This window comes from Mycobacterium marinum, assembly GCF_003391395.1.
Taxonomy (GTDB): domain Bacteria; phylum Actinomycetota; class Actinomycetes; order Mycobacteriales; family Mycobacteriaceae; genus Mycobacterium; species Mycobacterium marinum.
On the sequence record NZ_CP024190.1, the window covers coordinates 2,935,753 to 3,166,438 of the forward strand.

General features: G+C 65.7%; 172 protein-coding genes, 3 pseudogenes and 3 riboswitches (2 of these 178 running past the window's edge). Of the genes and pseudogenes, 109 read left to right on the forward strand and 66 right to left on the reverse strand.

Annotated features, from left to right (window positions below):
* From CCUG20998_RS12345 to CCUG20998_RS12360, 4 genes are all read right to left on the reverse strand, one after another.
* Window positions 1-1,431 carry the 5' portion of a fatty acyl-AMP ligase gene (locus tag CCUG20998_RS12345; RefSeq protein ID WP_020728835.1) on the reverse strand. It extends 204 nt beyond the left edge of the window, so 1,431 of the gene's 1,635 nt are visible here — the first part of the coding sequence; its start codon is at window positions 1,429-1,431; the stop codon falls past the left edge of the window.
* Between the two features lie 944 nt (window positions 1,432-2,375).
* Window positions 2,376-2,579, reverse strand: coding sequence for a cold-shock protein (locus CCUG20998_RS12355; RefSeq protein WP_036455643.1), 204 nt, complete (start codon window positions 2,577-2,579; stop codon window positions 2,376-2,378).
* Window positions 2,580-3,215: 636 nt separating this feature from the next.
* Window positions 3,216-3,422: a hypothetical protein gene (locus CCUG20998_RS27500; protein ID WP_142399694.1), complete on the reverse strand. Its 207-nt coding sequence runs from the start codon at window positions 3,420-3,422 to the stop codon at window positions 3,216-3,218.
* Window positions 3,423-4,166: 744 nt separating this feature from the next.
* The gene (locus tag CCUG20998_RS12360) at window positions 4,167-4,637 is read right to left on the reverse strand and encodes a DUF5994 family protein (protein WP_020728839.1); all 471 of its coding nucleotides are present in this window, start codon (window positions 4,635-4,637) and stop codon (window positions 4,167-4,169) included.
* Between the two features lie 1,153 nt (window positions 4,638-5,790).
* Here CCUG20998_RS12360 and CCUG20998_RS12365 point away from each other — a divergent pair.
* Window positions 5,791-7,305 carry a wax ester/triacylglycerol synthase domain-containing protein gene (locus CCUG20998_RS12365; protein WP_051173361.1) on the forward strand — a complete coding sequence of 505 codons (1,515 nt, stop codon included), beginning with the start codon at window positions 5,791-5,793 and terminating at the stop codon, window positions 7,303-7,305.
* Between the two features lie 112 nt (window positions 7,306-7,417).
* Here CCUG20998_RS12365 and CCUG20998_RS12370 read toward each other — a convergent pair whose 3' ends face one another.
* Both CCUG20998_RS12370 and CCUG20998_RS12375 read right to left on the reverse strand, forming a co-directional pair.
* The gene (locus CCUG20998_RS12370; protein ID WP_103654036.1) at window positions 7,418-9,862 is read right to left on the reverse strand and encodes a glycogen/starch/alpha-glucan phosphorylase; all 2,445 of its coding nucleotides are present in this window, start codon (window positions 9,860-9,862) and stop codon (window positions 7,418-7,420) included.
* A gap of 207 nt (window positions 9,863-10,069) precedes the next feature.
* Complete coding sequence (locus tag CCUG20998_RS12375; RefSeq protein WP_020728843.1) at window positions 10,070-10,747, reverse strand: VldE C-terminal domain-containing protein; 678 nt, start codon at window positions 10,745-10,747, stop codon at window positions 10,070-10,072.
* Window positions 10,748-10,998: 251 nt separating this feature from the next.
* On the opposite strand from CCUG20998_RS12375, the gene CCUG20998_RS12380 reads away from it, so the two are divergent.
* Both CCUG20998_RS12380 and CCUG20998_RS12385 read left to right on the forward strand, forming a co-directional pair.
* Window positions 10,999-11,985, forward strand: a complete 987-nt coding sequence (locus tag CCUG20998_RS12380; protein WP_020728845.1) for a linear amide C-N hydrolase — start codon at window positions 10,999-11,001, stop codon at window positions 11,983-11,985.
* Between the two features lie 161 nt (window positions 11,986-12,146).
* Window positions 12,147-13,703: a succinic semialdehyde dehydrogenase gene (locus CCUG20998_RS12385; RefSeq protein WP_020728846.1), complete on the forward strand. Its 1,557-nt coding sequence runs from the start codon at window positions 12,147-12,149 to the stop codon at window positions 13,701-13,703.
* Between the two features lie 3 nt (window positions 13,704-13,706).
* Here the strand turns inward: CCUG20998_RS12385 and CCUG20998_RS12390 are convergent, their stop codons facing one another.
* Both CCUG20998_RS12390 and CCUG20998_RS12395 read right to left on the reverse strand, forming a co-directional pair.
* Window positions 13,707-14,894 (reverse strand): TolB-like translocation protein, encoded by a 1,188-nt coding sequence (locus tag CCUG20998_RS12390; RefSeq protein WP_172607131.1) that lies wholly within the window; start codon window positions 14,892-14,894, stop codon window positions 13,707-13,709.
* Window positions 14,895-15,195: 301 nt separating this feature from the next.
* On the reverse strand, window positions 15,196-16,056 hold the full coding sequence (locus CCUG20998_RS12395) for an SCO6745 family protein (RefSeq protein WP_020728848.1): 861 nt from the start codon (window positions 16,054-16,056) through the stop codon (window positions 15,196-15,198).
* Window positions 16,057-16,319: 263 nt separating this feature from the next.
* Here CCUG20998_RS12395 and CCUG20998_RS12400 point away from each other — a divergent pair, with 263 nt between their 5' ends.
* On the forward strand, window positions 16,320-17,831 hold the full coding sequence (locus CCUG20998_RS12400; RefSeq protein ID WP_020728849.1) for an MFS transporter: 1,512 nt from the start codon (window positions 16,320-16,322) through the stop codon (window positions 17,829-17,831).
* 130 nt (window positions 17,832-17,961) lie between these two features.
* On the forward strand, window positions 17,962-19,383 hold the full coding sequence (locus CCUG20998_RS29065; protein ID WP_036455889.1) for a PE family protein: 1,422 nt from the start codon (window positions 17,962-17,964) through the stop codon (window positions 19,381-19,383).
* Window positions 19,384-19,427: 44 nt separating this feature from the next.
* On the opposite strand, the gene CCUG20998_RS12410 is transcribed toward CCUG20998_RS29065, so the two are convergent.
* Window positions 19,428-22,757 (reverse strand): serine/threonine-protein kinase, encoded by a 3,330-nt coding sequence (locus CCUG20998_RS12410; RefSeq protein WP_020728851.1) that lies wholly within the window; start codon window positions 22,755-22,757, stop codon window positions 19,428-19,430.
* Between the two features lie 100 nt (window positions 22,758-22,857).
* Window positions 22,858-23,229, reverse strand: coding sequence for a SpoIIAA family protein (locus CCUG20998_RS12415; protein WP_020728852.1), 372 nt, complete (start codon window positions 23,227-23,229; stop codon window positions 22,858-22,860).
* Between the two features lie 344 nt (window positions 23,230-23,573).
* Between CCUG20998_RS12415 and CCUG20998_RS12420 the strand changes: the two genes are divergently transcribed.
* The 5 genes from CCUG20998_RS12420 to CCUG20998_RS12445 all read left to right on the forward strand — a co-directional run bounded on the left by CCUG20998_RS12420 (window position 23,574) and on the right by CCUG20998_RS12445 (window position 31,703).
* Window positions 23,574-26,030: a plasma-membrane proton-efflux P-type ATPase gene (locus CCUG20998_RS12420; protein ID WP_020728853.1), complete on the forward strand. Its 2,457-nt coding sequence runs from the start codon at window positions 23,574-23,576 to the stop codon at window positions 26,028-26,030.
* Window positions 26,027-27,394 carry an APC family permease gene (locus CCUG20998_RS12425; protein ID WP_036455644.1) on the forward strand — a complete coding sequence of 456 codons (1,368 nt, stop codon included), beginning with the start codon at window positions 26,027-26,029 and terminating at the stop codon, window positions 27,392-27,394. Before CCUG20998_RS12420 ends, CCUG20998_RS12425 begins: the two co-directional genes overlap by 4 nt.
* Before the next feature lie 92 nt (window positions 27,395-27,486).
* The gene (locus tag CCUG20998_RS12430; protein WP_036455891.1) at window positions 27,487-28,224 is read left to right on the forward strand and encodes a hypothetical protein; all 738 of its coding nucleotides are present in this window, start codon (window positions 27,487-27,489) and stop codon (window positions 28,222-28,224) included.
* Between the two features lie 227 nt (window positions 28,225-28,451).
* Complete coding sequence (locus CCUG20998_RS12440) at window positions 28,452-30,278, forward strand: serine/threonine protein kinase PknE (protein ID WP_020728857.1); 1,827 nt, start codon at window positions 28,452-28,454, stop codon at window positions 30,276-30,278.
* A 69-nt stretch (window positions 30,279-30,347) separates the two neighbouring features.
* On the forward strand, window positions 30,348-31,703 hold the full coding sequence (locus CCUG20998_RS12445; RefSeq protein WP_020728858.1) for an acyltransferase family protein: 1,356 nt from the start codon (window positions 30,348-30,350) through the stop codon (window positions 31,701-31,703).
* A 9-nt stretch (window positions 31,704-31,712) separates the two neighbouring features.
* Here CCUG20998_RS12445 and CCUG20998_RS12450 read toward each other — a convergent pair whose 3' ends face one another.
* Window positions 31,713-33,209: a potassium/proton antiporter gene (locus CCUG20998_RS12450; RefSeq protein WP_036455645.1), complete on the reverse strand. Its 1,497-nt coding sequence runs from the start codon at window positions 33,207-33,209 to the stop codon at window positions 31,713-31,715.
* A gap of 245 nt (window positions 33,210-33,454) precedes the next feature.
* On the opposite strand from CCUG20998_RS12450, the gene CCUG20998_RS12455 reads away from it, so the two are divergent.
* From CCUG20998_RS12455 to CCUG20998_RS12465, 3 genes are all read left to right on the forward strand, one after another.
* Complete coding sequence (locus tag CCUG20998_RS12455) at window positions 33,455-34,177, forward strand: potassium channel family protein (protein WP_020728860.1); 723 nt, start codon at window positions 33,455-33,457, stop codon at window positions 34,175-34,177.
* Between the two features lie 69 nt (window positions 34,178-34,246).
* The gene (locus tag CCUG20998_RS12460; RefSeq protein ID WP_020728861.1) at window positions 34,247-36,610 is read left to right on the forward strand and encodes a Tex family protein; all 2,364 of its coding nucleotides are present in this window, start codon (window positions 34,247-34,249) and stop codon (window positions 36,608-36,610) included.
* Window positions 36,611-36,825: 215 nt separating this feature from the next.
* Complete coding sequence (locus tag CCUG20998_RS12465) at window positions 36,826-38,295, forward strand: DUF4185 domain-containing protein (protein WP_011741005.1); 1,470 nt, start codon at window positions 36,826-36,828, stop codon at window positions 38,293-38,295.
* An 8-nt stretch (window positions 38,296-38,303) separates the two neighbouring features.
* On the opposite strand, the gene CCUG20998_RS12470 is transcribed toward CCUG20998_RS12465, so the two are convergent.
* The 5 genes from CCUG20998_RS12470 to CCUG20998_RS12485 form a co-directional block, all read right to left on the reverse strand.
* Window positions 38,304-39,428: an FAD-dependent oxidoreductase gene (locus CCUG20998_RS12470; RefSeq protein WP_020728862.1), complete on the reverse strand. Its 1,125-nt coding sequence runs from the start codon at window positions 39,426-39,428 to the stop codon at window positions 38,304-38,306.
* Window positions 39,425-40,312, reverse strand: coding sequence for a DUF1295 domain-containing protein (locus CCUG20998_RS12475; RefSeq protein WP_020728863.1), 888 nt, complete (start codon window positions 40,310-40,312; stop codon window positions 39,425-39,427). Before CCUG20998_RS12475 ends, CCUG20998_RS12470 begins: the two co-directional genes overlap by 4 nt.
* A 266-nt stretch (window positions 40,313-40,578) precedes the next feature.
* The gene (locus tag CCUG20998_RS28920) at window positions 40,579-40,728 is read right to left on the reverse strand and encodes an undecaprenyl diphosphate synthase family protein (protein WP_020728865.1); all 150 of its coding nucleotides are present in this window, start codon (window positions 40,726-40,728) and stop codon (window positions 40,579-40,581) included.
* Window positions 40,729-40,862: 134 nt separating this feature from the next.
* Window positions 40,863-41,078, reverse strand: coding sequence for an undecaprenyl diphosphate synthase family protein (locus CCUG20998_RS28925; protein ID WP_258035715.1), 216 nt, complete (start codon window positions 41,076-41,078; stop codon window positions 40,863-40,865).
* 515 nt (window positions 41,079-41,593) lie between these two features.
* A complete protein-coding gene (locus CCUG20998_RS12485; protein WP_020728868.1) occupies window positions 41,594-42,460 on the reverse strand; it encodes an NYN domain-containing protein in 867 nt (288 codons plus the stop codon).
* A gap of 630 nt (window positions 42,461-43,090) precedes the next feature.
* Between CCUG20998_RS12485 and CCUG20998_RS12490 the strand changes: the two genes are divergently transcribed.
* Window positions 43,091-49,366, forward strand: coding sequence for a PPE family protein (locus CCUG20998_RS12490; RefSeq protein WP_050674528.1), 6,276 nt, complete (start codon window positions 43,091-43,093; stop codon window positions 49,364-49,366).
* 20 nt (window positions 49,367-49,386) lie between these two features.
* On the opposite strand, the gene CCUG20998_RS12495 is transcribed toward CCUG20998_RS12490, so the two are convergent.
* Window positions 49,387-50,223: an SDR family NAD(P)-dependent oxidoreductase gene (locus CCUG20998_RS12495; RefSeq protein ID WP_038579615.1), complete on the reverse strand. Its 837-nt coding sequence runs from the start codon at window positions 50,221-50,223 to the stop codon at window positions 49,387-49,389.
* Between the two features lie 225 nt (window positions 50,224-50,448).
* Here CCUG20998_RS12495 and CCUG20998_RS12500 point away from each other — a divergent pair, with 225 nt between their 5' ends.
* A complete protein-coding gene (locus tag CCUG20998_RS12500) occupies window positions 50,449-51,690 on the forward strand; it encodes an NRAMP family divalent metal transporter (RefSeq protein WP_071498128.1) in 1,242 nt (413 codons plus the stop codon).
* 15 nt (window positions 51,691-51,705) lie between these two features.
* Here CCUG20998_RS12500 and CCUG20998_RS12505 read toward each other — a convergent pair whose 3' ends face one another.
* Together CCUG20998_RS12505 and CCUG20998_RS12510 are read right to left on the reverse strand one after the other, a co-directional pair.
* Entirely contained in the window at window positions 51,706-52,464 is a 759-nt protein-coding gene (locus tag CCUG20998_RS12505) for a hypothetical protein (RefSeq protein WP_020728873.1), read from the reverse strand.
* A gap of 50 nt (window positions 52,465-52,514) precedes the next feature.
* Window positions 52,515-53,501, reverse strand: a complete 987-nt coding sequence (locus tag CCUG20998_RS12510; protein WP_240642848.1) for a zinc ribbon domain-containing protein — start codon at window positions 53,499-53,501, stop codon at window positions 52,515-52,517.
* A 491-nt stretch (window positions 53,502-53,992) separates the two neighbouring features.
* Here CCUG20998_RS12510 and CCUG20998_RS12515 point away from each other — a divergent pair, with 491 nt between their 5' ends.
* Window positions 53,993-55,513: a PE family protein gene (locus CCUG20998_RS12515; RefSeq protein WP_050674529.1), complete on the forward strand. Its 1,521-nt coding sequence runs from the start codon at window positions 53,993-53,995 to the stop codon at window positions 55,511-55,513.
* 22 nt (window positions 55,514-55,535) lie between these two features.
* Here the strand turns inward: CCUG20998_RS12515 and CCUG20998_RS12520 are convergent, their stop codons facing one another.
* From CCUG20998_RS12520 to CCUG20998_RS12535, 4 genes are read right to left on the reverse strand one after another with little or no spacing between them, the layout of a single operon-like run.
* On the reverse strand, window positions 55,536-57,044 hold the full coding sequence (locus tag CCUG20998_RS12520) for an acyl-CoA synthetase (RefSeq protein ID WP_020728877.1): 1,509 nt from the start codon (window positions 57,042-57,044) through the stop codon (window positions 55,536-55,538).
* A gap of 38 nt (window positions 57,045-57,082) precedes the next feature.
* Complete coding sequence (locus CCUG20998_RS12525; RefSeq protein WP_020728878.1) at window positions 57,083-58,501, reverse strand: WS/DGAT/MGAT family O-acyltransferase; 1,419 nt, start codon at window positions 58,499-58,501, stop codon at window positions 57,083-57,085.
* On the reverse strand, window positions 58,498-59,937 hold the full coding sequence (locus CCUG20998_RS12530; RefSeq protein WP_020728879.1) for a wax ester/triacylglycerol synthase family O-acyltransferase: 1,440 nt from the start codon (window positions 59,935-59,937) through the stop codon (window positions 58,498-58,500). The genes CCUG20998_RS12525 and CCUG20998_RS12530 overlap by 4 nt, the downstream gene beginning before the upstream one ends.
* A complete protein-coding gene (locus CCUG20998_RS12535) occupies window positions 59,934-60,782 on the reverse strand; it encodes an SDR family NAD(P)-dependent oxidoreductase (protein WP_036455647.1) in 849 nt (282 codons plus the stop codon). Before CCUG20998_RS12535 ends, CCUG20998_RS12530 begins: the two co-directional genes overlap by 4 nt.
* Window positions 60,783-60,884: 102 nt before the next feature.
* On the opposite strand from CCUG20998_RS12535, the gene CCUG20998_RS12540 reads away from it, so the two are divergent.
* From CCUG20998_RS12540 to CCUG20998_RS12565, 6 genes are all read left to right on the forward strand, one after another.
* Window positions 60,885-62,171: a PucR family transcriptional regulator gene (locus tag CCUG20998_RS12540; protein WP_038579619.1), complete on the forward strand. Its 1,287-nt coding sequence runs from the start codon at window positions 60,885-60,887 to the stop codon at window positions 62,169-62,171.
* Between the two features lie 123 nt (window positions 62,172-62,294).
* Window positions 62,295-62,762 (forward strand): 2,4'-dihydroxyacetophenone dioxygenase family protein, encoded by a 468-nt coding sequence (locus CCUG20998_RS12545; protein ID WP_011740993.1) that lies wholly within the window; start codon window positions 62,295-62,297, stop codon window positions 62,760-62,762.
* Between the two features lie 3 nt (window positions 62,763-62,765).
* Window positions 62,766-63,149 (forward strand): DUF1330 domain-containing protein, encoded by a 384-nt coding sequence (locus CCUG20998_RS12550; RefSeq protein WP_012394326.1) that lies wholly within the window; start codon window positions 62,766-62,768, stop codon window positions 63,147-63,149.
* A 156-nt stretch (window positions 63,150-63,305) separates the two neighbouring features.
* The gene (locus tag CCUG20998_RS12555) at window positions 63,306-64,829 is read left to right on the forward strand and encodes an MFS transporter (protein WP_020728882.1); all 1,524 of its coding nucleotides are present in this window, start codon (window positions 63,306-63,308) and stop codon (window positions 64,827-64,829) included.
* A 9-nt stretch (window positions 64,830-64,838) separates the two neighbouring features.
* Window positions 64,839-67,061 (forward strand): molybdopterin-dependent oxidoreductase, encoded by a 2,223-nt coding sequence (locus CCUG20998_RS12560; RefSeq protein ID WP_020728883.1) that lies wholly within the window; start codon window positions 64,839-64,841, stop codon window positions 67,059-67,061.
* A gap of 136 nt (window positions 67,062-67,197) precedes the next feature.
* Window positions 67,198-68,628, forward strand: coding sequence for a serine/threonine-protein kinase (locus CCUG20998_RS12565; protein ID WP_020728884.1), 1,431 nt, complete (start codon window positions 67,198-67,200; stop codon window positions 68,626-68,628).
* 28 nt (window positions 68,629-68,656) lie between these two features.
* Here CCUG20998_RS12565 and CCUG20998_RS12570 read toward each other — a convergent pair whose 3' ends face one another.
* The gene (locus CCUG20998_RS12570; protein ID WP_036455894.1) at window positions 68,657-68,962 is read right to left on the reverse strand and encodes a hypothetical protein; all 306 of its coding nucleotides are present in this window, start codon (window positions 68,960-68,962) and stop codon (window positions 68,657-68,659) included.
* A 354-nt stretch (window positions 68,963-69,316) separates the two neighbouring features.
* On the opposite strand from CCUG20998_RS12570, the gene CCUG20998_RS12575 reads away from it, so the two are divergent.
* From CCUG20998_RS12575 to CCUG20998_RS12585, 3 genes are read left to right on the forward strand one after another with little or no spacing between them, the layout of a single operon-like run.
* The gene (locus CCUG20998_RS12575) at window positions 69,317-71,263 is read left to right on the forward strand and encodes a primary-amine oxidase (protein ID WP_020728886.1); all 1,947 of its coding nucleotides are present in this window, start codon (window positions 69,317-69,319) and stop codon (window positions 71,261-71,263) included.
* Window positions 71,264-72,913: an APC family permease gene (locus tag CCUG20998_RS12580; protein ID WP_020728887.1), complete on the forward strand. Its 1,650-nt coding sequence runs from the start codon at window positions 71,264-71,266 to the stop codon at window positions 72,911-72,913.
* A gap of 24 nt (window positions 72,914-72,937) precedes the next feature.
* Window positions 72,938-74,383 (forward strand): gamma-aminobutyraldehyde dehydrogenase, encoded by a 1,446-nt coding sequence (locus CCUG20998_RS12585; RefSeq protein WP_036455648.1) that lies wholly within the window; start codon window positions 72,938-72,940, stop codon window positions 74,381-74,383.
* Window positions 74,384-74,440: 57 nt separating this feature from the next.
* Here CCUG20998_RS12585 and CCUG20998_RS12590 read toward each other — a convergent pair whose 3' ends face one another.
* Window positions 74,441-75,766 carry a DUF1254 domain-containing protein gene (locus CCUG20998_RS12590; protein WP_020728889.1) on the reverse strand — a complete coding sequence of 442 codons (1,326 nt, stop codon included), beginning with the start codon at window positions 75,764-75,766 and terminating at the stop codon, window positions 74,441-74,443.
* Between the two features lie 140 nt (window positions 75,767-75,906).
* Here CCUG20998_RS12590 and CCUG20998_RS12595 point away from each other — a divergent pair, with 140 nt between their 5' ends.
* Complete coding sequence (locus CCUG20998_RS12595) at window positions 75,907-78,540, forward strand: FHA domain-containing protein (RefSeq protein WP_036455649.1); 2,634 nt, start codon at window positions 75,907-75,909, stop codon at window positions 78,538-78,540.
* Window positions 78,541-78,573: 33 nt separating this feature from the next.
* On the opposite strand, the gene CCUG20998_RS12600 is transcribed toward CCUG20998_RS12595, so the two are convergent.
* From CCUG20998_RS12600 to CCUG20998_RS12610, 3 genes are all read right to left on the reverse strand, one after another.
* On the reverse strand, window positions 78,574-79,089 hold the full coding sequence (locus CCUG20998_RS12600) for a hypothetical protein (RefSeq protein WP_020728891.1): 516 nt from the start codon (window positions 79,087-79,089) through the stop codon (window positions 78,574-78,576).
* Between the two features lie 71 nt (window positions 79,090-79,160).
* Window positions 79,161-80,102: a M48 family metallopeptidase gene (locus tag CCUG20998_RS12605; RefSeq protein WP_020725197.1), complete on the reverse strand. Its 942-nt coding sequence runs from the start codon at window positions 80,100-80,102 to the stop codon at window positions 79,161-79,163.
* 144 nt (window positions 80,103-80,246) lie between these two features.
* Window positions 80,247-80,768, reverse strand: a complete 522-nt coding sequence (locus tag CCUG20998_RS12610; protein ID WP_020787540.1) for a GNAT family N-acetyltransferase — start codon at window positions 80,766-80,768, stop codon at window positions 80,247-80,249.
* Between the two features lie 231 nt (window positions 80,769-80,999).
* Between CCUG20998_RS12610 and CCUG20998_RS12615 the strand changes: the two genes are divergently transcribed.
* From CCUG20998_RS12615 to CCUG20998_RS12625, 3 genes and pseudogenes are all read left to right on the forward strand, one after another.
* A complete protein-coding gene (locus CCUG20998_RS12615) occupies window positions 81,000-82,646 on the forward strand; it encodes a class I adenylate-forming enzyme family protein (protein WP_020728892.1) in 1,647 nt (548 codons plus the stop codon).
* Window positions 82,633-83,406 (forward strand): class II aldolase/adducin family protein, encoded by a 774-nt coding sequence (locus tag CCUG20998_RS12620; protein WP_020728893.1) that lies wholly within the window; start codon window positions 82,633-82,635, stop codon window positions 83,404-83,406. The genes CCUG20998_RS12615 and CCUG20998_RS12620 overlap by 14 nt, the downstream gene beginning before the upstream one ends.
* 47 nt (window positions 83,407-83,453) lie before the next feature.
* A pseudogene (locus tag CCUG20998_RS12625) lies at window positions 83,454-84,722 on the forward strand (amidohydrolase family protein).
* A gap of 58 nt (window positions 84,723-84,780) precedes the next feature.
* Here CCUG20998_RS12625 and CCUG20998_RS12630 read toward each other — a convergent pair.
* Window positions 84,781-85,197: a CBS domain-containing protein gene (locus CCUG20998_RS12630; RefSeq protein WP_012394342.1), complete on the reverse strand. Its 417-nt coding sequence runs from the start codon at window positions 85,195-85,197 to the stop codon at window positions 84,781-84,783.
* A 167-nt stretch (window positions 85,198-85,364) separates the two neighbouring features.
* On the opposite strand from CCUG20998_RS12630, the gene CCUG20998_RS12635 reads away from it, so the two are divergent.
* Complete coding sequence (locus CCUG20998_RS12635) at window positions 85,365-86,315, forward strand: alpha/beta hydrolase (protein ID WP_020728896.1); 951 nt, start codon at window positions 85,365-85,367, stop codon at window positions 86,313-86,315.
* Here CCUG20998_RS12635 and CCUG20998_RS12640 read toward each other — a convergent pair.
* Window positions 86,312-88,285 carry a flavin-containing monooxygenase gene (locus CCUG20998_RS12640; protein ID WP_020728897.1) on the reverse strand — a complete coding sequence of 658 codons (1,974 nt, stop codon included), beginning with the start codon at window positions 88,283-88,285 and terminating at the stop codon, window positions 86,312-86,314. The two genes, CCUG20998_RS12635 and CCUG20998_RS12640, sit on opposite strands and share 4 nt — an antisense overlap.
* Window positions 88,286-88,531: 246 nt before the next feature.
* Between CCUG20998_RS12640 and CCUG20998_RS12645 the strand changes: the two genes are divergently transcribed.
* Both CCUG20998_RS12645 and CCUG20998_RS12650 read left to right on the forward strand, forming a co-directional pair.
* Entirely contained in the window at window positions 88,532-89,329 is a 798-nt protein-coding gene (locus CCUG20998_RS12645) for an SDR family NAD(P)-dependent oxidoreductase (protein WP_012394345.1), read from the forward strand.
* A 59-nt stretch (window positions 89,330-89,388) separates the two neighbouring features.
* Window positions 89,389-90,066, forward strand: a complete 678-nt coding sequence (locus CCUG20998_RS12650; RefSeq protein ID WP_020728898.1) for a hypothetical protein — start codon at window positions 89,389-89,391, stop codon at window positions 90,064-90,066.
* A gap of 24 nt (window positions 90,067-90,090) precedes the next feature.
* Here the strand turns inward: CCUG20998_RS12650 and fadD1 are convergent, their stop codons facing one another.
* Entirely contained in the window at window positions 90,091-91,683 is a 1,593-nt protein-coding gene (fadD1, locus tag CCUG20998_RS12655; protein WP_020728899.1) for a fatty-acid--CoA ligase FadD1, read from the reverse strand.
* A complete protein-coding gene (locus tag CCUG20998_RS27640; RefSeq protein WP_020728900.1) occupies window positions 91,680-91,850 on the reverse strand; it encodes a hypothetical protein in 171 nt (56 codons plus the stop codon). Before CCUG20998_RS27640 ends, fadD1 begins: the two co-directional genes overlap by 4 nt.
* A gap of 260 nt (window positions 91,851-92,110) precedes the next feature.
* Here CCUG20998_RS27640 and CCUG20998_RS12665 point away from each other — a divergent pair, with 260 nt between their 5' ends.
* The 5 genes from CCUG20998_RS12665 to CCUG20998_RS12690 all read left to right on the forward strand — a co-directional run bounded on the left by CCUG20998_RS12665 (window position 92,111) and on the right by CCUG20998_RS12690 (window position 98,111).
* Window positions 92,111-93,826 (forward strand): alpha/beta fold hydrolase, encoded by a 1,716-nt coding sequence (locus tag CCUG20998_RS12665; RefSeq protein ID WP_231389670.1) that lies wholly within the window; start codon window positions 92,111-92,113, stop codon window positions 93,824-93,826.
* A gap of 100 nt (window positions 93,827-93,926) precedes the next feature.
* Window positions 93,927-94,898: an IS481 family transposase gene (locus tag CCUG20998_RS12670; protein WP_116269109.1), complete on the forward strand. Its 972-nt coding sequence runs from the start codon at window positions 93,927-93,929 to the stop codon at window positions 94,896-94,898.
* A gap of 436 nt (window positions 94,899-95,334) precedes the next feature.
* A complete protein-coding gene (locus tag CCUG20998_RS12680) occupies window positions 95,335-96,564 on the forward strand; it encodes an FAD-dependent oxidoreductase (RefSeq protein ID WP_116269110.1) in 1,230 nt (409 codons plus the stop codon).
* Between the two features lie 44 nt (window positions 96,565-96,608).
* Window positions 96,609-97,607: a Gfo/Idh/MocA family protein gene (locus tag CCUG20998_RS12685; RefSeq protein ID WP_020728903.1), complete on the forward strand. Its 999-nt coding sequence runs from the start codon at window positions 96,609-96,611 to the stop codon at window positions 97,605-97,607.
* Between the two features lie 258 nt (window positions 97,608-97,865).
* Window positions 97,866-98,111 (forward strand): hypothetical protein, encoded by a 246-nt coding sequence (locus CCUG20998_RS12690; RefSeq protein ID WP_020728904.1) that lies wholly within the window; start codon window positions 97,866-97,868, stop codon window positions 98,109-98,111.
* Window positions 98,112-98,221: 110 nt separating this feature from the next.
* Here CCUG20998_RS12690 and CCUG20998_RS12695 read toward each other — a convergent pair whose 3' ends face one another.
* The 4 genes and pseudogenes from CCUG20998_RS12695 to CCUG20998_RS12710 form a co-directional block, all read right to left on the reverse strand.
* The gene (locus CCUG20998_RS12695; RefSeq protein ID WP_020728905.1) at window positions 98,222-99,373 is read right to left on the reverse strand and encodes a glycosyltransferase; all 1,152 of its coding nucleotides are present in this window, start codon (window positions 99,371-99,373) and stop codon (window positions 98,222-98,224) included.
* Window positions 99,374-99,475: 102 nt separating this feature from the next.
* A pseudogene (locus CCUG20998_RS12700) lies at window positions 99,476-100,107 on the reverse strand (DUF4344 domain-containing metallopeptidase).
* Between the two features lie 52 nt (window positions 100,108-100,159).
* Window positions 100,160-101,332: a cytochrome P450 gene (locus CCUG20998_RS12705; RefSeq protein ID WP_020728908.1), complete on the reverse strand. Its 1,173-nt coding sequence runs from the start codon at window positions 101,330-101,332 to the stop codon at window positions 100,160-100,162.
* Between the two features lie 161 nt (window positions 101,333-101,493).
* Entirely contained in the window at window positions 101,494-102,051 is a 558-nt protein-coding gene (locus CCUG20998_RS12710) for a hypothetical protein (protein ID WP_099052714.1), read from the reverse strand.
* Here CCUG20998_RS12710 and CCUG20998_RS28425 point away from each other — a divergent pair.
* The 5 genes from CCUG20998_RS28425 (at window position 101,960) to CCUG20998_RS12735 (ending at window position 106,271) form a co-directional block, all read left to right on the forward strand.
* Window positions 101,960-102,145 (forward strand): hypothetical protein, encoded by a 186-nt coding sequence (locus CCUG20998_RS28425; RefSeq protein WP_020728910.1) that lies wholly within the window; start codon window positions 101,960-101,962, stop codon window positions 102,143-102,145. The two genes, CCUG20998_RS12710 and CCUG20998_RS28425, sit on opposite strands and share 92 nt — an antisense overlap.
* Window positions 102,146-102,343: 198 nt before the next feature.
* Window positions 102,344-103,237, forward strand: coding sequence for an SDR family NAD(P)-dependent oxidoreductase (locus CCUG20998_RS12720; RefSeq protein ID WP_020728911.1), 894 nt, complete (start codon window positions 102,344-102,346; stop codon window positions 103,235-103,237).
* Window positions 103,238-103,562: 325 nt separating this feature from the next.
* On the forward strand, window positions 103,563-104,957 hold the full coding sequence (locus CCUG20998_RS12725) for a WS/DGAT/MGAT family O-acyltransferase (protein ID WP_020728912.1): 1,395 nt from the start codon (window positions 103,563-103,565) through the stop codon (window positions 104,955-104,957).
* A gap of 145 nt (window positions 104,958-105,102) precedes the next feature.
* Complete coding sequence (locus CCUG20998_RS12730; RefSeq protein WP_012394357.1) at window positions 105,103-105,888, forward strand: heavy metal-binding domain-containing protein; 786 nt, start codon at window positions 105,103-105,105, stop codon at window positions 105,886-105,888.
* The gene (locus tag CCUG20998_RS12735) at window positions 105,888-106,271 is read left to right on the forward strand and encodes a DUF5073 family protein (protein ID WP_020728913.1); all 384 of its coding nucleotides are present in this window, start codon (window positions 105,888-105,890) and stop codon (window positions 106,269-106,271) included. Before CCUG20998_RS12730 ends, CCUG20998_RS12735 begins: the two co-directional genes overlap by 1 nt.
* 39 nt (window positions 106,272-106,310) lie before the next feature.
* On the opposite strand, the gene CCUG20998_RS12740 is transcribed toward CCUG20998_RS12735, so the two are convergent.
* Window positions 106,311-106,769, reverse strand: coding sequence for a hypothetical protein (locus CCUG20998_RS12740; RefSeq protein WP_020728914.1), 459 nt, complete (start codon window positions 106,767-106,769; stop codon window positions 106,311-106,313).
* 297 nt (window positions 106,770-107,066) lie between these two features.
* On the opposite strand from CCUG20998_RS12740, the gene CCUG20998_RS12745 reads away from it, so the two are divergent.
* Window positions 107,067-107,696 (forward strand): TetR/AcrR family transcriptional regulator, encoded by a 630-nt coding sequence (locus tag CCUG20998_RS12745; RefSeq protein WP_099052637.1) that lies wholly within the window; start codon window positions 107,067-107,069, stop codon window positions 107,694-107,696.
* A 113-nt stretch (window positions 107,697-107,809) separates the two neighbouring features.
* Here the strand turns inward: CCUG20998_RS12745 and CCUG20998_RS12750 are convergent, their stop codons facing one another.
* Complete coding sequence (locus tag CCUG20998_RS12750; RefSeq protein ID WP_020728916.1) at window positions 107,810-108,415, reverse strand: TetR/AcrR family transcriptional regulator; 606 nt, start codon at window positions 108,413-108,415, stop codon at window positions 107,810-107,812.
* Between the two features lie 261 nt (window positions 108,416-108,676).
* Here CCUG20998_RS12750 and CCUG20998_RS12755 point away from each other — a divergent pair, with 261 nt between their 5' ends.
* Entirely contained in the window at window positions 108,677-109,222 is a 546-nt protein-coding gene (locus CCUG20998_RS12755) for an SAM-dependent methyltransferase (RefSeq protein WP_020728917.1), read from the forward strand.
* Between the two features lie 66 nt (window positions 109,223-109,288).
* Here CCUG20998_RS12755 and CCUG20998_RS12760 read toward each other — a convergent pair whose 3' ends face one another.
* A complete protein-coding gene (locus CCUG20998_RS12760; RefSeq protein WP_020728918.1) occupies window positions 109,289-109,663 on the reverse strand; it encodes a thioredoxin family protein in 375 nt (124 codons plus the stop codon).
* Between the two features lie 135 nt (window positions 109,664-109,798).
* Between CCUG20998_RS12760 and CCUG20998_RS12765 the strand changes: the two genes are divergently transcribed.
* The 9 genes from CCUG20998_RS12765 to CCUG20998_RS12805 all read left to right on the forward strand — a co-directional run bounded on the left by CCUG20998_RS12765 (window position 109,799) and on the right by CCUG20998_RS12805 (window position 120,499).
* The gene (locus CCUG20998_RS12765; protein ID WP_011740966.1) at window positions 109,799-110,068 is read left to right on the forward strand and encodes a metal-sensitive transcriptional regulator; all 270 of its coding nucleotides are present in this window, start codon (window positions 109,799-109,801) and stop codon (window positions 110,066-110,068) included.
* Window positions 110,069-110,101: 33 nt separating this feature from the next.
* Window positions 110,102-110,527: a DUF302 domain-containing protein gene (locus tag CCUG20998_RS12770; protein WP_012394364.1), complete on the forward strand. Its 426-nt coding sequence runs from the start codon at window positions 110,102-110,104 to the stop codon at window positions 110,525-110,527.
* 54 nt (window positions 110,528-110,581) lie between these two features.
* A complete protein-coding gene (locus tag CCUG20998_RS12775; RefSeq protein WP_011740968.1) occupies window positions 110,582-110,944 on the forward strand; it encodes a carboxymuconolactone decarboxylase family protein in 363 nt (120 codons plus the stop codon).
* A 196-nt stretch (window positions 110,945-111,140) separates the two neighbouring features.
* Entirely contained in the window at window positions 111,141-113,018 is a 1,878-nt protein-coding gene (locus CCUG20998_RS12780; RefSeq protein ID WP_020728919.1) for a PE family protein, read from the forward strand.
* A gap of 158 nt (window positions 113,019-113,176) precedes the next feature.
* Complete coding sequence (locus CCUG20998_RS12785) at window positions 113,177-114,418, forward strand: amino acid deaminase/aldolase (RefSeq protein ID WP_012394366.1); 1,242 nt, start codon at window positions 113,177-113,179, stop codon at window positions 114,416-114,418.
* Window positions 114,419-114,485: 67 nt separating this feature from the next.
* Complete coding sequence (locus CCUG20998_RS12790) at window positions 114,486-115,691, forward strand: M28 family metallopeptidase (RefSeq protein ID WP_020728920.1); 1,206 nt, start codon at window positions 114,486-114,488, stop codon at window positions 115,689-115,691.
* Window positions 115,688-116,974 carry a D-arabinono-1,4-lactone oxidase gene (locus tag CCUG20998_RS12795; RefSeq protein ID WP_012394368.1) on the forward strand — a complete coding sequence of 429 codons (1,287 nt, stop codon included), beginning with the start codon at window positions 115,688-115,690 and terminating at the stop codon, window positions 116,972-116,974. Before CCUG20998_RS12790 ends, CCUG20998_RS12795 begins: the two co-directional genes overlap by 4 nt.
* A gap of 108 nt (window positions 116,975-117,082) precedes the next feature.
* Window positions 117,083-118,447, forward strand: a complete 1,365-nt coding sequence (locus CCUG20998_RS12800) for a wax ester/triacylglycerol synthase domain-containing protein (protein ID WP_036455652.1) — start codon at window positions 117,083-117,085, stop codon at window positions 118,445-118,447.
* Window positions 118,448-119,212: 765 nt separating this feature from the next.
* Window positions 119,213-120,499: a PPE family protein gene (locus CCUG20998_RS12805; protein WP_020728923.1), complete on the forward strand. Its 1,287-nt coding sequence runs from the start codon at window positions 119,213-119,215 to the stop codon at window positions 120,497-120,499.
* A 352-nt stretch (window positions 120,500-120,851) separates the two neighbouring features.
* On the opposite strand, the gene CCUG20998_RS12810 is transcribed toward CCUG20998_RS12805, so the two are convergent.
* A complete protein-coding gene (locus CCUG20998_RS12810; protein WP_020728924.1) occupies window positions 120,852-121,406 on the reverse strand; it encodes a TetR/AcrR family transcriptional regulator in 555 nt (184 codons plus the stop codon).
* Window positions 121,407-121,876: 470 nt separating this feature from the next.
* Here CCUG20998_RS12810 and CCUG20998_RS12815 point away from each other — a divergent pair, with 470 nt between their 5' ends.
* Together CCUG20998_RS12815 and CCUG20998_RS12820 are read left to right on the forward strand one after the other, a co-directional pair.
* Complete coding sequence (locus CCUG20998_RS12815) at window positions 121,877-126,568, forward strand: PE family protein (protein ID WP_116267851.1); 4,692 nt, start codon at window positions 121,877-121,879, stop codon at window positions 126,566-126,568.
* Between the two features lie 233 nt (window positions 126,569-126,801).
* Window positions 126,802-128,016: a cytochrome P450 gene (locus CCUG20998_RS12820; protein ID WP_050674532.1), complete on the forward strand. Its 1,215-nt coding sequence runs from the start codon at window positions 126,802-126,804 to the stop codon at window positions 128,014-128,016.
* Window positions 128,017-128,071: 55 nt separating this feature from the next.
* Here CCUG20998_RS12820 and CCUG20998_RS12825 read toward each other — a convergent pair whose 3' ends face one another.
* Window positions 128,072-128,671: a TetR/AcrR family transcriptional regulator gene (locus CCUG20998_RS12825; protein WP_020728928.1), complete on the reverse strand. Its 600-nt coding sequence runs from the start codon at window positions 128,669-128,671 to the stop codon at window positions 128,072-128,074.
* A gap of 411 nt (window positions 128,672-129,082) precedes the next feature.
* Between CCUG20998_RS12825 and CCUG20998_RS12830 the strand changes: the two genes are divergently transcribed.
* Complete coding sequence (locus CCUG20998_RS12830) at window positions 129,083-135,442, forward strand: PE family protein (RefSeq protein ID WP_116269111.1); 6,360 nt, start codon at window positions 129,083-129,085, stop codon at window positions 135,440-135,442.
* A gap of 95 nt (window positions 135,443-135,537) precedes the next feature.
* On the opposite strand, the pseudogene biuH reads toward CCUG20998_RS12830, so the two are convergent.
* The 3 genes and pseudogenes from biuH to CCUG20998_RS12845 all read right to left on the reverse strand — a co-directional run.
* Window positions 135,538-136,170 (reverse strand): annotated as a pseudogene (biuH, locus tag CCUG20998_RS12835) (biuret amidohydrolase); the annotation flags it as partial.
* Between the two features lie 92 nt (window positions 136,171-136,262).
* Window positions 136,263-136,712, reverse strand: coding sequence for a DUF6941 family protein (locus CCUG20998_RS12840; protein ID WP_012394376.1), 450 nt, complete (start codon window positions 136,710-136,712; stop codon window positions 136,263-136,265).
* 218 nt (window positions 136,713-136,930) lie between these two features.
* Window positions 136,931-138,763, reverse strand: coding sequence for a DUF4407 domain-containing protein (locus CCUG20998_RS12845; protein ID WP_020728933.1), 1,833 nt, complete (start codon window positions 138,761-138,763; stop codon window positions 136,931-136,933).
* 236 nt (window positions 138,764-138,999) lie between these two features.
* Here CCUG20998_RS12845 and CCUG20998_RS12855 point away from each other — a divergent pair, with 236 nt between their 5' ends.
* Both CCUG20998_RS12855 and CCUG20998_RS12860 read left to right on the forward strand, forming a co-directional pair.
* Window positions 139,000-139,563, forward strand: coding sequence for a hypothetical protein (locus CCUG20998_RS12855; protein WP_020728935.1), 564 nt, complete (start codon window positions 139,000-139,002; stop codon window positions 139,561-139,563).
* Between the two features lie 273 nt (window positions 139,564-139,836).
* Window positions 139,837-140,265, forward strand: coding sequence for a type II toxin-antitoxin system Rv0910 family toxin (locus CCUG20998_RS12860; RefSeq protein ID WP_020728936.1), 429 nt, complete (start codon window positions 139,837-139,839; stop codon window positions 140,263-140,265).
* Window positions 140,266-140,372: 107 nt separating this feature from the next.
* On the opposite strand, the gene malQ is transcribed toward CCUG20998_RS12860, so the two are convergent.
* The gene (malQ, locus tag CCUG20998_RS12865; RefSeq protein WP_036455906.1) at window positions 140,373-142,544 is read right to left on the reverse strand and encodes a 4-alpha-glucanotransferase; all 2,172 of its coding nucleotides are present in this window, start codon (window positions 142,542-142,544) and stop codon (window positions 140,373-140,375) included.
* A gap of 324 nt (window positions 142,545-142,868) precedes the next feature.
* On the opposite strand from malQ, the gene eccB reads away from it, so the two are divergent.
* Together eccB and CCUG20998_RS12875 are read left to right on the forward strand one after the other, a co-directional pair.
* Window positions 142,869-144,392 carry a type VII secretion protein EccB gene (eccB, locus tag CCUG20998_RS12870; protein ID WP_036455653.1) on the forward strand — a complete coding sequence of 508 codons (1,524 nt, stop codon included), beginning with the start codon at window positions 142,869-142,871 and terminating at the stop codon, window positions 144,390-144,392.
* Window positions 144,389-148,555, forward strand: a complete 4,167-nt coding sequence (locus CCUG20998_RS12875) for a type VII secretion protein EccC (protein WP_020728939.1) — start codon at window positions 144,389-144,391, stop codon at window positions 148,553-148,555. The genes eccB and CCUG20998_RS12875 overlap by 4 nt, the downstream gene beginning before the upstream one ends.
* A gap of 31 nt (window positions 148,556-148,586) precedes the next feature.
* Here CCUG20998_RS12875 and CCUG20998_RS12880 read toward each other — a convergent pair whose 3' ends face one another.
* Complete coding sequence (locus tag CCUG20998_RS12880) at window positions 148,587-149,762, reverse strand: cytochrome P450 (protein WP_012394383.1); 1,176 nt, start codon at window positions 149,760-149,762, stop codon at window positions 148,587-148,589.
* A gap of 263 nt (window positions 149,763-150,025) precedes the next feature.
* Between CCUG20998_RS12880 and CCUG20998_RS12885 the strand changes: the two genes are divergently transcribed.
* The 20 genes from CCUG20998_RS12885 (at window position 150,026) to CCUG20998_RS12985 (ending at window position 174,423) form a co-directional block, all read left to right on the forward strand.
* A complete protein-coding gene (locus tag CCUG20998_RS12885; protein WP_011740946.1) occupies window positions 150,026-150,220 on the forward strand; it encodes a ferredoxin in 195 nt (64 codons plus the stop codon).
* Window positions 150,221-150,757: 537 nt separating this feature from the next.
* Window positions 150,758-152,014, forward strand: a complete 1,257-nt coding sequence (locus CCUG20998_RS12890; protein WP_020728940.1) for a PPE family protein — start codon at window positions 150,758-150,760, stop codon at window positions 152,012-152,014.
* 198 nt (window positions 152,015-152,212) lie between these two features.
* On the forward strand, window positions 152,213-152,512 hold the full coding sequence (locus CCUG20998_RS12895) for a PE family protein (protein WP_012394386.1): 300 nt from the start codon (window positions 152,213-152,215) through the stop codon (window positions 152,510-152,512).
* A 17-nt stretch (window positions 152,513-152,529) separates the two neighbouring features.
* Window positions 152,530-153,750: a PPE family protein gene (locus CCUG20998_RS12900; RefSeq protein WP_020728941.1), complete on the forward strand. Its 1,221-nt coding sequence runs from the start codon at window positions 152,530-152,532 to the stop codon at window positions 153,748-153,750.
* Window positions 153,751-153,823: 73 nt separating this feature from the next.
* A complete protein-coding gene (locus CCUG20998_RS12905) occupies window positions 153,824-154,144 on the forward strand; it encodes a DUF732 domain-containing protein (protein ID WP_011740942.1) in 321 nt (106 codons plus the stop codon).
* A gap of 564 nt (window positions 154,145-154,708) precedes the next feature.
* Complete coding sequence (locus tag CCUG20998_RS12910; RefSeq protein ID WP_012394388.1) at window positions 154,709-155,008, forward strand: type VII secretion system ESX-5 target PE19; 300 nt, start codon at window positions 154,709-154,711, stop codon at window positions 155,006-155,008.
* 343 nt (window positions 155,009-155,351) lie between these two features.
* On the forward strand, window positions 155,352-155,648 hold the full coding sequence (esxM, locus tag CCUG20998_RS12915) for a type VII secretion system effector EsxM (protein ID WP_096370641.1): 297 nt from the start codon (window positions 155,352-155,354) through the stop codon (window positions 155,646-155,648).
* 51 nt (window positions 155,649-155,699) lie between these two features.
* On the forward strand, window positions 155,700-155,984 hold the full coding sequence (locus CCUG20998_RS12920; protein ID WP_020728942.1) for a WXG100 family type VII secretion target: 285 nt from the start codon (window positions 155,700-155,702) through the stop codon (window positions 155,982-155,984).
* Window positions 155,985-156,072: 88 nt separating this feature from the next.
* The gene (locus tag CCUG20998_RS12925) at window positions 156,073-156,975 is read left to right on the forward strand and encodes an ESX secretion-associated protein EspG (RefSeq protein WP_012394390.1); all 903 of its coding nucleotides are present in this window, start codon (window positions 156,073-156,075) and stop codon (window positions 156,973-156,975) included.
* A 285-nt stretch (window positions 156,976-157,260) separates the two neighbouring features.
* Window positions 157,261-158,772 carry a type VII secretion integral membrane protein EccD gene (gene eccD, locus CCUG20998_RS12930; RefSeq protein WP_012394391.1) on the forward strand — a complete coding sequence of 504 codons (1,512 nt, stop codon included), beginning with the start codon at window positions 157,261-157,263 and terminating at the stop codon, window positions 158,770-158,772.
* Entirely contained in the window at window positions 158,750-160,492 is a 1,743-nt protein-coding gene (gene mycP5, locus CCUG20998_RS12935) for a type VII secretion system ESX-5 serine protease mycosin MycP5 (protein WP_012394392.1), read from the forward strand. Before eccD ends, mycP5 begins: the two co-directional genes overlap by 23 nt.
* The gene (eccE, locus tag CCUG20998_RS12940) at window positions 160,489-161,700 is read left to right on the forward strand and encodes a type VII secretion protein EccE (RefSeq protein WP_012394393.1); all 1,212 of its coding nucleotides are present in this window, start codon (window positions 160,489-160,491) and stop codon (window positions 161,698-161,700) included. The genes mycP5 and eccE overlap by 4 nt, the downstream gene beginning before the upstream one ends.
* Window positions 161,697-163,529, forward strand: a complete 1,833-nt coding sequence (gene eccA5 / locus CCUG20998_RS12945) for a type VII secretion system ESX-5 AAA family ATPase EccA5 (RefSeq protein WP_036455654.1) — start codon at window positions 161,697-161,699, stop codon at window positions 163,527-163,529. Before eccE ends, eccA5 begins: the two co-directional genes overlap by 4 nt.
* A gap of 899 nt (window positions 163,530-164,428) precedes the next feature.
* The gene (locus CCUG20998_RS12950; RefSeq protein ID WP_012394395.1) at window positions 164,429-165,697 is read left to right on the forward strand and encodes a PPE family protein; all 1,269 of its coding nucleotides are present in this window, start codon (window positions 164,429-164,431) and stop codon (window positions 165,695-165,697) included.
* A 95-nt stretch (window positions 165,698-165,792) separates the two neighbouring features.
* The gene (locus CCUG20998_RS12955; protein ID WP_020728946.1) at window positions 165,793-167,007 is read left to right on the forward strand and encodes a PPE family protein; all 1,215 of its coding nucleotides are present in this window, start codon (window positions 165,793-165,795) and stop codon (window positions 167,005-167,007) included.
* A gap of 184 nt (window positions 167,008-167,191) precedes the next feature.
* Window positions 167,192-167,367: riboswitch (M-box (ykoK) riboswitch) on the forward strand.
* 479 nt (window positions 167,368-167,846) lie between these two features.
* The gene (locus tag CCUG20998_RS12965; RefSeq protein ID WP_020728947.1) at window positions 167,847-169,007 is read left to right on the forward strand and encodes a PPE family protein; all 1,161 of its coding nucleotides are present in this window, start codon (window positions 167,847-167,849) and stop codon (window positions 169,005-169,007) included.
* A 1,086-nt stretch (window positions 169,008-170,093) separates the two neighbouring features.
* Window positions 170,094-171,374 (forward strand): PPE family protein, encoded by a 1,281-nt coding sequence (locus CCUG20998_RS12970; RefSeq protein WP_012394398.1) that lies wholly within the window; start codon window positions 170,094-170,096, stop codon window positions 171,372-171,374.
* Window positions 171,375-171,460: 86 nt separating this feature from the next.
* Window positions 171,461-172,867, forward strand: a complete 1,407-nt coding sequence (locus CCUG20998_RS12975; protein ID WP_012394399.1) for a PPE family protein — start codon at window positions 171,461-171,463, stop codon at window positions 172,865-172,867.
* Window positions 172,868-173,167: 300 nt separating this feature from the next.
* Window positions 173,168-173,488, forward strand: a complete 321-nt coding sequence (locus CCUG20998_RS12980; protein ID WP_020728948.1) for a DUF732 domain-containing protein — start codon at window positions 173,168-173,170, stop codon at window positions 173,486-173,488.
* 206 nt (window positions 173,489-173,694) lie between these two features.
* Window positions 173,695-174,423, forward strand: a complete 729-nt coding sequence (locus tag CCUG20998_RS12985; protein ID WP_012394401.1) for an MgtC/SapB family protein — start codon at window positions 173,695-173,697, stop codon at window positions 174,421-174,423.
* Between the two features lies 1 nt (window position 174,424).
* Here CCUG20998_RS12985 and CCUG20998_RS12990 read toward each other — a convergent pair whose 3' ends face one another.
* From CCUG20998_RS12990 to CCUG20998_RS28435, 3 genes are read right to left on the reverse strand one after another with little or no spacing between them, the layout of a single operon-like run.
* Window positions 174,425-175,624 (reverse strand): NAD(P)/FAD-dependent oxidoreductase, encoded by a 1,200-nt coding sequence (locus tag CCUG20998_RS12990; RefSeq protein WP_020728949.1) that lies wholly within the window; start codon window positions 175,622-175,624, stop codon window positions 174,425-174,427.
* A complete protein-coding gene (locus CCUG20998_RS28430; protein ID WP_020728950.1) occupies window positions 175,621-175,782 on the reverse strand; it encodes a hypothetical protein in 162 nt (53 codons plus the stop codon). Before CCUG20998_RS28430 ends, CCUG20998_RS12990 begins: the two co-directional genes overlap by 4 nt.
* Before the next feature lies 1 nt (window position 175,783).
* Entirely contained in the window at window positions 175,784-176,107 is a 324-nt protein-coding gene (locus CCUG20998_RS28435) for an alpha/beta hydrolase fold domain-containing protein (RefSeq protein ID WP_020728951.1), read from the reverse strand.
* 261 nt (window positions 176,108-176,368) lie between these two features.
* Between CCUG20998_RS28435 and CCUG20998_RS13000 the strand changes: the two genes are divergently transcribed.
* The 4 genes from CCUG20998_RS13000 to CCUG20998_RS13015 all read left to right on the forward strand — a co-directional run bounded on the left by CCUG20998_RS13000 (window position 176,369) and on the right by CCUG20998_RS13015 (window position 180,278).
* A complete protein-coding gene (locus CCUG20998_RS13000) occupies window positions 176,369-177,319 on the forward strand; it encodes a sterol desaturase family protein (RefSeq protein WP_020725247.1) in 951 nt (316 codons plus the stop codon).
* 120 nt (window positions 177,320-177,439) lie between these two features.
* Window positions 177,440-178,108 carry an Rv1815 family serine proteinase gene (locus tag CCUG20998_RS13005; protein WP_015355483.1) on the forward strand — a complete coding sequence of 223 codons (669 nt, stop codon included), beginning with the start codon at window positions 177,440-177,442 and terminating at the stop codon, window positions 178,106-178,108.
* A 191-nt stretch (window positions 178,109-178,299) separates the two neighbouring features.
* The gene (locus CCUG20998_RS13010) at window positions 178,300-178,800 is read left to right on the forward strand and encodes a VOC family protein (protein ID WP_036455655.1); all 501 of its coding nucleotides are present in this window, start codon (window positions 178,300-178,302) and stop codon (window positions 178,798-178,800) included.
* Entirely contained in the window at window positions 178,797-180,278 is a 1,482-nt protein-coding gene (locus tag CCUG20998_RS13015; RefSeq protein ID WP_036455656.1) for an FAD-binding protein, read from the forward strand. The genes CCUG20998_RS13010 and CCUG20998_RS13015 overlap by 4 nt, the downstream gene beginning before the upstream one ends.
* A 45-nt stretch (window positions 180,279-180,323) precedes the next feature.
* Here CCUG20998_RS13015 and CCUG20998_RS13020 read toward each other — a convergent pair whose 3' ends face one another.
* Window positions 180,324-183,005 carry a PE family protein gene (locus CCUG20998_RS13020; RefSeq protein WP_050674534.1) on the reverse strand — a complete coding sequence of 894 codons (2,682 nt, stop codon included), beginning with the start codon at window positions 183,003-183,005 and terminating at the stop codon, window positions 180,324-180,326.
* 566 nt (window positions 183,006-183,571) lie between these two features.
* Window positions 183,572-185,491, reverse strand: a complete 1,920-nt coding sequence (locus tag CCUG20998_RS13025; RefSeq protein ID WP_036449894.1) for a vitamin B12 ABC transporter pemease/ATP-binding protein BacA — start codon at window positions 185,489-185,491, stop codon at window positions 183,572-183,574.
* 103 nt (window positions 185,492-185,594) lie between these two features.
* Between CCUG20998_RS13025 and CCUG20998_RS13030 the strand changes: the two genes are divergently transcribed.
* The 12 genes from CCUG20998_RS13030 (at window position 185,595) to gcvP (ending at window position 199,353) form a co-directional block, all read left to right on the forward strand.
* Window positions 185,595-187,247, forward strand: a complete 1,653-nt coding sequence (locus tag CCUG20998_RS13030) for an acetolactate synthase (RefSeq protein WP_036455657.1) — start codon at window positions 185,595-185,597, stop codon at window positions 187,245-187,247.
* A 114-nt stretch (window positions 187,248-187,361) separates the two neighbouring features.
* Window positions 187,362-189,698: an accessory Sec system translocase SecA2 gene (gene secA2, locus CCUG20998_RS13035; protein ID WP_020728957.1), complete on the forward strand. Its 2,337-nt coding sequence runs from the start codon at window positions 187,362-187,364 to the stop codon at window positions 189,696-189,698.
* 121 nt (window positions 189,699-189,819) lie between these two features.
* Window positions 189,820-190,449: a CDP-alcohol phosphatidyltransferase family protein gene (locus CCUG20998_RS13040; protein WP_020728958.1), complete on the forward strand. Its 630-nt coding sequence runs from the start codon at window positions 189,820-189,822 to the stop codon at window positions 190,447-190,449.
* The gene (locus tag CCUG20998_RS13045) at window positions 190,442-191,362 is read left to right on the forward strand and encodes a DUF881 domain-containing protein (protein WP_012394414.1); all 921 of its coding nucleotides are present in this window, start codon (window positions 190,442-190,444) and stop codon (window positions 191,360-191,362) included. Before CCUG20998_RS13040 ends, CCUG20998_RS13045 begins: the two co-directional genes overlap by 8 nt.
* Before the next feature lie 61 nt (window positions 191,363-191,423).
* The gene (locus CCUG20998_RS13050) at window positions 191,424-191,756 is read left to right on the forward strand and encodes a small basic family protein (protein WP_012394415.1); all 333 of its coding nucleotides are present in this window, start codon (window positions 191,424-191,426) and stop codon (window positions 191,754-191,756) included.
* Between the two features lie 24 nt (window positions 191,757-191,780).
* Window positions 191,781-192,671 carry a DUF881 domain-containing protein gene (locus CCUG20998_RS13055; RefSeq protein WP_020725256.1) on the forward strand — a complete coding sequence of 297 codons (891 nt, stop codon included), beginning with the start codon at window positions 191,781-191,783 and terminating at the stop codon, window positions 192,669-192,671.
* Between the two features lie 34 nt (window positions 192,672-192,705).
* Window positions 192,706-193,110 (forward strand): glycine cleavage system protein GcvH, encoded by a 405-nt coding sequence (gene gcvH / locus CCUG20998_RS13060; protein WP_020728959.1) that lies wholly within the window; start codon window positions 192,706-192,708, stop codon window positions 193,108-193,110.
* Window positions 193,111-193,376: 266 nt separating this feature from the next.
* On the forward strand, window positions 193,377-193,856 hold the full coding sequence (gene garA / locus CCUG20998_RS13065) for a glycogen accumulation regulator GarA (protein WP_373122703.1): 480 nt from the start codon (window positions 193,377-193,379) through the stop codon (window positions 193,854-193,856).
* A complete protein-coding gene (gene ftsR / locus CCUG20998_RS13070; protein WP_012394419.1) occupies window positions 193,853-194,608 on the forward strand; it encodes a transcriptional regulator FtsR in 756 nt (251 codons plus the stop codon). The genes garA and ftsR overlap by 4 nt, the downstream gene beginning before the upstream one ends.
* A gap of 140 nt (window positions 194,609-194,748) precedes the next feature.
* Window positions 194,749-195,243, forward strand: a complete 495-nt coding sequence (locus tag CCUG20998_RS13075; protein ID WP_012394420.1) for a bifunctional nuclease family protein — start codon at window positions 194,749-194,751, stop codon at window positions 195,241-195,243.
* 277 nt (window positions 195,244-195,520) lie between these two features.
* The gene (locus CCUG20998_RS13080) at window positions 195,521-196,153 is read left to right on the forward strand and encodes a MerR family transcriptional regulator (protein ID WP_020725258.1); all 633 of its coding nucleotides are present in this window, start codon (window positions 195,521-195,523) and stop codon (window positions 196,151-196,153) included.
* A gap of 72 nt (window positions 196,154-196,225) precedes the next feature.
* Window positions 196,226-196,323, forward strand: a riboswitch (glycine riboswitch).
* Window positions 196,324-196,449: riboswitch (glycine riboswitch) on the forward strand.
* 66 nt (window positions 196,450-196,515) lie between these two features.
* Window positions 196,516-199,353: an aminomethyl-transferring glycine dehydrogenase gene (gcvP, locus tag CCUG20998_RS13085; protein ID WP_020728961.1), complete on the forward strand. Its 2,838-nt coding sequence runs from the start codon at window positions 196,516-196,518 to the stop codon at window positions 199,351-199,353.
* Window positions 199,354-199,382: 29 nt separating this feature from the next.
* Here gcvP and CCUG20998_RS13090 read toward each other — a convergent pair whose 3' ends face one another.
* Together CCUG20998_RS13090 and CCUG20998_RS13095 are read right to left on the reverse strand one after the other, a co-directional pair.
* Window positions 199,383-200,948: a PE family protein gene (locus tag CCUG20998_RS13090; protein WP_050674535.1), complete on the reverse strand. Its 1,566-nt coding sequence runs from the start codon at window positions 200,946-200,948 to the stop codon at window positions 199,383-199,385.
* A 279-nt stretch (window positions 200,949-201,227) separates the two neighbouring features.
* On the reverse strand, window positions 201,228-202,100 hold the full coding sequence (locus tag CCUG20998_RS13095; protein ID WP_012394424.1) for a haloalkane dehalogenase: 873 nt from the start codon (window positions 202,098-202,100) through the stop codon (window positions 201,228-201,230).
* A gap of 49 nt (window positions 202,101-202,149) precedes the next feature.
* Here CCUG20998_RS13095 and CCUG20998_RS13100 point away from each other — a divergent pair, with 49 nt between their 5' ends.
* Window positions 202,150-203,016: an alpha/beta fold hydrolase gene (locus tag CCUG20998_RS13100; protein ID WP_099052640.1), complete on the forward strand. Its 867-nt coding sequence runs from the start codon at window positions 202,150-202,152 to the stop codon at window positions 203,014-203,016.
* Window positions 203,017-203,045: 29 nt separating this feature from the next.
* Here CCUG20998_RS13100 and CCUG20998_RS13105 read toward each other — a convergent pair whose 3' ends face one another.
* The 9 genes from CCUG20998_RS13105 to CCUG20998_RS13145 form a co-directional block, all read right to left on the reverse strand.
* A complete protein-coding gene (locus CCUG20998_RS13105) occupies window positions 203,046-205,253 on the reverse strand; it encodes a substrate-binding domain-containing protein (RefSeq protein WP_036455659.1) in 2,208 nt (735 codons plus the stop codon).
* Between the two features lie 50 nt (window positions 205,254-205,303).
* The gene (locus tag CCUG20998_RS13110) at window positions 205,304-207,499 is read right to left on the reverse strand and encodes a malate synthase G (RefSeq protein WP_020728966.1); all 2,196 of its coding nucleotides are present in this window, start codon (window positions 207,497-207,499) and stop codon (window positions 205,304-205,306) included.
* 218 nt (window positions 207,500-207,717) lie between these two features.
* Window positions 207,718-209,379 carry a PE family protein gene (locus CCUG20998_RS13115; RefSeq protein ID WP_020728967.1) on the reverse strand — a complete coding sequence of 554 codons (1,662 nt, stop codon included), beginning with the start codon at window positions 209,377-209,379 and terminating at the stop codon, window positions 207,718-207,720.
* A 192-nt stretch (window positions 209,380-209,571) separates the two neighbouring features.
* Window positions 209,572-210,624: a hemolysin family protein gene (locus CCUG20998_RS13120; RefSeq protein WP_036455660.1), complete on the reverse strand. Its 1,053-nt coding sequence runs from the start codon at window positions 210,622-210,624 to the stop codon at window positions 209,572-209,574.
* Window positions 210,621-212,003, reverse strand: a complete 1,383-nt coding sequence (locus CCUG20998_RS13125) for a hemolysin family protein (RefSeq protein WP_020728969.1) — start codon at window positions 212,001-212,003, stop codon at window positions 210,621-210,623. Before CCUG20998_RS13125 ends, CCUG20998_RS13120 begins: the two co-directional genes overlap by 4 nt.
* A 194-nt stretch (window positions 212,004-212,197) precedes the next feature.
* The gene (locus CCUG20998_RS13130; protein WP_036455661.1) at window positions 212,198-213,634 is read right to left on the reverse strand and encodes a GuaB1 family IMP dehydrogenase-related protein; all 1,437 of its coding nucleotides are present in this window, start codon (window positions 213,632-213,634) and stop codon (window positions 212,198-212,200) included.
* 31 nt (window positions 213,635-213,665) lie between these two features.
* Entirely contained in the window at window positions 213,666-215,117 is a 1,452-nt protein-coding gene (gene gndA, locus CCUG20998_RS13135) for an NADP-dependent phosphogluconate dehydrogenase (protein WP_012394431.1), read from the reverse strand.
* Between the two features lie 109 nt (window positions 215,118-215,226).
* Window positions 215,227-216,177 (reverse strand): M56 family metallopeptidase, encoded by a 951-nt coding sequence (locus tag CCUG20998_RS13140; RefSeq protein ID WP_020728971.1) that lies wholly within the window; start codon window positions 216,175-216,177, stop codon window positions 215,227-215,229.
* A gap of 14 nt (window positions 216,178-216,191) precedes the next feature.
* Window positions 216,192-216,608: a BlaI/MecI/CopY family transcriptional regulator gene (locus CCUG20998_RS13145; protein WP_012394433.1), complete on the reverse strand. Its 417-nt coding sequence runs from the start codon at window positions 216,606-216,608 to the stop codon at window positions 216,192-216,194.
* Window positions 216,609-217,069: 461 nt separating this feature from the next.
* Here CCUG20998_RS13145 and CCUG20998_RS13150 point away from each other — a divergent pair, with 461 nt between their 5' ends.
* Genes CCUG20998_RS13150 through CCUG20998_RS13180 form a run of 7 tightly spaced genes read left to right on the forward strand, consistent with a single transcriptional unit; the run spans window position 217,070 to window position 221,838 of the window.
* Window positions 217,070-217,474 carry a PaaI family thioesterase gene (locus CCUG20998_RS13150; RefSeq protein ID WP_373138499.1) on the forward strand — a complete coding sequence of 135 codons (405 nt, stop codon included), beginning with the start codon at window positions 217,070-217,072 and terminating at the stop codon, window positions 217,472-217,474.
* 59 nt (window positions 217,475-217,533) lie between these two features.
* The gene (locus tag CCUG20998_RS13155) at window positions 217,534-217,836 is read left to right on the forward strand and encodes an urease subunit gamma (protein WP_011740895.1); all 303 of its coding nucleotides are present in this window, start codon (window positions 217,534-217,536) and stop codon (window positions 217,834-217,836) included.
* A complete protein-coding gene (locus CCUG20998_RS13160) occupies window positions 217,833-218,144 on the forward strand; it encodes an urease subunit beta (RefSeq protein ID WP_020728973.1) in 312 nt (103 codons plus the stop codon). The genes CCUG20998_RS13155 and CCUG20998_RS13160 overlap by 4 nt, the downstream gene beginning before the upstream one ends.
* Window positions 218,144-219,877 (forward strand): urease subunit alpha, encoded by a 1,734-nt coding sequence (locus CCUG20998_RS13165; RefSeq protein WP_020728974.1) that lies wholly within the window; start codon window positions 218,144-218,146, stop codon window positions 219,875-219,877. The genes CCUG20998_RS13160 and CCUG20998_RS13165 overlap by 1 nt, the downstream gene beginning before the upstream one ends.
* Window positions 219,877-220,512 (forward strand): urease accessory protein UreF, encoded by a 636-nt coding sequence (locus CCUG20998_RS13170; RefSeq protein ID WP_020728975.1) that lies wholly within the window; start codon window positions 219,877-219,879, stop codon window positions 220,510-220,512. Before CCUG20998_RS13165 ends, CCUG20998_RS13170 begins: the two co-directional genes overlap by 1 nt.
* 10 nt (window positions 220,513-220,522) lie before the next feature.
* Entirely contained in the window at window positions 220,523-221,194 is a 672-nt protein-coding gene (gene ureG, locus CCUG20998_RS13175; RefSeq protein ID WP_020728976.1) for an urease accessory protein UreG, read from the forward strand.
* The gene (locus tag CCUG20998_RS13180) at window positions 221,194-221,838 is read left to right on the forward strand and encodes an urease accessory protein UreD (RefSeq protein ID WP_012394439.1); all 645 of its coding nucleotides are present in this window, start codon (window positions 221,194-221,196) and stop codon (window positions 221,836-221,838) included. The genes ureG and CCUG20998_RS13180 overlap by 1 nt, the downstream gene beginning before the upstream one ends.
* A gap of 88 nt (window positions 221,839-221,926) precedes the next feature.
* Here the strand turns inward: CCUG20998_RS13180 and CCUG20998_RS13185 are convergent, their stop codons facing one another.
* The 3 genes from CCUG20998_RS13185 to CCUG20998_RS13195 form a co-directional block, all read right to left on the reverse strand.
* Entirely contained in the window at window positions 221,927-223,312 is a 1,386-nt protein-coding gene (locus tag CCUG20998_RS13185) for an NAD(P)/FAD-dependent oxidoreductase (protein ID WP_011740889.1), read from the reverse strand.
* A 163-nt stretch (window positions 223,313-223,475) separates the two neighbouring features.
* Window positions 223,476-224,399, reverse strand: coding sequence for an LLM class F420-dependent oxidoreductase (locus tag CCUG20998_RS13190; protein ID WP_020728978.1), 924 nt, complete (start codon window positions 224,397-224,399; stop codon window positions 223,476-223,478).
* A gap of 50 nt (window positions 224,400-224,449) precedes the next feature.
* The gene (locus CCUG20998_RS13195; RefSeq protein ID WP_012394441.1) at window positions 224,450-225,127 is read right to left on the reverse strand and encodes an SDR family oxidoreductase; all 678 of its coding nucleotides are present in this window, start codon (window positions 225,125-225,127) and stop codon (window positions 224,450-224,452) included.
* 286 nt (window positions 225,128-225,413) lie between these two features.
* On the opposite strand from CCUG20998_RS13195, the gene modA reads away from it, so the two are divergent.
* Together modA and CCUG20998_RS13205 are read left to right on the forward strand one after the other, a co-directional pair.
* The gene (modA, locus tag CCUG20998_RS13200; protein WP_036455662.1) at window positions 225,414-226,178 is read left to right on the forward strand and encodes a molybdate ABC transporter substrate-binding protein; all 765 of its coding nucleotides are present in this window, start codon (window positions 225,414-225,416) and stop codon (window positions 226,176-226,178) included.
* Between the two features lie 9 nt (window positions 226,179-226,187).
* Window positions 226,188-226,982 carry an ABC transporter permease gene (locus tag CCUG20998_RS13205; RefSeq protein ID WP_036455663.1) on the forward strand — a complete coding sequence of 265 codons (795 nt, stop codon included), beginning with the start codon at window positions 226,188-226,190 and terminating at the stop codon, window positions 226,980-226,982.
* A 12-nt stretch (window positions 226,983-226,994) separates the two neighbouring features.
* Here the strand turns inward: CCUG20998_RS13205 and CCUG20998_RS13210 are convergent, their stop codons facing one another.
* A complete protein-coding gene (locus CCUG20998_RS13210) occupies window positions 226,995-227,828 on the reverse strand; it encodes a class I SAM-dependent methyltransferase (RefSeq protein ID WP_020728982.1) in 834 nt (277 codons plus the stop codon).
* Window positions 227,829-228,017: 189 nt separating this feature from the next.
* On the opposite strand from CCUG20998_RS13210, the gene CCUG20998_RS13215 reads away from it, so the two are divergent.
* From CCUG20998_RS13215 to CCUG20998_RS13225, 3 genes are all read left to right on the forward strand, one after another.
* The gene (locus CCUG20998_RS13215; protein WP_020728983.1) at window positions 228,018-229,475 is read left to right on the forward strand and encodes an NAD(P)/FAD-dependent oxidoreductase; all 1,458 of its coding nucleotides are present in this window, start codon (window positions 228,018-228,020) and stop codon (window positions 229,473-229,475) included.
* Between the two features lie 11 nt (window positions 229,476-229,486).
* Window positions 229,487-229,672, forward strand: a complete 186-nt coding sequence (locus CCUG20998_RS13220; RefSeq protein ID WP_015355512.1) for a hypothetical protein — start codon at window positions 229,487-229,489, stop codon at window positions 229,670-229,672.
* 183 nt (window positions 229,673-229,855) lie between these two features.
* Window positions 229,856-230,686 carry the 5' portion of a sulfate/molybdate ABC transporter ATP-binding protein gene (locus CCUG20998_RS13225; RefSeq protein WP_036455911.1) on the forward strand. Its footprint extends 291 nt past the window's final position, so 831 of the gene's 1,122 nt are visible here — the first part of the coding sequence; it begins with the start codon at window positions 229,856-229,858; its stop codon lies beyond the right edge, outside the window.

The window sequence follows — 230,686 nt, forward strand, 5'->3', positions numbered from 1 at the left end:
CGGGTGTCCGGCGTCCAGGCGAACCGCGACCGCGGAGCCGGGACGGACACTGGCGACACGCGCGGCGGCACGTTCGATGTCGGTGGGGTAGATGTTGCGACCGGCCATGATGATCACGTCCTTGACGCGGCCGCACACCACGACGTGGCCGGTCTCGGTGAGGTAGCCGAGGTCGCCGGTGTCGTACCAACCGCGGTCGTCCTGTGCCGCAACGAAACCGCCCATCGTGGCATAGCCCCGTGTCACTGGTTCACCTCGCAGGTGGATGACCCCGACGCCTCGGGCGGGCAGGACGGCCCCGTCTTCGTCGACGACGCGGGCCTCCAGCCCGTTCAGCAGCCTGCCGAGGGTGGCCAGTCGCCGGGTATTGCCCCTGTTCGCTGGGACGGCTCGGTGCAGTACGGCGAGCAAGTCGGCATCGACTTCATCGACTACGAGGCCGGTGTTGCATTCGGTGAACGACACGGCCACCGTCGTCTCGGCCATGCCGTAGGCAGGCAGGATTGCCTCCGGACGTAATCCGAAGGGCTTGCCGGCTTCGCAGAGGTCTTCGACGTCAGCGGGTTCGACCTGTTCAGCACCCGACAGCGCCCAGCGCAGCGTCGACAGATCGAACTGGCCGGGCCTGGCCAGCTTGCGAAGGCGCCTGGCCAGCAGCTTGTAGGCGAAATTTGGTGCCGCGGTCATCGTGCCCTGGTATTTGTCGATGAGCCTTGCCCACAGCAGGGTGTCGCGCAGAAAGTCCATCGGGGTGACTTTGATTAACTCGGCGCCGAAAAACATTGGCACGGTTAAGAAGCCGGTCATTCCCATGTCGTGGAACAGTGGCAGCCAGCTGACGATCACGTCGGTTTCGGTGTCGACCTGCGCGCCAATGAGCATCGCCTCGGCGTTGGCGACGAAGTTGCGGTGTGTGATCTGTACGGCCTTGGGTGATCCGGTGGACCCGGAGGTCAATTGGAGCAGCGCGAGATCGTCGTCGTCGGTATCGACGGGATCGATCGGGGCACTGTCGAGGAGTTGGCCAACGATGAGTACCCGCATGTCCAACGCAGACAACAAGGGGGCTGCGGCCATGAAGGGGTCGGAGATGACAACAACTTTGGCGCCGATCATCTTGATTACCGCGGCGGTTTCCTCCGCCCAGCGCTGTAGATCGGTTCGCGGTGTGGGCTGGTGAAGCATGGTCAGGCTGGCGCCGCGCATCCAGATGCCCTGCGCGGCCGGCGCGATCTCAACGGGCGCCCCGGCCAGCACCGGGACGGCGTCACCGCGGCCGACACCGGCCTTGGCCAAACCGGCCGCGATCCGACGCGCGCGCTCGTGCACCTCACCCCAGGTGTGCCGGACTGGACGGTCCGGCTCGCCGGTGACCATGCCCTTAAAGCTGGACTGGGCGGTGCCATACATCGTTTCGGTGAATCTGCTCAAGGCTATTCCTTAGCTCTGGCGCGGCGGTCCCGCGGTTAACAACCGATCGTGAGTCGCAGCGTTCAATGCCGCCGCGCATCCATGGCTGATGTGACGAATGCGTGGGAACCGATCCGCGATGCTGGGTTCGAGATCGCCGGCGCGCGAACAATTCCGGTGTGAAACTGCGATGACAGAGCGTGCCCCTTCACGGGCCGCCAAAGAGGGCCCGCCGCTTCGGTCGAAGCGAGGTGTCGAGCACTTCAGATGCTTTGACAATACACACTCACCTGCAAACAACGGCCGCGGCGCGCGGACCGATACGGCGCCCAAAGTGCTGCGCACGGGACTGTCCCGAAGTGCAATAGGAATGCGGCGACCCCGTAACTGTCGAATCAGCCGGGTATGGCGGGTGCGCTGCGGCAGGGACCTCTGAAGATCGCCGCCGGACGATTCCGGGTGGCTGCGGAGTCAACCACGAAAGATGATACCGCGGTGACTTGGGAAATGGCCCTGTCGCGCTCGGTGGTCCGCGACATCCCGCTGCTTGCAGTCTGTTCGAGAGCCAGGGACATCCCGCTGACCTAGGAGACGGGGCGCAAACACTGCTGACGGCACGGGGCGGCGGTCGCCAAAATCTCGAGCTTTGGGATCGACTTGGCGTTCGCGGTATCGACGCAGGTGCCCGGTCATGCCATGACCTCGACCGCGCGACGAAGAAAGACGGAAACCTAGGCGACTGTTAGTTCAGTGGCGCACGGCGTTCTCGGGAGCCCTCAAGTCGCTTCTGCCCGTGTGCAGTTGGCTTGCTCAGCGCTGGCGAGGCGGTCCTGAGCGGCCGCTAGCTCGTCGGCCCACCCATTCTCATTCTCATACCGAAAAACCCCGGGGCGCCCAACAAGGCAATCCTTCGGACGGAATCATGACGATGTCCGAGCGACCCCGGGGGTTTTCATGGCGCATCCTTAGACGGTGGTCACTCCCACTGCCTGAGGGCCTTTCGGGCCTTGAGTGATCTCGAACTCTACCCGTTGATTCTCATCAAGGGAGCGGTAGCCGTCCCCTTGGATCTCTGAATGGTGGACGAACACATCTTTTGCGCCGCCATCAGGAGCGATAAAGCCAAAGCCCTTGTCGCTGTTGAACCATTTTACGGTTCCCTGTGTCATACTTACTTCTTCCTATTTTCAAATGGGTGTAAGTTAGCCACACCCGTGGCCAACGGTAGCATGAAGTGGACGGAAAAGATAGCCGCTCTGCGTCAAGATGTTGCAAGATTGTTCGACTGCTCCACGTCCGCTCGTTGTCAACCTTTGTATTCGACCGTACCGGTGCGGTGGTGCGTCGAATTCGGTTCGCTACGAGGTGTTTGACGGGTTCATTTTCGGCCGATCAAGTCGAGATCTGCAAAGATCGCTGGTCGACGCCATATTGACATCCGAAAAACGGCGTAGCGCCATCTGCGCGGATTCCGGTGGGTTTGTCAAGATGGCTTCCCGTCGAGATGTTTGGCCAGGCCATTACGCAGACCGTCCCATGGTTGAGGCGTGGTGTTGCGCGGACTTTGGGGGGGGTGATCTTGGCGGAGACTCCTGTCAAGGTGCAACGTTGGACTGTATGTGCAGTTCACCCAGCGACGGCAATAGATCTTGCGACGCGAAGTTCAAATCCGAGTTGTTGGCCTCGAAGCGCCAAGGATCTCCTATTTCTGCGGCCATATGGGCATGATCGTCAAGTGCAAATATGGGAAACGTTGATGATCGGAAAGTTGCTCATTCGACCGCAGTCACGATGGCCGACGGCCTTTACCGTTCAGGCCGCACCCATTTCACATTTCGACACGGCACAACTTTTTTGCCCGAGGCGAGGGTGCTCTTGTCTGCTTTCACAATATCGCTACGCTCGATCTCGGAGATCCGTCTGAGTATGCGGCGGCCGATATCGGGGTGCGGTGGAATATCACGTGTACTAAATTTGATAAAGGCGGCGAATTCTTCATTGTCAATCGCCATAAAACAACTTTCGAAGATTTGGAGTGGAAATAGCAATGAGATGTCCGAGGGGCCGGCAATCTCACGGGTTCGACGTCGCGTTGGGTGTCTAGGTGGGTGCTAGTCGATCGGGTCAGTAGTGTTGGCAGCTCTGCCGCCGCAAGTACCCGAGAAGGCTCGATCAGGGGCTATGACCGGCTCGTCCAGGTTCAGGCGTTCGACTCCTCCCGCACGGGGCGCGGCACCGGCTACAGGGGTCTTCGCGACAGTGAGTCCAAGTGAGCGATGCGGCCGATAGGCCTGAAAATGGGTGTGCGTCAGCGCCATTACGACGCTCCTGTCTCGGCCACGAAACCGGCCAGATAAGTTGGTACCGGCGATGACGTGAAGCTTAATGCCACGTGCGAGGACCACCGACTTACTCGTAACGTACCTGAATCGCTGACACACCGCCAGTGGCTTGCGGCTGAAGACTCGCTGACCTGGCAGTACATGGGAATTGTTGTGGGCGGACCGTGAAGTATCGAGCGCTGTCAAGAGCCGCCTGGTGGGGTTCCCTGCAGCAACGGAGCGTGGTGCCCCCACTGGGCGTTGGGGCAGGCAACTTTTCGATGCGCCCCGCACCCCACGATGTTCCGTCTGTCTACCAGGCACCTGGGTCAACTCCCGAGCCGGCTAGGCGAGCACAGTCACGACGCTGTTCGCATTCGATCGAGTTCTGTTGATTTTCCGTGTTCTTGCCTGATGGAGGTGCGTATCGGAGCGCTAGATATGGGGTTTGCTCTCTTGCGCGCCAGCCCCAAGGAGGCTGTCGACCGGCGCAGCGTTGTCGGCCTCCGCTGCGGTCATCATGATGGTGTGCGCCTGGTCGGAGCCGGCCTGAGGGGAAACCACCAGCAGGACGATCTTGTTGCGATTGAGTCCGAGGACTTCGACGGTGTTGACCGGCTGGAGGCGATATCCATCGAGTCGTACCGTTCGTCCACCGGTCGCAAATTTACTTGGCGGCAAGGACCATTCGTTCACGTTGTAGATCACGCGGCTGATTGGTCCAAGGCGGACCGACAGCACCGAAAGCAGATCGGGCAGTTCTGTCGTGAGGTCCGCGCTGTGCGGCCACCATGCGCCGTCGACATACCCGCTCTGTGGAGCCTTGGGCTTGAGCCTCAAGCGCGGGGTGCTTTCCGGAGGGGTGTGCCGGCTGCCGACCTCGTGTTGACCCTTCTTCAGCGTCATATCGACGCTCCTGTCTCGACCGCGAAACCGGCCAAATTATTCGAATCGGCGACGACGTGGCTTGACTAGCCAGGTGCGGTGTATCGACGATGCTTCTCACACTACTCGGGTGGTCCAGCACCAATGGCTACCCGCCGGTTGGTACGACCGACACACCTCCAGCGCATGGCGGGCAGTTGGTCGATCGACTCTGCAGACGGATCGCCATGAGTTGCGGCTGCCACAACTAACCAGTTCAGCGTAATCCCGCTGGAGCTTCTAGCAGGCAACACGGTGTCATAGCTATCGCAGCCGGTGGCTGTGCGCATCGGTGTTTGCCGCGGTATGGCAGGACCGCGTCTGCCGAGTGTCGTTGTTCCTACTGCGAAAGCCGCGGCTATCACACGGAAATCCACTGGGCGGAGATTGAGTTTCGGTTGCGGCGAAGCCGGGGGGATTGCCAGTCTCGACGTGGCAGCTGGGCCGGACAAGTTGGCGGGTCGCATTCACTAATGGGCGCCACCTCAGCCAGGATCACAATGGTTGCGAGTATCACCGCGGTGGCGTCGAACTTATGGATCCGGTTGGTTTCCACGCCTATGACTTGCGGAGTCTTGATACGTCCACAGCTGCGGTGCGCGCGTCGACCCCCTAGGTGGAGCCTTGAAAACTACTGTGCAGCTTGATGGTTGCCGCCCAAATGGGCTCCGGTCGTCGGAGCGTATGACGCCGTCATTCAGCGCAACCTCCGACCGCTTGCCGTGGCGTAGGCGAGGATGGGCAGGCGTATCTGCGCACCGCGGCCGGTAGGCCTTGACGCTCGTCGAGGTGCGTCGGGGAACGCACCCAGTGGGGCGTCCAGGCCCATGTTGCGCGACACGACTGAGCTGATCCTCGACAGGGATGCGCCGGCAATGCTTCGCCCTGGAAGTTCGGCGTGTTTCGCGCCAGTGATCGGAGTATGGTGAAACGCATCGGCGTTGTTTCGTGCCGGATTGCGGATTGGGTCATGTCCCAGCGTCCGCGCGACCGAAGATGGAGAACAACGCTTCCAGAGTTCGTGACGGGCCGCGTGCGGTTCAGCCTATTGTGCTTCGGCCCGTGCCGCGCGCCAGGATCGAAGGCCTTGATGTGAAAGGGAATAAGACGGCACAGCTTATCCCCATTGGAGGGTGTGCTGGTGGTTACACGATTGTCGAGAGCCGATGGGCTGTCTCTACACGCACAGAGCTGGAAGGCGCCCGCGCATACGGTCACCGTGGTCGTCATTGATGCCTCGGCGAACCTCAGCCATCAACGGCTACAACAACATGTAGCCACGGCGTTGCCGCAGTTGGCACGATTTCGCAGCCGGCTGGTGACCAAGCCGCTCAACGTGGGCCAGCCCATTTGGGCCGAGATCGACGACTTCGACCCTTCTTCGCAGATTCACAGCGCTACGGTTCGCGCTCCCGGCACCCGCCGTGAGTTAGCCGACCTGATCGCGGATCTGAGCGCCGAGCGCCCGGATTGCCGTAGCCGACTCTGGGAAGCGTGGAGTATCGACGGTCTCGAAGGAGACCGGTGGGCGCTCGCGGTGAGGATGTCGCCCGTTCTCAACGATGGGGTTGGGGGAGCGGCGTCCTTGTGGCCTCGATTGTTGAGTGCGGGGCCGGATGCTGATCCGGCGATGAGAGTGTCAGCCGAGCCGAGTTTGGGCTCGGCGCCGTCGGTCGTCGGGTTGGTGACCGACGTGGTGACCGAGGTTCTCGAGAACCACCTCATTGGTATGCGCCTGATCACCGCGGCAGTGTCCGGTGTCCTGCAGTCTGTCCATGGTCGACTGCTCGAAGGCCGTACGCCGACTCGCACGGACTCGCAGCTGCCCTCGATAAGTGGGCCAGTGCCGAATACCGTGCTCAATGCGCCGTTGACCAGGCGGCGTTCGGTGGCGTTCGACACGATCCTGCTGGCAGACGTGAAGGCTGTCAGCGAAGCGTTCGGGGGCAGCGTCATCAACGTCGTTTTGGCTGCCTGCACCATGTCATTGCGTACGTGGTTGCAGCGGCACGCAAAGGTGCCGGACCATCCGCTGCTGATGCGAATGCCCTTTTCGTTGCCAGCTAAGGCTCACAGTGGAATCGGCAAAGTACTGGCTGCCGGCAGGCTTCGCATCCCCGTCCACCTCGATGATCCTGTGCAGATTCTCGCCAACCTGCATACTGCGACCGAGAGACTGAGCGCGGTCCGGGGAAAAGGGGGCGGGAGGCGCGTTGCCGCAATTGATTTAGAACTAGTTGCGTCGCTGATCCCGTCGCCTGCGGCTCACGTCGGCATGGGGCTCTACACGTATTCGGGCCTGCGACGGCGGCTCACGCCGATCTGCCATGGCAGCGTGTCCTATATTCCTCTGGATCCAGCGCTAACGTACTGTGCCGGCGGCAAAGTCGTGGGTGTGCATACTGTGGGTCCACTGGCAGAGGGAAGTGGTCTAAACATTGCGCTGACCTCCCGTGGCAAGCAGTTGGATGTCAGCGTATGCGCGTGTCCGGACAATGTGCCCGATGTTGCGGAGATCGCAGCCGGGATCTCACACGCCGTCGACCTGCTGGTGGCGGCCGCACAGGAATCTCCTCGCGGGCAAGGCCGTTCCGTCGTTACCGAGATGACGGCGCACCTCGCGAGTCACACGCGTGACCAGACCCACTGACCAGCGGGCCGTGCTTGACGGTGTCACGTCGCGTCGAAGGGGCTGGGTGCGAGGTCCGTGTGCCGAGCTGGATGGGAGGCGGCCCGCCGTGCTGTTGCAGTACCCGTGATGATCAGCCACTGGGGGCACCGATCGTCACCGCAGTGATGTTCCAGATATCATCGCAATACTCGGCAATCGCGCGATCCGAGGAGAACTTCCCGCTGTAGGCGGAGTTGAGAATGGACTTGCGGGTCCAGCTTTCGGTGTCTTGCCAGGTGGTGCTGACTTCCTGCTGGGCGCGCAGGTAGTCGGCGTAGTCGGCATTGACCAAGAACGGATCCCGCTCGGTCAGGTTGGCGACCAGCGGCGTAAACACCTCCGGGTCAGCGCCGGAGAATGTTCCCGCGCCGATCAGCTCCAGCGCCGCGGCCAGTTCGGTGTTTTCGCGGATGTAGTCGCGGGGACGATAGCCCTTGGCAAGAACGCGCTGCACGTCCGGGACGGTCAGGCCGAACAGGAAGAAATTCTGCGCGCCCACCTGCTCCCGGATCTCGACGTTGGCCCCGTCGAGGGTGCCGATGGTCAGTGCACCATTCATCATGAACTTCATGTTGCCCGTGCCGGATGCTTCCTTGCCGGCCGTGGAGATCTGCTCGGAGAGGTCGGCCGCCGGATAGATCAGCTGGCCGCTTTGCACATTGAAGTTCGGGATGAACGCGACCTTCATCCGGTCGTTGACGTCGGGATCGGAGTTGACGATATCCGCGACGGAGTTGATCAGTTTGATGATGAGTTTGGCCATGATGTAGCCGGGTGCGGCCTTGCCGCCGAAAATGTATGCGCGCGGAGCGATTTCCAGATCCGGATTGAGTTTGAGCCGGTGGTAGGCGGTGATGATGTGCAGCACGTTGAGGTGCTGGCGCTTGTATTCGTGGATGCGCTTGACCTGGATGTCGAAAAGCCAGTCCGGGTCGAGCTCGATACCGGTGCAGGACCGCACATGATCCGATAGCCGGGCCTTGTTGGTCCGTTTGACGGCCCGCCACCGCTGCTGAAATGCCGAATCACCGGCCAACGGCGCCAGCTCGCTCAAGCGGTCCAGGTTGCGCAACCACCCCGGGCCGAGTGTTTCATCGAGCAGTTTGCGCAGGCCGGGATTGGCCAGGGCAACGAATCGGCGCGGGGTCACCCCGTTGGTCTTGTTGCTGAATCGCTGCGGCCACATCTCGTAGAAGTCTTTGAGCACAGTGGTTTTCAACAGCTCGGAGTGCAGCGCCGCGACACCGTTGACCGCGTGGCTGCCCACGGTCGCCAGATGCGCCATTCGGATGCTCCGGTCGCCGTCCTCACCGATCAGCGACATCCGCCGGACCCGGTTCTCATCGCCGGGAAACCGTGCCCGCACCTCGTCGAGGAAACGCCGGTTGATCTCGTAGATGATCTCCAGATGTCGCGGCAGGAACCGCTCAAACATCGACAGGGGCCAGGTTTCGAGAGCTTCCGGCAACAGGGTGTGATTGGTGTAGGCCAGCGACGCCACGGTGATCCGCCAGGCCTCCTCCCAATCCAGGTCACGTTCATCGACCAGCAGCCGCATCAGCTCGGCCACGGCGATCGAGGGGTGGGTGTCGTTGAGTTGAATCGCCACGCGGTTGGGCAGCTCCTGCACGGGCAAGCCGGCGAAGTCCTCGAGCAGGTGCAGGATGTCCTGCAGCGAACAGGACACAAAGAAATACTGCTGGGCCAGCCGCAGTTGTTTGCCGACTTCCGGCTCATCGTTGGGGTAGAGCACCTTGGTGACGGTTTCGGACACCACCTGGTCATCGACCGCCCGGTAATAGTCGCCGGCGTTGAACGCATCCAGCGCCAGTGACTGGATGGCCCGGGCGCTCCACAGCGTGAGGGTGTTGCAGGTGTTGACTCCGTAGCCCTGAATGGGCGTGCCGTAGTAGACGCCCTTGACCGCGCGCTGGGGAATCCAGCGCACCCGGTATCTGTCCCGCTCATCGATGTAGGACTCGGTGCGGCCGCCCCAGCCGACCCGGTAGTTCAGTTCGGGTTTGACGATCTCCCAGGGATTGCCGTCGGCCAGCCAGTTGTCGGTCTTCTCCACCTGCCAGCCGTCGCGGATCTCCTGGTCGAAGATGCCGAACTCGTAGCGGATCCCGTAGCCGACCGCCGGGCGCTGCAGGGTGGCCAGCGAGTCCAGATAGCAGGCCGCGAGCCGGCCCAACCCTCCATTGCCCAGGCCGGGCTCCTCCTCGCAGGCCAGTACCTCGTCAAAGTCTTGCCCCAGCGCGGTCAGCGCGGCGCGCGCCTCCTCCTCGATCTGCAGGTTGAGCAAGTTGTTGCCCAAGTGCGGCCCGAGCAGAAACTCCGCCGACAGGTAACAGGCCACTTTGCGCGAGAGATCCAGATAGGTCTGGGTGGTCTCGATCCAGCGCTGCTGCATCCGATCGCGCACGGCCAGCGCGAGCGCCCGGTAGTAGTGCTTGGGCTCCAGCAGGGCCGCGGGACGCCCGAGCGAATAGCGCAGGTGGTCTTCGATCGCCTGACGCAGCGCATCGGAACTCATTCCGGTGCGCACATCGCCGACATTCGTGGCTGCGGTGGCCGCCTGGGCCGCGGGCAGAATGACATCACTCATGGTCGCGCTTCCCCCATTGGTTTCCAGCCGGCCTGATGCCTGCGAGTATCGCACCGGAGAGTGAATCGCTTCATGAATATCTGCTGCCGCGACACCGCCGCGGCAGCACGGCGACGGCGGGCAGCGCCGAATCGATCATTCCCGCGGCGTCGGCTTCATCGACCCGATGAAGTAGGTCTCTTGGCCGGTCGGGTATCCGCCGCCGTCGGTGGCGATATGCACGTGGTCGTAGTGGTTGAGCGTTTCGGAGCCGTAGTCCGCCGTCCAGCTCGGCGCCCCGATGCCCGGGTAGATCTTCTGCCGCCAGATCACGTGAAGCACACCCCAGCGCTTGGCGTTGGCCAACGCGTAGCCGGCGATCTGGTTGCCCAGCTCGATTCCCGCGGGGCTGCCGTGGTCGGGGATCATCACGTCGATGGCCAACCCGTTGGGATGCCACTTCAACGGATCCTGCCGGAACCCGCCGATGGTGGTGATCTGAGGAAACAAGACGCTGATGGCGCGGGCCGCCCAGATGGTCTTGACCTGCAACCCACTTTCCGGCGCGACACCGGAGGGCAGCGAGAACTGGAATTCCTGAGCTGCCACCGGCGCGTTCGCCGCCAGCGATTGGGCCTCCACCGGACTGGCGGTGTGCGGCGCGCTGACCGGTGCGGGTGCCGGGGATGCGGGGGACACCGGAGCGACCGCCGGCGGCTCGACACAACAGGGAGGCTTGGCGTTCTGGGCGTAGATCATGGCGGCCGACAAGGCCAGCGAGGCCGCGAATGCCAACCACCGGCCCCGGCCATTGCCGAAGACGTTAATGCCCACGAAACAGCACTCTAGTGTCGGGTGAGACGGGTGGGACAGTGTTTTGGCCGTTGGGTTTCTGGCTTTGTGCGCCGGCGGATGCTCGACCGGATCGGGGCGGTGCCGCCCGCGGTCGGGTCAGAACTGCGAAGGTCCATAATTGGGTTCGACGCCAAAGCATCGGCACTGGTTGGTCGATGACGACGGCTTGTTCGGGATCAGCTTGACCCAGAACCGGTTTCGTGGTCAGTCGCTTCAGGAACGGGAGTCGCATGTGTACCCGCATTCTCTACAAGACCGGCACGGGGACCTACGTCACCGGACGCGGCATGGACTGGAACGACCTGGACATGCAGACGGACTGCTGGGTGTTTCCCCGCGGCATGCGCCGCGACGGCGGGGTGGGGGCGGGGTCGATCACGTGGACCTCGAAGTACGGCTCGGTCATCCTGAGCGTCTACGAACTGGCGACCTCCGACGGCGTCAACGAAGCGGGGATGGTGGGCAACCTGCTCTACCTGACCGAGTCCGATTACGGCGACCAGGGCGCCCGGTCCAAGCCGACGGTCTCGGTGGGGGCCTGGCTGCAATACCTGCTCGACAATTTCGGCACCGTCGCTGAGGCGGTCGAGGCGATGAGCGCCGATCCGATGATGGTGGTCTCGGCCGACGCGCCGAACGGACGTGCCGCCTCGGTGCATGTCGCGTTGTCCGACGCCGGTGGCGATTCGGCGATCTTCGAGTACCTCGACGCCAAGCTGGTGATCCACCACAGTCGTGACCACACTGTGTTGACGAATTCGCCGGTATTCGAGCAGCAACTTGCCATCAATACCTACTGGGACCTGATCGGCGGGCACAACATGCTGCCGGGAACCATCACCTCCGCGGACCGCTTCGTGCGCGCCAGCTACGCCCTGAAGGCGTCACCGCAATTCAGTGACCGGCGCCAAGCGGTGGCGGCGGTGTTCTCGCAGATGCGCTCGATCGGCGTGCCGCTGGGTATGAGTGACCCCGACAAGCCCAACATCGCGCCTACGTTGTGGCGATCGGTGGTCGACCACGACGCCCGGCGCTACTACTTCGACTCGGTGATCAACCCGTCGGTGATCTGGGTCGATCTCGACAAGGTCGATCTGACGCCCGGCGCGCAACCGATGAAGCTCACCGTCGGTGTCCCCGACGATCAGGGCGGCGATGTGTCGCAGAAGTTCGAGCCGGCCGCGCCGTTCCACTTCCTGGCACCGACTCCGCGCTGAGCTGCCTCGCGGCGACTCGGCGGCGGTGCCTGGCCGGATTCGGGCTACTCGTCGCCATTGGGTTGAGCAAATTCATCGGCGGCTAGTCTGTTGCCTTACAACTGGCTTACATTTGCCCTATAAATGTCCAACGAATCTGTGCGTCTTCGAGAGGTAGCGATATGCCTGTTCCGTCATCCGCGGTCTTCGAGCGTCTACTGGGCCTTGCCGCGATCAAGGACGTCGATGCTCGTCCGACCCGGACCATCGACGAGGTCTTTACTGGCAAACCGTTGACCACCATCCCGGTCGGCACCGCCGAAGACGTCGAGGCAGCGTTTGCCGAAGCTCGCGCGGCACAAGCCAACTGGGCGAAGCGTCCGGTCAGCGAACGCGCGGAGGTCATCCGCCGCTACCGCGACCTGGTCATCGAGAACCGCGAGTTTCTGATGGACCTGCTGCAGGCCGAGGCGGGCAAGGCGCGCTGGGCGGCGCAGGAGGAAGTCGTCGACCTGGTAGCCAACGCCAACTACTACGCACGCGTGTCCGCGGGCCTGCTGAAGCCCCGCACGGTACAGGCGCTGCTGCCCGGGATCGGCAAGACCACGGTCGGCTACCAGCCCAAAGGCGTGGTCGGGGTGATTTCGCCATGGAATTACCCCATGACGCTCACGGCGTCGGACTCGGTTCCCGCGCTGATCGCGGGTAATGCGGTGGTGCTCAAGCCGGACAGCCAGACGCCGTACTGCGCACTGGCGTGCGCCGAGCTGCTGTACCGGGCCGGCCTGCCGCGCGCGTTGTATGCGGTTGTGCCGGGCCCGGGCTCGGTGGTGGGTACCGCGATCGCCGATAACTGCGACTACCTGATGTTCACCGGTTCGTCGGCGACGGGCGGCCGGCTTGCCGAGCACGCCGGCCGTCGGCTCATCGGTTTCTCGGCCGAACTCGGCGGCAAGAACGCGATGATCGTGACGCGCGGCGTCAACCTCGACAAGGTGGCCAAGGCGGCCACCCGCGCCTGCTTCTCCAACGCGGGCCAATTGTGCATCTCCATCGAGCGGATCTACGTCGAGAAAGACATCGCCGACGAGTTCACCCGCAAGTTCGGCGATGCGGTGCGAGGCATGAAGCTCGGTACCGCCTACGACTTCTCGGTCGACATGGGCAGCTTGATCTCCGAGGGACAGCTCAAGACCGTGTCCGGCCACGTGGATGACGCAACGGCCAAGGGCGCCAAGGTGATTGCGGGCGGCAAGGCTCGACCCGATGTCGGGCCGCTGTTCTACGAGCCGACCGTGCTGACCGATGTCACCCACGAAATGGAATGCGCGGACAACGAAACGTTTGGGCCGCTCGTCTCGATCTACCCGGTTGCCGACGTCGAGGAGGCCGTTGAGAGGGCCAACGACACCGAATACGGGCTCAACGCCAGCGTATGGGCGGGCTCGACCGCCGAGGGGGAGAAGATCGCCTCCCGGTTGCGGTCGGGAACGGTGAACGTCAACGAGGGCTATGCCTTCGCCTGGGGAAGCCTGAGCGCACCGATGGGCGGCATGGGAATCTCCGGGGTCGGCCGCAGGCACGGTCCCGAGGGGCTGCTCAAGTACACCGAATCGCAGACGATCGCCACCGCTCGCGTATTCAACCTCGATCCGCCGATGGGCGTCCCGCCCACCCTCTGGCAGAAGTCGCTCTTGCCGATCGTGCGCACGGTGATGAAGCTGCCCGGGCGGAAGTGACCGCTAGCCGCCGCGGGTTGCCGTCGCGGCCTGGGGTGGCCAGGCGAATGCATCCACCCCGGTGTCGATCTGTTGGCGCGTGCGCTTGTCCAGATCGGTGATGACCAGCGGCTTGCCCGGTGAGCTCTCCAGGTAGGCGACCACGTCGCCGGCTCCCCACCGGGGGCCCTGGACCTCGGCTGCGACGTTGGCCGCAATCGTTTGCGGCGCGCCGCCCGAGACGTCGAGAACCTGCAGGCTTTTCGAGGATTCGCCTTCGCCGCTCCGGGTTTCGGTGAAAGCCAGCTCGCCGGAGGACAGCGCCGCGAGATCGGAGTAGTAGGAGCCGGCTCTGGCGAACACCGTCCTGGGAGCTCCAGCCGGATCGGTGCCAGTGCCGCCGGGTGCGGTGGCGGAATAGATGCCACCGTCGCGAAGCGCAAACGGGATCTCGGTGAAGTTCGGACCGGAGGCATCCCCGTTGGTGAACAGGATCGACCGACCGTCGCTGCCGTAGGTCACCGAATACGCGTTGGTGTCCATCACGACCGGAGCCGAGGCCGCGCCGACCTCGAGGGCATTGACGTCAATAGGGGACACGTCGCTGCGCGCGTTCGCCCACGCGATGTAGTTGCCGCCCGGCGCCCACGCGTATTGATCGGCGGCGGCCGGGCGCTGCGGCGGCGAGAGCACCGAGCCGGTGTCGGCGGTCGCGACGATCAGTAGACCGCCGGCCATGGTGCCGTTGCTGTCGTTCTGCAGGAACGCGATCTGCTTGCCGGTTGGTGACCAGCGCGGGTTGACGATCTGCCCGAGCCGATGCCCGGGGGTCGGCGGGAGGGCGGCGGGGTCCACGAGTCGGTGGGGCGCCGCCGCCGGCGCATCCTCGGTCAGATCGAGCACCCACAACTCACCGCCGTAGTCGGAGGCGCTGTTCTTGTGGACATACGCCACCCGCGTGCCGTCGGGGGACGGCGCCGGCTGCGTGTCGGCCGGTCCGTCGGTGAGCTTGCGTCCGGGGGTTCCGGCGGGGTCGCTCACATACAGCGAACCCGCCTTGGCATAGAAGAGCGCCGGCATCGAGGTTCCAGTGTTGGCGGTGGAGCGCTTGCTTGACGGCGGTGAGCCCGAATCGGCCGCTGGACTGCAGGCCGCCACCATCAGTACCACAAGGTATGCCACTATCGGGGCGGCTGAGCGACGCCAGGCCATGTATTCCACCTTATCGGTTCCCGGCGACTGCGCATGCGGCGAACAGCGGCGCGGGCGTCATCGGTGGGTGCTTCGGCCGCACCGCCGTTGCGCGCGTCGGTGTTTGGAACTAGCGTTGACAGGCGAGCCGAAATCATCTGCTGTACAACGGAGTTCTGTCGCGGGAACGGATGCCCGACGAGGCCGCGTGGCAGCGGGTTTCGGCATCGGGCGCGAAAGTTCAACGAGGACAGGGGCCTTGTCGCGGTCCGGCGATTCGCCGGCGCGAGGTCACCTATCGACCATGCGATCCGAGCAGTCGCTAGAAGTCGCGCCGTATACTCATCGGCGTCACCGAGGGCAGGTCACCCGCGGAAATCACGGTCTTTGCGACCCGCGTCAATGCCTGGAACAACGCGTCCAGCTCGGCGTCGTCGAGACCGTCAAAGGCGCGCAGCGCCAGCGCATCGGTGGTGTTCTCCAGGTGCTCATGCAATTCGCGCCCGGCGGGCGCCAACGATCCTTCTTCGGTGAGCAGGCCGCGGCCGACCAGGCTGTTGACACAGGCTTGCCACTCGGCGTCGTCATAGTGGCGGGTTAGTTTCATGTAGTCGTTGGGGACCCCGTCGGCCGCGCAGTGGAACACATTTGACTCGCGTCCGGAGACGCCGGCAGCCACCAGCACCGCTACGTGGCTGTCCCCGCGATGCTCGCGCAGCAGGGTCGTTGCGTGCCACAACGCCGCGACCGGATCCTCTGGCCACGGCAGGGCGCGATTGGCGGCAAACAATGCGCGCCCCTCCAGCGAAGCCTGGCGGGCGGCGCTGCCGGCCAGCCGGGCAGCGCTGCGCACGTTGTCGTCGTCGGTGAGCCCGTAACGCCCTAGGGCAGCCACCGCCGAATCTTGGCGAGTCTGCAGCGCCAGCCGCGGCTCGGCGATGTCCCAGGCCGCGGGTAGGGCCTTGGCCACCCGTGTGGGTGCGAAGTTGTAGAAGGCGGCTGTCACGACCTCCGGCGCCACCTGGCCCAGCGGGGCCGATCGGGCGGCGAAATAGCCCATCCAAAATCCGCGGTACCCAAGGTTGGCCAGGGCTGCCCGGGCCTCCGGAGCAAAATAGGTGACGGCGTGGATGGGTTCGAAGCGATCGTATAAACGCCGCGCCAACTCGGGTGTGCGTTGCATTCCCGAAGCTAACCACTTGGTGGCGCCCCGCGGGAGCGCACCCGCCCCGATGGGCCCCGCGGCGGCCGCCAGCACCGTGATCGCCCGGACTCGGGTCGGAAGGTCGCCTACGAGTTTTGCCGATTGATTGGCTAATGTCGCTGGACGGCGCCTTTGGTTTCCGGTGAGCCCGCGGTATGTCCCGGCACCGAAGACGTCGCGCTCGAGGCCTGTCGATACGCGCCGGTGCGTACCCGACTGCCCACCCAGAAACGGAGTCAGCGATGAGCGCACGCGCGCAAACCGGGACCATCTCGACGCACGTACCCGCACGGCTGGACCGGTTGCCGTGGGGACGATTCCACTGGCGCGTCGTGATCGGGCTTGGCGGCGTGTGGGTCCTCGACGGGCTCGAAGTCACCATGGTCGGCAACGTTTCGGCGCGGCTGACCGAGCACGGCAGCGGCATCAACCTGACGCCCGCACAGATCGGCGTGGCGGCATCGTTCTACATCGCCGGGGCCTGCCTGGGGGCACTGTTCTTCGGCCACCTCACCGACCGCTTCGGGCGGCGCAACCTGTTTCTGCTGACCCTCGCGGTGTACCTGACGGCCACCGTGGCCACCGCATTTGCCTTCGCACCTTGGTATTTCTTCATTGCGCGTTTCTTCACCGGCTCCGGCATCGGGGGAGAGTACGCCGCGATCAACTCGGCGATCGACGAACTGATACCCGCCCGCGTGCGCGGCCGTGTTGACCTGATCATCAACGGCACCTATTGGCTGGGTTCGGCCGCTGGAGCAGCCGGAGCGCTGGTCCTGTTGGACACCTCGAACTTCGCGCCCAACATGGGGTGGCGGCTCGCCTTCGGCTTGGGTGCCATCTTCGGCATCTTTGTGTTGCTGGTCCGGCGCAACGTCCCGGAAAGCCCACGCTGGCTGTTCATTCATGGGCGTGAGCAGGAAGCCGAGCAGATCGTTCGGGAGATCGAGGAGGAAGTAGAACGCGACACCGGCCAGCGGTTACCTGACCCGCCGGGGCGTCCGCTCAAGATACGTCAGCGTCAAAGGATTTCCTTGTGGGAGATCGCCCGGGTCGCGTTTACCCGCTATCCGCGGCGGGCCTTTCTTGGGCTGGCGCTGTTCATCGGTCAGGCGTTCCTCTACAACGGGGTCACGTTCAATCTCGGCACGTTGCTAAGTGGTTTCTACGGTGTCGAATCCGGACACGTGCCGCTGTTTTTCATCGTGTGGGCGCTGAGCAACTTTGTCGGGCCCCTGGTGCTGGGGCGACTCTTCGATACCGTCGGCCGCAAGCCCATGATCACGATGTCCTACATCGGATCCGCGGTGGTTGCCGTGGTGCTCGCGGTGATATTTGTGAACCAGACCGGCGGTGTCTGGACATTCATCATCGTGTTGGCGGCGGCGTTCTTCCTGGCATCGGCGGGTGCGAGCGCGGCCTACCTGACGGTCAGCGAGATCTTCCCGATGGAGACCCGAGCCCTGGCGATCGCCTTCTTCTACGCGGTGGGCACCGCGATCGGCGGTATCAGCGGTCCGCTGCTGTTCGGTCAGTTGATCGAGTCCGGGCAGCGTAGCCAGGTGTTCTGGTCGTTCATCATCGGTGCCGCGGTGATGGCCGTGGCCGGCCTGGTCGAACTCTGGCTCGGCATCGCCGCCGAACAGCGCCCGCTGGAGGAGTTGGCGCTGCCGCTGACCGTGGCCGATGCCGAGGACGACGACGAACCGGTCGATGGGGCGGGCGCGCGGGGTGCGCAGCACCCCGGGAGCTGAGGCGGCGCCGCCGAAAAGCCGCGGGTGGCCGGCCGGGGGACGTTACGATCGGCGTCTGATCTGCCTTCAGCATCAGGGTGCTTTCCGGGGGCGAAGCCAGGCCTTGACCGGGGCCGACGAGAGGCGCGTGATGTCGTACGTGAGCGCGGTGCCCGAGGCGGTGTCGGCTGCGGCCACCGATCTGGCCGGCATCGGTTCAACGATCGCGGCGGCCAATGCCCTCGCCGCCGTCCCGACAACCGATCTGCTGGCCGCGGCTGCCGATGAGGTGTCGACGGCCATCGCGTCGCTGTTGGGCACGCATGCCCAGACCTATCAGACCCTCAGCGCCCAGGTGGCGGCGTTTCATCGCCAGCTGGTGGCGGGCTTGCACTCGGGCGCGGCCGCCTACACCGCCGCCGAGGCCGTCAACGCCGCGGCCGCGCAGAACCTGGATCTGGCCGTGTCGTTCAGCGGGGTGCAGCTGCTGCAGCGGGGCAGTGCCAATGCCACCACCGCGAGTTTTGGCTCGCTGGCGGTCGCCGTCGGCGAGAACAGCACCGCCCGGGTCGGCGGCGGCGTATTCAACGGTGCCTGCGCCATGGGGGCCGACAGTTTCGCGGCGGTCAACGACGTCACTGGGGGCGCTGCCGCCTCCGGCGGCTTCAACATGGCCGGAGCCTTCGGCGCCAGTGTCGCGTCGGTGAACACCGCGGGCGCCGACAACGGGGCCACCGCGAGCGCGGACGGCAGCTTCAACAACGCCTGGGCCTTCGACGGCAGCGCCGCCGAAGTCAACACCGCCCGCGCGGACGGTATGGACGCCGTCGCGGGAGCCACCGGCAGCTTCAACACGGTCGGAGCCTTCGGCGGCGGCGCCGCGCTGGTCAACGATGTGACCGCCCAGACGTTCACCGGCGCTGCCAACGCCGACGCCACCGGCAGCTTCAACCGGGCCTGGGCCTTTGACCAGTACAGCGACGCCGAGGTCAACCAAGCCATCGCCAACGCCAACCTGAACGGCACCGCCACCGCCAGCATCGTGGGCGACTTCAATGTGGCCGGGGCGGTCGGCAACAGCTTGGGCACCGTCAACTTCGCCGATTCCGCCGCCACCGGCGACACCACCAGCGGCGTCGTGACCGGCAATTTCAACTCGGCCTGGGCCATCAGCGACATCCAGAACGCCGACGTGGCCACCGCCAACCCCGCGCTGGCGATGGACGGCGGCACCGCCGTCTCCCACGGCGACTTCAACGCCGTATTCGGCATCGGTGGTGGCAGCGCTATTGCCAATGGCGCCACGGCGGTAACCGCGGGCACCGCCGCCGTCAGCGGCGGCGTTTTCAACACGGCCGCGGCGATCGGCTCATCGACCTTGGCCGAAGTCAACGCCGCCAACGGCGGTGTGGCCATCGGTGCCGGAAATAATGCCTGGGCACTGGTCACCGATGCCCAGGCCAGCGCCGGTGCCGGGAACTTCAATCTCGCGCTCGCTCGCGCGTACAAGGCGGTGGCCGACGCGACCGGCGGCAACGGCATCGTCGATATCCAACCGCCGTTCTTCCGGTGAGCAGCAACCTGGACGGCTTCGGTGCCCGAAACTAGGTCCCGAAACTAGGTGAGGCCGGCGTCGACAGCCAGGCGCACCAGCCCCAGCTCGTTGCAGCGTTGTGCGAGGCCGGCCGATTCCGGATCGGGCTGCAGTCCCGCCGCGCGCAGCGTTTCGGCCAGCAATAGCTGAGCGCGCAACGCCGCCCACGGTCGTAGCGTGGCATCAATACCGGTCAACAGATCGCGAGCGCGTCGGTGGGCGTCAACGCGGTCCTGCTCCGAACCGCTGGCCGACAGCAACCGAATGGCGGACGCTTCGTCGAGTTCGTAGGTGAGCGTGACGATTCCGTCGTCACTCGAGTTGTGGCGGGTATCGCGCAGCCGGGCAGAAACCGGCGGCGAGAGGCCGATGCCCAGCCTGACCCGCTCGTGGTTGATCGCCGCTGACAGTCGCGGTAGGTGCAGCTGGTCGGCGACCGCCATCCCAGCCTCCAGCCGCTCCGACGCTGCGGCGCAATCCCCTTGCGCCGCATTGACTCTGGCGCCGGCCACAAACCGCGCTACCAGGTAGTCCACTCCGCCGCCCTCCGGGCCCAGCCGATAGCTCTCGTCGAGTAGGAGCTTGGCTTCGGTCAATTCGCCGACATCGTGCAGCATCTCACCGAGGAAGGCGCCGGCGATCCGCGTCGCGTTGGAGTTCGTTCCGCAACTCTGCGCGATCTCCACAGCTCGCCGGAACTCGGCGACCGCGGTCGCAATATCGAGCGCAAACTTGGCGGCCAAGCCCAGATAGCACTGCGCGTACACGCTGACGAACGGGCCCATCATCTCTCGGTAGGGTGTCGCCCACGCCAAGAGGCGGCGCACTTGGTCGAACTGGAACCGGTAGAGCGCGGCGAACGCCGATACGTTTCCGGCGACCGCGGGCACCCGCGGATGAAACGTTTGCGGCCTCGAGAGTGCCTCGGCGACAAGCGTGTCCACCCGGTCGACGCGGTCGGCGAACGTGTCCGCGACCGCCTGTAGCACATCGGCTTCCACCCGCAGGTCGGCTTGGGTGGCCGGGTCCGCGTGATCGAGCGCCTTCGTGAACAGATTGAGCGCGGCGTCGGCGGGCACCTTGCGTTGCAGCAGGATGTTCGCCCAAGCGATGGCCAGTTGCAGCCGCTCCCGGGAGACGATCAGCCGTGGCGGCAGCTTCTTGACGATCTCGAGCAAGGTCGTCATCTTGGACTGTTCGAGCAGGTTGGTTTCGTCATCCTCGACGAAGTCGACGGCAAGAGCGGGATCGCCGGCGGCCAACGCGTGCTTGACGGCATCGTGGAGCCTGTCGTGTTCTTTGAGCCACAGCGCCGCGGTGCGGTGCAGCTGCGCGACCCGCTGCGGATCGTCGCGCTCGAGCCGGCGGCGCAGAAACTCGGCGAACATCTGGTGGTAGTGAAACCAGCCCGGTTCGCCGTCGACCGGCTGCAGAAACAGGCCACGCTGGGCGACCTGCTCCAGCAACGCTTGGCCCCGGGGCACCTGCGCCAGGGCCGAAGCCAGATCCGCGCATATTCGCTCGGGGATCGAGGTGGCCAGGACGAAATCGACGATCTCGGGTTCCAGTGAGGCCAAGACATTCTCGGCGAGGAACTCACCGATCACCTCGCTGGTGCCGCAGAGCTTGCCGACCAGCGTCGACGCGTCGGCGCCGCCTCGCACGGACAGCCCGGCCAGCTGCAGCCCGGCGGCCCAGCCATCGGTTGACTCGGTAAGCGCGGCCACATCGTTGCCGGTCAGCGATAACCCACCGAGGCTGTCGAAGAATGACGTCGCCTCGCCGGAGTCGAAACGCAAAGCCGCCGAGTCGACCTCGACCAGCTCATCGGCCAGTCGCAGTCTGCTCAACGGCAGTCCCGTCCGGGACCAGCTGGTGACGATGATCTGCAGGTGATGGCACCCGTGTTCGAGCAGAAAACTCAGGGCGGCGATGGTTTGGCTGTCGGACACGCGCTGCCAATCGTCGACGATCAGGGTGGTCGGCTCGTCGGCGTCGTGCAGGGCGTCGATGATCGACGTCAGTAGGTAGCGGCTCCCGTCATCGCCGTGCTCCTCGAGTACGTGGTCCAGTGACTCGGCTACCTTCGGATGCACCCGCCGGATCGACTCCAGCAGATGCGCCAGAAACCAGACGGGGTTGTTGTCGTCATCGTCGATCGTCAGCCACGCGACCGCGACGCCCGCGCGCACCAGTTCTTCGCGCCACTGGGCGGCCAGCGTGCTCTTGCCGTACCCCGAGGGCGCGTAGATCAGAATGAGCCGACGCCGGCCGGCCGCGCTGAGCGCGTCGGTCAACCGCCGACGGCTGACCCGCGACCGGGCGGGAACCTGGGGACGATACTTGGTCGCTGGGGTGGGCGGTGCCGGGGTGGCATGGGTGTCGTGTCCGTACGTCGACCGGGCGGTGGCCAGATCGCTGCGGGGCGCCCCCAACTCGACTGGGTGCGCCATATCGTCGACGGCGACGCCATGCTCACGCTGAACTCGGCGAAGTTGCTCACCAAACGCGGCGGCACTGTCGGGACGATCCGCGGGATCGCGCGCCATCGCCTTTTCGATCACCGAGGCCACGTCGGCCGGCAGGCCTTCCTCACGCAGATTCGGGATCGGTTGCGAGGTGATCCGCAGAAACTGGGCCACCACCTTTTCACCGCGGCGGCGCTCGAAGGCGGCATGACCGGTGATGGCGGAAAACAGTGTCGCACCAAGTGAATACACATCCGACTGCGGCGTCGGCGGTGCACCCTCGAGCACCTCGGGGGCGGTGAAAGCCGGGGAACCCGTGATCACCCCCGTCGAGGTCTGGAAACCTCCGGCGATCCGGGCGATGCCGAAGTCGGTGAGTTGCGGCTCGCCGTAATCGGAGATCAGGATGTTTCCCGGTTTGACGTCACGATGCAGCGTGCCTACCCGGTGCGCGGCTTCCAAGGCGCCAGCCACCTTGACCCCGAGCCGTACCACCTCGCCCCAGTCCAGCGGCCCGTTGCGCCGGACCAGCGCTTCCAGCGAGTCGTTCTGGTGATACGGCATTACCAGGAACGGACGGCCGGTCGCGGTGGTACCGACTTCGAGGATGGTGACGATGTGCGGGTGCCCGGACAATCGGCCCATCGCGCGTTGTTCACGCAGGAACCGATCGAGGTTGTCCGGATCGAGGTCAGCGGTCAAGACCTTGACCGCGACGGTGCGATCCAGGGACGGCTGGGAGGCGCGATAGACGATGCCGAAGCCACCGCGTCCGACTTCGGCGACGTTCTCGAATCCGGCATCGATGAGCTCGCCGGGGATACCCGAAATGCCACCCCGCTGGGCAGGGTGTGCCTGCGTTGTGTACGGAGCATCCTCAGCCATCGATGGTCACCATCCCTCGCTGAAACACCACCGTAACGCCCAGTCGCTCGGGTGCACAGGCCCTTTGCTCCAGCGCGCCCGAACGGCGTTGAGCGTGGGTCTAGGCGGATTCTGCGCTGACCCAGGCGCGGGCTTCCTCGGCTTGCGTCGGCGTGAAGGTGCGCAGCTCGCCGGGCATCAGGAACCCGACGAATTTCACTGTCTGCTTGATCCATTCGATGTCGGTGACCACGGCAAACCGCTCCCAGCGGAGGAAGTGGCTGAATCCCAGCTTGGTGTCCTCCCACATGGCTCCAGGGTCAAAGCCGCCGAAATCCGAACCGATTTCGTAGTAGATGCGCACCTTGTCGTGGTTGAGTAGCCGCTTCTCGATATCGGGGATGACCACCGTCTCGTAGTCGTCCTTGGTGACATGCCCGTGACACACGAATGCCGCTACCTCGTCAGGAAAATCCGTCAATACCTCAATCATGCTGTCCTCCTCGTCGAGTGACTCGCACCCGTCCGGCCGGGCGCGCCGGTGGATGCAATGTCGACGCTATCCGGTGCGTGGTAGCCGAGTCAGGAGCAAATAGTCCCGACTTGACGAGGTCTTCTTCCTCCAGGCCGACTTCGAATCCCGCCAAACCGGCACGACGGTCGGCTGTTTGGTGTGTCGAAGCCCAGGCGGGCGCGGCTCGGCGTGACGGATGGCCGACATCGGTGTGGAATGGAGTCATTCGGCCCTGTTGCGGCGCGCAACGGCGATGCGAGCGTGGGTTCAACAGATTGTGCGGTCGTGGGGCGGTGTGAAAACCGAGGTGGGAGGTGCGAGGGGTGACGGAGGCCACCGACGAACTGACGACACTGTCATTGGGACAGCTGCTCGATGAATTGGACAGCTCTGCACAAGGTTTGACCGCGACCGAGGCGTCACAGCGATTGCAGCGTTACGGCGCCAACGAGATAGCCGAGCAGCGGCGCAACCCGGTGCTGGTTTTCCTCGGATATTTCTGGGCCCCGATCCCATGGATGATCGAGGCGGCGCTGGTGCTGTCGCTGGCGGCTCGGCACTGGACCGATGCCGCGATCATCGCGGGGCTGCTGATGATGAACGGCGGGGTGGCCTTCGTCGAAGAACATCAGGCGGCCAACGCAATCGCCGCGCTCAAGCAACGACTCGCCGCTTCGGCTCGGGTGCTGCGGGACCGCGCGTGGGTGACCGTTGCGTTGCGGGAGCTGGTACCGGGCGACGTGGTGCGGGTCCGGCTTGGCGATGTGGTGCCCGCCGACGTGCGGGTACTCGATGACGTGACGCTCGAGGTGGACCAATCGGCCCTGACCGGTGAATCGCTCGCCGTGTCGCGCGGGCAGGGGCAGGTCTTGTATTCGGGCTCGGTACTGGTGCGCGGCGAAGCCGACGCGGTGGTCTATGCGACCGGCGCCGCCTCATATTTCGGGCGCACCACCGCGCTGGTCGGTGAGGCGGGTACGGTCAGCCACTTTCAGCGGGCGGTGCTGCGTATCGGCAACTATCTGATCGTGCTGGCCGCGGCGCTGGTGGCGTTGACGGTGGCGGTCTCGCTGATCCGCGGCAACGCGGTGCTCGAGACACTGGAGTTCGCGCTCGTGGTGACCATCGCCTCGGTGCCGGTGGCATTGCCGGCGGTGCTGTCGGTGACCATGGCGGTCGGTGCCCGCAAGTTGGCCCGGCACCAGGCGGTGGTCAGCCATCTGCCCGCGGTCGAGGAACTCGGCGGTGTCGACCTGCTGTGCTCGGACAAGACCGGCACTCTTACCCAGAACCGGCTGGCGTTGACGGCCCAGTGGACGGCACCAGGTGTCGACAACCACGATCTACTCGGGGTTGCCGCCATGGCTTCGCGCTCCGAGAACAACGACGCCATCGATCTGGCCGTGCTGGCCGCCGCGGGTGCGCCGCCCGAAGTGCACGTGCAGGGGTTCACCCCGTTCGACCCGGTGAGCAAGCGCACCGAAGCCGCCATCGAGGACTCAGACGGGCGGCGATTCCGGGTGAGCAAAGGAGCACCGCAGATCATCGCCGCGTTGTGCGGGCAAGACGGGGCCAGCAGCCAGGTCAGCGATGTGGTTGACGGATTCGCCAGCCGCGGGTACCGCTCTCTTGGCGTGGCCCGCACCGATGGCGACCAGACCTGGAGGCTGCTGGGAGTGCTGGCGCTGGCCGACCCCCCGCGTGCTGACTCCGCCGAGACCATCGCTGCGGCAAGGGAACTGGGTGTCGAAGTCAAAATGGTCACCGGTGACCAGGTGGCGATCGGCCGCGAAATCGCCGGTCAGGTGGGGCTGGGGGAGAAGATCCTGGACGCGGGCACGCTCGACAGCGCCGTTGACGACGACGAGTTGACAGTTCGGGTGGAAGCCGCCGACGGGTTCGCCCAGGTGTTTCCCGAACACAAGTACCGCATCGTGCGTCTGCTTCAGGGGCGCGGGCACATCGTGGGCATGACCGGTGACGGTGTCAACGACGCCCCCGCGCTCAAACAGGCCGACGCCGGCATCGCCGTTGCCGGGGCCACCGACGCCGCCCGCGCCGCCGCCGACGTCGTGTTGCTGGCCGAAGGGCTGTCGGTGATCGTGCACGCGATCCGCCAAGCCCGCGAGATCTTCGCCCGGATGACCAACTACGCCACATACCGCATCGCCGAGACGATCCGGGTGCTGCTGTTGATCACTCTGGCGATCGTCTTCATGAACTTCTTCCCGGTCACCGCGGTCATGATCGTGTTCCTGGCGCTGCTCAACGACGGCGCGATCTTGGCCATCGCCTACGACCACGTCCGGGGCGCGAACCGGCCCGCCGCCTGGGACATGCGCAGCGTGCTCACCATCGCCACCGCGCTGGGCATCATGGGGGTCGCCGAAACCTTCCTGCTCCTGGCGCTGGCCAAACAGGTCTTTGGGCTGGATCAGGACCTGATCCGCACGCTGATCTTCCTCAAGCTGTCGGTATCGGGCCATCTGACCGTGTTCGTCACCCGCACCCGGCATGCGTTCTGGTCCAAGCCCGCGCCGGCACCCATACTGTTGATCGCGGTCATCGGCACTCAGACCGTCGCCACCCTGATCGCCGTCTACGGTGCGCTCATGACACCGCTGGGCTGGCGTTGGGCCGCACTGGTGTGGGCATACGCGCTGTTCTGGTTCCTCATCGAAGACCGGGTCAAGCTGGTCACCCACTACTGGCTCGACCGCCACGTGCGTCCCGAGCGAACCCCCGGGCGCCCGAGTCTTGTTCGAAACGCTGACAAGTGACGGCGCCGGCGTCGCCCCCGGCCAAGGGCAGCAGACCTGCCCCGGCGGGGCGCCAACGCGCAAGTGGACAACATGAGGGGGGTGAGCTTGGGGTCAGCGCGCTGGTGTCGATCGGTATCGGCGGCATGGTTGGTGGCGGGATCTTCTCGGTTCTGGGGTTGACCGTGCAGATCGCCGACGCGGGCGCCTACCTGTCTTTCGTAGCCGGCGGCGTGATCGCGGCTCTGACCGGACGGTCCTATTCGTTGCTGTCGGTGCGGATTCGCAGCCGCGGTGGCACCGCGTTCTTCCTGGACAAGTGCTTCGGCACCGCGATCGGTGGGCCACTGAACGTGCTGCTGTGGCTGAGCTATTTCGTCATGTTGGGGCTGTACGCGGTGGCCTTCGGCAGCTACGGGGCGGTGTTGCTGGGAGCCGACCCGGACGGGCCCTGGCGCCGCGTCCTGGCCAGCGCAGTGGTGGTGGCGTTCGCCGCGTTGAACCTGGCCGGCGCGCAGATCGTGGGCCGGGCCGAGTCATTTCTGGTGTACGGCAAGCTCGCGATCCTGCTGCTGTTCTGTGTGGCGGGGCTGGCCTTCGTCGACGGCAGCCGTGTCTCGCCCGCCCACTATCCCTCCTTCGGGGTGATCGTCTACGCCGGTGCATTGATCTTCTTGGGGTACGAGGGTTTTGAGCTGATCGCAAACGCCGCCGAGGACGCCCGGAATCCACGTCGCAGTCTGCCGTTGGCATACCTCATCTCGATCGGCGTGGTGATCGTTCTGTACGTGCTCGTGGCGTTCGTCGCGGTCGGCAATCTCGATGTCGCGCAAATCGATCACGACCGCGACTACGCGCTGGCCGCCGCGGCACGCCCGTTCCTGGGCTCCGCCGGCTTCGAACTGATCGGGATCGCCGCGGTGATTTCCACGGCCAGCGCGATCAACGCAACCCTCTACGGCACAGGAAAATTCACCTACCTGATGGCCCGCAATGGAGAACTGCCGGCCGCCCTGGGAAAGCCGGTGTGGGATCGGCCCATCGGCGGCCTGCTGGCCACGACCGCCGGCACCCTGGTCGTGGTGAATGCCGTTGACATCGAAGGCATCAGCCTGATGGGATCGGCCGGATTTCTGCTCATCTTCGCTGCCGTCAACCTGGCGGTGCTGCGACTACGCATCACGCGCCTGACCCGCGTGCTGGCCGTCACGGGTGCGGTGGCCTGCGTCGCGTCTTTCGCGGCAATGACGGTCTATGCGGCCGCGACGACGCCCGCTCACCTTTGGGTGTTGGGCGGGTTCTTGGCCGGTGCGATTGTCGTGGAAGGCCTGGTTCGATTGCGCGGGCGGCATGTGAGTCATCCGCCGATGCGGCCCGAGCACTGATCGTCTTTTGCTGACCCGATCCGTGGCCGCCGGAAATGGTGTTCGATTACACCGATGAGCATCGACCAGGCCCCAGCGCGGAGCCGCGTGTGATGAGCGCCCTGTTGGACGAGGTGCTAGACGCGCATGGGGGTCTTACCCGCTGGCGCAACGCCGCAACCATCCACGCTCGGGTGCGCACGGGAGGCCTGCTGCTGCGGACCCGCGTCCCCGGAAATCGGCTAGCCGACTACCGCATCACGGTCACCGTTGCGCGGCAGCGGGTGGTCTTGGACCCATTCCCGCGCGGCGGGCAACGCGGTGTCTTCGAGCGCCCGCAGGTGCGGATCGAAAGCGACGACGGCCAGATCCTGAGTTCACGAACGAACGCGCGCGCGGCGTTCTTCGGTCGCTCGGGCCTGCGGCGGAACATCCGTTGGGATCCGCTGGATTCGGTCTACTTCGCCGGCTACGCGATGTGGAACTACCTCACCACCCCTTACCTTTTGACGCGCGAAGGCGTCGAGGTCAGCGAGGCGCAACCGTGGCAGCAAGGGGACCAGACGTGGCGCCGGCTCAGGGCCAGCTTCCCGGCGACCATCGACACCCACTCACCCCGGCAGACCTTCTACTTCGATGGTGACGGTCAGCTGCGCCGCCATGACTATGTACCCGAGGTGATCGGACACTGGGCACGGGCCGCCCACTATTGCGTCGAACCGATCGAGGCCGACGGGCTGGTGTTCCCGACGCGTCGGTGGGTCCACCCGATCGGGCTCCGAAATCGCTCGCTGCCCTTCCCGACGTTGGTCTCGATCCAATTGGCTGATGTGCACGTCGACACCGAGTAGTTCGGGCGTCGGGCACCGCGGTTAGCGCGCAGACGTATGGGTGCGGGTGCGGGGGGTCATCGAGGGGGCGGTCTTCTCGCCATTCACCGCGCCCCGGCAATGCCGAAACGATTAGCCTTATGCCTACACACCACCGCGTACTCGTATCCGGCGCGGTCAATGCCCAGGAGCGAGGGGACGCTTCGAATCGGTTTGCGGCGTGCGGAAGGCGGGGTGAGGAGTCGGCGATGAGTGACGCGACCGCGGATTCGCGGGAGGGTTCGCAATTCGGTCCGTATCGGTTGCGGCGGATAGTCGGCCGCGGTGCCATGGGCGACGTCTATGAGGCCGAGGACACCGTGCGTGAGCGAGTTGTGGCGCTCAAACTCATGTCGGAGACGCTGTCGAACGACCCGGTGTTCCGTACCCGTATGCAGCGCGAGGCTCGTACCGCGGGGCGGCTGCAGGAACCGCACGTGGTGCCGATCCACGACTACGGCGAGATCGATGGCCAGCTGTACGTGGACATGCGACTGATCGACGGCAAGGACCTGGCGGCCATGCTGAAGCGGTACGGCCCGCTGCCCCCGCCGCGGGCGGTGGCCATCACGCGCCAGATCGGTTCCGCCCTCGACGCCGCGCACGCCGCCGGGGTGACCCACCGTGACGTCAAACCGGAAAACATCCTGGTCAGCCGCGACGATTTCGCCTATCTCGTGGATTTCGGCATCGCCAGCGCTACCTCGGACGAGAAGCTCACCCAACTGGGCAACACCGTGGGAACGCTCTACTACATGGCCCCCGAAAGATTCAGCAGCGGGGATGTGACCTACCGGGCCGACATCTATGCGCTGGCGTGTGTGCTGTACGAGTGTTTGACGGGCTCTCCGCCCTATCGAGGTGACCAGCTCAGCGTGATGGGCGCGCACCTCAGCCAGCCGATTCCACGGCCGAGCGCCGCGCGACCGGGCATTCCGGCGGGTTTCGACAACGTGATCGCCCGTGGCATGGCCAAGGACCCGGCGGACCGGTATGCCACCTGCGGGGACCTGTCCGAGGCCGCCTACGCGGCGCTGGCCACACCCGACCAGGATCGGGCCACCGACATCTTGCAGCGCAGCCAGGTGGCACAGCTGCCAGCCGGATTCGCGAGTACCCCGCCCGGCGGTTTTGCGCCCAGCTCGCCGGCGGTGCCGGTTCCCGGGTCCGCGCCAAGCACCGGATGGCCGGCGCCGTCGGTTCCCGGCACGCCGGTTGCACCCAGCGCACCCGTGCCGACGCCGTGGGCCGGCGTTCCAGGCTGGGGCGTGGGACACACCGGAACCACCGGTGCGCCGCCCTGGGGGCAACCGCCGCCGCAGCCCACCGGTGCGGCCAAGACCTGGCCCTGGATCGCCGCGGCCGTCGCCGTGGTGGTGGTCATCGCGGGTGTGCTGGGTGTAGTCATTGCGCACCCTTGGCGCTCGCCGGGGCCGCCGACGGCAAGCGCCCCGCCTCCGCCGCCGCCAGATGCGGTGCAGCTTCGGGTGCTCAATGACGGCGTGTTCATCGGCAGCTCCGCGGCGACAACCACCATCGACATCTTCAATGAGCCCATCTGCCCGCCCTGCGGTGCGTTCATCAGGTCATATGCCAGCGACATCGACGCGGCGGTGGCCAACAAGAAGCTGGCGGTGCGTTATCACCTGCTCAACTTCCTCGACGAACAGTCGCACACCAAGACGTACTCGACTCGAGCGGTGGCGGCCAGCTACTGCGTCGCGGCTCAGGACGATCCCAAGGTCTACACCGACTTCTATGCCGCCCTGTTCGCCAGCGACTTTCAGCCCCAGGAGGGCGCCGCATCAGATCGCACCGACGCCGAACTGGCCCATCTGGCGCAAACCGTCGGCGCCAACGGCACCGCGACCAGCTGCATCAAAGCGGGAAACGACATGGGTACCGCCCGAACCAAGGCGGCGGCCGCTGATGCGACGTTGTCCGAACTGAACGCCAGCGGGACGCCCTTCGTCTGGGACGGGAGCAAGTCCATCGATCTGCAGAATCCGAGCTGGCTGAGCAAGCTGATCGGATAGTTCCAGCACCTCGGGAAACGCGTAGTCCTACTCATTCGCCCCGGCCCGCGGCTACGCATGCTTGGTTGCATGCGAAAAAAGTCGCTTACCCCTGACCCCGCCGCGCTCGCCAGGTCCACCCCGCCCGGGCGGGACCGTGCTGTCGACGTCGCACGACTGAGCGCCCTGGTGGTGGTGATGTTCGGGCACTGCGCGCTGCTGCTGGCCACCATCGACTCCCATGGGGTGCGCATCGGCAACCTGCTCGGCGAGCTTCCAGCGTTGACCCCGTTGACCTGGCTGGTTCAAGTCATGCCGTTGTTCTTCCTGGCCGGCGGCGCGGCGGGCGCATACGGTTGGCATCCGACCGAGCCCGCCGTGCCCTGGGGCGCCTGGCTATTGACTCGGGCGCAGCGGCTGTGTCGGCCGGTGTTCTGGTATCTCGCGGCGTGGACGGGTGCCCTGGTTGTGGTGCGCGCGACGCTGGGTGCGCAGTCCGCGGCCGGACTCGGGCGAGAATGCGTCGCGCTGTTGTGGTTCCTCGGTGTCTATCTGGTGGTCCTTGCCTTCGTGCCCGCCTTGACGCGACTGCGGACGGGGTATGGGATCGCCGCCGTCTCGGTGACCCTGCTGGTGCTGGCCGCCGCGGTAGATCAGATTCGTTTGGCGGTGGGCACCGTCGAATCGGGGGCCGCAAATTTCTTGATCGTGTGGCTGATCCCCGTGGCGCTCGGTGTGGGCTACGCGCGCCGGCTGATCGGCCCGCGCGCAGCCCTGGTCGCCGCCGTCGCCGCGTTCGCCGCACAGCTGCGCCTGGCAGGCACCGGCGTCTACGACGTGTCGCTGGTCGTGACCGGAGCCGACCGGATGTCGAACGTGGCGCCACCGACACTGCTGCTCGCGCTGCACTGCACCTGGATGTCCTGCGCGTTCGTTGCGGCCGCGGCAGTCATCCGGCGCTGGGCGGCACGGCCGCGGGTCTGGCAGCTGGTCGCGATGGGCAATGGGGGAGCCATGACGCTGTACTTGTGGCATATCCCGGCCATCGCTGTGGCCGCCTTTGTGTTGCATGCGGTCGGGCTGGACGCTTTCGACGTGCACACACCCTGGTTCTGGGGCCTGCTGGCGCTGCGCGCCGTGGTGTTCACCCTCGTCATGGCGGCGACGTTTTGGCTGCTGTCTCCGCTCGAACATCGCCGGCTGCCTTGGTGGGACGAACCGGTGCGTGCCGTCGGTGCCCGTGCCAGCGCCGCCGGTTTGCTGGTGTGTGGCGCCGGTGTCGCCCTGCTGTTGGTGGCCAAGAACGGGCTCAGCGGCGCGCCCGGGTGGGCATCGCTGGGGTGTTTCCTGGTGGCGTTGGTGGCGGCGCGGGCCATCACGGGCCCGCCGTCCGGGGCGGGCGAGGCTGAGCGTGCACCGGCGGCGGTGCCGCATCGGGTCGGCTAGGCCGCGCGGTCAGTCCGGCTCGCCGTACTCGTCGAACCAGTACGCGAGTTTGCCCCGCCGGCTCACGGCACGAAGCCGGGATTCGGCTGCGGCGCGGGTCTTGCTGGTCGTCACGATGAGCAGTTCGTCGCCACGCTGGATCCGTGTGTCGGGCATTGGCACGAACGTGTGCCCTTTCCGGATGATCAGGGTGATCACGGCTGGATCGGGGAGCCGCAGTTCGAGCACGGTGACGTTGTGCAGCCGCGACGGCGGTTGCACGGTCATCGTCACCAGCTCCGCGTCGAGCACGTCCAACGGCGCCGCTTCGACCTGGATCTCCCGGGTGGCTTCGCGCGATATCAGCCCTAGCAGATGAGCGATCGGGCGCAGGCTCGGGCCCTGTACCAGGGTGAACACCACGACCAGCATGAACACGATGTTGAGCAGGCGGTAGCTGTCGGGAACGCCCGCGACGATCGGAAAGGTGGCCAACACGATAGGAACCGCTCCACGCAGCCCGGCCCAGGATAAAAAGACCTGGTCGCGCCACGGGATGCGAAAGCCGGACAGCGAGAGCACGACCGACAGTGGTCGGGCGACCAGCAACAACAGCAGACCGACGACGATCGCCGCGATCAGGTCGTGGATCACCTCGATCGGTTCGACCAGCAGCCCGAGCAGCACGAACAGGCCGATCTGCGCCAGCCAGCCGACTCCTTCGGCGAACGACCGGGTGGCCGAGCGGTGCGGCAGTCCGGTGTTGGCCAACACCACCGCGGCCAGGTATGCGGCGATGAATCCGCTGGCATGGCTCTCGCCGGCGGCCGCGAACGCGACCAGCCCCAGCCCAAACGTGGCAATCGGGTACAGGCCCGAGGCGGGCAGCGCGATGCGCCGCAACGTGAACGCGCCGAGATATCCGATTGCCAGTCCGATCGCGGCCCCGACGACCAATTCGAAGACCAGGGCTTCGAGGGCGGCTGCTGGCTTGAACGCGAAGGGCACCTCACTGAACATGAGCACCAAAATCACCGCGGGCGCGTCGTTGAAGCCGGATTCGGCCTCGAGCAGTCCGGCCACTCGCCGGGGCAGGGGCAGGACTCGCAAGACCGAGAACACCGCCGCGGCGTCGGTCGAGGAAACGATGGCCCCCAATAACAGCGCGGCCTGCCAGCTGACGCCCAGTACCAGGTGCACCCCGAGCGCGGTCACGACCATGCTGACCATCACCCCGACGGTGGCCAGCGTGGCCGCCGGCGCCAGGACTTTGCGGATATCGCTGAATCGGGTGGTCAAACCGCCCTCGACCAGGATCAGTGCCAGCGCGGCCGTGCCCATGTTTCGGGCGAGTTCCACATCGTCGAACCGCAGTCCGAACCCATCCTCGCCCACGATGACGCCGACCAGCAGGAACAGCAGCATGCTGGGAAAACCCACCCGCGTTGCCAGCCGGGTACCGGCGATGCTGGCCAGCAGCACGAAGCCGCCGATCAGCATGGCCAGGTACAGCTGCTGCAAGCTCATTGTTCCCGTCCCGATGTGTCTCGGCGGCGTGTTGGTTCTGCGTCGGATTTCGTCGTTTTGCATGGTTATGCGTCGCTGAGCGCGCTACGCCCGGTTGGGGTTGCGAGCAGGCGGCGACCTAGCAGCGACACAGGTGTGTTGCCAGTACATAGATACCAGCTAGTCGAAGCCGCAGGCCGCTCGGTGTGTACCGGGTGAAGGTCTCGGCCCGGATACGACAAGATGGCTAGGTGCCGGTTGTAAGGATGCGGGTCGGGATTGCGGGTGCGGGAAAAGTCGGTCGTTCGGTTGCCCAGGAGCTGCTCGACGGCGGCCACAAGGTGCTGTTGATAGAACGCGAACGCGACGACTTCGAGCCGAATTCGGTTCCCGCGGCGGATTGGCTACACGGTGATGCGTGTGAGTTGTCGACCTTGCAGGAGGCGGGTGCGCAGACCTGCGACGTGGTGATCGCCGCCACCGGAGACGACAAGGCCAATCTGGTGGTGGGTTTGCTGGCCAAGACCGAATTCGGAGTGCCCAGAGTAGTGGCGCGGATCAACGACCTCCGCAACGAGTGGTTGTTCGGCCAGGCCTGGGGCATCGACGTGGCGGTGTCGACCCCGGGTGCCATGGTCGCCGGGATCGAGGGGGCCATCGATGTGGGCCACCTGGTTCGCATGATGGGGCTGCGTGAGGGCCTGGCGGCGCTGACCAAACTGACCCTGCCCAGCGACAATCCGCTGGTCGGTAAGCGGGTATCGGAGTTGGAACTGCCCAGCAACACGGCGCTGGTCAGCGTGCTGCGCGGTGATGCGGTGCGGGTGCCGCAGCCCGATGACACGCTCGAACCCGGCGATGAGCTGCTATTCATTGCCGACAGCTTTCTGGAGCGCTCGGTATGGGCCGCCGTGTACAGCACGATGCCATCGCGCGCGCCGCTCGGGCTGGCGGGGCGGCCGTCGGGCCTGCGCAATCGGCGCGGTTGAGGGTCGGCGCGCGGCGCGCCATGCCCGGTTGCCGGGCGGTGTCGCACGGCTTCGGTAGGGTCCATCCGCGTGAATCCAAGCGTCGCCACCAAGTCTGTAAACGCCCGTCTCGCTGAGGAACTGGCCATCGCGGAGGCCCAGGTGGTCGCCGCTGTCAGGTTGCTCGATGACGGCGCAACCGTCCCGTTCATCGCCCGCTATCGCAAGGAGGCGACCGGCAGCCTCGATGATGGGCAACTGCGCACCCTCGAGGAGCGCCTGCGCTACCTGCGGGAGCTTGACGAGCGCCGCGCCGCGGTGCTGGCCTCCATCGAGGAACAAGGCAAGCTGACCGACGAGCTGCGGGCCACCCTGATGGCCGCCGACACCAAGGCGCGGGTCGAGGACATCTACCTGCCCTACAAGCCCAAGCGCCGGACCAAGGCCCAGATCGCTCGTGAGGCCGGTCTGGAGCCCCTGGCGGACCGGCTGCTGTCGGACCCGACGCTGGCCCCGGAGTCCGCGGCCGCGGAGTTCATCAGCGACGACGTCGCCGACGCCGCGGCGGCCCTGGAGGGGGCGCGGCACATTCTGGTCGAGCGGGCCGCCGAGGACGCCGAGCTGGTCGGCGCGATTCGCGAGAAGTTTTGGTCGGACGCTTCGCTGCAGACGGCTCCCTGGTCCGCCGACGTCGTCACGACCGCTGCGGCCCAGAAATTTCGGGATTACTTCGAGTTTTCCGAGCCGCTACACACCATGCCGTCACATCGGGTGCTCGCGGTGCTACGCGGCGAAAAGGAAAAGGTCCTTTCACTCAATTTCGACTGTGGCGAGGACAGCCCGTATGAGGCGATGGTCGCGGCAACCCTGGACATCGACCTATCCGCAAAGGCCGCGGCGACCCCGTGGCTGGCCGCCACGGTGAGTTTCGCGTGGCGCATCCGGCTGATCTCGTCGGCGACCATCGACGCGCGGGTCCGACTGCGACAGCGCGCCGAGGTGGACGCCGTCTCGGTCTTCGCGAAGAACCTCAAGGACCTGCTGCTCGCCGCCCCGGCTGGCGCACGAACGACCCTCGGCCTTGATCCCGGCTTCCGGACGGGCGTGAAAGTGGCCGTCGTCGACGGGACCGGCAAAGTGGTGGACACCTGTGCCATTTATCCGCACCAGCCGCAGCGGCAGTGGGACACGGCCAAGGCGACCCTGGCCGCGCTGATCGCCCGGCACCGGGTCGACCTGATCGCCATCGGCAACGGCACCGCCTCGCGCGAGACGGATGCCCTGGCGACCGAACTGATCAGCGACATCCGTGGTGCCGGGGCGACACCACCGGCCAAGGCCGTGGTGAGTGAGGCCGGGGCGTCGGTGTATTCGGCGTCGGCCTATGCGGCTCACGAGCTACCCGAACTGGATGTCACCCTGCGGGGTGCGGTGTCGATCGCCCGGCGGCTGCAGGACCCGCTGGCCGAATTGGTGAAGATCGAGCCGAAGTCGATCGGGGTGGGCCAGTATCAACACGACGTGACGCCGGGGATTCTCGCGCGCAGCCTTGACGCCGTGGTCGAGGACGCGGTCAATGCGGTGGGCGTCGACCTCAACACGGCGTCGGTGCCGCTGCTGGCGCGGGTGTCCGGGGTCTCCGAATCCTTGGCCGAGGCCATCGTGGCCTACCGCGACAACACCGGTCCGTTCCATAACCGCCGCGCGCTGCTGGAGGTTCCGCGGCTGGGCCCGAAAGCCTTCGAGCAATGCGCCGGCTTTCTTCGGATCCGCGACGGCGAAGATCCCCTCGATGCTTCCGGGGTTCATCCCGAGGCTTACCCCGTCGTCCGGCGCATTCTGGACCGCACCGGGGTTGCGCTGGCCGAGATCATCGGCGACGAACGGTCGTTGCGATCACTGCGGCCAGCGGATTTCGCCGATGACCGATTTGGCGTCCCGACCGTGACCGACATCCTCGCCGAACTCGAAAAGCCGGGGCGCGATCCGCGACCGGCCTTCATCACCGCCACATTTGCCGCCGGTGTCGAGAAGGTGGCCGATCTCAAGGTGGGCATGGTTCTCGAGGGTGTGGTGACCAACGTCGCCGCGTTCGGGGCTTTTGTGGACGTCGGTGTGCACCAGGATGGCTTGGTGCATGTCTCGGCGATGGCTGAGCGCTTCGTGTCCGATCCGCACGAGGTCGTGCGGTCCGGACAGGTGGTGCGGGTCAAGGTCGTCGACGTGGACGTGGAGCGCCAGCGCATCGGGCTGAGCCTGCGGCTGAACGACGAGCCCCAGCGTGACCGGGCCAACCGCGCCGACCGCGCCCCGAAGCCCCGTGGCGGCGCTGACAGCAAACTCCGGCGTGACCAGCGAAATCCGCACCATGCCAAGGGGGCTGGTCGCCGGGATAGCAGCTCATCCGGAAGCTCCATGGCCCAGGCATTGCGCGACGCCGGCTTCGGGAAGTAGCCGCGACGGCGGCGCCACCGCGACCAGATGGGCCGGGCCGGTCGTGATCGCATCCGACCAGGGCCGGCGTCGGGGAGTGGAGCAAATGCGTTGCGACACGGTTACAGACGGGTACCTATCGGGGGATCGATGATCACAAAAGCCCCATAGATCACTATCGTCACTTCAGCCTACTGCGGACGTCAACGTGATGTTCGGGCGCTGGAAGGTGTTACATGTCGACGATTCATCGACTCGTGTCGTTATCGGTGGCGTCGGCGGCCGCATTCGGGTTCATCGGTGCGGTGGGTCTCGCGCCCATGGCTTCCGCCGTGCCCTGCAGCGGCGATGCAGCGAATGCGCCGCCACCGGCGAACGCGGTGGTGACCGCGCCGTCATCGAAGACCCTCGGCCCGATGACGCGGGGGCTGCGGCCGCGGGGCGCCAACGAGCGTGCGCCCCTGCCCAAGCTGGGCCCCTTGTCACGACTGCTCAATCCGGGTGCTCGGCGCTCCGCACCGGTGCAACAGCAGGCTGCGGTACCGGCGCCGGCGCCGCCCAACCCGGCCAACCAGGCTCCCAATGCCACCCAGATCGCTCCCGATGCGGCGCCCATCCCGGCCCCGGCCCCGCCGCCACCTCCTGATGGGTCGGATGCCGGTGGGGCACTTGGCGGTGCGACGACGTCGCTGGCGGAATGGGTGACCGGACCGGACAGCCCCAACAAGACCCTCGAGCGATTCGGCATCTCTGGCACCGATCTGGGCATCCTGTGGGATAACGGCGATCCCGCCAACCATCAGGTGCTGATGGCCTTCGGTGACACCTTTGGCTATTGCGCTGTCCGCGAGCATCAATGGCGATACAACACGCTGTTCCGCAGTCAGGACCGTAACCTGGCCGACGGACTGCACGTGACTCCCGGCGATCCAGTCAACCGGTACTCCGGTTCGCCGATCAGCCAGCCGGGCTTTTCCAAGCAGATCATCAGCAGCATCAAGTGGGCGCCAGACGAGACGGGGATCATTCCGACGTCAGGCATCGCCGTGGGCAAGACCCAATATGTCAGCTTCATGTCCATCCGGGACTGGGGCCGCGACGGTGAGTGGACGACGAACTACTCGGGCATCGCGGTTTCCAAAGACAATGGCCAGAACTGGGGAGTTTTCCCGGGGACCATCCGCGCGTCCGGGCCCGATAGCGGACGAGTGCGGTTCGTCCCGGGCAATGAGAACTTCCAGATGGGGGCATTCGTCAAGGCCAACGATGGCTACCTCTACTCGTTTGGCACCCCACCGGGGCGTGGCGGTTCGGCCTACCTGGCGCGCGTCCCGCAGCGTTTCGTGCCCGATCTCACCAAATACCAATATTGGAACGGTGATTCGAATTCGTGGGTGGCGGGAAAGCCGGGTGCGGCCACACCGGTCATCCCGGGCCCGGTGGGTGAAATGTCGGCTCAATACAACACCTACCTCAAGCAGTACCTGGTGATGTACACCAACGGTGGCAACGACGTGGTGGCTCGCACCGCCCCGACTCCGCAAGGCCCCTGGAGCCCGGAGCAGATGCTAGTCTCGTCGTGGCAGATGCCCGGCGGCATCTACGCACCGATGATGCACCCGTGGTCCACCGGCAAGGATGTGTACTTCAACCTGTCGTTGTGGTCGGCATACAACGTGATGTTGATGCACACGGAACTGGCATAGCAGGGGGATCAGGTCAACGGGCGGTTCTTGCGCACTCCCCGGTACATGCCCCAACGGACCACAACCGGCATCACCACCCGGTGCACCGACCAGGACGGAAGGCGCAGCGAATGGCCGCTGGGCAGAAAGACTTCCAGCCCGTCGGGCTGGATGCCCAATAGCGAACCCCAGCGCCGCCGCGGCGCCCGATACGAGCGCAGCGGTTTTCCGGTGAACTCGGCGCGAATGTTGTTCGCCACCAAGGCATCGCCGCGATTTCGTGCCGAGCTGCGCAGCGGATCGCTGGCAGCCACGTCGCCGACCGCGAATACGTCGCGCCGGCCGGGGACCCGCAACTGCGGGGTCACGCGGACGAAACCATGATCATCGAGTAGCTGCTCGGGCAGCCAGCCGGTGTTGGGTCGTACCTTCCCGATCGCCCACAGCACGGCATCGGCGTGGGCCTCGGGTTGTCCGGTGGTCCACCGCACCGGTGCATTGGTGATCTCATCGCCGGTGAACCCGTCGGGGGTCACCGCGCGGTGGCCGGGATGAAGACCCACGCCCAGTCCGGTCAGCCGGCCGCGGATGCGCTGCCAGGCCCGGGGATGATAGGCCGTCAACGGGCGTTCTCCCGGGAAAAAGAGGTCAATCCGCTTGTCTGGCCAGGTGGTTGCCATGTTGACGGCGCTGCTCACCGCCGCCGCGCCGCCGCCGATGACGATCACCGATGCGGCGGCGGCCAACCTGTGGTGTGCGGCCTGCAGCTCGGCGCCGATGTCGGCCGGCGACTGCAATGTCGGCCGACGCCAGAAGCCGTTGCTGACCCCGGTCGAGATCACCAGGGCGTCATAGGCTTCGGCGAATGTCGTGCCATCATCGCAGCGGACCAATACGGATCTGGCGGCAAGGTCGACGCCGGTCAGTTCGGCCTGGATCGTGTGTACCCGGTCCAGACGCCGGAACTTGTCGAACGCAATCCAGTAGTCGCGGGCCCAATCCTGCGGGCGGGTGAGCCGCACGCCGAGCTCCTGGCCGCTCACCAGGGCGGGTTTGGCCGAGATCCCCACCACGTCATAATGGCGGGACAGCCGGATGGCGATCAGCACTCCCACATCACCGAGCCCGGCGACGACAATGCGCTTGCGGTTCATCTCATCGATCGCCGGGGCGGTCTGGGCACAAAGCGCGGCACTCGATCGACTACGTCGCGATATTGCGGGCGCCGTTGCAGATTGCGCGTTTCCATCATCGGAATGCTGGCGCCCAGGAACATGGCAAGCATCGCGCCCGCACCGGCGAACAACCACCACGCGTCCGATGGGGAAGCGGACACGCCGAACAAGGCCAAAGCAAACCAAAAGCCGAATTCCCCGAAGTAGTTGGGATGCCTCGACCAACTCCACAACCCATGGTCCATGACCGCACCGGGGCGCCGGTCGCGGACGAATGCGTGCAGTTGACGGTCCGCCAGGAATTCGAAGGCCACCGCTGCCAGACCCACCGCGAAGGCGACGATTGTCAGCCAGCGAACGCCGGGGCCGGCGCGGGTGATGCTGACATAGGCGGGCAACATGCCCGCGAATACTTGCACGGTGGGTATGAGGTGTATCGCCACCAGATCGCCGACGAATTCCCAGCGGCCAGCACGCTGCCGCAGCAGGGGGTAGCGCCAGTCCTCGTGGGGTAGCCCCGCAAATCCGCGGACCCAGTTCGCCGTCAGGCGCACCGCCCACACCCAGATCACGATGGTGATCAGCCAGCAGCGCAATCGATCAGCCGACGATCCAGCGTGAGCCCACCAATACAGCGCCAGCAGCGGTGGGACGACACTCCAGTACGCGTCATAGAAGCTCGAGTTGCGGTAGGCGCGGCTGAAGGCGAACACCACCAGGGTGGCGAGCACGTCGGCCGCCAACGTGTCCAGCCATAGCCGTCCGGTGGTCGGCCCCCACGCCAGCCAGGCGGCGCCCACCCCGCCTGCGACGACGTAGGCGCCGCTGATGATCGTCAATGATCGTCGTTTGGAGGTGGTCATTGGCGGGCGAAGCCGTTGGCACGCATCAACGCGCGCCTGCATGATGGGCAATTCACTTCGGCTGCTCCACTTTTCACCGACCGCCTGCCGGCGTGTGACGGACTGCGCCGGCCAGCCGGTGTCGCGTCACCGCCGGGCGAACTGTAACACGTTCTATTGATGCCCCGGTGAGTCGCACCTCGGTGGAGTAGCAATCGGTGTCGGGGCGGTTTCTGCCCGCGTGCGGGTGAGAAGCCTGCGCCGGCCGTTGGTGTGGCGGCAGGCGGCTACGGGCCGGGCTCCGCTTGAGCGTCGGGCGTTGAGGCGCTCTGCTCGCGGTGTGCGGTTCCTGGCGTGCGGACGCGCTTTCCGAACTCGACGAGCGCGTTCTCCAGGTGCTCGCGAGTGAAATCCGGCCACAGTTCATCGAGGAACAACAGTTCGGAGTAGGCCGATTGCCAGAGAAAGCCGCTGGACAGTCGGCGGTCCCCCCGATCCGGATGACGAGGTCCGGATCTTGCATCTCGGGCGCGTAGAGCAGCCGGTGGAACGCCTCCACGCCACCGCCGGTCTAGCGCTCTGCGGCATCTAGCACCTCCTGGCGGCCGCCATAGTTGAGCACGACGAACAGCGTCATGCGGTCGTTGTGGGCTGTTGCGGCCTCGGCGCGATCGATCGCGTCAAGCACGTTGTGCGGTAGGCCACCGTAGAGCGAGAACTGCGTGAGACCCAGTTCGCAGGCATCGCGGAGGCGCTTGGCTGCCCAACGTCCGTTACCGTGGGACACACAGCCACATTGAGCGGAAATCGTCTAGCTGTCACATCCGAGCGGTCCTTGGTATCTGCATGAATGCCGGTCTGTGGATCCGACAATTGCATGCGAAGCAAGTGATCGATTGTGGCCGATAATATCCGACGCAGCAGCCGGCATCGCGGCGGTATTCGGTTCTAGTTCCAGCATGCGGTCGCAGCGTTGTATCGCTGAGATTGTGCGCTGGAGTTCGGCCCGCACGGGCGATCGCCGGTCCAGATCCGCGGGCGTCAACGTCTCGCCGAGTCCCCGTCTACCTGGCGTTATTCGGGTCGTCCTGGCGATGACCGAATGTGTCGCGATCATCGCATTGATCCTATTCACCTCGGTGTGCGCTGCGATTTGACGGAGGCGTGGGAATGCTCTCGTTCGCAATCTCGGCCCTTCTTCGCCGGCATTGTTGCCCCGCGACTTGTCCGGCCACAACATGGCCGGCGGCGGAGCGGTTTTGCACCCGGAACTCCGCGCGAGGCGTACGTGCTGGGCACCCGTTAGGAATCGGCCTCGATGTGGAGTCGAACCAGTCGCGTGGTGCTGCTTTCGTCGAGATCCACCAGGTCGCTGCGGGAGCGCAGGAAATCGCTGAATGACTTGAAGCCGAGAGATTTTTCGCTGAACGATGGATCCATTCGCTTCATCTGCGCCTTGACCGCAGAATTGTGCAGCCATTCGGCATCGTCCTTCTCCTGCCCGATGCGAAGGGCGCGCTCGAGCAGCCCGGTGGCGGCGGTTTGTGCGTCCAGTGGTGTCGGCTCGTCGCGATCGGCGGCGTTCGACCGACGGCTGCGCTTCTTGGCCGCGGGTGCGGGCAGGGTAGGTATCCCGGGAAGGGCGTCGTAGGTGACGAACTCGTCGCAGGCGGCGGCCAGCGACCCGCTGCTGGCGCCCGCCACGCCGATCCCCACGACGTAGCGTCCTAAGCGCTTGCAGCGCTGGGCAAGAGCGATGTAATCCGAGTCGCCGCCAACGATCACCACGTGCGTCAGATCGGGTAGCCGAAACATGTCCTCGACCGCATCGACGGCTAGTCGAATGTCGGCCCCGTTCTTGCCATAGGAGGCGGCTGGGAACAGTTGGACCAGGTCAACCGCGCGGCCCACCAACTGGCCGTGATAGCCAGCATTGACGTCGGCGGACCAGTCCGCGTAGGCACGGGTGAGGACCAGGGTGCCGAACGAGGAGGCGAAGTCGATGATCGCACCCAAATCGACGGTCGCCAGCTGCAATCGTTCTTGTTCCAGGCCCTTGGACTTGTCCCGGTGGAACGTGTTTCGGCCGTGGACTTGCTCGTAGCGCGAGATCACGATGTTGTCGAAGTCGAAATAGACCGCGACGCGAGATGCGCTGGTTTCGGTCATCTAGCCGGCGTCGTCGTCTGTGACTCGGGCAAGTCTGCTGCTGAGAGTTTTGCAACCATCCGGCTATCGTGCCCCTCGAAGTGCGACGCCATCAAGCTGGCAGTCGCCGGATCGCGGTTTCGACGACCTCGACAGGGATGGTCCAGGCCGATTGAGACAAATATTGCCGGCACAAACTCTCAACAGGGCTTCGGGAGGCCTCTGACCGTATCGAAAGATGCTGAATGCGAGTTATTTTCGCGTTTCGGGGCGGCGGTGAAGTGCATTTCCCGGGCCGATGCCATCCGGACTGCGGTATGCGGAGTTCTCTCGGCATTCAGAATTCATGCGGGGATTTCTTCCAAACAGGGATATTTTTCCGCCGTTGCCAGATATGTTTTTGCTGCCAAGTTGCTTGATTCGACCGGATCAGCGGCCTGCCTGTCGCGGGCGGAGGCACGCAATGATGCGGGGTCACGCTCAGCGGCCCATCGGCGATGTGGCGCCGGTGTGGGTGAAGCCGTGAGTTGGCACGCGAGGCGGGCTCCGGCTAGGTGTGCACGGTTGGCCGGGCGGGTCAGGCGATAGCGGTCGTAGGTACGTGGTGGTGGGCGACAGCGCAGGTGCTGTGAACGGGAACGGACGGATGCAATGAATTTTTCAGTGTTGCCGCCAGAGATCAACTCACTACGACTGTTTGCCGGCGCCGGGCCCACATCGATGCTGGAGGCGGCAGCAGCGTGGGGGAGCCTGGCTGACGAGCTGCAGGTCGCGGCGTCTTCGTTCTCGTCGGTCACGGCCGGCCTGGCGAGTGGAGCATGGCAGGGGCCGGCTTCGGCAGCGATGTCAGCCGTAGCCGCACCCTATGCGAGCTGGTTGAGCGCGGCGGCGGCCCAAGCCGCGGGCACGGCGGGGCGGGCGACGGCGGCGGCGGCGGTGTTCGAGGCCGCACAGGCCGCGATCGTGCATCCAGCAATGGTGGCAGCCAACCGCAACGAGCTGGTGGCGCTGGTGATCTCCAACCTCTTCGGTCAGAACGCACCAGCGATCGCGGCGACCGAGGCCGTCTACGAACAGCTGTGGGCCCAGGATGTGGCCGTGATGGCGGGCTATCACGCAGGAGTCTCGGCGATAGCGCAGCAGTTGGCTCCGTGGCAGCAGGCGCTGGCCCTGCCCGCCGCGGATGCCGACTTCAGCCTCTCTATCTTTGGTCTGCAACTGGTGAAGACCGGTACCGCGAATGCGACCACGACGTTCGGCGGGGTGGCGATCGCCTCGGGTGCGAACAGCTCGGCCGATGCCGGCGTGGCCGATATCGCCTTCGCCTTCGGAAGCGGTAGCAGCGCCTCCGCCACCGGTGGCGTGCTCAACATTGCCGGGGTCGGCGGCGCCAATAGCTCGGCCAGCGCGACCGGCGGAATCAACATCGGCACCGGTGCGCTCGCGTTCGGCGACGGCAACACGGTCAACGCCAGCTCCATCGGCGTCGCCAATATCGGCACGGTGGCCGCGGCGTTCGGCAACAACAACTCGGTGACCGCGATCGCCAACGGGGTGGAGAACAACGCCACCGTTGCGGCCGCGTTCGGCAATAACAACACCGACGTCTCGGCGATCGTCAATGGTGTGGAAAACACCGGTGTGGTGTCGGCCGTGTTCGGCAGCGACAACTCCGGAGTTTCTGCCAACGCGTTCGGTGTGGAAAACAACGCCATAGTTGCCACCGCCGCCGGCTCTGGCAACAGCAATGTGATGGCCAACGCCGGCGGCGTGGGCGCCAATGAAATCCTGGTGGCAGCGGCACTCGGCAACAACAACTCGGCCATAGCCAACGCCACCGGCGTGGGCGGCACTCTCGGTACCGGCGCCATTTCGTTGATCGGGAACAACAACACGCTTTATGCCGACGCCACCGGCGCCGGTCACATCGGCACCGTCGCCAGCGCGTTGTTCGGCGACAACAATGGAGTCAAAGCCACTTCCTTCGGCTTGAACAACATCGCGACGGTGGCCACCGCGGGCGGCAGCGGCAACACCACGGTTGCGGCCGAAGCCAGCGGCGCCGAGAACGTCGCCGTCTTGGCCACCGCGTTCGGCAACAACAACCCCACGGTCACGGCGAACGTCTTGGGTGCGGGCAACCTCGCGACTGCGGCCACCGCGTTGGGCAACAACAACACCATCAATGCCAACGTAGTCGGCTTGGAAAACATCGCCACCGTGGCGACCGCGGGTGGCAACGACAATGGAGTCGGTGCCAGCGGTGTTGGCGTGGGCGGCAATATCGGCAACATCGCGACGGCCTTCGGCAACAGCAACAGCCAGGTCAGCGCCGACGCCAGCGGCGCGGGCGGCAACCTCGGCACCGTCGCCACCGCGTTCGGCAACGAAAACAACGTCACGGCGAGCGCCTTCGGTGCGGGCAATATCGGCAACGTTTCCAGCGCGTTGTTCAGCAACAACAACACGATCTCCGCCAGCTCGATCGGCGTGGAAAACATTGGCACCGTGGCCACCTCGATCGGTGACAACAACACGGTCTCGGCCACCAACGGGTTGGGTCTGGGCGGCAACATCGCCACCGTCGCCACCGCCTTGGGCGGCCAGAACAATACCGTCAGCGCCGAAACCGGCACCGGAGGCGGCAATATCGCGTCGGTGTCGACGGTGTTGTTTGGTGAGAACAACACGGCTTCGGCCAGTGCGATTGGTGCGGGCAATATCGCCAACGTGGCCACGGTGTTGTTCAGCGATAACAACACGTCTAATGCCAGTTCGTTTGGGGTGGAGAACATCGCCGCTGTGGCGACCTCCTACGGTGATGGCAACAATGTGACGGCGACCAACTCGTTGGGGCTGGGTGGCAATATCGCCACGGTGGCCACGGCGTTGGGTGGTCAGGACAACACGGTGAGCGCTCAGGCCGGTGCTGGTGGGGCGAATATCGCTCAGGTGGCCACGGTGTTGTTCGGTGACAACAACACGGCTTCGGCCAGTGGGCTGGGTGCGGGCAACATCGCGGACGTGGCGACGGTGTTGTTCAGCAATAACAACACGTCCAATGCCAGTGCGTTGGGTGTGGAGAACATCGCGACGATCGCTACGTCCTACGGGGACAACAACAATGTCTCTGCTACCGCGCCGGGCATTGGTGCCAACATCGCCACGGTGGCCACTGCGCTTGGGGGGCAAGGCAATACCGTCAGTGCGGAGTCCGGTGGTGCGGGCGCCAATATCGCGTCGGTGTCGACGGTGTTGTTTGGTGAGAACAACACGGCTTCGGCCAGTGCGATTGGTGCGGGCAATATCGCCAACGTGGCCACGGTGTTGTTCAGCGATAACAACACGTCGAATGCCAGTTCGTTTGGGGTGGAGAACATCGCCGCTGTGGCGACCTCCTACGGTGATGGCAACAATGTGACGGCGACCAACTCGTTGGGGCTGGGTGGCAATATCGCCACGGTGGCCACGGCGTTGGGTGGTCAGGACAACACGGTGAGCGCTCAGGCCGGTGCTGGTGGGGCGAATATCGCTCAGGTGGCCACGGTGTTGTTCGGTGACAACAACACGGCTTCGGCCAGTGGGCTGGGTGCGGGCAACATCGCGGACGTGGCGACGGTGTTGTTCAGCAATAACAACACGTCCAATGCCAGTGCGTTGGGTGTGGAGAACATCGCGACGATCGCTACGTCCTACGGGGACAACAACAATGTCTCTGCTACCGCGCCGGGCATTGGTGCCAACATCGCCACGGTGGCCACTGCGCTTGGGGGGCAAGGCAATACCGTCAGTGCGGAGTCCGGTGGTGCGGGCGCCAATATCGCGTCGGTGTCGACGGTGTTGTTTGGTGAGAACAACACGGCTTCGGCCAGTGCGATTGGTGCGGGCAATATCGCCAACGTGGCCACGGTGTTGTTCAGCGATAACAACACGTCGAATGCCAGTTCGTTTGGGGTGGAGAACATCGCCGCTGTGGCGACCTCCTACGGTGATGGCAACAATGTGACGGCGACCAACTCGTTGGGGCTGGGTGGCAATATCGCCACGGTGGCCACGGCGTTGGGTGGTCAGGACAACACGGTGAGCGCTCAGGCCGGTGCTGGTGGGGCGAATATCGCTCAGGTGGCCACGGTGTTGTTCGGTGACAACAACACGGCTTCGGCCAGTGGGCTGGGTGCGGGCAACATCGCGGACGTGGCGACGGTGTTGTTCAGCAATAACAACACGTCCAATGCCAGTGCGTTGGGTGTGGAGAACATCGCGACGATCGCTACGTCCTACGGGGACAACAACAATGTCTCTGCTACCGCGCCGGGCATTGGTGCCAACATCGCCACGGTGGCCACTGCGCTTGGGGGGCAAGGCAATACCGTCAGTGCGGAGTCCGGTGGTGCGGGCGCCAATATCGCGTCGGTGTCGACGGTGTTGTTTGGTGAGAACAACACGGCTTCGGCCAGTGCGATTGGTGCGGGCAATATCGCCAACGTGGCCACGGTGTTGTTCAGCGACAGCAACACGTCCACCGTCAGCTCGTTTGGGGTGGAGAACATTGCCACCGTGGCGACCTCCTACGGAGACTTCAACAACGTCTCAGCCAGCACGCCGGGCATCGGTGGCAATATCGCCACCTTCGCCACCGCTTTCGGCGAGGGCAACACCAATGTCCATGCCGAGGCCGGCCCCGGCGGTGCCAACATCGCGACCCTGGCCACTGTCTTCGGCGACGGCAACGCTGTCTCAGTCAAATCGATTGGCGCGGGCAATACCGCCAGCATCGCCACCATGATCGGCAACAACAACACGGCTGACATCAACGTATTCGGTCTGGAGAATGTCGCCACGGTGGCGACCGCAATCGGTGACAACAACGGTCTGACCGCCAACGCCCCGGGGCTTGGCGCCAACATCGCCACCGTCGCCACCGCGATCGGCAGCGGCAACTCCCAGGTCAGTGCCGAGGCCGGCGGCGCCGGGGGCAATATCGCCACCCTGTCCAGCGTGTTCGGCGACAGCAACACGGCCGTCGTCACCGCGTTTGGTGCGGGCAATGTGCCCACCGCCGCCACCGTGTTCGGTAGCGGCAACGGCGTCAAGGTCAACTCGTTCGGGCTGGAAAACATCGCCACGTTGGGCACCGTCTTCGGTGACAACAACACCGGCGTTGTGGCCGACGCCGGCGGGGTCGGCGGCAACATCGCCACCTTGGCCAACGTGATCGGCGACGGCAACACCGCGGCCGCGGCCAGCGCGGTGGGTACCGGCAACATCGCCACCTTGGCCAACGTGTTCGGCGATGCGAATGCGGCCACGGCCGGTTCCATCGGGGTCGGCAATGTGCCCACCGCCGCCACCGTGTTCGGTAGCGGCAACGGCGTGACAGTCAGCACGTTCGGGCTGGAAAACATCGCCACGTTGGGCACCGTGATCGGTGACAACAACACCGGAGTCGTGGCCGACGCCGGCGGGGTCGGCGGCAACATCGCCACCTTGGCCAACGTGATCGGCAATAACAACACCGCCGCCGGGGCCAGCGCGGTGGGTACCGGCAACATCGCCACCTTGGCCAACGTGTTCGGCGATGCGAATGCGGCCACGGCCGGTTCCATCGGGGTCGGCAATGTGCCCACCGCCGCCACCGTGTTCGGTAGCGGCAACGGCGTCAAGGTCAGCACGTTCGGGCTGGAAAACATCGCCACGTTGGGCACCGTGATCGGTGACAACAACACCGGAGTCGTGGCCGACGCCGGCGGGGTCGGCGGCAACATCGCCACCTTGGCCAACGTGTTCGGCAATGACAACACCGCCGCGGAAGCCACGGCGAGCGGTGTGGGTGGCAACATCGCGACCCTGGCCAACGTGTTCGGTGATGGCAACGCAGTGAAGGCAAATGTGGTGGGCTTCGGCAACGTCCCCAGCGCTGCCACCGTGATCGGCAGCAACAACACGGTTACCACCGACGTCTTCGGCGTGGAGAACATCGCCACCTTGGCCAGCGTGTACGGCGACGGCAACAGTGGCGTGTTGGCTCAGTCTGGTGGTGTCGGCGGCAACATCGCGACCCTGGCCACCGTGATCGGCAGCAATAACACGGCGACCGAGGCCAGCGCGGTGGGCATCGGGGGCAACATCGCCACCTTGGGCACCGCGCTCTCCGACGGCAACGCGGTCTCGGCCACAGCGAACGGCTTCGGCAACACCGCCACCGTGGCCACCGCCTTCATCGGTGGCGGCAATACGGCCACCGCGTCGGCGTCCGGTGTGGGCAACATCGCCAGCCTGGCCACCGCCGTCGGCGCCGATAACGCGGTCTCGGCCACCGCTTCGGGCGCGGGCGGCAACATCGCTATCGCCGCCACGGCCATCGGCGACGGCAACACCGAAGTCACCGCGGATGCCGGCGGCCTGGGCGGCAACATCGGCGTCGCAGCGACTGCCATCGGTGGCGGCAATACGGTCGCGGCCAGCAGCACCGGACTCACCATCGGCAGTGTCGCCACGGCCGTCGGGGATGGCAACACCGGGATCGCGGCGCGCGGACACCAGGCCGGCAATCTGGGCATCGTCTCCACGGCCATCGGTTTCGGTAACACCGATGTCGCCGCCGCCGGCTTTGGTGTGGCCAATATCGGCAACGTGGCCACGGTCATCGGGAGCAATAACCAGAACGTCTTCGCAGGCGGGACCGGGCTCTCCAATATCGCGACCGTCGGCGGGGACAACAACACGGCCCTGGCCGGAGACCAGTCGGGCGGCCTGGCCAGCGTCAATGTCGCAACCGTGTTCGGTAGTGGGTCGGGGGCCAGTGCCTTCAACGGCTTCCTCAACCTCGCCATTGGTCTGACCGACGGTGTCATGGCTTCAGCGGGTCCCGGCAACTTCAACGTGAGTATCCAGCCGTTCTTCGATGTCCAGCCGCTCTTCGGGTGATCGGTGCACCCGAGGCGGCGTCAGGGCGCGATGGGACGGTTCGTCCATTCCCGGTCGGGGCGGCGCGACGAGCGGAACCATCCGCCGGCCGCGGCGGTGCCACCATCTGTCGGGATAGTGTGGCCGGTGACGAACGCCGAGAGTTCGCAGGCCAAGAACAGGATCACCCGGGCTTGATCTTCTGGGACACCCATCCGCCCAACGGGAACCCAACCAGGCCACTGCGTCTGTTCGGCATCGGATAGCCACTGCGAGTAGGGCACCTGTAGCGATTCGGTGACGTCCGGGGCGATCGCATTGATCCGCACCCCGTGGTTGCCTACCTGGACGGCAAGGCTGCGGGTGAAATGGATGACGGCGGCCTTGAAGGCTGCATAGACCGGGTCCTCCGGGTAGCCGCGCAGTCCTTCGACCGACGAGACGTTCACAATCGCGCCGCCGTGTTGCTCGATCATCGCCGGCAGAAAGGCGTGAGTCGCCAGCAAGACGTGATGAAGGTTCACTCGATACAGCTCATCCCACAGTTGCGGGTCGGTGTCGACGAAGTTGCCGGGGTGGCGCAACCAGTGGCCGACGTTGTTCACCAGGATGTCGACGCGGCCGTAGCGATCGAGCACGCGCTGAGCCAGCGTGCTGACCTGATCGGCATCGCGGACGTCGGTGCCGACTGCCCAAGCCGCACCGCCGATTTCGTCGACGGTGCGGTGGGCAAGCTCCGCATCGATATCAGCGATGACGACCTGGGCGCCGTGTTGGGCGAATAGCCGCGAGGTCGCCGCGCCGATACCGCTGCCGCCGCCCGTCACCACGGCCACCCGGTCGGTCAGCAGTTGCCGGGCCGGCGTCGCTTCTTCCACATGTCACATACTGGGTCACGGCGCGGTCCGGATCCCAGGGCGGGTCATCCTCCGGGACCAAGTGCCGCACGGGCCGGAGGGTTTCGGGTTGTCCTCGGGGCACACTGGCTGGCAGTGTTTCGAAGGCATGGCGCTGTTTGGCTGCTATTGCGACTGAGGGGCTTTCGAGACGTGACCGATAGATCCGACGAGCAGGTCCGGGATACGACCGGGCCTGAGGCATCGATGCGGGTCCATCGCGGCGGATGGCTGCGCTGGGGTCTGCTGGCGGTCTGGGGTCCGGGCCTGGTGGTGATGTTGGCCGACACCGATGCGGGCTCGCTGATCACCGCTGCCGAGTCCGGGGCGCAATGGGGCTATCGGATGGTGCTGCCGCAATTGATCTTGATGCCGATCCTCTATGTCGTCCAAGAGATGACCGTGCGGCTGGGGATCGTCACGGGCAAGGGGCACGGTGCGCTGATCCGGGAGCGATTCGGCCGCGGTTGGGCGTGGCTTTCGGCATTCACCCTGTTCGCATCGGCCATCGGCGCGCTGCTGACCGAGTTTGTCGGGGTTGCCGGGGTCGGGGAGCTATTCGGGATCTCGCGCTGGGTCAGCATCCCGATTGCCACAGTGATGTTGCTGGCCTTGGCGTTGACCGGCAGCTACCGGCGCGTCGAACGCATCGGCCTGGCCGTCGGCGCAGCGGAAGTGGCGTTCCTGGTGGCCATGGTCATGGCTCGCCCGCAACTGGACCAGCTGCTGGCGGGCTTGCGGTCGATGCCGCTGGGCAACTCGTCCTACCTGTTGCTGGTCGCGGCGAACGTGGGCGCGGTCATCATGCCGTGGATGATTTTCTACCAGCAAGGAGCCGTGGTCGATAAGCACCTGTCGGTGGCCACGATCCGCCAGGCCCGCCTGGACACCGCCGTCGGTGCGGTGCTGACTCAATTAATCATGATCGCGGTGGTGGTGACCGTTGCGGCGACGATCGGAACCCACCACGGTGCGGCGTCGCTGCAAACCGTCGGGCAGATCGCCGATGCCCTGACCCCATACCTGGGCCGACTCGGTGGAACCGTGCTGTTCGGACTGGGAATGTTGGGTGCCGCCCTGGTCGCCGCCATTGTCGCGTCGCTGGCTGGCGCGTGGGGACTATCGGAGGTCTTCGGCTGGCGACACACTCTCAACCAGCGGCCCAACCGGGCCACCGCCAAGTTCTACACCACTTATGCGCTTGCCCACATCATCGGCGCCGTCCTCGTCCTGGGCAGCGTCGACCTGGTCAATCTGGCCGTCGATGTCGAAGTGATGAACGCACTCTTGCTGCCGATCGTGCTGGGGCTGCTGCTGGTGCTGGAAGCCCACACGCTGCCCGAAGAATGGCGCATGCGCGGAGTGCGCAAGTACATCACTCGGACCCTGTGCCTATTTGTCATCGCTTTCGGGCTCTACATGGTTCCCCAAGCCCTCGGCTGGCTTTGACCAGCTGGCCGAACGCTAGAGCATGGAGTCGATCATGGCTCGGGCGTCATCGGGAGCCTGGCTAGGTGCATCGGCGGTGCGCCTGAAGTCGATGAAGGCCGACTGGTGGGTGGAGGTGTTCAGCAATTCGGCGAAGGCGCCGCTGACCGAAAGCTCGCCTTGTTCGGTGAACACGTCGGCGAAGTAGTCCATCAGCGCGGCCTGCTGGAACTTGGCGCTTTCCAGGGTCTTGGTAGTGGCCTTGAACAACACCGGGTTGGCTAGATCTCCAGACGAAGGATCGGTCAACCTGGCGATGTCGGTCCGCAGCGCGGCGACGACATCTGTCTCATCAGTGGTCTTGACGGCGACGTACATCTGGGCGCTGGTGTCGCCGTTTTGCAGCGTCACCCAGTTCGGCCCCCGGTTCACCAGGGTCCAGCCCGGCGCGGCCGTGACCGATATGCCTTCGGCGATGTCGATTGACTCGGCCGAGGCCAGCCTCAACCGCATCGTCACGGGGGTGCGTACCGGCGCTTCCGGGTCAGGCAATCGGGCAGTGCCGGGCCTAGCGGCTGCGGCCATGGCAGCATGGCCACCGGGCAGAATCGACGGCGGTTTGGATCGCTCGGTCTTGCCGCTCAGCACGATTGCCGCGGTCACGGCTGCGGCGATCAGGATGACTACGCCGATGATGGCGATGATGACGGCCGAGTGTAATCGGTGTCCGACCCGGCCGCCGCCGTGCGGGTAGTGCGGTGGCGGGGGAGTATCCGGTGGCGGTGCTGCTGACATCGTGGCTCCTTGTTCTGCCGTGGTTTCAGGCCGGCGGTACCGCGGTTCGGCTATCCGTTGGTGGGGCGGTTCGGGGCAGGATGGCTGGCTAGTGCGGCCGTGGCTGTTCCGCAGACTTGGCAGAACGCGCTCCCGCTGCCGATTGCCGCGCTGCAGTGGGCGCAGACTTGGTGGGTATCGGGGGCGCGGGTCAAGGTGGCGTCCCCGGTGAGGGCGGCCTGGGCTTCGGCGAGCAGCGCGGTATGCAAACTGGCGCGGGTTGCGACCAGCCCGGCTGCGGCCAGAACCAATGCGGCCAACGCGGTCAGCACAATGCCGCGAGTCCCGTAGGGGGTGAGCATGGTGGTCGCCAGTTCGTACAGCAGTACCAACGCCACGCCCTCCAGCAGCCCCAGGGCCGTGTTGCCGCCGGTGCCGCGTAACGGCACCACGACCAGGGCGGCAGCGCAGGCCAAGATGATCGGCTGCAAAAACCCGAGTGTCAGCGCGATGAAAGCGACGTGTGCCGGGTCGATATGGGTCGTCGGGAGATGGGTGAACGCGCCACGCTCCACCACCACGCTCAGCCCCAAAGACAGCGCCGAACCGCTCAGCGAGCAGGCGACGGTGGCATCGACCGGGTGCCGAAACGCGCTGCGCGCCGTCACCAGCAGCGGCGCAATCAATGCCGCGGCGAAAGCCACAACCGGGATGAGCACGCCCAATTCGAAGATCTGGGACAGCGGTGGTAACTGGCGATCCGGTGCGGCCAATAGCACCGGCTTGGTGAAGTGCTGTTCGACCATCCCCACGCCGACACCGAGCAGCAGGGAAAGCACAAACGCCACCCCGATGACGGTGAACGGTTCCTGTCGCCACACATCGTGGTCGTGGACATAGGTCAGGACGGCCGCAGGCAGCGCAATTGCCGCCAATACCAATGCGATAGAAAGCATCCCGAACGCCGCGGCGATCAGCGACGCCAATAGCGCCAACGCGACCATCGCTCGGTAGATGTGGTGGCGCCCGCCCGCCAGGTGTGGCATCAGCGTGCTCATCACCGCGAGCGCCCGCACCGGCTCTTCGGGATGTGCGGCGAAATGTCGGGACCGATCGATGGCCGGATTCAGTGGACTACCGCACCGGGAGCAGAAGCGGGCGGCATCCGCGTGTGGGGTCGAACAATTCGCGCAGTCCATAATTGCCCAAGGATAGCGACAGATCTCATATCTAATACAGATCTTTTCCAAACCGCTTACAAGGCGTGTTCAGATTATTTTGGTTGTGAGCGTGCCTGCTGTCGCTGCGGCAAGACGGTGCGTGCCGACCGCATGGTCGGGAGGGGGGCTGGCGCGTTGGGAGTCGCGGGGACGGCGGGCTGGCTCAGGTTGCCCATTGCCCCCACCCGATCGGTGAAACTACCAGGTCAGCGCCGCCCATCGCGCTACAGTTGGGCACCGATGCGCCCGCATTGGCTGGGTTCGATTACCCCGCCCTGACTCGCGCCACGATCCGCGGCGCTCGTCCGGGTCACGTTGGGAGTGTGGCCATGTCATACCTGACGGTTGCGCCAGAGGCGCTGTCGGCGGCGACCAGCGATGCGGCCGAGATCGGGTCGGCGCTGGCCGCGGCCAACGCGGCAGCGGCAGCGCGTACGGCGGGGCTGCTGTCCGCCGGTGGCGACGAGGTGTCGGCGGCCATCGCGGCGGTGTTCTCCGCGCACGGGGTCCAATATCAGGCGATCAGCGCTCAAATGGCGCAATTTCACCGGCAATTCGCCCAAGCACTGAGCGCCGCAAACCGTTCGTATGCACTCGCCGAGGCGGCCAATGCATCCCCGCTTCAGGCCATCGAGCAACAGCTGCTCGCGGCCATCAACGCGCCCACCCAGACACTGTTGGGTCGACCTCTCATCGGCAATGGTGTCGATGGGGCGCCCGGACAAAGCGGTGCGGCCGGTGGGCTGTTGTGGGGTAACGGCGGAGCCGGCGGGGCGGGCACCGCGACACACACCGCGGGTGGCAACGGCGGGGACGCCGGCCTGATCGGCAACGGCGGGGCCGGTGGAGCCGGCTTTAATGCCGGCAACGGCGCTGCGGGTGGGGCCGGTGGCGCCGGCGGGCATGGCGGCTGGCTGTACGGCAACGGGGGCGTTGGTGGCGTAGGCGGCACGGGAGGGGCAGGGGTGCCCGCCGTGCCGACTGGTGGTCACGGCGGCGCCGGTGGCGTGGGCGGGGCTGCCGGGCTGTGGGGCGACGGCGGTGCCGGTGGGGCCGGGGGGCAAGGCGGTGCGGGTCGGGTAGGCGCGGCCGGCGGAGCCTCTCCGGGCGGTACCGGCGGGCATGGCGGGGTTGGCGGGATAGGCGGTTCCGGCGGGGCGGGTGGCTGGCTTGCCGGCAACGGAGGTTCGGGCGGGGCCGGCGGTGCCGGGGGGATGGGCGGCATGGGCGGCACCGGTGCTTCCATCGGCGGCGGCGGTGGCACTGGCGGTGCCGGCGGGTCCGGTGCCGCCGGGGGCGATGGTGGTTGGTTGTTCGGTGACGGCGGGTCCGGTGGCGCCGGCGGAGTGGGCGGGCAAGGTGGCGCCGGCCGAGGTAGCGAGATCGGGGGTGGCACCGGCGGCGCCGGCAGCGCCGGTGGTGCCGGTGGCGCCGGCGGCGCGGGTGCCTGGCTATTCGGCAACGGAGGTTCGGGTGGCGCCGGCGGTGCCGGGGGTATGGGCGGCAACGGCGGTAATGGCGTCGGCAACCCGGGGGATGGCGGCGACGGCGGCGGTGGCGGTGCCGGGGCCGGCGGTGGGGACGGTGGCTGGCTGTGGGGCAGCGGTGGCAACGGCGGCAGCGGTGGGGCGGGTCGTGACGGCGGAGACGGTGGCGTCAACCCGAAGAGCGGCGGCACCGGTGTCGCCGGTGCCGGTGGCGATGGCGGCGATGGCGGCGACGGCGGCGACGCCGCACTCGTCGGCAACGGTGGCAATGGCGGGGCCGGCGGCAGCGGCGTCACCGACGGAGCCGGCGGCAGCGGCGGTGCAGGTGGTGGGCTGTATGGAACGCCCGGCATGTCGGGTTAGCCGCGACACCGCGCCGGGGCTCTCACCGATACAGTTCGCGCAGCTCCCGCTTGAGCACCTTGCCCGCCGGATTGCGGGGCAGGGCCGCGGTGAAGATCAATCTTTTCGGCAACTTGTAGCGCGCCAGCCGGGCAGCGCAAAACTCCACGATGCCCGCTTCGCTCACCGCACCCTGGTCGGACACCACGATGGCGCAGGCGATCTCGCCCCATTTCTGGTCGGGTAACCCGATGACGGCCACTTCGGTGACGCCGGGGATTCCGGTGATGACGTTCTCGATCTCGGCCGGGTAGATGTTCTCACCACCGGAGATGATCATGTCTTTGATCCGGTCTTTGATGTAGAGATAGCCGTCACTGTCGATCTCGCCGACATCGCCGGTACGGAACCAGTCGCCGTGGAAAGCGTCGCGGGTGGCGTCCGGGCGGTTCCAGTATTCCTTGAGCAGGAAGTCGGACTTGATCACCACCTCGCCCTGTCCGCGTTCGGCGATCATGCCGTCGTCGGTGCGTACGCGAACGTCGGCGAACATGGTGGCGCGTCCGGCCGAGCCGACCTTGGCCAGGGCGTCTTCCCCGAGCAGCAGGGTGCCGCCGCCGCATGATTCGGTGAGTGCGTAGCCCTGAACGACCTGCATGTTCTTGGCGGCATACATCCTGATCAGCGCCTCGGGCATGGGCGCACCGCCGGTGATGAAGCAACGGAACTCGGGTGCATCGAGCTCGGTGAATTCGGGTACCAAACGCATGAAGTTCAAAATCGCCGGTACGGCGCCGGCCAGCGAAACCCGCTCGTCGACGATCAGCGACCAGGCCTTGGCCGGGTCGAACTGTGGCATCGAGACAAGGGCGACGCCGCGCATGGCGCACATGATGACCGTGGTCAGCGCCGCGACGTGGAACATCGGCAACGGCAGCAATAGGCGGTCCTGGTAGCGCACGTCTACGGTCAGTGACCATGAGCTGGCCGCCGTGTGCACCGAGTCATGAGTATGCACAACCCCTTTGGGGTTTCCGGTGGTGCCTGAGGTGTACATGATGAACAGGTTGTCCGACCCGCCGCTATCGCAGACAGGCTCGCCGGCATCGGCGGTTTCGAGGCGTTGCGCCAGGCAGCCTTCGCCGTCCGACAACGGCACCCAGCTGAGGACGTTGTGGGACCGCTCGGTTGCGGCTTTGATCGCGGTGACCACCGGTTGCAACGACTGGTCGTAGATCAGGACGGTGCTGCCGCTGTCGGCAAGGATGAATCCCAGTTCGGGTGCCGCAAGGCGGGTGTTGAGCGGCACGGCCACCGCCCCGAGCTTGGCTGCGCCGTAGAACAGGCAGCAGAACGCGACACTGTTGGGCATCAACAGCGCGACGCGATCGCCCTTGCCGACCCCGAGCGCCCTCAGCACGCTGGCGCATCGGTTGGTCAGTATGTTCAGCTCGGTGTAGTCCATCCGCACGTTGGTCGAGGGCTCTACGTAGGCCTGCAGCCGAGGAGATATATGCGCGCGTTGTTTGAGCATGGCGCCGATGTTCTTCATGGTGGTTCCTGTCCGGTCCAGCGGGTTGACGATGTGACTTATGCGGAATCGGCCTGGTGACCAGCGATTGCCGGTGCTGACCTGCCGATGTCGGTTTGTAGTTGGCCGAAGGCCTGCTCAATCAGTTGGGCAAGCCGGACGGGCTCGCGTACGGCCTCGGGCGCAGCGCCGATGCCCAGGCACAGTTGCTCGTTCACGCTTGCGACGGTGACGTTCAGCCCGGCTCCCGGCGGCAAGATGGGCAAACCACCGAATGAGACCATCGGTGCACCGGCCAAATACAGTTGTTCGGCAGGGCCTTTCATGTTCGATATCACCAGGTTGGCGCTGGGCGCCTTGCCGAACCCGGGCAGCACATCCGACATGGCCAGACTGGCAAACAGCGAGAGCGTATATGCCTGACGTGAGGGCGATTTCATGCCGTTCCCTTTGTCCTTGGCAGCTGTTGTGGCCTGGCTGACCTGCTTCAGGCGCTGCCTGAGGTTTGCCTTGGGCGCACCCATCGCGATGAGTTCGGCGCTCACCTGGTTGCCCGCCCCGGCTTGGGACCGCATCGACATCGGCATCAAGGCCACCAGCGGCCGGTCGGCCGGCGCCCGGTGTTCGTCGAGGTAGTGATGCAAAGCGTCGTCGACGATCGTCATGACGACATCGTTGATGGAGGTATCGGTGGCCTTGGCGACGGCCTTTAACTCGGCGAGCGGCAACTCCATATTCGCGTAGGCGCGTGCCGCCGATTTCGCGGTGTGGTTCAACAGGGTAGGGCTTGCGGCGAAGGGCAGGGCCCCCCGCTGCGGCTTGAGCTGCAGTGCTTGCGCGCCGAGGTCTACCGCGTCACCGACCATGCCGGCCAGATCCGACGGCAGCTTGGCGATGCCGGTGAGGCCGCGTTGCAGCCACTGCCGGCGCGAAACGCGCGGCTGCGGCCGGCGCGGCGCACGGGAGCTCGGTGCCGGCATCCATGGAGCGGCCAGCGTCTTGTCGTGCGGGGAGGTGCTCAGGAAACCGCGCATTGCACGCAGCCCGCCCTCACCGTCGATGAGCGCGTGGTGCACCTTGAGCATGATGGCGATGCGACCGCCCTCAATCCCATCGATGATGTAGCACTCCCACAGCGGGTGCCCCCGGTCGAGCAGCCCGGTGTTCAGGAATGACACCGTCTCGTAGAACTGGGCCATCGAACCGGGTCCCGGTAACACGATGTGCTGGACATGGTTTCGCATGTCCGGCTCGACGATTTCCCACCGCGCGAGATTCCTGCCCGGCCAGCTGAGCCTGTAGTTGAAGGGTTCGATCGCCCTACTGTGCCGATACGCGTCGAACAGGCGTGAGCCGAACGACGAATGCTGTCCTTTTGGTTTCTGGAAGATCGTGAAGGCCGTCATGTGAAACGGCCGGTTGGGCCGCTCGAGCAACAAGAAGGACAGATCGATCGGACTGATTCGGTTGGTGTTCATGCGGCTTCCTTTGTGCTCGCCACTGCGGTAAGGGAATTGAGTTCATCGACGAGGTAGTCGAACATTCGCCAGCCGTCGTCGAGCACCGCGCGGTCGGCCAGAATGCAGATGTTGGCCTGTCCGCAGTAGCTCCACATGGTGATGTTGAGCGCCGTGCCGTCAGCGATCTGACCGGTGGAGAACCAGTTCGATACCTTCCAATGATCTAGGTAGAGAGCTTCTTTGGGGCCGGGGACATTCGATAACACCACGTTGCCGAAGAATCCGAAGCGTCCTCGGCTGCGGTGTATCGCCTTGCGGATGATCTTGATGCCCCACGGTGGCAGCACCTGCATCACGGAGTTGAAATCGGCACCGGCCTCCTTGACCGCCTTGATGTGCCCTTTCATCTGCGTGTTCGCCTCGCGGCTGGCTTGCAGCCGTGCGCTCGGATCGGCGATGTCGCTGCGCAGCCAGCAGTAGTCCACGGTTGCGTAGTTACCCAAACCCTGCATACCCAAGGGCCGTTCGCCCGCGAACGGGGTAGCGCCGATCAGCGGGTGGGTGTCCGGGTCGTAGTCCAGGTCGACAAGCAGACGTCGTAGGGCACCGGCCGCGCAGCTGCTGAAGACGTCGTTGATGGTGACGCCGAGTGCCTTGGCCACGGCCGAGAAGTGCTGCAGCGGGACGCTGTCACAGACAAATGTGCGCCCGGCGCTCAGGTTGACGTTGATCGGTGTTCGTTGCATCTGCCGGGCCGACGGGTGCGCCGGCAAGCCGACCGACTTGCGCTTGCGGTCAAACAGGAATTTCCGCCATAGTCCGGTGGCCACCTTCGGCAGGTTGCCGATCACGGTCTCCGGCCAGTCCCGCACGGCCCAGCCCAGCCGGGTCGGCCAGGAGGGGAGTGGGGCGGGGCGATAGTCCGGAGCCTCGGCGGCTCCGACACCACGATGGGGCTGGTAGAACTGCTGCATCAGCCACGCGGCGCCGACGCCGTCGACATAGGCATGATGGACCAACATGACCAGCGCTACTTTGCCCTCGGCGAGTCCCTCGACCACCCACATCAGCCACAATGGGCGATCGCGCTCGAGTTGTGCCGAATAGATCGTTGTCATCACCGCACAGAGGCTTTTGTGGTCGCCCGGCGCCGGGCACGCGACGCGGCGAATGTGGTTGCGCAGCTCGAAGTCCGGATCTTCCACCCAATAGGGGTGATTCAGGCCTAGTGGCGACTCGACGCACTTCCACCGCAACATCGGCAGTAGATGAATCCGCCGCGCCGCCTCGGCGTAGAACCTGTCGAATGACCAGCCCTGCGCATCGGTGGACGGATCGATGATCGCCACCTTGAACGTGTGCATGTAGGCGCGCGGAGTCTCCATCCCGAGCATGAACGCGTCCGCGCCGCTGAGCCGTTGGGGTCGCGTGACACCTTTGATCGGCGCGGTCATTTCGCGGCCTTCGCCATCTGTGCGGACACCCAGCGGGCCAGCGGTGGCACGATGCGTGACAACGCGTACATGACGTGCGCCTCGGCGGCGACCGGCGCGACCGCCTTGTTGCGCTCGACCGCTCGCAAGATGTTGCGGGCCGCACGCGCGGGCGTGTATCCGCGCCTCTGATACGTCACGGTCAGGCGCTGCCGGCGCCCCTCGGTGTCGCCGGCGCCGCGGATCGGGCTGGCCTTGGTGATTGCGGTGTTGATGACGCCGGGGCAGATCGCGGTGACGCCGATGCGGTGGGGCTCGAGCTCGATACGCAACGCCTCCGATAGCCCCAACACGGCGAACTTCGTTGCGCTGTACGCCGAGAGTGCGGGATTGGCAAGCAGACCCGCGGCCGAGGAAAGGTTGACGACGTGTCCGCCCCGACCGGACTCGATCATGGCCGGGAGAAAGGCCTCACAGCCATGGACGACACCCATCACGTTGATCGATACCAGCCAGTCCCAGTCTTTACGGCTGGTGTCCAGGAACCCCCCGATGAGGCCAACTCCGGCATTGTTGACCAGGAGGTCCACCCCGCCGAAGTGGCCGAGGGTGGCGTCGGCGAAGGCGGTCATCTGCTCGGGATCGGACACGTCCACCCGGCGGGTGATGACGTCATGTCCGAACCCGCGGGCGGTTTGTGCGGTATCGGCCACCGCGGTGTCGTTGATGTCGCAGAGCGCGAGATCGGCTCCGCGTTGCGCGCACAGCAGGGCCAGTTCGCGGCCGATGCCGCTGCCGGCACCGGTTATCGCCACCACTCGGCCAGCGAGATCTGAGGTGTTGGTTCCTGAGTTGAGTTTGAACATGGTGAGCAAAGTACGGTCGCCCCGATGCGGCCGTCTCGTACGCAAATGCCAACGTTGGCCGGGGTGATTGTGACGTCGCGACAGCGGGACTAGATTCCGGCCATGGAGCTACAGTGGCCGCCGGCGTGCGATGCCGAGGCGCAGCGGGTCTGGCGGCGGGTTCTGGTGCCGCTCGCGGCCGAGATGGGTACTCAGGCCGCCGACTTGGCCCAGCGCGCGGTCGCCCGGATGCAAGCCGAAGTGCCGCAATTGTTCCCCGACGAACAGACCGTCAAAGAGAACCTGGTCAGCACCGAAGCCAGCCTTCGCCAGCTGGCCCAGGTGATCGAGGCCGGCGCCGACCCGCGCCAAGTGGAGTTGCCGCCGTCGACCCAGGCCATCGCGCGCGCGGCGGTGCCGCGCCAAGTTGCGCTGGCGGACTTGTTGCGGTTTTACCGGCTGGCTCAGGAGCTGGTGTGGCAGTGGATGTTCGGCCGCATTACCGCCGATTCCCGAGACGCTGCCGAGCAGGCGAAAGCGGTGGAGCTGGCTACGGGATGGATCTTCGGCTACGTCGACGCGGCGTTGATGCGCGCCGAGCGGGCCTATGACGTCGAGCGAGAGGCCTGGCTGCGGGGGGCGACCGTCGCGCGCGCCAGCGCGATCGACGACATCGTCGCCGCGCGCGAGCGCGACCCGCAACGGGCATCAAAGCGGTTGCGCTATGACGTCAGCACCCAGCACCTCGCGGTCATCGCCTGGATCGATAGGTTGCCCGAGGACGGCGATGCTCAGCCGCTGCTGGGCCGGGTGGTCGCCGACCTGGCGCGCGCCACCGCCGCGCAGAGCACGCTGGTGCACACGCTGGGATCGCTGGCGGTCGCCGGATGGATGAGCGGTCGAGGCTCCCTGACCGTGCGTGACGCCCAAGTCGGTGTCGCCGGGGCCCCGGCAGGCGTACGGCTGGCCCTTGGCGATCCGGCGCGGGGACTCAAGGGGTTTAGGCGCAGCTATCTCGAGGCGACGTATGCGCATCGCGTCGCGTCGCTGATGGGGCGACGCGCTGACGCCGTGACGCTGTACCGCAGCGTCGCGGTTGCCGCCCTGGCCAGTGCGGATCGCGACCACGCCGTCTTTTTCGCCACCCGGGTCCTGGGCGGGCTGGCGGCCGCCGACGAAGACACCTATCGGATCGCCACAACCCTGGCGGTTTTTCTGGCCGAAAATCGCAGCCGAACGCGGGCGGCCAAGCGACTCAACGTGCACCCCAACACCGTCAGCTACCGGGTGAATCAAGCCGAGGCGATCCTGGGCCGTGCCGTGGACGCCGACGTCCTCGAGCTGTCGGTGGCGCTGGCGTTGTTGCCGGTGCTGCCCGGGCTGGCGCAGGGCCGCTCCGGGGAATTGTGATCTGAGCACAATCGGGGTCGGCGTGGTTGTCGCCGCGCACCGAGCGCGGGGCTGGCTCTTGCTCCTACGTTTTGCCTCAGCCGCATCGCGGCGGCAAACAGGCACCATGAAGGAGCACGAGAAATGCAGACCCTGCAAGAACTCGACGTCAACTACATGAGCGGCATCGACAACCCATGGATTCCGTTCACCCCGCTCACCGACCAGGTCTTCCTGAAGTACTGGAAGGTCGATCCGGTGCGCGCCGAAATCATCGTGTCGATGAAATTTCCTGCCGGACTGGAACTTCCACCGCACTACCACACCGGCATCGTGGTAGGCCACACCGTGAGCGGGGCGTGGCGGTACCAGGAGAACAACTGGATTTCCCGCGCGGGCGACACCGTCTACGAGGTGGCCGGCTCATCGCACACCCCGGAAAGCCTGGAAGACACCGAGGTGTTCTTCTTCCTGGTCGGCGAGCTGCTTTTTCTCGACGCAGACAACAAGATCCTGTGGCAGGAAAACCACAAGACCTCCATCGAGCGGTACACCAGCTACTGCGCCGCCAACGGGATCGCCTCGCGTGATCTGACCAGCTGGGGTGGGTGACCCATGACCGCCATCGAACCCAACGAGAACCAGCTAGCCACCCTGATGGCGGCAGCCGCCGATCTCGACACCCCCGTGGTCATGATCAACCTGCTGCAGTTCAAACCGGACGGGGTAGCCAACTATCAGCGCTACGCCAAAGAGGTCATGCCGTTTCTGGAAGCGGTGGGCGCCACCATCGAGTACGCGGGCGAAGCCAGCCACGTTGTCGCCGGCGATATCGACCGCCCCTTCTGGGACGCCATCGTCGTGGTGCGCTACCCGTCGCGGGCGGCGTTCGTGTCCATGGTGACCAACCCGGGCTATCACGAGAACGCGCACGTGCACCGCGCGGCGGCATTGCAGAGCACGCATCTGGTGGCCACCGACCCGTGGGTGCAAATCTGACCGGAAGGCCGCCCGGCGGGCCCTGGCCACATTGCCGACCGGCTCGTGACCGCAGCTGTTTCTCGCGCGACTATCGGGGCATCCTGGTGTAGTGAGGGCTCACCATCGCCAGGGCGTGGCTCCCGGGCCGGAGGGACTCGGGGCGAATGCGCTGAGATGACCACCAACGGTCGCGCCATCAGGGGCGGGCTTGCCGATGCAGTCGGCGGTCCGGCCCGGATGCGGGTGATCGTGCTGCTGGCCTTGGTGGTCGGGTTGGAAGGCGCCAGCAACGGCACCATCGGCGCCCTCGCCGTGGCCTTGAAACAGGCCTTCGGGATCACCAACTTGCAGGTCGGCCTGCTGGTAACGGCGTCGACCGCGATCGGGATCGTCGTCATGCTGGTGTCGGGGACGCTGGCCGACCGGGTCAACCGCACCCGCGTGCTGTGGATCACCGTCTTGATCTGGTCGGTGGCCATGGCCCTCGGCGGTATCAGCGCCGGGTACGGCTGGCTGCTGGCCAGCCGGGTCGCACTCGGGGTGGTCGTGGCGGTTGGCGGCCCGGTTGTCGCGTCCCTGATGGGCGATTTCTTCGCTCAGCATGAGCGGGGGCGAATCTACGGCTTCGTCTTGGCGGGTGAGGGAATCTGCACCGCGCTGGGGGTGCTGGTTTCGGGCTGGTTGGCCGCCATCACATGGCGGTTGAGTTTCCTGTGGCTGGCGGTGGCCGGATTGCTGCTCACGCTCGCCTTGGCCAGGACGGTGCCCGAACCCCCGCGTGGCGGCGACACATTCGGCGCGAGTGCGGGCAGCGATCGTCGGGACTGCGCGAACGACACCCTGGCGGCAGCGGTGGTCGCCCAACGCGTCAGCGCGCACCCACACCTCGTTCTGCAGGAGAGCCCGGAAGGCCGGTCCCTGCGCTGGGCGGTGGGCTATGTACTGAAAATTCGGACCAACGTGGCCCTGATAGTCGCGTCGGCGTTCGGATACTTCTTCTACACGGGGCTGGGCACCTTCGCGGTCGCGCTGCTGCGCAGCCGATTCCGGATCAGCCAGACACTGGCGATTTCGTTGATCGCGATCATCGGAGTGGGCGCGCTGATCGGAACGCTGTGTGCCGGGCGCCTCGCGGATTGGTTGATCGGCCGCGGTTACCTCGGCGCCCGGTTGGGCGTCGCCGGCTCGGCATTTCTGGTTGCGGGCGGGTTCTTCGTACCCGCGCTGCTCACCGATAACGTCGTCATCGCCGTGGTGGCGGCCTTCCTCGCGGCGATCGGGCTGGGCGGGGTCAATCCGCCACTGGACGCGGCGCGACTGGACATCATGCACTCCAGGTTGTGGGGGAGGGCCGAGGCGATCCGCACCACCCTACGGTCCGGCTTCACGGCGGCAGCCCCGCTGGTTTTCGCCCTGGTATCCATGCAGTTGGCGCCGCAGCGGCGCGCGCCCGGCCAGGTGGCAACCGCATCGACCGGGCTGACGCAGACGTTTCTGATCATGCTCACCGCGCTGTTCCTGGCGGGCACCCTGATCCTGACGGTGGCCCGGCGCAGCTACCCGCGTGACGTGGCTACCGCGCTGGCCTCCGAGGAGGCTACCGAGCGGCATCGGCGCTCGCAGCAGGGCGCTAAGGCCGCGGTGCTCGACCCCGCCGATCGGCCGGAGCCACTTCCGCGACTGCGCGTAGCGGAATAAGGTGGGTGCATGGCCACGGTCGATGATGACAGGCACCTGCACACGTGCCCGCTTTGTGAAGCCATGTGCGGCTTGGAGATTCGGGTAGCCAACGGCCCGTCCGGCGGTCGGGTGGTCGGCATCCGGGGCAACCGCGACGACGTGTGGAGCCGCGGACACATCTGCCCCAAAGGCGCGTCGTTGGGCGCCTTGCATGACGACCCGGACCGCATCCGGCACCCGATGATCAAGGTCGACGGACAATGGCACGAGGTGAGCTGGGACGCGGCATTTCGCCGCTGCACCGAATTGCTGGCCCCGGTGATCGACACCTACGGCATCGGCGCGGTCACCGCCTACACCGGTAATCCATTGGCGCACTCTTTCTCCCTGGCTCGCTATGCCGGTGTGCTGCTGGGCATGTCCGGCATGCCGGTCACCTATTCGCCGGGCACGGTCGACCAGTGGCCGAAAAACCTCTCGTCGCACCTGATGTACGGGGGCTGGTGGACGTTTCCGGTACCCGACATCGAACGCACCGACCTCCTGGTCATCATGGGCGCCAACCCCGCCGCATCCCAGGGCTCGCTGCTGGCCGCGCCCGACGTAATGGGCCTGATCGACGCGATTCGTCAACGAGGCAAGGTCATCGTGATCGACCCGGTCCGCACGGTCACCGCCGCGCGTGCCGATGAGTGGCTGCCCATCGTGCCCGGCACCGATGCGGCGCTGCTACTGGCGGTCGCACACACGCTGTTTGACGAGGACCTGGTCAACCCGGGGCCCCATGTCGACGGCGTCGACACGATGCGTCGGGTTGCCGCGGACTGGCCGCCGGCCCGGGTGAGCGCGGTCACGGGCATCGAGGAGGAGCGCATCCGGCGGCTGGCTCGCGAGCTCGCCGGTACCCACAAGTCGGTGGTATACGGCCGAATCGGCCTGTGCAATCAGGAGTTCGGCAGTCTAGCGAGCTGGCTGGTCGACGTGATCAACATCTTGACTGGCCACTTCGACACCCCCGGCGGCGCCATGTTCCCCCGGCCCGCTGCCTGGTCTATCACCACGCAACCATTGCCGGGTCTAGAAGGTGGCGTCGCCGAATTCGGTCGCTGGCATACCCGGGTGCGCGGTGCGAAGGAAGTCCTGGGCCAGGCGCCGGTGTCCTGTCTAGCCGAAGAGATCGCCACCCCGGGAGATGGGCAGCTCCGGGCGCTCATCACGATCGCCGGCAACCCGGTGCTGTCCACACCCGGCGGTGACAAGCTCGACGAAGCGCTGTCTTCGCTGGAAGCGATGATCTCCGTTGACCTTTGGCTCAATGAGACGACGCGGCACGCGGATGTGATTCTGCCCGGGCTGTCGCCGCTCGAACAGCCCCATCACGATGATCTGGTGCTGCAATTCGCGATCCGCAGCTTTGCGAAGTACTCCGCGCAGGTCTTCGATCCGGGCGATCGCCCGCACGAGTGGGAGATCCTGATTCGGCTGACCGGGCTGTGCACCGGCACGCCGGCCGAGGACGTCGACGTCGCCGCGATCGATGACGGATTCTTTGATTATCTGGCTTTTACCAAGGGATTTGACGGTGCGGCGATCCGTAAACGCTACGAGCATGACGGCTGGGCGGGCGGGCCAGAGCGGATTTTGGATCTGACATTGCGGACCGGTCCGTTCGGCGATCGCTACGGCCAGAAGCCCGGCGGACTGACGCTGGACATGCTCAAGGCCAATCCGAACGGCATCGACTTCGGACCCATGGTGTCGCAGTTACCGGACATTTTGGGGACCCCGGAGAAAAAGATCCGGCTGGCCCCGCAATACCTCCTGGACGATCTGCCCCGGCTGGCATCCAGAATGGATCGGCCGGCCGAGCAGTTGGTCCTGGTCAATCGCAGACACCTGCGATCGAACAACTCCTGGCTGCACAACGTGCCGGCGCTGATGAAGGGCAAGGATCGCTGCACGCTGCTGATGCATCCGGACGACGCAGCCCGCAACGGCATCACCGACAACGACACCGTGACGGTGAGATCGTCGGCCGGCGAGATCACGGTGCCCGTCGAACTCACCTCGGCGATCAAACCGGGCGTGGTCTCGATGCCCCACGGTTGGGGGCACGGCAAACCGGGCACCCGGCTGGCGGTGGCCAACAGCGCACCTGGAGTCAACACCAACGTGCTGTCCCCGCCCACCTTGCTCGACGAGCCCTCTGGCAACGGTGTCCTCAACGGCATCCCGGTGACCGTGAGCTGACGCCCCGACCTCGTCGGCAAGGCCCGCCAGATGGGCAAAGCGGCTCGCCCGGTGCAGACCCAACCGACAGTCGCGTCGGGCTGAGCGGCCAACCCGCTCTTCGACCTGCTGCGCCCGGGCGGGCTACGATGCGGCCATGCCGCTCGCCGCAGGTTCGACGTTCGCCGGCTACACCATCGTCCGACAGCTGGGTACCGGCGGGATGGGCGAGGTCTATCTGGCCCAGCATCCCCGATTGCCCCGGCAAGACGCGCTCAAAGTCCTTCGGCCCGAGGTGTCCGCAGACCACGAGTACCGCCAACGCTTCCACCGCGAGGCCGATGCCGCCGCAGCCCTGTGGCATCCGCACATCGTTGCCGTGCATGATCGCGGGGAAACCGACGGCCAGCTGTGGATCGACATGGACTACGTCGACGGCACCGATGCTGTGACGCTGCTTCGCGATCGGTACCCCAACGGGATGCCCGGCTCGGAGGTCAGCGAGATCATCACCGCGGTGGCCGAGGCGCTCGACTACGCGCACGACCACAAGCTGCTGCACCGCGACGTCAAGCCCGCCAACATTCTCATCGCGGCGCCGGCCTCGCAGGCCAAGCGGATCATGTTGGCCGACTTCGGGATCGCCGGGTGGGTCGGCGAAGCCAGTGGGCTGACAGCGACGAACATGACCGTCGGCACCGTGTCCTACGCGCCGCCCGAGCAGCTGATGGGCCACGACCTGGACGGAAAGGCCGATCAGTACGCCCTGGCGGCGACGGCATACCACCTGCTGACGGGCTCGCCGCCGTTTCAGCACTCCAATCCTGCCGTAGTGATCAGCCAGCATCTCAGCGCCGCACCCCCGGCGATCGGCCAGCGCCTGCCGGCATTGGCAGAGCTGGACCCGGTTTTCGCCAAGGCGCTGGCCAAAGACCCCAAGGACCGTTACCAACGCTGCATCGATTTCGCGCGGGCATTGAGCCATCGGCTGGGCGGAGTCGGCGATCCCGACGACACGCGCATCTCCCGGCCGGTGGCGGTGGCGGTGCCTGCGGCCAAGAAGTCTCTGGCGCGAGCCTCGGTCATCGTCCCCGCCGTGCTGGCGATCCTGCTGGTCGTAGCGATCGCCGTGGCGCTGCGCGAGTTCGAGCGCGCCGACGATGAACGTGTCGCACCGCCTGCGGCGACCAGTTCCAGCCGGCCCAGCCCCACGGCCGCCAAGACCTCGACAACCACGGCCACCACGACCGCGCCGACGAGCACGTCTACCAGTACGGCGGCCGCGACGACGGAATCGGTGACTCCCGCGCCGGTGGTCGTCATTGGCGCCATGTGTTCCCCGCTCGGCAGCACCGGAACCACAAAAACAGGCGCCACCGCCTACTGTTCGACCCTGCAGGGCACCAACACGACAATCTGGTCGCTCACCGAAGGCACGGTGGCAAGTCCGACGGTGAGCGCCACGCCCGATCCGACCGAGCCGCCGTTACCCATCGATCAGGATTCGCCGATACGCATCTGCATGCAGCAGACCGGCCAGACCCGCCACGAATGCCGAGAGGACATTCGCCGCAGCAACGGCTACTGAGCGGGCTGGTCCGCCGCGGCCACCCGGCCTATACGCAGCCGCTGACGCTGATTCGCCTGCCGACATTGGCGCACACATTCACGTTGGGGGGCGGCGGCGGGGGCGGCGGGTAGTCCTCGGGCAGCGGGGCATATTCGGCGGGCGGCGGAACGTAGGGGGCGATCGCGTCTGCAATGTTGGCGCACCCGCTGACCGATACCCGCCGGCCGGCGTTGACGCACACGTCGGCCTGTGCCGCGCCGGACGGAGCCATGACGGCGAACACCTGTGGAAGGGCGGTAAAGGCCAGCGCCGCGATCGCTGCCGTGGCCGACGGCCGCTTCCAGGGACTCATCGAGATCTCCTTCGCCAATGCCTCGTTACATTCGCTGCCCACTCTAATGACCCGGCTGCGGGCTCCGGTGCGGTTGTGGCTCAGACAACATCGGAATCGCGCCGGCGGAGCTTACCGACACACGGGGCGCTCGGTGTATTGCGTGCGGCGCCAATTACCGGCTATCCGCGGCACTTGTAAGTGGTGAATTTGCGCTGAATTTCGCGCGGTACTTCTTTTCGAGCCATGCCGACAACCCTTGTTCCACAGACTCGGCAGGCCCAGTGTTAACTTGCGGGAAATTGTTGCCGTCTTTGTGAAGATGGCCGCGAACCACAGGTACGTTTTGGGGCCGGGTTTGACACAGGAGAAGCCATGACCGAGACGATCGTCCAGACTTTCCATCCGCTCGATCCGCTGACCGAGAGCGAGTTCCAGCAGGCCGTCTCCGTTGTGCGCCGTGACCGGAATGTCACTGAACGTTGGCGATTCGCCTCGATGGAGCTCGCGGAACCGGGCAAACGAGAAATCGCTGATTTCGAAAACAACGCAGTGGTGCCGGATCGACGGGCTGTCATCGTGTGCTTCGACCGTGACACAAACGGCACCTACAAGGCGCTCGTTTCCCTCTCGGGCGACCGCATTCTCTCGTGGACTTGCCTGCCGGGGGTGCAGCCCAATATCACCCATGATGAATGGCTAGAGGCGGGCGAGGTGCTCCGCAGCCATCCGGCCGTTATCGCGGCCTTGTGCCGACGCGGCATTACCGACTTGGAGAACATGCTGGTCGATGTGTGGGCCTACGGCGACGCCCTGATTCCGGAAGCGTATCGCGGCCGACGGCTCGCATGGTCGGACAGCTGGCTGACGTCGCCAGGTGGCGGGAACCTCTATGCGCGACACATCAAGGGATTTCATTGCGTTATCGACTTGAACACCATGGAATTGCTCGACATCGAGGAAGGCAGTCCGCTCGAGTTCCCGGCCGTCATGGCCGAATATGTGCCTCGGCACATCCCGGAGAATCTGCGTGATTCCAGCGTGCGGGGCGCCCTGCGGCCATTGGAGATCATTCAACCCGACGGTCCGTCGTTCACCCTGCGGGGCAATCATCTGGAATGGCAAAACTGGTCGCTGCGCGTCGGTTTCAACTATCGCGAAGGCATGACACTGCACACCGTTACCTACAACGACCACGGTCGGGTTCGCCCGATTGCCTACCGGATGTCTTTCGCCGAGATGGCGGTGCCCTACCGCGATCATTGCGCTGATCACTATCGTCGGACGGCCTTCGACATCGGCGAATGGGGGCTCGGATTCATGACAACCTCGCTGGAGAGGGGGTGCGACTGCCTGGGCGAGATCCGATATCTCGATGCGGTCTTACACAACAGCAAGGGGGAGCCATACACGATCAAGAATGCCATCTGCATCCATGAAGAAGACAACGCGGTGCTGTGGAAGCACGTCGTATGCGATGGCAGCGCCGAGGTGCGGCGCATGCGCCGGCTCACCGTCTCTTTCCACGTGACGGTGGCCAACTACGAGTACTTGGTTTACTGGCGCTTCTACCAGGATGGCAACATCGAATGCGAAATTCGTGCAACCGGTTTGATGGTGACCACGAACTTCGACAATGGTCAGGCGCACGCATCGGGCACGTTGGTCGACGAACGAACTTATGCCCCGTATCACCAACATTTTCTTACCGCGCGGCTGGATCTGGACATCGACGGCACGGACAACACCGTGTACACGAGCGAGACGGAGATGGTGCCTACGGGACCGGATAACCCCTACGGTTTGTCGTTGCGCCAGAGGAACATCCCGCTGCGCACCGAGGAAGAGGGCAAACAGGACTACTGCTGGGAGACCCAGCGGGCGTGGCGGGTGGTCAACGAGAACGTCACCAATGGGCTGGGCACCCACCCGTCGTACAAGCTCGTCGGGGGTGCGGCCATTCCGCCGATGTTTGATCTCAGGTCGCCGGTACTACGCCGGGCGGAGGCCATCACCCATACCGTATGGGTTACGCCCAATCATCCCGACGAGCGTTGGCCAGCGGGGGAGTTCGTGAACCAGAGCGGTCCGGGACTGGGGTTGCCCGCGTGGACTGCGGCCAACCGGTCGATCGAGAACACCGACGTGGTGGTGTGGTACACGTTCGGCATCCACCACATAACGCGACCGGAGGACTGGCCGGTGATGCCGGCCGACACCGTGTCTTTCTGGCTTAAGCCTGTTGGATTTTTCGACCGCAACCCGTCGTTGGATGTCGCGCCCACGGCAGCCGCAACGTGTCATGGCGAAGGTGGTTGCTGAATGACAGACACCCCGGCGCCGCCGCTCTTCGCCCGTGGTCCCAAAGGCAACAAGCTGAAGGTGCAGCCGATCGTGCCTCAGCTCAGCAACACCGCGGCTGAGGGGGTGGTATCCAAGGGCCTGGCCAAGGGGGCCGTTGGCACCGTCTCGGGGGCAATCCTCGGTATCGCGTGTGTGGCACCCGGCTACACGTTGACGGCCAGCATCGGCTTGATCGTTGCCGCGGTCGGGCTCAAGATGCCGGCGATATTTGTATTCGGATTTATTCCGATGTTTTTGACCGCGTTCGCCTATCGCGAATTGAACGCCGACACTCCGGACTGTGGAGCGTCGTTCACCTGGTCCACCAAAGCCTTCGGACCCTACGTGGGCTGGATGTGCGGCTGGGGCATGGTGATCGCGACGGTCATTGTGTTGTCGAACCTGGCTGCGGTCGCGGTGCAGTTTTTCTATCTGCTGATCGCCGGCCTGTTCGATAGCCCAGGGATCGCGTCCCTGGCCGCAAACCGATGGGTCGATATCGCTTCCACACTGGTGTTTATCGCCGGGGCGACTTGGGTTTCCAGTCGTGGCATCCAAACCAGCGAGCGGGTGCAGGGACTATTGGTCATCTTCCAGATGACGGTGATCTTGGGTTTCGGGGTGGTGGCCATCATCGGCGCGGTGCGGGGCCATGGCCCCGCGAATCTGAGCTTCGATTTCAATTGGTTCGACCCGTTCAGCGGGCTCGCGATGGGTGCGTTCGTCATTGGGGTGACCGGTTCGATTTTCTCGTTCTGGGGCTGGGATACGTGCCTGACCCTGGGTGAGGAATGCACCGACCCAAAGAAGGTTCCCGGACGCGCCGGTGTGCTGTGTGTGGTCAGCATTCTGCTGACATACCTGCTGGTGAGTGTGGCGATGATGATGTACGCCGGTGTCGGTTCGCAGGGACTGGGGTTGGGCAACCCGGTTAATTCCGAGAACGTGTTCGGCGCACTGGCGCGACCGGTGCTCGGTCCGTGGGGTAGCCAGTTGCTGTTTCTGGGCATCCTGGCGTCCACCCTGTCGAGTTTGCAGACGACGTTCCTCCCGGCGTCGCGTTGCATGCTCGCCATGGGCGCCTATCGGGCATTTCCCCAGCGGTTCTCGGCGGTGAGCTCACGTTTCCAGGTGCCGCTGTTCAGCACCATCGCGGCAGCCATTGCTTCGGGTGCCTTCTACACCCTCGCCAGGTTGCTATCGGAGCGAACCCTGTTGGACACCATTGCGGCCCTCGGCATGCTGGTTTGCTGGTATTACGGAATTACCGCCTTCGCCTGCATGTGGTATTTCCGCAAGGAACTCTTCACGTCTTTGCGCAACGTCGTTTTCAAATTCCTTTGTCCGCTGCTCGGCGGGATGATGCTGTTGCTGGTCTTTGTTGTTTCGGTCCGCGAAAGCATGGACCCGCAACATGGCAGCGGCGCGTCGATCGCAGGCGTCGGGCTAGTCTTCTACCTTGGCTTCGGCATCCTGTCGCTCGGCGCGGTGCTGATGGTGGTCATGCGAGTGCGCCAACCCGGCTTCTTTTTGGGTCACACGCTGACGCCGTCAACCCCTGCCCTCACCGACGACGCCGCCATCGCCACCGCTAGCCATCCGGACGCCGGTCCGGACCAACATCATTGAGCGCTACTCGTAGAACGGGACACCATGGTGGAAAAGAAGGTTTTTCACAACATCATTGGCGGAGAAATCCAGGCAACGCCGGACGGAAACACGATGGATATCGTCAACCCGTCGACGGGCGAAGTCTATGCATCGGCGCCGAATTCCTCTGGCAAAGATGTCGATGACGCGTTCACCGCGGCGGCCAAGGCGTTCGAGTCGTGGCGTTGGTCCACCCCCAGCGAACGGCAGCGTGCGCTGCTGCGGCTCGCCGACCTCATCGAGGACAACGCCGAGGAACTTGTCGCGCTCGAGTGCGAGAACACGGGCAAGCCAATGTCGTTGACCATGTCGGAGGAAATTCCGCCGATGGTTGATCAGATCCGGTTCTTCGCCGGCGCGGCGCGGGTTCTGGAAGGCCGCTCACAGGGCGAATACATGCGTGGGCACACGTCGTCGATTCGACGGGAGCCGGTGGGCCCGGTTGCCCAGGTAGCGCCCTGGAATTACCCGATGATGATGGCGGTGTGGAAGTTTGCCCCGGCGCTGGCCGCCGGCTGCACCGTGGTACTCAAGCCTTCGGACACCACGCCCGCGTCGTCCTACTGGATGGTCGAGAAGATGCAGGAGATCTTCCCGCCCGGGGTGTGCAACCTGGTGTGCGGCGACCGCGACACCGGTGCGGCACTGGTGGCGCACCCGGTGCCACAGCTGGTGTCGATCACCGGCTCCACCAGGGCAGGTATGGCGGTGGCGGCCAGCGCGGCCAACGACCTCAAACGTGCGCATCTCGAGCTGGGAGGCAAGGCGCCGGTAGTCATCTTCAATGACGCCGACATCGCGGCGGCGGTGGAGGGACTTACCGCGGCAGGCTATTTCAACGCGGGCCAGGATTGCACCGCCGCCACTCGGCTGATCATCCAGGACGGCATCTACGACGAGTTCCTGTCGGCGATGGCCGAGTCGGTGGCCGGCACCAGGACAGGCTATGACCCCGCGGATGAGGACATCTTGTTTGGTCCCATCAACAACAGCAACCAGATGCGCCACATCGATGGCCTGGTGTCCCGTGCACCGGCGCACGCCCGAATTCTTGCCGGCGGCAAGCAGAAAGACTGCGCGGGCTTCTTCTACGAGCCCACGTTGATTGTCGACCTGCAACAGGACGACGAATTGATTCAGACCGAGATCTTCGGCCCGGTCGTCACCGCGCAGCGTTTCAGCGACGAGCAGCAGGCCCTGTTTTTCGCCAACGGCACCGAATACGGTCTCGCATCCTCGGTGTGGACCAAGGACGTCGACACCGCCGCACGCATGGGAGCACGGCTGGACTTCGGGTGTGTGTGGATCAACACCCACATTCCGCTGGTTGCCGAGATGCCGCACGGCGGTTTCAAGCACTCCGGCTACGGCAAGGACCTGTCCATGTACGGGTTCGAGGACTACACCCGGATCAAGCACGTGATGCACTATCACGGATTCGAGGGCTAGACACCGCCGCAGCCGCGGCGGCACCTCTGGGCGCCAAGGCCACGGCCGATGTTTGAGTCAGGCCTTGCGCACCGGGGGTGGCGACCATTCGCCGGCGACCACCTCGGGCCTCGGCGCGTACAGCCGCATGGTCACGCCCAGCGGGCCCAACGGGGCCGGGAGCCAGTTCGACTGGCGCTCGGGACCGGGGTCGGTGTGCGCGAGATAGAGGTCCAATGAGCCGTCGTCGTTGTAGCGCAGCTCGTCACGGTCGCCGATGGCGAATCGGTTCAGCTCGTTGGCCACTTGAAAGCCTTCGGCGTCATACATCGTGACCGACCAGAATGCGTCCACCGGGGGTAGCTTGTCCGCGTCGAAGTGGATGACGTAGTCGTGTTCGCCGGCCAGCGGATCTCCGTGCTCATCGGTGGCGAGGAACGGGTATACGGCGTCCTCGGCGGGGTTGGCTCCCAGACCGATGAGGGCCACCACCGCGCGTCGTAGGTAGTTGTTGCCGTAGACGCCCATGCTCTCGGTCAGGCTGATCCAGCCGTCGACGTTGGCCCCAAGCTTGGTGGCGCTCTTGAGGATGTCGTTGAGCGCATCGCTTCTGCCGCGCTCGAACTCTGCGACTTGGTCCGCGTTGAACCGGCTCGCATCGAACGGGCTTCCCGCTTCGATGCCGAGGTTGGCCAGCCGGGCAAGCACGGAGTAGTCGGTCGGGTGTGGTGGATTGACGCCCAGCAGATCGGCCGCATACGAGAGGTAGTCCAGCGCTGCCATGCCGTTGACGATTCTGGGCGGCTCGGTAGTCGGGTCAAAGTCTGGTCGCTTGTCTCCCGCACTGGCCTGCGCCCCGCTGCCGAGCTCAGTGAGGGAGTAGCCGTCCTGTACCCGGTGAACGGCCGGGTAGTCGGCTGGCCCGTTGGTCTGGGTGCGGCCGATGATCCAGACAAACGGTGTCGGCGCGGCCACGACCGTGGTTGGGCGCGGTTGTTCGCCGCTTTCGCCGTGGTAGCCAGGGCCGGCGATCACGAGATCAAGTGGACCCGTCCCGCTGGTGCGCTTGCCGGGATTGGCGAAAACGTCTGTCCACATGTCCAGCATCGGCAGCATGTAGTAGCGATCGTCGGTGTCCGCCGACTGCAGGCGGACCGGACCGTTGCGCAGGTCCAGCCAGGCCGAGGAGTACAGCGTGTCGAAGTTGGGCCGCACCACCGCGCGGAAGTCGGCCGACGGGAACGCCCGCATGTGCGAGAAGTGATTGGGCGGGCCGGCGCCGGGGCCGGTGCCGGGTGCCGCGTTGAGGGCCTGCAGTCGCGTCACATCCATCATGACCAACGGATAGAAGTAGATGAATGCTTCGTAGCTGAGCGTTCGCAGGCCACTGGACAAGGTGCTCACGATCTCTCCTCCGGGAGGCTCCGTAGACCGACCATATGACGTGCCGCGTGAAATGTCAGTGGCCGCGGCGGATCGGCGCGGCTAACACATATCCGCGCCCTGTTCTGCCCGGAGCGCCGGTGCCATTACAGTTGGTCCCGATGACCCAAACAGCCGCCCCGCCGGTGCTGACCGTGCGGTACAACGGAGCTGAGCGCACCTTCGCCGCAGGCCACGACGTAGTCATTGGCCGTGATTTGCGGGCAGACGTCCGCGTCGCGGACCCGCTGATCTCACGGGTGCATCTGCTGCTGCGCTTCGATCAAGGCCGATGGATCGCCATTGACAATGGCAGTCTCAATGGGCTCTACATCAACAACCGGCGAGTACCGGTTGTCGACATCCAAGATGGCCAGCGGGTCAACATCGGCAACCCGGATGGTCCGGCGCTGGACTTCGGAGTCGGCCGCCGTCAGCAAGGTTCGGTCGGGCGCCCACCGCCAACCGCGGTCATGCAGGTGCCCCCGCCCATGCCCAGCGGGGCATGGCCCAGCCAGGCGCCCCCGCAAACCGGCTCGCACCGGCCCGTTCCGCCGCAGCCGGCCCCGCCGACCACGCGGATGCCGGCTCAACCTCCCAGCGGACCGCAGCACGTGCAGCCGTCGGCCCAGCAACCGCAATACCCCAGCGGCCCGCAGACGTCGCGGTCGCAAACCGGCGCTCAGCCGGCCCCGCAGATATACCGGCCGCCGGGGGCCAGCCCGGCGCCCCCGGCCCCCCTCGTGGTCGGGCGCGCGCCCGGCGAAACCGGCAACATAGCCACCTCGATGATGAAGATTCTGCGTCCGGGCAGGGCGGCGGGCGAATTGCCGCCGGGAGCGGTGACGATCGGCCGCGCCGACGACAACGACATCGTCATTCCCGAGGTGCTGGCGTCGCGTCACCACGCCACCCTGATCCCGACACCGCAGGGCACCGAGATCCGGGACAACCGCAGCATCAACGGCACATTCGTTAACGGTGCCAGGGTCGAGGCGGCACTGCTGCATGACGGCGACGTCGTCACGATCGGCAACATCGACCTCATTTTCGCCAATGGTGCGCTGGCCCGCCGCGAAGAGAGCCTGCTCGAGACGCGCACCGGGGGCCTTGACGTGCACGGGGTGACGTGGACGATCGAGGGCAACAAGACGCTGCTGGACAACATCTCGTTGGCGGCACGCCCGGGGATGCTCACCGCGGTCATCGGCCCGTCCGGTGCCGGCAAATCAACTTTCGCCAGGCTGGTCGCCGGGTACACGCACCCGACCAACGGCACGGTGACTTTTGAAGGCCACAACATTCATGCCGAATACGCCTCCCTGCGCAGCAGGATCGGCATGGTGCCGCAAGACGACGTGGTCCACGGTCAACTGACGGTCCGGCAGGCGTTGATGTATGCGGCCGAACTGCGGCTGCCGCCGGACACCACCAAGGAGGACCGCGAACAGGTGGTCGCCCGGGTCCTCGAAGAGCTGGAGATGTCCAAGCACCTCGAGACGCGGGTCGACAAACTGTCGGGAGGTCAGCGCAAACGTGCATCGGTGGCCCTCGAACTGCTGACGGGACCGTCGCTGCTGATCCTGGATGAGCCCACATCCGGTCTGGATCCGGCGTTGGACCGGCAGGTCATGACCATGCTGCGGCAATTGGCCGACGCCGGTCGTGTGGTGCTGGTTGTCACTCACTCACTGACCTACCTCGATGTCTGCGATCAGGTTCTGTTGCTGGCACCGGGCGGCAAGACGGCGTTCTGCGGGCCGCCCAGCCAGATCGGTCCGGCCATGGGGACGACCAACTGGGCCGACATCTTCAGCACGGTCGCCGACGACCCGGAGGGGGCACAGGCGCGCTACTTGGCGCAGACGGGGCCACCCCCGCCAGCGCCGCCGGTGGAGCGCCCTGGGGAGCTGGGCGGCGACCCGTCGCACACCAGCTTGTTCCGCCAGTTCTCCACCATCGCCAGACGCCAGATGCGGCTGATCATCTCGGACCGAGGCTATTTCATCTTCCTGGCGATATTGCCGTTCATCATGGGCTCGCTGTCGATGTCGGTACCCGGGGACGTCGGCTTCGGCATGCCCAATCCGATGGGGAACGCACCCAACGAGCCGGGTCAGATTCTGGTGTTGCTCAATGTCGGTGCGGTCTTCATGGGGACCGCGCTGACAATCCGAGATCTCATCGGCGAGCGGGCCATCTTCCGGCGCGAACAGGCGGTCGGCCTGTCCACCACCGCGTACCTGCTGGCGAAGATCTGCGTCTACACGGTGTTTGCGGTCGTTCAATCGGCGATTGTCACCATCATCGTGCTGATCGGCAAGGGCGGTCCCACCCAGGGCGCCGTGGCGCTGGGCAAACCTGGGCTCGAACTGTTCGCCGACGTCGCCGCCACCTGCGTCGCTTCAGCGATGCTCGGACTGGCGCTATCGGCGGTGGCCAAGTCGAACGAACAGATCATGCCGCTGCTGGTGGTCGCGGTGATGTCGCAGTTGGTGTTCTCCGGCGGCATGATTCCCGTCACCGACCGCCTGGGGTTGGACCAGATGTCCTGGGCCACACCGGCACGATGGGGATTTGCCACCTCGGCCTCGACCGTCGACCTGATCAAACTCGTGCCCGGTCCGCTGACTCCGAAGGATTCGCACTGGCATCACACGGCTGGTGCCTGGTGGTTTGACATGGCCATGCTCGCGTTCATCAGCTTGTGCTACGTCAGCTTCGTGCGGTGGAAGATTCGCCTCAAGGGCGGGTGATCGGCCGCGGGGTCGGGTTCCTGGCGAACCGGCCTAGCGTGGATCCAGTGGTTGGTGGCGCTTGCGCAAGGCCGTGTAATGCAAGACCAGCGCGGTGACCACGCCATATCCGAGGTGCGGGACCAGATCACTGATCCAGCCGACGAGGCCCCAGGTCCTGGGGTCGGTCACCCCGAGCAGGGTCATCGGTCCGTTGGTACCCACCAGGGCGAGGGCCGTTGCGACCAGCATGGCCACCAGCAACCGCGGCCGCCAACCCAGGCCGTAGGCAAGCCCAAGAACCAGGCCCATCCCAATCCCGGCCGCGTAGCCGGTCAGCGCGCCGAGACCGGCGACGCGGTTGGCCAGCACGTCCCCGGTACCCGGAACCGTCAGGTGCAGCAATCGCGCCATGGCATTGACGGTGTCTTCCGGGGTCGTACTGGTGGAGCGGCCCCGCACCGCGATGTCCAGGTAGGCGATCACATTGAGCGCGGTGGTGCCGGCGGCGCCGGCGATCGCTCCGCTGGCCAGTCCCGCCCCCAACTGGCCCATCGATATGGATCGCACTGCCGCTGCCTCCTGCGTTGCCGGACCGGATGATTCCCGTGCCCAGGCTATTGAACGCGAGGCTGGGGGGACTACCTGGCCCATCCGCCGTCGCCGGGGACCGCCCAGGCCGTCGGCGGCACCGGGGCCGGCTGTTTGGGCCGGAAGAACAGCGAACCCGCAACCATGCGGTTGCGCAGCGCGGCTGCGCGCCAGGTGTTCACCGGATGCGAGGACACCATGTTGGCCAGCCAGACGAAGAACCCGGTCTCGGACCCGGCCCGGTCGGCCATGCCGTCGAAATCCACCGACCGGAGCAGATACTTTCCGGCACTGAGCACACCGATGGCCTTGCGGGCACCTGCGGGACGGAACGCGTAGCCGTAGTTGTCGGCGGTGTACTCCATCGACCGCGACAGGGTCGGCCCCAACAGCGGAACGCGCATCGCAAGTTGCATCAGCTGGCGCCAGTACGAGGCATGCCCGGCCGCGATATGGCCGACCTCATGGCCGATGATGAAGGCGAGCGCCTCGGGGTCGCGGGCTTGACCGCCGATTTCGAACAGGTCGCTGTACACCACGACGTAGCGGCGAAAGCCGTGCCCGCTGGAGAAGGCGTTGATCAGCCCGTTGCCCAGCACCACGTAGGCGTCGGGAACCTCGCTGAGCCCGAACCGGCGGGCCGCCTCGACGACGAGCCAGTAGCCTTCGGCGAACTGGGTCGGTGACATCTTGACACCGTTGGCGCGCTGCTTGCCGTAGGTCAGCCCGCGCAGCGCGAACAGCACGATCGGCGTGGCCACGATGGAAATCCAGAGCAGGCTGGACTTGCCCGACAGCACCACGGCGGCCGCGACCAGGTAGAGCAGCACGCTGGACACGATGACCAGCACCAGCAGCCCGATTTCCCACGGGTGGCGTCTGGGGTGCTCCAGGTACCCGGTGGGACCCGGGGGCGATCCCGATGGGGTGCCGTAGAACGAGGCGGGCAAGTGCGGGTAGGGGTGGCCTGGCGGCGATTCCACAATGGCCATGGGTGGTCTCGGGCTCCTCGCTGTGGTCGATCGGTTCTGGTCGACTGCACCTTGCCGCTCGGTCCTTGGAGGATTCTTGGTAACTCCTTGGTGACACGAAACCGCAGATCAGCCACCGGGCGACCGCCGCGGTGAGGTCAGGATTCAGCTCTGGGATCTCGAGCGGTGCAGCGTGAAGCCAATCTGCGGTATGACCAGGACCCCGGGTACCAGCGTCCAGGCGAATGAACGGCCATCGAGCTGGAAGCCGTTCTTCTGATAGAACCGTCGCGCTCGATAGTTCTTCTCGGCACACCACAAGACCGCGTCATGTGACGGCGCCGAGTTGAGCGCATTGGCAAGCAGCAGGCCGCCGATGCCCCGGCGATCATTGCCGGCGGCGACGTAGAGCGAGTCGATCTCCAGCTGATCCGGATTGTCGGGCTCCGGCCCGAAAATGCTCATCCCGACGATCTGGCCGCCCGACTCGGCTAGCCACATGGACCAGCCGGCTCTGGCGAGCCTGCGCGGGTACTCCTCGTCGATCCACTCCTGCCAATCGAACAGATCGAGGGTCTCGGGCGTCATGATGCCGCGGTAGGAAAGCCGCCAGCTCGGGTAGTGCATCTGCGCGACGTTGTGGTAGTCCGCCGGCTCAGCTTGCCGGATCGAGATACCGTCGGGCATCTCCGTCACGCTTGCTCCCATGGTTTGTCTGAGCCACGGACAATACTGCCCGCTACCGTCTTCGACCCGACTTTCGCGCGCAGTTGCACGATTACGGGTTTGGGGGAGAGTAGCGCAGCATCCGAGGGACACCTGGCGAACGGGGTATCTCGGTTGTCTCCTGGGTGCGGGGCCGACACCAACCGTCGCGGGTCGGTGTGGAGCGGCACGTTATTTTCCTATCATTTGGTTATGGCTGTCGGTCGGCGCGATGTGGCGGGATCTCCGGCATTCAGCACCCAGGAGGCGATCCGCTACCACGCCGCAGGCTGGTGGTCCGACTCGACGCTATCGGACGCGGTAAGACGAAACGCCGAATGCTCGCCGCATCATGCCGCCTATATCGACTACCCGGCGTCACTGCTAACGTGGAGTGAATTCGACTGTGCGGCAACCAGTCTAGCCGAACAGCTGGCCGGAACTGGCGTGCTGCCCGGCGACCGGGTGGCGGTATGGCACGGCGACTGCGCCGCGCTACATGCGTTGTTCATCGCCATCGAGCGCTGTGGCGCCGTGGTGGTGGGCATCGGTGCACGCGCCGGTGTCCGGGAAGCCACCCAGATATTGCGCGCCGCGCAGGTCAAGCTCCTGGTCAGCGACGCCCCGCGCAGCGCCGCCGCGACCGAGGTGAGCGCACAGCTTCCGGTGCCCTCGGGTGTCTTAGTGCGCGAGGGTAAAACGCTGCGCTTCGACGGTAAGCCGGTGCCGGTGGCGCCCGAAAATGGGCTCGAAAGCGAGCTCGGAAACGAGCGACGCCTCGGTCCCGATGATGTGTTCCTGATCAACTCCACCTCGGGCACCACGGGGGCACCCAAATGTGTGGTGCATACCCAGAACCGTTGGCACTACTTTCATCAGCACGCGGTCGCCAATGGCATGTTGACGCCGCAGGACGTAGTCCTGCCGGTGATTCCCATGCCCTTCGGATTCGGCATCTGGACCAGCCACACCACACCCATTTACCTGGGGGCCAGCGCGGTGATTCTGGATCGGTTCACGACGCTGGCCGCATGTGAGGCAATCGCTCGGCACCGGGTCACGGTGTTGTGCTGTGTCAGTACCCAATTGACGATGCTCATGGCCGACCACTGGTGCCGGGCCTATGATCTGAGCTCGCTGCGGGTCGTCTTCGCCGGCGGCGAGGCGTTGCCGTACCGGCGCGCCACTGAGTTCGAGGATCTCACCGGCGCAACCATTCTGCAGTTCTATGGCTCCAACGAGACCGGATTGCTCAGTGCGACCACCTTGCGCGACTCGCGGGAGCGTCGCCTCAGGACGGGTGGGCGGGTTGTTCCGGAAATGTCGGTGCGGCTTTTCGACGGGGACCGTGACGTCACCGCGTCGGGCCGGGGCCAGCCCGCGTGCCGCGGCCCGGCGACCAGCCTCGGCTATCTGGGCGGAACCGATCACGAGAAGTTGTTCACCCGGGACGGGTGGATGCGCATGGGTGATATCTGCGAGATCGATCCGGACGGCTATCTGACCGTCACCGGCCGGACCTCGGACTTCATCTTGCGCGGCGGAAAGAACATCAGCGCCGGTCAGGTCGAGGATGCGGCGCTGACCCACCCGGCCGTCGCGATCGCTGCGGCGGTGTCGATGCCCGATCCGGTTTTCGGGGAGAAGGTCTGCCTCTACGTCGAGCTCGCCGACTCGCAGCGCCTCGATCGAACCGAACTCGTCGAGCACCTCTTGGCGCTGGGGTATTCCAAAGAACTACTGCCCGAACGACTCGTCGTGGTCGACGAACTGCCTCGATCCTCCGGCGGCAAGATTGCCAAAGGGCAGCTTCGAGACGATATTCGAGCCAGGATGGAGGCCGAGCATGAACGCTCCTGACGCACGCCAAGGTGGCCTGCAGGTATGGGCGCCATCGGTGATTCCTCCGATCGGTGTGGAGCTATCCGATGCGCAGGCGCTCGCCGTTGCCTTCCGCCACCTCGCGGGCATCGGGTTCGCAGAGAACATGGCCGGTCACATCACCTGGCAGCCCGACGGCCAAACCGACATGCTGGTCAATCCATGGGGGCTGTGGTGGCAGGAACTCACCGCCTCGGATATCTGCACGGTGGACGCCGACGCGCGGGTGGTCAAGGGCCGGTGGGACGTCACTCCCGCGATCCATATCCACACTCAGTTGCACCGAGTTCGCGACGATGCTCGCGTGGTCATCCACAACCACCCGTACTACGTGTGTGTCCTGGCGGCCCTGGGCCGGCTGCCGGACCTGGTGCACCAGACCGGATCGCTCTTCCTCGACGACATGTGCCTGGTCGAAAGCTATGACGGCGAAATCGACAGCGCCGCGCGTGCGGCCGACCTCGCGGCACATATCGGAAGCGCAAACCTGACGATTCTGGCCAACCACGGCGTCATCGCCACCGGCCGCAATCTCGCCCAAGCCGTCTATCGCGCGGCGTCGATCGAACGAGTATGCAAGCTGGCCTACGACGTGATGCTCACCGGTGCAGAACCCACGCAGATGAAATGGTCCGATATGGCCGGCATGCGGTCATCGCTGATCGAACGTGCTGCCGACGTCTATTGGGCGGGGGCGGCACGGATGACCATCAAGGCCGACCCGGACGTACTGAGCTGAGCTCCGATGACCGCGAATCACCCAGCACTGCAGAGAGATTGCCGACGATGAAATCGATCGACGAACTGGCCAGCGACCTCAGCTTCACCACGGCGAAGACCGGCGCAGACCGCAGCGTCACTTTCTTGCCGGATCCGCCCAGGGCGCGGCGCCGCTACACGGTGATTTCGGTGGACGATCACATCGTCGAACCGCCCGACACCTTCACCGGACGTCTGTCGCAGAGGTTCGCCGACCGCGCACCACGAGTCGTCGAGACCGATGACGGCGGACAGGTGTGGGTCTACGACGGACAGGTACTGCCCAACGTCGGGTTCAACGCGGTGGTAGGGCGACCCGTCTCAGAATACGGCTTCGAGCCGGTGCGCTTTGACGAAATGCGAAGGGGCGCGTGGGATATTCATGAGCGCATCAAGGACATGGATCTCAATGGTGTCTACGCATCGCTGAACTTCCCGTCGTTTCTGCCGGGGTTTGCCGGCCAGCGGCTGCAGCAGGTGACCAAGGATCCCGAGCTCGCCTGGGCCGCGGTGCGGGCCTGGAATGACTGGCACCTGGAAGCTTGGGCTGGACCATATCCGGAGCGGATCATTCCCTGCCAGCTGCCCTGGCTGCTGGATCCCAGCGCGGGCGCGCAGCTGATCCATGAGAACGCCGAGCGCGGATTTCGCGCCGTCAGCTTCAGCGAGAACCCCGCGATGCTCGGACTGCCGAGCATTCACTCGGGCCACTGGGACCCGATGATGGCGGCGTGCGCCGAGACCGGCACGGTGGTGAACCTACATATCGGATCGTCGGGTTCGTCCCCGTCGACCACCGATGACGCACCTGCGGATGTCCCGGGCGTGCTGTTCTTCGCCTACGCCATCTCCGCGGCCGTGGACTGGCTGTATTCCGGCCTGCCCAGCAGATTTCCGGATCTCAAGATCTGCCTGTCCGAGGGGGGAATCGGTTGGGTTGCCGGACTGCTCGATCGTCTCGACCACATGCGCAGCTATCACGAGATGTATGGCACTTAGCGGGCCATGGGCGAAAGTTTGACGCCGGCAGAGGTTTTCACGCGAAACTTCTGGTTCTGCGCGGTGGAGGACAAGTCCTCGTTCGTGCAGCATCATCGAATCGGTACGGAAAACATCATGGTGGAATCCGACTATCCGCACTGCGATTCGACCTGGCCGCACACCCAGCAGACCATGCATGAACAACTCGACGGACTGCCCGCGGACGTGATTCGCAAGATCACTTGGGAGAATGCGGCGCGGCTCTACCAGCACCCGGTACCGGTCGCCATCGCGCAGAATCCAGAGGCATTCTGAGGATTGTCACGGCCGATCCGGGCCGGCCGAGAACGACGCAGAGCCGCCGCGCACCGCCCTAGTCCGAGTCCAAAACGGCATCGGAGCAGTAGACGCCGAGCAGGTCACGAGCCGAGACGATCCCCGCCGGTATGCCATCGTGTTCCACCAGAACGTGGCGAATGTAGTGTTCCATCATCTGGTTCGCTACCTGATCGACGGTGGCGTCGGAGTCGCACCACACCAGTTTGGTGCTGGCAACGTCGAGGGCGGGCACCGTATTCGGATCCTTGCCGGTCGCTACTACGCGAACCACATCGCGTTCGCTCACCAGGGCGGCAGGCCGGTCGTCGTCCCCGATCACGATCGCTCCGACGTTGTCGGCGATCATCGCGTTGGCGACGTCGGCGACCGTGGCGTCAGCGACAACTCGCGCGACGGGGTCGCCGGTAACGGTGGAGATCGACAGCGATCCGGCACTAGGAAGGGTAGTCACCCACCTATGCTCACCTAGCCTCGTGTGCACACTCAAGTGACTTGAGTCATTAATTCAGATGGCCTTGGGTAGCGGGCATGTCCGCCGACGGCCGCTAGGGTCGCCCGGGCCGCCGCCGGTACCGGTGTAGGCCCATGCGGACACCTCGATGTGCGATCGTATGGTGCATGCAAGCCCGTTCCGATGGTCCGCCGGCCTTCACCAAGCCCGACGCAATCGACCCCGCCTTGCGGGCGATCTCCCGGATCCTGCCGCGAGGCTATGGGTTGCATCGCGGCCTCAAGCTGCCACGTGCGCTGATGAAGCTGGCTGGGATTACCGGACGTCTGCGCGATGTGCCGGTGGTGGCCGTCAACGACGCGGTCAGCGTGCGATTGCACCGGCCAGCCGGATTGCCGGATCCGGGCCCGGCCCTGCTCTGGATCCATGGCGGCGGAACGGTCATGGGCAGCGCCGCTCAGGAGGATCAGTACTGCCGCAAGTTGTCTCATCTGGCGGGCGTCGCGGTGGCCGCGGTGGACTACCGGTTGGCGCCCGAGCACCCCTATCCGACCCCCGTCGAGGACTGTTATGCGGCGTTGCTGTGGCTGCGCCAGCAGCCGTGGGTCGATCCGTCGCGGATCGCGGTGGCCGGTGCCAGTGCCGGCGGTCTTTTCGCGGCCACGCTGGTTCAGCTGGCCTGCGACCGCGGTCATGTGGAACCGGTGCTGCAGATGTTGGTGTACCCCATGCTCGACGACCGCACCGGCTCCGGTCCGAACGGCCACAAGCGCATCATGTGGAGCGAGCGGGACAACCAACAGGCGTGGCAGTTGTATCTGGCCGGGGCAGACCCCAGCACGGCCGCACCGGCGCGACGTGCCGACCTGTCGAATCTGCCGCCGGCCTGGATCGGCGTCGGAACGCTGGACCTGTTTCATCAGGAATGCCTCGACTATGCCGCGCGCCTGCGCGACGCGGGTGTCGAGGTCCATGAGCAGATCGCCGACGGTGCCTTCCACGCATTCGATCTGTTGGCGCCGAATGCGCCGGTGTCATTGGGGTTCTTCGCCAGTCAGTGCCAGTTCCTGCGAACGCACCTGCACGCCAGCGTCAGCGACCAGCCTCAGGCCCCCTAGCGCCGAAACTCGTAGTGGTTGCGGTCGGGGCGGTTGGTCCAGTTCCAATAGTCCAGGATGCGCCAGGCGAACAGGGTGGGCGCATCACCCGCCGCGTTCTTGTAGTAGCTGCTGCACACCGCAGGGTGGGTATAGACCATGGTCTTGAGCTGCCGCTGGCTGCGCTGGTTGTAGTCACTACACACCCCGTCTCGCAGCACCGCGTAGCGAGCCCCCTCGGACAGCACCATGTCGATACAGCCCAGGATGTAGCGCATCTGGCACTCGGAGTTGTAGATGATGCTGGCGCCGTTGACGGCGTTGGTACCCGGGCCGTACATGCAATAGAAGTTGGGGAAACCGGGCACGCTGATGCCGAGATAGGCGTAGGCGGCGTCGCCCCACAGGTCGTTGAGCTCAATGCCGTCCAAGCCCCGAACGCGGATGGGCCCCAGCTGATGGTTGACGTCGAATCCGGTGGCCCAGATCAAGACGTCGGCCGGCCGGTGCACACCGTCGCGGGTGATCACCCCGTGGGCGGTGATCTCGGCAACGCCCTCGCGGATGAGCTCGACATCGTCACGCTGCAAGGTTTTGAGCCATGTTCCGTTGTCCTGCAGGGTACGTTTGCCCATCGGCGGATAGTTCGGCGTAACCTTCGCCAGCAGCCGTTCATCATCGGTGAAGGTCCGCATCCAGGCGATAAACAGCTCGCGGACTTGGTGATTGGCGGCACTGACCGACAAGCCGCCGTTCTCCCAGTCCGGGTCGATAACCGTCAGGTGCGCTGCACCGTCGGCGATCGGCCACCAGGTCACGAATCGCAGCCACCTGTCGTAGTAGGGGAGATGGCGCACCGCCCATTTGACCGGATCGCTGACGGCCGCGTGGTAGTTGATGTTGGGCGCCATCCATTGCGCGGTGCGCTGGTAGACGTCGACCCGTTCGGTGATGTCGGCGATGGCGGGTACCAGCTGAAAGCCGCTGGCGCCGGCTCCGATCACCGCGACCCGCTTGCTGGCGAGCTCAACGCCCTCCTCCCAATCGGCGGTGTGAAACGACGGACCCGCGAAATCCTTGCCGCCCTTGATGTCCGGGATCACCGGATTGCTGAACTGGCCGACCGCGCAGATGACCGCGCGTGCGCTGAGCACCTCGGCGCTGCCGTCGTGGCCGCGGATCCGCACCGCCCAGCTATCCGATTCGTCTTGCCAAGCGGCGCTGACAACTTCGGTGTTGAATCTGACATGCGGGGTGATCTCGTAGCGCTGGACCACGTCATTGAGGTAGTGCAGGATCTCGGGCTGCTCGGAGTAGGAATGCGACCAATGGTCGTTAGGCTCGAACGAGTACGCGTAGTAATGGTTCGCGATGTCCACGCGGCAGCCCGGATATCGGTTGGCCCGCCACGTGCCCCCGACCCCAGCCTGCTTCTCGATGATCACAAACGGCAGACCGGCTTGCTTGAGTTTGATTCCGGCCAGTAGCCCCGCTTCGCCACAACCGATGACCAAGACTGGGAAACCACTGCGTTGACTTGGACTGGACCGCAGCGGCGGGCCATCCTGGTCCGCGTCTGAGATCCGTAGATCCGCGGCAATGTAGTCGATGAATTCGTCGGTAACCTGACCGGCCGACGCCACGTCGAGCATGGTCTGCAGCTGGACCCGGTTCGGGAGGAACGGCGCCGGGCAGCCACGGTCACGGTGGTCGCGCACCACCTCGAAGGCACGCTCGCGGACGGTCTGTTTGTCCTCTTCGCTCATGCCGCCCTGGATGTCCATGGCGATCAGCATCGACGGGCCCGGAAGTTCGTCGAGCAAGCCCAAATTGCCGGTCATGTGCACCATCGACATCAGCAGCGCCGGAGCGCTGGCCTCGGCGAGGGCGGCCCGAATGACATCGTCGGAATCGTGGAACGGCATGCCGGTCAACCGCGCGGGCCCCGCGGGTACGGCGGACGGTGCGTGGCCACAATCGAAGAAGGCCATTGACATCAAGATGCGTACGGCCAGTCATCCATGGCCAGCCCCGGGCGGGGGTGCGGTCCAATGCCCGCTCGGTGAGTGCGCGCGCCGGCGCCCCCGCACGCCCCAAACCTACTCCCGCAGTGTGGTTCTCGGCCGGTCTCAAAGCGCCGGTCGATGCCTCGGTGCGCGGCGGCCGACCTCGGGCACCGGTGCGGCGGTGTCACGTCGGATCGAAGGCAACGGGCAGCGTCGGCTACCGTCGTCCCCATGGAACTATCCGGCAAGACTGTTCTGGTTACCGGCGCCACGGGCGGTCTCGGACGGGCGATCGCCTCGTCACTGGCCGACCGCGGTGCGGAGCTGATCCTGAGCTCGCGCAAGCCCGCGGAGCTCGACCAGCTCGCGGCATCGCTTCCGGGACGCAATCATCGCTCGATCGTCAGCGACCTCGCCGAACCGGGTGCCGCGCTGGCCCTGCTCGCCGAGGCGGGGGAGATCGACGTTCTGGTCGCCAACGCAGCCCTGCCAGCGTCCGGGAAACTGGAAACCTTCACCGCCGAGCAGGTGGATCGCGCGTTGCGGGTCAACCTAGAGATACCGGTCCAGATGACCCGCGAACTGATCCCGGCGTTCACCCAACGAGGGTCCGGGCATTTCGTCTTCGTCTCGTCCATTTCCGGCAAGACGGCCACCGCGCGTGCGTCGCTGTACGCGGCGACGAAATTCGGCATCCGCGGTTTCGCGCTGTGCCTGCGTGACGATCTGCGCCCGGCTGGGGTCGGCGTCTCGGTGGTGAGTCCCGGGGCGATCAGTGGCGCGGGCATGTTCGCGGACTCCGGTGCGACCGCTCCGCCGCTGATCGGTACCGGCACGCCCGATCAGGTCGGTGCCGCCGTGGTCACCGCGATCGAGCGCAATCGCGGCGAGGTCACCGTGGCGCCGCTACGCCAGCGGGCGCTGGCGCGCTTTGCCGCCAATGCCCCCGAGATCGCCTCGCGGCTGGCCGGGGGGATCGCGGCCAAGGCGGCCGACGAGATCGCCGCCGGCCAGCTGCACAAGCGCTAGCCCGAAGGGGGCGCGCGGCGGCGCTGACTATCCCCGCCGGTGATGGCATCCTGGCTTGGGTGGGGCTGCTGTTTCGGTTGGTCGAGTTGCTGGTGCTGATTGCGCCCATCGTCGGGCTGATCTATGCGGGCATCCGGGCGATCTCGTCGCTCAACAGGAGGTCGGGGGATGGAGCGGTCGATCACGCCCCGCAGGATCGCGCGGTTGGCCAGCCCGACGACGCCCTGCCCGGAAGCAAACCGGCCCAATGGCGGGCGATACGACGCGCGATCGACGCTCACGACGAAACGAACACGCGCTGGTTGGACTATGAACTCGACGTGGCCAAGCTCCTTGATTTCCCGGTGATGACCGACATGCGGGACCCGATCACGACCCGTTTTCACAAGGCGAAGTTGGCGGCGGACTTTCACCGTCCAATGCGGGCCGAAGATCTGCTGGACGACCGCGATGCGGCCAAAGAGTATTTCGATGCGGTGCAGAACTACGTCACCGCGTTCAACGCCGCCGAAGCCGAGGCGATGCGCCGGCGTAGAAGTGATTTCTCCCGAGAAGGTCAACAGCGGCTGGCTCGTGCCCAGAGCCTGCTGCGGGTGGCCGCGGATAGCTCCGCCACCGCCCAAGAACGCTCGCGGGCATACGACTTGGCCTGCAATGAACTCGACGGTCTCATGGTCTTGCCTGGCACTACCAGAGCCAGCATCGAACGCGGCATCGCCGGGGAGATAGATGGATAGCTACCGGCCGGCCCGGGCGCCGCGCTAGCGGCTCTCGTCGGAGGCTATTCGGTACCGGGTGCCGCGCTGCTCCCGCACCCACAGCGCCTCGTCCGGGCCGATGGCTGTCCCTTCGGCGATCAGCTGTCGCTTGAGCACCTTGTGGGTGGCGGTGCTGGGCAGATCTGCGGCGATCCGGACGTATCGCGGCCAGGCTTTGGCGGACAGGTCGGGTTGCGCGCGCAGAAACGCTTCAAGCGATTCGGGGGTGAACTGCTGGTCCCGGTGCGGCACGAAGGCGGCCATCACCTGATCGCCAACCCGGGCATCTGGGACCGCATATACCGCGACTCGGTTTACCGCATTGTGCCGCAACAGAATTCGTTCGATCGGGGCTGCCGCAAGGTTTTCGCCGTCTACCCGCATCCAGTCGGCGGTGCGGCCGGCGAGATAGATCCAGCCCTGTGAGTCTCGGTAGGCGAGGTCTCCGGACCAGTACATGCCATGGCGCATACGCTCGGCGTTGGCGCCGGGATCGTTGTAATAACCGGTGAAAAAGCCCGATCCCATGGTGTTGACCAATTCGCCCACCGCTTCGTCGGCGTTGGCCAGCGCTCCGTACTCATCGAAGCGTGCCACGGCGCACTCGGTGACGGAGTCGCTGTTGTACACGGCGACACCGTCGACACCCTTGCCGATCGAGCCCGGCGGCGTGCCCGGTTCACGGATCACGATGACGGCATTCTCGGTCGAGCCGAAGCCGTCCTCGACCTGGACTGCGAAACGTCGCGAGAACTCTTCGATGTCTTTCTCATTGGCCTCGTTGCCAAAAGCCACGCGCAGCGGATTCTCGGCGTCGTCGTCGCGTTCGGGCGTGGCAAGGATGTAGGCCAGTGGCTTGCCGACGTAGTTCATATAGGTTGCCTGATAGCGGCGAATGTCGTCCAGGAAGCCGGTCGCCGAGAACTTCGCCGGTGCGATCGCCGCGCCCGAGACCACCGCGGGTGCCCATCCAGCGACCACCGCATTGGAATGAAAAAGGGGCATGGACACATAGCAGGTGTCGTGAGCCGACAGCCCGAACCGTTCGGTCAGGCTGCGGCCGGCGAATGTGGGCATCAGGTGTGAAACCTGTACCGCCTTAGGGTTGCCGCTGGTACCCGACGTGAAGATCATCATGAACGGATCCATCATTTCGACTTTGCGGTGGGGGACCAGCGAACCGGCACCGCCAACCAGCTCTGCCCACCGAGGTGTCGAGGTATCGAAGATCTCTACATCCGCGAGGTCCAAACCATCCAGCAGCGAGCGATTCTCGGCATCGGTCACGATGATCTGGCATTCGGCGCGCCTGATGTCGGCGGCCAGTGCCTCGCCGCGCCTGGTGGTGTTCAGACCGCAGAGCACATAGCCACCCAGCCCGGCCGCGGCCATCTGGGTCAGCATTTCGGGCGTGTTGCCCAGCAAGGACCCGATATGTAGCGGGCGGTCCGGGTCGGCGGCGGCGATCAATCCGGCCGCGCGCGCGGCGGCCTCCGCCAGATACTCGCGCCAAGTCCATTGCAGATCATGATATTTCACGGCAATGCTGGAGTCGGACATGCGCTGTTGCAGCAGGGCCTGAATCGTCTCTGTCATTGATCAGGATCCGTATTCGTTGTGGGTTGGGGCAACTGGCGGGCGTGTCGCTTATCGACGATCAGCTGGGCTGCAATCATCCCGCGCAGGGCGGTCAGCAGGTGTTCGCCGATGGCAGTGCTGTGAATCGAACGGATCTGCAGCGGGCACAGACGCTTCTTCTCCATCGCCAGGATGGTCTCGGTAGATTTCCCAGGGCGCACCTATTCGGGCAACGCACGACACTTCGCTTCGTGGTGACCAGTCGAACCGAGACCAGCTTGCCACATGGTCGCGACCGCGGACAGGCGCCCTGACATTGGAGTACCGAGGTGCCGGCGGCCAATCGAGCAAGCCCTGACCTGTTGGTCGGCAACGGCGTCTTGGATGCCGGACACGCGTGGACCGAGGCCTATATTGTGGCAACGGCGGTCGCACAGCTCAAGCGATGTGCGGCGACCGTGATCAGGGCGTGGCCGGCGGGTGCGGCTCGACCGTGCAGGGCACCGCAGGGACCTACGCAATTGCTGCCACCGGCGGCGGTAACAACAACGATGGAGGGCGCGGTGCGGGGGGCGCGTCGATCGCGATGAGCGGCGGTATCGAAGGCGCTGGCATCGATTGCGCTAGCGAGCAGGGCACCGGCCAGCCGCAGGCCGCGGGGACGGCAGTCCCCGGCAGTTCCCGGCCGCGATGGGTTTTCTGGTGCCGCCTCCAAGCTGGCCCACGCAGAGCAACATGGCACCGCTGGTTTGGTCTGGCGGCGACGGTTCTGTCTGTTGCCGCGGGCACCTGCTGGGCCGCCGCTTGGGCGGGCGGATCTGACCAGTCGTCCGCACTGTCGGAATGGTCTCCATGCGCCGCTGCCAACGGCGCTGCCGGAATGCAATGCGCCATCCTCAACGTGCCGCTGGATTGGAACCTTGCTGAATCTGCCACGGCACAGGTCGCCGTGGCTCGGCTGCCCGCAACCGGAGCGCACAAGCTGGGGGTAATCGTCACCAACCCGGGCGGTCCCGGCATATCGGGCATCGACGATATGGCTTACAGCGGCAATTTTTGGGACCGGCTACGACAAGATTTCGACATCGTCACCTTCGATCCGCGCGGGGTAGGCGCGAGCCGGCCGGCCATCGCGTTGGCCGGCGATGAGCTCGTCGCCGCCGTCCGCAATCAACCCAGCATTCCGCGCACCGAGGCTCAGCGCCGGAGTCGTCTGGAGGGGACAACTCGGCTGGTGGATGCCGCGCAGCGGGGAGGCGTTCTGGGTTTAGTTGGGACGCGAGAGGTTGCACGCGACCTTGAGGCGCTGCGGGTCGCGATGAACGTGGAGAGCATCGACTACTTCGGATTTTCCTACGGCACCTACCTGGGGGTGGTGTATGCCGACATGTTCCCCGGCCGCACTCACCGCATCGTGCTCGATTCGGCCATGAATCCCGCCAACGACTACGCCACACTGCGCCACGATCAGGCTGTTGCTTTTGACCACGCTATCCGGGCTCAGTTCGACGCCCCAGAAATTCAACGCATCCAGGCGTTGATCGAGAGACTGGATGAAAGCCCCGTCGTGGGCGAAGACGGACGTGTGCTGTCGGGTTTGCGGTTGCTCAACTACGTCGAATCAGCGGCCTACGAACCGGAGACGTCGGTGCCGGTACTGCGAGAAGTGCTCGCCGAGGCCAGTCGGGGGAACTGGGCTCCGGTCATCGCCGCCGTGCACGGACCGGCACTTCTGGTTAACCCCGCTGATCTGCCCTATCTCTCGGTAGCGTGTCATGACCTGTCCACGCCCACCCAGGTTGGTGACGTTGCGGCGTTAGCCCGCGCCTGGTCACGTGAAGCCCCATTGACCGGGGCCAGCCGCGCGTGGTCCGTGCTGCCCTGCACCGTCTGGCCCACGCGGGCCGCCGCGCCGCCGCACCGGATGACGGCTGCGGGCTCCGGGCCGACGCTGGTGATCGGTGTCGCTGGTGACCCAGCGACACCGCCGCATTGGGGCCGCGATCTGGCTGCGACGCTCGAACACGGCCAATATTTGCAATGGGCTGGCGCCGGCCACGTCGCCTACGGCCGCGCCGGTGAGCCACTAGGCACAATCGTCAACGATTTCTTCGTCTCGGGCAGGTTGCCGCCTGCCGGCCTTGAGCTACCCGCCGACTAGGTGTCGTGACCTGGGAGGTTGTTAACGGCGTGCCTGCTTGAAAGTGGGAGGACCTCCTGACGGAGTGGATGTGTCTGGCATTCACCCGTAGGAGGTCCTTGTGTCTCACGCTAACGCCCGTACCAATGTGTTCGCTCGTCAGTTGATCGTTGAGCGCGTCGCCGCCGGGTGGCCGGCCGCGCATGTGGCTGAGCAACTGGGGATTTCGCGGGCAACGGTGTACAAGTGGCTGCGCCGGTATGCCGAGGGCGGTGATGCCGCGCTGGCCGACCGCTCGTCGCGGCCGATCCGGATGCCCAACCGTACGAGCCATCGGGTCGAACAGAAGGTACTCGCCACCCGCCAACGCCGTAAGCGCGGCGCTGTTGTGCTCGCCGCCGAACTCGAACTGAATCCCTCGACAGTCGGACGGATCCTGGCACGCCACCAGGTGCCACATCTGAGTGCAATCGACCCGATCACCGGCGAGGTGGTGCGCTCATCGCGGCGCAGCCCCAACCGCTACGAATACCCCACCCCGGGAGCCGGGGTTCATGTCGACGTCAAGAAGCTTGGCGCCATCCCCCCAGGCGGTGGATGGCGCCTGCACGGCCGCGACGCCGCGGTCTCAGTTGCCCACCGGCACAAGAAGACCAAGATCGGCTACGACTACGTGCACACCGCCATCGATGACTACACTCGGCTGGCCTACAGCGAAGTGCTCCCCGACGAGAAGGACCCGACGTGCGCTGGGTTTCTTCACCGGGCACTGGCCTGGTTCGCCGCCCACAGTGTGCGTGTGCGTCGGCTACTGACCGACAACGCGTTGGTCTACCGACACGGCACCGACTGGGGCTGGGTTTGTTCGGCCTGGCAGCTTAAACGCCGATTCAGTAAGCCCGGCTGTCCCTGGACCAACGGCAAAGCAGAACGTTTCAACCGGACCTTGATCAACGAATGGGCCTACGCCCGCCCCTGGACCAACAACACCCTACGTAGCCGCGGCCTTGACCAATTCCTTCGCCGCTACAACACTCGACGAGGCCACTCCGCCCTCGGCGGACGACCACCAATCAGCCGACTCGCTGTCTGACAACAACGTGTCAGGTCACAACAACTAGGACTTCACCTGCGGCGAACCTGGGGCCTGGTCAGGTGCTTGCTCCCCAGCGCCGGCACAGCACCGGAATTGGGTGCGGGTGCTGTTGGTGATCGTGGGCGCCGACCTCTCCTTGCGGGGCTGTGCGCGGGTCTGTTGCGGTTGGCTTGTGGGGCAGGTGTGTTCGAGCTCGGCGGTGATCGGCTTGACCGTGTCGCCGGGGTGGCGGGCGTTCCCAGCGTGTCGGCCTTTTGCCGCCCAGCGGCCAGATCGCTTGCTGCCAGGATGATTTCGCGTTGCGCGGTATCGAGGATGTTGCCGCTGCGGGCGTGCACGGTGTCTTGGACTCGAGCATTGTTTCGACCGCTGTGCGCCGATGAACTCCGCCCGGTCCGGCGTGCCATTGGACGCCCCTTATGCTTGTCCGCAAATGGGTGAGAAAACCACGTGCGCGATAATCGGCGGCGGCCCAGCCGGGATGGTTCTCGGGCTTCTGCTGGCCAGGGCGGGTGTAGAAGTCACGTTGCTGGAAAAGCACGGCGACTTTCTGCGCGACTTTCGCGGTGACACGGTGCATCCGACCACGATGCGGCTGCTCGACGAGTTGGGCTTGTGGGAACGCTTTGCTGAGCTGCCCTTCAGCGAAGTTCGCAAAGCGACGCTGGATACGAACGGGCGTTCGGTCACCTATATCGACTTCGGGCGGCTGAACCAACCGCACCCCTACGTCGCGATGGTGCCGCAGTGGGACCTGTTGAACCTGCTGGCCGAGGCCGCCCAAGCCGAGTCGAGCTTCACACTTCGGATGAATACCGAGGTGACCGGTTTGCTGCAGGAAGGCGGCCGCGTCACCGGAGTGCGCTATCAGGGCGCCGAGGGACCCGGTGAATTGCGGGCGGACCTGACCGTGGCGTGCGATGGGCGGTGGTCCATTGCCCGCCAGGCGGCCGGGCTCAAGGCGCGCGACTACCCGGTGAACTTCGACGTGTGGTGGTTCAAGCTGCCGCGCGAAGGTGATGCGGACTTTTCGTTCCTGCCGCGTTTCGGGCCGGGCAAGGGGCTGGGTGTCATCCCACGTGAGGGCTATTTCCAGATCGCCTACATCGGGCCCAAGGGGACAGACGCCAAGCTGCGTGAGCGCGGGATCGAGGAATTCCGGCACGACATCGGCGCACTGCTACCCGAAGCGGCCGAGTCCGTGGCCGGGCTGGCCTCCATGGACGATGTCAAGCATCTCAACGTGAAGGTGAACAGGCTGCGACGCTGGCACATCGATGGGCTGCTGTGTATTGGTGATGCCGCGCATGCGATGTCGCCGCTGGGTGGGGTGGGTATCAATCTTGCCGTTCAGGACGCGGTCGCGGCAGCGACCATCTTGGCCGAACCACTGCTAGGACACCGAGTCACCGGTCGGGACCTGGCGGCAGTGCGCCGCCGCCGCGTCATCCCGACCGTGATAACCCAGGCCGTGCAACGGTTACTGCACCGGCGGCTGCTGGGACCGCTGCTCCGCGGCCAGGACGCGACCCCGCCGGCGGCCCTGCTCGGCCTGGTCGAGCGGGTGCCGTGGCTGTCGGTGATCCCGGCCTACTTTGTCGGGGTCGGGGTCCGGCCCGAGCATGCACCCGCCTTTGCTCGCCGGGGCGGCCGCACCGACTGATCAGGTGACACCGGCGGTGCCGGCGCAAGTGCTAGCGTCGGTCCGTGACCGGACACGGGAGCCCACTGCGGATCGGCATCCTGGGCGCGGCGCGGATAGCGCCGCAGGCGCTCGTCAAACCAGCTCAGGGCAACGTCGAAGCCGTGGTGGCCGCGGTCGCCGCACGTGATGGCCTACGCGCACAGGCCTTTGCCGCCAAACACGGCATCAGCCGGGTGCACAGCAGCTACGAGGCGCTCATCGCCGATCCAACCCTCGATGCCGTCTACATCCCCCTGCCCAACGGCCTGCATGGCAGGTGGACCCAAGCCGCGCTGACCGCCGGCAAGCATGTGCTGTGTGAGAAGCCGTTCACCGCCAATGCCGCCGAGGCCGGCGAGATCGCCCAGTTGGCCGCGACCACCGATCGCGTGGTGATGGAGGCTTTCCACTACCGCTACCATCCGCTGACTCTGCGGATCGAGCAGATCATCGCCTCCGGGGAGCTGGGCACGCTGCAGCGGGTGGAGACGTCGATGTGTTTTCCGCTGCCAAAGTTCTCCGACATCCGTTACAACTACGCCCTGGCCGGAGGCGCGACGATGGACGCCGGCTGCTACGCGGTGCACATGGCTCGTACCTTCGGCGGCGGCACTCCGGAAGTGGTTTCAGCGCAAGCAAAACGGCGCGACTCGGAAGTGGACCGTGCGATGACAGCCGAGTTGCGTTTTCCGGCAGGCCATTCCGGTCGAATCCAGTGCTCGATGTGGTCGTCGCACCTGTTGAACATGAGCGCGCGGGTGGTTGGCGACCGCGGCGAGCTCCGGGTGCTGAACCCCGTTGTGCCCCAGCTCTTCCATCGGCTCACCGTCCAGTCGGCCATTGGCAGGAGGGTGGAACGCTTTCCCCGCCGGGCCTCGTATGCGTATCAACTCGACGCCTTCACCGGGGCAATACTGCGCGGCGAAGCGGTCAAGACGACACCGCAGGACGCGGTGCAGAACATGACGGTCATCGATGCCATCTACCGCGCCGCAGGCCTTCCGCTGCGCAATCCGAGCTGAACCTGGGGCGCGGTCGCAGCACGGATCTTGCGCCCGGTCATGTGGTATCTGCGATTGCTGCGACTGCTGTGGTTTGTGACTGACCCCACAAACCCCGGTCCCGGTGAAACGGTGGGGTTGAGCCCCAAAACCGCGGGTATATTCATACTTGCGCAGGTTCTGAGGCCGGATCCAATAGACACGCAGCTGCTGGATACCAGACGCGTGAGTGGATCGATCGGATGATTCACGACATTCCGGCCGGAAGGAGGCTATGAAATGAACGTGAAGAAGTTTGCTGGAACAGTTGCGCTTGCGGGTGCGCTCGGCGCCACCACGCTCGGGTTGGGCGCGGGTATGGCATCGGCCAACCCGGGACCGCGGATACCCGGCCCGCCGGGACCGCACGTTGACGACTGGGCGAACTGGCACCAGGTACCGCCCGGCCAGATCAAGAAGGTGTGCCCGTGGCAGTCACCTCCTGGCCACTGGGTTGGGGGACCGCACGGCATTCCCTGCACCTGATCAACCAACGCTTCAAATTTCGAAAATGGGCGCCTAGCAACGGGCTAGGCGCCCATTTGCTGTCCGCGATGTGCGTCTGTTTGATTTCGGCACAGCCACAGGCGGCGGCATCAGCAGGCGCGGCTGGCAGCGTCCCCGCCGCCACGGCACCCGGGTTCGTCGGCGTCCAGGGCGGTTAGCATCCCGGCGGCGGCCACCTGCCAAGTGAACATCTCGGCGCGGCGCCTGGCGGAGCTGCGGCGTTGCCGCTCAGGCCAACCGACGATGGTGCGAACCGCGGCCGCGATCGCCGCGGGGTCGTTGTCCGCCGATGCCCCGCTGTCGGTGGTGATGATCTCGCTGAGGGCCGAGGTGCGCGACACCACGGCCGGTGTGCCACAAGCCAAGGACTCGAGTGCGGCAAGCCCGAATGTTTCGTGCGGGCCGGGCGCCAACGCGATATCGGCGGAGGCCAGGAGCTGGGCGACGTTGTCGCGCTGGGTGACAAATCCGGTGAAGTCGACGGGCAGCCCTGCCGCCTGGCGCTGCAGCCTGGCCCGAAGCGGGCCCTCTCCAACGATGACCAACCGTGCATCGACGCCCGCATCACACAGCGCGGCCAGTGCCCCGATGCTGCGATCGACGTGCTTTTCCACTGACAACCGGCCGCAATGGATCAGCAGCAGCTGCCGGGGTGTGGCGAAACGCTGGCGCACCAGCGGGCAGCGCCGACGCGGGTGAAAGGTCTGCAGGTCCACGCCCAGGGGCACGGTGAGGGTGTTGGTCGCGCCGATGCGATCGAATTCTTCGCGGGCGAACGCCGTGGTGCACACCACGGTGTCGTAGTTGGCGGCGGTACGCCGGTTTGCGAAGTCGGCGAGCCGCTGCGCGGCGCGGTGCGGAAGCACCTGACCCACCAACCGATCTAGGCGCTCATGGGAAATCATGACCGTCGTGATCCCACACTCGCGACCCCAGCACCCCAGCGATCGCAGCGTGAGCCGGTCGGAGACCTCCACGGCGTCGGGATCAAGCGCGCCCAACAGTTCCCGCACCCGTCCCGGCATCACCGCGCGGTAGCCTCCGGTGAGCGGAATCAGCCTGGCGGGCAAGCTGATTCGTACGACACCGGTGTCCAAGCGACGTCGCCCGGCGTGCGCCCCCGGCACGATTAGAAACACCTCGTGCCCGCTGGCGCAGTATTCGGCGCCCAGCCGATCGACCGCCGTTCGCAGGCCACCCGAACGTGGTCCGTAGAAGTTGGCGACCTGAACCACACGCATACCCGTGAGAAAAACCGGCCCTTGTGTGCGATCAACGATGCGGAGCCGACGGCCATCTGAATTGTCCGTGAAATCTACTCGGGTCGTGCCGGGGACGACGGATCAGCTGGGCTTCTTCAGGTGCGGGCCCAGCATCTGATGCCACGCTTTCGACATGTTCTGGAACTCGTCCTCGCAATTGCCGGCGCGGTCTTCCGGCAAATCGCCGGAAGTAACGATGCCGGCATTGGCTGTCGTATCCGAGCCGTAGATCCAGCACTCCCAGTTGTACATCCGCGTGATGTCCATCGAATGCCCGTCCCAGAACGGGAGATCGTTGGCATCGCCGTCCTCTTTTGCGCTCAGCCTCCAGTCCTGCGCCGTGTTGGCCGCGATGCGGACGCCATTGGGATAGGGCGTTCCGTCTGCCCCGGGGGCCAGCAACATGAAAGCCGAGAGCTGGTCGGCGACATCCTCCTCACGACCGTGTCGTTGACCTGTGCCGCCACCGCTTCCAAGAGCTCTGCGTCCATCATGAGCCCTCGACCTTGCTCCGCATCCGGTGTCTGGGCGTCGTCGTAGCGGGTATTCACCTTGCCCGCTGCGGCGGCTTCGGTGGAACTGGCCGGCGTCGCAGCCTGGCTCTCGGACCCGGTCGAGGATGCATCGTCAGCCGATGGTGAGTTGGATCCGCCGCAGCCGGCCGACAGGAGCAGGGCGGCGATCGCAGCCATGGCAGTGAGCAGCCTACTCATCGATGCTCTCCTTCTTCGACACCACCCGCTGGGTCGTCATCGGCGGATTCAGCTATGAGGTGAACTGCAGCGGCAGCGTCGACAGGCCGAGAGTTGCCGATGGCCAATCGATCTCGGGCGTGTACCCGCACGCCAATTCAAACTGGGGTATCCGGCGCAGCCATTCACTTATCACCAGGCTCAGCTCCATCCGCGCCAGGTGTGAGCCCAGACAGCGGTGGGTGCCGCCACCGAAGCCCCAGTGCTTGTGCACCTTGCCGTCCATGACGACATCATTGACCGAGGTGGCGTCGCTGCCATCGCGATTGATCGCACCCAGGCACAACCACACCCTCGAACCCGCCGGAATCTTCGCGCCGGCGATGTTGACTTCTTGGGTCGTGACGCGCGGAACAACCGGCGCGGGAGGTTCGAGTCGGACGATTTCATCAACGAAAACTGCTATTTGGCTGGGGTTTTCGCGAAGTAGCCGGCGCAATTGCGGGCGCCGAGCCAGCTCGAGCAGCGCTGCCCCGATCGCGGAGGTCACGGTGTCCAGGCCGGCAAGGACGAAGACGTAACTGAGCCCGAGTGCCTCGCTGTCATCGAGTGGGGCATCGCCGAGGAGCACCTGAGACAGAATGTCGGTACCCGGATGCCGGCGGTGGGCGGCAATGGCGTCGACAAGGTAGCTCGTGAGCTCGAGTGCGGGAGTCAGGTCAGCGTCGTCCAGGCTGGCGAGCAGGCCCAGGGCGATGATGGCGTCTTTCCAGCGGATCAAGCGGTCCCGATCTGCCAGCGAAAGGCCGAACAGCGTCAGGAACACCTGTGATGGATACGGGATCGCCAGCTCCGCGATCACCTCGCACTGGCTTCCGGCGGCGATCGCGTCGATGATCTCGATCGCCTGGGCTTGCAGTGACGGCAGCATGGTGGCCAGCGCATGTGGACTGAAGAACGGTTGCAGGACTTTCCGGAATCGAGTGTGCTCGGGTGGATCGAACGCAAGTGGTACCAGCGGCAATGGACTGCCCAATATGTCGAAGGCACGCTTGGACGAGAAGACCTCGGGATGGCGCAGCGCATCGAGCACATCGGCGCGTCTGGTCAGGTAATAGAAGCCATCGCCGATCACCACCGGGCCTGCGTCGCGCAAGGCCGCCCATCCGCGCCCCCGGTCGGTAGCCATCGGCAGCTCCGCGTAGACAAAGTGCGGGATGTCCCGTTCGTCGCGCGGTGCGCTCATAGGGATATCTTCACCCCGGGATGGCCGCCTTGATAGTGCAATTCACGATTTTCGGGCCGACGCCGAAAGCGCGCCATCGGGAGCGGGGGAGCACGGCGGCGGTGTTGGTGGGCGCGCCCGGTGGTCCGTGTCCACCCCGCGCTGAGCGGTATCGGGACCGCTCAGCCGGTGAGGCCCTTCTTGATCGCCGCATCTTGCTTGCGGCCCACGTCGGTGACGAACTCGGGTGGCGCCGGGATTTCGGCCGGCCCATCGAATTCCAGCTCGGCCAACGCCCGACCTTGGGTGAACAGCAGCACCGTCACCCCCTTTGTCCCGTCCGGTGAGAGCCCGGTGATTGCGATCCCGCCAACACCGACGTCGAACGGATCGGGGGTTCCTGTGACGATGCCGTCCAGGGCGTTCTTGCGCTGATCGAGCGCACTGGTCGCGGCGGCGGGATCCGGCAGGATCCAGATGGTGTCATTGATGACGTGGCTACGGTCGTCGTTGCTGAAGCTCGTGGAAACGCCGGGGCGCCCATCCGGGTTCCGCACGGGCGGGCTAGCGGTGAATGCCTCGGGCGCGTCGATCTCTGAAGCCTGGATCAGCAGCCGGGCATAATCGGCCGGATCCGTCGGCGCGGCGGTGGCCGCCGAACTTGCGCTGCTCGCATTCGAGGGGCTCGACTGGCTCGACGATGACGGCGATGACCCCGTATTGCTGCTACAGCCGACCAGCGCGGTTGCGGCAAGCGTCACCGTCGCAGTCAAGGTGACGGCCAACGTGGAGGTGTTCTTCAAGGCAAGCTCCGTTCGCCAGGCTCAAGTGTGAGACGACGGCAGCGTGCCGCGCCTTGCCCAAGCTAGCCCGGGCGAGGCGCTTCCGTCGGGCTCTTAGTATTCCTGCTACGTGGCCAAGAACCGGCGTTGCCGGTTCAGCGCGAGTCACGACGCGAAGCAGGCGACTCCTCGAGTCGTCACCTCGAGGATGGACAGCCCGGCGCTGGACTGAGCGGATTGCGGGGAACCGATGAGCGACCGAGACCTCCTGGCCGGACGGGGCGTTGTCGTGGTCGGCGGCAGCCGCGGCATCGGACGCGCCGTCGCCGAACTGCTGGCCCGACGCGGTGCCGGCGTGGTGATCAGCGGACGCGAGCCGGACGCGGTACATGACGCAACCGAGGCGGTTATCTCCGCGGGCGGTCGCGCCACCGGTATCGCCGGCGCGGCGGACCACGAAGACACGGCAAATGCACTGGTCGATCGGTGCATGACCAGCTTCGGACGACTAGACGCCTTGATCAACTGTGCGGGCATCGCCGAGCCGCCCGGCTCCTCGATCCTCAACATCAGTCCGGCTCAATTCGATGGTCTGCTTCGAGCCCATCTGGGCACCGTATTCCACACCTGCCGGGTCGCCGCGCCGGTGCTGGCCGCTCAGGGACACGGATCGATCATCAACACGGGTTCGGTTGCGTTCCTCGGCGACTACGGGGGCAGCGGATATCCCGCGGGCAAAGCGGCCGTCAACGGGCTGACCCTGGCAATATCGGCAGAACTGAAAGCGCGCGGTGTACGTGCCAACGTCATCTGTCCCGGGGCGCGCACGCGGCTGTCCAGCGGCCCGGACTACGAAGCGCATATCAACGAACTCCATCGCCGTGGACTGCTCGACGAGATGACTAGGCAGGCCTCCCTCGATGCGCCGCCGGCCGATTTCGTCGCGCCGCTGTATGCCTATTTGGCCAGCGATCTGGCCAGCGGGATCACGGGTCAGATCTTCGTTGCTTCAGGAGGATTCGTTGGCACCTTCGACCGGCCGACGCCACAGGTGCTGGGCTGGCGCGATCATCGGGCCGATCCGCAGTGGCCGGTCGAGGACCTGCACACCATGATCAACGCCCGGCCGCTCGACACGGACTAGCGGGCGTGGCCGCGCGGGAGCCGGCCATCGGCGAAGGTTGCACCCACCGAGCCACGCCGGTGGTTTCGGCCAAAGACCCAAGGCGATGTTTATTACGAGCTCGGTGTGGGAAAGACCAATCAGCGGGCATGAGCGGGATGGGTGGGCGCCACCGCAAGATCGTCATGTCGTGCTCACCAAACGGGGCGCGCAATGTGGCGCGCACCGATACGAAATCAACTCCAAATGTCTTGTACGGGAGCGTAGTTGCACGCTTCCCAGCGTCTGCGCGTACAAGCATATCCGGGGCGGAAGATGTGAATCACTCTAGTCGGGCGGGGCGGCCATGGAACGATTGAGCGGACTTGATGCGTTTTTCCTTTATCTGGAGACTCCAGCGCAACCAATGAACGTGTGTTGCGTGCTGGAGCTGGACACTTCGACCATGCCGGGCGGATACCGGTACAAGCGGTTTCATGCGGCCCTGGCCAGACACCTACAAGCGGTGCCGGAGTTTCGGATGAAGCTCGCCGATACCCAGCTCAACCTCGATCACCCGGTGTGGGTGGACGACGAAGGCTTTGAGCTGCGCCGCCATGTACACAGGGTCGGGCTGCCAGCGCCCGGAGGCCGTCGCGAACTAGCCGAGATGTGTGGCCATATCGCGGGACTTGCGCTGGACCGGGATCGTCCCCTGTGGGAGATGTGGGTGATCGAAGGCGGAGCCCGGAATGACTCGGTGACGGTGATGCTCAAGGTTCACCACGCGGTGGTCGATGGGGTTGGCGGAGCCAACCTGCTCGCCCACTTGTGCAGCTTTCAGGCCGATGGGCCGGTACCCCTGCCGGCCCGCGGTGCCGGCCCTGGGCATCCATTGCAGATCGCCACGAGCGGACTGATGGGGTTTGCGCTGCGGCCGCTACGGCTGGCCACGGTGGTGCCGGCAACGATCCGGACGCTGGCTCAGACGGTGCTACGCGCTCGCGAAGGCCGCACCATGGCCGCACCGTTCTCGGCCCCACCGACGCCGTTCAACGGCAACGTCACTCGGCATCGCAACGTCGCGTTCACTCAGCTCGACATGCGCGACGTGAAGCGGGTAAAGCAGCGTTTCGGCGTGACCGTCAACGACGTGGTGGTGGCGCTATGTGCGGGGGTCTTGCGCCGGTTCCTGCTGGAGCGCGGTGAACTGCCCGATACGCCACTGGTCGCGACCGTGCCGGTATCAGTGCACGAGAAGTCCGACCGGCCCGGACGTAACCAAACCACTTGGATGTTCTGCCGGGTGGCAAGTCAGATTGGCGATCCTGCGGAACGCATTCGTGCCATCGCCAAAGGGAATGCCGCCGCCAAAGATCACACCGCAGCGGTGGGCCCTACCCTCTTGCATGATTGGACTCAGTTCGGCGGCCCGACCATGTTCTCGATCCTGCCTCGCATTCCGATATCCCGCAGTCCCGCCTACAACTTGATCCTGTCGAATGTGCCAGGCCCGCAGACTCAGTTGTACTTCTTGGGTTGCAGGGTCGACGCGATGTGTCCGCTCGGCCCGATCCTGGGGGGTGCTGGACTCAACATCACCGTCATGTCGCTCAACGGTGAACTGGGAATTGGCCTCATCTCCTGCCCGGACCTGGTCCCTGACCTGTGGGGACTTGCCGACGGATTCCCGGATGCGTTGAAAGAACTGCTCGAATGTCGCGACGTCCGGTGCGCAGACAGCGACCTTGTCGACGTCTGATCGGTCGCCGATTCGATAACTGACCGGCCTGCATCCGGCCGGTGGCGGTAAGCACTCACCGACACCCTCGTCCAAGTCGCAGATAACGCGTCTGCGATGCGCCGCTGCGGCTACGCTGTCCGGGACCGCAGGAGGGTATTTGACGATGCAACCCAACCAGCTCGACCCAGTCGCCAAGGAGCGGCTGTCCCACGCTGCAAAGGTCTTCACCTCTGACTTGTCGATCAACGAGTTCGCCCTCCTGCACGGGGCGGGGTTTGAACCGATCGAACTCGTGATGGGCGTTTCGGTCTACCACGTTGGCTACCAGTTCACCGGCATCAGACAGCAATCGGAGCTGCCGGTGCTGACCGACGCGACCTATCGCGCCCGCTGGAACGCGATGTCGCGGATGCAGGCCGAAGCCGATGCGTTGGGCGCGGACGGAATTGTCGGGGTCCGACTGGACTGGCGCCATCAGGGTGAAGGACAACATCTCGAATTCATCGCCGTCGGCACCGCTGTCCGCTACACCGCCAAGCCCGGGGCCTTTCGGCGTCCCAACGGACAAGCGTTTACCAGCCATCTGTCCGGCCAGGACCTGACGACCCTGCTGCGTTCGGGATTCGCGCCCGTGGCATTCGTGATGGGCAATTGCGTGTTCCACATTGCGGTCCAAGGATTCTTGAAGACGCTGAGTCAGGTTGGGCGCAACGTCGAGATGCCGCAATGGACTCAGGGCAGCTACCAGGCCCGCGAACTTGCGATGTCTCGGATGCAGGCCGAGGCGGAACGGGACGGCGCCTCCGGAGTCGTGGGTGTGCACTTCGCCATCTCCAACTATGCGTGGGGACATCACACGGTGGAGTTCTATGTGGCCGGAACGGCAGTGCGTCGCAGCGGCGAACCGCAGAGCATCACGCCGTCATTCGTTCTGCCGATGAGTGGTTGATGACCGGGTACGACCAGCAACGGGTCAGCGATGCCGTGGGGGCAGCGTTGGCCGGCCCGGGGGGAGTCGGGATGGTGGTCAAGGTCTTTTGCGCAGTTCCGGGGGTCGTTCTCACCCCGGCCCGGCGCGGATTCTTTCGATCGGAACCGGAACGAATCTTGATCGGTGACTGGCGCTACGAGGTCACCTCGGATGGCCGGCTGAGCGCATCTCATCTGGTCAACGGCATCGTATTGGCCGAGCAGGTGCTGGCCGCGGGGGCGGTCGGTCCGCACATCGCCCGCGCGCTCGCACAACTGGTCAGCCACTACGGGCCGACGATCCAGCCCGGGATCGACGCGGCGCTCGAGATGCTGGAAACCTTTGGCAGCCGCGGGTACTGAAGGCACCATCGCGGTGACCGATGGCGATCCGCCCGCACGTCAGGTTTGGTCTTGCCCACGTGCCGTCAGCGAGGTTATGGCCCGAAACACACCGCGTCCCGCGTAGACCGCCGCTACACAAGAAAGCACGATCAGCGCGATGAATGTCGGTAGCCAATTGGCTCGACTATGACTAACGCCCCACCAGACGAAGGTGAAGAGCACCACACACAACAGGAGCACAACATCTCTCCAGTTGCCCTGGTAGGAAGCGGCCGCCTGGCGCAGCGCGCGGCTCCTATCGGTGGCGCTGACCAGGTCATCGATGCGTGAATCGATCGTGCGCTGCAGATCCGCGCGCCGCTCGGTGGCATCCGGTGGAAGCCGATCCAGCAGGTCCATGTCCTGCTTGATCGTCGCCCGATAGTCGGGTCGCTTGAATTGACCAGCCGAAACGGCAAGCAGTGCGCCACCGAATATGGGCGCCGTGTTCAGCGCAATCTCCGCCAGACCCACCATAGCGACTCCTCATCAGCGTGGTGCTCAACCTCAGCTCGTAGAGGATCTCCGAACTCGGCCGATCGATCAAACCGTTAGCGCAAATATGCCGGGTTCGTGCTGCTAGTGCCCGGATACGGCTAGGCACGGTTTGGTGGGGATTTCGTCGTAGTCATTGGCAAACCGGTGTTCGGCGAATTTCGGGTATCCGTGCGGATCCTGGCACACGGAGGCCGCTGAGCGAATCTGTTGGCTGGATTTCGTGGCTGCTGTGTGGTGCCCGCGTGGCGGCGGAATGCGAGCACTAGCATGCCGGGAATGACAGATCTGGGCGTGCAGGGGCGGCGTACGAACCGGCGCGGACATGCGACGCGCGAGAGCATGTTGGAGGCGGCGCTACGCTCGCTGGCCTCTGGTGACCCGGGCGCGGCTTCGGCGAATCGCATCGCCAAGGAATGCGGAGCCACGTGGGGCGCGGTGAAGTACCAGTTTGGCGACATCGACGGGTTCTGGGCAGCGGTGCTGCATCGCACGGCTGAGCGGCGTGGGGAGTTGCCGTCGAATGCCGTCTCCGGCGGCCCACTACCGGAGCGAGTTGCCGCCATCATCGACACCTTGTACGAGGGACTGACGTCCACTCACTCCCGGGCCATCGAGACATTGCGCAGGGCACTGCCCAACAATCGTGAGGAACTCGAACGAAACTATCCGCTTACGGCCGCCGAACTGTCGTCGTGGCAGCGCAGCTGGGCCTTGGCCTGCCAGAAGGCGTTCGCCGGCTTGGAGGTCGACCCCAATCGGGTACGAGAAGTGGCCGCGTTCATCCCGGGTGCGATGCGTGGGATCACCTCCGAGAAGCAACTGGGGACATACTCAGACCTCGATGAGGCGCGCCGCGGGCTGACCAACGCCATTGTCGCCTATCTGGAGAACTCCGGCGCCCGCTGAGGTTTTCATTCTTGCCCGCGGAGGCCGGGTTGCCAATGCCCGTCGACGGCACGATCCGCTGCCACATCTGTGATCGGAAGCCGCGATCGGATTGCGCTGCGCCCGATTAGTTTTCAGGCGACGGCCGCGCCGAGGATGAGGTTCACCGCCTCGTCAAGTTGTCCGGCTATCTCCTCGTAACTGAGGAATCTCGCGGTCATCAGGGCGCCGGAAAACGTCATCTGCAGTGTCGACTTGACCGAGCGTGGCCAACCCGGTCCCAGCGCGGCGCCGATCCGCCTCGCTACTTCCTCGCCGATCTGCGCGCGCAGCGGTTGCACTGCCGGATCGTCGGCCATCAACGCGGTGCCGCAGGCGGCGGTCAGTTCGGGTTCGTCGGCCACCACCATCGCCATATCCCGCATGGTCGCGCTCACCCGGGTCTTGGTGGTGTCGTTGACATCCGTATGCAGTGGCAGGTCGCGCAGCAGCCGGAGGTAGACCGCCGCGACCAGAGCGCTCTTCGAAGGAAAGTAGGTGTAGGCACTGGCCGGCGACACCCCGGCGCGAGCCGCAACCGCGCGCATAGTCAGGTTGGCGAATGATGTTGCGCGGAGTTCGTCCAATCCGGCTTCAAGCACCTTGCGGATGGTCTGCGCCGGCCGCCGATCCGATCGGCGCCCCGCCGCCACGGGTGCGCCGGTGTCGACATCGGGTGGATCGGCGTTATCGCTAGACACGAGTCCAGTGTAGGAATACCCGGGCTCGCCCGACAACGTCACCCCGAAACTCGAGCGGATCGGCTATTAAGGCTATTGCCAAGTGATTAATTGGACGTTCCGGTCCTGATCCGTGGCGACAGGGGCGCCAGCGCCCAGTCCATAAGTAGACATATGTCCAGAACTGTGGAGCGGGTGGACCGCCCGAGTATTCGTTACCCGGGGTGTTCGCCCACCGCTCAGGTTCGCCGGTGTTGTCGCGGTCGTCGTATGGTGGCGCGTGTGGCCGAGTCCGACCGCCGTCGCTGGGACCGGCGCTACGCGAGCCTAGGGCCCGCAGCGGTGAGCGCGGCGCGTCCGCCGGCCCTACTACAGGCTCACCTGAAGTTGGTTCCCACCGCGGGCAGGGCTCTCGATCTGGGGTGTGGACAAGGGCTCGGCGCGGTCTGGTTGGCCCGCCGGGGTCTGGATGTCTTGGGGCTCGACATTTCCCCTGTGGCAATCGCCCAGGCGCGAGATTTGGCTGAGCGCAGTGGGGTTAGCGCGCGCTGCCGCTTCGACGTTGTCGACCTCGACGACGGCCTGCCGGATGGACCGCCTGTCGACGTGATCGTGTGTCACAACTTTCGTGACCGCCGCCTCGACGCGGCCATTATCGAGCGGCTGGCGCCGGGCGGGCTGGTCGCCCTCGTCGCTTTGAGCGAGGTCGGCGCCGCTGCGGGAACGTACCGGGCCGCCGCCGGTGAGTTGTCCGCCGCGTTTGCCGAACTCGACCCGATCGCCGCGGGTGAAGGTGACGGGCGGGCTTGGCTGCTGGCGCGCGCGTAACGCGCGCCAACCGGCAAGCCCGCGACCGCCCCGGGCGTACATGGTCTATGGTCGCGGCAGAATCGGCTACCCCGCCGTGGCGGCTTTGCGGGCGGCGATCGTGGCGTGCACCTTGTCCATGTCCAGTGACTTCATCTGGCCGATCAGGTCTTCGAGGACGGCCGAGGGCATGGCACCGGGCTGGTTGTAGACCAGCACGCCGTCCCGAAACGCCATTACCGTCGGAATTGAGCGCACGCCCGCAGCGGCCGCCAGCTCTGGCTCCGCTTGTGTATCAACCTTGGCGTGCACGACGTCGGGGTGGGCCTGCGCCGATCGTTCATAGGTTGGCGCGAAAGTGTGGCAGGGGCGGCAGTAGGAAGCCCAAAAGTCAACCAGAACAAGAGAATTATCGGTGACGGTCGACTCGAAGGTGTCGTGGTTGAGGCTGACGGTAGGCATTGTGTGTCCTTTCTTTCGGGGATACCCACTCGGACAACTGATACCCATAGGGGTATATTCCCTGTATCGAGCCACTGGCCGTTTTATACCCCCCGGGGTACTATGGCGGTAACGCTCAACGAGAGAGGACTCATCGTGATTGGTGATCAGGACAGCATGGCTGCCGTGCTGAACAGGTTGCGCCGTGCCCAGGGGCAGCTTGCCGGAGTGATCTCAATGATCGAACAGGGCCGCGACTGCAAAGACGTGGTTACCCAGCTTGCCGCGGTATCACGCGCCCTGGACCGCGCCGGGTTCAAGATCGTCGCGACCGGGCTGCGGGAATGTGCGCTGGGCGCCACGGCCGACGGCGCACCGCCACTGACTGAAGCCGAATTGGAAAAGCTGTTTCTGGCGCTGGCCTGAACAGCGTTAACGAAGGATAGGGAGGCACTGGTAATGAATCTTGCGTTGTCGACCACGCTGCACACGAGCTTTGACGAGGCAGTCAAACTCACCCGCGGGGCGCTGGCCGGGCAAGGCTTCGGCGTTCTGACCGAGATCAATGTGAAGGAAACGCTGAAAGCCAAACTCGGCGAAGACATGGAGGACTACCTGATCCTCGGCGCCTGCAACCCACCCCTGGCCCACCGCGCTATCGGGGTCAATCGTCAGATCGGCACGCTGTTGCCGTGCAACGTCGTGGTGCGGGCGGACCCTGAGCGGGACGGGACCATCATCATCGAGGCGATGAATCCCCAGATGATGGCGGACGTGACCGGCGAACCGATGCTGGTGCCGATCGCCGAAGAGGTTTCGGGCAAGCTGAAGGCGGTCATCGGCGAATTGGAGAATTCCAGCGTCGCCAATCCGTCGCAAGTGTGACCGTCGATCCGAGTCCACCCATTCCGCCTAACACCCAAGGGGGGTAATACAGCTATGTCAGACCAGCACCATCACGAGGTTCTCGAGGAATTGCGGCCCCAACACCGGGCGCTTCGTCAGCAGATCCCGGAGGTCTACAAGGGATTCGCGGCGCTCAGCGGTGCCGCCTTCGCCGACGGCTCCCTCAGCCGCAAGGTCAAGGAGCTCATGGCGATGGCGATCGGTGTCGTGGAAGGGTGTGACGGCTGCATTGCCTCCCATGCCCAGGCTGCCGCACGTGCGGGGGCCACTCCGGAGGAAGCCGCTGAGGCCATCGGCGTAACCATCTTGATGCACGGCGGACCGGCCACGATTTACGGTGCGCGGGCCTACACCGCGTTTTGCGAATTCGCGGAGGCCCAAACCAACGCCACCTGATGGTCTCAGCTGCTGCGCGGCGTTCCCGGAAGCGTCGGAAGTGCGGCCGGCTGAAACGTTCCGGCGCCATCGAGCGAAACGCTTGATAGGTCACCCGCAAATGCGGGGTGTGCTGACTTGATAGCGATACCCTTGCCGAGGGTTCGATGGCGACCGGGCGGCTGCCGGGTCTGTGTGACGTGGTGGGAGGTCACTGATGTCGTATCTCATCGCAGCGCCAGAGATGGTGGCTGCGGCGGCTACCGATCTGGCGAGCGTTGGCTCATCGATAAGCGCGGCCAATGCCGCCGCCGCTGCCCCAACGATGTCGGTGCTCGCCGCTGGCGCTGACGAGGTATCGGCTGTGGTCGCGGCGTTGTTCGACGCACATGCCCAGGCCTATCAGTCCCTGAGTGCGCAGGCCGCGCTGTTTCATGAGCAGTTCGTGCAGGCGCTCAACGCGGGTGCGGGTTCCTACGCTCTGGCCGAGGCGGCCAGCGTCTCACCCCTGCAGGACGCGCTGAACCTGATCAATGCACCGACCCAGGCGCTCTTCGGCCGGCCGCTGATCGGCAATGGCGCAGACGGGGCGCCGGGAACCGGGCAAAGCGGTGGTAATGGCGGGTTTCTGTACGGCAACGGCGGCAACGGCGGGTCCGGCGCCAACAATCAGGGTGGGGGCAACGGCGGCAGTGCCGGGCTCTGGGGCAACGGCGGCAGCGGCGGAGCCGGGGGAGACTCCACCGTCGCGGGTGTCAACGGATTCAACGGGGGTGCCGGGGGCAGCGGCGGGCTGCTGTGGGGCAACGGCGGTGCCGGCGGGGCCGGCGGCAACGGCGGCGGCGCTCCGCTAGCCGGGTTTGTGGGTACCAGCGGCGGAAACGGCGGCAACGGTGGAGGGGCAGGACTGCTCTACGGCTACGGAGGTGCCGGTGGCGCCGGCGGGACCGGCGGGGTGGCGCCGCCCACCGGCGTCGGGCAGACCATTCTGTCGGCGGGCGGCGTTGGCGGGACCGGGGGTGCCGGCGGCGGTGGTGCGGCTCTGATCGGCTTCGGTGGTGCCGGCGGCACCGGTGGCACCGGTGGGCTCAGCGACACGACGACCGAGACCATCGGCGGATATGGCGGCATGGGCGGGCTCGGTGGTCAGAGCGGGGTCCTGTTCGGCACGCCCGGTGCAGGTGGGGCCGGTGGCGCCGGAGGTGCCGGCGTCGGGACGTTCGCGAGCCCCGGTGGACATGGCGGCTCCGGCGGCGATGCCGGCGCAATTGGTTTGTTCGGCAACGGCGCGGCCGGCGGCGACGGCGGTATCGGGGGCGATGGCGCCAGCGGTGGCAATGACGGGGGCAACGGCGGGGTGGGTGGCCTCGGTGGCGTAGGCGGCCCGGGAGGCTGGATCTTCGGCACGGGCGGGGCCGGCGGTAACGGTGGCCTCGGTGGTTCCGGAGGCACGGGCGTGGTCACCGACGGTTTTGCCGGCTCAGGGGGCTTTGGTGGTGCCGGCGGTGACGCCCAGTTCCTTGGTTTCGGCGGCACCGGCGGCAGCGGTGGCGGTATCGGTGCCGGTGAAACCGCAGCGGTGCCGTTGACAACCCAGCCGGTGGGCGGGACTGGCGGCAATGGTGGGCGAGCCGGGCTGTTCTTCGGGGTCGGCGGGACCGGGGGCAACGGTGGGGCCACCAGCACCAACGGGGCGCTGTATGCCACCGGCGGCAACGGCGGTGACGGCGGCCTGATCTTCGGCAACGGCGGTACCGGCGGAAACGGTGGCGCGGGCGGGGGCACCAGCGTCGGCGCGGGCGGCCAGGGTGGCGCGGCCTCGGCGTTCTTCGGCAATGGCGGAGCCGGCGGCGATGGCGGCGCGGGCGGCCAGGGAGCGGGCGGTGCCGGCGGCTCGGGTGCGCTGTTCTTCGGCAACGGCGGTGCCGGGGGCAACGGTGCGCCAGGGGGCACGGGCGTCGGTGGTACCGGCGGCAGTGCGGTGCTCATCGGCAACGGGGGCGACGGCGGCGACGGTACCGGAGGCGCGGCCGGTGGCGCCGGCGGTAGCGGCGGATTCATCTTCGGCCAGAACGGGTCGAACGGACTTCCCTAGCGCGCACGGACCCCGCCGGCGGCAATTCAAGGGAAATTTGCACATCCCTGCGCAAATTCGCAGGCGATCCGCACACAATGTGGCATATCCGGTGATCCCTGGGCGCAACATGGCCGATCCTCTGTCACTGCGTGGGCCACGTTCAGTAGGGTGGCGGCGTGCACGAGGTGGGTCGCGAGCAACGCTCGGACGAGATGGCCAGGCTAGATGAGCAGAATCGGTTACAGCGGTACGAGGAAGCGTTTGCCGACCAAGATGCACCGTTTGCGTTCGTGGACCTCGACGCGATGTGGAGCAATGCCGGCCAAATGCTTTCGCGCGCGGGCGACAAGCCGATCAGGGTGGCGTCCAAGTCATTGCGATGCAGGCCGCTGCAGCGCGAAATCCTGGACTCGAACCCACGATTCGAAGGTCTGATGACCTTCACGCTGGCCGAGACCCTCTGGCTGGCCGGACAGGGCTTCGACAACCTGTTGCTTGCCTATCCGACAACCGATCGCACCGGGCTGCGTGAGCTGGGCGAGCTAACCGCCGAAAACCCCGCGCGGGCGCCGATCGTCATGGTCGATAGCGTCGAACACCTCGACCTGATCGACCGAGCAACCGACAGGCCGGTTCGGCTGTGCCTGGACCTCGACGCCGGCTATTGGCGAGCGGGAGGACGGGTCAAGGTCGGCCCGAAGCGCTCACCGTTGCACACCCCCGAACAAGCACGCGAGCTTGCGCTGGAGATCGCCCGGCGGCCACGGCTGAGACTGGTCGCACTCATGTCCTACGAAGGCCACATCGCCGGGTTCGGGGACCAGGTGGCAGGCAAATTCGCCCAAAACGCGATCGTGCGCTGGATGCAGCGCGAATCCTTCGCAGAGCTGCGCGAACGCCGCGCTCGCGCCGTTGAACTGGTCAGCGAGGTCGCTGAACTCGAGATCGTCAATGCCGGCGGCACCGGAGACCTTCAACTGGTCGCCCACGAGTCCGCGGTCACCGAAGCGACCGCCGGCTCCGGGTTCTACGCGCCGACATTGTTTGACTCCTACTCGGCGTTCTCCCTGCAGCCAGCGGCGATGTTTGCGTTGCCGATATGCCGCCGACCCGGAGCCAAGACCGTCACCGCGCTCGGCGGCGGCTACCTGGCCAGCGGAGTCGGAGCAAAAGACCGGATGCCCAGCCCCTATCTGCCCAGCGGGTTGAAGCTCGACCCGATGGAGGGCACCGGCGAGGTGCAGACACCGCTGTCGGGCCGCGCGGCGCGACGGCTCAAGGTTGGCGACAAGGTCTACTTCCGCCACACCAAGGCCGGCGAACTTTGTGAGCGATTCGATCGCTTGTATCTGGTTCGTGGCGCGCAGGTCGTCGACGTCGTCCCGACCTACCGGGGTGAGGGACGCACATTTCTCTAACGAGCCAATAGCCTTCGGCGCCGGAAAAGGTTTGCCTCGCTTACGAATTGCGCGATAAGGAGCTGCAATGAGTCCGATCACGGTACTGCCTACCGAGCTTGCCACGATGCGCACGATCATCGAGACGCTGGCACCGATCGAGCGATCGGCCGGTGACCCGGGTGAGCACGAGGCGGCACTGCGGATCGTGGACTGGCTTGATGCGGCTGGGGCGCAACATGCACGTATCGAAGAGGAGCAGTTCTACGACGGCTATCCGCAGCTACACGCCAGATTGTCGGCGGTCGGGGTCGGCGCGGCCGCCGCCGGGCTGATCAGTCGGCGGCTGCGCGGCGTTGCCGCGCTCGCCGGCGTGGGAGCCGGACTGGCGATCGCCGATGACTGCTCGAACGGGGTGCGCATCGCACGCAAGTCGCTCCAACAGCGGCGAACGACGTGGAATGTTGTGGCCGAGGCCGGAGACCTTGACGGGCAGGAGACGGTTGTGGTGTGCGCCCACCATGACGCCGCCCACAGCGGAAAGTTCTTTGAGCCGGGCTATCAACGCTTCTTTGTCGAGCGGTTCCCGGGGATCGTCGAGCGCATTGACACCTCGCTACCGAACTGGTGGCCGTCAATCTTGGCGCCGATCGTCGCCGGTGTCGGTGCTTGGCGCGGTAGCCGGAAAACGATGATCGCGGGCGCAGCCATGAGCGCGATCGGAGTAGCGGCGTTCACCGACATCGCTCGCAGTCCAATCGTGCCCGGGGCCAACGACAACCTCTCGGCCGTCGCGTTGCTTGTTGCCCTCGCCGAGCGGCTACGCGAGCGACCGGTGCCGGGCGTGCGGGTGCTACTGGTGTCACTCGGCGCCGAAGAACAACTGCAGGGTGGCGTTTACGGATTTGTCGCCCGCCACAAGCCCGAACTGGACCGGGACCACACGTATTTCCTCAATTTCGACACCATCGGCTCGCCCGAACTCATCATGCTCGAAGGTGAAGGCACCACGGTTATGGAGGATTACTACCATCGGCCATTCCGTGACCTGGTGGCGCGTGCCGCCGACCGGGCCGAGGCGCCGCTGCGGCGCGGCATGCGCTCTCGCAACAGCACCGACGCCGTGATCATGAGCCGGGCGGGTTACCCGACGGCGTGCTTCTCGTCGATCGACCGCCACAAAGCGCTGTCGAATTACCATCAGATGTCCGATACGCCGGACAACGTCAATTATGAGACGGTGGCACACGCGGTCACCGTGGCCGAGTCGGTAGTGAGGGAGTTGGCGCGGTGAAAACTGTGTGGAGAAATTGGGCTGGCGAGCAGTACTGTGCGCCGTCGGAGATTGTCCGGCCAGCTTCGGAAGCCGAATTGGCAGAGCTTGTCGCAAAAGCCGGCCAGCGCGGCGAGCGAGTGCGCGCGGTCGGCAGCGGGCACTCGTTCACCGACTGCGCATGCACTGACGGAGTGATGGTCGACATGGCCGGGATGCAGCGGATCGTCAACGTGGATCCCGAGGCCGGGCTGGCCACTGTCGAGGGCGGGGCCAAACTGCGTCCACTCTTTTCGCAGCTCGCAGAGCACGGTCTGGCGCTGGAAAACCAGGGCGACATCGACAAGCAGTCCATCACCGGTGCGACCGCGACCGCGACGCATGGGACCGGAGCCCGCTTCGCCAACGTGTCGGCGCAAATCGTTGCGCTACGACTGGTCACCGCCAGCGGTGAGGTCCTAGAGCTATCCGAGGGTGATGACTATCTGGCAGCACGGGTGTCTATCGGCGCTCTCGGGGTGATTTCGCAGCTCACCCTCAAGGTAGTGCCGCTGTTCACGTTGCATCGTGACGACGAGCTCAAGCCCCTCGCTGAAACGCTCGAGCGGCTCGATGAGCATGTCGACAACAACGACCACTTCGAGTTTTTCGTGTTTCCCTATGCCGAGACGGCGCTGACACGGACCACGCGCCGCAGCGAAGAGCCCCCCATGCCCGTACCCGAGTGGAGGCGTCGGGTGGGGGACCAATTCGAAAACGTTGGATTAGGCCTTGTCTGCCGGACCGGTCGGCAGTTCCCCAGCACAGCACCGAAACTGAATCGTCTGTTGACGAGTTTGATGTCGCCCTCGAGCGTGCAAGATCGTGGTTGGAAGGTCTACCCGAGTCCGCGCAACGTCAAATTCACCGAGATGGAGTACGCGATTCCGCGTGAGAATGCGCGGGAGGCGGTTCGCCGCGTCATCGAGGTCGTGCGCCGTCGCGACTTGCCGATCATGTACCCCCTCGAGGTCCGCTTCAGCGCTCCCGACGATGCGTTTCTGTCCACCGCCTACGAGCGGGACACCTGCTATATCGCGGTGCATCAGTACACCGGGATGGAATTCGAGACCTACTTCCGGGCGGTCGAAGCGATCATGGATGAGTACGGCGGCCGGCCACACTGGGGCAAGCGTCACTATCAACGGGCTGCCAGCCTGCGGGAGCGCTATCCGGCCTGGGACCGCTTCACCGCGGTCCGCGACCGGCTGGATCCCAACCGCGTCTTTCTCAATGACTACACCCGGCGGGTGCTGGGCGCCTGACCCGGGGGTCGACTAACGGCCCCAATTCATGGGGACCAAAGTCATTGGCGGCCAACACGCTAGTGACCCCGGTCACGGACTGGCGTACGTTTTGTGCGTGGAGTCAACATGACCGAATTCATGCGCAATAGTGACGCGTTTACCTGGTCGATGGAAAGCGATCCGCGCCTTCGATCCACCGTCGTCACGGTCTTGTTGCTGGATCGATCTCCGGATTGGGATGAGGTTCGCCAGCGGTTCGACCTGATCAGCCGTGAGATGCCGATGTTTCGGCAGCGGGTGGTGGAATCCCCGCCACCCGCTCCGCCTCGATGGGAGCCCGACGCCGACTTCGAGTTGGACTACCACATGCGGCGGGTGACGGTGTCCGGAGCCGGGACGTTCGAGGATGTGCTCGAGATGGCCCGGTTGGCCGAGATGCAAGACTTCGACCGGGCCAGGGCGCTGTGGGAGACGACGCTGATCGAGGGCCTCCAAGATGGTGGTGCCGCCGTGATCTGCAAGTTCCACCACGCGCTCACCGATGGTGTCGGTGGCGTCCAGATCGCCATGCACCTGTTTGACCTGTCCGCAGAGGTCGGTGCACACCCGTCGCTGCCGGCGGTTGCGGAACTGCCCCGGCATTCGTGGCTCGACGGGTACCGCGACTCCTGGCGCTACGGTGTGTCCATGCTGGCCAGAGCGTTAACCGGAGCGATCAAGGGGGGGCCGCTGTTGCTGTACAACAGCCTGCGGCGGCCCGTAGTGACAGCGCGATCGGCCGCAGCCAACGCCGCCTCGGTTTACCGAACCGTTCGGCCACTGAACCACACCGGTTCTCCGCTGATCAAGGAACGCAGTTTGATCCGGCATCTCGGCGTCCTCGAGGTGCCTCGGCTGCAGTTGCGCGAGGCCGCCCACCGATGCGGGGGTGCACTCAACGACGCATTCGTGGCCGGAGTGGCCGGTGGACTACGCCTTTATCATGAGAAACACGGTGTCGGCGTTGGTGACCTACACCTGACGATGCCGATCAGTCTGCGAACCGATGACGATGGTATGGGCGGCAACCGTATCACCATCATGCGCTTCGATATTCCGGTCGGCAAAGCCGACCCGGCACAGCGAATCAAGGCCATACACGAGCGGGTCAGCGCGGTGCGACAGGAAAAGTCGCTGCCGCATACGCAAGCCATCGCCGGCTTTTTGAACCTGATGCCGCGGTGGTACATAGGTTCGGTTCTGCGGCATGTTGATTTTCTGACCAGCGATGTGCCCGGGGTGCCCGTGCCGGTGTTTCTGGGCGGGGCCGCAGTGCGCACCCAATACGCATTTGGTCCAACGATCGGTGCGGCGGTCAACGTCACCCTGTTGTCCTACGTGGATAGCTGCGCGCTCGGCATCAATGTCGATACCGGCGCCATCCCCGACTACGACGTGTTTTATAGCGCTCTGGTCGCTGGCTTTGACGAAGTCTTAGCGCTTGCGGTCTGATTCGCTGCAAGAAGTCGCATCCGGCACCGCCCGAGGGTGGCTTCTGTCGGTTCGCGACTCCAGGCGGGAAGCACGAGATGCCCCGGCGGCAACCTGACCGAGCGGCTTCGGTTGTAACGCTTGCCGCGCCGGCATCGTTGAACTGTGCCGCCTGCCAATAATGAAGACGGGTAAGGCAAGCACGCCGGGATCCGGTGATGAGCGGTAACACTGCGATCGGCCGGGCTATCCAGCCATGCCGTGGTCGCGATTCAGGTTGACTCCCGCGGCAGGTTCAGTGTCAATCCTGTTGACAGAAAATGGTTTTGGCCAGACTCACATGGAATTAATGTGCGCTAGTCAGCCCCGAGGTTCCATGACCATGAGAAATGGTCAGAAGGCGTCCTTATTGGAAGTCCCAGTGCCGCCGAAGTACTGACGAGCCCCCATACGCTCACTACCGTATGCCGCACATTCCGGTCGCGATGACGCGTTCACGGGAGTTGCTAGGACGGAACGCGGTTGATCGATACCTCGATTGGTGGTGGGTATCGGCGGTCACCCCGCAGCCTCTATCGGGGCAGGGCGAGGTCGAAAGGGGCTTATGGTCGTGACGCGATTAACTTCCGAGGGTTGGGCAACGGCCAGCAAGACGATGCTTCCGGTATCAAATCTGGCGAATTGGCAAAGCGGGGCGGGGTTTTCCAGTCGAACCCTGGCCGGGATCGGGGACGCCGGTGGCGATATCGCGACAGCGGCTTCGCGTGCAACTTCAAGAGGTCTGTAATGACGGCGTCCGTATGGATAGCCTGGCCGCCGGAGGTACTTTCGGGTGCATTGTGGAGTGGCTCGGGCCCTGGTCCGCTGTTCACCGCCGCCGCGGCGTGGGGCTCGCTGGGTGCCGAATACGCCACGGCAGCAGACGAGTTGGCTGCAGAGCTGGCTGGGATACAGGTCGGGGCGTGGCAGAGCCCTGGTGCCGAGAGTTGTATGGCCGCGTATCTGCCCTATCTGCAGTGGTTAGCTCAGAACAGCACCGTCTGCGGTGAATCGGCGGCCCAGCTCGAAATCGTGGCAACGGCATATATCAGTGCGTTAGCGGCGATGCCGACGCTGACTGAGCTGGCGGCCAACCACACCACTCACGCGGTGTTGTTGGGGACGAACTTCTTCGGTATCAACACTATTCCAATTGCACTCAATGAGGCCGACTACGTCCGCATGTGGGTGCAGGCCGCCACCACGATGGGCGCCTATGACGCGATCTCGGCTGTGGCGCTGGCCTCAGCGCCACACAACTCGCCCGCGCCAGTGATCCTCAAAGATCCTGAAATGGGACCGGCCGGTAGCGCGGGAACCACCGCAGCCATAGGCGGCGCCGAGGTCATCGGCAGCATCTGGTCGTGGATTGTAGGGATGCTTGTTTGGGTCTGGCAAGGGATTCTCGAAGTGGCCTATTTGGGCATAACGGTCGTATTTTTGTTTTGGGAGTTCTTCATACCGCTTCTGTTGTCATTGCTGCAGGGTCTCCTTGGGCTAATTGGAGGGCTACTTTCAGCTATCGGCGCGTTCCTTGCCGACTGGGTTCCGTTTCTCTTGGGGGCCGTTGTGGCGTTGTTGTGGAACTATCCGCTGGCGACGTTGCTCTTAGTGCTGGGTTCAAGTGCTCTCGTCCCAGTCGGCCTTGGTGCCACGGCCGCGATTACCTTGCCAATCGCGTTGCCGCTTGGCATTGGCGGCTACGTCAACTATCGGGATCAGTCGGCGCCCGATTTCTCCGGCGCCGAATCCGATACCGGCACTGATCGGATCACGTCTCACCCCCTCGATTCGGATTCCGCGACCACTGATGACTCGGTCGACGCGAACCCCGTCGAGATGATGGCACCGAGGCACATACCTGCGGAGGTGGCGCAGCCGTCTGGCGAAGTGGCTACGGTGGCGGGCTTTGCCGATACTGCTGGCTCCCCGGCGACGGCTTCGGCTAGGGGTTGGTCGACGTCAACTGCTTCAGGTATCCCGATGGTCCCGTCAACGTGGGCCACGAGTGCCGTCGGGGCCGGCCAGCAATGATCTCCCCGGATGAGGTCTTTCAGGTGGGGTATGGCTGACTACCAGTCCAGCTTCGGTGGCGAGCAAGCCGACAGTGGTCCGGGAAGTGACTGCCGGACATCTGAATTGATCCGACAATGCGGAAATGCGACCGCATCGGCTGTGGCCAGGTGGGTGCCGCGCCCAGCGCCGGTACCAATATCCCGTCTTGAGATAACACGATCACCCGCCGTAGCGGGGATATCAGCGATGCGTCGCAACGCTGTTTCGGGCGATGGACTTCCAGTTCGACGGCACCGCCGACGGTGGGAGACTGCAGCCCCCAGGCCGCGCGGCACCGGGACCCACTCACGGGTATCCCTCGCGGCCACCGCTACTCGGCGAATACCGGTGCGACGAACTTCTCGACCATGAGGCGTTCGACGTCTTCGCTTTCGGCCGGCCAGTACATCAGCGATAGCACTACGCGGACCACCCATTTCGCGGCGTGGGGATCACCGCCGGCAAGTCCGGTGAGGTCGCTGGCCACACCCGCAAGCAGCGGCGAGTCGGCAAGCCAGGCGACTTCCTGAGTGCCGCCATGAATCGAGCTGATCATGAGTTGGCCGAGCGGGTCGGCTCGAATGCGTTGGACCGACAAGATGATCGCGGCGACGACGCGTTCTCGGCCGCTAAGATTCTCCACCGCCGAGCGGACGGAGTCGGCGATGCGTGCGGCAGCGCGTTTGACAACAACGTTGCGGATGTCGTTCTTACCGCCGACGTAGCGATAGACGGTCGCGCGCGAACAATGGACGAGGGTCGCAAGCCTGTCGATGTCGAGTTGGTTGATTCCCTCGTGGGCGATGAGGTCGGTGGCGGCGTCATAAATTCGATCGGCGGCGGCGCGGCGCCGATCGCCTCCGACGAGCCAGTCGTCGTTGGGCACTGGTCAGTGTCCTCCCCGCTCGAAATACCAAGTGGCAAGTTGTTCAAAGTAAATAACATTCTTCCGCACAGAGGTGGCGAATCAGGGTGTGGCGCAAGGTTTGGTCCCCGCAGCTGATCTTGGTGCCAGCATGTTGATGTCAAGGGCATCCACTCCGGTGTTCGAGATGGGATCGATCATGGCTTGGTCTGAGAGTTCCGGGCGGGTCGGTGATCACCTCGTGTGAGCCACATTCTTACCTTTGCGTACTGAAAGCCGCCCCCCGTTTTTGAGAAATTCATAACTTCTCAATGTGAGACGGACTCGTCCATCTATCTGGCTGCTATCAGAGGTCCAAGCCCCGGCCTGAGACGACGTCGGGTGCCGCTAGCGGGCCTGTGTATCAAGTGTGTGCGACGCCGTTGACCTCGAAATCTGGGCTGGCAAGGCTGGCCCACGGAGCTCTCGTCAACGAGTGGGTAGGGGTGGGAATGTCGTTTGTGAATGTGTTGCCGGAGTATGTGGCCGCGGCTGCGTCAGACCTAGCGCGGATCGGGTCTTTGGTCGGCACCGCCAATGCACAGGCCGCGGGGGCCACTACCAGCGTGCTCGCCGCTGGTGGCGATGAGGTGTCGGAGGCGATTGCGGCGCTGTTCGGCGCACACGCTGTCGAGTATCGGTCCATCAGTACGCGGATGGCGGCCTTTCACGACGACTTCGTGCAGACAATGCGCGCGGGAGTGGGGTCCTACGCGGCCGCAGAGGTGGGCAATGCTGCACCCCTGCAGGCCGTGGAACAGGCTGCGCTGCAACTGATCAATGCTCCCACGCAATCCTGGTTCGGGCGTCCGTTGATCGGCAACGGTGCCGATGGAGCTGCCGGCACCGGGCAAGCAGGCGGGGCCGGCGGCATTTTGTGGGGCAATGGCGGCAATGGCGGCTCGGGAGGCACCGGCCAGACCGGCGGCGCTGGTGGGGCGGCGGGATTATTCGGTAATGGCGGTGCCGGGGGCGCGGGCGGCGCTGCCGGCGCGTCGGGCACCGGTGCTGCTGGCGGGGCCGGTGGCAGCGGCGGGATTCTCTACGGCAACGGCGGAATTGGCGGCGCCGGTGGACAGGGAATGGTCGGAGGTGCGGGAGGCTCCGGTGGTTGGTCCGGGCTCTGGGGCGCCGGTGGTGCCGGTGGTGCCGGTGGGGCCGGGGGCAGCGGCGCCCTCGACGGCGGGGTCGGTGGTGCTGGCGGAAACGCGGGGTTGCTGGGTAGCGGTGGTACCGGTGGCGCCGGTGGTGGTGCTGGTTCGGGCGACGGCGGGGTCGGTGGCGCTGGCGGCGATGGCGGCCGGTGGTATGGCAATGGCGGGGTCGGTGGTGTCGGCGGAAGCGGTGCAGCTGTCGGTACCGGTGGCAACGGCGGTGTGGGGGGCGACTCCGGATTTTGGGGTAACGGCGGGCGCGGTGGTGCGGGCGGGGATGGCGGCACCGGATTGGCGGTCGGCGCCGGTGAGTCCGGTGGAGTCGGCGGTGACGCAGGTAGCGGCGGCGCCGGTGGTAGCGGTGGCTGGTTGATTGGTGCCGGTGGGGCGGGCGGCTCGGGCGGTATCGGGGGCACCGGTGGCGCCGGTGGTACCGGAGCCGACGGGCTCGTGCCGGCTAGCGCCGGTGGCACGGGTGGCAACGGCGGCAATGGCGGCGCCGGTGGCATCGGCGGTGCTGGAGGCAAGGGCGGCTTGATCCGCTTCCTGGGCGGCCAGGGTGCCGGTGGGACCGGTGGTCAGGGCGGTGCCGGTGGGGCCGCTGGTGATGGTGGCGCCGGCGCCGCGGGCACGTTCGCGGGCGCGGGCGATGGCACCGGTGGAGCCGGTGGGCGCGGCGGCGACTCGGGCCTGGGTGGCGCTGGTGGCGCCGGAGGGTCCGGATCGACTACGGGCGACCGTGGCGCGGACGGGGCCATTTCCACGTCTGGCGGCAACGGTGGCAGTGGTGGCCGTGGAGCCGACGCCGTGAGCGCCGGTGGCGACGGTGGTATCGGCGGCGTCGGTGGTGATGGCGGGTTGTATGGCAACGGCGGTGACGGTGGTGCCGGTGGGGACGGGTATGTCGGTGCTAACGGTCAAGATGCCACCGTGGCGGGTGCCTCCGGTGATGTCGGTGAAGCCGGTGGTGCCGGGGGCGCCGGTGGTGCCGGGGGCATGGGCGGTGCGCTGGCAGGCCATGGTGGTGACGGCGGTGTAGGTGGGGCTGGGGCTACCGGTGGAGCCGGTGGGCTTGGCGCGGGTGGGGTTGATGGTGTTACTGGCGCCAGCCTCGATGGCACCGACGGTGGCGATGGTGGCGCCGGTGGTGTCGGTGGGGCCGGCGGTGCGGGTGGCGCGGCTGGCCAGGCCCAGGCCGTGGGGTTCTCTGACGGCGTCCAGGGAATGGGTGGGGCCGGGGGCGGTGGCGGCGCGGGCGGGACTGCCGGTGACGGTGGCAATGGCGCTGACGCGGTGGCGGGTTCTGGCATGGCCGGGGGTGACGGCGGTAACGGCGGGAATAACGGTGCCGGCGGAATCGGTGGAGTCGGTGGAAGCGGTTCCACGACGGGCGCACACGGGGCCGACGGGGCCGCGCCCACGACTGGCGGCAACGGCGGCGCCGGCGGCGATGGTGCCGCGTTCGCAGCGACCGGTGGCGCCGGTGGCGCCGGCGGCGCCGGCGGTGACGGTGGGTTATATGGCGACGGCGGTGACGGTGGTGCCGGTGGGGACGGATACACCGGCTTTGGGGGAATTTCGTCGGTCGTAGGCGGTAATGGCACCGGCGGCGGCACCGGTGGGTCCGGTGGCAGTGGTGGTGCCGGCGGCATGGGCGGCGCCCTCGCCGGCGACGGTGGTGATGGTGGTGCCGGCGGCATCGGCGGCGCTGGTGGCCAGGGCGGAGACGGTGGTCGAGGATTCGACGGCACCAGTTTGTCGCTCGACGGCAGCGACGGTGGCAGCGGCGGTGCCGGCGGTGCCGGCGGCTCCGGTGGCAATGGCGGAGTGGCTGGCCAGGCCCAGGCCGCCGGCTTTGCCGATGGCACACAGGGTGTCGGAGGTGACGGCGGCACCGGCGGGGCTGGGGGCGGCGCCGGTAGCGGCGGTGACGGAGCAAACGCGGCCGCGGGTTCTGGTCAGGCCGGCGGCGATGGTGGTCACGGCGGCGACCCCGGAGTCGGTGGGGCCGGCGGTAGCGGCGGTAGCGGCTCCACGATGGGTGCCGAAGGCGCCGACGGCTTCAGCCCAACCAGCGGCGGCAACGGCGGCAACGGTGGCGATGGCGCCAATGCCACCCTCAACGGCGCCAGTGGTGGTGCCGGCGGAACGGGTGGCGATGGTGGGCTCTACGGCAATGGCGGCGATGGGGGCGACGGCGGCAACGGAGCCTCCGGCACAAACAGCTTCGGAGGCCTCACCCCCGGACAGGACGGCGGGGACGGCGGCGACGGCGGGGCGGGCGGAATCGGCGGAGCCGGCGGCAGCGGCGGATCCTTGGCAGGCCACGGTGGCGACGGCGGCGATGGCGGCAACGGCGGCGCCGGAGGTAAGGGGGGTGCCGCCAGCAACGGTGCCAACGGAGTGGCCGGGGGCAACCTCAACGCTGGGGACGGCGGAGACGGCGGCGATGGTGGGACGGGCGGCACCGGCGGTAACGGTGGCGACGCCGGTCAGGCTCAGGCGGCTGGATACGCCGACGGCACCCAGGGCTCCGGTGGTGACGGCGGCAACGGTGGCGCGGGAGGGAATCCGGGCGATGGCGGCGACGGCGCTAATGCGGTGGCGGGTTCCGGTGCGACCGGTGGAAATGGCGGGGACGGCGGTGATCCCGGTGCTGGAGGGGCTGGCGGCAAAGGCGGGACCGGTTTGACCACGGGGAGCACCGGCAAGGCCGGGACCAGTCCCACCAGTGGTGGTGACGGCGGCGACGGGGGGACCGGTGGCAGCGGCGCTACCGGAGCTAAAGGGGGTACCGGTGGGGCCGGTGGCGACGGTGGGCTCTACGGCAACGGCGGCGATGGTGGCACGGGCGGCGCCGGCGGCAAAGGCGCTACCGGTGCCAGCGGCACGACGCTGGGTCTCCCCGGTGACACCGGTGCTACCGGAGGAACCGGTGGTGACGGAGGGGCTGGGGGTCTCGGAGGAGCCCAAGCCGGCAACGGTGGCGCTGGCGGTGCCGGAGGAACCGGCGGAGTCGGCGGCCAGGGCGGCACCGGCGCCACCGGTTTGTCGATGCCCACGGGCTCGGGCGTGCCAGGTGGTGGCGGGTCTACCGGTGGTTTGGGCGGCACCGGCGGAACCGGCGGGACGGGAGGACTCGGTGGCCAGGCCCAGGCAGGCGGGTTCCAGGACGGCGCCGACGGCGCCGGGGGCGCCGGTGGCCAAGGCGGAATCGGTGGGACCGGCGGAACCGGCGGTGCTGGCGGCAGCGGTAGCTATGCCACGGGGTTTGGTACCGGCGGAACCGGGGGAACCGGGGGAACCGGGGGTTCGGCCGGCCAGGGCGGCAGTGGGGGCGGTGGCGGCCTCAGCGGCGACGGATCGAGCACCGGCGCAACGGGGGCATCGGGCAGCGCCGGAACCGGTGGTACGGGCGGCGTCGGCGGTGACGGCGGCGACTCGAACAGCGGCAAAGGCGGTCGGGGCGGCTTGGGAGGCGCGGGCGGCACCGGCGCGACTGGCGGCACCGGGGGTAGCGGAGGGGACGGCGGCGATTCCTACTTTGGCGCCAATGGCGGCACCGGCGGCACCGGCGGCACCGGCGGAACTGGTACCTCGCAAGGCGGAGATGGTGGCTCGGGCGGTGACGGCGGCGACGGAGGCGATACATCGGGCGGGCTAAGCAGTGCAGGTGATGGAGGGAGCGGTGGAGCCGGCGGATTCGGCGGTATCGGGCTCAACGGTTCAGGCGGTGACGGCGGCCATGGCGGGGCCGGCGGAGCGGGGGGCCTGGGCACCGATACGGGAGTCCCACCCTTCAGCGTGACCGAACCCGGGGGCGCGGGCGGAAACGGCGGGGCCGGCGGCACCGGTGGGATGGGAGTAGTCGATGGGAGCGCCTACCCCGGCCAAAACGGCTCCGGCGGAGCCACCGGCGGGGCACCCTCAGGCATCAATGGCGGCTCTGGCGGTAACGGCGGTCAGGGAGGCTTCGGTGGCGGAGGCTAGGGGCCGGGCGCCGGCCAGCGCTATCGAGTCGGTGTGCGGCTGGCGCGGGTGAGAACCGGTTGGAACGGGTGGGCCTGGATCTCTCAGCGTGAGACAAACCTCGCCATGTTGGCCTCAGTATGCGCAGGTATGACGCCCGCGCTGAGATTGACAGAGGTCATGGTGCTGGGGGGCCGTTCTAGACTTGTTGCCGCGCCGTTGACGTGCCGTTTTCTGCCCCCCAGGCTGGAGCAATGAAAGTCGCGAGCGATGCCATGACATTTTTTGGCACCGAATCTCTGCAGAATCCGTACCCGCTGTACGAGCGTATGCGCGCGGAGGGGCCGGTGCATCGCATTGCGGACTCGGATTTCTACGCCGTGTGCGGCTGGGACGCGGTCAACGACGCCATCAGCCGCCCCGAAGACTTCTCGTCCAACCTGACCGCGACCATGACGTATTCGCCGTACGGAAAAATCGCGGCGTTCCAGATGGATCAGCTGGGCGGGCCCACCCATGTGTTGGCCACCGCGGACGATCCCGCCCACGCGGTACACCGCAAGCTGTTGGTGCGCCATCTGGCGGCCAGGCGCATCCACAGCTTGGAACGGTTCATCTCCGAGACTGCGGAACGGCTTTGGTTCGATGAATTGCAGGGCGGGCGTATCGAATGGATGGACGCCATCGCCAACCGTTTGCCGATGATGGTCGTCGCCGAACTCATCGGCCTGCCTGACGCGGACATCGCCCAGTTGGTCCAGTGGGGCTACGGCGCAACCCAGCTGCTAGAGGGGCTCGTCGACCAAGACCAGCTCGCCGACGCAGGCATCGCTGTGATGCAGCTCAGTGGCTATATCACCGAGCAATTCGCCCGGGCCGCAGCCGACCCGCAGGAGAATCTCTTGGGCGAGCTGGCTACCGCGTGTGCGACCGGGGAGCTGGACAGCCTGACCGCCAACCTGATGATGGTGATGCTGTTCGCCGCCGGGGGTGAGTCCACGGCATCGCTGCTGGGGAGCGCGGCGTGGATACTGGCCACCCGCCCCGACATCCAGCAGCAGGTGCGCGACAATCCGCAGCTGCTCGGCGCGTTCGTTGAAGAAACGCTGCGTTACGAAGCCCCCTTCCGGGGCCACTACCGGCACGTACGAAATGACACCATGCTGGGCGGCCTGGATCTGCCTGCTGACTCGCACCTGCTGTTGATGTGGGGGGCGGCCAATCGAGACCCGGTCCAGTTCGATGCGCCCGAGGAGTTCCGCCTCGATCGGCCGGGCGGCAAGGGCCACATCAGTTTCGGCAAAGGGGCTCACTTCTGCGTCGGGGCCGCGCTGGCACGCCTGGAGGCACAGATCGTGCTGCGGCTGCTGCTGGAACGAACCACAGTGATCGAGGCCGCCGATGTCGGGCGATGGTTGCCCAGCATGCTGGTTCGCCGGCTGGAAAATCTCGAACTGGCCGTGAGGTAAGGCCGCTCTACAGCGGTGCAACACCATTGATAACCCATACGGGTTTGGGCCAAAGCTATGAGACGGGTTCGGCGACGCGTGAGTTGTTTGCGTCAAGTCCCGATTCGTGGCCAAACGCCGGGCCGATAAACCGGTGCACGAGTTGGCGTTCGGTCTCCTCGTCCTCGGCGGGCCAAAGGATCAGCGACAGCACCACTCGAACCAGCCACCCCCCGGCCTGGTGATCACCGCCGGTGATTCCGGCAAGATCGGCCGCGAAGTTGGCTACCAGCTGGGAACCCACGAACCACTCGGCCCCGTCTGCGCTCTTGGGGAACGATCCGACAAGATGCCGGCCCAATGGGTCGGAACGGACACCGGCAAGCGCAAACTCGACCGAGGCGACCACTCGCTCAGCGCCAGTGAGGCTTTCGGCCTGTGCGCGAACGGATTCGACGATGCGCGCCGCGGCCCGCGCGATGACAACATCGCGGATCTTGGCTTTGCCCCCGGCGTAGCGATAGATGGTCGCTCGCGAGCAGTGCACTCGGGCGGCTAGCTTGTCGATGTCGAATGCGCTGAGTCCGTCGCTTGCGATCAACTCGGCGGCTGCGTCGTAGATCAGTTCGGCGGCGACGGCACTGCGGTCTCCGACAATCCAATTCTTACCAGGCATTTGAGTGGGCGTCCTTTCTGTCGAACCGCCGGTTTTTAGGTTTGTTCTCGTCGCGAGAAGGCATCCGCGACTCAGCCCTTTCATCAGTGCGGGTAGCTTTCTCGCAATTGATGGGTGCGGGCGAGACGTGTCAGCAGGGTGGGGTGCCGGTTCCGGCCATGGCGGGACCACGGCCCGGTTTGAAACAGAACCATATTCGGCTTTTTTCAGCTCTTCTCGCGATTCGCGGAGTTGAGACGGCCGCGGTAATAAATCTCCGGGTAACCGCAGGTGGCGGTCCAGCATTGAGACGACACCGCCGACGGTGGTTGCCGGGCGCCTTTCAAGTTTCGCGCGATGTATCTGAGCTGCGGATATTGCCTCAGGATGGCCCTATCGTGAGGGCCACTTCTTTCAAACCTGGGGGTGAGAATGTCGCTTGTCACTGTGTCTCCGGAGCTGGTTGCCGGAGCCGCGTCGGACTTGGCGCGGATTGGGTCTTCGATCGGGGCGGCCAATGCCGCGGCAGCGGGACCGACCACGACGGTGCTGTCCGCTGCTGCCGATGAGGTGTCGGTGGCGATTGCGACGTTGTTCGGTACTCACGCGGCCGAATATCAGTCGCTCAGCACCCGGATGGCGGCGTTTCACGAACAATTTGTGCAGACGCTGACTTCCGGCGCCGGAATTTATGTCAGCACGGAGACGGCTAATGCATCGCTCATATCGGCCTTGCAACTCGCGGAACAGAATGCGCTGAACGCGATTAATGCGCCCACACAGTCGTGGTTGGGACGTCCGTTGATCGGCAACGGCGTGGATGCAACGCCAGGGTCCGGCCAGGCTGGTGGAGCCGGGGGCTTGCTGTGGGGTAACGGTGGTGCCGGCGGCTCTGGAGCGGCTGGTCAGTCCGGTGGTGCCGGCGGGTCGGCCGGGTTGTTTGGCAACGGCGGCGCCGGCGGAGCGGGTGGAATCAGCGCGGCGGGCAACGGCGGTAGTGGCGGTGTCGGCGGGCGTGGCGGGTTGGTGTACGGCAACGGCGGCGCCGGCGGTGCTGGCGGACAGGGTGCGTTGAGTGGCGGAGCCGGCGGTGCCGGCGGAGGGGCCTGGTTGTGGGGTGCCGGCGGAGCCGGTGGATCCGGTGGTGAGGGCCTCGCTAGTGCTGGTGGTGGCGGTGGTGCCGGTGGAAATGCGGGTCTGATCGGCACCGGCGGTCTGGGTGGCGCTGGTGGTGTTGGCGGCCAAGACGGCGGGGCCGGCGGCGACGGCGGCAATGCCCCGCTGCTGGGGCGCGGCGGCACGGGTGGTGTGGGCGGTGCCAGCGACGGCTCCGGCAACGGTGGGGCCGGCGGTGACGGCGGCGTCGGTGGGGGCTTGTTTGGCAGCGGTGGGGCCGGTGGGTCTGGCGGAGCGGGCGGCGTGCTCGGAACTGGCGGTGACGGCGGCTCCGGTGGCGCCGCTGCCGGGTTGTGGGGTGCCGGGGGCAGTGGGGGTGCTGGCGGAAACGGCGCAGACGGAATATCGGGCGGGATTGGTGAGTCCGGCGGCGACGGCGGCAACGCGGGGAACGGTGGTGCCGGCGGGCGGGGTGGAAGGTTGATCGGTGCCGGCGGCGCGGGAGGCTTCGGCGGCGTCGGGGGACTTGGCGGAGCGGGCGGTGCAGGCGCCAACGGGATTGTCGCGGGTAGTGCTGGCGACGGTGGTGGAAACGGTGGCAGCGGCGGAGCCGGCGGGGTTGGCGGTGATGGCGGCAAGGGCGGCCTGATCAGATTCTTGGGCGGTCGGGGTGCCGGCGGGTCTGGTGGTGAGGGCGGGGCCGGCGGCGCCGCGGGGGATGGCGGTGATGGGGCCGTGGGTTCATTCCTGACCGGAACTGGCGTCGGTGGTGCCGGCGGGCAAGGCGGTGATCCCGGTTTGGGTGGTGCTGGCGGAGCCGGCGGTCGTGGCTCGGTCCTGGGTTCCCACGGCGTCACCGGTCAGAGCCCGACCAGCGGTGGTGACGGCGGAAATGGTGGTCGCGGCGCGGACGCGATCGACCCAGCTACCACAGCAGGTGCTGGTGGGGTTGGTGGTGATGGTGGCCGGTACGGCAACGGTGGTGTTGGTGGTGCTGGTGGTGATGGTTACCGCGGCTACGACGGGATGTCGGTGGTTGGCGGTGACGGCACTGTCGGTGGGGATGGTGGTGCCGGTGGTGCTGGCGGGGCCGGTGGGATGGGCGGTGCTCTGGCTGGTCACGGTGGTGCCGGTGGTGCTGGTGGGGACGGTGGTACCGGGGGAATCGGTGGGGACGGTGGCCGTGGTGTTGACGGTACCGATCTGAGTCTGGATGGCACCGATGGTGGCAGTGGCGGTATGGGTGGTGTTGGCGGGGCCGGGGGCGACGGTGGTGCCGGTGGGTTGGCGCAGGCCGCGGGATTCTCCGACGGCATCCGAGGGGTCGGTGGAGCCGGTGGTGATGGTGGGGCCGGTGGAGGCGCCGGTGATGGCGGCGATGGCGCATACGCCGCCGCCGGCTCGGGAGCGGTCGGCGGTAAGGGCGGCGACGGTGGCGATCCCGGTGTCGGTGGGGCTGGAGGGGCCGGTGGAACCGGCTCGGTTACCGGTGCCCACGGCACGGAGGGGCTGACCCAGACCACTGGCGGCAACGGCGGTGACGGTGGGGATGGGGCCAATGCCAGCACCGTGGGTGCCAGCGGTGGTGCTGGTGGGGCTGGGGGTGATGGTGGCCGGTACGGCAACGGTGGTGTTGGTGGTGCTGGTGGTGATGGTTACCGCGGCTACGACGGGATGTCGGTGGTTGGCGGTGACGGCACTGTCGGTGGGGATGGTGGTGCCGGTGGTGCTGGCGGGGCCGGTGGGATGGGCGGTGCTCTGGCTGGTCACGGTGGTGCCGGTGGTGCTGGTGGGGACGGTGGTACCGGGGGAATCGGTGGGGACGGTGGCCGTGGTGTTGACGGTACCGATCTGAGTCTGGATGGCACCGATGGTGGCAGTGGCGGTATGGGTGGTGTTGGCGGGGCCGGGGGCGACGGTGGTGCCGGTGGGTTGGCGCAGGCCGCGGGATTCTCCGACGGCATCCGAGGGGTCGGTGGAGCCGGTGGTGATGGTGGGGCCGGTGGAGGCGCCGGTGATGGCGGCGATGGCGCATACGCCGCCGCCGGCTCGGGAGCGGTCGGCGGTAAGGGCGGCGACGGTGGCGATCCCGGTGTCGGTGGGGCTGGAGGGGCCGGTGGAACCGGCTCGGTTACCGGTGCCCACGGCACGGAGGGGCTGACCCAGACCACTGGCGGCAACGGCGGTGACGGTGGGGATGGGGCCAATGCCAGCACCGTGGGTGCCAGCGGTGGTGCTGGTGGGGCTGGGGGTGATGGTGGCCGGTACGGCAACGGTGGTGTTGGTGGTGCTGGTGGTGATGGTTACCGCGGCTACGACGGGATGTCGGTGGTTGGCGGTGACGGCACTGTCGGTGGGGATGGTGGTGCCGGTGGTGCTGGCGGGGCCGGTGGGATGGGCGGTGCTCTGGCTGGTCACGGTGGTGCCGGTGGTGCTGGTGGGGACGGTGGTACCGGGGGAATCGGTGGGGACGGTGGCCGTGGTGTTGACGGTACCGATCTGAGTCTGGATGGCACCGATGGTGGCAGTGGCGGTATGGGTGGTGTTGGCGGGGCCGGGGGCGACGGTGGTGCCGGTGGGTTGGCGCAGGCCGCGGGATTCTCCGACGGCATCCGAGGGGTCGGTGGAGCCGGTGGTGATGGTGGGGCCGGTGGAGGCGCCGGTGATGGCGGCGATGGCGCAAACGCCGCCGCCGGCTCGGGAGCGGTCGGCGGTAAGGGCGGCGACGGTGGCGATCCCGGTGTCGGTGGGGCTGGAGGGGCCGGTGGAACCGGCTCGGTTACCGGTGCCCACGGCACGGAGGGGCTGACCCAGACCACTGGCGGCAACGGCGGTGACGGCGGTAACGGCGGCAGCGGTACGACGGGTACCACCGGTAGCAAAGGTGGTGCTGGCGGCGCGGGTGGTGACGGCGGGCGCTACGGCAATGGCGGCAATGGCGGCACCGGAGGTACCGGATCGACCGGCACGGCCGGGTCGAGCGATGTGATGGGTGCCAACGGTGGTGCCGGTGGTTCCGGTTGGGCAGGTGGCGACGGAGGCGCCGGAGGCATGGGTGGCACCCTGGCCGGTCACGGTGGCGATGGCGGTGACGGTGGCAGCGGAGGCACTGGCGGAACCGGCGGCCGAGGCGGAAACGGGTTCAACGGCTCCACCAAGGCCGGCCTTAACGGTGGCGACGCGGGCGACGGGGGCGCTGGCGGCGTCGGTGGGGCCGGCGGCAACGGCGGCGCGGCTGGGCTGGCGCAGGCCGCGGGATTCTCGGACGGCATCCAGGGCGCCGGCGGAGCCGGTGGCGATGGTGGGGCCGGTGGAGGCGCCGGTGATGGCGGCGATGGCGCAAACGCCGCCGCCGGCTCGGGTGCGGTCGGCGGCAAGGGCGGCGACGGTGGCGATCCGGGCCTGGGCGGGGGCGGTGGGGCTGGTGGAACCGGCGCCACCACCGGCGCCCACGGCGCAGACGGGCTCAGCCCCACCACCGGCGGCAACGGCGGCAAAGGCGGCAACGGCGGCAGCGGTGCAATCGGTGTCGCCGGCGGGGCGGGGGGAGCCGGCGGCGACGGCGGGCTCTACGGCGACGGGGGCGACGGCGGCAGCGGCGGCAACGGTGGCGCGGGCAAAGCCGGCGCCGCAGGTGTCTCAGCCGGCAGCAACGGTGAAGCCGGCGGGCAGGCCGGAGCTGGCGGCGTGGGCGGTGCCGGCGGCAACGGCGGGGCGAACGCCGGTAATGGTGGAACCGGTGGTAACGGTGGCGACGGCGGCGTCGGCGGAACTGGCGGGGCCGGCAAGGTCGGGACCACGGGTCCGGCAGGTGGCGCGGGCGGCGAGGGCGGTGACGGCGGCAAAGGCGGTACCGGCGGGCGCGGCGGTAATGGTGGCGCGGGCGGTACCGCGCAGGCGGCCGGCTACAGCGACGGCAGCCAGGGTGTCGGCGGCGACGGCGGTGCCGGCGGAACTGGTGGTACGGCCGGCAACGGCGGCAAGGGCGGCGCCGGCACCTGGGCAGTCAACAACGGGATCGGTGGCAAGGGCGGCAATGGCGGTAACGCCGGCACCGGCGGAACCGGAGGGTCCTTCGGCACCGGCTCCCAAATTGGAAACCACGGCAGTACCGGCCACTTGGGTGACGGCGGCGACGGCGGCACCGGCGGTGCTGGGGCGAACGCGACTGCTCCCGGACAAGACGGAGCCGCCGGTGGTGTGGGCGGCAATGGCGGCATAGTCGGCGACGGAGGGGTGGGCGGTAAGGGCGGCGACGGCGCCGCCGGCACCACAGGCTCCTCGGGTACGGCGTCAGGAGAAGCCGGCAAGGACGGTGGTGACGGCGGTAAGGGTGGTGCCGGCGGTGCCGGCGGCAGCGGCGGAACCTCCAGGGGTGACGGCGGAGCTGGCGGTGCCGGCGGTACCGGTGGAGTTGGCGGATCCGGCGGCGACGGCGCCGACGGCACCTCGGGTCTGTTCGGTGGTGCCGACGGCACCGCCGGTGGAGCCGGCGGCGATGGTGGTGATGGCGGTGCCGGAGGCGCTGGCGGTGCCGGTGGCAAGGCCGTGTCCGGTGTGGGCCAGAACGGCAGCCAAGGGGCCGGGGGCAATGGCGGTGCTGCTGGTGACGGCGGTGACGGCGGCAACGGCGGCAACGGGCACGACGGCAACAACGGCAGCGTTCCGAGCGGCGGGACCGACCGGGACGGTGGCGACGGCCAGGGTGGTGGCGACGGCGGGGCTGGCGGCGCCGGCGGGGCTGGAGGAAACGGCGGTGCCGCGGGCGCTGGTGGGGGTGGCACTCGAGGAGCCGGTGGTGACGGTGGTGACGGCGGCAACGGGGGATTCGCCGGTAACGGCGGTCTTGGGATGGACGGACTCGACGCCACCTTGACGAATCGCGCAGGCGACGGCGGGGACGGTGGTGGGGGCGGCCAGGCCTTTGCCGGCGGGGCCGGCGGCGCTGGCGGGACTGGGTCCACTCAGGGCAGCGCCGGCACCACCGGCGCCTGGAGAGCCGGCGGCGACGGCGGCTCGGGTGGCGACGGCGGCGACGGCTTCGGTCTCTGGAACCCAGGGGAGGGCGGTCGAGGCGGTTCCGGCGGAGACGGGGGCACCGGTGGGGACGGTGGTGACGGCGGTAACGGTCGCGTCGAAATCTGGGAAGGCAGAGGTGGTAATGGGGGCAACGGTGCGATCGGGCCTGGCGGCGATGGCGGGGACGGCGGGGACGCCCCGAACCAGCAACGCGTAAGTTCCAGTTCGCCTGGCTACGAGGGCGCTGATGGCGGTAACGGTGGCGACGGCACCATCGGCGGGAACGGCGGGAACGGCGGCACGGGCGGCCCCGGATACGATGCGAGCCTTGCCGGCGAGGCAACGGCGGGTGGCGAGGGCGGTGACGGTGGAGACGGGGGCAAGGGCTTTAACGGCGCCGGCGGGGCCGGTGGTGACGGCGGCGCCGGTGGCGCCGGCGGCAGCGGAGCGCCCGCACCGTTCGGTAGCGGGGGTGCCTACGGAGGTACCGGCGGTCAGGGCGGTACCGGTGGCAGCGGCGTCATTGGTGGTATCGGGGAGGGCGGCAAGATCGGCGACGCTGGCTTCGGGGGCAATCCGCCCAACAGCCAAACCGGGGAAGGCGGTTCCGGCGGAGCCGGGGGCGCGGGGGGTGCGGGCGGCGACCCCTCCAACTGACCTCTTTCGGACCGCTAGCCGCGCCTGTCCCGCACTTTGTTGAAAGCCTCGAGAAGCGCTCCGTTGGTCGCATGGGCGCCGAACACACCGCCCTACATAGTGATCATCTTCAGGGCGGCAAGGTGATTGGTGTAGTCGGTGGCGCCGGTGCAGTCGGAGAGCAGTAGGCACTCGTACCCTCGGTCGTTGGCCTCGCGCATCGTGGTGTGGACACAGACATCAGTGGCGATGCCGGTGAAGATCAGATGGGTGATGCGGCGGGTCGTGCGGATCAACTCCAGATCGGTGGCGTAGAAGCTTCCCTTGCCAGGCTTGTCCACGACTATTTCTCCTGGCAACGGCGCCATCTCCGGGATGATCTCCCATCCCGGCTCACCTCGGGTGAGGATGCGTCCGCATGGCCCGGCCACACCTATCTCCGCCCCGATTCGCGCAGATCTCCACCGCTTGTTGGCCGGGAGATCACTGAGGTCAGGCCGCTGCCCCTCGCGGGTGTGCACAATCAACAGGCCCAGCTTCCGCGCGGCTTCGAGCACGGTCTGCGCCGGGCCCAGGGGGGTACGTACCAAAGACAGGTCGTAGCCCATGGTGTCGACATAGCCGACTTGACCGGCGAAGTCGACCTGCCAGTCGATGTTGACCAGCGCTGTCCGCCCGATGGCAATGTCGCCGTCGAAAGGCCAGATGTACGGGTCGGCATCGACGGTGACTTGATCCTCAGTGCTTATTCAACCGCTCTCCTGCTGCAATCGATATCACGCCGTCCGCTGCAACGCCACCATGAAAGTGTCTTCCGCGGTGCGCATTCCGGCGCAAGCCATCACTCCGAAGGCGCCGGTGGGACACCGGGGCCGGTCACCACGAACGACTCGACCGCCGTGGCTCTGGCATAGCCTTCGACCTCCACCCGCCACTCATATATGCCCGGTTCCAGGGGAATGCCGGCAGGAATGTTGAGGGTGAGCGGCATCCGAACCGACGTACCGTGGATAGCGCCGGGCGGTCGCCCTGCCTCGGCGGAGGCTTCGAAGAGCACACGCTGCGGCCCGTTCGGCCCCGGCACCACGACCAAGTCACCATCGGTAGTCAACAGCTGGCACTTCAGCTTGTGCTGCTTGTTGGTCTCATTCCAGTCAATGTCTACGAAAAGCACCAAAGCAAAAGGGGGCGTGGGTGTTTGGCACTGTCGCCAACCAAGGCCGAGGGTGTGGATCTTTCCGGACTGAACGTCGGCATGGGCGGCATCGGCAAGAAAGACGCTGACCTTCATGCGCGGACCCGCATCCCGACCACTCGTGCGGGGAACTCCTTTGGGCTGGACCCTGCGTTTACCGCCGTGATGAGATCCACGAGATTCTGTCCTGCTCCCAATCCATATGAAATCCGGCCAGATACAACGGTGGGTGTCACTGCTGTCGGCACCGATTCCACGCGTCGGCAGGATAATACGCCGCCGCTGTGGTGCGACCGCTGTCGCAAGCCGCACGACTATTTGCCGGGCGGGAGCTGGCGCGGACCGTCGGGCGACCGCAGCTCGCGTGGGCCCTCCCGTTCGGCCAATTCGCGCCGGCCGTGCTGCTTTGTCGTCCCGACCGGCAGTCCCACCGCATCTGCGGCAGGCACCTGCCCCAGCGAGGGCTGCCCCACGTGGGTTTCCAGTCCTTCGCCGGCTTCGGCCCAACTGCCGGATTCGGTGTCGCCGCGCGACGAAGCGATGCGATTGACGGGGGCTGGAGCATCGGCACCGGCGGATTGGGGTGCGGGCTGCTCGCGATGGTCGTCGGAACTCTCGGTGTTGACCGTTACCTTGCGCGTGCGCTTGAACGAAAAAGCGATCTCCTCAACTTCTTCGAACACCTGACGCGCGCTGCGGATCGGCTGCGTGGTGTTGTCGATGACACGCGCGACGAATGGGGGCACCAACGGGCGAATCCAGCGCGCCGCGGCTTTTGTGGCGTCAGGAATCGACGGGATCAGCGGCGCCGCGCGGTCCTGCTCGTGCCGCTCTACCGTCGGGCTCGACTCGACCTGCGCCGGAAGGTGACGCGTCGTGTCAGTGTTGGCTTTCGCTGCCCCGGCCGGCAATTCTGCGACTGCACGGCTGGCGGCGGCTTCTGCTTCGGCTGCGATCGGCAGATACATGTCTTCCTCCACTGGCTCGTCGGTACGTTGCGACGAAGCGCGCACCGGAAGCTCCAGTGCTTCGATGACGCGGCGGCGTTGTTGCTCACGGTCGATTTCGGCCTGGGCCTCGATGGCCATACGGGTCTGATTGAGTTGGTGCTCGGCCCACATGATTTCGGCGGCCTGGCGCACTTCGGCCCGTTTGACCGCGATAGCGGTGTCCGCGTCGAGCTCGGCACGGTCGCGCTGCGCGCGCGCCGCCGCATGGCGGTCGTGAGTCGTCTCGCCCCGCCAGAGCCACAGGATCAGCGGCAACAAGTACACAAGCGCAAAGAACGCGATCGTCAGCAGCCGCAACGCCAACGCGCCCTTGCTGGCGAACGTCAGCGCGTTCATCGCCACCCAGTGCGTGCCCAGCCCGCCACCAGCATTGGCGACCACCGCGCGTTGGGCTTCGGCCAGCGCTTGCTCATCACGAGCCACCTTGGCATCCAGGTCGGATGCTTGGCGATCCCGGGCCGCCAACGCGTTGTCCAACTCGCGTTGCGAGTCCGCGAGAAGCTGATTGGCCGTTCGTGTTTCGGGTCCGCGACCGGGAATGCCGGTGATCCTGGTCTGTGGGCAGTCCGCCGTGGGGTGGTACTCGCACCGGGCAACCACCAGGGCGCTATCCAGATGGACACGAGCTTCTTCCACCGCGTTATCCAGCGAGCGGCGCGCCGTGCGCGACTGCCGTAGCGACTGCGAAGCCGCTGCCACGGCCGGGGCTGTCTGTGCGTTGCGCAGGGCATGTTCGTCGAGGTATCGCTCAATCGAACCGGAGAATGCGACAAGCGCGGCGAGCTCGCCCACCACCACGCCGACGGCGACCGCGACCGCGGCGCGTCCCACGATGCTGGGCCAGCGTCGAGTGAGAGCACTAGCGGTGCCGCGGGTAACCGCTCCAATCAGCAAGCCGAACACCAGTGTCACGCCAACCACGGCCCAGCCGGGCCAGCTCGTCGATTCGCGCACCGCCAGCCCGGCGACGAGCCAGGCCAACACGGCTCCGAAGGCCACAACAGCGCCCGCGACGGCGTGCGTGGACCTCTCATGGCGCTCACCGAGTTCACGCCAGTGCCCGCCACCAAGCCAGGTGAGCAGCCCCTCGATCCGCGAGGTGGTCGAGCGCTGCTCAGGATATTTCTGGGCGCACATCAGACTCCAAACACCTCCAATTAGTTCAAGGGTGGCAGGCCGGCGCCCGACACACCGAATCGAGGCGGCCGCATGTGGGGTTGTTCACAAGTCACCAGCTCATGTTGCAGATCACACAGGTCGATACCCCACCGGCACTCGCTGCGCTGCGCCCAAGTGGCATACAAGTGGCATATTTGTGCGACGCGAGCGGATCAGTGTCCATTTCAGCAGGCGACATGAGACGGTATAAACCTATGCAAAATCACGACTACGTCTCCTACGAGGACTTCGGCCGCAGGTTTTTTGAGGTTGCCGTCACCCCGGACCGCGTCGCGGCGGCGTTCGCCGACATCGCGGGCAGCGAGTTCGCGATGGAACCGATCGCTCAGGGCCCCGGAGGCATCGCCAAAGTCAGTGCGAAAGTCAAAATCCAGGATCCGCGGGTGACCCGAAAGGTGGGTGATCTGATCACCTTCGTCATCCACATTCCCTTGTCGATCGATCTTCTGTTGGATCTGCGCCTCGACAAGCAACGATTCTCGGTGACCGGTGACATCGCGTTGCGCGCGACCGCGCGCGCCGCCGAGCCGCTACTGCTGATAGTCGACGTATCGAAACCGCGTCCGTCGGACATCACGGTCAATGTGTCCTCGAAATCCATCAGGGGAGAGGTCCTGCGCATTCTTGCGGGCGTTGACGGTGAGATCCGGCGTTTCATCGCCCAGTACGTCGCGGACGAGATCGACGCACCGCATTCACAAGCCGCGCAGGTCATCGATGTGGCGACCCAGTTGGACGACGCCTGGACCGGAATCTAGCCAGATCCCCTTGGCCCGGCTAGCCGATCGTCGTCAATTCCGTTGTCCGACAGTGCGATCAGTAGCTATCGCCGGGCAGCTCGGGACGTCGCGGGGCTGCTGGCCTGATGCGGCAACCGCTGACAACTGCTTAGGGCGCCGGCCCGCTGGGGTCGTTCTCGTTTAGCTGCCGGCCGGGGCTGGGTATGCGAACCGGAACGACGCCCCCGGTCCTGTTTGGGTACGAGCGGGTGTCGCCGGCAAGAGGGGCAACAGGGGGAGTGGGGCTGGCTCATGGCTCGCGTGGAGGTTTCGACGTCATCGGATCTCGACCCGGCTACCGCCTGGACGATCGCTTCGGATCTAGACCGGTTCGATGAGTGGATGACGATCTTCGGCGGCTGGCGCAGCGAAGTCCCGTCGACGATCGACAAGGGCGTCCGAATCTCGTCGCTGATCAGACTGAAGGGCTTCCGCAACGTCATCGGCTGGACGGTCACCGAATACGACCAGCCCAAGTACATAGAGCTGCGGGGGCGTGGGCGGGGCGGAGTGCGGCTCGCGGTGGCAATGACCGTCGCGGCGGGTCACCCGGGATCGGTATTTCACCTGACCGCCGATATGACGGGGGGTCTGCTAGGTGGGCCGATTGGGCGGCTGGTAGCCAGAATCCTCCGATCCGAGGTGCACACCTCGGTGCGCAACCTGGCGCAGTTGCGGTAGTCCAGAGCGATGGCCTGGCTTGAATCTGCAGTCACACAACGGTTTTAGTGAGACAGCTGGCAGCGGCCAACTTGGCGCCACGCCCGTGGCGGCCGAAGCCGACCGGACTACCGGATACTTTCTGGCGTCGTCTGATCGCGAACGGCGTTGGCCAGCCTGGCGGCCCTGGCATTGCTGAAGATGTCTTCCAGCAACACCTGGCGGCCGTCGGGGCCGGCCAGCGGAACTCGCCAGTTCGGATACTCGTCTGTGGTTCCCGGCTGATTTTGGGTCTGCCGATCGCCAACCGCGTCGGTCAGTGCCACCCCCAGCAGCCGTGACGGTGTCCTCCCCAGGTAGCGATACAGCGCGAGCACGACCTGTTCGGGGTCGTCTTCCGGCTCGGCTGTCACGCCGGCTCCGGCCGCTTGGTCGAGTAGGCCAACGCGGCGCAATTCCGCTAGCCAGGCGGCTCGCTCCGCCCGGTATGCCTCCAATTCGACCTCCACCGGTCGGGTCAACAGCCCCAGCGTTTCGCGCAATCGCACGTGGTCGCCGGCCAGGTACCCGGCTGTCGGCGGAAGATCGTGCGTGGTTACCGACGACAAGCAGTACTCCCGCCAGCGTTCGGCCGGAAGCGGGTCACCGTTTCCGTCCCGGTCGAGCTCAAACCACAAGATCGAGGTGCCGAGCAAGCCGCGCAGGAGTAAGTAGTCACGCACCCAAGGTTCGACGGTGCCGAGATCCTCGCCGACGACCACGGCTCCGGCGCGATGCGCTTCCAGCGCGACGATGCCAATCATGGCCTCGTGGTCATAGCGCACATAAGTACCCTCGGTTGGGGCGGCTCCCTCGGGAATCCACCAGAGCCGGAACAGCCCGATGATGTGGTCGATCCGGACCCCGCCTGAGTGCCGCAGCACAGCCTGGATGAGCGCGCGAAACGGCTGGTACTCCTGCCGCTCGAGTCGGTCCGGCCGCCATGGCGGCTGCGACCAGTCCTGCCCGAGCTGATTGAACTCATCCGGGGGTGCGCCCGCGGTGACGCCCAAGGCCAGCACGTCCTGTAGGGCCCACGCGTCGGCTCCGTTGGGGTGAACACCCACAGCGAGGTCATGCATGATCCCCAGCGACATGCCGGCACCGGTCGCCTCCGACTGCGCCGCGGCGAGCTGCTCGTCGAGCTGCCACTGCAACCACCGGTGGAAGTCGATGGCATCCGCGTGCTTGGCCGCGAAAGCCGCGATGCCAGAGGCGTCGGGATGCTGCAGCGGCTTCGGCCAACGGTGCCAGTCATCGCCGTACCGCTCGGCCAGCGCGCACCAGGTGGCGAAGTCGTCCAACGCTCGGCCCTGCCGGTCGCAGAACGCGGTATAGGCCAGCTCACGCCCCGCCGAGCGGGGTACCCGGTGGACCAGGGCGAGGGCTGCGCGCTTGGCCGCCCATATCCCGTCGCGGTCGATGACGGCGACCTGGTCCGCCCCCCGTTGCACGTTCTCACGTAGTTGGCGTACCCGCCCTCGTTTGGGTAGTTCGGCGTATTCCGGAATCGCCTCGACACGAAGGTAGATCGGATTGAAGAACCGCCGGGATGTCGGCAGATAGGGCGAGGGCTCCATGGGCGCGGTCGGCGCCGCCGCATGCAGCGGGTTGACCAATACATAGTCGGCGCCGTGGCGGTAGGCCGACCAGAGCGACAAGTCAGTCAGGTCCGTCAGGTCACCGATACCCCAGGACCGCCGCGATCGGACGCTATAGAGCTGCGTGGCCAGGCCCCAGGCTCGACGGTTTCCGAGCTTTTCCGGCAGCCCCAGCCAATCCGGGGTGATGATGAGGGCCGTGCTGGTCTCGTAGTCGTGGGATCGCAGATACACCCGGTGGTAGCCGATCGGCAGATCGGTGGGCAGCACGAAGCTGGCTTCGCCGATCCAGCGACCGTCCAGCTCGAACGGCGCAGCGAAGTTGTCGATCTGTGCCACCTCGCCACGCAGCGTGCCATCCTCGAGTTGCAGCCAGACGTCAGCCGGAGCGCCGTGAGTGACATGCACCCAAAAACGTGTCTGCGCGCCAGCACGCGAGACGATGGTCGCCGGCAACGAGCGCGTCCAATACGACCGCAGGTTCTCGGTCAGGGCGGCGTTGCGCCGCTGCTCGGTGTCCGCCCGAACGCCGAGGGCAGCCAGCACAGCCACCAAAGTGTCCTGAGAGACGGGTATGCACTGGCCGCTCCAGTCCTGGAATTCGGTGGCGATGCCGTACCGGCGGGCGAGTTCGACCAGCGAGGGCGCAAGCTCCGTCATGTCGCCCATCTTGCGTCCAACCCTGAGGACGCGCCGCGCGCAGGGCGACCTTGACCGGGCCCACCCACCCGACATCGACCGCATCGTCGCACTGCGCCGCAGGTCAGCGACCTGCGGCCGGGTGTTTGCCACTTGGCGCGCCACGCCGGCGATTCGCCGCTAACATGCACAGGAGACACAGCGAATCCTTGGGGGGTCCAGCACGGTCAGCGTCGCATGGCGACTTCTGGCCCGGTGCCCTACGGTTGTCAACGTGATCAGCGTTACGCCGGGTATCCAGGCCAGCATCCAGGCGTTCTGAAACAGACCGAAAGGTGATCTAACGTGGCTGAACAAGGCCGCGGACAGCGGGGGTCAGGCTACGGCCTCGGGTTGTCGACGCGGACGCAGGTAACGGGTTATCAGTTCCTGGCCCGTCGAACCGCGATGGCATTAACCCGCTGGCGCGTGCGGATGGAAATCGAGCCAGGCCGTCGTCAGACGCTTGCCGTCGTTGCATCGGTGTCGGCGGCGTTGGTGATCTGCCTGGGAGCGCTGCTCTGGTCGTTCATCAGCCCCTCTGGCCAAATCAACGATTCCCCGATCATCGCCGACCGCGATTCCGGCGCTCTATATGTTCGGGTAGGGGACCGGCTGTACCCAGCGCTCAACCTGGCGTCGGCACGACTGATCACCGGGCGGGCTTCCAACCCGCATCTGGTTCGGGGAAGCCAGATCGACTCGATGCCACATGGGCCGCTGGTGGGTATCCCCGGCGCGCCGTCGGACTTCGATCCAGCAAGTCCTGCCACGTCGTCCTGGCTGGTGTGCGACACCGTGGCGGGTCCGTCGACCATGCCGCAGTCGCCGCACGGCGTAACGGTGACCGTCATCGACGGCACACCCGACCTAACTGGTCACCGGCGGGTCCTGAAGGGCTCCGACGCGGTGGTCTTGCGCTACGGGGGTGATGCCTGGGTGATCCGCGAAGGACGTCGCTCCCGCATCGACGCCACAGACCGGTCGGTACTGCTGCCGTTGGGGCTGACGCCCGAACAAGTCACTCAGGCACGTCCGATGAGCCATGCGCTCTACGACGCGCTGCCGGTTGGGCCGGAGTTGGTGGTTCCGGAGGTGCCCGATGACGGTGCGGCGGCGACGTTCCCGGGTGCGCCCGGGCCCGTCGGGACGGTGATCGTCACGCCTCAGATCAGTGGACCGCAGCAGTATTCGCTGGTCTTGACCGACGGTGTGCAGACTCTCCCGCCACTGGTGGCCCAGATCCTGCAAAACGCGGGACGCCCGGGCAACACCAAGCCAGTCACGGTGCAGCCCTCCTCGCTGGCCAAGATGCCGGTGGTCAACAGGCTGGATCTGTCCGCCTACCCCGACGACCCGCTGAATGTGATGGACATTCGGGACAATCCCTCAACCTGCTGGTGGTGGGAACGGACCGCCGGCGAGAACCGGTCGCGGGTTCAGGTGATTTCCGGACCCAACATTCCAGTCGCGCCACACGAGATGAACAAAGTGGTCGACTTGGTGAAGGCCGACATGTCCGGCCGCGAGGCTGACCAGGTCTATTTCGGCCCCAACTTTGCGAACTTCGTCGCCGTTACCGGAAACAACCCGGCCGCCCAGACGACCGAATCGCTGTGGTGGCTCACCGAAGCCGGTGCGCGATTCGGGGTTGAGGACACCAAAGAAGCGCGTGAAGCGTTGGGATTGGGGTTGACGCCCAGCCCGGCACCCTGGGTGGTGTTACGGCTATTGCCGCAAGGCCCGACGTTGTCACGTGCGGATGCCTTGGTGGAGCACGACACGCTACCGATGGATATGAGCCCAGCAGAGTTGGTGGTACCGAAGTGAAACGTGGATTCGCCCGGCCGACGCCCGAGAAGGCGCCGGTAATCAAGCCCGAAAACATCGTTCTGCCAACACCGTTAAGCATCCCCCCGCCAGAGGGGAAGCCCTGGTGGTTGATCGTCGTTGGTGTCGTCGTGGTCGGCCTGCTTGGCGGCATGGTGGCCATGGTGTTTGCCAGCGGTTCGCACGTTTTCGGCGGCGTCGGCTCGATTTTCCCCATCTTCATGATGGTCGGAATCATGATGATGATGTTCCGCAGCGTCGGCGCGGGCGGACAGCAGCAGATGAGCCGCCCCAAGCTCGACGCGATGCGGGCCCAGTTCATGCTGATGCTGGACATGCTGCGCGAGACGGCTCAGGAGTCTGCGGACAGCATGGACTCCAACTATCGCTGGTTCCATCCGGCGCCTAGCACCCTGGCAGCGGCTGTCGGTTCGCCGCGAATGTGGGAACGCAAACCCGACGGCAAAGACCTCAACTTCGGGGTCGTGCGCGTCGGTGTCGGCATGACCCGCCCCGAGGTGACCTGGGGTGAGCCGCAGAACATGCCGACCGACATCGAACTCGAGCCGGTGACCGGTAAGGCGTTGCAGGAATTTGGGCGCTATCAAAGCGTCGTCTACAACCTGCCCAAGATGATTTCGCTGCTCGTTGAACCCTGGTATGCCCTGGTCGGAGAGCGCGAGCAGGCGTTGGGACTGATGCGTGCGATCATCTGCCAGCTCACCTTTTCACACGGGCCTGACCACGTGCAGTTCATCGTCGTCAGTTCCGATCTGGACGAGTGGGAATGGGTGAAGTGGCTTCCGCACTTCGGTGACTCACGGCGCTACGACGCAGCGGGCAACGCGCGGATGGTTTACAGCTCGGTGCGTGAGTTCGCCGCCGAGCAAGCCGAGCTGTTCGCCGGACGCGGGTCCTTCACGCCACGGCACGCCAGTTCCTCGGCACAGACGCCGACCCCGCACACCGTGATCATCTGTGATGTCGATGACCCGCAGTGGGAGTACGTGATCAGCGCAGAGGGCGTCGACGGGGTGACGTTCTTCGACCTGACCGGCTCCCCGATGTGGACGAACGTCCCGGAGCGGAAGTTGGAGTTCGACAAGACTGGTGTGATCGAGGCGCTGCCCCGCGACCGCGACACCTGGATGGTGATCGACGACAACGCCTGGTTCTTCGCCCTGACCGACCACGTGAGCATCGCGGAGGCGGAGGAGTTCGGTCAGAAGTTGGCCCAGTGGCGGCTGGCCGAGGCATACGAAGAGATCGGTCAGCGGGTTGCCCACATTGGCGCTCGGGACATCTTGGCCTACTACGGCATCGACGACCCGGGCAACATCGACTTCGACTATTTGTGGGGGAGCCGCACTGACAGCATGGGCCGGTCGCGGTTGCGGGCGCCGTTCGGCAACCGATCCGACAACGGTGAGCTGCTGTTCTTGGACATGAAGTCCCTCGACGAAGGTGGTGACGGCCCGCACGGGGTCATGTCGGGTACCACGGGTTCCGGTAAGTCGACGCTGGTGCGAACCGTGATCGAATCGCTGATGCTCGGACATCCGCCCGAGGAGCTGCAGTTCGTGCTGGCCGACCTCAAGGGTGGTTCCGCGGTCAAGCCGTTCGCCGGCGTGCCACACGTCTCGCGAATCATCACCGACCTGGAAGAAGACCAGGCGCTGATGGAACGCTTCCTAGACGCCTTGTGGGGTGAGATCGCCCGGCGCAAGGCGATCTGTGACAGCGCGGGTGTGGACGACGCCAAGGAGTACAACTCGGTTCGCGGCAGGATGCGTGCACGCGGCCAGGACATGGCGCCGCTGCCGATGCTCGTGGTGGTCATCGACGAGTTCTACGAGTGGTTCCGCATTATGCCGACGGCGGTCGACGTGCTCGACTCGATCGGCCGGCAGGGTCGTGCCTATTGGATCCATTTGATGATGGCCTCGCAGACCATTGAGAGCCGTGCCGAAAAGCTCATGGAGAACATGGGTTACCGCCTGGTGCTGAAGGCACGTACTGCCGGGGCCGCCCAGGCGGCGGGTGTGCCCAACGCGGTGAATCTGCCGGCGCAGGCAGGTCTGGGCTACTTCCGGAAGAGTCTCGAAGACATCATCCGGTTCCAGGCCGAGTTCCTTTGGCGGGACTACTTCCAGCCCGGCATCACCGTCGACGGCGAGGAAGCGCCGGTGTTGGTGCACAGCATCGACTACATTCGCCCGCAGTTGTTCACCAACTCATTCACCCCACTCGAGGTGACGGTGGGCGGACCCGAGATAGACAAGGTGGTCGCGCACGCCAACGGCGAAGTGGTCGAAGAGGCCGAGGCCGAAGCCGAGGAAGAAGGCATCCGGGTGCCCAAGGTGGGCACCGTGATCATCGATCAGTTGCGCAGGATCAACTTCGAGCCCTACCGGCTGTGGCAACCGCCGCTGACCCAGCCTGTCGCGATCGACGACCTGGTCAACCGGTTCCTCGGGCATCCGTGGCAGAAGGAGTATGGGTCCGCTCGGAACCTGGTGTTCCCGATCGGAGTCATTGACCGCCCGTTCAAGCATGACCAGCCGCCGTGGACCGTGGACACCTCTGGTCCCGGGTCCAACGTGCTGATTTTGGGCGCGGGTGGATCGGGCAAGACGACCGCGCTGCAGACACTGATTTCCTCGGCGGCACTGACTCACACGCCCGATCAAGTTCAGTTCTACTGCCTGGCGTACAGCAGCACCGCGTTGACCACGGTTTCCAAGCTGCCTCACGTGGGTGAGGTGGCTGGCCCGACGGACCCGTATGGCGTGCGTCGGACGGTGGCCGAGCTGCTGGCCTTGGTGCGTGAGCGCAAGCGCAGCTTCCTGGAATACGGAATTGCCTCGATGGAGATGTTCCGTCGGCGCAAATTCGGTGGGGAAGCCGGTCCGGTGCCCAACGATGGCTTCGGCGATGTGTACCTGGTGATCGACAACTACCGCGCTCTCGCCGAGGAAAACGAGGTGCTGATCGAGCAGGTGAACGTGATCATCAACCAGGGACCCTCGTTCGGCGTGCACGTGGTGGTCACTGCCGATCGTGAATCTGAGCTGCGGCCCCCGGTGCGCAGCGGGTTCGGTTCCCGCGTTGAGCTGCGCTTGGCCGCGGTGGAGGACGCCAAGCTGGTGCGTTCTCGGTTCGCCAAAGATGTCCCGGTCAAGCCCGGTCGCGGCATGGTCGCGGTCAACTACGTCCGGCTGGACAGCGATCCCCAGGCGGGCCTGCACACATTGGTGGCGAGGCCGGCGATGGGCAGCACCCCGACCAACGTCTTCGAGTGCGACAGCGTCGTTGCGGCGGTCAGTCGGCTCACGACCTCCCAGGCGCCGCCGGTGCGTCGCCTGCCGGCGAGTTTCGGTGTGGATCAGGTGCGCCAGCTCGCCGCCCGGGATACCCGTCAAGGTGTTGGTGTCGGCGGAATTGCCTGGGCGATATCGGAATTGGATCTGCAGCCGGTGTACCTCAACTTCGCCGAGAACTCGCACTTGATGGTGACGGGCCGGCGCGAATGTGGGCGTACCACAACGTTGGCCACGATCATGTCCGAGATCGGGCGGTTGTATGCACCGGGTGCCACCAGCGTTCCCGCTCCGCCACCAGGGCAACCGTCGGCGCAGGTTTGGCTGATCGACCCGCGTCGTCAGCTGCTGACCGCGCTGGGCTCCAACTATGTGGAGCGGTTCGCCTACAACCTCGATGGCGTCCAGGCGATGATGGGCGAGTTGGCCGCCGTGTTGGCCGGCCGGGAGCCACCACCTGGGCTGTCAGCCGAGGAGTTGCTGTCCCGGTCGTGGTGGAGTGGTCCGGAGATCTTCCTGATCGTCGACGACATCCAGCAGCTGCCACCGGGCTTCGATTCACCGCTGCACAAGGCCGCTCCCTGGGTCAACCGGGCCGCTGACGTCGGTTTGCACGTCATCGTGACGAGGTCCTTCGGTGGTTGGTCGTCGGCAGGTAGCGACCCGATGTTGCGGGCGTTGCATCAGGCGAATGCGCCGTTGCTGGTGATGGATGCCGATCCGGACGAGGGCTTCATTCGCGGCAAGATGAAGGGTGGCCCGCTGCCTCGCGGCCGAGGCCTGCTGATGGCCGAGGACACCGGCGTATTCGTTCAGGTTGCCCTGACCGAGGTGCGAAAGTAAGACCGGGCCCGCTGCGCTGGGCCTGACCGTGTCAGGCCCAGCGCAGCGGCAACGACTTGAGTGCGAACGTCTTTGACGGGAAAGCGATCTCGGGACTGTAGTCGGGCGCCAGTTCGAAGTCGGGCAGTTGCTTGAGCCATTCGGCAACGATCACGGTCAGTTCTATCCGCGCCAAGTGTGAGCCCAGGCAACGGTGTGGTCCGCCTCCGAATCCCCAGTGCCGGTGCACCTTTCCGTCCATGACCAGTTCATTGGTGGACATGGCGTCGCTACCGTCGCGGTTGACGGCGGCCATGCACAGCCGCACTTGTGAGCCTGGTGGTAGCGTCATGCCGCCCACGTTGACAAAATCCGTGGTGATTCGTGGAGCAACCGGCGCTGACGGCTCCAGCCGAACGATCTCCTCGATGAAAACCCTTATTTCCTTTGGGTTATCGCGAAGCTGGGTGCGTAGCTGCGGCCGGCGTGCCAATTCGAGCAACGAGAATCCGATCGCGGCGGTCACGGTATCCAGACCGGCAAGGATCAACAGGTGGCTCATGCCCAGAAGTTCGAGATCAGTGAACTCGCCGGGGCCGGTCATCACCTGTGACAACATGTCTGAGCCTGGGTTCTGGCGACGTTGTTGGATCGCGTTGTTGAGGTACTCGAGCAGCTCTAGTTGGCCGACTTCGAGCTCTTCGCGGGTGAGATAGAGCTTGTCGCCGATAATTGCGTCTTTCCACGCGATCACTCGGTCGCGATCCTGCAGCGGCAGGCCATAGAGGTCCAGGAATACCTGGAATGGGTACAGCCGTGCGAACTCTGCCATCGCATCGCATTCACCGCGCCCGGCGAAGCCCGCGATCATCTCTGCCGCGTGGCGCTCCAGTACCGGCCGCGACTTGCCCAGGGCATGCGGGCTGAAGTAAGGCTGCAGCGCCTTGCGGTAGCGGGTGTGCTCGGGCGGGTCGAACGCCAGGGGCACTACGGGCAGCGGATTGCCCGGTGGCTGCAGGATCCGCGACGAGAAGATCTTGGGATTTCGCAGCGCCGCGAGCACGTCCTCGCGCCGGGTCAGGTAGTAGTGGCCATTCATGAAGACCACGGGCCCGGCGTCCCGCAGTGTATTCCACCCGACCGCGCGGTCGGCGGCTAGCGGCAATGTCGAATATTCAAGGCGCGGTAGATAAAACGAGCTGGCCGAACCTTCGCCGGGGGTACTCATTCGCTCAAGTCTTCCGTTTTCCGTTCTAGTCGGAGGTCATCGGGGCCGCCAAACTCTTGATGACACGGTCAATATCGCACGGTCGGCAAACACCCAACAATCCGACATCGATCACATCCGAGTTCATATCCGACGGATTGGCCGCGGAGCCGAGGCCACGAGGGACTCGTGACCATCAATCGACAAGCTAATCTACCTATTGATCGGTGTGGTCCGAGCTGACTCTGCTCCAAGCTGGGTTGAGACTCGAGAGAGGAAGTCCGGTGAAGATTCGCCTCGAAAGCTCCAAGTGTGTTGGCCACGCCCAGTGCTACGCGGTGGATCCAGACCTGTTTCCGATCGACGAATCCGGCTACTCCATTCTCGAAGAGCACGAGGTGCGACCCGAGGACGAACAAGTGGCCCGCGATGGTGTGGCTAGCTGCCCCGAAATGGCGCTCATCCTCGACGAGGAGTGACAAAAGTGGCCGCCTGACGGACCTCGGGCGAGTGCTGTCTTTCTAAACTAAACGTTAACGAATAGTTGTATTTAGGTTAACAGCAGTTTAACTATGGTTTACGGGGAATGAATAGTTGGCGTCTTCGGCGCCGGAGGCCGGTTGGGTCATCTAATGTGTTCCATATGCAATAGTTCTGCAACGTGGCAGCTTTTGCATGATGGTGCTAGGATGCGGTCTTCTCGAGGCTGAAAGTTCATGCGCTGATGACCACAAGTTGGCCGTGACGGTAGCTGCAGATGCTCTCGACAACGCCTCGCCCGAAAAATTCCTGGCGCGCATCTTTCGTACCGCGACGTGTCTCGAAGACCATGCCGGGTCAACGAGTAACGCCCGTTCGCAGTGCTGAGGACGTTTGGCGAGACGGCTTCAACCAGCTGGGCCGGGGGGCAGAAGGTGGTGATTACACGAACGGTGGCGGCCTCGCTGGCCGATGCAGGGGTGGCATTGCTGTGTCCGGATCGCGATTGCGATAGTGGGCGGCTTTAGGAGGGGTGGGTGTTTGATTTCGGGGCGTTGCCTCCCGAGATAAATTCAGGCCGAATGTATACCGGCCCTGGATCGGGGCCAATGATGGCTGCTGCGTCGGCCTGGGATGCTCTGGCGGCCGAATTGAGCTCTGCGGCGTCTGGTTACAGTTCAGTGATTGCAGAGCTGACTAGCTCACCATGGCTCGGTCCGGCATCGCGCTCGATGATGTCGGCCGTTGCTCCTTATGTGACTTGGCTCAGCGCGGCGGCCGCCCAGACCGAGACCGCGGCCAGCCAGGCCCGCGCGGCGGCGGCGGCCTACGAGACCGCATTTGTGATGACGGTGCCGCCGCCTGTGATTGCGGCCAACCGGGTCTTGTTGATGACATTGGTGGCGACCAATTTCTTTGGCCAGAACACCCCGGCTATCGCGGCCACAGAAGCTCAATACATGGAGATGTGGGCGCAAGACGCGGCCGCCATGTACAGCTACGCCGGCTCGTCGGCGCTGGCCACGGAGTTGCCGCGGTTCGCGCCACCACCGGATACCACCTCCGTGAACGCAGCCGGGGGTCAGTCCGCTGTCGTTGCCCAAGCCGCTGCCACGCCGGCCGGAGACTCCGCGCAGACCATCACGGCCACCATCCCGCAGCTGCTGTCGTCCGCCGGAGTGCCCGGACTGCAGCAGCTTTCATTGTCTTCAGTGTCGTCGATGTCGCCGTCGGCGGCGTCATCGCCAACCGTGTGGCAGATCATTCAGACGCAAGTACAGAACTTCCTGACCTACGGGCTGCCGACGCCGGACAACAACTATGCCGGCCTCTATCCCGGCATGTACAACGCGCTGAGGCAGACACTGCAGGCCTACTTCGGCGTGGGAATAGGCAACTCCGGCTGGTCGATAGCCCAGCAGTTGACCTTCGGTCCCGGAGGAACAACGGCCGGTGCCGGTGGTGCCTGGTACCCGACACCCGAATTCGCCGCCTTGGGCGCTGATACCTGGCATTGGCACCCGATGGCGAGCTTTGCGTCGTCCAGCAAGGTCGGCGGCCTATCGGTTCCGGCCAGCTGGGGCACCGCCCCCGGTTCGGTGGAACAAGCATCCACGAAGCTCGTGAGCACCAATTTCACTACCTCACCGGGCGAAGCGAACCCTGCGAACGGATTGAACGCCGCGCTGCGCGGATTCCCGGTTGGATCGCGCGGCGCTCAGCGCACCGGCAACCTGGGCGTGCGCTACGGATTCCGCTACCCCGTCCTGACCAGACCGCCGTCGGCAGGTTGATGTCATGGCCTCAACAACCACTGCGTGTGACCGTCATCGGATTCAAGGGTTGCCAGTAAATGAAGAGCGGATGAAGAGTGACTGTTCGACGATGAGTATTTCGCAGCGAAGGGGCGCCGCGAAGCCGGTTCCAATTAGCGTTGATAGCAATCAAATCCCGACGGTCTTCGGGCCCGCGGGTGATGAGGAGGAACTCCTATGTCATACGTGACCACACAGCCGGAGGCCCTGGCGGCGGCAGCCAGCACCTTGCAGGGCATCGGCTCGACGCTGAGCTCCCAGAATGCCGCAGCGGCAGCACCCACTACGGGTGTGGTGCCCGCGGCAGCCGATGAGGTTTCGGCGCTGACCGCGGCTCAGTTCGCCGCACATGCCCAGATGTATCAAGCCGTGAGCGCTCAAGCCTCGGCGATTCACGAAATGTTCGTCAATACCCTGGGCATCAGCTCAGGGTCGTACGCGGCGACCGAAGCGGCCAACGCGGCCGCGGCCGGCTAGGGGGTCCGGAAATGGCGATGGATTATGGGATGCTTCCGCCCGAGGTCACCTCGGCGCTGATGTATGCGGGGCCGGGATCATCATCTATGGTTGCGGCGGCCTCAGCCTGGAACGCGCTGGCTGCCGAACTGAATTCGACAGCCCAGGGCTACCTCACGGTGATCACCCAGCTGTCCAGCGAAGAGTGGATGGGGCCCGCCTCCGCAACGATGGCACAGGCCGTCGAGCCCTACATGACCTGGATGTCGGTCACCGCCGGCCAGGCCGAGCACGCGGCCACGCAGGCTCAATCGGCCGCGGCGGCCTTCGAGACGGCGTTCGCCGCCGTGGTGCCTCCGCCATTGATCGCCACCAACCGTGCCGAACTGACTCAGGCGCTGCAGACCAACATGTTCGGCTTGAACAACGGTGTGATCGCCCAATTGGAAGCCCAGTATGCGGAAATGTGGGCTCAAGATGCGTCGGCGATGTACAACTATGCCGCCTCATCTGCACTTGCCACGAAGATCGAGTCGTTTACCGAGGCTCCGACGATAGCCAATCCGGCGGCCAGTACCACTCAGGGTGCCGCGGTCAGTGCGGCGCAAGCGACGTCCGCGGCCTCCACCCAAAGCACGGTCCAGAGTTTCCTCAGCCAGATCACCAGCCAGCTTGGACAGCTCGCCTCGCCGAGCGGAACGCAGAGCTTCGTGTCGCAGCTGGGGGCGAGTAATCCGATCCTGACCGAGATTTGGTTCCTGTTGACCGGGCAGACCGTGCTGCCCAACAACCTGGGAACGTTCATGCAGGGCTACTCCAACTACGCCAGCTTCTTCTACAACACCGAAGGTCTTCCGTACTTCAGCGTTGGTATGGGCAACTTCGGTGTTCAGATGGCCAAGACGCTGGGGTTGATAACTCAGCCGGCTGCCGCCGCGGCAGCAGCCCTGCCGAAGGTCCCGGGGCTGGGTGGCGCGCTCGGCGCGATCGGCAGTGCAGGCAGCCAGGTGGCGGCCGGATTGGGCAGCGGCGCCCACGTCGGACACTTGGCGGTCCCGGCATCCTGGCCGGGTGCATCGGTTGCAGAGGCTGTGCGCCCAACGGTCCAGGCGGTCAGTGAGCCAATCACCTCGCCCGAGGCGGCGAACGTGATCGGCGGCATGCCCGTAGGCGCCACGGGTGCCGGACGTGGGGTCGGTTCAGGTCCCCGATACGGGTTCAAACCGACGGTCATGGCGCGCCCACTTCCCGCTGGCTAGCCAGGCAACGCAGATCGCCGCCTGCCGGACCACATCGTCAGCAAGGAGCCTCAGCTCAAAGGGAGCACCGAAAATGTTAAAACGCCTTCTAGTTGTCGCAATCGCGTTACTTGGACCATTGGGAACTGTGGCAACCGCTCACGCGGACAATAATGACGACAGATTTCTCTCAGAATTGCAGTCCGAGGGCATCACAGACCACATTTCGCCCTCACACGCGATCTTGGCCGCCCACATTGTGTGCCAGAAGCTTGACAGCGGCATGACGCCAACAGAGGTCGCTTACGACGTGCTCAACAGCAGTTCCATGCCCGGATATCACTCCGGCTACTTTGTCGGCGCGGCTATTGACGCGTATTGCCCGCAGTATCGGCCCGAGGAGGGATCGCTCTAGGGCCACGGCGCACCCGCCGGACGGCGACCCTAGTAATAGGGCGGCGGGACTGATTGGATATGCCAGGGGATGAGGGGGGAAGTGAGTATGACGACAACGTCTTCGTACGGGGCTGTCCGGGCCCCGAGCGCCCATGACCGACCGTGGTCGCGAGTTTCGGACCCAGAGTCGTTAACTAGTTGCGCGCACACGCGGTGGATCAAGACGGCCGGCGCTCATCGAGCCGACCCACCGAAACTGCCCCACCGTATTGCTGTAGCACTGTCACGGCAGCGCGGAACGGGCCTCGCGGCCGACCGGATGGCTGTCGCGCTGGCAGCTAGACGCCGCAAAATGCCCCGTCGCGCGCTCTTCGGCCAGCAGCCGCACATTCTTGACTGTGAGTTTGCTGAGTGGGAAGCTAGGTGCATCGAGCGCTGTTACTGTGTCGTTACTACAGGTGAATTCACGGTGCTATCGCGTGAACAAATGCAAACAGGCCCCGTAGAAGGCAACCTGGCGTCACACTGTCATCTAGTCTCTGCACTAGATGGGCGCCGGGGATAATCGAGGGAGGAATACAGCATGTCGTTTGTGACCACACAGCCGGAGGCGCTGGCTGCTGCAGCCGCAAACCTGCAGGGTATAGGCACCACGATGAGCGCGCAGAACGCGGCAGCGGCGGCGCCGACGACCGGAGTGGTACCCGCGGCCGCCGACGAGGTGTCAGCGCTGACCGCCGCTCAATTCGCCGCCCACGCGCAGATGTACCAAGCCGTTAGCGCCCAAGCCGCGGCCATTCACGAAATGTTCGTTAACACGCTTGCAACAAGCTCCGGTTCGTATGCGGCCACCGAAGCCGCCAACGCGGCCGCTGCCGGCTGACCGCACTGTCGGTCTCAGACCGGGGGAGGGATCAGGCGCTGCGGTGAGCGCAACACAAACCTCCCATCGGTGGGTGAACTCTGGTTCTGATCGCTCGGCTGCGACGACGCTCCCGGCAATTGTGAAGTGCTTCGTCGAATCGGACATCGAGGTTCGGGGGCGATGTATGTCGCACCGCGCTGAAATGCTCGGTGACCGCTGGCTGACCGAAAGGAGGGGGGGCATCCGTAACTTTTGGGCCGGCGGTTGCGTGAGCGCGTAGCTGATCGGCCATCGCGCTCACCACAACCGAATACACGATCTAACTGACAACCAACCAGCCAATACACAAGGAGAAATTCAGGTGACTGCACGCTTTATGACCGACCCGCACGCTATGCGGGACATGGCGGGCCGTTTCGAAATGCACGCCCAGACGGTCGAGGACGAGGCCCGCAAAATGTGGGCGTCCTCGCAGAACATCGCCGGCGCGGGCTGGAGCGGTATGGCCTCGGCAACCTCGCTGGACACCATGGGCCAGATGAACACCGCTTTCCGCAACATCGTCAACATGCTGCACGGCGTGCGCGACGGTCTCGTTCGCGACGCGAACAACTACGAGCAGCAAGAGCAGGCTTCCCAGCAGGTCCTCCGCGGCTAGCGCGCAAAGCCACAGCTGCGTACGCTTTTCTCAGGTTAGGAGAACACCAATATGACCATTAATTACCAGTTCGGGGATGTTGACGCCCACGGCGCCCTCATCCGCGCGCAGGCCGCCTCGTTGGAGGCCGAGCACCAGGCCATCGTTCGCGATGTGCTGGCTGCCGGTGACTTCTGGGGTGGCGCCGGTTCGGTGGCTTGCCAGGAGTTCATCACCCAGTTGGGTCGCAACTTCCAGGTGATCTACGAGCAGGCCAACTCGCACGGCCAGAAGGTTCAGGCTGCCGGCAACAACATGGCGCAGACCGACAGCGCCGTCAGCTCTAGCTGGGCCTAAAACCTAACTTCAGGCGCGGCAGCACACCAACCAACCGGTGTGCTGCCGTGTCCTGTAGTCAACAGCCACGTCGATATCTGAGGTAGGGATGGATCAACAAAGTACGCGCACCGATATCACCGTCAACGTGGACGGCTTCTGGATGCTTCAGGCGTTGCTGGATATCCGGCACGTTGCGCCTGAACTACGGTGCCGGCCGTACGTATCCACCGACTCGAACGATTGGCTCAACGAACACCCGGGCATGGCGGTCATGCGCGAGCAGGGCATCGTCGTCGGGGACACGGTGAACGAACAGGTAGCCGCCCGGATGAGGGTGCTAGCCGCACCTGACCTCGAAGTTGTCGCCCTGCTTTCGCGGGGCAAACTGCTGTATGGAGTCGTGGACAACGAGGACCAGCCGCCCGGTTCGCGCGACATTCCCGACAACGAGTTTCGGGTGGTATTGGCCCGTCGTGGCCAGCACTGGGTGTCGGCCGTTCGCGTTGGCAACGACATCACCGTCGACGACGTATCCGTTTCCGACAGCGCGTCGATCGCCGCGTTGGTGATTGACGGCCTGGAGTCCATCCACCACGCGGACCCGGCCGCGATCAACGCGGTCAACGTGCCGCTAGAGGAAATGCTGGAAGCCACCAAATCCTGGCAGGAGTCCGGCTTCAACGTCTTTTCCGGGGGGGATCTGCGCCGGATGGGCATCAGCGCGTCCACGGTTGCGGCATTGGGGCAAGCGCTATCGGACCCCGCGGCCGAAGTGGCGGTCTACGCGCGGCAGTACCGGGATGACGCCAAAGGCCCGAGTGCCTCGGTGCTGTCTCTCAAAGACGGATCCGGTGGGCGTATCGCGCTGTATCAGCAAGCGCGGACCGCCGGTTCCGGTGAGGCCTGGTTGGCTATCTGTCCCGCCACCCCTCAGCTGGTGCAAGTCGGCGTGAAGACGGTGCTCGACACGCTGCCATACGGCGAGTGGAAAACGCATAGCAGAGTTTGATAGGAAGCGACGAAATTGCGCGTGCAGCAAGCTTTTTGAGAATAAAATGCGATTGAGACGGCAACACGGCATACTGCTCTAGAATCCGCAGCAAAACTGAAAAGCAACGGCAACAACAACTATTAGTCGCAAGGCGAGGCAAATGAAATTGGAGTTAGTCGAGCCGCAAATGAAAGCGGGCTACGGCGCTTCGGTGTATGTACCGACGGTGTATGTACCGACAGAGCCCCGGGCGCGGCTGAAGTCACGGAGTAACACGTTCGCCACAGCAGGGGGTACAGAACGATGACCGCAGTAGCTGATGCTCCACAGGCCGAACTTGAGGGCGTATCTTCGCCGCGGGCGGTCGTAGTTGGCATCATGGCCGGCGAGGGCGTCCAGATCGGGGTTCTGCTCGACGCCAATGCTCCCGTTTCGGTGATGACCGACCCGTTGCTGAAGGTGGTCAACAGTCGGCTGCGGGAGCTAGGCGAGTCGACGTTGGAGGCCGCTGGGCGCGGTAGATGGGCGTTGTGCCTGATCGACGGCTCGCCGTTGCGTGCTACCCAGTCGCTGACCGAACAAGACGTCTATGACGGCGACCGGCTGTGGATCCGGTTCATCCCGGACACCGAACACCGGTCGCAGGTCATCGAGCACATCTCCACTGCGGTTGCGTCGAATCTCAGCAAGCGATTCGCCTCGATCGACCCAGTTGTCGCGGTGCAGGTCGGCGCGGGGATGGTGGGGACCGGTGTGATCCTTGCCTCGGGCGTCTTGGGCTGGTGGCGCTGGCACCACAACACCTGGCTGACCACAATCTTCGCCTCGGTGATTGCCGTGCTTGTGCTGATGGTCGCCATGATGCTGCTGATGCGTGCCACCACTGATGCGGATCGGCGCGTTGCAGACATCATGCTGGTCAGCGGTCTTGCGCCGCTGACCGTGGCGGCGGCTTCGGCACCGCCTGGTTCCGTCGGTTCTCCGCAGGCCGTGCTCGGCTTCGGAGTCCTGTCCATCGCCGCGGCGCTGGCCCTGCGATTCACTGGTCGACGACTGGCGATCTATACCGCCATCGTCACGATCTGTGGCCTGACGACATTGGCGAGCTTGTCGCGGATGGTCGCCGCGACCAGCGCGGTGACGCTGTTCGCGACCATGTTGTTGATCTGCGTGGTGATGTACCACGCCTCGCCCGCGCTGTCGCGGAGACTGTCGGGGATCCGGCTGCCGGTCTTCCCGTCCGCAACCAGCCGATGGGTATTTGAGGCACGTCCCGATCTGCCCACCACCGTGGCGGTCGCCGCTGGCGGTCCCCCCGTGTTGGAGGGCCCCGCCTCGGTGCGCGACGTGGTGTTGCAGGCCGAACGGGCCCGGTCGTTCCTGAGCGGTCTGCTGGTCGGGTTGGGCGTGCTGATGGTGGTGTCGCTGACCTCGCTGTGCAATCCGCACACCTCGGAGCGTTGGCTGCCACTGATGCTCGCCGGATTCACCTCGGGCTTCCTGATGCTGCGCGGGCGCTCCTACGTCGACCGCTGGCAGTCGATCACCCTGGCCGTCACCGCCGTGATCGTGGTTGCTGCGGTGTCGGTCCGATACGCGCTGGTCTTGTCTTCGCCGTTGTCGGTGTCGATCGTGGCGTCGCTGTTGGTGTTGCTGCCCGCAGCCGGAATGACGGCCGCGGCCGTTGTCCCCAACACCATCTACAGTCCGTTGTTCCGCAAGTTCGTGGAATGGACGGAGTACCTCTGCCTGATGCCAATCTTCCCGCTGGCATTCTGGTTGATGAATGTCTATGCAGCGATTCGGTACCGTTAGCGGCAGGTTGCGGCCTGGTCGCGGATCGACCGCGACCATCGCCGCACTTCTGCTTGCCTCGGGTGCGTTGGCCGGCCTGCCGCCGGCGTACGCAATCAATCCTCCGACCATTGATCTGGGAGCTTTGCCGCCCGACGGTACGCCGGGACCGCCGGCCCCGATGAAACAGAACTCCTACTGCACTGAGGTTGGGGTGCTGCCTGGCACCGACTTCAAGTTGCAGCCGAAGTACATGGAGATGCTGAACATCAACGAGGCATGGCAATTCGGCCGTGGCGCCGGGGTAAAGGTCGCTGTCATCGACACCGGTGTGACACCGCACCCGCGGTTTCCCCACTTGATCCCGGGCGGGGACTACGTGATGGGCGGTGACGGGCTGCAGGATTGCGACGCGCACGGCACCATCGTGGCGTCGATGATCGGTGCGGCGCCGGCCAACGGGGCGCTACCGCCTCCGGCCGTCCCACGCCGGCCGGTCACTATCCCCACCACCGAGAAGCCGCCACCGCCGCAGACCGTGACGTTGTCACCTGTGCCTCCGCAAACGGTGACAGTGATTCCGGGGCCGCCGCCGGAGGAAGGGGCTCCCCAGGGCGAGCCCGGACCCGGGCCGGTGCCCCCGCCAGCTCCCGGCCAACCGCCGGCAAGCAACCATGGTGGCGGAACGGTGACGATCCCCAGCTACTCAGGTGGTGCGCGGGTGACGGGGGTCGACCACGCGGGCGGCCCGCGTCCGCTCGACCCGCCGCCGCCGGCACCGGATGCATTCAGCGGGATTGCGCCGGAGGTCGAGCTGATCTCGATCCGCCAATCGAGCCAGGCGTTCGGCCTCAAGGACCCCTACACCGGGGATGAGGATCCGCAGACGCAACAGAAGATCGACGACGTTGAGACAATGGCGCGAGCGATCGTCCATGCCGCCAACATGGGAGCGTCGGTGATCAACATCTCCGATGTGACCTGCATGAGCGCCCGCAACGTCATCGATCAGAACGCGCTGGGGGCCGCGGTCCACTACGCGGCCGTCGACAAGAACGTGGTCATAGTGGCCGCGGCCGGCGACGGCAGCAAGAAGGACTGCAAGCAGAACCCGATCTTTGATCCGTTGCAGCCAGACGACCCACGTGACTGGAACGCGGTCACCACGGTGGTGACGCCCTCGTGGTTCAGTGACTATGTCTTGACGGTTGGCGCAGTCGACACCAACGGTCAGCCGATGACAAAGATGAGCATCGCCGGACCATGGGTGTCGATCGCGGCGCCCGGGACCGATGTCATCGGACTCTCGCCCCGTGACGACGGCTTGATCAACGCGATCGACGGTCCGGACAACTCGTTGCTGGTTCCGGCTGGCACGAGTTTTGCGACGGCGATCGTGTCTGGCGTGGTTGCCCTGGTCCGGGCGAAGTATCCGGAGCTGTCGGCGTACCAAATCAGGAATCGGCTCATTCACACCGCCCGCCCGCCCGCTCGTGGAGTGGACAACCAGGTCGGCTACGGTGTGGTGGATCCGGTGGCTGCCCTCACCTGGGACGTGCCCGAAGGGCCGGTCAAGCCGCCTAAGCAACTATCGGCACCGCTGGAGCTGCCGAAGCCGCCCGCAGAGCGCAATATGGTGCCAGTATGGGTGGCTGCCGGCGGATTGACCGGTGCATTACTGATAGGCGGTGCGGTGTTCGGTACGGCGACGTTAATGCGGCGATCACGGAAGCGGCGATGAAGGCTCAGCGCAGGTTCGGTTTAGCTTTGTCGTGGGCGCGGTTGACGACAGTGTTCGTGATCGACCTGCTCATTCTGATCGTGGCCAGCCATTGCCCAGACTCGTGGCAGGGCGAGAACCGCATCGCGTGGTGGGTTGGCGTCGGCATTGCCGTGCTGGTCACCTTGTTGTCGGTCGTCACCTATCGCGGGATCACGGTCACCTCGGGTATCACTGCCTGGCTTTGGGATTGGTCCGCTGACCCGGGCACGGCACTGGGTGCCGGCTGCACACCGGCCGTGGATCACCAGCGTCGTTTCGGGCGCGACACGGTCGGAGTGCGCGAGCATCATGGCCGATTGGTCACCGTGATCACCGTCGACGATGGCGAGGGAGATGCCGCGGGTCGGCATCGGCATCGCACCACGCAGTCGGCGGTGGTACCGGTGGCGACCGTAGCCGAGAACTTGCGACAGTTCGATGTTCAGCTCGATGGCGTCGACATCGTGACCGTTGAGGTCCGCGGTGGTGCCGAGGCGGCCCGGGCGTCGGCTTCATTGGATGAGTGGGGCCCGGAAGAGTGGGGAATGGTGGGGGAGAGTCCCGCCGCGAACCGTCGCCGTACGTGGTTGATCTTGCGGATGAATCCCCAGCGCAACGTTGCCGCGATAGCGAGTCGTGATTCGCTGGCCTCGACGTTGGTGACAGCCACCGAGCGGCTTGCCCAGGTGCTCGATGGCCAGAGTTGTGCCGCGCGCCCATTGGCGGCCGACGAGCTGGCCGAGGTTGACAGCGCGATATTGGCCGAGCTGGAGCCGACCTGGAGCCGTCCGGGCTGGCGTCATCTCAAGCACTTCAACGGCTATGCGACTAGTTTCTGGGTAACGCCGGCCGACATCAACGCCGAGACCCTCGATGAGGTCTGGCTCTCGGATGCCCCCGAGGTAGGCGCCACGGTGCTCACGCTTCGTCTGGTGATGCGCGCGGGAGAACCTCGGTTGTCGGCGTGGGTCCGCTACCACAGCGATGAACGCCTGCCCAAGGAGCTATCGGTGGGCCTCAACCGGTTGACCGGCCGCCAACTGGCGGCAGTGCGAGCGAGCCTGCCGGTGCCGTCCACCCGGGCTCAGCTGGTTGTTTCCAGTCGCGAGTTGCTAGACCACGACGAGCTGGAACTGCCTGTGGGGCAAACACAGGAGCACGCGACAAGCGCGACCACAGGGCAATGACCCGCCCACAATCAGCTGCAGACGATGCCCGCAACGCCATGGTCGCCGGTCTTCTGGCGTCGGGCATCTCGGTCAACGGGCTACAGCCAAGCCATAACCCGCAGGTCGCGGCTCAGATGTTCACCACCGCAACCAAGCTCGATCCAGCGATGTGTGACGCCTGGCTGGCACGGTTGCTCGCCGGCGACCAGACCATGGACGTTCTCGCCGGCGCATGGGCGGCGGTAAGAACCTTCGGTTGGGAAACCCGCCGTCTCGGCGTCACCGACTTGCAGTTCCGCCCCGAGGTGTCCGACGGGCTGTTCCTGCGGCTGGCTGTTACCAGTGTCGATTCGTTGGCCTGCGCCTACGCTGCCGTTCTGGCCGAGAACAAGCGTTACCAGGAGGCCTCGGACCTGCTCGACACCACCGACCCCAAGCATCCCTTCGATGCCGAGTTGGTGAGCTATGTGCGAGGTGTCTTGTACTTTCGCACCAAACGCTGGCCCGACGTGCTGGCCCAGTTCCCCGAGGCAACGCCCTGGCGGCACCCGGAGCTGAAGGCGGCCGGTGCGGCGATGGCGACAACGGCCTTGGCATCACTGGGGGTCTTCGAGGAGGCCTTCCGGCGTGCGCAGGAGGCCATCGAAGGGGACCGGGTTCCCGGCGCGGCCAATATCGCCCTCTACACCCAGGGCATGTGCCTGCGCCACGTGGGGCGCGAGGAGGAAGCCGTCGAGCTGTTGCGTCGCGTGTATTCGCGCGACGCAAAGTTCAGCCCTGCCCGCGAGGCCTTGGATAACCCCAACTACCGACTGGTATTGACCGACCCCGAAACGATTGAGGCGCGCAAGGATCCATGGGATCCGGACAGTGCGCCTACCCGTGCCCAAACCGAAGCCGCCCGGCATGCCGAGATGGCTGCCAAGTATCTCGCTGAGGGGGACGCCGAGCTCAACGCGATGCTCGGCATGGAGCAGGCCAAGAAAGAAATCAAGCTCATCAAGTCGACCACCAAGGTGAATCTGGCGCGCGCCAAGATGGGGCTTCCCGTTCCGGTGACCTCACGCCACACCCTGTTACTCGGTCCTCCTGGTACTGGAAAGACCTCGGTGGCAAGGGCATTCACCAAACAGCTGTGCGGGTTGACGGTGCTGCGCAAGCCGCTGGTGGTAGAGACCAGCCGCACCAAGCTGTTGGGTCGCTACATGGCCGACGCGGAGAAGAACACCGAGGAGATGCTCGAGGGTTCACTGGGCGGCGCAGTCTTCTTCGACGAGATGCATACCCTTCATGAGAAGGGCTACTCGCAGGGCGACCCCTACGGCAACGCGATCATCAACACCCTGCTGCTGTACATGGAGAACCACCGCGACGAGTTGGTCGTATTCGGTGCGGGCTATGCCAAGGCCATGGAAAAGATGCTCGAGGTGAACCAGGGTCTGCGACGGCGCTTTTCGACCGTGATCGAGTTTTTCAGCTACACGCCCGAAGAGCTGATTGCGCTCACCAAACTGATGGGCCAGGAGAACGAAGACGTCATCAATGAGGAAGAAGCTCAGGTGTTGTTGCCGTCGTACACCAGGTTCTACAACGACCAGAACTACTCCGAGGACGGCGACCTGATCCGCGGCATCGACATGCTCGGCAACGCCGGCTTCGTGCGCAATGTCGTGGAGAAGGCCCGTGACCACCGCAGTTTCCGCCTCGACGATGAAGATCTCGATGCGGTGCTCAACAGTGATCTGACGGAATTCAGCGAGCTGCAGATGCGTAGGTTCAGAGAGCTGACCAAAGAAGACCTGGCCGAAGGTCTCAGTGCCGCGGTGGCAGAGAAGAAGACGAACTAGGCCTCGGCGCGGCAAGCACCAAGCCCAGCTAACTCGCAGTCGCCCGGGAGGACGAACCTGCACGGGCCCAGACGCGGGGCGCCGTATTCGCCCGGCGCAACCACCGCGAGTCGCGTTGACGCTGGGATGACCCCGGTGACACCATGACGCTGGTTCTGCCTCACCAGCCGAAGTCTTTGCACGAAAACGGGGCCTCGAAATCGGAATTGGCATCAATGGTCGGGGGATGCTCCGGGGCGCGCTGGTTCGCCCCGTGGATGGATTGAGATCAACTCGGCTCATTGCGCACCGTTGGGCGGATACGCTATGTCATGCCAAAGCTTGCGCAACACCGGCCGCCCGGTCCAGCAAACACTGCTGGCGGCTTGAACCCGAGTTGCGCAACCACCGCGCACTCCCGTGGGCGCCGGATTGCGACGGGAGGTGGGCGGGACTGAACCAGTTGACAGTGGTTGTGCGAAGTTGGTGACCGTTTCCATCCGATCCGGTCCGGGCAGAAATTCCGCCGTCTGAATCGACTGGCGCCGAGTGCCCGAAGGCACGCGCGAACTGATTGCGCACGTGCCATCGGCAACATCCCGACACCACCACAGCGGCCGAGCCAATAGCCGGGTCGGGCTTCCCAAAGAGGAGAAAGTCCGATGTCTCTTGTCATGACGAGACCGCCAGCCCCGGCACTGCCGGCCGGCGGGCTAGCCAACCAAGGCCCTGCCCCTGTCCGGGGCGAATTGTCTTTGGCTGCAATAGAAGTAGCCCTTCCCGCGCCGGGTTTTGGAAGCGCGCGGCGGCAGCCCGAACCTGATCATCGACGGCGTACCGACACCCTCTCGGCGCGCGGGCTTGGATCGCTTGCGCCCATGATGGCCGTGTCGAGTGCGGCCGGGTAGGGGGCGTTGGAGATGGATTTCGCAGCACTGCCACCAGAGATCAATTCGATACGCATGTATTCGGGGCCGGGCTCAGCTCCGATGCTCGCTGCGGTAACAGCCTGGGATGGGCTCGCTGCCGAGCTGCGCTCGACGGCCGCCGCATACGAGACGGTGATCGCCGTGCTAACCGGTGACGGCTGGCTGGGACCGGCCTCGGAGTCGATGGAAGCCGCCGTGTTTCCGTACCTGGCGTGGATGAACATCACCGGAATGCAGGCTGAGCAAACCGCCCGCCAAGCGGCAGCGGCGGCGGGCGCGTTTGAGGCCGCGTTCGCGATGACGGTGCCCCCGGCGCAGGTGGCCGCCAACCGCACTCAGCTGCAGACGCTGGTTGCCACCAATCTTCTGGGGCAGAACACACCCGCCATCGCCGCTACCGAAGCCGCGTACGGCGAGATGTGGGCTCAGGACGCGGCGGCGATGTATGGCTACGCGGTCGGCTCTGCAGCCGCATCGACGCTGACACAGTTCACCCAGCCGGCGCAGACCACCGATCCAAGCGGGCTGGCCAGTCAGTCGGCGGCGGTCACTCAGGCAGTAGGCAGCACAGTCGGCAACCTCACTCAGACGGAGCTGCCACAACTGATGTCCGCGGTGCCGGCGAGCCTGCAGGGGCTGGCCTCACCAGCGGCCGCATCGCCGATCGACGCCATTCCCGGATCCGGGCTGCTAGCCGCGCTGCTGAACTTCCTGGATGGCAACGACGGGAACCCGTACGGGGTCTTTTTGAACTCGTCATTGGTGAACGGGTTCGTCTCAGCCGGATACGTCAGCCCTGCCGTCGTCGGACCCGCAATCTGGGCCGCAATGGCCGATATCAATGCGGTGGCACTGGGTGCCCAGGAATCGGCCGCGGTACCGCCCATGGGGTCCGGCGAAGGAAATCCGTCGTGGATACCCGCGGCATCACCGGCAAGCCCGGAAAGTTTGCCGGTTCTGGGTGAGGAGACGGCAGCCACGCTGGGGACTGGAGGAATCTCGGCGGGTATGAACCAGGCTGAGCTGGTCGGGCGAATGTCTGTTCCCCAAAGCTGGGGCGTAGCAACAGCGGTGGCCAATCACGCCGGTGCGGCAGCCCCGGGCGGCGGCTGGACCAGTACGGCCGTTGTCCCCGAAGCGGCAGTCGGGATGCCCGGCATTCCAGGTATGCCCGCGGGCATTTACGGGCACAACCTCGGCAATGCCCCCCGGTACGGATTCCGCCCAACGATCATGGGGCGCCCGCCAGCTGCTGGATGACGAGACGGAAGTCACCGTGACATCGACGATCGGTTCCGGGACTGCCGCGGCTACCGAATCTGCCAGCATGACTCCCTCGGGTTGAGGCTCGGGTAATGGTGTTGCCGGCAATGGATTTCGGGGCCCTGCCACCGGAAGTCAACTCCCTGCGCATGTATTCGGGCCCAGGGTCAGCGCCCATGCTTGCCGCTATGGCGGCGTGGGATGACGTTTCCGCGGAAATGCTTTTGACGGCAGCGGCATACGAGTCGGTGCTCTCGGCTTTGCTCAGCGACGGCTGGCTGGGGCCAGCTTCGGCGGCTATGGCGGCAGCGGCGGCCCCGTATGTGACGTGGCTGAGCGCCACCGGGCTACAGGCCGCGCAGACGGCCGGTCAGGCGGCGGCGGCCGCGGCGGCGTTCGAGGCCGCGTTCGCCATGACGGTGCCGCCGAGTGTGGTTGCGGCGAACCGGGTGCAGTTGCTGACGCTGGTGGCTACCAATTTTCTGGGCATCAACACACCGGCGATCGCGGCTACCGAGGCCGAATACGCCGAGATGTGGGCGCAGGATGCGACAGCCATGTACGGGTATGCGGCCGGTTCCGCGGTGGCGTCCACGTTGGAACCATTTTCGGAACCAGCACACACCGCCAGCCGCTCCGGGCTGGCGGGTCAGACCGCGGCGAGTACCGCTATGGGCGGCCTCACGCAGACCGAACTGCCCCAACTCATGTCCGCGGTACCGGCAAGTCTGCAAGGACTCGCCGCACCGGCGGCGGCACCGCTGGACACCATTGCAGGGTCGGGTCTGCTTGCTGACATCCTGAACTTTCTGGACGGCAACGATGGAAACGCCTTCGGGATCTTCTTGAACTCCTCATTGGCAAATGGAGTCATCTCGGCCGGATACACGGCTCCGGGGATCGTCGTGCCCGCCGTGACATCGGCAATGGCCGACGTCAATGCGTTGGCCCTAGACGGCTTACCAGGGATTGCGTTGCCAATTACGGGATCCGATTCCGGCGATGCCGTTTGGACAAGAATGACAGTTCCGCAATCGGGCCTGGGGGGAGTCGCCGCGGGAACCAACCAGGCGACTATGGTGGGTCGACTGTCGGTCCCGCCGAGCTGGGCGGGGACCACCGAAGTAATAGATCATGTCGCCACCGCGCTCCCGGGCGCTGGCACCGCTACCGCCCCGGAGGCGAGTGCGGCGATGCCTGGCGTACCCGGGGTACCTGCTCCGGGCGCCTACGCGCGCAGCTACGGCACCGGACCTCGGTACGGATTCCGGCTGACGATAATGCCGCGCCCGCTCTCGGGCGGCTGAACAACGCGCTTGCACCGAAGCCGGTGGAGTTGCGCCGCTCCGCGTCAGTGACCTGAAGACAGCGAAAAGCGCTGCGATGAAACAAAACCCGGCACACGATGGCCCATCGCTTTACCGGCATGATCGGGCAGCCACGGGCGCGTTGGGTTGACGGTCACCGCTTCGAGTGAAACTATGACCTTTGCAAGCACTTCGCTAGGTGAGGCGTCTGCACGGATACAGGCCACTGACCTCGAACGTCGAAAGACGCCCCGGGTCAGGACAGCTCTTCCCGGCTTAAGGGTTGAGCCCAAGTGGCTTCCGGCTTGAAAGCGTCGGATACGCCGTGTGGTGCCAAAGCTCTGACGAGAGGGGTGCCGCGCTCAGTCGTCGTGCTGGGCACTCGCCTCTATGTGCTGTGTGACTGGCACCCCCGCGTGCCCCGGCCCCGAGGAGGTGAGTGCGAAGTGAGTCCCGGTGATAGACCGTATTCGAGACCAACGGCCATTTCGTTTCGATCCGATCCCGGCGCCCTTTTCGTTATCTGACACGGTTTCATCCACGTTTGTTTGATCGGCACGCCTTAGCCTGTGCTGCGGACGTGTAGCTGAAGCGCGCGAAGTTGCGGTATCGGCGCTGTGTCGTTGTGCGTCAGGAGAAGCCCGATACCATGTGGCCCCTGAACCGATATAAAGCTGGGCCACAACATAATTCGGTGGATAGCGCCCATGTATAGGGCACCGAGCGTGCACTGGAGCGCAATCGGGCGCTAGGGCTACGCAACCCATGCCCGCCCCGCGTCCCACTCGGCCGTAACGGCCGCCAATGCCATCACGGCCAGGTAGAGAAAGAAGCCAGCGATGACTGTCAGTCTGGATTTCGCCACACTGCCACCCGAAATCAATTCCGCACGTATGTATTCGGGGCCAGGCTCCGCCCCGATGCTTGCCGCTGCCTCAGCCTGGAAGGGCCTGGCTGCGGAGCTTCGCGTCACCGTGTTGTCCTACGACTCAGTGCTCAGGGCGTTGACCGGCGAGGAATGGTACGGCCCGGCGTCGGCCTCGATGGCGGCTGCGGCAGCGCCGTACCTGGCATGGATGAGCAGCACCGCCGCGCAGGCTGAGGAGAGTGCGGTACAGGCGGCAGCCGCTGCGGCAGCCTACGAAGCTGCCTTCTCGGCCACCGTGGCGCCCACGGTGATTACAGCTAATCGGGCTCAATTGATGGTGCTGGTCGCGACCAATGTGCTGGGGCAGAATACTCCGGCAATCGCAGCCGTAGAGGCCCAATACTGCGAGATGTGGGCCCAGGACGCCATGGCCATGTACGGCTATGCCGGCTCGTCGGCCGCCGCCACGCGGCTAAGCCAGTTCCTCGAGCCGCAGCACAACACCAATCCGGCTGGGCTGCTGGCACAGCAGTCAACGCTGGCCCAGCTGATGTCGGCAGTTCCCAACGTGTTGCAGGGACTGGCGTCTTCCAACACTTCGGCATCCGCGCCGTCCGGGCTGCTGAGCACGTTGCTGTCCGGCAATGGCCAGTCCTGGCTAGCCACGCTGTGGTCGGAGTTCGGGCCCAACGCCAATATCTGGAACACCATCGCCTCGACCGGCTTTCTGCTGCCGAGCAATATGGTCACCCCCTTTCTCGGCATGCTGGGCACCGCAGCGGTGGCGGATGCGGCCGAGGACGCGCTCGGAACCACGGGTTCTGGCGCGCTCGGCGGTGCGCTTTCCGCGCCGCTCGGGTCCGTCGGTGGCCAGGCCGGGCTGGCGGCTGCGGGCAACGCCGCCATCGTCGGCAAGTTGTCGGTGCCGCCGAGTTGGACGGGGGCAGCTCCACTGGCCGGCCCGCTGGGTTCAGCCCTGGGCGGCACACCGATGGTCGCGCCTCCGCCGACGGCGGCGGCCGGCATGCCCGGCATGCCGTTCGGGAATATGGCTGGGCAGCCGTTTGGGCGGGCTTTACCCCAATACGGCTTCCGCCCCACCTTTGTCGCCCGCCCTCCCGCGGCGGGATAGCTGCGGGGAAAATCTGCGGCCGAGGCGAAGTCGGATCACGCAAAGGACATCGTCGACCACGTCCGGTAGTCATGTTGCTCCGTGGGCTGCGGTATTTGCAGCGCACAAGCTTCACGCCCGGCCGCGGGACCGTCATGGCACGCCGAGCGATGACCTGCCAGCAAACCTGCAGCAACCAGCCAGCCGAGTAACAGCCGATTGTGAACCTGGTTGCCTGGCGAGGTGCGTAACCTTCCTCCAACGCAAGGAGAACGCCCCATGACGAGCAGCCGTCAGTTCGGTGAAGTCGATGCTTACCCGGTCGTCTGGAGCCCCGGCTCCGGCTGATCCGGTACGGCGCCGGTAACTGCCTGCGCCACGGGAGTGGACATCGTTCCCCCTGGCCGTTGGCGACGTTCGCACCCACGTGTTCAGCAATCAAACTGCTCGCCATCACGCATCAAATCCGGGAGGCCATGCGGCAGCCTTATCCGTTGGTAGCGTCGCACCGTCGGTCATTACGGTGGGTAGCGTGAAATTACTATATGAATTCATATTAGTGAAACTGTAATGTTGGTCTTAGTGGGACATTTCCGCTCGTTCGAGAATGGCGCCGCGTGATTTCGCCTGCAAAATGCAAATATGGACTTGTGCGTCAATAATCGCCCATCGATCGTGTTTGTCCTCTGCGTTGATGGTGAACGCGGCTCCGCCTGGGCGGTGGTTTGCCTTGAGTTGGGATATAACAGTGTCTAAGTGCATAGATAGTGGCGGCTGTGCATCGCTGAGCAGAAGCTTCACACGCGCCGCTGGGGCGGTGAGATCGATTTTTAACATCGAGATCACGCGGCGGGAACGCGGTGCAAATATGCCTCATCCAAGATCAACGTCATATGCGGCCATGGGGGCACGAATAGTGGCTAGACAAAGGACGATTTGGGATTTTTTTTCGCGGGGATATGAGATAGTTTTTGTTGTGGCTCGGTGGATCAATCATTGGAGAGTTCAGGGGGTGGTTAATGAGTTCGATAAGAGCCGAGGCCAGCATCGTGCGGGACTACAGCTTCGTGATTACCCTGGCGTTCAGCTAAGAACCGGAGGTAGCAGATGATTGACTTTGGGGCGCTTCCGCCGGAGATCAACTCGGGGCGGATGTATGTGGGGCCAGGCGCGGCGCCGCTGATAGCTGCGGCCGCGGCGTGGGACGAGCTGGCCGCCGAGCTGCAATCCATGGCAGCTTCGTATGGCTCAACGGTCCAAGGCTTGACCGTGGCACCGTGGACCGGTGCGTCGTCGATCACGATGGCGGCAGCGGCCGCACCCTACGTGACCTGGATCAATACCACGGGCGTTCAAGCCGAGCAGGCCGCCACCCAGGCGAAGCTGGCCGCCGGCGCGTATGAGACGGCATTTGCGGCCACGGTGCCACCGCCGGTGATCGCGGCCAATCGCGCGTTACTGATGGCGCTGATCGCGACCAACATCTTCGGACAAAACACTCCCGCTATCGCGGCCGCCGAAGCCCAATACCTGGAGATGTGGGCCCAAGACGCGGCGGCAATGTACGCCTATGCCGGCACTGCGGCCGCGGCCTCGGCGCTGACGCCATTTACCGAGCCGCCGCAAACCACGAATCCGGTGGCGGGGGCCGCTCAATCCGCCGCCGTGGCCCAGGCCAGCAGCACCGCCGCCAGCTCAGACGTAGTGTCCCAGCTGGCCGGACTGATCACCTCGGTACCGAATGCGCTGCAAACCCTCGCGACAACGAGCGCCGCACCGACCGCGGCGTCCATCCTGCCCGAGGTGTCCCTGCCTCCATGGCTCGCCACCAACCTGGCGAACTGGAATACCATCATGGCAACCCTGACCGGGCCATTCTCACTGCAGGGGATCAGTTCGATACCGGGTGGCCCGTTCCTGTCTTTCGGGCAGGTCTACGCCTACGTGCAAAACGCTCAGGGGCTCAACGCCTTCTACAGTCCGAAAGCGATCACCGGGACGCTGGCGCCGCTGGTTCCGGAGATCAGTCCCGGCGGCGTCGGATTGACTTCGGCGTCGGTATCGAACTCGGTATCGGGGACGATGGGGCGCGCCGCCCTGGTGGGCAGCATGTCGGTGCCGCAAGGCTGGACTCAGGCCGCACCCGCGATGCGACTGGTCTCATCAGTGCTATCCACCAACCTGGCGGCCGCGCCGACCGCTGGGCTACCGGGCGAGGCGGGGGTCTTCGGCCAGATGGCGTTGTCCAGCCTCGCCGGACGCGCCATGGGGGCCAGCACGTTTGGTTCGTCCAGTGGGGGTGCCGTGGCGAACTCGCTCGGCGGGGTTGTTGCCGAGGCCGACCCAGCCGCCGCCACCATCATCGTGATCCCGGCGCTCGACGAATAGGACGCCGACTGCCATGAATCACGAGAACTCCTACAGCAGCCCGGCCCGGGCGATCCAGGCACAGAAGTCCAGGTAAGGGGTACCGCATGTTCTATGCAGCGTTTCCGCCGGAGATCAACTCGGGCCGGATGTACACCGGTCCTGGATCGGGGCCGTTGCTGGCCGCCGCGGCAGCCTGGGACGCGGTTGCCGCGGAATTGCAGTCCACGGCCGCCGCGTTTTCCTCGGTGATCGCAAGCCTGACCAGCGGGCCATGGATAGGTCCGTCCTCGCTGGCGATGGCGGCCGCGGTTGCACCCTACGTGACGTGGATGGGCGCCACCGCCGCACAAGCCGCGCAGGCGGCGACACAGGCCACCGCCGCGGCGACCGCCTACGAGACCGCGTTTGCCGCACACGTGCCGCCGGTCGAGATCGCGGCCAATCGCGCGCAATTGGCAATGCTGGTGGCCACCAACCTGTTCGGCCAGAACACGGCGGCCATCGCCGCGGCCGAGTCGCAATACGCTGAAATGTGGGCACAAGACGCCACCGCGATGGACGGCTACGCCAGCTCGTCGGCGGCCGCCAGCGAAGTCACGCCATTTGCCGAACCACCGCAAGTCGTCAATGCTGCCGGGTTGGCCAGTCAAGCCGCAGTGGTGGGCCAAGCTGCTGCTGCCTCCCCGGCCGCCACCGTGCAGGACCTGCTGGCAACTGGCCCCATCTCCTGGTTACTGCAGTTGGGTGCCGACCTCAGCACCGGCTATACCGCAGCGGTCACCGCGCTGCTGAACGGCCTTTTCGGGCCATCCGGCGCGACGACCTATTTAACGCTGTACAACGCCATCAAGACTCCGCTGAACTTCACCACCGGGTTTAACGACATCGGCCTGCTGATCAACTTCCCCGCCTCGCAGTTCCTCAAGTTCGCCCCGCACCCCGGGCTCGGCCCGCTTCCCAAGGACGCGTTGGGAGGCGGCCTCGGGCTGGCTCCGCACTGGAACCAGGGCACGCTGTTCAGCGCGATACAGCCGGAGGCGATGACGCCGCACTGGGGGCGCGGCACCCTGGTCGGAAAATTGACGGTTCCACCGAGCTGGGCCGCGGCCACGCCGACCATCAGGACCGTGGCCGCCGCGCTGTCGGCCGCCGGACCCGAGGCCGTCCCGGCAGCGGCACTCGGCGAGGGAGGGCTGCTCAGCTCCATGGCAGTGGCGGGCATGCTCGGAAGTGCCTTTGGTGCCGGGGCCCCGGACGCGTACAAACGCGCCGGCGTCCGCAGTCGCCTCACTCCGCTCAAAGACCTCAAAGACGCCACTTCACCGGAAAAGTTGAAACGTCTGGTCGCGCAAATATCGGAGAAGCCCGAAAGTGTCCAGCACCATACTGTCGATCAGGAAGGTCTTGACAGCCTCTTGGAGCAGCTGGCGAAGAAACCCGGTATCCATGCTGTGCACCTGTCCAAAGGCGACAAAGCGAAAGTCGTTCCCACCGATGCGCAGCCAGGCTAGAGGGGAAGTGCAGTTCAATGTTGGAGCTACCCGATGATGGGCCCCGATGCCGGGATCTCGAAGCGTCTTACCCGCGCTGCGCTGCCACAATCGCGTCACTAGAGCGCCAAATAACCTGCGCGCCAAGAAGATTGGAACAGCATTCGGGGAATTTCGACTCGCAACGGTGGGCATCATCGATGTCAGTGCCGCATTCCGCTGCGGCAGTGGCTAGACCACACACATTTAACAGCTATGCCCCAGCTCGAGCTGGAATAATTGGCAATAGGCAACTGCTGTGGGATCGGAGAATGGCTAACAATGAAAGCGCTATTTGCTCTCCTCGGGCTGTCTGCCATGATTTGGCTGGCCGCGCCCGCGCACGCACACCCTGACGAAGGCGGGGGGGACGATGTCGGCTTTCTTGCCGCACTGCAAAATGCCGGTATCACTTATTCCAACCCGGACCAAGCCATCGGATCGGCCAAGGCGGTGTGCTGGTGTCTGGACGGCGGCGAGTCCGGCCTGGAACTGGTTCATGATGTGAAGACCCACAATCCCGGATTCAATATGGAGGCGGCATCGCAGTTCGCTGTGCTGGCGGCGACCTACTACTGTCCGCATCACCTCAGCCACGCCTGATCTAGCAGGCCGCGGCTTTCGGCTCAACCATGCGGCCGAAACGACATTGCCCAAATCGCACCGAATGGATCGCCCCTGAGCCGCCGGTAGGCCGTCGCTGAGTACCACCACGATGCGGCCGGTTCGCCTTGACTCCACCTGTCGTTAACCCAGGCGTGCTTAGCTGCCGTCGCCATCGTGCCGGTCAGGAAGGGAGTGCGACGCCAGTGCAGAACCTGAGCGTTGCTGAGTTCACACTTCGACTGGCGGTCGGACTCGGCTGTGGCGCCCTCATCGGCATCGAGCGGCAATGGCGCGCGCGCATGGCCGGGTTGCGCACCAATGCCCTGGTGGCAACCGGAGCCACGCTATTCGTCTTGTACGCGGTCGCGACCGAGGACAGCAGCCCCACCAGGGTCGCGTCCTACGTCGTGTCCGGTATCGGGTTTCTCGGCGGTGGAGTAATCCTGCGGGAGGGATTCAACGTCCGCGGCCTCAACACCGCCGCCACCCTGTGGTGCTCGGCAGCGGTGGGCGTGCTGGCGGCCTCCGGACACTTGATCTTTGCGCTGATCGCTACCGGCACCATCGTCAGCGTTCACTTGCTCGGACGCCCACTGGGCCGACTGATCGACCACGACAACGGGGTCGAGGAGGATGAAGGCCTGCAGCCCTATCGCCTACAGGTTCTCTGCCGCCCCAAGACGGCGAAGTACGCGCGCGCCCAGATCGTCCAACACATCGCCAGAAACGACATCATTCTGCGTGGCATTCACACTGGCCAGGCCAACGACGACAACATCGCGTTGACCGCCCACATCCTGTTGGACGGTCACACGCCCGCCAAGCTAGAGCGGCTGGTGGCCGAGCTGTCCCTGCAGCCAGGCATCTACGCAGTGCATTGGTACGCAGGTGAGCAGTCCAATCCCGTGCTGCCCGGCACCGAGCCGGACTGACCTACGGCCGGTCCTGCAGGTCCGGAGCGGCGGCTGCCAACAGATCCGCGCGATCTCGGGTCAGCGGCGGGTAGATCCGCTCAGTGTTGATGTTCTGCTTGGTGGCCTTGGCCTTCGCGCCACGCGACACCACCATCCGGTCCCACCCCTCGGTGTAGACCGCGCCGGCCGGTCCCAGATCGAGAACCGTTACGTACCAAGGAATCCGCAGGGCCAGCAGCGGCTCGCCGAACAGGTCGCTGATCACGTTGTAGCCCGCATACCGTCCCATCGGCCGCCCGTGCTGACACGACATCACCGACACGTGGTCGTCGTCTATCTGGGCGGCGGCCACATCGCCCGCAGCGAATATCTCGGGAACCCCAACCACCCGCAGGTAGTCGTCCACCTCGACACGCCCCAGCCGATCACGGTGTACCGGCAATTGTTCGGCCAGCGAATTTGCGCGCATGCCGGCGCACCACACCACGGTGGCCGCCTCGAGCAGCTCACCCGATGACAGCGCCACGCCAGCCTCGGTGACCGCGGTAACACCGACCGCGGTCCTGGTCTCAACACCGACCTCGGACAACGCTTCCTCGATCACCGGCCGTGCTGAGGCACCCATATCCGAGCCGACCACGGGGTTGTGGTCCACCAGTACCACTCGGGGGACGACGGCACTGTGGGCGAACAGCTTTGCGAGCCGAGCGGGCAGCTCGCAAGCGGTTTCGATGCCGGTCAACCCGGCTCCCACCACCACGACCGTGGCCGCGGCGGCCGCTGGCGGCCCATCGGCAACTTGTTGCAGGTGACATTGCAGCCGGACGGCACCCTCGTAGGTGTCGACATCGAATCCGAACTCCTGCAGGCCAGGAAGGTCGGGCTTGGCCACCTGACTGCCCGAGGCGAGCACCAAGCGGTCGTATTCGTACGTCTGGCCGTCGGCGGTGCGCACTCGGCGTGCCGCGGCGTCGATCCCGACCACCACCGCGGGAATATGTGAGACCCCGGCTGGATCGAGGAGGTCGGCGAGCGGGATCCGGCAGGTACTCAGATCGGTTTCGTAGTTGCGAACCCGGATATCGTGAAACGGTTTGGTACTCAACACCGTAATGTCGACGGACCCGGGCGGTACGGCGAGCTCCTCGACTCGCCGCGCGGCGCCCAGGGCCGCCCACAGTCCCGCGAAACCAGAACCAATCACCAGTACCCGGCTCAACCGCTCAGCCCCTCGCTCATCCGGGCTAGCGCCGCGGCCGCATCGCGGCCCGGCATCAGCAGCCACACGTGTAAACCTCTGTCGCGTTCATACCATCCGATGCCGAGCCCTTCGTCAGCGGCGCGCTCCCGCAACGCGCGCGCATCGGGATTGAGCACGTCATGAGTCCCAGTGAATATCGTCAGCCGGGGCGACGCTCGGGCTCAGCAGGGGAGCGCCCAGCGGATCTCCGCCCGCGTACCGCAGTCCCGCGTCGCGCAGCGCGAACGCGATCCCGCCCCCGGCCGAATCACCTCTGAACGCAACATAATTCGGGTTGCGGGTCTGCAAAATCCGGCGATAGAGCCGCAAGAGGAACGGGAACACCTCGCGGTAGGTGTGTTCGGGGGCGATGGGGTAGATCGGCACCGTCATGGTGCGGCGCAGGGGGTTGGCGAGTCTTGCAATCGCGGGCCAGTGGAAATGCGGCAACAGATCCGGCACGTACCCGCCGCCGTGCAGACATAGCAGGTGAGGTTCAATCCCGTGTCCCCGGACAGTCGCGGGCTGACCTCATAGACCGTGGGTGGGCGGCCCAGCGGTCCAGCTTGGCAACGGGAAACAGTCGGTAGCGCCGACCGGAGGCGCGTAACAGCCGGTAGGGCATGCTGGGCTTGCGCGGCGGGCGGTCCATGGCGCTACCTCCACGATTGCCGGGCCTTTTGGCCCTGGGACGGCAAACCGGATATCAGTAGTCTGTCTAACGTGAGTGCTCTACCAGGCTTCCTCGCCGTCTTGCCCGGCGAAATGCGCGATCCGGTGTTGTTCGCCATCCCATTTTTTCTGTTCCTGTTGACGGTCGAATGGGCGGCCGCTCGCAAGCTGGAAAAACTCGAGGCAGGCGCCACCGAAACACCGCGGCCGGTATCGGGCTCCTACCACACCCGCGATTCCGTCGCGAGCATCTCGATGGGCCTGGTATCACTGGTCACCATCGCTTTCTGGAAGACGCTGGCCTTGCTGGGTTACGCGGCCATCTACACCTATGTCGCCCCGTGGCATCTTTCGCCGGGGCGCTGGTACACCTGGGTCATTGCGATCGTGGGCGTCGACCTGCTGTATTACACCTATCACCGCATCGCTCACCGAGTCCGGTTGATCTGGGCCACTCACCAGGCACATCACTCCAGCGAATATTTCAACTTTGCCACCGCGTTGCGGCAGAAATGGAACAACAGCGGCGAGGTGCTCATGTGGGTTCCGTTGCCGCTGTTGGGGTTACCGCCCTGGATGGTGTTCTTCGGGTTTTCGGTGAGCTTGATCTACCAGTTCTGGGTGCACACCGAGCGAATCAACAAGCTGCCACGCTGGTTCGAGTTCATTTTCAACACTCCGTCGCATCACCGGGTGCACCATGGGATGGACCAGATGTACCTGGACAAGAACTACGGGGGCATCCTGATCATCTGGGACCGGCTGTTCCGCAGCTTCCAGGCGGAGACCGCTCGGCCGCACTACGGACTGACCAAACCGGTCGACACGTTCAACATCTGGAAGCTGCAGACGCGTGAGTATGTGGCGATTGCTCGCGATTGGCGATCGGCGACAAGGCTGCGTGACCGGCTAGGCTACGCGTTTGGGCCGCCGGGGTGGCAACCGTCGACGACGGCAACACCTCGGGCCGAGGATGCAGCCGCCGTGACCACGTCTGGCTAGCGTCCGACTTAGCCGATGTAACGGCCGGGGGGCCGTTGACGAAAAGTTATTCGTCAAGTCGAGATACGCCGTAACGTCTAACTGTGGTCGGCATTGCGCCGGCCCCGAAGGGTAGATTCCATGGTTCGCCGCCTGGCATTGCGTGCTTTCGCCGTATCAGCCACGACCGCGGCCCTCGCGTTCGCGTGGGCGCCGGCCGCACGTGCCGAACCGCCGCTGGTGTTCCCCGGCATGGAGATCCACCAGGACAACCACGTCTGCACCCTGGCCTGGGTCGATCCCGCGATGCACATGGCCTTTACCGCGGGGCACTGCCGAGGCGACGGACCGGTCACCGACCGGGGCAACGCCATCATCGGGCAGCTGCGGGCCTTCCGCGACAACACACCCAGCGGTACCACGGTGGCCACCGATCAGACGATCGAAGACTACGAAGCGATCATGCTGGTTGATGGGGTGCGGATCAGCAACATCATGCCGGGGGGACGCCCCTTGACCTCAAACCCGGGTCTCGCGCTGCAGCCTGGCCAAGCGGTCTGCCATTTCGGCATCACCACCGGGGAAACGTGCGGGACCGTCGAGAGCGTCAACAATGGGTGGTTCACCATGACCGGTGGCGTCGAAAGTCAGCGGGGTGACTCCGGCGGACCCGTCTACCTTGCCGGCGCAGGGCCAGGGCAGCTGGTGGGGATCTTCAACAGCATCTGGGGCGATTTTCCCGCCGCGGTCTCCTGGCAGCGCACCTCTGACGAGATGCGCCAGGATCTCGGAGTGCCGTTTGCCGGCTAAAACGCCCGCGGTCGCGATTCGGCCGGAATCCCAGAGTCGCTGACACCGCTGCGTCCGACCGACCACCTACCCGCGCCGCTCGCCGAATTAGAACGTGTTCACCTGGGCCCGGCGTTACCGCCACTAGTGACGATGGCAAAGTTCCTCTGCGCTCTTTCTGGGCTCAGCGGGCTGAGCTATCCTGCGAGACGATGAACCTTTCTGTCCGGTCGCCGACACAGATTGCGTGGGTCACCCCGGATCTGGATGCTACAGAAGCAGCGCTCACAGGCTTATTGGGCGCTCGCAAGTGGGTGCGGATACCCGATGTGCACTTTGCTCCGGACAGCTGCAGCTATCGAGGCAAGCCCGCCGACTTTGTCGCGAGTATCTCCCTGAGCTATCTCGGCGACATGCAGCTGGAGCTGATCTCTCCGGTCTGCGGAGAGAATATCTATAGTGACTTTCTGCGCGATTGCGGGCCGGGCCTGCATCACATCTGTCTGGAGGTCGAGGGCCCCGAGCAGCTTGAGATCGCACTGGCCGAGGCCGCTGACCACGGCGCCAGCGTGGTCCAGCGCGGCTCGATGCCGGGGGGAATTCAGTTCGCCTACGTCGCGGCACCACAGGCGGGGGTGCCGTTTGTGGAAATTGCGTACTTCTCGCCGGAAATCAAGGCGTTTTATGACTACATCAAACGGGAGCAGCGTTGAACACCGAGATACCAGCGACGGTTAGCTCAGACACGGTGACCTCATGGACGGATGACGTCGATGTGGTGGTAATCGGCTTCGGTATCGCCGGGGGATGCGCAGCAGTCGCGGCGGCCGCCGCCGGCGCCCGGGTGCTGGTGCTCGAACGTGCAGCCGCGGCGGGCGGAACCACATCGCTGGCCGGAGGGCATTTCTATCTGGGCGGCGGAACGGCGGTCCAGCAGGCGACCGGTCACTCGGACACACCCGATGAGATGTACAAGTACTTGGCTGCGGTGTCGCGCCAGCCCGATCACGCCAAGATTCGCGCTTACTGCGACGGTAGCGTCGAGCACTTCAACTGGCTCGAAGACCTCGGCTTTCAGTTCGAGCGTAGTTACTTTCCCGGGAAGGCGGTGATCCAGCCCAACACCGAGGGATTGATGTTCACCGGCAATGAGAAGGTTTGGCCCTTCTTCGAAAAGGCGGTGCCGGCGCCACGCGGCCACAAGGTGCCGGTTCCGGGTGACACCGGCGGCGCGTCGATGGTGATCGACCTGCTGCTCAAACGAGCCGCGAGCCTGGGGGTGCAGATCCGCTACGAGACGGGCGCCACCGAACTCATCGTGGACGGCTCGGGAACGGCGGCCCGGGTAGCCGGAGTGATGTGGAAGCGGTTCACCGAAACCGGCGCGATCAAGGCGAAGTCGGTGATTATTGCTGCCGGGGGATTTGTGATGAACCCCGAGATGGTCGCCAAGTACACCCCGAAACTGGCCGAGAAGCCGTTCGTGCTCGGCAACACCTACGACGACGGGCTGGGCATTCGGATGGGAGTGTCGGCCGGCGGCGCCACCGAACACATGGATCAGATCTTCGTTACCGCTCCGCCGTACCCGCCATCGATCCTGCTGACCGGCGTCATCGTCAACAAGCTCGGACGGCGTTTCGTCGCCGAGGACTCATATCATTCCCGCACGGCGGGGTTCATCATGGATCAACCCGACAGCGCGGCCTATCTGATCGTCGACGAGGCACACCTGCAGCATCCCAAGATGCCGCTGGTTCCGTTGATCGACGGGTGGGAGAGCGTCGCCGAAATGGAAGCCGCACTTGGCATTCCGGACGGCAATTTGGTTGCGACGCTGGATCGCTACAACACCTGTGCCGCGCGCGGCGAGGATCCCGACTTTCACAAACAGCCGGAATTCCTTGCCCCCCAGGACAAGGGGCCATGGGGAGCATTCGACATGTCGCTGGGCAAGGCGATGTATGCCGGCTTCACCCTCGGTGGACTGGCCACATCGGTCGACGGCGAGGTGCTGCGAAGCGACGGGTCGGTGGTGGCGGGTCTATATGCGGCCGGCGCGTGCGCCTCCAACATCGCCCAGGATGGCAAGGGCTACGCGAGCGGTACGCAGCTGGGGGAGGGATCATTCTTCGGGCGCCGTGCCGGAGCCCATGCCGCGGCGCACGCGGGCGCCCGCGTGGCCCCCTGAGTTATCACGGCACGTCGTGTCGATCGCCGCGGCCGTCCGGCACCGCTAGCTAGCCGCCGCCGGGAAATCCCCGCCGAGCAACACGATGTGCGTCATCGGAGGGGCGGCTTCGCCGTTGATGCCGTCTTCGCCGAGCAGCAATCCACGGCTGCCCGCGTCACCGCCGATACCCGCGAGCACTCCGGAAGCGCCGTTGCCGCCGTTGCCGCCGGTGCCGATCAACACGGCGTCGCCGCCCTGGCCGCCGTCTCCGCCGCTGCCGCCGGCCGCAAGAAGGTCGCCCTGCCCGCCGGCGCCGCCCGCGCCGCCATCACCGACTATTTGTCCGCCGGAGCCACCGGTTCCGCCGGCGCCACCATCGCCGTTGGAACCGCCGCCGGCGCCACCGGACCCGCCCGACCCGAGCCACCCGGCATTCCCACCGGTGCCGCCGGTTCCGCCGCCGGTGCCGCCGAAGCCGCCGAACCCGCCGACCCCGGCGTCGGAGAACAGCAAACCGGCATTGCCGCCGCGTCCGCCGGCACCACCAATACCCGTGCTGGTGCCGACTCCGCCCACCCCGCCGAACCCGCCGGTCCCGCCGCTGCCGAACAAGAACCCGCCGTTGCCGCCGGCACCGCCCGCGCCTCCGTCGGCGTTGAGTCCCAGTTTCGCAATCCCGTCGCCGCCGCTGCCGCCCGATCCGCCCGGGCCGCCCAGCAGGCCGGCATTCCCGCCCGCCCCGCCGACTCCGCCGGCACCATCAATGCCGCCGGTGAATCCACCGGCCCCGCCGTCACCGCCGCCGGCGCCGAAAATCCCGCCGAACAGACCACCAGCGCCGCCGGCACCCCCAGCGCCTCCGGTGCCGCCGTCAACCAATGAGGGGGCGACTCCGCCGCCTCCGCCGGTCCCACCGGCGCCCAACAGTCCGCCGGCACCACCAGCCCCGCCCACACCGCCGCCGGCGCCGGCCCCGGCCCCACCGGCTCCACCAGCGCCGCCGTCGCCAAGCAGGAATCCACCAGCCCCGCCGGCACCCCCGGCCCCGCCGAATCCGGGGTTGCTGATCCCCGTATTCGCGCCGGCACCGCCCGCACCGCCGGCACCCACCAGCCCGGCCGCACCGCCGGCACCGCCGGCGGCTCCCGGGGTCGCAGCGGCAGACCCCCCAGCTCCGCCGTCGCCGAGCAGCCAACCGCCCGGCGCGCCAGCCTCCCCGCTACCCGCGGAACCGGGCAGGCCGTTGCCGATCAGCGGGCGCCCGGTCAGCTCCTGGACGGGTGCGTTGATTGCAGCCAGCGCCTGCTGTTGCAGGGCGTGCACGGGGGAACTACTCGCCGGGGCGTTGAATCCGTCTGCGCCCAGCAGTAGCCCGCTGATTCCGCCGCCGCCATCACCACCCGGCGTTTCTCCTACTCCGCCGACTCCGCCGTTGCCGCCATTGCCGATCAGGACGCCATTGCCCCCGAGGCCACCGGCGCCACCATCATTGCCGCCCTGCCCGCCGGCACCGCCTGCTCCGCCGTTACCCAATAGCTGTCCACCGACGCCGCCCCGGCCGCCGGCGCCTCCATCGCTGATCGTGCCGAAGCCACCGGCGCCGCCGGCCCCGCCGCCGCCCAGCCAGCCCGCGTCCCCGCCGGCGCCGCCCGCTCCGCCGTCGATCGAGCCGGCACCACCGACCCCGCCGGACCCGCCGCTGGAGAACATCAGCCCCGCGTTGCCCCCGGCCCCTCCGGCGCCCCCGTCACCGTCAAAGGCGTGACCGCCTGCCCCACCGGCGCCCCCGGTGCCGAAAAGCAGGCCCGCGTCACCGCCGGCGCCGCCGTCACCACCCGAGTGACCGCCGGTTGCGCCCATGCCGCCGGCACCACCCGCGCCGCCAAACAGGCCGGCCCTTCCGCCGTTGCCACCATCTCCGCCGGCCGCGCCGAGCCCGCCGCTGCCACCATCACCACCGCCGGCACCGACCAGACCCGCCAACAGCCCACCGGCCCCGCCGGCCCCACCGTTGCCGCCGACGTTGCCGGACCCGCCGACCCCGCCGAGTCCGCCGGCCCCGAATAGGCCGCCGGCCCCACCGTCACCACCGGTTCCACCGGTCAGGAAGCTCGCCCCACCGGCTCCGCCCACCCCGCCGGGGCCGAACAACAGCCCACCGGCCCCGCCGGTGCCGCCGTTCCCGCCGTTTGCGGTATTGCCTAACGGCGAGTTTCCGCCGGCTCCGCCAGCGCCCCCAGCGCCAATCAGCCCGGCCGCCCCGCCGTCGCCGCCGGCCTGGCCGGCCGCACCCGAGCCGCCCGCACCACCGTTGCCGAGTAACCAGCCGCCGGCCGCCCCGTTTGCGCCGGTCCCGGGCACACCGTTGGCGCCGTTGCCAACCAACGGCCGCCCGGTCAAGTCCTGCACTGGTGTGTTGATGGCGTTGAGCGCAGTTTGCAGCGGGTCTTGCAGGAACGATGCGTTGGCCGCTTCGGCGCCGGAATAGGCTTGCGCACCGGCGGCCAAGACCCGCTCGAACTGGGCGTGAAACTCCGCGACTCGAGCGCTGATCTGTTGATACGCCTGACCGTGGCCGGAAAACAACGCCGCGATCGCCGCCGAAACCTCATCCTCAGCGGCAGCCACGATCCCCGTCGTCGACCCGGCCGCGGCCGTATTCGCGGCATCGATCACCGACCCGACACCAGCCAGATCGGCCGCAGCCTCCGCCACCATGTCCGGCACCGCCAGCACAAACGCCATCACGTTCTCCTCCCAGAACCAAATACCAACGAATCTCGCTGGATCGGCCAGAAAAACCTGCCGCTAACGAGGTTGGGTCGGGACATTACGCGACGGCATGCCAAAAATGTCCTAATTGGAAACCATTTTAATTCCGGGTTCGATGAATTGTTGAGACACGAATGACTTTCAGCGAGATAGCGCAATAGGCGGATCGATCGAAGCAAGTTGATGCCCGAATATTCATCACACTCGGAATATCGCCCGGGTCAGTGTCGGTGCGCCATGTGCCCGGCCGCGGGTGGTCCAGTCAGACTGCGGGAGAGTGGGTTCCAGTAGTATCGCGGCGGCCTGCCATGGTGGGCGATGACGAGAAGATAAACAATTCCTGACCGGTTGAATTAGCATCCCGAAGATGTCGATTAATTCACCGGATGGTGAGCCGTAGATTTATTGCTGGCTGGTATCCGCAATTGACGCCGAGGTGGGTGGCGGGCCATGAATTCGCCATGCAATAGCTCTGATGAACGGGACCGCTCGTCGGCTCTGGCGAAAAGGCTGCCGCTTCCGCCGGGAGCGGGGTGTCGTTAGGCCGGTGCCGGCTCCTGGTTCACCGGACCCAGCCGCCAAGGGCCGCCGCCGAGCAATTCGAGCTGCTGGTTATGCAGTCGCTCCAGGGCGGGTCGATGGCTGACGCTGACCACAATGCAGTCCGGTAGCTCGTTGCGCAGTAACTCGTAGAGCGCGAACTCGAGACCGGTGTCCAGCGCCGACGTGCTTTCGTCAAGGAAGACGGCTTTGGGTTTGGTCAGCAGAATCCGGGCAAACGCCACCCGCTGTTGCTCACCGGGAGAGAGGACTTTCGCCCAGTCGCGTTCTTCGTCGAGGCGGTCGCACAGCGGAGCCAGGGCGACCTTGGTCAGCGTGTCGCGCACCGCCTCGTCCGGGATGTCGTAAGGGGAATTCGGGTAGCACACCACGACTCGCAGCGAGCCCAACGGCACATAGGGCAGCTGCGACAAGAACATCGTGTCGTTGGCACCGTCTGGGCGGCTCAGAGTTCCCGAGGCGAACGGCCACAGCTCGGCCAGGCTGCGCAGCAACGTCGTTTTGCCAGAGCCCGACCGGCCGGTGATCACCAGTGAGTCGCCGCGGTCGAGCCGGACATCCAACGGGTCGATCAATCGATCTCCAGCGGGGGTGCGAACCTCAACATCGGTGAGTTCGACGGACTCGTCGCTGCTTGGCTTGGTCAATACCGCAGGCAGTGCGCGCCCCTTCTCGTTGGCATCGACCAAGCCGTGCAGACGGATGATCGCCGCCCGGAAAGAGGCAAATGCGTCATAGTTGTTACGGAAGAACGACAGCGAGTCGTGAATGTTGCCGAAGGCCGTGGCCGTCTGGCCGACGTCGCCGAAGTCGATCTGCCCGGCAAACAATCGCGGCGCCTGGATCACCCAGGGCAACGGCACGATGGTCTGGCTCACGGACAAGTTCCAGCCGTTGAACGCGATGCTGCGGCGGACATATCGGCGATAGTTGCGGATGACCGGTAGAAAGCGGCGCTCCAACTGTGCGCCTTCCACCCGCTCGCCGCGGTAGAAGCCCACGGCCTCGGCCGCATCCCGCAATCGCACCAGCGCGTAACGGAAAGCGGCATTGAGCTTTTCGTTACGGAAGCTGAGCCAGATCAGCGGCCGCCCGATGACGAACGAGATGATCGTTGCCACCAAGACGTAAATCAGCACGGTCCAGAACATCGCCCGCGGGAATGACAAGCCGAAGATATTCAGCGTGCCGGACAGGTTCCACAGAATCGCGGTAAAGGAAATCACCGAGATGATCGACTGCACGGCCCCGAACAGCAGCGTGCTGGCGGTCCCATTGGACGGCTGATTAGGTGTTCCCCCGGCGCCCGCGGTGAAGACGTCAATGTCTTGCTGAATACGCTGGTCGGGGTTGTCGATCGTTTCGTCGATGAACAGATCCCGGTAGTAAGCCCGACCTTTGAGCCAGTCCTTGGTGAGATGGTCGGTGAGCCACACCCGCCACGCGATGATGAAGCGCTGGGTCAGGTATATGTCGGCCATGACGCGGGCCACGTGTATTACTGCCATGACGCTGAAGACCCCGATGGACATCCAGAATCCTCGTACGCCTGAGCGTTTCACCGCTTCGTCACTGGCGGCGGTGCCCTGGAAGGCCTTCTGCAATGCGGTGTACATGTCATTGCCCTGGTAGCTGAACAGCACATTCAGTCGCACCGCCAGCACTACCGAAAACAACAGCACACCGAGCATCAACCACACGCGAATGCTTTTGGGGCCGATGAAGTACTCGGAGGTGATTCGCCAGAACTGCCGGCCCCACGGCGTGAAGAACTTGAAGAGGGCCAACGCGGCGATCACGCAGACGGCGCTGATCGCCCACGCTTTAGCCACCCAAAACACCGAATCTACGAATGCGCTGGACCAGTCGATGGAGGGCGTAAACGGCTTCGGGCCCAAGATCGGTACTCCTCACGGTCGAGGTGTTGAGGTGATTGCTCAATACAAATCCTTCGGCGAAGGTACCCGAAGGAGGTGGCTAGGCTTCCCAAATATGACGGACATGAGCACCGACGCCGCCCCAGTCCAAACCGTTCATGCCGGCCGGCTTGTCGCCCGCAGGCTGCGCGCCAGCGGTGTCGACACCGTGTTCACCCTATCGGGCGGCCATCTGTTTTCGCTCTATGACGGCTGCCGCGACGAGGGCGTCCGGTTGGTCGATACCCGCCACGAACAGACCGCGGCGTTCGCCGCCGAAGGCTGGTCGAAGGTCACCAGGGTGCCGGGCGTGGCGGCGCTGACGGCCGGCCCCGGGGTCACCAATGGCATGAGCGCAATGGCCGCCGCCCAACAGAACCAGTCGCCACTGGTGGTCCTGGGGGGCCGGGCACCGGCAGGGCGATGGGGGATGGGCTCGCTGCAGGAAATCGACCACGTGCCGTTTGTGGCGCCGTTGACCCGCTTTGCCGCCACCGCCCAGTCCGCCGAGGATGCCGGTCTCCTGGTCGACCAAGCGCTGCGGGCCGCGGTGGGCTCCCACTCCGGGGTCGCCTTCGTCGATTTCCCGATGGACCACGTGTTTTCCATGGCAGAAGATGACGGTCGGCCGGGCGTTCTGACCGAGCAACCGGCAGCCGCACAACACCCGGCCCCGAACGGCCGGGAAATCGATCGGGCCGCCGAGTTGCTCTCGCGGGCCCAGCGCCCGGTCATCATGGCCGGAACGAATGTCTGGTGGGGCCACGGGGAGCGCGCGCTGCTGCGCCTTGCCGAAGAACGGCAGATTCCGGTGCTGATGAACGGGATGGCGCGTGGCGTCGTGCCCGCCGACCATCCACTTGCCTTTTCGCGGGCCCGATCAAAAGCGCTGGGCGAGGCCGACGTCGCGCTGATTGTCGGCGTGCCGATGGACTTTCGTCTGGGCTTCGGCGGAGTCTTCGGGCCGCAGACCCAGCTCATCGTGGTGGACCGCGCCGAGCCCGAACGCCAGCATCCACGACCCATTGCCGCCGGCCTCTACGGGGACTTGAGTCAGATCCTGGCGGCGCTGACCGGACCTGATGCTGGCGACCATCAGAGCTGGATCCGCGAACTGCGCGACACCGAGACCGAGGCACGCGAACGGGAGAAGACCGAACTCGCTGAAGCTCGGATCCCGCTGCACCCCATGCGGGTGTACGCGGAATTGGCGCCGCTGCTGGATCGCGATGCGATCGTGGTCATCGACGCGGGCGATTTCGGGTCCTATGCCGGGCGTGTCATCGACAGCTACCAGCCGGGCTGCTGGCTCGACAGCGGCCCGTTCGGCTGCCTGGGATCGGGGCCCGGCTACGCCCTGGCCGCCAAGCTGGCCCGGCCGGAGCGTCAGGTGGTGCTGCTGCAAGGCGATGGCGCATTCGGGTTCAGCGGAATGGAATGGGACACGTTGGTCCGCCACAACGTGCCGGTCGTGTCGGTGGTCGGCAACAACGGCATCTGGGGTCTGGAGAAGCACCCGATGGAAGCGCTCTATGGCTATTCGGTGGTGGCCGAGCTGCGCCCGGGAACCCGCTACGACGAAGTGGTACGCGCCCTAGGCGGCCACGGAGAGCTGGTGGCCGCGCCCGCTGAACTTCGTCCCGCGCTGGAACGCGCCTTCGCCAGCGGGCTTCCGGCCGTCGTCAACGTTCTCACCGACCCGAGCGTCGCCTACCCGCGCCGATCAAACCTGGCCTAGGCGGCTCGCCGCGCGTCGCGGGCAGCGAGCGTGCGCAGTTGTACAGCGGCGCCCGGCGTGTCGCGCACAAACACGCACGCTCGCCGCGGTTTGGGCGTCGCGTACCGTTGGGCTGTGTCCAAGACCACGCGCGCCCAGTCGGGCCGCCTGAGCAGCCGATTCTGGCGGTTGCTCGGCGCCACAACGGAAAAGAATCAAAACCGGTCGCTCGCCCAGGTGACCGCTTCAGCTGACTTCGACAAAGAAGCCGCCGACCTCAACGACGAAAAGCTGCGCAAGGCGGCCGGGCTGCTCAATCTGGAAGACCTCGCCGACTCCGCCGACATTCCCCAGTTCCTCGCGATCGCGCGGGAAGCGGGCGAGCGGGCGACCGGGCTGCGACCGTTCGACGTGCAGTTGCTTGGCGCCCTGCGCATGCTCGCCGGCGACGTGATCGAGATGGCTACCGGTGAGGGCAAGACTTTGGCCGGCGCGATCGCGGCCGCTGGCTACGCGTTGGGCGGTCGCCATGTCCACGTCGTGACCATCAACGACTACCTGGCCCGCCGCGACGCGGAGTGGATGGCGCCACTGCTGGAAGCGATGGACCTGACGGTCGGCTGGATCACCGCCGAATCAACCGGAGCAGACCGCAGAGCCGCATACGAATGCGACGTGACATATGCCTCGGTCAACGAGATCGGCTTCGATGTGTTGCGCGACCAGTTGGTCACCGATGTCGCCGACCTGGTCTCACCCAATCCGGATGTTGCGCTCATTGACGAGGCCGACTCGGTGCTGGTCGACGAGGCACTGGTCCCGCTGGTGCTGGCCGGGACGACTCACCGCGAGACACCGCGGCTGGAGATCATCAAGCTGGTGGGCCAACTCGTCAAAGACAAGGACGCCGACGAGTACTTCGCCACCGACGCCGACAGCCGCAACGTCCACCTGACCGAGGCCGGAGCGCGCAAGGTCGAAAAGGCGCTGGGCGGCATCGATCTGTACTCCGAAGAGCATGTCGGGACCACGCTGACCGAAGTCAATGTGGCCCTGCACGCCCATGTGCTGCTGCAGCGCGACGTGCACTACATCGTGCGAGACGACGCGGTTCACCTGATCAACGCGTCGCGCGGTCGCATCGCACAACTGCAGCGCTGGCCCGACGGGCTGCAGGCGGCGGTGGAGGCGAAGGAAGGTATCGAAACCACCGAGACCGGAGAGGTGCTCGACACCATCACGGTGCAGGCACTGATCAATCGGTACGTGACCGTGTGCGGCATGACCGGAACCGCGTTGGCGGCCGGTGAGCAGCTGCGCCAGTTCTACAAGTTGGGCGTGTCGCCGATACCGCCGAACACCCCCAACATTCGTGAGGACGAATCCGACCGGGTGTACATCACCGCGGCGGCCAAGAACGACGCGATCGTTGAACACATCGCCGAGGTACATGACACGGGACAGCCGGTCCTGGTCGGCACCCGCGACGTTGCCGAGTCCGAAGATCTGCACGAGCGGCTGTTGCGCCGCGACATTCCCGCGGTGGTGCTCAACGCCAAAAACGATGCCGAAGAGGCTGCGGTCATCGCCGAGGCCGGCACCCTGAGCAGGGTCACCGTCTCGACCCAGATGGCCGGGCGTGGCACCGATATCCGGTTGGGCGGATCCGATGAAGCCGACCACGACCAGGTCGCCGAACTGGGCGGGCTGCACGTGGTGGGCACCGGCCGCCACCACACCCAACGGCTGGACAACCAGCTGCGCGGCCGCGCCGGGCGCCAGGGCGATCCCGGATCATCGGTGTTCTTCTCGAGCTGGGAAGACGACGTTGTCGCGGCCAACCTGGACGGCAACAAGCTTCCGATGGAAACCGACGAAGACGGCCAGATCGTCAGCGCCAAAGCGGCCGGGCTGCTCGACCACGCCCAGCGAGTTGCCGAGGGCCGCATGCTCGACGTGCACGCAAACACCTGGCGCTACAACCAACTGATCGCCCAGCAGCGCGCCATCATCGTCGACCGGCGCAACACGTTGCTGCGCACCGCAACCGCACGCGAGGAACTCGCGGACTTGGCGCCCAAGCGGTACCAGGAGCTATCCGAGACAGTGTCCGAGGACCGCCTCGAGAAGATCTGTCGGATGATCATGCTCTATCACCTCGACCGGGGCTGGGCAGATCACCTGGCATACCTGGCCGACATCCGGGAAAGCATTCACCTGCGGGCGCTCGGTCGGCAGAATCCGCTTGACGAGTTTCACCGGATGGCGGTGGACGCGTTTGCCTCGCTGGCCGCGGACGCGATCGAGGCGGCACAGCAGACCTTCGAAACCGCCAACGTTCTCGAAGACGAGCCCGGGCTGGATCTGTCCAAATTGGCCAGGCCCACGTCGACATGGACCTACATGGTCAACGACAACCCACTGTCCGACGACACTCTCTCTACGCTGAGCCTGCCCGGCGTCTTCCGGTGAGCCGGGGCCGCAACCGTGCAGCCGGATTCATGTTCGTGCCCTACCGTGGGGCCAGGTTCCCGTTCGGGCGTTCGGCGCCCGTGATGCGGGCTCCCTCGTCACCCAGCTAAGGTCACCGCTCATGAAGCCAGTGCTCGCACAGAATCGGGTGCTGACGGTACCGAACTTGCTGAGCGCCATCCGCCTGGCCCTGATCCCAGTGTTCGTCTACGTAATGCTGATCGCGCCCGCCCATGGCTGGGCGGTGGCGATTCTGATGTTCAGCGGGGCCTCGGATTGGGCCGACGGCAAGATCGCCCGGCTCCTCAACCAGTCGTCCCGGCTGGGCGTGCTGCTGGACCCCGCCGTTGATCGGCTCTACATGATCACGGTGCCCATCGTGCTGGGGCTGAGCGGGATCGTGCCGTGGTGGTTCATCGCGGCACTGCTGGCCCGCGACGCGGCGCTGGCCCTGACTCTGCCGGCGCTGTGGAGCCGGGGGGTGTCGGCGCTGCCGGTCACCTACGTCGGCAAGGCCGCCACGTTTGCTTTGATGGCCGGGTTTCCGGTGCTGTTGCTGGGCCAGTGGGATGCGTTGTGGAGCCGAGCGCTCAAGGCATGCGGCTGGGCGTTTCTGATCTGGGGTCTGTATGCATACCTCTGGGCATTTGTGCTCTACATCGTGCAGATGACGATGGTGGTGCGCCGGATTCCCAAGATCAAGCACCGGACTTTCCAGCCGGTCGGCCGAAATGCGGGCGGGAATGGCTGAGGCGGGCCGGCTGCTCGGTGGCTATGACCCCAACGCCGGCTACAGTGCCCACGCCGCGCGGCCTAAACGGAACCCGGTGCCGTCGCTGCTTCGTGCCCTGCTGTCCGACCACCTCGATCCCGGTTACGCCGCGGCAGCCGCCAAACGCGAGAGTTCCGGCGCCCAGCGAACTGTTCGAGCCCGCGCTTTCGGCTGGCTGTGGCAGGCCCTGGCGGCCACGTTGGTCGCCGCGGTTTTCGCTGCCGCGGTCGCGCAAGCGCGCCTGGTTGCCCCCGGCGTGCACGCGGCACAGCAGCTGCTGGTGACCAGTGTGCGTTCCACTCAGGCCGCTGCCGCCGAACTGGCCCAGCGGCGCAGCGCACTCTCGGCGAAGGTCGACGACGTGCAGCGGCTGGCGTTGGCCGACGACGTCGAAGGACAACGGCTGCTGACCCAGCTCGACGCCCTCAATCTGGCGGCTGCCAGCACACCGGTCATCGGCCCTGGCTTGACGGTGACGGTGACCGACCCCGGTGTCGGGCCCAATCTTTCCGACGCATCCAAGCAGCGCGTCAGCGGCAGCCAGCAAATCATCTTGGACCGCGATCTGCAGCTCGTGCTCAACTCGCTGTGGGCAAGTGGGGCCGAGGCTGTCTCGGTCGACGGTGTCCGGATCGGACCGAATGTCACCATCCGCCAGGCCGGTGGAGCGATTCTGGTCGACAACAATCCCACCAGTAGCCCGTACACCATCCTCGCTGTCGGACCGCCTCACGCGATGCGAGACGCCTTCGACCGAAGTCCCGGCATGCGCCGTCTTAAGCTGCTGGAGATCTCCTACGGTGTCGGCGTTAGCGTCAACGTCGGCGACGGTCTGGCACTGCCCGCCGGATCCATTCGAGATGTCAAGTTCGCCAAGCAGATTGGGCCCTAGTGAGAGAAGCTCTGGTATTAGTGGTTTGCGGGGGAGAGAAGCCGACGGGAAATCAGCCAGCATGATCGGAATTGCGGCACTTGCCGTGGGCATCGTGCTGGGCCTGGTTTTCCACCCCAGCGTGCCCGAGGCCATCCAGCCGTATCTGCCGATCGCGGTGGTGGCCGCGCTCGACGCGGTGTTCGGCGGACTTCGCGCCTATCTCGAGCGAATCTTCGACCCAAAGGTCTTCGTGGTGTCGTTCGTGTTCAACGTCTTGGTAGCCGCCCTGATCGTCTATGTGGGCGATCAATTGGGCGTTGGGACGCAGTTGTCCACCGCGATCATCGTCGTGCTGGGAATTCGCATCTTCGGCAACGCGGCGGCGCTGCGGCGCCGGCTGTTCGGAGCATGACGGAGATACGGAGATGAGGTCACTGTGAGTCAGGATCGTTGCGCCGCCGGCGGCGACGAAAGCCGTGACGAAAACCGTGGCACGGCAACCCAACACGGTCACTCCAAGACGACCCCGAAAAGTCACGCAACCGCCAAGCACGGTCGTCACGAGATGCCTGCCGACCGTTCCCGGCCCGACCGTGGACCGCGCGAGACTCAAGATTCCACCGGCGCGCGCCGCGGCCGTTCCCGGTTGTTGTTTGGGGCGCTGGCGATCCTGTTGTGCCTGGTTTTGGGGGTGGCCATCGTGACCCAGGTGCGCCAGACCGAGTCCGGCGACTCGCTGGAAACGGCCCGGCCCGCGGACCTATTGGTGTTGCTGGACTCGCTGCGGCAACGCGAGGGAACGCTCAATGCCGAAGTGACCGACCTGCAGAACACTCTCAACGCGCTGGAGGCTTCCGGTAACAACGACCAGACCGCGATCGAGAGCGCTCAGGCCAGGCTGGCCGCGTTGTCCATCCTGGTCGGTGCGGTGGGCGCCACCGGGCCCGGGGTCACGGTGCGAATCGACGATCCGGGGCCGGGGGTGGCGCCGGAAGCGATGCTCGATGTGATCAACGAATTGCGTGCCGCCGGAGCCGAGGCGATCCAAGTCAGTGACGCTCAGCAGTCGGTTCGGGTCGGTGTGGATACCTGGGTCGTTGGTGCTCCCGGTGCGTTGACAATCGACAACAAGAACCTCTCACCGCCGTATTCGATTCTGGCGATTGGTGATCCACCTACACTGGCCGCGGCGATGAACATTCCGGGTGGCGCAGAGGACAGCATCAAACGTGTCGGCGGGCGGATGTCGGTACAGCAGTCCGACCGCGTAGACGTGACCGCCTTGCGGCAACCAAAACCTCACCAATACGCTCAGCCCGTCAAATGAACTAACACCGAAAACCGACCAGAACAGGATTACCGTGAGCGATATCCCCGCCGACCTGCACTACACCGCCGAGCACGAGTGGATTCGCCGGACCGCGGAGGACACCGTGCGGGTCGGGATCACCGACTTCGCGCAGTCTGCGCTCGGTGATGTGGTCTTCGTGCAGCTGCCCGACGTGGGTGCCGAAGTGACCGCCGGGGAGACCTTCGGCGAGGTCGAATCGACCAAGTCGGTGTCTGATCTGTTTGCCCCGATCTCGGGCAAGGTGGCCGCGGTGAACGCTGATCTGGAAGCGACGCCACAGCTGGTGAACACCGATCCGTATGGCACCGGCTGGTTGCTGGACGTGCAGGTCGAGGGTTCCGACGTCGCCGCGCTGGAATCGGCGTTGGCGGCTTTGCTTGACGCCCAGACCTACCGCGACACGGTGACCGAATGATCGGTTGCTAAGGTCCCTGCCAGCGTTGGGGGTGCGTTGGACCCGTGACTGACCTATGAGGAACCAGCCTTTCGGGCATACGATCCGCAGTGGCGGGCACGTCGCCGCCGCGGGGCGGACCCTCGCGCGGTACGGTCGATAGATCAGCGTTGGAAGCGTTTGAAGGCAGTAAAAGGTAGTTCAAGCGGTATATCCGAGGGAGAAGCCGGTGGACCGGCTCGGCGGTCAAGGCGATAGCGGCCAGTGAGGAGCAGCGGGTGACGGACATGGACGCAGCAAGAGATAGGGACCAGACTTCTGACGAAGTTACCGTGGAGACGACATCGGTCTTCCGCGCTGACTTCCTCAACGAACTGGACGCCCCCACCCAGTCGGGCACCGAAAGCTCAGTTTCAGGGGTAGAGGGACTGCCGGCCGGCTCGGCGTTGCTGGTCGTGAAGCGGGGGCCCAACGCCGGGTCGCGCTTCCTGCTCGATCAACCCATCACCTCGGCTGGTCGGCATCCCGACAGCGACATCTTCCTCGATGACGTAACGGTGAGCCGTCGTCACGCCGAATTCCGCTTGGAAGGCAACGAGTTCAGCGTCGTGGACGTCGGGAGCCTCAACGGCACCTACGTCAACCGGGAGCCGGTTGATTCGGCCGTGTTGGCAAACGGCGACGAGGTTCAAATCGGCAAGTTCCGCCTGGTCTTCCTGACCGGCCCCAAGCAAGGTGACGACGACGGGGGCACCGGAGGCCAGTGAGCGCGCCCGATAGCCCCGCGCTCGCCGGGATGTCCATCGGGGCGGTGTTGGAACTGCTCCGACCGGACTTCCCAGATGTCACCATCTCCAAGATCCGTTTCCTGGAGGCCGAAGGGCTGGTGACGCCGCAGCGCGCGGCATCGGGGTATCGGAGGTTCACCGCGTACGACTGTGCGCGGCTGCGCTTCATACTCACCGCTCAGCGTGATCATTACCTACCGCTCAAAGTAATCAGGTCGGAGCTGGACGCCCAGCCCGACGGCCAGTTGCCGGCGATTGGATCCCCTTACGGGGTACCGAAATTGGTGTCGGTGGCGGGTAACAGTGCCGGCACCGCCGGACCTGACGGGGGATCTGACACCGGGGCGGTCGCGCCGGCGCGAGTTCGGCTCAGTCGCGAAGACCTGATCGAGCGCTCGGGCGTCGACGACGAACTGCTCAGTGCGGTGTTGAAGGCTGGCGTGATCACAACCGGGCCGGGTGGGTTTTTCGACGAACACGCCGTGGTAATCCTGCAGTGCGCCCGTGCGCTGTCGGAATACGGCGTGGAGCCACGGCACCTGCGCGCTTTCCGCTCGGCGGCCGACCGGCAGTCGGACCTGATCGCACAGATCGCCGGGCCGTTGGTCAAGGCCGACAAGGCCGGCGCGCGCGACCGTGCCGACGACTTGGCGCGTGAGGTGGCCGCACTGGCGATCACCTTGCACACCTCGTTAATCAAATCCGCTGTACGCGACGTTCTGCACCGCTGAGGATTAGACTTTCCTCGACAGCTCGGTGTTCGGCGACAAAGGCCCGACAATGGCAGACAGTGGCAATGGGATGGGTGTTCACCGCGTCGTCACGCTGAGCAATGGTCGGTCACGGCGGGATGTGTGGAGGGCAGACACAGATGGGTGAAGTTCGTGTTGTCGGCATTCGCGTCGAGCAACCGCAGAACCAGCCGGTGCTGTTGCTGCGCGAAGCCGACGGTGACCGGTACCTACCGATTTGGATCGGCCAGTCCGAGGCCGCTGCCATCGCGCTTGAGCAACAAGGCGTGGAGCCGCCCCGGCCGTTGACGCACGACTTGATCAGGGATCTCATTGCCGCGCTCGGGCATTCCCTCAAGGAAGTGCGCATCGTCGATCTGCAAGAGGGCACGTTCTATGCGGATTTGATCTTCGACCGCAACATCACGGTCTCGGCTCGCCCCTCCGACTCGGTGGCGATTGCGCTGCGCGTCGGTGTTCCGATTTATGTCGAGGAGGCGGTGCTGGCCCAGGCCGGCCTGTTGATACCCGACGAGGGTGACGAGGAGGCCGGAAGCGCCGTTCGAGAGGACGAGGTCGAGAAATTCAAAGAGTTTCTCGACAGCGTTTCGCCCGACGACTTCAAGGCCACCTGACCCAACAAAGGTGCAGGAAAAAAGCAATCGTGAGGGAGGATCAACAACGTCACGGATCCGTCTCATCTCGCAACATGCCATCTCGACACGCCTAGGGGATGGCGCTCACGGGCCCGCGCAGCGTCCATACTTTGAAGGCGACTTGATGATCAACCCGCGGACCGCAACGGTCCAACAGCGTATGCTCTTCAGCACTCGGCCCTGAGCAAACGTGGTTGCCGAGGCAGCCAGTGACGCAGCTAGTGACACAACAGCGCGATCGGCGAGAGGAAACACCGTGAGCGACCAGCCACGTCAAGAACAGCTGGATCTTGCAGCCAACCCAACCGCTGGGACCAACGGTTCTTACGATGGCTCTGCAGCAGGCGAACCCGTGCAGCAGGGACTGTTCCCCGACGATTCGGTACCCGACGAGCTGGTCGGCTACCGCGGTCCAAGCGCTTGTCAGATTGCGGGTATCACCTACCGCCAACTCGACTACTGGGCACGCACCTCGTTGGTTGTGCCCTCGATCCGCGGCGCGGCAGGATCGGGCAGTCAGCGCCTGTACTCCTTCAAAGACATTCTGGTGCTCAAGATCGTAAAGCGATTGCTCGACACCGGCATCTCGCTGCACAACATCCGGGTTGCGGTCGATCACCTGCGTCAGCGCGGGGTCCAGGATCTGGCCAACATCACCCTGTTCTCCGACGGGACAACCGTCTATGAGTGCACGTCGGCCGAGGAGGTCGTAGACCTGCTGCAAGGCGGCCAGGGTGTGTTCGGCATCGCGGTTTCGGGCGCGATGCGGGAGCTGACCGGAGTCATCGCCGACTTCCACGGCGAGCGGGCCGACGGCGGAGAATCCATTGCCGCCCCTGAAGACGAGTTGGCGTCCCGCCGCAAGCATCGAGACCGCAAGATCGGCTGACCGCCTTCGGCACCACGCATCGGCGTGCAGCGCGCCGTCGCTGCGGCTGGCCGAGTAAACTGGGCGACGCATCGTTCTCGTGCGGGAGAGTTCTGTGGCCGCCAGCTACGGACGCCGAAGGAGCAACACCTCTCCGTCAATCTCTCAGGCCCCCGGACCGCGCTGGATGACGATGCCTCTGGAAAGCGGTGGTGACCCGTAGCGGTCCTCGCCCGCCGATGGGGAAAGGCGCCCGCTTGGGCTGGGCGCTGAATCTCTCAGGCGCCTGGTGCACGGGTGAAGACAGAGGGAGAGGGCCCGCTAGTCCTCTGCCCGCACGTGGCCTTGGGTAAGGCCCGTCCGCTGCCCAGTCAGGAGTCACCGTGTCCGACCACTCCATGTTCGAGTCGACCTTCGCAGACCGCCACATCGGGCTGGACAACCAGGCCATCGCGACCATGCTTGCGGTGATCGGCGTCGACTCGCTCGACGACTTGGCCGCCAAGGCGGTGCCGACGCGGATTTTCGATACGCCCACCGACAGCGGCCGCGCGCCGGGCCTAGATCAGCTGCCGCCGGCCGCCAGCGAGGCCGAGGCCCTGGCCGAGCTACGTGCGCTGGCTGACACCAACACCACGGCCGTGTCGATGATCGGACAGGGCTACTACGACACATTCACGCCGCAGGTTCTGTTACGCAACATCATGGAGAACCCGGCCTGGTACACCGCCTACACGCCGTACCAGCCCGAGATCAGCCAGGGGCGGCTCGAGGCGTTGCTCAACTTTCAGACGATGGTCACCGATCTCACCGGCCTCGAGATCGCGAATGCTTCGATGCTCGACGAGGGCACCGCGGCGGCGGAAGCCATGACGCTCATGCACCGTGCAACGCGCAGTTCCACCAAGCGTCTCGCGGTGGACGCCGACCTGTTTACCCAAACCGCCGCAGTGCTGGCCACGCGCGCCAAGCCGTTGGGTATCGAGATCGTCACCACCGACCTGCGCGACGGGTTGCCCGACGGCGAATTCTTCGGGGTGATCGCCCAGCTGCCCGGGGCGAGTGGGCGCATCACCGACTGGACCGCCCTGATCCAGCAGGCCCATGACCGCGGCGCGCTGGTGTCCATCGGCGCCGATCTGTTGGCGCTGACACTTCTCACGCCGCCCGGCGAGATCGGTGCTGACATCGCGTTCGGCACCACCCAACGTTTCGGGGTTCCAATGGGATTCGGCGGCCCGCACGCCGGATATCTGTCGGTGCACGCCAAGCACGCCCGGCAGTTGCCCGGCCGGTTGGTCGGCGTATCGGTCGACAGTGACGGCAACCCGGCCTATCGTCTCGCGCTGCAGACCCGCGAGCAGCACATTCGCCGCGACAAGGCGACCAGCAATATCTGTACCGCTCAGGTGCTGCTGGCGGTGATGGCCGCAATGTATGCGAGCTATCACGGCGCCGATGGGCTGACCGGCATCGCCCGGCGGGTGCACGGGCATGCCGAGACCATCGCCGGTGCGCTGGGCGACGCGCTGGTGCACGACACGTTCTTCGACACCGTGCTGGCGCGGGTACCCGACCGTGCCGATGAGGTGGTGGCCGCGGCCAAGGCGAGCGGAGTCAACCTATGGCGCGTCGACGCTGACCACGTGTCGGTGGCCTGCGACGAGGTAACCACCGCCGCGCACGTGACCGCGGTCCTGGACGCGTTCGGGGTGTCGGCCGCCAAGGCAGCACGCGCCGAGATCGCGACGCGCACCTCAGAGTTCTTGACCCATCCCGCATTCACCAATTACCGCACCGAGACTTCGATGATGCGCTACCTGCGCGAACTCGCGGACAAAGATATTGCGCTGGACCGCAGCATGATTCCGCTCGGCTCATGCACGATGAAGCTCAATGCCGCAACCGAGATGGAGTCGATTACCTGGCCTGAGCTCGGACGTCAGCATCCGTTTGCCCCGGCCTCGGATACCCCGGGCCTGCGTCGGCTCATCACTGAGCTGCAGGGCTGGTTGGCGGCCATCACCGGCTACGACGAGGTCTCCTTGCAGCCCAACGCGGGCTCACAGGGGGAGTACTCCGGCCTATTGGCCATCCACGAATACCACGCCAGCCGGGGGGAGCCGCACCGCGATATCTGCCTGATCCCGTCCAGCGCACACGGCACCAATGCGGCTTCGGCCGCCCTGGCCGGGATGCGGGTTGTCGTGGTGGGTTGCCACGACAACGGCGATGTCGACCTCGACGATCTGCGTGCCAAGGTCGGCGACCACGCCGACCGGTTGGCGGCGCTGATGATCACCTACCCCTCCACGCACGGCGTTTACGAGCACGACATTGCCGACATCTGTGCGGCGGTGCACGACGCCGGCGGCCAGGTGTACGTCGACGGCGCCAACCTCAACGCGCTGGTGGGCCTGGCCCGACCGGGCAAATTCGGCGGCGATGTCAGCCACCTGAACCTGCACAAGACCTTCTGCATCCCGCACGGGGGCGGTGGTCCGGGAGTGGGTCCGGTGGCGGTGCGGTCGCATCTGGCTCCGTTTCTGCCGGGCCATCCGTTCGCGCCGGAACTACCCCAAGGGGATCCGGTGTCGGCGGCGCCCTACGGGTCTGCCTCGATCCTGCCCATCACCTGGGCCTACATCCGCATGATGGGCGCCGACGGTCTGCGCGCGGCGTCGCTGACCGCGATCGCCTCGGCCAACTACATCGCGCGGCGTCTGGACGAGTATTTCCCGGTGCTCTACACCGGCGAGAACGGCATGGTCGCCCACGAGTGCATCCTGGACCTGCGCGGCATCACCAAGGCAACCGGAGTGACTGTCGACGATGTCGCAAAGCGGTTGGCAGACTATGGATTTCACGCACCTACCATGAGCTTCCCGGTGGCCGGCACGCTGATGGTGGAGCCGACCGAAAGCGAGAGCCTGGCCGAGGTCGACGCGTTCTGCGACGCGATGATCAGCATCCGCGCCGAGATCGACCGGGTCGGGTCCGGACAGTGGCCCGTTGACGACAATCCGCTACGGGGCGCGCCACACACGGCGCAGTGTTTGCTGGTGGGCGAGTGGGACCACCCGTACACCCGCGAGGAAGCGGCCTACCCGCTCGGCACCGCGTTTCGGCCGAAAGTCTGGCCGGCGGCGCGCCGTATCGACGGCGCCTATGGCGACCGCAACCTGGTCTGCTCCTGCCCGCCGGTGGAGGCTTTCGCCTAGGGCCGACCCGGTCGGCCGCGGGTTTCCGGCTAGGGCCCGTCGGTCCCGTTTGCCCCGGCCACCGTCCCGCCGGTGCCGCCGGTGCCCCCGGTTCCATTGACACCGCCGCGCCCGCCGTTGCCGCCGTTGCCGATCAACTGTGCATCGCCGCCGTTGCCGCCGTCCCCGAAGTTGCGACTGCTCCCGGACGTGCCCGCGTCACCACCAGCACCACCGTTGCCGATGAGCGCGGCCTCGCCGCCGTTTCCACCGTTGCCGCCGTTGCCGAGTCCGCCCCCGGCCGCTCCGCCGGCCCCGCCGGCACCGCCGTTGCCCAGCAGCTTGGCGCCATGGCCGCCATCCCCGCCAGTCCCACCGGTGCCGCCAGCCAGGGCGGCCCCACCGATGCCACCGGCCCCGCCGCTGCCGATCAGGCCGACCGCATCACCGCCGTCCCCGGCGTCTGACATCGTCGCGCCGCCGCCCGCACCGCCGTTACCGATCAGCGTCCCGCCGGTGCCCCCGTCGCCGCCGTGGGCGAGACCGAGAGCGGTGCCGCCGTCGCCACCGTTGCCGACCATTCCGGCATTGCCCCCGGCACCGCCGGCCCCGCCGCCGTGCTGACCGAACGCACCGAGCCCGCCGGCCCCGCCGTCGCCCCACAGTTGTCCGCCATTGCCGCCGGCACCACCGGCCCCGCCCAACCCGCCCAGGGCCGCCGTGGGCACCACAGGGCCGCCGGCGCCGCCCGCCCCGCCATCGCCGAACCACCCGACAGCGGATCCACCGGCGCCGCCGGCGCCGCCCGCCGCGCTCGGGTCGGCGGCGCCCATCCCGCCGATCCCGCCGGCCCCGCCGTCGCCGCATAGTTTTCCACCGATGCCGCCCACGCCGCCGGCGCCGCCGTTGAGTCCTTCGGCGCCCCCGCCGGCCCCGCCGATGCCCCCGTTTCCGAACAGCCCGACGGCCGCCCCGCCGGCACCCCCGGACCCGCCGTTACCGACGGCCGCCGAGCCGATCCCACCGACGCCGCCATTGCCGCCGTTGCCGATCAGCCACCCACCGGCGCCGCCGCTGCCGCCGGCCAATCCGTTCGACCCCGAACCGCCGGCGCCGCCATTGCCGCCGTTGCCGATCAGGCCGGCGGCCCCACCGACCCCACCCGCCTGGCCGGCCAGCCCGCTGCCGCCGTTGCCGCCGTTGCCGAACAACAAGCCACCGTCCGCACCGGCCTGGCCCGGTGCCCCGTCGGCTCCATTGCCGATCAGCGGGCGCCCCAACATCGCCATCGTCTCCCCGTTGGCCGCGTCAAGCAGCGATTGCAGCGGCGAGACGTTGGCGGCTTCGGCGCCCGAGTAGGCCCCCGCGGCCGAGGTCATCGCCGCAACGAACTGGTCATGAAATTGGGCCGCCTGAGCGCTCAAGATTTGGTAGGCCTGGCCGTGCGCGGCGAACAAGGCGGCGATGACCGCGGACACCTCATCCGCACCGGCCGCTAACACCGCAGTGGTGGGCGCGGTTGCCGCCACATTCGCCATGTTGATCGTCGAGCCGATGCTTGCTATATCTGACGCCGCCGCTTGCACCATTTCGGGAGCGGCCACCACAAACGACATTATGCTTTCCTCTCAAACATCGATTCGACGGAACAATGTCGCATTTCAGTAGGACAAACACCCTGTTCAGGGCGCGCAATTCACCGTAACTGATTCGACTTATCGCAACATTAGCAATTCGCGCTGTGATGAATTGACGATATTAGAGAACATTTACACTTGGCGCATTTAATTCACCACAATAGCCATAAAATTGCAGGTGGAATTCATCATGTCCGGAACAATTGGAGGCACGCCTCGGGGCAGCCCCGGCGCACCGCCGGGGTTTAGGCCCACAGGTCAGCCGAACCGCGCGATGATTGCCGCGGCGATCTCGTCGGGGGCATCCTCCTGGATGAAATGCTTGGCCTCGGGCAGTTCGACCAGGACATGATCGGCGAACACCGCGCGCATCCGCGCAAGCATCGGCTCGGGCCGGAATGCGAAGTCCTTCATACCCCATACCAGCAGGGCGGGTTTGGTACCCAGCTGTGCCGGCACCTCGCTGGCAAGCCTGGCCAGCAATGGACGCGCGGCCAGGATCTGCTTGGGCATCTCCGCGACACCCACACGTGCTGACGCGGTTGGTTGCACGCCACGGTAGTGCTCCATGACCGCGCTACTCGGGCGATGGGTCGTTCCGGCCGGAATCAGCCGTTCCACGAAGAAATTGTGGTGCAAGATCGCGTACTGCATGGGAAGGCTGGACATCACTGTGCTGAACGCCTTCATCGTCAGCGTGTCGGCCGGCCAGAACCAGGTATTGCCCAACACGATTCCGCGCACCCGTTCGGCGCGCTCGACCGCGACCGCCATGCTGATCGGTCCGCCCCAGTCCTGGCCCATGGTCAAGTAGTTGTCCAGACCCAGGTGGTCGACGAACTCGCCAACCACCTGCGCATGCTCGTCGACCTTGTACCCGAACGTGCCGGGATGCTCGGACAGGCCGAAACCGAGGTAGTCCGGAGCGATACAGCGGAAGTGATCCCGCAGCGCCACGATGATGTGGCGGTACAGGAAACTCCAGGTCGGGTTGCCGTGACATAGCAGGATTGGCGGGCCGTCGCCCTCGTCGATGTAATGCAGGCGCCCCCGGGAGCTGTCGAACCAGCGCGATGCGAATGGGTACAACTTCGGATCCGGAGTGAAATCCGGAGTGAATTGCCGGCCCATTACCCTCGTTACCCTCCTGTCGTGGTGCTCACGATGGTATGCCCGAAGGGTGACATCACCGAGTGTTAGCGACTGGCGTGCGGGTGGCGGCTGGATAAACACGGCTGCGGGGAAGGTGTTCGTGCGATCTGGTGAGGGCATTGCGCCCACGGTCCTGCTCCTGCACGGATTCCCATCCAGTTCGTTCGACTTCCGGTCGGTGATTCCGTACCTGGCGGGTCAGGCCTGGCTGACCATGGACTTTCTTGGTTTCGGTCTGTCGGACAAGCCCCGTCCGCACCGCTACAGCCTGCTGGAACAGGCCGATTTGGTGCAAAACGTAGTAGCCCAGAACGTCACCGGACCGGTGGTGGTGCTGGCTCATGACATGGGTACCTCGGTGACGACCGAGTTGCTTGCCCGCGACCTCGAGGGCCGGCTCCCATTCGAGCTGCAACGCGTGGTCCTCAGCAACGGCAGCGTGATCCTCGAACGCGCCAGCCTACGTCCCATTCAGAAGGTGTTGCGTGGTCCGCTGGGGCCGATCGCGGCTCGTTTGGTCAACCGGGGCGGGTTCACGCGGGGTTTCGGCAAACTGTTTTCGGCGCAGCACCCGTTGTCTGCCCAAGAAGCTGAGGCGCAGTGGGAACTGTTGACGCACAACAACGGTCATCGCATCGCGCATCTTCTGATCAGCTACCTCGAAGAGCGGGAGCGGTACGCGCAGCGCTGGCACAACGCGGTACGGGACTGGCCCAAACCGCTGGGGTTCGTCTGGGGCCTCGATGACCCGGTGGCCACAACGAACGTGCTCAATGGGTTGCGTGAACTGCGCCCGAACGCCGGGGTCATCGAATTACCCGGTCTGGGCCACTACCCGCAGGTGGAGGATCCCAAAGCGTATACGCAAGCCGCACTCGATCTGCTGGTCGGCTAGGCCCGTATCGATCCGCGCGGGTAGCCGGGTCAGCTCAAGAAGGTGTCGACCGCGGCGGCCAGGTTCGGGCCCGTCGAGGTCGCCAGGTTCTGGTAGCTACCACCGCTGAGCTGAGCAACGGCTTCCCACGTCTTGCGGTCCGGATCGGCACCAAAGTCGATGACGTTGACCGCGATTGGCTTGGCCGGGTCCGCGCTGGTCCGGATGAAATTCTCCAGGCCAGGGCCATCGAGGCTTTGGTCGGTGTGGGGTCCCCCGGTGATCACCAAGATCGAGTTGGCCTGGTCGGCACGGAAATGCGCCTGCACGTCCTCATAGATCATCCGCAGCGTGGTGAACGACACCGCGCCACCGTTTGACGAATATTGCTTGTCCAGCGCGGCGTTGAGCGCCGCCGAGCGGGGCTGCCCGTTTACCGGGTCGGCGAGTGGCCCGGTGGGCACCTCGGTTCGGCCCTCGCGCCCGTCAAACGTCCACAACCCAACAGCCGAGGTGGGCGGCAGCGTCTTGATTCGGTTCTGCAGCGCCGCAACGATATTGGCTAGGCGAGTCTTGCCGCCGTCGTCGGTGGACAACGACTGGTCAAGCATGATGGTCGCGGCAACTCCCATCGACGGTGCGGCCACGGCATCGGCCAGTGTGGCGCGAATTCCCTCGTCACCAACGGAAAGGGGAGCGGGCAAGGCCGGAAAACTCGTGACGGGGCTGCTGGGCGGCTTGACATCGTCGACCCGAAATCCCGCTTTCGCCAACTTCGCGAGTTGTTCCGGCTTGTGCACGTACCGGGCAAAGGCGCTGGCCGCCGTGGTCTGCTCCTGCGACAACCACGACCCATTGAGCAGGACCGCCGGGTAGTCGGCGACCGCGACCGGGCCGGGCGGCAACCATGAACTCAACTTCTTCTTCGCGTCGGACAACGATTGTGCGCGCAAGAACAGCTGTTGCTCGGTGGTGATCACCGCGTGCACCGGCGCCGCGGCCACGTCGTCGGCCTTGAGCAGGGCGTCCATCGCTTCGCTGAGCGACCCGTCCGCCAACTTGGGCTGGGTGGCCATCAGCGTGCGCACCGCACCGATGCCGGCGGTCGGCGGCGCATCAGCGGGGGCCGCCGCCGCCGCCACGGCTTCACCGGCCAGGAAGGTGGCGTCCCCGTTACCCCCGACCGGCAGCGCCAGGCGCAGCGAACCCCAAGACGGCAATTTCAGGCCGGCCATCGAATTGGGATCCGACTGCAGACCGGGCAACGCGGCCCAGTTCTGGTTGCCAAGCGCCTGCTGCAGCTCGGGCCGGATCGCCAACAACACCGGCGAGGTCACCAACGATCGACTGTCGCTGATGGCTTCCTTACCCGCGGCTTGGACCAGCCGCGCCGCCGAGACGGAGCTGCCGGGAATCCACAATCCGGGCTGAGCACCCAGCTCGGATGGCCACTTCCCAATGAAGCCGGTGATGACGGCGTCGGCGTCGGCGGCCTTGACAGCCACCGACACGCACCGGTCACCAATGGGTCCCGACGATGCGTTGTAGCTGTCGGCGAAATCGTTGACCTGATCGGCGATCGACGGGTCGGCGATGACGGCGACGGTGTCGTTTCCACCCACACAACGAGCCGCGGCGGTCTGCGAGCGGTTGGACAACACGTCACCGAAGAAGCGCCACCCGATCACTCCGACGACCACCACCACGACGGCCACCAAGGCCACGATCACGCCGACGCTGACTCCGCGCCGCCCGTCGGCGCTGCGGTGGCCGCCCTGCCAGCCGCGCAATCCACGATGGCCGGCAACACGAAATAGCGGCGGCGGGGGAGTTGCCGCCGGTTTGGGGTCACTGGGCTCGGGGCCATCCGGGTGCGTCCCGAAGTCCGGGTATTCCTCGGCCCCCAGCTCCAGATGCCGATCGTCGGCGCCGTAGGGGTCCTGTTCGAGGTACTGGCTCTCGTCGAAGACCTGTTCGTCGGCCCAGTAGCCGTCCTCGTCTGCGGAGTCTTCGTCAGCCCCCTGATCACCGAAATGCCCAGCGGTGTCACCCGACTGCTCCCACCCGGGGTAGGGGTAGCCGCCGGCCGAATCGGCAGCCTGGGGATGCGCGAAGGCACCCGGATCAGCGGCCGCCGAGCCCGCACCCCCACCAGGCTGGCCGGTTAGCTCATCGTCCCAATCCTGATTCTCCGCATCGTGATCATCGGACGGTTCGTCGGCGGAGTCCTCGGGGTCGGGCAAACTGTGCCTACCCATACCGGTATCAGCGTCCTCTCCGTCGAAGATTGACCGATGGCCAGCGAGAATCAGGCACCAGCGCGTGCCTTCAATTCACGACGACGACGGTGCAGGATCGGCTCCGTGTATCCGTTGGGCTGCTGTGCCCCCGACAAGATCAGATCCTGGGCCGCCAGGAATGCGATGCTGTCGTCGAAATTGGGTGCCATCGCGTGGTATTCGGGATCTCCGGCGTTCTGCTTGTCCACCAGCGGTGCCATGCGCTCGAGGCTAGCCCGCACATCCTCGCTGGTGATCACGCCATGCCGTAGCCAGTTGGCCAGCAACTGGCTGGAAATCCGCAGGGTGGCGCGGTCCTCCATGAGGGCCACGTTGTGGATGTCGGGAACCTTCGAACAGCCGACGCCCTGGTCGATCCAGCGCACCACGTAACCGAGGATGGACTGGCAGTTGTTGTCGACCTCTTCGCGGATCTCCTCGGGCGCCCAGGCCAGTTCCTTGGCCAGCGGAATGGTCAGCAATTCGTCAACGCTGGTGCGGGTCTTGCCCTGCAGCTCCTTCTGCACCGCAAACACATCCACCTTGTGATAGTGCATCGCGTGCAGGGTGGCCGCGGTGGGTGATGGCACCCACGCGGTGGTCGCGCCGGCCTTCGGCTGGGCGATCTTCTGCTCCACCATGTCGGCCATCAGTTCGGTCATCGCCCACATGCCCTTGCCGATCTGCGCCTTACCGGAGAAGCCGGCGGCGAGCCCGGTGTCGACGTTGGCGTCCTCGTAGGCCTTGATCCACGCCGTGTTCTTCATCGCGCCCTTGCGGATCATCGGGCCGGCTTCCATCGAGGTGTGGATCTCATCACCGGTGCGGTCCAGGAAGCCGGTGTTGATAAACACCACCCGGTCGGCGGCCGCCTTGATGCATGCCTTCAAGTTGAGCGTGGTACGTCGCTCTTCGTCCATGATGCCGACCTTCATGGTCCCCTGCGGCAACCCCAGCACGTCCTCGACGCGGCTGAACAATTCACAGGTGAACGCCACCTCGGCGGGACCGTGCATCTTGGGCTTGACGATGTAGATGGAGCCCGTGCGGCTGTTGGTCAGCAGCCCGTTGGCATCGGTGCTTCGCAGACCGTGGATGGCGATCAGGCCGGTGAACAGCGCATCCATGATGCCCTCGAACACCGGGGCGCCCTCGGCGCCTTCAGCGTCCGAAACGATGGCGTCGTTGGTCATCAGATGGCCCACGTTGCGAACGAACAACAGGCTGCGGCCGGGCAAGGTCAGCTCACCACCGTGCGGGGCGGTGTAGGTGCGGTCGGTGTTGAGCACGCGGGTGAAGGTCTTGTCGTCCTTGGTGACGTCCTCGGACAGATCGCCCCGGTTCAGTCCGAGCCAGTTCCGATAGCCCAGCACCTTGTCGTCAGCGTCGACCGCGGCCACCGAGTCCTCGAAGTCCATGATGGTGGTGATCGCGGACTCCAGGATCACGTCCTTGACGCCGGCGCCGTCGGTGGCACCGATCTGCGACTCGGGGTCGATCAGGATCTCGATGTGCAGCCCGTGATTGGCCAGCAGGATCGACTTTGGGTTCTCGGCGGCGCCGGTGTAGCCGGCGAACTGGCCGGGATCGGCCAGCGCTGCGGACGTGTCCGCCAGCGACACCACCAGCTGTCCGTCTTCCACCTTGAAGCCGGTGGCATCGGTGTAGGACGCCCCCGCCAGCGGCACGCTGTCGTCGAGGAACTGGCGCGCGTAGGCGATTACCTTGTCACCACGGACCTTGTTGTAGCCCCGGCCCTTTTCGGCGCCGTCGCTTTCGGAGATGACGTCGGTGCCGTACAAGGCGTCGTAGAGCGAGCCCCAGCGGGCGTTGGCAGCGTTGAGGGCGAACCGCGCGTTGAGGATCGGCACCACCAGCTGCGGGCCGGCGGTCGTGGTGATCTCGTCGTCAACCCCGGAGGTGGTGATGGTGAAGTCCTCGGGTGCCGGCAGCAGGTACCCGATCTCGGTGAGGAACTCGCGGTAGGCCTGCGGGTCCAACGGCTCGATCACCCGGTGGCGATGCCACTTGTCGATCTGGGCCTGCAGATCATCGCGAGTTTTCAGCAAATCCTGGTTCTGCGGGGTGAGGTCGGTGACCACCTTGTCCACGCCCGCCCAGAAGCTGTCCTGGTCGATGTCGGTGCCGGGCAGGGCCTCGTTGTTTACGAAGTCGTAGAGCACCCGAGCGACGCGCAAATTCCCCGCCGACACGCGATCCGTCATTGCTTCCTCCCTTACTGGCAATTAGGTCAGACTACCGGCCGACAGCGCGACTGCCGCATCCGGCGGCGCGCAGCACCAGGTCACAATGGCCTAGCCAAGTTGCCCACCGCGGCGCATGGCGCTGCACGATCGCGCTCTGGCAACTCGTTGAGCTCAATTGGCGATCCTTGTGTGTTGCCGTAGCCGCTGAGATCATACGGGCCGGGCCGCGCTTCCGACTAAGCCCCGTTGGATCCGTCCTGCCCGAATAGCGACCCACTCATACCGCCGGCGCCGCCCGGGGCGCCGCGCCCGCCGTCGCCGCCGTCGCCGATCAACCTGGCGTCACCGCCGTTTCCACCTGGTCCCGCCATACCGGCAAAGCTGACGCCGGCGTCCCCGCCGTCACCGCCGTTGCCGATCAGAGCGGCCGTGCCGCCGTTGCCGCCGGCGCCGCTGGCAGCGGTGTCGCTGGATCCACCCGAACCGCCCGCCCCACCATCACCGAACAGCGAGGCGGCGTTGCCGCCGCTCCCGCCGCTGCCCCCGGCATTGGCATTGCGGCCCACCCCGCCGACGCCGCCGGCGCCACCGTTGCCGATCAGCCCGACGGCGCTGCCGCCGCGACCGCCACTGCCGATGCCGCCGTTGCTCTCGGCGCAGCCGCCACCGTCGCCGCCGTCGCCGAACAGCTTCCCGCCTGCGCCGCCGGCGCCGCCGACGCCCTGGTACCCGTTGAAGCCGCCGTTGCCGCCGCTGCCGAACAGTCCGGCATCACCACCGGCCCCGGCGATACTGCCGGCGCCGCCGAATGCGACGGCGCCGCCGTGTCCGCCGTTGCCGAACAGCAGCCCACCATTGCCGCCGGCGCCGCCGTTGCCGTCAATGTGTTCCAGGCCGCCGTGACCGCCGTTGCCAATCAGCCCGGCGTTGCCTCCGGCCCCGGCAGCGCTTCCGGCGCCGCCACCGTCAGCGGCACCGTTGCCGCCATTGCCCAGCAACCACCCGCCATTGCCGCCATCGCCGCCGGTAGTTCCGGGGCCACCGGCTTCCACGCCGCCGTCCCCGCCGTTGCCGATCAGCCGAGCGTTGCCCCCGTCTCCGCCGAAAGCACCGCCCTGGATGTCGTAGCCGCCGTTTCCGCCGTTGCCGATCAGCAGCCCACCGGTGCCGCCGGCGCCGCCAGGCCCGCCGGTCCCGGAATTGCCGAACCCACCTGCCCCACCGGTGCCACCGCTGCCGAACAGCCCGGCGGCGCCGCCCTGACCGCCGGAGCCACCCGCGCCGCCGACGCCAGTCCCAGCCCCGCCGATGCCGCCGTTGCCACCGTCACCCAACAGCCATCCGCCGGCCCCACCGGCGCCACCGGGCAGACCGGTGGAATCGGGCCCGCCGATGCCGCCGCTACCGCCGTTACCGATCAAACCCGCGTCCCCGCCGGCCCCGCCGGCCTGGCCGATCCCACCGTTGCCGCCGCTACCACCGTTGCCGTAGAGCAATCCGCCGGCGCCGCCGGGCTGCCCCGGGGCTCCGTCGGCACCGTCGCCGATCAGGGGGCGTCCCAATAGCGCCTGGGCGGGCGCATTCACCGCGTCGAGCGCGGCCTGTAGCGGCGAAGCATTCGCGGCCTCCGCGGTGGCGTAGGACGCCGCACTCGCAGCCATGGCCCGCACAAACCGCTCATGAAATTCCGCCGCCTGCGCACCGAGCAGCTGATAGGCCTGGGCGTGTCCGTCGAACAATGCCGCAACCGCCGCCGACACCTCATCAGCGGCCGCGGCCAGCGCCCCCGTCGTGGGCGTCGCGGCCGCCGCGTTGATCACGTTGATCGCCGAGCCGATGCTGGCCAAGTCCTGCACCGCCACGGTCACCGCGTCCGGGGCCGCCACCACAAACGACATCACGTGCTCCTCACACCACCGCTAACGACCCACTTCTCCCGCACGACCCGATGTGCGCGCCACACCATCGCGAAAAGCGACAATGTCCTCGCAGCCACAACGTATCGTCATCCGACTGCGGCTTGCGCCGTTTGGCCAACTGGTTCAGAAATGGTGATCAGGGGCGGCCGCAGCCATAGGGCGTCCCGCCCGTCAGTTCCGGTGTTTCGCATCGCTGAGGGTGCCGACCAGGTCTTCCACCAGGTCCTCTAGCGCGACCATGCCGGCCACAGCGCCGTCGTCGGAGGTGACCAGTGCCAGATGGCTGTTGCTGCGACGCATCCGGGATAGCGCATCGGGTAGCGGCAGTGACTTCGCCAGCTGGGGCAGCGGGCGGACCAAGGCCAGGTCGATAACCGTTGCTGGGTCGTCACCAAGTGCCAACACGTCCTTGATGTGCAGGTACCCGATGAAATGGTGGTCGAGACCGAGCACCGGGAAGCGCGAATACCCGGTCTCGGCCAAGGCTTGCTCCACCGCACCGATCGTGGGTCCGGACCCCGCGGCAGCAACGGGCACCGCTCGAATATTGGGCAAGGGGACCGCGACATCGTCCACCACCCGGGTACGAATCCGTAGTGCCCGCGTCAATCGGGTGTGTTCCTCAGGATCGAGCAGACCCTCCGATACCGATTCGGCGATCATCTCGGAGAGCTCCACCGTGGAGACGGTGATGTCGAGTTCGTCTTTGGGCTGCACCCCAAAGATGCGCAGGATCGCGTTGGCGCACTTGTTGTACAAGAAGATGATTGGGCGGGCGGCGCGCACATACGGCAGGTATGCCGGGACCAGCAGCATCGCGGTGCGTTCCGGACCAGCAAGTGCGATGTTCTTCGGCACCATCTCGCCGAGCAGCACGTGCAGCGTCACCACGATGGCCAGCGCGACCACGAACGACAAGGTGTGCAGCAACCTCGGATCCAAACCGGCCAAGCCGAACCATCTCTGCAGGGTCTGGGCCGCTGCCGGCTCCGCGATCCGTCCGAGAAGGATCGAAGACACCGTGACCCCAAACTGCGCCCCCGCCAACATCGACGGAAGTTGCTCGGCCGCCCGGATCACGGTGACCGCACTGGTCCTGCCCTGTTCGGCCAGCGCTTCGAGGCGATCGCGCCGGGCCGAGATCAGGGCGAACTCCGCGCCGACGAAGAACGCGTTGGCGGCAATCAGCAACACCGCAAGGGCCACAGCCAGCACCGGGTTCATCGGCCGCCCCGCTCCGGGTCGGAATCATCCTGACCGTCCTCGGCAGCGGCCAGCTCGGTGAGCTCCAGCAGGTCGATCCGGCGACCATCCATCTGTACGACGGTGGCGCGCCAGCGTACCGATTGATCGGGCACCCGGTCTTCGTCCAGCGCCGGAAGTTCGACCGTTTCGCCGGCCACCGGAATATGTCCGAGCTGGCGCAGCACCAGGCCGCCGATCGTTTCGTAGGGTCCCTCCGGGGCCTGATAGCCGATGGCGATGGCCACCTCGTCGATGCGAAGCAGCCCCGATACCCGCCATCCGTTGCCGGCCGCCACCACGTCCGGCGTCGCGTCATCGTGTTCATCTCGGACATCGCCCACGATCTCTTCGACCAGGTCCTCGACGGTGACCATGCCCGCGGTGCCACCGTATTCATCCACCACCATGGCGGTCTGCAGCGAATTGGCCCTGATCTGGGCCATCAGCGCATCGCCGTCCAACGTCGAGGGCACCACCGGAACCGGCTTGGCGATGCTGCTCAGCAACGTGTGCGCGCGGTTGGCGGCCGGAACCTGGAACACCTGTTTGACGTGGACGATGCCGAAGGTCTCGTCCAGATCTCCCTGGACAACCGGGAATCGCGAGTATCCCGACGCAGCCACCGCGGCGACCAGGTCGGCGATGGTGTCATCGGTCTGCAACGCCACGACTTTTGAGCGCGGCGTCATCAGCTCCTCGGCGGTCAGGGTCCCGAACTGCAGCGACCTGCGCATCAGCGACGCGGTGACATCATCGAGTGAGCCGCTTCGGGCGGAGCTGCGCACCAACGACACCAGCTCCTGCGGGGTACGGGCGGAGCGCAGCTCCTCGGCCGGCTCGATGCCGAGCTGGCGCACGATCCAGTTCGCGGCGCCGTTGGTCAGTCGGATCGCCGGGGTGAGGAGCACCGAAAACAGCCACTGGGGAAGGACCACCGCTCGAGCGGTCGGCAGGGGACGGGCCACCGCAAGATATTTGGGGACCAGCTCGCCAAACACCATCGATACCGACGTCACGACCACCAGCGCCAAGAACACCGTGATGGCGTCCGACATTTGGTCGGATATTCCGATTGCGGTCAGCGCCGGATGCGGCAACGCGTCGACCAGGGGTTCGGTCAGATAGCCAGTGGCCAGGGTGGTGATGGAGATGCCCAGTTGCGCACCCGAGAGGTGGAACGACAGCCGGTGCTGGGCGCGCCGGATGAAGCGGTCACGGCTGTCTCCGCCGCGGGCGTTGGCTTCGACGGTGCTGCGGTCCAGCGCGGTCAGCGAGAATTCGGCGCCGACGAAAACCGCGGTACCTAGGGTGAGCACCAGGATGGCCACGATGCTCACGGTGGTGGCGGTGAACATCATGTGCGGCTCAGTGGCGCGGCCGCAGCGCCCGGCGCGGATGCGGGGGACCGCCCGCCCTGGAAGCCAGCGGCCTCGGCGGGTGCCTGCGGCACGTCATCCCTTTCGCTAGATCCCGCGGTAGGGCATCGCAGGATTGAAGTCCATATGGTAACGAAACCATCCCGCACAGATCAGCCCTCGCCGTGTGGCGCTGCTCACCAGCCGGCGGGTAGGGGATGCCCCTCGGCAAAGCCGGCCGCTGACTGCACGCCGATGACCACCTGTTCATGAAGTTCGGCCAGATTCGACGCGCCGACGTAGGTGCAAGTGCTGCGCACGCCGGATGTGATGTGGTCGATCAAGTCCTCCACTCCGCCGCGATCGGGGTCGAGCCCCATCCGCGACGTCGAAATGCCTTCCTCGAACAGCGACTTTCGGGCCCGATCGAACGCGCTGTCGGTGGTGGTCCGAGCGACTACCGCACGCTTGGAAGCCATGCCGTAGCTCTCCTTGTAGGGCTGGTCTTCGCGGTCGCGCATCAGGTCGCCGGGGGACTCATAGGTGCCCGCGAACCAGGATCCGATCATCACGTTGGACGCGCCTGCTGCCAGCGCCAGTGCGACATCGCGAGGATGACGGATCCCGCCGTCGGCCCATACGTGCCCGCCAAGCTCCCTTGCCGCAGCGGAGCATTCGAGCACGGCGGAAAACTGCGGCCGCCCGACACCGGTCATCATCCGGGTCGTGCACATGGCGCCGGGACCAACGCCCACCTTGACGATGTCGGCACCGGCGCCCAGAAGGTCCCGCGTGCCCTCGGCCGACACCACGTTGCCCGCCGCCAACGGAAGGCCCAGATCCAGCGATGCGACCGCACTGATCGCGTCCAGTGTCTTGACCTGGTGCCCGTGGGCGGTGTCGATGACCAGCAGGTCCACCCCTGACTCGGCCAGGGCGCCCGCTTTGGCGGCCACGTCGCCATTGATACCGACGGCCGCCGCGATGCGCAGCCGGCCGGCCGCGTCGGTGGCCGGCGTGTAGATCCCGGCGCGGATCGCCCCGGTCCGGCTCAGCACGCCGGCTAGCGTGCCATCGGGCCGGGTCAGCACCGCGACCTCGATGGGCGAGTGCTCTAGCAGGTCGAAGACCTTTCGCGGCTCGGTGCCCACCGGAGCGCTGACAAAGTCCAGGGCCGCGATATCGCGCACCCTGGAGAAGCGGTCCACGCCCACGCAGGACGCTTCGGTCACCAAGCCGATTGGGCGGCCCTCGGAGACCACAACGGCGACCCCATGGGCACGTTTGTGGATCAACGCGATCGCATCGGATACCGAATCCTCGGGCGCCAGCGTCACCGGTGTGTCTAGCACCAGGTCGCGGCTCTTGATGAACTCCACGGTTTGGTGCACCGCCGGGATGGGCAGATCCTGCGGCAGAACCACGATCCCACCGCGGCGGGCCACGGTCTCGGCCATCCGCCGCCCGGCCACCGCGGTCATGTTGGCCACCACCACGGGAATGGTGGTACCCGAACCGTCGGCGGTCGACAGATCCACGTCGAACCGGGACGCCACCAGGGAGCGATTCGGCATGATGAATACGTCGTTGTACGTCAGGTCGTACCCGGGCCGATGCCCGTCCAAGAACCTCATGGTTGCCCTTCGCTGAGCCGTTCTCGCCGGGCTAGGCCGGCACCTCGCTGCGATCTGCGCTCCACAGCGTGTGAAACTTGCCCGCCGCGTCGATCCGGCCGTAGGTGTGCGCGCCGAAGAAGTCGCGCTGGGCCTGGGTGAGTGCGGCGGGTAACCGTTCGGTGCGCAGCGCGTCATAGTAGGCGAGGGCCGACGAGAACCCGGGGGTCGGTATACCCAATTGAGCCGCCGTGGACACCACGCGGCGCCAGCTGTCGACGGCCGATTCGATGGCGCTGCGGAAATAGGGCGCGACCAGCAAGCTGGCTAGGGCCGGCTCCGCGTCGAACGCCTCTTTGATCCGGTTGAGGAACTTGGCCCGAATGATGCAGCCGCCACGCCAAATGGTGGCCAAGTCGCCCGGAGTGATGTCCCAGCCAAATTCGGCACTGCCGGCCTGGATCTGGTTGAACCCCTGCGCGTAGGCCACGATCTTCGAGGCATACAGGGCCCGCCGGACGTTCTCGGTGAAGGTGTCCGGATCGGCGGGCTTGTCGCCCAGCCGCCCCGAAGGCAGCCCAACCGCGGCCGCGCGCTGCTGCACCGACCCCGACAGCGCTCGCGCGAAGACGGCTTCGGCGATGCCGGTCACCGGCACCCCGAGGTCGAGGGCGGATTTCACGGTCCAGCGACCGGTGCCCTTCTGCTCGGCCTGGTCCAGAATGACGTCGACGAGGGGTTTTCCGGTCTTCGCATCCGTTTGGCGCAGCACCTCGGCAGTGATTTCCACCAGATAGCTGTCCAGATCGCCCTTGTTCCACTCGCTGAACACGTCGGCGATCTGCGGGGCGCTCATCCCCAGCCCGTCACGGAGCAGCTGGTAAGCCTCGCCGATGAGCTGCATGTCGGAGTACTCGATGCCGTTGTGCACCATCTTCACGAAATGCCCCGACCCGTCCGGCCCGATGTGAGTGCAGCACGGAACGCCGTCGACGTGTGCCGAGATCTCCTCCAGCAGCGGGCCCAGCGAGGTGTACGACTCGGCGGGGCCGCCGGGCATGATCGATGGCCCGTTGAGCGCGCCCTCCTCGCCGCCGGAGATCCCCGCGCCGACGAAATGCAGTCCGCGCTCACGCACCGCCTTCTCACGGCGAATGGTGTCGGTGTAGAGCGCATTGCCGCCATCGATGATGATGTCGCCGGGCTCCATGGCATCTGCGAGTTCGTTGATCACGGCATCGGTGGGCTCGCCCGCCTTGACCATGATCAGCACCCGGCGCGGCGTCTCGAGCGCGGCGAGGAACTCGCTGATCGTCTCGCTGCGGACGAACTTGCCTTCAGCTCCATGCTCTTTGAGCAACGCGTCGGTCTTGGCGATCGAGCGGTTGTGCAAGGCCACCGTGTAGCCATGTCGGGCAAAGTTGCGGGCGATGTTCGAACCCATCACGGCCAGGCCGGTAACACCGATCTGGGCGGTAGCGGTGCTCGATTCCGACGAACTCATATCTTGCCTTTCGGTGAGGCCACTCAGATTAGAGAACTCATGCCAAAGCTTTTCCGAACGCTAGTCCGACCCACTGTGGCATAGAAACTCCGAGGCGTGTCGCGGCGCGTCAGAGGTCGAACAACCGCTGCAATTCCGTGAGCCACGGTACGGCCAGCGCCACGGTGGGGACCACCAGCACCACCGCAGCGGCCGCGTAGGCGGCCGCGGCCAGCGCCAGGCTGTTGCCTCGCCCCGACAACCGCTGCACCCGCACCAGCGTGCTGGGACCGCCCGCGGCTAGGGCGCCCAACGGTGCCCGCCCGGACGCGCAGGCGACCAGGGCCCGAGCCAGTGGGGTTCGTCCCGCGGCGCGCACTGCCGCGTCGTCGGCCAACAGTTCAACCAGTAGCTGCGCCGCGCGCAATGCGTTGGCGCTGCGAACCAGCCGCGGAAAGGCCTCGTGGAAGGCGGTGAACGCCTCCAGAACAAGGTCATGGCGGGCCCGTAGATGAGCCCGTTCGTGGGTAAGTATTGCCGCGACTTCTTTGTCGCTGAGCGTGGTGAGCGCCCCCTCGCTGACCACCACCCGGCTACGTACCCCGGGCAGGCAGTAGGCGAGTGGTTGCGCGACGTGTAAGACGCGCAGATCGCGAGTCCGCGCGCAAGGCTGGGCCAAGGTCGCTTCGTGCCCCACTCCGACCAGGTCGACGACCATGCGGTGACGGGCCCGCCGTCGCCGGGTGGCGATGGCAACACGCACCACCGCGACCACCAGCCGTACCCCCACGAGGACGGTGAGCGCGAAGACGGAAACGTAGGCCGCCCACAGCGGCCAACCGAGCCGGCCTTCGGCGTCGATGATGCCGGCCGTGGGCCGCCCGTCGGGACCGGGCATGAGCAATCGGGTCGCAATCGCGATTCCGGCGCTGAAGGCGGAAAGTACGGCGGCCAGGGAGATCGCTTGCCAGAGCACCATTGCGGCGCGAGGTGCGCGCAACGGCCACGTGGCGCGTGCCAGCAAGGCCGGTGTCGGGCCGGCCAGCAGCACCGCGAGGATGGTGAAGGCCAGCGCGGACACGCTGCTAGTCTCCCTCAGCTGTCCACCGGAGCGCCAGCAGATGGCGGAATGCGATGACTTGCTTCCAATTCGGCGAGCGCTCGGCGAAGCGCGTCCGCCTCGTCGGCTCCGACACGCTCGACGAAGTGCACCAGCGCGGCCTGCCGGCCACCCGAGTCCTCGGCTTGGGCCAGCGCATCCACCATCAGCCCGGCGACCAGCTCGTCACGCCCGTGCACCGGTGCATACCGATGCGCCCGGTCGTCGCGGATCTGAGAAACCAGGTTCTTTTTGGCCAACCGCTGCAGCACCGTCATCACGGTTGTGTAGGCGAGGTCTCGCCGCGCCGAGAGCGCTTGGTGGACCTGTCGAACTGTCTGGGGTTCGGGGGTGGACCACAGGTGATCCATGACCGCGCGTTCCAGATCCCCCAGGCGCGTCAGCTTGGCCATAGTTCGTTTAGCTCCATCGGCTCCATCAGCTTTGAATCCAGAGTACTCCGGCTTACTACCGGCTGTCGTAACCAACGGCGATTAGTTCCGGGCAAATCCGGAGACATCCGCGGTCCGAGCAATCGGGAGACAGCCGACCCAGGACAGGTACCCGGGATGCGTAGGGACGACACGTCGACAATGTTACGCAGTCGATGCTTGCAAAATTAGGGCAGCCTTGCCTATTGTAGTTCTGGTCGAGCAACAATGACCGTGCCGGAGTCCTGAGGGCTGCAGTGACCCCCGGTCTACTCGATCGGCGAGCCCCGTGCCTAGTGCACGGGGCTCGCCCGTTTTGCGGCCGGAATAGCCGCGCCCGGAGCGGTCCGCAGGCGTCTGGCTGATCCGCAACGCTGGTCAGACGCCGATGGTGTAGACACAAGAACGTGCCATCGTCGCCGGAGGCGGACCCCGCCGTAGCCATCCCGCCCACAGTTTCTGCACCTTTCGATGTTGAACTGGGCCTGGAGTTCACCGAACTCACCGCCGATGGCGCTCGTGCGCAGCTCGAGGTCAAGCCCAAGCACCTGCAGCCAATGGGCCTAGTCCACGGGGGTGTCTACTGCTCGATGGTCGAAAGCATGGCCAGCATGGCCGCGTTCACCTGGCTGAGCACCCGCGGCGGCGGCGGTGTGGTGGGCGTCAACAACAACACCGACTTTTTGCGTGCGATCAGCTCGGGAACCGTCTACGGCACCGCCGAGCCACTACACCGCGGCCGACGCCAGCAGCTGTGGCTGGTCGTGATCACCGACGACGCCGATCATGTGATCGCTCGCGGGCAAGTGCGGCTGCAGAATCTCGAGGCGCCGCCCATCGACGGGTGACCTCGGTCACTCTCGCCTCGAAAGGCCAGAACCGTCACGGCGTGGCAGGATCCCAAAGCATGCGCTTGACGCCGCACGAACAGGAGCGATTGCTGCTGTCTTACGCCGCCGAGGTGGCCCGCCGCCGACAGGCTCGCGGCTTGCGTCTCAATCACCCCGAGGCCGTAGCGCTCATCACCGACCACGTCCTTGAAGGTGCACGCGACGGCCGCACGGTGGCCGAGCTGATGGCCAGCGGTTGTGAGGTCCTGGGTCGAGACGATGTGATGGAAGGAGTGCCCGAGATGATCGCGGACGTACAGGTTGAGGCGACCTTCCCGGACGGCACCAAATTGGTCACCGTCCATCATCCGATCCGATGATCCCCGGTGAAATCCACTACGGCAGAGGCGATATCGAAATTAACACGGCCGCTCAGCGCATCGAGATGCATGTCGTCAACACCGGCGACCGCCCGGTACAGGTCGGAAGTCACGTCCATTTTCCGCAGGCCAATGCGGCGCTGTCGTTCGACCGCGCTGCCGCCCACGGCTACCGTCTCGACATTCCGGCCGCCACCGCGGTCCGCTTCGAGCCGGGCGTTGCCCACACCGTCAGCCTGGTGCCGCTGGAGGGCAGACGCGCGGTGTACGGGCTGACGCTGAATCCACCTGGAAGGTTGGACGACTGATGGCGCGGCTGTCCAGGGAGCGCTACGCACAGCTGTACGGTCCGACCACTGGCGATAGGATCCGGCTCGCAGATACCGATCTGCTGGTCGAAATCACCGAAGACCGTTGCGGGGGGCCCGGACTGGCGGGGGACGAGGCGGTGTTCGGCGGCGGCAAGGTGCTGCGCGAGTCCATGGGCCAGGGGCGGGTCACGCGGGCCGAGGGCGCGCCCGACACCGTGATCACCGGCGCGGTAATCATTGACTACTGGGGAATCATCAAGGCGGATATCGGCATTCGTGACGGGCGCATCGTCGCAATCGGCAAGGCCGGCAACCCCAACATCATGTCGGGTATTCATCCCGACTTAGTGGTCGGACCGTCCACCGAGATCATTGGCGGAAACGGGCGCATCGTCACCGCGGGTGCGATCGACTGCCATGTGCACTTGATCTGTCCTCAGGTCATCGCCGAGGCCCTCGGTTCGGGTATCACCACCATCATCGGCGGCGGCACCGGCCCAGCGGAAGGCAGCAAGTCCACCACCGTCACGCCCGGGGCATGGCATCTGGCCAGGATGCTGGAAGCCCTCGATTCCTGGCCGGTCAACATCGCGTTGCTGGGCAAGGGCAACACCGTCAATCCCGACGCGTTGTGGGAGCAATTGCGTGGTGGGGCATCAGGTTTCAAGCTTCACGAAGACTGGGGTTCGTCACCGGCGGCGATCGATGCGTGCCTGACCGTCGCCGATGCCGCCGGTGTTCAAGTCGCGTTACACTCCGACACTCTCAACGAGATGGGCTTCGTCGAGGACACGCTGGCCGCGATCGCCGGGCGATCCATTCACACCTACCACACCGAGGGAGCCGGAGGCGGGCACGCCCCCGACATCATCACCGTTGCGGCACATCCCAACGTGCTGCCCAGCTCCACCAATCCGACTCGCCCGCACACCGTCAACACCCTCGACGAGCACCTCGACATGTTGATGGTGTGCCATCACCTCAACCCACGGATTCCTGAAGATCTGGCATTTGCGGAGAGTCGGATTCGGCCATCCACCATCGCCGCCGAAGACCTGCTGCACGACATCGGAGCGATCTCGATGATCGGCAGTGACTCCCAGGCGATGGGCCGGGTCGGCGAGGTGGTGATGCGGACCTGGCAGACCGCGCATGTCATGAAGCAGCGCCGCGGCGCCTTGGAGGGCGACCCGTCGGGCCGCTATTCGGCCGATAACAATCGAGCACGGCGCTATGTCGCCAAATACACCATCTGCCCGGCCGTCGCGCACGGTCTCGACCACGAGGTCGGCTCGGTGGAGGTGGGAAAGCTCGCCGATCTGGTGTTGTGGGAGCCAGCCTTTTTCGGGGTACGCCCGCACGCGGTGGTCAAGGGTGGCGCCATCGCCTGGGCCGCGATGGGCGATGCGAACGCCTCGATACCCACGCCTCAGCCGGTGCTTCCGCGCCCGATGTTCGGCGCGTCGCCGGCCGTGGCAGCGGCGACCTCCGTGCATTTCGTCGCAGCACAGTCCATCGAGGCCGGTCTGGCAGATCAGATCGCCGTCGACCGCCGACTAGTTCCGGTGGCCGATGTCCGGGCCGTCGGTAAGGCCGACATGCCACTCAACGACGCACAGCCGCGCATCGAGGTCGACCCCGATACGTTCACCGTGCGTATCGATGGCGAGGTATGGGAGCAGCAGCCGGCCACCGAACTCCCCATGGCGCAACGGTATTTCTTGTTCTAGTGACCACGCTCGCGATGCTCCTCACCCTGGCCGATTCTCGGCTACCCACCGGTGCCCACGTGCACTCCGGCGGCGTCGAGGAGGCCATCACCGCCGGCTTGGTGACCAACCTGTCAAGCCTGGAGGCGTTTCTCAAGCGACGCATCCGCAGCCACGGCCTGGTCACCGCGTCCATCGCTGCCGCTGTGCAGCGAGGCGATCTGGCCCCCGATGGCGCAGATCGGGAAACCGACGCCCGCACACCTTCGCCCGCGGCGCGGGATGCCTCACGTAGCCAGGGACGAGGGCTGGTGCGTCTGGCTCGGGCGATCTGGCCGGAAGCGGACTGGGACGCCCTCGGCGCAAAACCCCATCTGGCGGTGGCTGCAGGCCGAGTGGGAGCGCTGGCGGGGCTAACCCCCGAACACCTTGCCCTGCAACTTGTCTACACCACGATGACCGGCTCGGCTACCGCCGCCCAGCGGCTGCTCGCGCTGGATCCCACCGACGTGGCCGTGCTCACGTTCCAGCTCTCTGAGCTGTGCACGACTACCGCCGCTGAAGCGGTAATCGGACTGGCCGATTTGTCCGACCCACTGCTCGATACGCTGGCGCAACATCACGCCGAACGCGAGCGGCCCTTGTTCGCCTCATGAAAGGTATTGCATGGCCAAGCATTCCCATGATCACACCCACGACCATCACGACCGGCCACGGCGGGTTCGAAAGCCGGGGGAGCCGTTGCGGATCGGGGTCGGGGGCCCAGTTGGATCCGGCAAGACCGCACTGGTGGCGGCGATATGTCGGCAGTTGCGAGACGAGCTGTCCCTCGCGGTGCTGACCAATGACATCTACACCACCGAGGACGCCGACTTTCTGCGCAAGCATGCGGTATTGGCGGACAGCCGGATAACCGCGGTGCAAACCGGTGGCTGTCCGCACACCGCGATCCGCGACGACATCACCGCCAACCTGGATGCGATCGACGACTTGATCGCCGCACACGACGCGCTGGACTTGATCTTGGTCGAATCCGGTGGTGACAACCTCACCGCCACCTTCTCGTCGGGCCTGGTGGATGTGCAGATCTTCGTCATCGATGTAGCCGGCGGCGACAAGGTTCCCCGCAAGGGCGGGCCCGGTGTGACCTTTTCAGACTTGTTGGTGGTCAACAAGACCGATCTGGCCCCGTTGGTGGGCGCCGATCTGAAGGTGATGGCTCGCGACGCCGAAGCGGTACGCGACGGACGTCCGACCGTGTTGCAGTCGTTGACCGAGGACCCCGCCGCGACGAAGGTACTGGACTGGGTGCGTAGTCAGTTGGCCGCCGCAGGCTGATGCACTCCGAGGTTCTGCTGGTTGCATCGCGAAACCGGCTGCCGCGCATCCGATGCCGGGGCGGCATTGCGGCCCGTTGCACCGCGGCCGACACGGTGTTTCTGGTGTCGGCTGCGGCAACGCCGCTAGGGGGCGACAGCTTCGACCTCCAGATCATCGTTGAGGAGGGGGCGTCGCTGCGATTGCGAAGTGCGGCCGCGGCCGTGGTGTTGCCCGGCGCACAGACCATGACTTCCCGAGCCCGCTGGAAAATCGAGGTCGCCGGGGAGCTGGATGTGGACCTCGAGCCGACAATCGTCGCCGCTGCCGCCCGGCATCTGTCGTCTGTCACGGTGCAGTTGGATGGCGCTAGCCGGGTCCGTCTGCGCGAACGCATCCAGATCGGCAGATGCGGTGAGCGGGAAGGATTCTGGTCGGGATCGCTGCATGCGGACCTGGACGGTCGTCCGATGCTGCGACACCGGATGGAACTGGGCGCTGGATCACTGGCCGATGACGTGATTTGCGCTCCCCGTGCGACGGTCAGCGAATTACGCTACCCCACAGGGGAGTTCACTGATGCAATCGAGGCCGGTTCGACAGTGCTGCAGCTCGCCGAGGGCGGAACTCTTAGTACGTGGCAAGCGGAACGGTTGATCGGCTAGCGGTCATTGCGGTCATTGCGGTCATTGCGGTCACCGGGCGCCGCGGAGTCGGATAGTCACGCTGCGAGTCGGCCGCGACCATACCGGCCTAGCTGGCTTGTCGCGCCTCGGTGCTCTGCGCCTCGGAAGCCAACTCGGCCAGCTGCTCCAGCCGCGTCCGGGCGAAAGCCTGCTGTTCGGTGATGGTCAGTTGACCACGCCGGGTGCTCAGGAAGGTCACCGTCCACGACAACAGCGTGCTGACCTTGGTCTTGAACCCGACCAGGTACACCAGGTGCAGGACCAGCCAGGCCAGCCAAGCGATGAAGCCGCTGATCTCCACTGGACCGATCTTGGCCACCGCGGAAAAACGCGACACCGTGGCCATGGAGCCCTTGTCGAAGTACTGGAACGGCTCGCGTTCCGCAGCGTTGGCACCGGCCAGCTCGGACTTGATCGTGGTGGCGACGTACTTCGCGCCCTGGATGGCGCCCTGGGCTACCCCGGGCACGCCCTCGACCGCAGCCATGTCGCCGATGACGAACACGTTGGGGTGTCCCGGGACCGACAAGTCGGGCAGCACCTGGACCCGGCCGGCTCGATCGAGCTCAACCTCGGACTGCTCGGCAAGGTCCCGGCCCAACCGGCTGGCCTGGACACCGGCGGACCACACTTTGCACGCGGATTCGATGCGCCGGATGGTGCCGTCGGAATCCTTCACGGTAATGCCGTTGCGGTCGACGTCGGTGACCATCGCGCCGAGCTGGATTTCCACCCCCAGCTTCTGCAGCCGTGCCGCCGCCCGCTCACCCAACTTGTCGCCAAACGGCGGCAGCACCGCCGGAGCGGCATCGAGCAGAATCACCCGCGCCCGGGTGGAGTCGATGTGGCGGAACGCGCCCTTCAACGTGTGCTCGGCCAATTCGGCTATCTGCCCGGCCATTTCGACACCGGTGGGTCCGGCCCCGACGACTGTGAACGTCAGCAGTTTGGCCCGTCGTTCCGCATCACGCGACCGTTCGGCCTGTTCGAAGGCGCTCAGGATCCGTCCGCGTAGTTCCAGCGCGTCATCGATCGACTTCATGCCAGGTGCGAACTCGGCGAAGTGGTCGTTGCCGAAGTAGGACTGGCCCGCGCCCGCGGCGACGATCAGGGTGTCGTATGGGGTTTCGTAGGTGTGACCGAGCAAGTCCGACACGACGGATTGCTTGGCCAGGTCGATGTGGGTCACGTTGCCCAGCAGCACCTGCGCGTTGCGTTGCCGGCGCAGGACCACGCGTGTCGGCGGCGCGATGTCACCTTCGGAGATGATTCCGGTAGCCACTTGGTAGAGCAGCGGCTGGAACAGGTGGTGGGTGGTGCGAGCAATCAGCTTGATATCGACGTCGGCACGCTTGAGCTTCTTTGCCGCGTTGAGTCCGCCGAAGCCAGATCCGATGATGACAACACGATGGCGCGGACGTGCTTGTGCTGTGGTTTCTGGCTGGGGGCTCATGTGACGCTGCTCCTGACGGATCTCCTGACGGGCGCACTGCAGTTAGCTACACGCTAGTCAAACCAGGCCCGCAAGCCCAACTCGTGAGCATGTGTAATTAGCCACACCGGCGCAACCGGATCCGCCCTCCCACCGGCGGCTCATCGCACAAACCCTGAGCGGCCTACCCGGTCAATAGCGGGCGCAGTGCCTCGGCAACGGTGGTGATCAGGCCGGGGGAGTGGCCGTGCGCGGAGAGGTTCATGATCACGCCGTCAATGCCGGTGTCGAGCACTTTGGTTTGCACCTGATCGGCGATCTGTGCCGGGCTGCCGGTCACCATGCGCCTGCTCGTCTCCGCGGGAGGGCGCTCCACCTTGGCCTTCTCGTCGACCACCACCGTGAGCATCACACTGGTTTCCAGTGTTGATGGATCCCGCCCCGCTTCCTCGCATCGGGCGGCGACGGCATCCATCTTGCGAGGCAATTCATCCAGCGCCGCGACGATGTTGAGATGATCGGCCCAGTGGGCGGCGATGCGGAAGGTCTTCTTCTCACCCCCGCCGCCGATCAAGATCGGGATGCGGTCACGGTAACGGGGTTCGGCCATCGCCGATTCGGCTTGGTACCAACTCCCGGAGAAGGTCGGACGCTCACCCTTGATCATCGGATCAAGAATCTGCAACGCCTCCTCGAGCCGATTGAATCGGTCGGTGAAGGTGCCGAACTCGTAGCCGAGCTGGCGGTGTTCGAGTTCAAACCATCCAGCGCCGATGCCGAGGACCGCACGTCCGGCACTGACCACATCCAGCGTCGTGATGATCTTTGCCAACAACGCGGGGTTACGGTACGTATTGCCGGTCACCAGGGTGCCCAGTTGCAGCCGCTCGGTAGCGGTGGCCAGCGCGCCCAGGGCGGTGTAGGCCTCCAGCATGGGCTGGTCCGGTGTCCCCAACATCGGCAGTTGATAGAAATGGTCCATCAAGAAAAGCGAGTCGAAGCCGGCCGCCTCGGCCTCGCGCGCCTGCGCGATGACTGACGGAAAGAGCTTGTCGACGCCGGTACCGTAGGAGAAACTCGGGATCTGGAAACCAAGCCGGATAGCCACGGGCTCTACCGTAGCGACCGGCTCCGAAAAGCCAAGAGAACCGAATTGCCTCAGGCGAAGTGAGCGAGCGCGCCGTGGCTCACATGAAGCGTCTGGCCGGTGATGTGCCGAGCCGCCGGGGTGGTGAGAAACAGCGCCAGCCGGGCGATCTCCGCGGCCACCGGAGCCGGCGTGCGCGACAACCCTTCATAACCCGCCTGCACACTGCGTCCGCAAGCCACGGCGTTGACCGTGATGCCGCGGGTGCCGTAGATCTCGGCTTGCCCGGCGACCCAATTCGACAGGGCACCCTTGATCGCCGCGTCGACGCTGCCCGCTGGTGGGTTCTCCGCCACCACGCTGATGATCGAACCGCCAGATCGCAGATGGTCGCCGACACACTGCACGGTCAACACCGCCGAGAGCACGGTGGTGTCCAGTGCATTGCGCCACGCCGTGGCGGTGTCCGCCAGCGAGTAGGTGCGCGGATCGCCGGCATCCCAGGTCGGCGCCGGCACGTTGACGATGGTGTCCAGATGGTGGGGGAACAACCCGCGCACCTCTGCCAGGCTGGCCGGATTGGTGATGTCGCAGGCGATCGCATCTGCGTCGAGTTCCTTGGCGACCACCTCGAGATCGTCGCGCCGGGCGCCGACAAGAGTCACTTTGTGACCGTCGTCGCGAAAGCCCTCGGCTACTGTGCGTCCCAGATCGGTGTCGCCGCCGGTGACCAGCACCTCCACTGCCATGACCTCCTCGTGTTCACCGTTGAACCCAGACCCTGGCACTTCACCAGCGTTTATGTTTCCACTCGGCGCGTTGAAAACATCGTCCCGATGGTCACACACCACAGGATTGTTGCCTGGGATCTCAGCATGTTATGGCATCAATCCGCACCCATGTTACTGGACAGTAGCAATTTGACGAAACTCCGCGCGGTCGCGCCGAGCAGATGATTTGGGTAACGATTCGTCAGCAACGGACCCGCCCGTTCTCGCTGGCAGAAACCTCCGAGGTCGCTGCTAGGTTTGACCGGTGACTCGGGTCGGGATGCTGGCCGGCATGGTGTCGGCGCTGCTGGTCTGGGTGGTGGGCTGCGGTTCGCCGTCACGGCCGGCCGAAGGTGCTCGCTCAATCACGATTTTTGCCGCGGCATCGCTGAAGACCGCCTTCACCCAGATAGGTGAACGGTTCAAGACCGCCAACCCGGGCGTCGGTGTCGAGCTCGATTTCGCCGGTTCCTCCGAGTTGGCCACCCAACTCACCCAGGGCGCCACCGCGGACGTCTTCGCCTCAGCGGACACCGCTCAGATGGACACGGTCGCCAAAGCCGGTCTGCTCGCCGCGGATCCGACGAACTTCGCCTCCAACACACTGGTCATCGTCACCGCGCCGGGCAATCCGAAGCACGTCGGATCGTTCGCCGACCTCTCTCGATCGGATCTAACCGTTGTGGTCTGCCAGCAGCAGGTGCCCTGTGGCGCGGCCACGCAGCGCATCGAAGACGGCACCGGGGTCCACCTCAACCCGGTTAGTGAAGAACTCAGCGTTACCGATGTCCTCAACAAGGTCACGACCGGACAGTCCGACGCCGCGCTGGTCTACCTCACCGATGCGATGAGCGCGGGAAGCACGGTGAGCACTATCAAGTTTCCCCAGGCCGCACCCGCGGTGAACGTCTATCCCATCGCGGTGCTCAGCAACGCCCCCCAACCGGGGCTGGCACGTAAATTCGTCGACATGGTCACGGCCGAGACAGGACGCCGCATCCTGGATCGGTCTGGTTTCGCCAAGCCCTGACGAGCCGACATGCACGGACCAACGGAGCTGCCCCGCTGGGTTTACCTGCCCGCTACCGCGGGGATGGGTTTGGTGATTCTGCCGCTGGTCGCGATGGCGGCCAAGGTCGATTGGCCGAATTTCTGGTCCCTGATCACCAGCACGTCGTCTCGGACGGCACTCGTGCTGAGCTTGAAGACCGCCTCGGCGAGCACCGCGCTATGCGTACTCCTGGGCGTGCCGATGGCGCTGGTCCTGGCCCGTAGCCGGGCGCGGCTCATGCGGCTGATGCGGCCGCTGATCCTGCTGCCGCTGGTGCTGCCACCGGTAGTGGGGGGTATCGCGCTGCTCTACGCATTCGGCCGACTTGGCCTGATCGGGCGTTACCTAGAGGCGGGCGGTATCACGATCGCGTTCAGCACGACGGCCGTGGTGCTGGCGCAGACGTTCGTCTCGCTGCCATTCCTGGTGGTATCGCTCGAGGGAGCGGCGCGCACCGCGGGCGCGGACTATGAAGTTGTCGCGGCGACGCTGGGAGCGCGGCCCAGCGCGGTCTGGTGGAAGGTCACGCTGCCGCTACTGATGCCGGGTCTGGTGTCCGGTGCTGTGCTCGCCTTCGCCCGGTCGCTGGGGGAGTTCGGCGCAACCTTGACTTTCGCCGGATCCCGCCAAGGTGTCACCCGCACGCTGCCGCTCGAGATCTACCTGCAGCGGGTGAATGATCCCGACGCGGCGATCGCATTGTCACTGCTGCTGGTCGCGGTGGCCGCGCTGGTGGTTCTGAGCCTGGGGGCGCGCCGATTGACCGGCGGCCAGGCGGGGTAGCTTCGGGGTGGGTCAGCCGAACTCGAGCAGGACGTAGGCGCCGCGGAATGGCTTGATCGGCGGGAAACGCCACAGGGCGGGGTAGAGGGTCTTGAAGAACAGCCCGCGGCCTTCGGGCATCGGCACATCGTGCACCGCGCGGATTCCGGGCACGGTGTCGACCAGCCTCGCGAGCTGGTTCACCGACAGGCTGAATGGCATCGGCGGAACGCGGTAGCGCCTGGAGGCGCGCATACCCTTGGGGGCAACCCGCTTGACGATGGTGGGTGGCAGGTCGAAGAACATCTGTCCACCGGCAAAGCGCTTGGCGCACTGACTGATCAGCTCCATTGCCTGATTGGGCTGCAGGTACATCAGTAGACCTTCGGCGGTGATGAAGACGCCGGCGCGCGAGTCGACCTTGTCCATCCACGTGTAGTCCAAGGCGGACTGTGCGAGGTTGGTGACGCGCGCAGAATCCGGCAGCAGGCGCCGCCGCAGTTCCATTACGGGCTCCAGATCCAGCGATACCCAACGAAATTGCGTATCTGGTAGCGCATTGCTCACCCGCCAGAACCCGGTCTGAAAGCCCTCCGCGAGCGCCACCACGGTAGCCCCCGGATGCTTGGTGAGGTATGCGATCTCACACCGATCAACGGCCAGCGATCGCAACGCCATCTCTTGGCCGCGGCGTCCAAACTTCTCGAAGTCGAAATCGATGGATTCAACAAGTTTAATCGCCATCGGGTCATCGATGATCGGGTTCGGCTTGGCGGCTTGGTGAGCCCTGCCGTTGAGGGTCAGCAATGCGGTTTCAGAGACACCGCCCAGCATTCCGGCGTTCACGTTGTTATCTGAGTGACCCACCTACACAACTTATCCAAGCCGCGCCGGAGGACTCCATGCCGCGCGCGCAATGCGGGTGGCCCCAGATTGCGTCGGTGGCCGCACTGGACATCCGATCGTCGATGCCACTTAACAAAATACCCTAGGGGGTATAGAATGATGATCGGCTAGCTACCTCAGCTGTAGTTGAGTTCGATCAAGGAGCGACCAATGGCACGAGTCGTTATCCTCGGCGCCGGCATCGCGGGCCATACCGCCGCGTTGCACCTGCGCCGATGGCTTCCCCGCGCACACGAGATCGTCGTTATCTCTCCGAACGCCGACTGGAACTGGATTCCATCCAATATCTGGGTCGGCGTGGGGCGGATGGAACCGGCGAAGGTGTTGATTCCCCTCAAACCGATCTACCGGCGCAAAGGCATCGTCTTTCACCAGGCGCTGGCAACCGCTATCCGGCCCGAGGGCACCGGTGAACAGCAGACACCGTCGGTGGACTTCACGTACACCGAGGAAGGGCGACGCGGCGAGACTGGCAGCCTTAGCTACGACTATTTGATCAATGCGACGGGCCCTCAGCTGAATTTCGCGGCGACGCCGGGCCTCGGTCCCGAGGGGCACTCGTATTCGGTGTGTACTGCCGACCACGCCACCGAGGCCGCCAAGGCGCTCGACGGGGTCATCGCCAAGTTGCGGGCCGGCCAGCGGCAGCGCCTCGTTATCGGTGTCGGGCATGGCACCTGCACCTGCGAAGGGGCAGCGTTCGAGTACACCTTCAACGTCGAACATCGACTGCGCGCCGCCGGTGTGCGCGACTTGGCCGAGGTCATCTATCTGACCAATGAGTACGAGCTGGGTGATTTCGGGGTCGACGGCATGAGATTCGTCGACAAGGGATTCATGCAGTCCAGCCGGCTGTGGACCGAATCGCTATTCCGCGAACGTGGCGTCAAGGCGATCACGCAGGCCCACGTGCACGAGGTGATGGACGGCAAGCTGCGCTACGAACAGCTCGACGGCAAAGAACACGATCTGGACTTTGACTTTGCGATGCTGCTGCCACCATTTAGGGGCGCCAGCCTGGCCGCCTACGACCGGGACGGCAACGACATCACGTCCACGTTGTTCGCGCCATCGGGCTTCCTCAAGGTCGACGCCGACTATTCGGGCAAGCCCTACGACGAGTGGACCGCCGAGGACTGGCCACACACCTACGAATCCGTGGCCTATCCGAACATCTTCGCGCCCGGCATCGCGTTCGCGCCGCCGCACCCAATCTCCAAACCGCGCAAGAGCGTTACCGGGACGGTGATCACCCCCAGCCCACCCCGAACCGGCATGCCGTCGGGCATCATGGCCAAGACCGTGGCCGAGACCATTCGCGATCGCATCACCAACAACGCCGCGAGTCCGGCCCACCAAGCCTCGATGGCGACCATGGGCGCCGCATGCATCGCCTCGGCCGGAACCGGACTGCGTGAGGGTTCGGCGGCCGCGATGACCATGTTTCCGGTCGTGCCCGACCCGGTGCGCTACCCGCAGACCGGCCGCGACATCAGCGGCACATCCGGTGAGCTTGGCCTGGCGGGGCACTGGATCAAGGTGCTGCTGCACTACCTGTTCATCTACAAGGCCAAGGCCAGGCCGTTCTGGTGGCTGATCCCTGAATGAAAGGCGCTTCCATGGACCTTACGGACGCGGACAAAAGCGGCTCAGACGTGGATGTCCGGACCGCCGAACGCATTGCCGACGCCCCACTACCCACCGGAGCCAAACTGCGCATGCGGCAGAATCTTCCGGTCCAGATGTGGCGATTCGTCCGCATCAATCTGAAGATGATGCGAATCATCTTCAGCGGACACCACTAGCCGCTCGCGGCGACCGGCCATCGGTCATGCTCGCCGTCACTTAGGGTGTGAGCATGCGTCGTAGTGGTGGGCAAATCGGGTGCCCAGTGCCGACGGTATGGCGCGGATTTCGCGGGTCGTGACGTCAGGCGCAATTCGCAGAATTCAGGCGTGCACGGTGCCGCCGACGCGGGACGGCGCGGTGTGAGCGCGCTAGAGCTTCGCGCGGTCGTTGCGGACCGTCGTCTAGACGTCGAGTTCTCGGTGGCGGCGGGCGAGGTGCTGGCGATCCTGGGGCCCAACGGCGCCGGAAAGTCTTCCGTCTTACACGTCATCGCCGGGCTGGTTCGCCCTGACAACGGAGTGGTTCGTCTAGGCGAGCGGGTGCTGACCGATACCGCCGCGGGCATCGACGTGGCAACCCACGACCGCAAAGTCGGTTTGCTGCTGCAGGACCCGCTGCTGTTCCCGCACATGAGCGTGGGCGCCAACGTGGCGTTCGGTCCACATCACCGTCGCGGCACGTTGCGCTCCGGTCGCCGCCAACAACGCGAACCGGCACTGCGGTGGCTAGCCAAGGTGGGCGCCGAGCAGTTGGTAGATCGCCGGCCGCGACAGCTGTCCGGCGGCCAAGTCCAGCGCGTCGCCATCGCCCGGGCGCTGGCGGCCGAACCAGATGTGCTGCTGCTCGATGAGCCGCTGACCGGACTCGATGTCGCCGCGGCCGCGGCCATCCGGGCGGTGCTGCGCGCCGTGGTGGTCGACAGCGGATGCGCCGTAATTCTGATATCTCATGACCTGCTCGATGTATGCACACTGGCCGATCGGGTGCTGATTCTCGAGGCCGGCCGGATCTCCGAAATCGGCGCGGCCGCCGACGTACTGGCCGCGCCGCGCAGCAATTTCGGAGCTCGCATCGCGGGGGTCAACCTAGTCAGCGGCACCATCGGCCGTGACGGGTCCCTGCACACCCGCTTCGGTAGCCAATGGAGGGGAACACCGGCCCGAGACCTCAATGAAGCGCTCGACTTTGGG

Bases quoted from the DNA above. Each gene is read 5' to 3' on its own strand.
- CCUG20998_RS12355 (WP_036455643.1), bottom strand. From the start codon at position 2,579: ATGACACAGGGAACCGTAAAATGGTTCAACAGCGACAAGGGCTTTGGC.
- CCUG20998_RS27500 (WP_142399694.1), bottom strand. From the start codon at position 3,422: ATGGCGATTGACAATGAAGAATTCGCCGCCTTTATCAAATTTAGTACA.
- CCUG20998_RS12360 (WP_020728839.1), bottom strand. From the start codon at position 4,637: ATGACGCTGAAGAAGGGTCAACACGAGGTCGGCAGCCGGCACACCCCT.
- CCUG20998_RS12370 (WP_103654036.1), bottom strand. From the start codon at position 9,862: ATGAGTTCCGATGCGCTGCGTCAGGCGATCGAAGACCACCTGCGCTAT.
- CCUG20998_RS12380 (WP_020728845.1), top strand. From the start codon at position 10,999: ATGTGTACCCGCATTCTCTACAAGACCGGCACGGGGACCTACGTCACC.
- CCUG20998_RS12385 (WP_020728846.1), top strand. From the start codon at position 12,147: ATGCCTGTTCCGTCATCCGCGGTCTTCGAGCGTCTACTGGGCCTTGCC.
- CCUG20998_RS12390 (WP_172607131.1), bottom strand. From the start codon at position 14,894: ATGGCCTGGCGTCGCTCAGCCGCCCCGATAGTGGCATACCTTGTGGTA.
- CCUG20998_RS12395 (WP_020728848.1), bottom strand. From the start codon at position 16,056: ATGCAACGCACACCCGAGTTGGCGCGGCGTTTATACGATCGCTTCGAA.
- CCUG20998_RS12400 (WP_020728849.1), top strand. From the start codon at position 16,320: ATGAGCGCACGCGCGCAAACCGGGACCATCTCGACGCACGTACCCGCA.
- CCUG20998_RS29065 (WP_036455889.1), top strand. From the start codon at position 17,962: ATGTCGTACGTGAGCGCGGTGCCCGAGGCGGTGTCGGCTGCGGCCACC.
- CCUG20998_RS12410 (WP_020728851.1), bottom strand. From the start codon at position 22,757: ATGGCTGAGGATGCTCCGTACACAACGCAGGCACACCCTGCCCAGCGG.
- CCUG20998_RS12415 (WP_020728852.1), bottom strand. From the start codon at position 23,229: ATGATTGAGGTATTGACGGATTTTCCTGACGAGGTAGCGGCATTCGTG.
- CCUG20998_RS12430 (WP_036455891.1), top strand. From the start codon at position 27,487: ATGAGCGCCCTGTTGGACGAGGTGCTAGACGCGCATGGGGGTCTTACC.
- CCUG20998_RS12440 (WP_020728857.1), top strand. From the start codon at position 28,452: ATGAGTGACGCGACCGCGGATTCGCGGGAGGGTTCGCAATTCGGTCCG.
- CCUG20998_RS12445 (WP_020728858.1), top strand. From the start codon at position 30,348: ATGCGAAAAAAGTCGCTTACCCCTGACCCCGCCGCGCTCGCCAGGTCC.
- CCUG20998_RS12450 (WP_036455645.1), bottom strand. From the start codon at position 33,209: ATGAGCTTGCAGCAGCTGTACCTGGCCATGCTGATCGGCGGCTTCGTG.
- CCUG20998_RS12455 (WP_020728860.1), top strand. From the start codon at position 33,455: ATGCGGGTCGGGATTGCGGGTGCGGGAAAAGTCGGTCGTTCGGTTGCC.
- CCUG20998_RS12465 (WP_011741005.1), top strand. From the start codon at position 36,826: ATGTCGACGATTCATCGACTCGTGTCGTTATCGGTGGCGTCGGCGGCC.
- CCUG20998_RS12470 (WP_020728862.1), bottom strand. From the start codon at position 39,428: ATGAACCGCAAGCGCATTGTCGTCGCCGGGCTCGGTGATGTGGGAGTG.
- CCUG20998_RS12475 (WP_020728863.1), bottom strand. From the start codon at position 40,312: ATGACCACCTCCAAACGACGATCATTGACGATCATCAGCGGCGCCTAC.
- CCUG20998_RS12485 (WP_020728868.1), bottom strand. From the start codon at position 42,460: ATGACCGAAACCAGCGCATCTCGCGTCGCGGTCTATTTCGACTTCGAC.
- CCUG20998_RS12490 (WP_050674528.1), top strand. From the start codon at position 43,091: ATGAATTTTTCAGTGTTGCCGCCAGAGATCAACTCACTACGACTGTTT.
- CCUG20998_RS12500 (WP_071498128.1), top strand. From the start codon at position 50,449: ATGCGGGTCCATCGCGGCGGATGGCTGCGCTGGGGTCTGCTGGCGGTC.
- CCUG20998_RS12505 (WP_020728873.1), bottom strand. From the start codon at position 52,464: ATGTCAGCAGCACCGCCACCGGATACTCCCCCGCCACCGCACTACCCG.
- CCUG20998_RS12510 (WP_240642848.1), bottom strand. From the start codon at position 53,501: ATGAGCACGCTGATGCCACACCTGGCGGGCGGGCGCCACCACATCTAC.
- CCUG20998_RS12515 (WP_050674529.1), top strand. From the start codon at position 53,993: ATGTCATACCTGACGGTTGCGCCAGAGGCGCTGTCGGCGGCGACCAGC.
- CCUG20998_RS12520 (WP_020728877.1), bottom strand. From the start codon at position 57,044: ATGAAGAACATCGGCGCCATGCTCAAACAACGCGCGCATATATCTCCT.
- CCUG20998_RS12525 (WP_020728878.1), bottom strand. From the start codon at position 58,501: ATGAACACCAACCGAATCAGTCCGATCGATCTGTCCTTCTTGTTGCTC.
- CCUG20998_RS12530 (WP_020728879.1), bottom strand. From the start codon at position 59,937: ATGACCGCGCCGATCAAAGGTGTCACGCGACCCCAACGGCTCAGCGGC.
- CCUG20998_RS12535 (WP_036455647.1), bottom strand. From the start codon at position 60,782: ATGTTCAAACTCAACTCAGGAACCAACACCTCAGATCTCGCTGGCCGA.
- CCUG20998_RS12540 (WP_038579619.1), top strand. From the start codon at position 60,885: ATGGAGCTACAGTGGCCGCCGGCGTGCGATGCCGAGGCGCAGCGGGTC.
- CCUG20998_RS12545 (WP_011740993.1), top strand. From the start codon at position 62,295: ATGCAGACCCTGCAAGAACTCGACGTCAACTACATGAGCGGCATCGAC.
- CCUG20998_RS12550 (WP_012394326.1), top strand. From the start codon at position 62,766: ATGACCGCCATCGAACCCAACGAGAACCAGCTAGCCACCCTGATGGCG.
- CCUG20998_RS12555 (WP_020728882.1), top strand. From the start codon at position 63,306: ATGACCACCAACGGTCGCGCCATCAGGGGCGGGCTTGCCGATGCAGTC.
- CCUG20998_RS12560 (WP_020728883.1), top strand. From the start codon at position 64,839: ATGGCCACGGTCGATGATGACAGGCACCTGCACACGTGCCCGCTTTGT.
- CCUG20998_RS12565 (WP_020728884.1), top strand. From the start codon at position 67,198: ATGCCGCTCGCCGCAGGTTCGACGTTCGCCGGCTACACCATCGTCCGA.
- CCUG20998_RS12570 (WP_036455894.1), bottom strand. From the start codon at position 68,962: ATGAGTCCCTGGAAGCGGCCGTCGGCCACGGCAGCGATCGCGGCGCTG.
- CCUG20998_RS12575 (WP_020728886.1), top strand. From the start codon at position 69,317: ATGACCGAGACGATCGTCCAGACTTTCCATCCGCTCGATCCGCTGACC.
- CCUG20998_RS12580 (WP_020728887.1), top strand. From the start codon at position 71,264: ATGACAGACACCCCGGCGCCGCCGCTCTTCGCCCGTGGTCCCAAAGGC.
- CCUG20998_RS12585 (WP_036455648.1), top strand. From the start codon at position 72,938: ATGGTGGAAAAGAAGGTTTTTCACAACATCATTGGCGGAGAAATCCAG.
- CCUG20998_RS12595 (WP_036455649.1), top strand. From the start codon at position 75,907: ATGACCCAAACAGCCGCCCCGCCGGTGCTGACCGTGCGGTACAACGGA.
- CCUG20998_RS12605 (WP_020725197.1), bottom strand. From the start codon at position 80,102: ATGGCCATTGTGGAATCGCCGCCAGGCCACCCCTACCCGCACTTGCCC.
- CCUG20998_RS12610 (WP_020787540.1), bottom strand. From the start codon at position 80,768: ATGCCCGACGGTATCTCGATCCGGCAAGCTGAGCCGGCGGACTACCAC.
- CCUG20998_RS12615 (WP_020728892.1), top strand. From the start codon at position 81,000: ATGGCTGTCGGTCGGCGCGATGTGGCGGGATCTCCGGCATTCAGCACC.
- CCUG20998_RS12620 (WP_020728893.1), top strand. From the start codon at position 82,633: ATGAACGCTCCTGACGCACGCCAAGGTGGCCTGCAGGTATGGGCGCCA.
- CCUG20998_RS12635 (WP_020728896.1), top strand. From the start codon at position 85,365: ATGCAAGCCCGTTCCGATGGTCCGCCGGCCTTCACCAAGCCCGACGCA.
- CCUG20998_RS12640 (WP_020728897.1), bottom strand. From the start codon at position 88,285: ATGGCCTTCTTCGATTGTGGCCACGCACCGTCCGCCGTACCCGCGGGG.
- CCUG20998_RS12645 (WP_012394345.1), top strand. From the start codon at position 88,532: ATGGAACTATCCGGCAAGACTGTTCTGGTTACCGGCGCCACGGGCGGT.
- fadD1 (WP_020728899.1), bottom strand. From the start codon at position 91,683: ATGACAGAGACGATTCAGGCCCTGCTGCAACAGCGCATGTCCGACTCC.
- CCUG20998_RS27640 (WP_020728900.1), bottom strand. From the start codon at position 91,850: ATGGAGAAGAAGCGTCTGTGCCCGCTGCAGATCCGTTCGATTCACAGC.
- CCUG20998_RS12665 (WP_231389670.1), top strand. From the start codon at position 92,111: ATGTGCGGCGACCGTGATCAGGGCGTGGCCGGCGGGTGCGGCTCGACC.
- CCUG20998_RS12680 (WP_116269110.1), top strand. From the start codon at position 95,335: ATGGGTGAGAAAACCACGTGCGCGATAATCGGCGGCGGCCCAGCCGGG.
- CCUG20998_RS12690 (WP_020728904.1), top strand. From the start codon at position 97,866: ATGAACGTGAAGAAGTTTGCTGGAACAGTTGCGCTTGCGGGTGCGCTC.
- CCUG20998_RS12695 (WP_020728905.1), bottom strand. From the start codon at position 99,373: ATGCGTGTGGTTCAGGTCGCCAACTTCTACGGACCACGTTCGGGTGGC.
- CCUG20998_RS12705 (WP_020728908.1), bottom strand. From the start codon at position 101,332: ATGAGCGCACCGCGCGACGAACGGGACATCCCGCACTTTGTCTACGCG.
- CCUG20998_RS12720 (WP_020728911.1), top strand. From the start codon at position 102,344: ATGAGCGACCGAGACCTCCTGGCCGGACGGGGCGTTGTCGTGGTCGGC.
- CCUG20998_RS12725 (WP_020728912.1), top strand. From the start codon at position 103,563: ATGGAACGATTGAGCGGACTTGATGCGTTTTTCCTTTATCTGGAGACT.
- CCUG20998_RS12730 (WP_012394357.1), top strand. From the start codon at position 105,103: ATGCAACCCAACCAGCTCGACCCAGTCGCCAAGGAGCGGCTGTCCCAC.
- CCUG20998_RS12735 (WP_020728913.1), top strand. From the start codon at position 105,888: ATGACCGGGTACGACCAGCAACGGGTCAGCGATGCCGTGGGGGCAGCG.
- CCUG20998_RS12740 (WP_020728914.1), bottom strand. From the start codon at position 106,769: ATGGTGGGTCTGGCGGAGATTGCGCTGAACACGGCGCCCATATTCGGT.
- CCUG20998_RS12745 (WP_099052637.1), top strand. From the start codon at position 107,067: ATGACAGATCTGGGCGTGCAGGGGCGGCGTACGAACCGGCGCGGACAT.
- CCUG20998_RS12760 (WP_020728918.1), bottom strand. From the start codon at position 109,663: ATGCCTACCGTCAGCCTCAACCACGACACCTTCGAGTCGACCGTCACC.
- CCUG20998_RS12770 (WP_012394364.1), top strand. From the start codon at position 110,102: ATGAATCTTGCGTTGTCGACCACGCTGCACACGAGCTTTGACGAGGCA.
- CCUG20998_RS12775 (WP_011740968.1), top strand. From the start codon at position 110,582: ATGTCAGACCAGCACCATCACGAGGTTCTCGAGGAATTGCGGCCCCAA.
- CCUG20998_RS12780 (WP_020728919.1), top strand. From the start codon at position 111,141: ATGTCGTATCTCATCGCAGCGCCAGAGATGGTGGCTGCGGCGGCTACC.
- CCUG20998_RS12790 (WP_020728920.1), top strand. From the start codon at position 114,486: ATGAGTCCGATCACGGTACTGCCTACCGAGCTTGCCACGATGCGCACG.
- CCUG20998_RS12800 (WP_036455652.1), top strand. From the start codon at position 117,083: ATGACCGAATTCATGCGCAATAGTGACGCGTTTACCTGGTCGATGGAA.
- CCUG20998_RS12805 (WP_020728923.1), top strand. From the start codon at position 119,213: ATGACGGCGTCCGTATGGATAGCCTGGCCGCCGGAGGTACTTTCGGGT.
- CCUG20998_RS12815 (WP_116267851.1), top strand. From the start codon at position 121,877: ATGTCGTTTGTGAATGTGTTGCCGGAGTATGTGGCCGCGGCTGCGTCA.
- CCUG20998_RS12820 (WP_050674532.1), top strand. From the start codon at position 126,802: ATGAAAGTCGCGAGCGATGCCATGACATTTTTTGGCACCGAATCTCTG.
- CCUG20998_RS12825 (WP_020728928.1), bottom strand. From the start codon at position 128,671: ATGCCTGGTAAGAATTGGATTGTCGGAGACCGCAGTGCCGTCGCCGCC.
- CCUG20998_RS12830 (WP_116269111.1), top strand. From the start codon at position 129,083: ATGTCGCTTGTCACTGTGTCTCCGGAGCTGGTTGCCGGAGCCGCGTCG.
- CCUG20998_RS12840 (WP_012394376.1), bottom strand. From the start codon at position 136,712: ATGAAGGTCAGCGTCTTTCTTGCCGATGCCGCCCATGCCGACGTTCAG.
- CCUG20998_RS12845 (WP_020728933.1), bottom strand. From the start codon at position 138,763: ATGTGCGCCCAGAAATATCCTGAGCAGCGCTCGACCACCTCGCGGATC.
- CCUG20998_RS12855 (WP_020728935.1), top strand. From the start codon at position 139,000: ATGCAAAATCACGACTACGTCTCCTACGAGGACTTCGGCCGCAGGTTT.
- CCUG20998_RS12860 (WP_020728936.1), top strand. From the start codon at position 139,837: ATGGCTCGCGTGGAGGTTTCGACGTCATCGGATCTCGACCCGGCTACC.
- malQ (WP_036455906.1), bottom strand. From the start codon at position 142,544: ATGACGGAGCTTGCGCCCTCGCTGGTCGAACTCGCCCGCCGGTACGGC.
- CCUG20998_RS12880 (WP_012394383.1), bottom strand. From the start codon at position 149,762: ATGAGTACCCCCGGCGAAGGTTCGGCCAGCTCGTTTTATCTACCGCGC.
- CCUG20998_RS12895 (WP_012394386.1), top strand. From the start codon at position 152,213: ATGTCATACGTGACCACACAGCCGGAGGCCCTGGCGGCGGCAGCCAGC.
- CCUG20998_RS12900 (WP_020728941.1), top strand. From the start codon at position 152,530: ATGGATTATGGGATGCTTCCGCCCGAGGTCACCTCGGCGCTGATGTAT.
- CCUG20998_RS12905 (WP_011740942.1), top strand. From the start codon at position 153,824: ATGTTAAAACGCCTTCTAGTTGTCGCAATCGCGTTACTTGGACCATTG.
- CCUG20998_RS12910 (WP_012394388.1), top strand. From the start codon at position 154,709: ATGTCGTTTGTGACCACACAGCCGGAGGCGCTGGCTGCTGCAGCCGCA.
- CCUG20998_RS12920 (WP_020728942.1), top strand. From the start codon at position 155,700: ATGACCATTAATTACCAGTTCGGGGATGTTGACGCCCACGGCGCCCTC.
- CCUG20998_RS12925 (WP_012394390.1), top strand. From the start codon at position 156,073: ATGGATCAACAAAGTACGCGCACCGATATCACCGTCAACGTGGACGGC.
- eccD (WP_012394391.1), top strand. From the start codon at position 157,261: ATGACCGCAGTAGCTGATGCTCCACAGGCCGAACTTGAGGGCGTATCT.
- mycP5 (WP_012394392.1), top strand. From the start codon at position 158,750: ATGCAGCGATTCGGTACCGTTAGCGGCAGGTTGCGGCCTGGTCGCGGA.
- eccE (WP_012394393.1), top strand. From the start codon at position 160,489: ATGAAGGCTCAGCGCAGGTTCGGTTTAGCTTTGTCGTGGGCGCGGTTG.
- eccA5 (WP_036455654.1), top strand. From the start codon at position 161,697: ATGACCCGCCCACAATCAGCTGCAGACGATGCCCGCAACGCCATGGTC.
- CCUG20998_RS12950 (WP_012394395.1), top strand. From the start codon at position 164,429: ATGGATTTCGCAGCACTGCCACCAGAGATCAATTCGATACGCATGTAT.
- CCUG20998_RS12955 (WP_020728946.1), top strand. From the start codon at position 165,793: ATGGTGTTGCCGGCAATGGATTTCGGGGCCCTGCCACCGGAAGTCAAC.
- CCUG20998_RS12965 (WP_020728947.1), top strand. From the start codon at position 167,847: ATGACTGTCAGTCTGGATTTCGCCACACTGCCACCCGAAATCAATTCC.
- CCUG20998_RS12970 (WP_012394398.1), top strand. From the start codon at position 170,094: ATGATTGACTTTGGGGCGCTTCCGCCGGAGATCAACTCGGGGCGGATG.
- CCUG20998_RS12975 (WP_012394399.1), top strand. From the start codon at position 171,461: ATGTTCTATGCAGCGTTTCCGCCGGAGATCAACTCGGGCCGGATGTAC.
- CCUG20998_RS12980 (WP_020728948.1), top strand. From the start codon at position 173,168: ATGAAAGCGCTATTTGCTCTCCTCGGGCTGTCTGCCATGATTTGGCTG.
- CCUG20998_RS13005 (WP_015355483.1), top strand. From the start codon at position 177,440: ATGGTTCGCCGCCTGGCATTGCGTGCTTTCGCCGTATCAGCCACGACC.
- CCUG20998_RS13010 (WP_036455655.1), top strand. From the start codon at position 178,300: ATGAACCTTTCTGTCCGGTCGCCGACACAGATTGCGTGGGTCACCCCG.
- CCUG20998_RS13020 (WP_050674534.1), bottom strand. From the start codon at position 183,005: ATGGCGTTTGTGCTGGCGGTGCCGGACATGGTGGCGGAGGCTGCGGCC.
- CCUG20998_RS13030 (WP_036455657.1), top strand. From the start codon at position 185,595: ATGAGCACCGACGCCGCCCCAGTCCAAACCGTTCATGCCGGCCGGCTT.
- CCUG20998_RS13040 (WP_020728958.1), top strand. From the start codon at position 189,820: ATGAAGCCAGTGCTCGCACAGAATCGGGTGCTGACGGTACCGAACTTG.
- CCUG20998_RS13045 (WP_012394414.1), top strand. From the start codon at position 190,442: ATGGCTGAGGCGGGCCGGCTGCTCGGTGGCTATGACCCCAACGCCGGC.
- CCUG20998_RS13050 (WP_012394415.1), top strand. From the start codon at position 191,424: ATGATCGGAATTGCGGCACTTGCCGTGGGCATCGTGCTGGGCCTGGTT.
- garA (WP_373122703.1), top strand. From the start codon at position 193,377: ATGGACGCAGCAAGAGATAGGGACCAGACTTCTGACGAAGTTACCGTG.
- CCUG20998_RS13075 (WP_012394420.1), top strand. From the start codon at position 194,749: ATGGGTGAAGTTCGTGTTGTCGGCATTCGCGTCGAGCAACCGCAGAAC.
- CCUG20998_RS13090 (WP_050674535.1), bottom strand. From the start codon at position 200,948: ATGTCGTTTGTGGTGGCCGCTCCCGAAATGGTGCAAGCGGCGGCGTCA.
- CCUG20998_RS13095 (WP_012394424.1), bottom strand. From the start codon at position 202,100: ATGGGCCGGCAATTCACTCCGGATTTCACTCCGGATCCGAAGTTGTAC.
- CCUG20998_RS13105 (WP_036455659.1), bottom strand. From the start codon at position 205,253: ATGGGTAGGCACAGTTTGCCCGACCCCGAGGACTCCGCCGACGAACCG.
- CCUG20998_RS13110 (WP_020728966.1), bottom strand. From the start codon at position 207,499: ATGACGGATCGCGTGTCGGCGGGGAATTTGCGCGTCGCTCGGGTGCTC.
- CCUG20998_RS13115 (WP_020728967.1), bottom strand. From the start codon at position 209,379: ATGTCGTTTGTGGTGGCGGCCCCGGACGCGGTGACCGTGGCGGTGCAG.
- CCUG20998_RS13120 (WP_036455660.1), bottom strand. From the start codon at position 210,624: ATGAACCCGGTGCTGGCTGTGGCCCTTGCGGTGTTGCTGATTGCCGCC.
- CCUG20998_RS13125 (WP_020728969.1), bottom strand. From the start codon at position 212,003: ATGATGTTCACCGCCACCACCGTGAGCATCGTGGCCATCCTGGTGCTC.
- CCUG20998_RS13130 (WP_036455661.1), bottom strand. From the start codon at position 213,634: ATGAGGTTCTTGGACGGGCATCGGCCCGGGTACGACCTGACGTACAAC.
- gndA (WP_012394431.1), bottom strand. From the start codon at position 215,117: ATGAGTTCGTCGGAATCGAGCACCGCTACCGCCCAGATCGGTGTTACC.
- CCUG20998_RS13145 (WP_012394433.1), bottom strand. From the start codon at position 216,608: ATGGCCAAGCTGACGCGCCTGGGGGATCTGGAACGCGCGGTCATGGAT.
- CCUG20998_RS13155 (WP_011740895.1), top strand. From the start codon at position 217,534: ATGCGCTTGACGCCGCACGAACAGGAGCGATTGCTGCTGTCTTACGCC.
- CCUG20998_RS13160 (WP_020728973.1), top strand. From the start codon at position 217,833: ATGATCCCCGGTGAAATCCACTACGGCAGAGGCGATATCGAAATTAAC.
- CCUG20998_RS13165 (WP_020728974.1), top strand. From the start codon at position 218,144: ATGGCGCGGCTGTCCAGGGAGCGCTACGCACAGCTGTACGGTCCGACC.
- ureG (WP_020728976.1), top strand. From the start codon at position 220,523: ATGGCCAAGCATTCCCATGATCACACCCACGACCATCACGACCGGCCA.
- CCUG20998_RS13180 (WP_012394439.1), top strand. From the start codon at position 221,194: ATGCACTCCGAGGTTCTGCTGGTTGCATCGCGAAACCGGCTGCCGCGC.
- CCUG20998_RS13185 (WP_011740889.1), bottom strand. From the start codon at position 223,312: ATGAGCCCCCAGCCAGAAACCACAGCACAAGCACGTCCGCGCCATCGT.
- CCUG20998_RS13195 (WP_012394441.1), bottom strand. From the start codon at position 225,127: ATGGCAGTGGAGGTGCTGGTCACCGGCGGCGACACCGATCTGGGACGC.
- CCUG20998_RS13205 (WP_036455663.1), top strand. From the start codon at position 226,188: ATGCACGGACCAACGGAGCTGCCCCGCTGGGTTTACCTGCCCGCTACC.
- CCUG20998_RS13215 (WP_020728983.1), top strand. From the start codon at position 228,018: ATGGCACGAGTCGTTATCCTCGGCGCCGGCATCGCGGGCCATACCGCC.
- CCUG20998_RS13220 (WP_015355512.1), top strand. From the start codon at position 229,487: ATGGACCTTACGGACGCGGACAAAAGCGGCTCAGACGTGGATGTCCGG.